The organism is Bacillus sp. FSL K6-3459 (genome assembly GCF_038003305.1).
Classification (GTDB): Bacteria; Bacillota; Bacilli; order Bacillales; family Bacillaceae; genus Bacillus; species Bacillus pumilus_O.
Map to the genome: position 1 here is coordinate 1095760 of NZ_JBBOOW010000001.1, position 230686 is coordinate 1326445.

The window sequence follows — 230686 nt, forward strand, 5'->3', positions numbered from 1 at the left end:
TTGGTTCAATCGTACCTGATACCATGAGAGGCAACTCAATACCTGTCTGCTGGAAGGCTTTCTGAATGCCTTTGAAACCAGCTTTTACATTGAGCATGTCTTGGCTTGTTTCTAAAAGAAGGGCATCGCATTTGCCATCAATCAGGGCACGGGCTTGCTCTTCATAGTTTCTGACGAGCTCATCGAAGGTTGTGCCGCCTGTCACAGATAATGTTTTCGTAGTCGGACCCATCGCACCTACAACAAATCGAGGCTGCTCGGGCGTGGAGAAACGGTCAGCTTCATCCTTTGCCAGTTGCGCAGCCCGTACATTGAGTTCATAGGTAAGGTGGCCAAGCCCGTATTCGTCAAGGACGAGCTTTGTAGCCCCGAACGTATTCGTTTCAATGAGATCGGCGCTTGCTTCAAGGTATTCTTTATGAATCGTGCGGATGATGTGAGGGGCTGTTATGTTCAAATACTCGTTACAGCCCTCATACTCTTCGCCGCCAAAGTCTTCTGCTGTGAGATTGGCATTTTGAATCATGGTCCCCATTGCACCATCAAGGACGAGGATGCGTTTCTCAAGCTGTTCAGTGATAGTTGACATGGATGTTTGACTCCTTTTCTTTCTGATGAATGTAAGTGGTTAGTTCTGCTGTTAAGTCTGATCGAAGGAAAGGGGTAATTAAATAAATGCCGTTAAACAATTCGCAGGCTGTATCTAATAAAGAGCGGGCAATCGCTAAGCCTTCTGCTCGCTGCTTTTCTTTATCTTCGCCGGCCCTCGCCATAATGTCACGAATGGAATCAGATAATTTGATGCCCGGAATTTCATGGTGAATAAACTCCGCATTTCGGCTGCTTGTTAATGGCATAATGCCAATATAAATCGGTTTATCTAAATGACGGCTCTCCTCATGAATTTTCACAAGCTGTTCCTCAGAATATACAGGCTGTGAAATAAAATAATCAGCGCCGTATTCGATTTTTTTCTCAAGACGTTTAACCGCCTTATCAATGTGACGAACATTCGGGTTAAACGCGCCAGCTACTGAAAAGTTGGTCTTTTTGCCAAGCGGCTTCCCTGAGAAAGAAAGGCCTTCGTTGAACTGCTTGATCAGGCGGATTAAATCAAAGGAGGTTAAATCATAAACTGACGTTGCCCCTGGGAAATCCCCAATTTTAGAAGGATCGCCTGTAATGGCTAAAATATCAGTTAAACCAAGGGTGTCAAGACCCATCAAATGAGACTGAAGCCCAATCAAATTACGATCACGGCACGTGATATGAACGAGTGAACGCATATCAAGCTGCTGTTTCAATAATGCCCCGCAAGCCACATTGCTAATGCGCGGTGTTGCAAGAGAATTATCAGCTAATGTCAAGGCATCAATGCCTGCATTCTTTAATTCTTTTGCCGCGACGAGAAATTTTTCGAAGTTCAGCTTCTTCGGTGGGTCAAGCTCTACAATGATCGTCCGTTTTGTCGTAGCGAACTCATCAAGTCCTGGTTCAGTCCGCTGATCTTGAATCGAAATGATTTCTTCTTTTAATACTTTCACTTCTTTTTCAGTGATCGGGGCTAAATCCTTGACCGCTTCAGCCATTGCGTGAATATGTTGAGGCGTTGTTCCGCAGCACCCACCGATAATACGTGCACCTTGATTTCTAAATTCAAGTGCACTTTTTCGAAAATAATCGTTATCTGTATCATAGACGAGTCTGCCTTCTTCAAGAGAGGGAAGACTGCTGTTAGGATAGACTGATAAGTGAGAATTTTCTAAAATCGGAACGCCTTCGAGTGCCTGAATCATATGATAAGGGCCTAGCCTGCAGTTGATGCCAACGACGTCTGCGCCAAGAGAGGACAATTCAGATAAACCATCCCTAAGCGGTGTTCCATCCTGTAACACGCCTTGTTCATGCATGGAGACGTTCATGACAATGGGGAGCGTCGTTTCTTTGCGTGCAATTTGAAGAACGGCCTTCGCTTCTTCCATGTCATAATACGTTTCTAGCAATATTCCATCGGGTTCTTCATTTAATAGGATGTATAGCTGCTCTCTAAAGCTTCGTTTAATTTCTTCAATCGTGTAGGCATTTTTGTTAAACGTTCGAATGCCACCGATCGTTCCAAGGACATAAGCAGAACCTGCAGCTGCTTTTGCAATTTGTACCGCCTTTGTATTGATACGCTTTGTTTCTTCCTCTAAGCCGTAGCGGGATAGTTTAATATAATTTGCGCCGTACGTATTTGTTTGAATGATGTCCGCACCAGCCTGCACATATGCTTCGTGCACGCGCTTTACTTCATCTTCTTTCGATAAATTTAATTCTTCAAAGCAGCGGTCAATGCCGTAAGAGTATAAAAGTGTTCCCATTGCACCGTCAGCAATCAGTACGCGGTTTTGTAAGTCTTGTAATAGGCCCATTGGTTTCCTCCTTATTTCTATGTAACAAAAAAAGCCTTCTGATAAGAAGAAGACTTTTTGGCTGTATCGTAATTCTTCTTCTTATCTTCCAAGCAGTTGCTTGCTGGATTTAGCACCTTGGTCATAGAAAATAGATTTCTACTACACCGGTTGCTGAGGCTTCACAGGGCCAGTCCCTCTGCCTCTCTTGATAAGAAAGCGATATGAACATGTCAATGAATTGAACTTCCATCCACTGTATCGAAAAAATCGGAAATAATCAATGGAAAATTTGAAATTTATCGAAAATTTATAAATTGAACGTCAATCGGTAAATCTGCCTTGCGCATAAGAGAAATCACTTCTTGTAAATCATCTTTATTTTTTCCTGTTACACGCACTTGATCATCTTGAAATTGTGACTTCACTTTGATGCCGGATTGCTTAATAAGTGCATTGATCTTTTTGGCGTTGTCTTGGTCAATTCCGCTGATCAGCTTCGCGCGCTGGCGTACGGTGCCGCCAAGGGCATGTTCGGTTTTTCCGTAGTCGATGTTTTTAGTTGGAACATTTCGTTTGATCAGCTTTGTCACAAGGACATCTTTTAGCTGCTCCAGCTTGAAGTCATCATCAGAGATGAGCACGAGCTCTTCTTTTTCAAGAGAAATATCACTTTTGCTTCCTTTAAAATCATAACGATTTTTAATTTCCTTTAGTGCTGCTTGAACGGCGTTTTGAACCTCAGGCAGTTCAACCTTCGATACAATGTCAAATGAGCTTTCTTTTGCCATAACACATGACCTCCATGTATAGATATTGCGTCTATTTTATCATGCAACGTGGAGAAGAAGAAACTTTATCGAAGAGACGAGTCAAAGAGTTCTGCTGGCAGCGGTATAAATCGTGTCCGGTTTGTCCACTTTAGCTAACAGAACTAGAGATGTTCATGTGAGGAGAAGTATAGTAGAATAAAGTGAATCAAAAGATGAACGAACGCTCTTGTACGAGCAGATAGGAAGGAAGAGAACATGAGACCAGGTGAGCAACTGACCTTGCAAATAGAGAACGAGATGGAATACGGCTACTTTTTGACAGATGGTGAAGATTCGGTCCTCTTGCACCGTAGTGAAATGACAGAAGATATTGATGACCAAGATGAAGTAGAGGTCTACTTATACGTAGATCATGAAGAAAGGCTAGCTGCAACGATGAAAATACCGACTATCAATGCGCATACATATGGCTGGGTAGAAGTCGTAGACGTCGTAGAAGACATGGGTGCATTTGTGGATGTTGGCTTGTCAAAGGATGCACTTGTCGCAACAGAACATCTCCCGCCTTTTGAGGAAGCATGGCCGAAAAAAGGGGACAAACTTTACTGTATGCTGAAAGTCACAAGCTACGGCAGAATGTTTGCAAAGCCAGCCACTGAAGATGTGATCAGTGACTTGTTTACTGAGGCACCCGAAACCTTAATGAACAAAGAAATCACTGGCACGATTTATCGCTTAATTGCGACAGGCTCGTTTATGCTGACAGATACAGGCGTGCGAGGGTTTATCCACCGTACGGAACGAAAGGAAGAACCAAGATTAGGATCGACCGTGACAGGACGCGTCATTGCAGTGAAAGAGGATGGAACTGTGAACGTGTCTCTGCTTCCTAGAAAACAGGAAGCCCTATCTGTCGATGCAGAAGAAATCTTAACTTATATGAGAACGAGAAATGGTGCGATGCCTTATGGAGATAAAAGCGATCCAGAAGACATCCGCGAACGATTCCAAATGAGCAAGGCAGCCTTTAAACGGGCATTAGGTCATTTGATGAAAAACGGCCTAATCTACCAAAAAGAGGGCTGGACATACGAGAAAAAATGAGCAGCGTGAAAGAGAACCCTAACCTTATGGGTTTTCATATGACAATGAAATAAAGAAAAAAGGGATAAAATCATCATGGTTTTATCCCTTTTTTTATATTTGTTATAAATATTGGTTTTTTTCAGTGAAAAAAGTCATGAAAAACCTTCACATAGCCATTGAAACAACGCCTCTCAAATCCGATAAGAAAGGAGTAAGGAAGATAAAAGGAGTGTGTGTTTGGATGAAAGTGAAAATTTCATTACTTCTGTTGGTAGCCATGCTTATGGTGCTAGCCGCATGTAGCAATCAACAAGGGAAACCACCAGCATCAAATGCGAAGCATATTGGCGTTATGCTCACAGATGATGGTCTTGGTGATCAATCATTTAACGATTCTTCATTTAAAGGATTAGAAAAAGCACGTGATGACCTAGGAATTGAATTTGATTATAGAGAAATTGCAGAAACCGATACATATGAAAAAGGGCTGACCGAGCTCGTAAAAGCTGGCAATGACCTCGTCATCGGGGTAGGCTTTAGTATGCAAGAAGACTTAGAAAAAGTCGCAAAGAAATATCCGAAGAAGCAGTTCTTGCTCATTGATGCCGTATCTGAGCTGAAAAACGTGACCTCCGTGACGTTTAAAGAAGAGCAGGGTAGCTATGTAGCAGGCGCGCTTGCTGCCATGACAACAAAAAGTGATGTCATTGGATTTGTTGGCGGTGTCGATGCGGATGTCATTCATCGTTTTGAAAAAGGGTTCCAAAAAGGCGCCAAATCAGTGAATCCGAAAATCAAGATTTTATCGACCTATGCCAATACGTTTAGTGATGCGGGCAAAGGCAGTAAAATAGCTAAAGACATGATCAAAAAGAAAGCAGACGTTTTATATGCTGCAGCAGGCTATACAGGTGTTGGTGTATTAAAAGAAGCACAATCAGAAGGCAAGTATGCCATTGGTGTCGATAGCGATCAATACTACACTGCTGAAAAAGCGGTGATTTCGTCCATGGTGAAAAAAGTCGATGAAGTAGTCTATCAATTCAGCGAACAGCTCGTCAAGAGCAATCAAATTCAAAATGGGCATGTTATTTACGATTTAAGCAATGACGGAATCGATATGGCAAGAATTCGGGTGCTGAAGAATGCTGAAACATTGACCAAAAAAGTTAATGAACTGAAGCAGAAATTGCTAAAAGAAGAGGGGGATGCATCATGAGCTTGCGCATCAAAATTTTACTCAACTCACTCATCTCACTTCTTTTAGCAGTTGGCGTCATCGCCTTTATCATTGTCAGTATGACAAAGATCCAATCTTCAAATGAAACAGAAGTTCAAACCTTATTAAACGTTCAAAAAACAAAAGCAAGCTTTGAAAGTGTTGAACAAGCCATGACCAATTACTCAATGACACTTTCTGATGAACAGCTAGAAGTTGTTCAAACCGATATTTCTACAGCAAAAAAACAGCTGCAAACGTTAAACAAAAACGCAGGTAATATCAACAAAGCTGCATTAACAAGGTTAAATGCAAAATATGATACGTGGACCAAGGAAGCGAATGGTGCCATTGGTGAAAAAAATGCATCAGATGCAAGACGGGTCGCTGCAAGAATTGATGGCGTCTTAAACGACGTGCATACAATGAATAAAAGAGCAGAAGAAGCGTATAAACAAAATCTAGAGAATACAGCGGATAATGTGCAATGGATCATCACAAGTGCACTCGTCGCAGCCCTCACACTGATTGTCATTGCTGTCTTTTTAAATATTGGATTAACAAGATCCATCGTGACACCGATTAAATCACTTTCCTACCGAGCGAAGCAGATCGCAGAAGGCAACCTTGCTGTCGAGCGAATGGACATTCAGCGTAAGGATGAAATTGGCGGCTTGAATGAATCCTTTAATCAAATGACAGATCAACTGATTAGTTTGATTAAAGAAATCAGTCATGTCTCAAGTCAAGTAGAGACATTCTCGATCCAGTTAGATGATGAAAATAAAAAGCTGATGGAATCTGCAAATCAAGTATCTGTCTCGACAGACGAAATGGCGAATGGGTCACAAGCCATTTCAGAGGATCTCCAGCATGGCGTCAGTTTGATTGAAAAGATGGATCAGCATGGACGTAAAAATTCCGAACGTTCACAAACCGTCATCCAAAGTACAGAGGATGCGATAGAAGCAGTGGATAGTGGAAAGCACACGTTAACAGTAACCAAAACGGCAATTGAAAAAAACACACATGCCACAAGACAAATCGAGCAGTCGGCAGGAGAATTCACGCAATATGCCAGCGAGATATCGGCTATGGCCAAAACAGTTTCTGACATTGCGGATCAGACAAACTTACTTTCGCTAAATGCGGCGATTGAAGCGGCAAGAGCAGGTGAGGCTGGAAAAGGCTTTGCCGTTGTAGCAGATGAAATTCGTAAACTTGCCGACGAATCATCTACCGCTACAAGACAAATCTTTGATATGGTCAGTCATATTGAAAAAGGCATTCAATCCATTAGTCAAACTGTCAAAGAAGGAGTCGAGCTTTCACTTCAGCAGCAGGATGCGATGGACAAAACCTCACACTCCTTTGAAGATATAGAATTAAAAGCACAGCACATTAAACAAGAAATGGCGGTCTTAAACGACCAAATTGTTCAATCGACAGAGCTTGGCGGACAAGTACTCAACTCAATTGAAAATATTAGTGCGGTTGTAGAAGAAACAGCAGCCGGCAGTGAAGAAATTTCTGCCTCTGCCAATGAACAGCTGCAATCATTCCATCAAATGAACAAACAGGTAGAAGAACTCATGAGCATGACGGCAAGGTTAAATGAAACCGTCCACCGTTTTAAACTTTCATAAATGATAAGAAAAGCACCCTTCCCGATGTGTCAGGGAAGGGTGCTTTTTTATGGTTTGCCTGTAAAAAAGATGGCAAGTGTGCCTGGACCTGAATGGGACCCAACAGCTGCGCCGACCATCTGAATATCAATTTCTTTTGGATGAAATTCGGCTTCAATCAATTGTCTCATGTCTTCTGCAAGTGCAGGATCATCACCATGACTAATGCCAACTGTTTGATTTGACCAATCCGTTCCACGTTCTTTCATCAGTTCAATAATGCGTTTCAACAGCTTTTTACGTCCGCGGATTTTCTCAAGGGGGATGAGCTTTCCATCCTCAACGTGTAAAATGGGCTTAATACTTAATAAACCACCAACAAATGCGGACGCTTTACTGATTCTTCCGCCTCTTGCTAAATACGATAAATCGTCTACAGTAAAAATATGTTGTAAAGATTCGCAAAAATGCTTTACAGACGTTTCAATTTCTTGTATTGTATTTCCGTCAATGGCAAGTGATTGAGCGTGTTTGACAGCAAGCCCATAGCCGAGTGAAGCACATTTAGAATCAATGATTCGCAAATCAAAATCAGGGTATTCTTCATTCACTTCGTTTGCCATCATCACAGCCGTTTGGTATGTACCGGAAAGCTCTGATGAAAAGGCAACATAGATTGCAGATGTATGGTTTTGTGCAAGAGAAACAAAGGCTTCTTTTATTCGGTTTGGCGAAGCTTGTGACGTTTTTGGGCTGGCACCTTGTCTCATTGCATCAAATACTTGTTTTGGTTCAATAGTGATCAAATCTTCAAATTCCTCTTCGCCAAGCAATACACGGAGCGGAATGAGCGTCATGTTATGTTCATCGTAATAAGAAAGAGGCAGATCAGCAGCACTGTCTGCTATGATATGAACAGTCATCAAAATCCCTTCTTTCTAAAAAAATCAGCCAAATTTTGCAACTTTTTAGCCTAACTATATCACAGAAATCATTTTTTCGTGTTCAAATTCTAAATTTTAGGGAAAACCATAGAGAGAATGGTAAGTGGAGGAATGACAATATGTTCATCGGAGAAGCAAAAAAGCTCATTGTCGTCGTCATTGGTGCACTGCTCAATGCGATTGGACTGAATTTATTCTTAATCCCAGCTGATGTATACGCGAGCGGGTTTACAGGGGTAGCCCAGCTGATATCCAGCTTAATGGATCAATATGCGCCATTTTACGTATCCACAGGGATTCTATTATTTATTTTAAATATTCCAGTCGGCATTTTAGGCTGGATGAAAGTGGGTCGTTCCTTTACGTTTTACAGCATCATCAGTGTGGCACTGACGACCATTTTCCTCGGCATCTTACCAGAAACGAGTGTGTCACATGATATTTTACTAAATGCTGTGTTTGGCGGCGTGATATCCGCAGTAGGGATTGGGATCACGCTCAAATACGGGGCATCGACAGGCGGACTCGACATCGTTGCTATGGTTTTAGCAAAATGGAAGGATAAACCAGTCGGTACGTATTTCTTCATTTTAAATGGTATCATTATTTTTACAGCAGGATTATTACAAGGTTGGGAGAAAGCATTATATACCCTTGTCACATTATATGTGACCACAAGGGTCATTGATGCCATCCATACAAGACATGAGAAGCTGACTGCGATGATTGTGACGAAGAAGGCTGATGAAATCAAGGAAGCCATTTATGGAAAAATGGTCAGAGGCATTACGACTGTACCTGCAAAGGGAGCTTTTACCAACGAGCCAAAAGAAATGATGGTGATCGTCATTACAAGGTATGAGCTGTATGAACTTGAACAAATTATTAAAGAAGTCGATCCAAAAGCCTTTACAAATATTGTGCAAACAACTAATATTCTTGGATTTTTCAGACGAGATTAAAAGGTGGGTAGCGAATGAAAAAAGGATTGGTACTTCTTCTCATTGTATTGATTTTAACTGCTTGTGGACAACAAAAAAAGGATGAACCAAACAAGGAGGTATCCGGTCAAATGGGAGAAAAAACGGTTGTGCTCACAGTAGACCCCGTCCAGAAAGGTTCTTCGGTTCAATTTAACATGTCACTGAAAAATGAATCAGATCGAGATATTGAATTTACCTTCAACACAAGCCAGAAATTTGAGCTCAGTGTGTATGACGAAAACGGAAATGAACAATACCGCTATTCAAAAGACCGTATGTTCACACAGGCCATCCAATCATTTGTGCTAAAGAAAGGCGAAGCCTATGATTTTCAAGATACGTGGTCAAATGGTGTTAAGCCGGGAACGTATGAAGCGGTCGTCACATTTAAAGGAAAAGCAGAAGGGCTGAAGCAAATCACGGAAAAGAAAACGTTCCAAGTGAAATAAGTGCTTTCAGCTTCATGAGAAACAGAAAAAGCTGTCCAGTGATGGACAGCTTCAGATTGTTGACAAAGGGCTAAAATGATCTTTATTTTAGCCCTTTGTCTCCTTTTTCAGCGTGATAGAAAATCTTTGAATTCTAGGAAGGCCGAGTACTGGCGCGGAGCGAATTTGACATTCGTGAGCACCAGCACGCAGGACTGACACCGAATGCGAGGGTTTGTCTACACGCTGAGCTGTCCAGTGATGGACAGCTTCTTTTATGTTAGAGATCATCGAGCAAGTCTTGGAAGGTATGCAGCTGGTTTCTTTCTGCATCTGTTGAATTGGCAAATGCAGAAGATACGGCATTTTTGGCTCGTTTGACCGCCTCTTGACGCTCTAACCCAGATGAAAATGAAGAAGTAAGAGCTTCTTCCGTAAATGATTTGGCTTGATCAAAAAGTTCGTTTCTCACAATGAACCTCCAGAAGCATCAGTTTTCATATTTCCCCTGTCCTCCGCAGCTTCTTCAAGCGTAGAACGATAAGGAAAACGAGCATCATGCAGACTGACTGAATCTTTACCTTGTTGTATAAAGCGTTTCGATTTGCTTCTTTTACCCATTCGGAATCCGCCCCTTTACACAAGCTGACAGGACAACCTGTCTAAAGGTAGTATGCCCGCTTCCATCTGATATGTATGAATGGAAAAATTAAAGCGAGAAGTAATTCGTTAGAAACTTTGCAATCCCATCTTGTTCATTCGTATCTGTCACTTCATTTGAGACGCGTTTCACTGCATCGATCCCGTTGCCCATTGCAACGCCGCATCCGGCAAATTCAAGCATTTCTAAATCATTGTCTTCATCTCCGAATGCAACAATCCGCTCCTGTGGAACGCCGTAATAATCACTAATCTTTTGCAGTCCAACGGCCTTGTTCATACCTGTTTTAATGATCTCAATCACGTGCCACGGAGCAGCCCATCGCCTATGATCAATCACTTCTGCATGAACATCTGATAAATAACTTCGAATAGCTCCGACATCCTTTTCTTTGGCGTGAATCAACACGCTCGTCACATTCTCTCCAAGGTTGTCCCGAAGGTCTCCAACAGTGACTTTATTGGCATTCATATTAAATATATCAATGAGCTTCTCATCATGATAATGGAAATACAAATCGTCTAACACTTCAGCTAGCACGTTGTGCACTTTATACTCTTCACTAATGTCTACAAGCTGTTTAACGACTTGAAGATCAAGTGACGTATGAAATCTGCCCCATTTTTCATCAAGAGGATGATGGACAAACGCTCCATTAAAATTCACAATGGGTGAATCAAGCTGTAATTGCTGATAATAAGGAGAGCTGGAACGAAATGGCCGGCCGGTTGAAATGCAGACATGATGCCCGCTGTCTTTCACTTTTTGAATGACGTCAAGTGTGTGTGTAGAGATGGTTTTATCATCTTTTAATAACGTGCCATCCAGGTCAAGTGCGATTAGGTAAGGTTTAGTCTCCATAAAATCTCCTTTGATCTGTAAGTGATAGGAGGCAGTTCGTACGGCGCCTCTATCTATAGTGTATCTTTATCACATCTTTGTTGTCTACATGTTAAAATAAACAAAGACGGGAATGATAAAGGAGGATTCATAGGCTGTGATCACCATTGATGAGCAAATTACGCGCGATATTCCATTTTTACATATCGTAAAAGCTGAAAATAAAGACAAACCGCTCCCGCTTGTATTTTTTATACACGGATTTACAAGTGCACGCGAGCACAACTTACACTTCGCCTTTCATTTGGCGGAAAAAGGCATGAGAGTGATTTTGCCTGACTGTGCTTATCATGGTGTAAGATCAGAAAACCTCAGCTTAGAGGAACTGGCGTCAAGGTTCTGGGAAATTGTCCTGAACGAAATACGTGAAATCGATATACTCAAAACATACTTTCAAGAAAAACAATTGATTGAAGCCGATCTGATCGGTGTTGCAGGTACTTCCATGGGCGGCATCACAACCTTTGGTGCACTCGCCAAGCATGATTGGATTAAAGCAGCAGTTAGCCTGATGGGCAGTCCGAAATATACGACATTCCTACAAGCACAAATCATGGACATGCGGCACAAAGGGTTGATGAAAGACATTACAGACGAAGAGGTTCATCAGCAATTAGACGCCCTGCGTCCTTATGATTTAACGCTGCAAACAGATCGATTAAACAAAAGGCCGCTGTTATTCTGGCATGCAGAAAACGATCCAGTTGTACCTTACAGGCATGCAAAAGCTCTTTATGACGAGTTAGCAGCAACCCAATATAAAGAAGATCCGCACCTGATACGTTTTATTACAGATGGACAGGCTGGCCATAAGGTCTCAAGACAAGCAATGTTTGAAACGATTGACTGGTTTGTGACACATCTGAAAAGCACAAACGTTTAGTCAAAAGAAAAAGTGCGTTATACTAATGGAAAAGGAGTGGATATCATGGATGAAGCATTGAAAGAAAATATTTTAGGCGCCCTAGAACAGGTGATTGACCCTGAGCTAAATGTCGACATCGTCAACCTTGGACTTGTCTATGATGTCGATCTTGATGAGAATGGAAAAGCGGATATCACGATGACCTTAACATCTATGGGATGTCCCCTTGCACCAGTGATCGTGGATGAAGTGAAAAAAGCATTAAGTGATCTTCCAGAAGTGAAAGAAACAGAAGTTCACATCGTATGGAATCCGCCTTGGACACGAGACAAAATGTCAAGATACGCAAAAATTGCACTCGGTATTCAATAAGCACTAATAAAAATGCCTGGTATGAGTTGACCTCATGCCAGGTTTTTTTATGAAAAATTAAGACGGAGGAAGAGAATAATTTGATATAATGGGTGTAATTTCATAGAACGGAGTACCTATAAATGAAACGAAAATGGTTATGGATCGTTCTTTTGGTCGTATATGTTGCTGCATTTTTTGCATCAATGACGATACGCGAAAGTCAAGCAAACAAAAAACAGGATATTGAGGCTTTTACAGATGTCAGTCATCTCATGCCTGTCAAAATAAAAAAAGTCATTCAAGGAAAAGAAATAGACACGTTAAAAGAAGTATTAAAAGAAGCGAAAGCAAAAAACTTGCCGATATCCATTGCAGGGAAACAGCATAGCATGGGTGGCCACACGTATTATGAAAATGGCATCGTGCTCGATATGACGGAATTCCGCCAGATTTTAGCATTTGATGAAAAAAAGAAAACGATTCGGGTCCAAAGTGGTGTGACATGGGATGATATACAAAAATATGTGAACCCATATGGTCTTGCTGTGAAGGTGATGCAATCGCAAAATATCTTTACAATTGGCGGTTCCCTCAGTGCAAACGCACATGGACGTGACATTCGTTACGGCTCACTCATTGACACAGTTCGTTCCTTCAGGCTGTTAAAAGCAGATGGTGAGATTGTCACAGTGAAGCCGGGCGATGATTTGTTCACTGCGGTCATTGGAGGATACGGTTTATTCGGTGTCATTTTAGATGTTGAGCTTTCTTTAACAAAAGATGAACTATATAAAATGGAGACAACCTCTCTAGATTACGATGAGTATACGGATTATTTTCAAAAGCATGTGAAACAAAATAAAGAAGTACGCATGCATCTTGCCAGAATCTCAACAGCGAAAACCAACTTTTTGAAAGAGATGTATGTAACGAATTATTCCCTCACTTCACAACAAGAGATTGAATCATATCAAGAGCTGAAAGAGGATCAACTTGTCATGCCACTCAAATTTATGCTTGGTCTTTCAAGAAGATTTGATATGGGGAAAGATCTGCTCTGGAATTTGCAAAAGAAGTATTTCCAAAGTCAAAATGATCAGCTGATTACAAGAAACAATGTGATGCGCTCAGATTCTGCTTTTTTAGATTATGAAAATGAGTCAGACACAGATGTGCTTCAGGAATATTTCGTACCAGTTGACCGCTTTCGTGCGTACATTGATGACCTGAGAAGCTATTTACAACAGGAAGAATTGAATTTAATGAACATCACAATACGCTACGTACAAAAAAATGAAAAAGCGGATCTCTCATATGCAAAAGAAGATATGTTTGCCCTTGTTCTTTTAGTGAATTATGGTTTTGAGAAAGAAGAGAAGGCAGAAGCAGAGCGGATCATCCGGCAAATGACAGATATCACGCTTCGGCACCATGGAAGCTATTACTTACCATACATGCCTTATCAAACGAAGGCACAAATGAAGCGGGCCTATCCTAAAACCGATGTATTCTTCCAAAAGAAAAAGCAAGCAGATCCAGAAAGTAGATTTATCAATTACTTTTATGAAAGGTACAATACACAATGAATGCAAAAGCAATGAAATGGTTCGTCTACTCACAAAGCCTGCTGTTTTTCGCCAGCAGTTTGATTTTCCCTTTTTACATTCTTTTTATTAAAAATGTTGGTTCAAGCTATTCACAGTTTGGTCTTGCTTATGGCCTGTTTGGTTTAAGCGGAGCGTTTATTCATTTACTCTTAGGGAAACTACCAGAGACCACTGACAGGCGTCTTTTTTTAATCATTCATTCGTTCGGAATGGCATTTCTTTTATTGCTATTTCCTCATATCACAGAAGTCGAGCAAGTGTATATGATTCAGCTTGCACTTGGTGCGCTAGGCGGCTTTCAAAAGCACGGGGAAAAACTGCTTGTCACGGAGCTGACAACAGAGAATAAAAGAATGAAAGAGGTCGGCCGCTATCATTTTTGGACAGCCCTTTTTTCATCGATAGCGATTATGCTTGGCGGCCTGTTTGCAGATTTCTTCACGGTGTATTTCATTTTTTATGCAAGCTCCATATTATATTTATGCAGTGCCCTTATCGTCATCATGATGAAATACGAAAGATAAATCCGCATGTCTCAAGAAGATATGTGGATTTTTTTATGAAAAAAAATGAAAAGAAATATTAAATATACAATTGAATTAATTTTTATACATGTTATAATGTTAAATAATTTCACAAAGATCAAGAGGGTGTATTGACGTTGAAAATAGGTATTATAGGTGCTACGGGATACGGTGGTGCGGAATTAGTTCGTATCTTCAAGCAACATCCACATGTGGAGGAATGTATATTGTATTCATCAAGTGGTGATGGTCAATTATACAGTCAATCTTATCCACATCTAACAACGATTACTGATCAAACATTAAAAGCCATTGATCCTGCTGCCATTGTGCGAGAAACAGATGCTGTGTTTTTAGCGACACCAGCAGGCGTATCAAGTGAACTTACACCGAAGCTCATGAACCAAGGAGTGCCTATCATTGATTTATCAGGTGATCTGCGTATTCAAGACGGTGCAACCTATGAAGCTTGGTATAAACGAAGGGCAGCTGATCAATCATCGGTTCAACAAGCTGTGTATGGGTTATCGGAATTGAATCGTGAAACGATTGAGCACGCTGAAGTCATTGCAAACCCAGGGTGCTTCCCTACCGCAGTTCTTCTCGGTTTAGCACCGCTGATGAAACAGAATCTAATCGATGAATCTATGATCATCATTGATGCAAAAACAGGAGTGTCCGGTGCAGGACGATCTGCCTCACTTGGAACGCATTTTTCAGAGCTAAACGACAACTTCAAAATTTATAAGGTAAATGAACATCAACATACACCTGAAATAGAGCAAATATTAAGAGAATGGAATCCGCAAACGGCGAACATCACATTTTCAACGCACCTTGTCCCGATGACAAGGGGGATTATGGCGACGATGTATACTCAGCTGAAATCAGATATCACAAAAGAGGAATTGATGAAGCATATGAAAGGCTTTTATGAAGATTCCTATTTTGTCAGAGTGAGAGATCACGGAGTATATCCGCAAACAAGGGAAGTATACGGCAGTAATTTCTGTGACATTGGCTTTCATTTAGATGAACGTACAGGCAGACTCACGATTGTGTCTGTGATCGACAATCTCATGAAAGGCGCAGCCGGCCAAGCGGTTCAAAACTTCAACATCATCAAAGGCTTAGATGAAGAGGCGGGCCTCACAATGACACCTCTCTATCCATAAGAACAGGGGAGACTACAAACATGATCGAATTGAATGAAAAAAGCATTGTTAAAATAGACGGTGATGTATCCTCACCAAAAGGCTTTGAAGCAAAGGGGATTCATATTGGATTACGGTATTCAAAAAAAGACCTTGGACTGATTGTCAGTGAAGTGCCGGCAGCGAGTGCAGCGGTATACACACAAAGCCACTTTCAAGCTGCGCCTCTCCAAGTCACTCAGAAAAGCTTAAAAAAGACAGGGCAATTAAAAGGTGTCATTGTCAATAGTGCTATCGCCAATGCATGTACCGGTGAGCAAGGATTGAAAGATGCATACGAAATGCAGGCAGCCTGCGCAGATATGTTAGGGATAGAACCTGATTACATTGCTGTTTCTTCTACTGGTGTCATTGGAGAGTGTCTGGATATGGATAAAATCAAAAAAGGCATCACTCAGCTGAAAGAAGCAAAAGCAGGAAAAGGTCATTTTGAAGAGGCCATCTTAACGACAGACACAGTCATTAAAAACACAACATACACCCTGACGATAAACGGCAAAGAGATTCTCATTTCAGGTGCAGCGAAGGGCTCTGGCATGATTCATCCGAACATGGCAACAATGCTTGGCTTCGTGACAACGGATGCAAATGTCGAACAAGAAGCTCTGCAAAACGCACTGCGTGATATTACTGATGTGACCTTTAATCAAATTACCGTCGACGGAGAAACATCGACAAACGATATGGTACTCGTGATGGCAAATGGTATGGCAGAAAATGAAGTTCTAAGTGAAGAGCATCCAGAATGGCCATTGTTCAAAGAAGGATTAAAGCTAGCTTGCGAGGATCTTGCTAAAGAGATTGCAAGAGACGGAGAAGGTGCAACGAAATTAATTGAAGCGCAAGTTGCTGGTGCTAAAAATCATTTAGAAGCTGGTATCATAGCGAAGAAAATTGTCGGTTCAAGTCTAGTGAAAACAGCCGTATACGGTACTGACGCCAACTGGGGACGGATCATCGGAGCGATTGGCCATAGCGCAGCGTCCGTCACACCGCAAGAGGTAGAAGTGTATTTAGGGGGGCAATGTCTGTTTAAACATAATGAACCACAGCCTTTCTCAGAAGAGGAAGCAAAAGCGTATCTAGAACAGGATGAGATCAAAATTTTGATTCAAATGAATGAAGGGAATGGTGAAGCAGCGGCATGGGGCTGTGATCTTACTTATGATTATGTGAAAATTAACGCGAGCTATCGCACATGATGAAGGAGATAGACATGGATAAAACGATCGTATTCAAGTGTGGAGGCAGTGTCATTCGAGAACTTTCAGATACCTTTTATGAAAATGTCCGCTCCCTTCAAGCTGCTGGATTTAAGCTGGCTATCGTCCATGGTGGAGGTCCTGAAATCACGAACATGCTGCAAAAATTAGAAGTGAAAACAGAATTTGTTGACGGACATCGCAAAACAACAAAGCCAGTATTAGAGGTAGCCGAAATGGTCCTTTCAGGCACGGTCAATAAATACTTTGTATCAGAGCTCGCAAAGCATGACATCTCATCTGTCGGCGTGTCTGGCAAAGATGGTCAGATGCTTGTCGCTGATTTTCTTGATCAAGACGTGTACGGATACGTTGGTGAAATTAAAGAAGTGCATCCAGAGATGGCAGAAGCATTAATGGAAAAACAATTTATTCCTGTGATTGCACCGCTATCTATGACAGAAGAATGTCAAACGTTAAACGTAAACGCTGATTTAGCAGCATCAGCTGTCGCAGGAGCGATGAAAGCTGATAAGCTCATGTTTGTGACAGATGTGGAAGGCATTTTAAAAAATGGTGAATTATTAGATGTCGTCACCGAACAAGAAGCTCTCACGCTCATTGAAGAAGGCATTATTTCCGGGGGAATGATTCCAAAAGTACAATCCGCTTTGAGTGCTCTATCAGGAGATGTGGATGAAGTCATGATCGTGAATGGCAAAGGCAGTATCTTTACAGGGGAAACCTTTAAAGGAACAAGAATTGTGAAGGAAAAGGAGGCGGTCCTGTGAGTCATCTCTTTCAAACATATGGACGGTGGAATGTTGAAATTAAAGAGGCAGTAGGTTCTTGGGCAGTCGATACAAATGGGAAAAAATATTTAGACTTTATCCAAGGCATAGCAGTCACGAATCTCGGTCACAATCACCCAAAGGTCAATCAAGCCATCAAGAAACAGCTTGATCACGTCTGGCATGTATCGAATCTATTTGAAAATGGACTGCAAGAAAAAGTAGCAGAAAAACTGGCTGCAAACAGTTCAGGGGATCTCGTGTTTTTCTGTAATAGCGGAGCTGAGGCAAATGAAGGTGCGATCAAATTAGCACGTAAAGCAACAGGAAAAACAAATATCGTGACATTTTTGCACTCTTTTCATGGGCGCACGTATGCTGGTATGGCTGCTACAGGTCAAGATAAAATTAAAACGGGTTTTGGTCCTATGCTGGAAGGCTTTCATTATGTACCGTTCAATGATCCAGAAGCGATTGCCGCATGTGAAGTCGATGATGTGGCAGCGGTGATGCTCGAAGTTGTGCAGGGGGAAGGTGGCGTCAATCCAGCGACAATAGAATTTCTAGACGCTGTTCAAGCATTTTGCCAAAAGCATGAAGCACTGCTGATCGTAGATGAGATTCAAACGGGTATGGGACGTACAGGAACAGCATTTGCATACGAACAGACGGGACTTGATCCTGATATTATCTCTTCTGCAAAAGGATTAGGAAATGGCTTCCCAGTTGGTGCAGTCATCGGGAAAAAGGCATTAGGAGACGCATTCTCACCAGGTTCACACGGAACAACTTTCGGTGGTAACATGCTTGCCATGGCCGCAGTGAATGCAACACTCGATGTCATTTTCAAAGATGAGTTTCTGACAGAAGTGAAAGAAAAAGGCGCTTATCTACTAGAAAAGCTGCAAGATCTGAAACAACTGAATATCGTAAAAGAAGTACGCGGAAAAGGATTGATGGCAGGGATTGAATGTCATCAGCCAGTCGGGGATTATATCACAGCCCTAAGAGAACAAGGGTTGCTAGTACTTCCTGCTGGTCCGAATGTGATTCGGTTATTGCCTCCACTGAATGTAGAAACAGCAGAAATAGATCAAGCGATAGATACGCTTACTCAGGTTTTAGCAAATAAAACAGTAACGGTATAAATTTTTTTACACCAAAACGCATAAAAATGCATTTATATTACTAATTATTCAATTTGGGGTGACACAAGCATGAAAGGTTATTTAAATTTAGAAGATGGAGCCTCTTTTGAAGGAGATCTGACAGGAGAATCTGGCATGACAGGTGAAGTGGTTTTCTTTACAGGGATGACAGGTTACCAAGAGGTACTCACAGACCCTTCCTATAAGGGGCAAATCATTGTTTTCACATATCCACTCATCGGAAATTACGGCATTAATCATGAAGACTTTGAGAGCAAAAAACCACAAGTGAAAGCTGTCGTTGTGTATGAAGCAGCCGATCATTTCTCTCACCATCTTGCAGCGGTTAGCTTAAAAGATTATTTACAGAAGTGGAACATTCCGCTTCTGACACATACAGATACACGTGCAGTCGTGCAAAACATTCGGGCAAATGGGACGATGAACGCTGTGATCAGTGTAGACGAAAACGAAACACCGCCTGCCATGAAACAAGACAATGTAGTTGCACAGGTTACAGAGGACGAAATCTACACTCAAGGCAGCGGCGAGGAACATGTAGCACTTATTGATTTTGGCTTTAAAAAATCAATAGCAGATTCGCTTGAAGCGCGCGGCTGTAAAGTAACCGTTATTCCGTACAAACAGCTGGAAAAGGTGTTTGAAATGAAGCCAGATGCGGTTTTGCTATCAAATGGTCCTGGAGATCCCAAAACAATGAAGCCTTATTTAAAAACCATTCATGAGATCATGATGACTTTCCCGACACTTGGGATCTGCTTGGGTCATCAGTTAATCGCTCTTGCACTTGGCGGGGATACGTATAAACTTCCATTTGGCCATCGCGGGGCGAATCACCCTGTACAAGATACAGAATCCAAACGTGTTTTCATGACGAGTCAGAATCACAGCTATGTGGTGAATGAAAAAAGCATGAATGACAAAGAAGTGGACGTGAAATTCCTTCATGTCAATGATGGATCTGTCGAAGGATTCATTCATAAAGAGAAGCTCATTATGTCAGTTCAATTTCATCCAGAAGCACACCCAGGGCCTGCTGAAAGTGAATGGGTATTCGATGATTTTATTGAGAAAGTGAAACAAGCAAGGAGAGAAGTCGCACATGCCTAAAGATCAAAGCATACAAACCATTCTAGTCATCGGGTCTGGTCCAATCATCATTGGTCAGGCAGCAGAATTTGATTACTCAGGAACACAAGGATGTATGGCCCTAAAAGAAGAGGGCTACAAAGTGATTTTAGTGAATAACAATCCAGCAACCATTATGACAGACGAATCATTTGCTGATGAAATCTATTTTGAACCGCTTTCAGTTGATTCAGTGACAAGAATCATCGAAAAGGAAAAACCAGATGGTCTTTTAGCCAACCTTGGTGGACAGACCGCTTTAAACCTTGCTGTCGAGCTAGAAAAAGCCGGTGTGCTGAAAAAGCACGGGGTAACCCTGCTCGGAACGTCAGTTGAAACAATTGAAAACGGTGAAGATCGAGAGAAATTCCGTGCTCTCATGAAACAGTTGAACGAACCTGTGCCAGATAGTGAAATTGTGGATAATGCACAGGATGCCCTTCAATTTGCAAAAGAAGTAGGCTTCCCAGTCATCCTAAGACCTGCCTACACACTTGGCGGTAAGGGCGGCGGAATCGCTTTAACAGAAGAAGCATTTAAACCGCTTATTGAAGGAGCTCTTTTAGCGAGCCCAATTCATCAGTGTTTAGTTGAAAAAAGCATCGCAGGCTTTAAAGAAGTCGAATATGAGGTCATGAGAGACCGTCAAAATACGTGTATTACGGTTTGCAATATGGAAAATATTGATCCAGTTGGCGTGCATACAGGAGACTCGATTGTCGTTGCCCCTTCGCAAACATTAACGGATCAGGATTATCAAATGCTTCGTTCAGCGAGCCTGAAAATCATTTCAGCACTGGATGTAGTCGGGGGATGTAATATCCAATTCGCCCTTGATCCACTCAGTAAAGAATACTTTGTTATTGAGGTAAATCCGCGGGTTAGTCGTTCGTCCGCTCTTGCTTCAAAAGCAACGGGCTATCCGATTGCTAAAATGGCAGCAAAGCTTGCGGTAGGCTATACACTAGACGAACTCAAAAACCCGCTCACAGGCACAACTTATGCTAGTTTTGAGCCGGCCCTCGATTATGTCGTCGTGAAATTCCCGCGCTGGCCGTTTGATAAATTTAAACAGGCAGATCGTCAATTAGGTACAAAAATGAAGGCGACTGGCGAAGTCATGGCGATTGACCGTAATTTAGAGTCAGCCATCCAAAAAGCCGTTGCCTCCCTTGAAATTAAAACAAAGGGCTTCCACCTGCCAGAATTGAAAGATCAATCGACTGAACAACTGTTTGAGCTAGTCAAAACACCAGACGATCGACGTTTCTTCGCTGTCATGGAGCTACTTTCAAGACAGGAAACAGTTGAAGCGATCCATCAAGCGACGAAAATCGATCGATTCTTCTTACATGTGTTCAACAATATGATTACTCTCGAACAGGAATTGAAGAACCATGAGGGAACGCTCTCCAAGGACACCTTGAAAAAGGTAAAGGAAAAGGGCTTCCTTGATGAAACGATTGCTCTTCTAACAGGCAATAGTGAAGAAGCGATTAGGCAGCTTCGTCAAGAATATGGCATTACGGCTTCATTTAAAATTGTCGACACATGTGCAGCGGAATTTGATGCAAAAACGAACTATTTCTATTCCACATACTTTGGCAAAAGTGATGGAGAGCATCAAGAGAAAACAAAACAGCGTGCACTCATCATTGGCTCTGGTCCAATTCGAATTGGGCAAGGAGTCGAGTTTGACTATAGTGCGGTGCATTGCGTTCTTACCCTGCAAAAGCTTGGTTTTGAAACGATCATGATGAACAACAATCCAGAGACGGTCAGTACGGATTATGAAATTGCCGATCGTTTATATTTTGAGCCTATTACATTAGAGCACATCTTAAACGTTGTGGAAGCAGAGCAAATTGATTTTGTCATCGTTCAATTTGGCGGACAGACTGCGATCAATGTAGCAGAAGGCTTGGAAAAAGCGGGCATTACGTTGTTAGGTACATCCTTTGACACGCTAGATGCGCTGGAAGATCGTGATTTGTTCTATCAGCTTCTTGATGAACTGAACCTTCCTCATGCAAAAGGAGATACAGCTCATTCAAAAGAAGAAGCGCTCACGCATGCTAAAAGCATCGGTTACCCTGTGTTAATTCGCCCATCGTATGTCATTGGTGGAATGGGAATGATGGTTGTCCAGTCAGAATCGCATTTGACGTCACTACTTGATCAGCCAGATCATTTGCCATACCCCATTTTAATTGATGAGTATGTCACTGGAAAAGAAGTTGAAGTGGATCTAATTTCTGACGGAAAAACGACCTTCATCCCAACGATCGTGGAGCATATTGAGAAAGCGGGCGTCCATTCAGGTGACAGTTTTGCCATCTTGCCAAGTGTCTCTATCAGTGAAGACATCAAACAGCAGGTGCATATTGCGTCTGAACAAATAGCGAAGAAATTAGCATTTAAGGGCATTATGAATATCCAATTTGTGATCAAAGGGGATCAGGCGCTTGTACTAGAAGTGAATCCGCGGGCAAGCCGGACCGTTCCAGTTGTCAGCAAAGTAATGGGCATTGACATGATTCCGCTTGCGACTCAATTATTAGCGGGTGCGACGCTTGACGAACTGAAGCCTGTAACGAAAAACAAAGGGGGAACAGCGGTCAAATTCCCAGTCTTCTCATCACATGCCATTCAGGATATTGACTTAAAGCTGACACCTGAGATGAAAGCGACAGGAGAAGGAATGTGTGTAGGCAAGAACGCCGAAAGCGCCTTGAAAAAAGTGTTTGCGTCGATCTGGCATCAGAAAGGTAGCTTATTTATAAAAGGCAATGAACAATTGGTAGATGAAGCAAAACATGCAGGCTTTGACGTCTGGACGGATAGCTTTGACACTTGGCTGCAAAACGAAGATAAAACCCTTCATATCCATTTAGGCGAAGATGAAGAGGCAAAAGAGCAACGCGTAAAAGCACTCACACATGGGGTCCAGGTCCTTACCGAATATGAAACAGTTCAAGCATTCCTGCAAGGGAAAAATGGAGATGTATCACCAGTATCGCTCCAAGAATTATACAAAAAGGAAGTGACGGCATGAGTCAAGTTGACCTGCAACCGACATTATACGGAAAAGACTTTTTATCATTAAAAGATTTCTCAATCAATGACATTGCTTATTTAATTGAAAAAGCAGAAGAAATGAAACAAAACCCATACCAAGATTTATTCAAAGGGAAAACGTTAGCGATGATTTTTGAAAAATCGTCAACGAGAACCCGTGTATCATTTGAAGCGGGAATGACGCAGCTGGGGGGACATGCGCTTTTCCTCAGCTCAAATGATTTGCAAATCGGCAGAGGAGAAACAATCAGTGATACAGCGCAGGTGCTATCTGGCTATGTAGACGGCATTATGATTCGAACCTTTGAACATGAGAAGGTCGAGGAGCTGGCACAATATGCATCCATTCCTGTCATCAACGGACTGACTGACTACTCCCATCCATGCCAGGCACTTGCAGATTTATTGACGATAAAAGAAGCAAAAGGAACATTAAAAGGAATCAAAGTCGCTTACATCGGTGACGGAAATAATGTAGCTCACTCCTTGATGGTTGGCTGTGCACAGTTAGGCTGTGATATTGCAGTTGCATCACCAAAGGGCTATGAACCACTTCAAGAAGTAACAGACACAGCACATGAGTTTGCAAAACAATCAGGCGCAGAAGTCATCGTGACGACAGACCCTATTGCTGCTGTCCAAAATGCAGATGTCATTTATTCCGATGTATTTACAAGTATGGGGCAGGAAGCAGAAACAGAGAAACGCCTTGCTGAATTTAAAGAATATCAAGTCAATGATGAACTAATGCATCATGCAGCAAAAGATTATATTTTCCTTCATTGTCTCCCAGCACACCGCGGAGAAGAAGTGACAGCAGACATTATTGACGGACCGCACTCAAAAGTATTTCAACAGGCAGAAAACCGCCTGCATGTACAAAAAGCATTAATCAAAGAGCTCATGTATCAACCATCTAAATAAATCAAAAAGTCCCTGACTCATATGAGCAGGGACTTTTTGCATAAAGGATTGGAGAGGCAAGTCACGGGACATAATAACATCAATGAGAAAGGAGGATGAAAATGGGTCAGCAGCATCAGTTTAAATCAGGGAATAAAGCACCAAATAATGGTGTGTACGTCGAGATCGGTGAAACCGGCAGTATGGTGAAAGATCCTTTAAAGATTAAGCTTCAAGCAGGCGATGTCTTTCCGGATAACTCGAACCATAACCGTGTTTGGACCTATCAGAGAAAGCCATAAGCAATTGACTAAGAGTCGGTTGGAATAAGTCTTTAGAGGCATGTGTCATGCCTCTTTTTTCTTTATAATAAAAAACAATTAAGTTCAAATTTTCAAATAAATAGTATGAATAAAAGAGTATTTAAGGTAAAATATGTAAATAAGATTAAATTGTTGAAAGGATTTGTGTGATGGAAAAGACGAATCTCAGTGATAGTGTTTGGAATAAACGCTTCACCTCATTATTCATATCAAGACTCATCAAAAACACAGGAGAAAGTTTTGCTTTTACATCCGTCCTTTGGCTATTGATTTTGAGAGGGGATGGAGCGCTCGGTACAGGACTTCTCCTAGCAGTAACCGTACTTCCTTCATCTTTGCTAGCCCCTATACTAGGACCTCTTATGAAAAAGCACCATTTGTCTAAATGGATGTTCGCTTCAGATGTCGTTCGAGCAACCATTGTACTCATTATTCCGCTACTGCATTTTTCGCATCTATTGCCATTATGGTTATTGATCTCATTAATGGTTATTCAATCGGCAACAGGTGCAGCGTATAACCCAGCCTCGGTGGCGATTTTACCGCAGATTGTACCGAAGCATCTCATTCAAAAAGCAAATGCCATTCTGCAATCTTCTTTTGAAATTGTCGCACTTGCAGCAGTCATGGTGGCTGGTCTCTTGGTCAAATTAATCGGACCTGCAGATACTCTGCTCATCACCACTGCCTTATTTATCATATCTGGCCTGTTTATTATCGGTGTTAAATTAAAGAAAACCGATGAAGGCAAAGCAGCAGACATTAAACAAGCAAAGAATACATATTTGTATAACTTAAAAAGAGGGTTTCTCGTCGTCAAAAATCATCACATTTTATTTGCGTTGACGTTGTATTGTATTTTAATGAATGTCGCCGCAGCTCCGTGGCAGGCACTTTCTGCTGTATATGTAGCAGAAGCATTGCAAAGCGATTCCATGGTGTATTCCATTTTAAGAGGTGTTGCTGCAGTCGGCGCGTTTATGATGGGCTTTGCTCTAGCGAAAGTGAAAATTAAGAGATTTGGTTTGTTCTTTATTGTCGCTGGTATGATTGAAGGAGCTGCATTCTTTATCACAGGGATGAGTACATGGCTGCCGGTTGTTCTACTTGCTTCCTTTATATTCGGTGCCGCCGTTAGTGCGATCAATGTACCGGAAATGGTCATTATTCAAACGTCTGTCGACCAAGATGATCAACCGCAAGTATACGCGGTGATCAATGCTTCATCAAATGTTTTCCTCCCGCTTGCAGCTGTCGTATCAGGTGTCCTGGCAGAAAGATTTGGAGCGGGGCCTGTCATTGCTGGCGGTGGGGTCCTTGAAATTTTATCAGGTATCGCGATCTTCCTGTTTACAGGGCTTGCGAAAAGCCATTTGACAGTAGACAAACAGAAGTCCGAAACCGTCGAGGTGTAATCAAAAAAACCCCCTGTGGCTGCAGGGGGTTTTAGCGTACCGCTTTTCAAGCAAAAAGAAAAAGAGCTAAAATCAAGATCATTTTAGCTCTTTCTCACATCCATCTCTTACGTATTAAGAGTGTTTTGTTGAACTTTCCGTTTCTTTCATTGGACTTACTTCAGCAAAGATGAATAAAATAACCGTAAACACCACTGCAAGAATAGAAGTCAAAGTAAAGTCATAAGCAGCACCATTCATCGAAGCAACGATGTAACCAGCCATATGTGTCAGCAGAAAAGTCCAAATGAGGGTGATAATATAATGCATAATCCCACCGTCCTTTATGTAACAATCTATTGATTATCATACCATAGATACGAGTGAGGGGAAAAGACTGTTTTAGCCTTTATGTGACCATTTTTAGACCTTCTGCTATAAAAATAAAAAGAATTCTTCTGTCATTAGGGGATTTCCTTATTCCTACAAGAGTTGTTGTTCATATCATAGAAAGCAGAATCACTGAAAGGAGGCTGGCCATATGGGTGTAAGCGAACGGTTTTTCCAGCTTGGTTCCCAGTGGAACGTCATTCACCTTCCTCAAAAACCAAATGGCTTTGGCATTCTTATCCTCGGTGACCGAAATCACTTTGTGCAGGAAAATACATCATTCTGGCTTCAGCACTATGGAAGAAACCAGCTTTTAACTGCCTTAAAGGATGAAGGATATACATTGTTTAATAGTCATCTTCATGGGAATCACTGGGGATGCGAAGATGCTGTTTTTAGTACAAAGCAGCTCGTTCATCACACATTAAAACAAGAAATACTCAACCGGGAAATTCATGTGCTGGCAGAGGGGATGGGTGCACTCGTTGCTATGAGCCTTGCTGAAGAGATGCCAGAAGTGCTAAGATCCATTGCACTGGTGAATCCATGTCTGCATCTCCATGCACAACGAGAAAGAGAAAAGGAGCACAAATTCTTTTATAAACAGCTCATCAAAGAATTAGCGAAGAGCTACGACTGCTCCGAAAAGGAAGCGGAAACGTATCCGCTCCCAGCTTGCCCTGTTCATTCTGCTCATGTGCCGATTCACATATGGCAAAGACTAAACGGTGCACCTTATGCATATGAACTGCATGCAAAGCCTTTTATTGATCAGCACATGAAGAATCCAGAGCATTGTCAGATCGATCTCACCTTGCATATGTTTGATCATCCGAGAAGAATCTTTCAATCCATTCACAAGTTTTATAAATCGCATGAAAGAGAATTGTGATGAATAGGATGATAACAGCCCTTCATGGAAAGGGCTCTTCTTTTTATTCGATAAGCTAAAAAAGGGGACATGAACATGGAGACAGGATTGATCATAGGGGCAGATGAATTTTTTGGCCTAGCGCTGTGTGAATATATGATGAAAGAGGGCATGCAAGTGGATATCACATGTCCTCATGGGCAAACAGAAGAGCAAAAGAGGTTATTAGAAGAACGAATGATGTGGCTCGGCAGAAATGATCTTTTCCGTGTTATTGACCTTCAGGATGGGAAAGACACGTATGATCTGATCTTTATTCAATCAGAAGAACCAGATAAAAGGCAGGAAGGCTTGAAAGCGGCGCATGGCATGTACCGCGTTCTTTATGAAAAAACTGAAGATAAATCATCCAATCAGAATGTGCCAGTAGTTATTCTTCCTCGCATGTTTGGACCATGGACACTTGATGAAGAAAGAACGAAGCATGAAGAAGCATTTTTTGTAGAAGATGTCGCAAGGGATTTGTTCAAGTGGGTATCAGGCGCTGAACAAAGACAGGAAATAACACATGAATTGAAGGTAGAGAGACAAACAGATGACAAAGAAGCAGAAGAAATGATAGCAGAATGGAAAAGACAAAACTCAACATTTTTCGACAAAAAGCAAGAATGATCTTCCATCTTATCTTTTTTCAGTATAAAATAAACCTATATTTAACATACAGGTTCATGCCTGCATGTGGCAAAGGGAGTTGAACATGGCATGAAGTATCAGCGGCTTGTCATGATCTTTTCGTTCCTTCTCCTATTATCTGCCTGCTCACAGGCACCTTTAAAAGGACAGATTGAGAAGGTGGGTTTACTCGTCCCCGATACAATTAATGATCAAGTTTGGGGAACGAAAGGTTATAAAGGCTTATTAAATATTCAATCGACATTTGGTGTAGATGTTTATTATAAGGAAGGAATGGTCGACAAAGAGAAAATCGTTGATGCCATTGAAGAATTTCACAAAAAAGGAGTCAATTTGATTATTGGCCATGGCAGTGAATACAGCGAAATTTTCAATATCATTAGTGAAGATTATCCGAAAACGCAATTTATCACGGTAAATGGAAACAAGCCCCAGGCGGATAATGTTGCGAATGTGACATTTAAAGGTGAAGCGATGGGCTTTTTTGGAGGCATGACAGCAGCACATATGTCAAAATCAAAAAAGATTGGTATTCTTGCTACATATGATTGGCAAAGCGAAGTAGATGGCTTTATCAAAGGTGCAAAGTATCAAGATGAACATGTACAAGTGCTTGCCGAGTTTGTCGAAAACTGGGATGATGCGGACAAAGCCGTGGAGCTCTATCAAAAATTGAAAAAACAGGGCGTAGATGTTGTATATCCAGCAGGTGATGGTTATAATATCCCTGTCATTGAACAAATCAAAGCCGATAATTTATCAGCGATCGGATATGTCACCGATCAATCCAACCTTGGTAGTCATACCGTCTTAACAAGCACTGTTCAGCATGTGGATAAAGCGTACAGTATTATTGCGAAGAAATTTAATGAAGGCAAGCTAAATGAACAAGGTGAGTACTCCTTTGACTTTAAAGAAGGAGTGATCGAAATGGGGAAATTTAGTTCTACCATTGACCGTGCTTTTTTGAAAGACATTGAGAGTGATATTGCGACTTACAAAAAAACGGGCAAACTGCCAAATGAAAAGTGAGGATATGACGATGCAGCACGAAAAATCGATGGAATTTTTACAAATTGCCATGAAGTATTTTCCGCAGGCAAAAGAAGAATTAGATAAAGCTGGTATTCAGCTTGAGCCTGAGGCTCTTCAGCCGCTTTTATCATTGTTTACATCTGTCATGCAAGAGGCATATGAGCTTGGAAAAGCAGATGCAGAAACAGAAAAAGCCACAGAATAGTGGCTTTTTTTTATGATAATTTTTTCTTGAAGGCACTAATCATAGGACCAACATCTTTAAACACAGGCTTCAGCTCATCGATGGAGTTCATAATGTTGCCAATTTGATTCATGACATGCATGTAGTCTATGGAGTCTTCACTTGAAGTTGTCTCCACGCGTTCCTCCTTTGTTTCTGTCTTGCTTTTCTCCTTTTCAAGCGGCTGACCAAACATCATCGCTGAAAAAATATCTTTTTGTGCCATATCAAATGCTCCTTTCTACTACTGGTATATCAATAATCTATGAAAGAAGTGAGAGGAAAGGTTAGACGTTTGTATTGCCAAGGAGAAAAAAATAAGGTAAAATTAGTACCAGATACTAATATAAGATCACAATATCACATGCTCGTATGAGTAAAAGGAGTCTTATTCAATGAATGCTGGAATTATTGGCCTTGGCCGCTATATACCTGAAAAAGTGTTAACAAATCTTGATTTAGAAAAAATGGTTGAAACTTCTGACGAATGGATTCGTACTAGAACAGGTATAGAAGAAAGAAGAATTGCTTCTGATGATGTTAATACATCACATATGGCGCTTGCTGCTGCAAAAAAAGCATTAGCTGACGCAAATGTAGCTGCAGAAGATATCGATATGATTCTTGTGGCGACAGTCACGCCAGATCAAGCATTTCCGACAGTCGCTTGTATGATTCAAGAGCAGCTCGGTGCACATAAAGCATGTGCAATGGATATTAGCGCTGCGTGTGCTGGCTTTATGTATGGGCTTGTTACTGGAAAACAATTTATCGAATCAGGTACGTTCAAGCACGTGCTCGTCGTTGGCGTTGAAAAACTTTCTCGCATTACCGACTGGGATGACCGCAATACTGCTGTTCTGTTTGGAGATGGAGCAGGGGCTGCTGTGTTAGGAGAGGTCAGCGAAGGGAAAGGAATTCTCTCATTTGAGCTTGGAGCCGATGGAAGAGGCGGTAAGCACTTGTACTTAGATGAAAAAGATCATACAATCATGAATGGACGAGAAGTATTTAAATTTGCTGTAAGACAAATGGGCGAGTCAAGCGTAAACGTTATCGAAAAAGCTGGACTATCAAAAGAAGACGTTGACTTCTTGATCCCGCATCAAGCAAACATTCGCATTATGGAAGCAGCCCGCGAACGCCTAGAGCTGCCAGTTGAAAAAATGTCGAAGACAGTCCATAAATATGGAAACACATCAGCAGCATCCATTCCAATTTCACTATGTGAAGAAATCGAAGCCGGAAAAATTCATGACGGCGATGTGATTGTAATGGTAGGTTTTGGTGGCGGATTAACGTGGGGCGCAATCGCTATGCGATGGGGCCGATAAAAGAGTGAGGTGCACAAATTAATGGATAAAAAACGAGTAGTTGTTACAGGATTGGGTGCTTTGACACCTCTTGGCAACGATGTAGAATCAACATGGAAAAATGCTTTAGCAGGTGTATCAGGAGTTGGACCAATCACACGTGTCGACTCAAGTGAATATACAGCAAAAGTGGCTGCAGAATTAAAAGATTTTAACATTGAAGATTACATGGAGAAAAAAGAAGCACGAAAAATGGCACGCTTCACGCAATATGCTGTCGTTGCTGCTCAAAAGGCGCTAGAAGATTCACGTCTTGAAATCACAGATGAAATCGCACCGCGTGTTGGTGTATGGGTTGGGTCTGGTATTGGCGGACTTGAAACATTTGAAGAGCAGTTTGAGGTGTATTCAAATAAAGGAGCAAGACGCGTTAGCCCGTTCTTCGTTCCAATGATGATTCCAGATATGGCAACAGGCCAAATTTCCATTGCACTTGGCGCAAAAGGGGTTAACTCTTGTACTGTAACAGCATGTGCAACAGGTACAAACTCAATTGGTGATGCATTTAAAGTCATTCAGCGCGGAGATGCAGATGCGATGATCACAGGCGGAACAGAAGCGCCGTTAACAAAAATGTCGTTTGCTGGCTTCTGTGCGAACAAAGCTCTTTCGACAAATCCTGATCCAGAGACAGCAAGCCGTCCATTTGACAAAAACCGTGACGGATTTGTTATGGGTGAAGGTGCAGGGATTGTCGTCCTTGAAGAACTTGAGCATGCATTAAAACGTGGCGCGACGATTTATGCAGAAATCGTTGGATACGGATCAACTGGAGATGCGTATCATATTACAGCACCGGCTCCAAACGGAGAAGGCGGCGTCCGCGCAATGAAAGAAGCAATTCGAGATGCTGGTTTGTCTGTGGAAGAAATTGATTATATCAATGCCCACGGAACAAGCACACCGTACAATGATAAATTTGAAACAATGGCGATTAAAGAAGTGTTCGGAGAGCATGCAAATCAGCTTGCGATCAGTTCGACAAAATCGATGACAGGTCACTTACTTGGCGCAGCAGGCGGAGTAGAAGCTATTTTCTCTGTACTTGCGATTAAAGACAGCGTCATTCCTCCAACCATTAACCTTGAAACACCGGATGAAGAATGTGATCTTGATTATGTGGCAAATGAAGCACGTTCAAAAGAAGTACAAGTGGCTCTAAGTAACTCACTTGGCTTTGGCGGACATAATGCGACAATTATCTTTAAAAAATACGAAGCATAATATTTCCTAAGAAGGCGGCGATCTATAAACAGATCGCCGCTTTTTTGCATATGATGAAAATGGAGGTGTTTAGCAGTATGGGTCTAGTCAATACACAATATCTCATTCATCAATCTTCATCATTTCAGGAGCTTGCGTCGCGCTTTGTTCCTTATTTTAAAGGGGCGGAGGAAAAAGAATGGTCCTCTATTCTCTCCCACCTGCAGCATCACGGCATGATTCGGTCTTTTACATCATGCAAAGACATGATCGACCAGCTCAAAGAAACAGGGTACTTCCAGCTCGTCATGAAAGAATACAGGGCGCTACAAAAGCAGTGGAAAGGCCCTGACATTCCAGTCTTTATTTTGCCAGTCAATGAGAGCAGCAGAGAAATTAGAGAGCAATTTTATTATCAATCTGGCATGGCATTTGACGACAAGGTCTTTCTGTTTTTGTCGCCAAATACCCCGAAAGAACGCATCGGTACATTGCTGACTCATGAATATCACCATGTATGCAGGTTACATTTTCTCACGAAAGAAGAAAAAGATTTTACATTCCTTGATACAATCATGATGGAGGGGCTCGCTGAATATGCTGTGTATCATAGATACGGAGAAAGCTATACAGCCAAATGGACCACTCTCTATGACGAATCGCAGCTTCAGCGTATGTATCAGAAATGGGTATCCAGTCATCTTGATCAAAAAGTGCAGGACGACGAAAGACTGATACGGAACCTCCTTTATGGAAAAGGGAACTACCCCAAAATGCTTGGTTACGCCACTGGGTATTATATTGTGAAAAAGTATTTCAATGAGCACAGAATCAGCGAGGAGTCTATGATTGCAGAGCCGTCCGAAACTTTTTTAAAGGCGATAGACTCATAAAGTGAATGATTCACATAAAAAGAGACATATTACAAATTTACTAAATTCTTCTTGATTTCGTCATAACAATGTAATAATATACAAATATAAATTTTGATAATTCTTTTTATTCAAAAAAGGCGCAATTTTTAGATCGATCTTGATTGATTGATGGTGAAAGGGGCGAATACATGACCACCCTGCTTGAAGTGCAGAACTTAAAAACCTATTTTTTTCGAAAAAAAGAAGCGATACCTGCTGTAGACGGCGTTGATTTCAGCATCAACAGAGGAGAAACTGTCGCATTAGTCGGTGAGTCTGGATCTGGTAAAAGCATTACGTCCTTATCCATTATGGGCTTGATTAACGGCACTGGTGGAAAAATTATGGACGGTTCCATCAAGCTTGATGGCAAGGATCTCGTTACATATGGTGAAAAGGAATTATGCAGCATTCGTGGTAATGACGTATCAATGATCTTTCAGGAGCCCATGACCTCACTTAATCCCGTCCTAACCATCGGTGAACAAATAACAGAAATCCTCATCTATCACAAAAAACTTTCAAAAAAAGAAGCGACGAAAAAAGCGATTGATCTACTGAAGCTTGTTGGTTTTTCCAGACCGGAACAAATCATCAAAGATTATCCGCACCGTTTATCAGGCGGCATGCGGCAAAGAGTGATGATTGCCATTGCGCTAAGCTGTGATCCGAAGCTTCTCATTGCAGATGAGCCGACAACTGCCCTAGATGTTACGATTCAAGCCCAGGTGCTCACATTGATGAAAGATCTATGCACGACATTTGGTACATCGATTCTCCTCATTACGCATGATCTAGGTGTCGTGTCTGAAGTGGCAGATCGAGTCATTGTCATGTACTGCGGACAGGTTGTTGAAAATGGGACTGTCGAAGAATTATTTGATCAGCCGCTTCATCCTTATACAGAAGGGCTGCTTGAATCGATTCCTGTCATTGACGGAGACATACAGCCGCTAACAGCGATAAGAGGGAATGTCCCTGCACCAGATCAGCTTCCAGCCGGCTGCCGCTTTGCTCCTAGATGCCCGCAAGTGAAGGAGCGATGCCTAGGAGAGCTACCTAAGCTGAGGACTTTTGAAAATGGCAGAAGCGTCAGATGCTTCTTATATGAGGAGGCAGCCCAAACATGACCCTTGCTCAAAATCAACCACATGCAACAGATCTAATAGAGAAAGAAACCATTCTTGAACTGAGACAGGTTAAAAAATATTTTCCGATTAAAGCAGGCGTCTTTCAGAAGAAAGTCGGTGCAGTCAAAGCTGTTGACGGCATAGATTTGAAGATTTATAAAGGTGAAACGTTAGGGATAGTGGGGGAATCAGGATGCGGTAAATCAACATTAGGCCGGACCATGATTCGTTTATATGAACCAACTGACGGTCAAATCCTTTTTAAAGGGCAAGATATCTCCCGCGTATCAGAATCAAAGCTAAGACAATCAACACGAAAAAACATTCAAATGGTTTTTCAAGATCCCTTTGCATCACTCAACCCTAGAAAAACACTTCGAAGCATCATCAAAGAACCCTACAAAACACATCACTTATATTCCTTAAAAGAAAGAAATGAAAAAGTAGAACAGCTTTTATCAAAGGTGGGCCTTCATCCAAGCTTTGCAAATCGCTATCCCCATGAATTTTCTGGCGGACAGAGGCAGCGAATTGGCATTGCTCGTGCGCTTGCTATGAATCCCGAAATGATCATTGCAGACGAGCCGGTATCAGCACTTGATGTATCCATTCAGGCGCAGGTGATTAATCTAATGGAGGAGCTTCAGGAGGAATTTGACCTGACCTATCTATTTATCTCTCACGACTTAAGTGTGGTTAGGCACATTAGTGATCGAGTCGGCGTGATGTATCTCGGCAAAATGATGGAGCTTGCCGATAAGCATAGCCTATACGATGAACCGCTCCACCCATATACACAGGCACTGCTTTCTTCAGTCCCAGTTACCCGTAAAAAGGGGCAGATCAAAAGAGAACGGATCATGCTTCAAGGCGATTTACCAAGTCCTGCAAATCCGCCAAAAGGGTGCGTATTTCACACAAGATGTCCGCATGCGAAACAAATCTGTCAAGAAGAAATACCAGCATTTCAAGAATTAAAACCAAACCACTTCGTTGCCTGTCACCTTTACGACGCTTAATCGGCTTGCATGATTTCATCTTTGAGAGGGGGGATGAAGCGGCATCTGTCGTCATTTTTAAAAAAGGATAGGGGGAATTGTATATGAATAGAAATAGAAAATCCATATTAATTAGTTTATTGCTGATCTTCACACTCATGCTTGCGGCTTGCTCTAGTGGAAATAAAACCTCTGGAGACAATGAAAAGAAATCCACCGGTAAACCTGTACAGGGCGGAGATCTTGTCATCGGCTCCATTGCAGAACCAACACTATTTAATTCGCTTTATTCAACAGATGTGGCGAGCTCTGATATTGAAGAAAGAATCTACAGCTTTTTACTTCAAACTGATGGAAAGCTGAACCCTCAGCTATCACTCGCAGAAGATATTAAAGAATCTGATGACGGCAAGCAGTTTGATGTGACCATTAAAAAAGGTGTAAAGTTTCATGATGGTGAGGAACTGACAGCTGATGATGTTGTGTTTACATACAGCATTCCGATCAATAAGGACTACAACGGGGAGCGCGGATCTGGCTTTGAAGTATTAGATTCTGTTAAAAAGACAGGAGATTACTCTATCGAATTCAAGCTCAATAAAAAAGATCCTTATTTCTATAATGTCACACTAGGAAGCTACGGCATTTTGCCTAAGCATATTTTAGGTGATGTGCCTGTAAAGGATCTCGGTGAAAATGAATTTAACCGAAAAAAACCAATTGGTTCAGGTCCATTTAAATTTGCCGAGTGGAAAGAAGGCGACTACGTGAAACTAGAAGCCTTTGACGATTATTGGGATGGACGCCCATACCTTGATACCGTCACGATTAAAACCATTCCTGATCAGAATGCAGCAATTGCCCAGCTTTCAGCAGGTGATATTGATTTCTTTGCTGTGCCGGGATCTGAGCTGCAAACAGCTGAAAAAATCAGCAACATTAAAATTGAATCTGATCTCGGACTCAATTATTCATACATTGGCTGGAATCAGAAAAATGAACTCTTTAAAAGTAAAAAAGTGCGACAGGCGCTCACACATGCCATTGACCGCCAAACGATTGTTGATCAAGTGTTAGATGGAGACGGCAAAGTAGCCAACATTCCAGAGAGTCCGCTGTCATGGAACTATCCAAAGAATAGTAGTGTTCCAGTGTTTGAGTTTGATCAAGAAAAAGCGAAAAAAATGCTGAAAGAAGAGGGCTGGGAGGATACAGATGGAGATGGCTATCTTGATAAGGATGGAAAAAAATTCTCCTTTGTCATAAAGACCAACCAAGGAAACAAAGTCCGTGAAGACATTGCTGTCGTTGTCCAGCAGCAGCTCAAGGAAATTGGTGTGGAAGCGAAGCCGCAAATTGTGGAATTCAGCGCACTTATTGAACAAACGACACCGCCAAAATGGGATTATGATGCGCTACTGCTCGGCTGGAGCCTTGCGACATTCCCTGATCAATACAGCATCTTCCACTCAAGCCAGTCAGAAAAGGGCTTGAATAACATCTGGTATAAAAATAAAGAGGTCGATAAGCTGTTAGTAGATGCCAAGAATTTAAGTGATCGAAAAGAATATTCAAAAGCATATGAAAAAATTTATGAGCTAATTGCAGAAGATCAACCATATACGTTCCTTTACTATGCCAACTCACATCGCGCGATGCCATCTAATCTCCAAGGCTACTCATACCACCCGAAAGATGAGTATTACAAAATCGAGAAATGGTGGATTGAACAGTAGGTTGTTAGTGAAAGAAGAGGAAAGTTCTCTCCTTTTAGCGTGAAGATGACCCCTTCCATCCCGTGTCAGTCTGGCGTGCTGGTGCTCACGATAATTACATTCACTTAGCACCAGTTAGATTGAAAGGGTTCTGATATCACATTGTAATGAAGACAGAGGGCTAAAAGAAAGATCCTTTTAGCCCTTTTTCATCACAGTATGGCGATCCGATGAAAAAGGAGTTGTGCATATGGTTACATATATCATTAGAAGGACACTGCTTTACATTCCCATCTTATTTGGGATTACCATTTTGTCCTTCGCCATTATGAAAGCAGCACCAGGCGATCCAATGTCACTTATGATGGACCCAACCATTAGTGCGGCAGACCGGGAAGCTTTTATTGATAAGTACGGCTTGAACGATCCTGAATATGTGCAGTATATGAAATGGCTTGGCAATATGCTTCAAGGTGACTTTGGCACCTCCATTGTGAAAAAGGGAACGCCCGTGGCTGATTTGATTTTTGCTAGGCTGCCAAATACCCTCATCCTCATGATTTTTTCTACATTAGTTGCCCTGATTATCGCCATCCCATTCGGTGTTCTTTCAGCAAAACGTCCATATACAAAGCTAGATTACGGCATTACAGTTACATCTTTTGTCGGACTGGCTATTCCGAACTTTTGGTTTGGACTCATCTTAATTATGGTGTTATCTGTGAATTTAGGGTGGTTCCCGACAGGCGGCGTCTCTACCTTAAACGCCGATTTTAATCTATTTGACCGGCTCCATCATATCATTTTACCAGCCTTTGTTTTAGCAACCGCTGATATGGCAGGGCTCACGCGGTACACAAGATCGAGCATGCTTGATGTCATGAGGCAGGATTACATTCGTACAGCAAGAGCGAAAGGCTTTCGAGAAAACAAAGTCATTTTCAAGCACGGGTTAAGAAACGGTCTTATGCCTGTCATTACAATTTTCGGATTGATGATTCCATCCTTTATTGGCGGCGCAGTCGTGGTGGAGCAAATCTTCACTTGGCCAGGATTAGGGAAGCTGTTTATTGATTCTGCCTTTTCGAGAGATTATCCGGTCATTATGGCGATGACTGTTATTTCCGCAGTGCTCGTGGTCGTTGGAAATTTAATTGCGGATATTCTCTATGCGATCGTTGATCCGCGTATTGAATATTAGAAGGGAGCTGAAGCACAATTGGCACAGCCTAATATGGGAACACCTCCTGTTGATCTCAAATTAAAAGAGGGACTTCCGCCAAAGCCAGAGACGATGCTGCGTTTATTTTGTGAGAAATTTTTCAAAAATAAATTGGCGGTTGCCGGCTCCGTGATCTTATTAATCATTATCTTTTCAGCCATCTTCGCTCCTGTGATTGCCCCTTACGCACCAGAGCAGCAAGATTTATTAAAACGGCTCCAGCCGCCAAGTGCAGAGCATTTGATGGGAACTGACAAGTTTGGCCGAGATATTTTCTCAAGGGTGCTTTATGGCGCGAGAGTCTCTTTATTAGTCGGTTTCGTCTCGGTGGTCGGTGCGATTACCATTGGCACTGTGGTCGGAGCGGTAGCAGGGTATTTCAAAGGATTTGTTGATTCCTTGTTAATGAGGTGTGTGGATGTCGTGTTGTCGATCCCTGACATTTTTCTCTTAATCACGCTCGTCACCATTTTCAAACCGGGCATTGATAAATTGATTTTAATCTTTGCTTTGACCGGCTGGACCACAACCGCGAGACTGATCCGCAGTGAATTTTTATCACTGCGAACAAGAGAATTCGTACTCGCAGCAAGAACCATTGGAACGAAAAACCATGTCATCATCTTTTCACATATTTTACCGAACTGTATCGGTCCTATTATTGTGTCAGCAACCCTTAAAGTAGGTTCCGTCATTTTAGCTGAATCAACGCTGAGCTATCTAGGATTTGGCATACAGCCGCCAACCGCGAGCTGGGGCAACATGCTACAAGATGCACAAAACTTCTCGATTATGGTGCAAGCGTGGTGGTATCCACTCTTCCCAGGTTTACTCATATTGCTGACCGTTTTATGCTTTAACTTCTTAGGTGATGGACTAAGAGATGCCCTTGATCCTAAAAAATTAAAGTAATTTGACGTACTTAAGTAACAAAAAATGTATTTTTATATCAAAAATGGTTGAAAAAGGAAATTTGATATAGTACCATAGATTTACAGTGAATAAGAGATTGAGAGGGGGGCTCCTTATTGTCTGTTAAAGTGGAAACACCAATTTCAGATGATGGTACAAATTTTTTTGGTTTCCAGTATAAAGAGATTTACTCACGTCTTTTATCTCAAAATGTGGATGTGGAAGTTGACTTTATTCAAAGAAAAATTCTTCAAAACTATGATCATCCGCACATTTTAGATTTTTGTTGTGGACATGGAAGACACCTGCTTAAACTTTGGCAGGCAGGCTTTCAAATAGATGGACTGGATATTAATCAGGATTTTTTGGCGCATATTGAAAAAGAGTCAAATCACCAAGTGACAACATTTTTAGAAGATGGAAGATATTTCCATCCCTCTAGAACGTATGATGTTGTGCTTAATATGGAAACATCGATTGTCTATATGTCAGATGAGGAGAACATGAAAATGCTGAGGTCCATGTATTCATGTTTAAATGAAGGTGGAACATTACTACTTCACCTTGCAAATCGAGAATTTCTTATTAAGTATTTCCATCCACTTATCTGGTTTGGAGATGAAAAGACAGGCTATGCCTTAGAAAAAAGACAGTTAGATATAGTAAACAGCACTATTAAAATAGAACAAACAAGGATAGTGAATTACAAAACAACCAACCATGTCATCACAATGCGGTTATATAGTGTAGCTGAAATCACAAATATGCTAAAAGATGCTGGTTTTATCGTCAAACATATTTATGGAGATTTTGAAAGTAATTCATATAACGTAGAAGCTCACAACACGATACTTTTATGCACAAAATGAAGCATTAAAGGGGGTGAGTCATATGAAAACAAACGTTATTATCATCATCACAAAATAATTAACTTTTATATTCATTCTGAGAAGTGCGTGTTCAATCACACGCACTTTCTTACGTAAATAAATAGTTCAGACGAGAAGATTGAGGGGTTGATTTTATTGATCGCTATCCTGAAGCAGCCACAATTTCTTATGTTTTGTATGGCACAATTATTTTCCCGTTTTGGGGACGGTCTTACCACTATTGTCATCCTTTATGTGGTTGGAACTACATCAAATGATCCGTTATTAATTGGATTTGTGTTATTTTGTCAATATTCACCCATGTTTTTCTTTGGCTTATTTGGTGGTGTTGCGGCAGACCGATTTAAAAAACATCATATTATGATTGCAGCCGATTTATTTCGGTCCTTCATATTAATAGGAATGATCTTTAGTTTACACCATCCAGTGTATGTCATTATCCTCGTTTTTTTATCAGGTATAGGAAGTGCTTTTTTTTATCCAGCGCGCTCCTCGTATATTCCGGTTGTAGTGGGAGAGAAAAATATTACAGAAGCGATGGGGGTTTCTCAAAGTATTTATTCCGTGATGCAAATTGCGGGTCCTGGAATTGCAGGCCTACTTCTTCTTTTCTTTTCACCGACAGCTCTACTGATTATCGATATTTTTACTTATAGTCTATCCGCATGTTTTATCTTGCTGACGGCTGTACTTGTGAAAAAGAACAATAAAACTGGGGAATCGAGCCTTTCAACGTCTAAAGAAAAACAATGGACGGCGATCAAGCAAGGATTGAAGGTCGTATTTCAATCAGCACCACTTGCTTTTTTAATCCTTTTATTAACGCAAGTCATGTTTATCGCAGGAATTTTTAATACTACATCCAACTCTATTTTGCTGCACGAGTTTCAAGTATCAGGTTTTCATTTTGGGATGATTGAAGCATTTTCAGGTATCGGAGCCGTCATCGGTTCCATTTTAGGTCCTTACTTGCTTGGAAAATTCAAACCTGGTTCTATTTTAATGACAACGACGATCTTTATGGGAATTTGGATGATGGTCATCATACCGGTTGAGTTTCTAGAAGCACTGTTTGGGTTACCACCAGTCTACCTTTGGGTGTTTGGTATCGGCTTAATGAATGCTTTCTTGAATGTGCCGATTAGCAGTTTATTTCTAGGGCTTACTCCAAATGCTTATAGAGGACGTGCAATGTCCATCTTACAAATGTTCTCTAACTTCGGTATCATTCTTGGATTAATCATTGCCGGTATGTTTTCAAAATATATTGGTGTCATATGGATTACAGCCATCTCTGGCTTAGTACTGCTCGTTATCAGTTTATTCTCAATGCGGATGAAAGGTTTTTCCGCCTTATTAACTGTCACGAGAAAAAATAAAGACAAACCATCAGTTGCCCAGCTCGAAGTTTAATAAAGTTGGAATAATTTCTCTATCCCTTGCCCATACTGTGGACAACAGTTTTTATAAAGTGAGGGATTGGTTATGTTATTTCTTCATGACGTATGGGTGAATTGGTTTGAAGGGGAAGAAAATGGCTACAATGTGTGTCATTTTCATGAGTGGCGTAAGGAGGACAGTGTGGAGCTGTTAGATCAAGTACCTTTACTTAAGGTGCAAAGTCCTTTGTATGATTACATAGAGAATGATCTTTCAGAACTGCCGAAGACGCTGCTAGAATCTGTATTTGAGAAATCATATATTCGAAAAAATCATGAACGGCGTAAACTAGAATATTGCTTTGTGGTGACGGACGGTATCCGGATTATTGCGGTGGATACGATTGGGTATTCCATTCCTGTGAGGAAAAGCCGCTTAATCCCGAGGCAGGAGCAATTGGTGTATGAAATGGTGAAAGATGTGAAGGCTGAGGAATATGAATTTTCTCAGGACAGTCTTGAGTCGTCGAAGGAGTATCATATTTTGTCTTTACCGCCGCAGCACATTAGCGGACTAACAAGAAAAGAAAGACAGTTGAAGCAGCTCATGTTTATGGCGCTCGATCAATTAAAAGGTCTTCAAAACAGGGCGGAGATTGCGTATTGGTATACGGAATGGAACCCACGTATGTACAATCAAATTAAGCGAATGTCATTCGAAGAGATTTGGAACATGCTTTACAATGAAACCATTGATGGATGGTCAGACAATCATTTAGCATTCTGTGAAAAAATGATTAAGGGACAGCCATTTTTTGAAAAGCTTTGGGAAATGGAAAATGAATCAAAGGTGAATTAGAAAAAGCTTGCAGCGTGATGTGCTGCAAGCTTTTTTTATTTGCGTTTTCTACCTAGACCCATTGCATTCTCCATTTTTTTCAGCATTTTATTTGCTGCGCGATTTGCTTTTTCAGCACCTTCGTCAAGAATGCGGTCAAGCTCATCTGACTCAATGAGTTCATAGTATCGATCTTGAATTGGTTTCAAAGCATCAACGACGACGTTCGCAAGATCTCCCTTAAATTCACCATACCCTTTGCCTTCGTACTTTTGTTCAAGCTCTGCAATTGATATGTTGCCTAACACAGAATAAATCGTCAGTAAGTTCGCAATGCCAGGCTTGTTCTCTTTGTCGTATTTAACGATGCCTTCTGAATCCGTCACAGCACTTTTGATTTTCTTTTCAAGCTGCTTTGGTTCATCTAATAAGGTAATGAAAGATTTTTGGTTCGGATCGGATTTGCTCATCTTTTTTGTTGGGTCTGCTAAAGACATAATCCGAGCGCCTTCTTTTGGAATCTTCACTTCAGGTACGGTGAAGATGTCATTGTATTTGCGGTTAAAACGTTCAGCAAGCGTTCTAGTCAATTCAAGATGCTGCTTTTGATCTTCTCCGACAGGGACTAAATCAGTACCATATAATAAGATATCTCCAGCCATTAATGGGGGATACGTTAATAGTCCTGAAACAACCGCTTCCTTACCAGCGGATTTATCCTTAAATTGAGTCATTCTCTCTAATTCCCCAATATAAGCAACACATTGAAGCATCCATCCTGCCTGGGCGTGAGCAGGTACCTCTGATTGGATAAACAATGTCGCCTTCTCTGGATCAAGTCCAACTGCTAAATAAAGAGCTGCTAAGCTTCTAATGTTTTGGCGAAGAGCTAGCCTGTCCTGACTCACTGTAATCGCATGCTGATCGACGACACAAAAATAGCCGTGATAATCATGCTGCAAATCGACAAATTGCTTCATCGCTCCAATATAGTTCCCCAATGTGACCGAACCGCTCGGCTGAATGCCTGAAAAAATTGTCTTCTTTGTCATACTAAAACCTCTTTTCTTCAATATAAAAAGGCCCACTCGTCACTTTTCAACAGAAAAGGGACGAATGAACCGTGGTACCACCCTTGTTATTTCACATGGAAATCACTCAAGACGTTGATATCGGAGACTGCTCCGTCTAAGCCTACTTACTTTCAAAAGTGTTCGGTTAGCTGCTCCAAAGCCCATTCCATATATGCCATTGTCTGCTCACACCGGCCGCAGACTCTCTATAAATGGTGAATATATGTACTCTTCTTTTTCATCGCAACAGTATAATTGAATTCATTATAATGAAGCAAAAATCAAAAGTCAAAGCCTATATATAATAAATGAAGAGCAGAATAAACATTTCAATTAATAAGCTAAAACCTATTATTTTCATGGAGGGAAAATTACTTTGGAATGATGATGATAAATGTTTGTTTAAATCATCGTCAATAGTGCTCTTTTGCTTGTTTAATGAATCAAATACCTTTCGAAAGCTGTAAGCTGTTCGATCAAAAAAACCACTTTTTAAAGTGATTAACGATAACCATATTAGCAAAGTGATCGATGCTAAATAAAAAGTGATGTTAATCATACTTAAGAGAGAGAAGTGGCCATAAAAAATGAAACTTAAAATAAATATAAGGCAATTAGAACTAATTAAAAGAATAAAAAATCTGATAACAATCACTCCTGTGCATTAAAACTTTACTGTACTAAAATAGCAATAAAAATATTTAATTCGAGACTTTCACTATATAAGAAAAACGAAACAAGGAATTAAGCAGTTGTTTTAACAAAATTCTTGATATCAGTTTACAATGAATCATGAAGATTGCCAAATGTATAGACAGGATGACTTCTGATTAGGTATTTCAGATCACAAAATTAAAGGGAAATACCCAATTTGTTTCAATTTTTTAATAAATTTATTAAAAAATCATCGAAATATGAAAATTTTCTTAAAAAAATGAATGCACAATTACTTATTTGCTAGTATAATAGTTCCTGTAGTTCATTTATGAAGGGGAGGTCAACAACTAGATGAAAAAGTCTAAATTTTCACTGCTTTTAGTTTTTTTATTGGTGCTGACTATTTTTGTATCTGCATGTTCAGGTAAACAAAGTAGCGACAAGGGCACTGCATCCAAAGATTCAAAACAAGAGGCTACAATTTTAGAATCACAGGAAATGCCTGCAATGGATACAATCCAAGCAAGTGATACAATTAGTTTCACAACTATGAATAACGTTTTTGAGGGTTTGTATCGATTCAATGATAAAGAAGAATTAGTACCTGGTATGGCGGATGGCGAACCAGTAGCTAACAAAGATAAAACAGTTTATAACATTAAACTAAAAGATGCCAAATGGTCTAATGGTGATCCAGTTAAAGCTCAAGACTTCGTTTACGCTTGGCAACGTGCTTTAGATCCAGAACAAAAGTCTGAGTATGGCCCATATATGATGGTTGGTAAGATCAAAAATGCTGATAAGGTTTACAACAAAAAAGCAAAGCCTGACGAACTAGGAATTAAAGCTGTAAGCGATAAAGAATTGCAAATTACACTTGAAAAACCAATTCCTTACTTCCAATCTCTACTTTCATTCCCAACTTTCTATCCAGTGAATGAAAAGTTCGTTAAAGAACAAGGTGATAAATATGCGAAAACTGCAAAGAACCTTGTGTACAATGGACCGTATGAACTTTCTTCTTGGGATGGACCACAAGCAACAACTTGGGAATACAAAAAGAATGAAGAATACTGGGACAAAAAGAACGTCTCTATGACAAAACTTACTTTTAAAGTATCTAAAGATCCACAAGCAGCAGTTAACGCATTCGAAGCTGGAGAAGCTGATATTACACCTAAGTTATCAACTCCTGCAATCATCTCTCAGTACGAGGGTGATAAGCGAATGAAAAGATTACTAGAACCTACTGTGTTCTGGTTGAAAATGAACCAAGGAAATAAATCATTAAAGAATGAAAATGTTCGTCGTGCAATTGCAACAGCAATTGACAAAGAAGCGTTTGTAAAAGATGTATTGCAGAATGGTTCAGTTGCTGCAAACTATCAAATTCCAAAAGACTTTGTACATGATGAAAACGGAAAAGACTTCCGCGATGGAATGCCTAAATACTTAGAAACAAACAAAGATGAAGCTAAGAAACTTTTCGAAAAAGGTCTAAAAGAATTAGGAACGTCTAAAGTAACGCTTAATTACTTAGGTGATGATTCTGAGACTGCTAAAACAATCGGAGCTTTCATTAAAGACCAGCTTGAGAAAACTTTACCTGGCTTAGATATTAATATTCAAAGTGTTCCTTTTGCTACTCGTATTGATCGTGATAAGAAAGAGGATTACGATCTACAGATGGCTGGATGGGGCCCAGATTATCTTGACCCGATCACATTCTCTGACTTATTTATCACAGGTGGCGGAAACAACCACATGGGATACTCTAATAAGAAATATGATCAACTCTTAAAAGATGCATCTGGTAAGTTAGCTGCTAAACCTGAAGAACGCTGGAAAGCTTTACAAGAAGCTGAAAAAGTATTACTACAAGATGACGCAGGACTTTCACCAATCTATCAGAGAGCAACTAATTATCTGATTAGTAACAAAGTTAAAGGGTTTGTCATTCACAAGGTTGGACCAGAATTCAGCTACAAATGGATGAAAATTGAAGGATAATTAACAATCTTATAGAAAAGAGAGTGTATTCTCTGAATATACTCTCTTTTTCACTGAAAGAAATATGTCGAAATATACAGAAAAGTCAGTTTTATCAGGAGGTGCAAGTATGCTGAAATACTTAATTAGACGGGTTGGCTTCATGGTCGTTACCCTCTTCATCATTGTTTCAATCACTTTTTTCTTAATGAAACTCATTCCGGGTTCTCCTTTTGTTAATGCTCAAAAATTGTCAGAAGCACAACAAGCAGTACTTAATGCCAAATATGGGCTAGATCAGCCTATTCCAGTTCAATACTTTCACTACTTGATTAATACATTCACTGGAGATTTAGGTGTTTCATTCCAATTCAACAATACCTCCGTAACAGAACTTCTTTCATACCGAGTAGGACCATCTGCTGTCCTAGGCCTTCAAGCGATTATTATAGGAACGATTGTTGGTATCTTCTTGGGAGTAGTTGGAGCTTTAAGGCAGAACACATGGATAGATTATTCTGCTACTTTCTTGGCAGTTATCGGTAAATCAATACCGAGTTTTGTATTCGCGGGATTACTTCAATACTTTATTGCGGTGAAATTGGGATTACTACCAACTCAATTTTGGAATGGATTCGAGTATACAATTTTGCCCACAATAGCATTAGCTATGTTCCCTATCTCCATTTGTGCACGCTTTATGCGAACAGAAATGGTTGAAGTTCTTGAGACAGACTATATTTTACTAGCAAAGGCCAAAGGAGCAGGCTATTTCGAATTAGCATTTAAGCATGCAATGAGAAATGCGTTGATCCCTGTTGTTACAGTTCTTGGTCCACTAACTGTTAGTTTAATGACGGGGTCTCTCGTAATAGAGAAAATCTTCTCAATTCCTGGAATTGGTGAGCAGTTTGTTAAAGCAATTACTGTAAATGACTATCCAGTTATTATGGGAACAACCATTTTATTCGCCGTTCTTTTTGTTGTGGTTGTATTTATTGTCGATATTCTATATGGAATTATCGATCCGAGAATTCGTGTAGCAGGGGGTAACAAATGATGAAACAGCAAGAAGAAAAAATTGATAAAAGTCTATTTGAGCCCGCTGGTGTTGATACATTTTCTGCTGAAAAAATTGAAAAACCTAGTCTGAATTATTGGCAAGACGCATGGCTTAGAATCAAAAAGAATAAAGCCGCAGTTGTAAGTTTAGTGATTTTATTTTTAATTGTATTCATGGCTATCGTCGGACCGTTAATTAGTGGTAAAGATTTTAGTACTCAGACAACGTCTGAAGCGAACCTACCACCTCGAATCCAAGGATTAGAGCATGTTAGTTTCCTTCCATTTACTGGGGAAAGAACGCTGAAAAGTGGTGATGTGGTCAATCCTTATGAACAAAAAGGAATTGATCATTACTACTGGTTTGGTACGGATAATCTTGGGAGAGATCTATTTACACGTGTGTGGAAAGGAACTCAAATCTCACTACTTATTGCTGTTGTTGCAGCTGTGATCGATTTAATTATTGGTGTTGCTTATGGTGCTATTTCTGGTTATTTTGGCGGAAAAATTGATAATGCGATGCAACGTGTTTTAGAGGTTCTAATGGGTATTCCCAACTTGATCGTTGTCATATTAATGATTCTCGTCTTAAAGCCAGGGATTATTCCAATTATTATTGCTCTAAGTATTACCGGGTGGATCAGTATGGCCAGGGTTGTACGAGCCCAAGTCATGAAGCTGAAAGAACAGGAATATGTACTAGCCGCTAGAACTTTGGGATTAAGCAACTTTAAAATTATCTTTAAACACATGTTGCCAAACTTAACAGGTGTGATGATTATTAATACAATGTTCACCATTCCTAGTGCAATTTTCTTCGAAGCATTCTTAAGTTTTATTGGTTTAGGCCTCCAAGAGCCACAAGCTTCACTAGGGACGTTAATTGAAGACGGATTTAAATCAATGATTGCTTTCCCATATCAAATGGTTTATCCAGCAATTATCATTAGTGTTATCATGATCGTCTTTAACCTTGTTGCCGACGGTGTGAGAGATGCACTTGATCCAAAAATGAAAGATTAGTACGGGACGGTGATGATGATGAATAAACAAGAAACCATTCTAAAAGTAAATGATTTAAATATCTCATTTCACACGTTTGCTGGTGAAGTCAAGGCGATAAGAGGTGTGAATTTTGAATTAAAGAAAGGCGAGACGCTTGCCATTGTTGGAGAATCGGGTTCAGGAAAATCGGTTACTTCAAAATCAATCATGGGGTTGCTTCCTAAATCTAACTCTGAAGTGAAAAAAGGCGAGATTTTGTTTCAAGACAAAAATTTAACAAAACTTTCTGATAAACAAATGCAAAAAATACGTGGGAAAGATATTGCAATGGTCTTTCAAGATCCAATGACCTCTTTAAATCCTACGATGACAATTGGCAAACAAATTATAGAACCAATTTTAAAACATCAAAATGCTAGTAAAGAAGAAGCTAGAAAAAGAGCGCTTGAACTACTCCGCCTTGTAGGTATTCCAAAACCTGAACAAAGATTTAAGCAATATCCTCATCAATTTTCAGGGGGTATGAGACAAAGGGTTGTGGTGGCAATTGCTCTTGCTTGTAATCCTAAAATATTAATTGCAGATGAGCCGACAACAGCGTTAGATGTTACAATTCAAGCGCAAATTTTAGAACTGATGAAGGATCTACAAAAGAAAATTGAAACATCGATTATCTTTATTACGCATGATTTAGGGGTCGTTGCGAATGTAGCTGATCGTGTAGCGGTTATGTATGGTGGTCAAATTGTTGAGATTGGTACAGTTGATGAGATTTTCTATAACCCACAGCATCCTTATACTTGGGGATTATTAAGTTCTATGCCTAGTCTGGACGCAAAAGAGGAGAAATTATTTGCTATACCTGGTACGCCGCCAGACCTGCTAAATCCTCCAAAAGGTGACCCGTTTGCTGCTAGAAATCAATATGCGATGAAAATCGATTTTGAACAGCAGCCGCCTTTATATCAAGTGTCAGAAACGCATTATGCAGCTACATGGCTATTACACCCTAATGCACCAAAAGTAGAACCTCCTGAATCGATTAAGCAAAGAATGCGACAATTTAAAGCGCAAAAAGGGGGGGATCACATTGAGTGAAAAAGATGTTATTTTACAGGTGAATAATCTTAAGCAATATTTTAATGTGGGCAAACCAAATGAAGTAAAAGCTGTTGATGATGTTAGCTTCCATATTTATAGAGGGGAAACATTGGGGCTAGTAGGTGAATCTGGTTGCGGAAAATCTACTACTGGAAGAAGTATCATACGTTTGTATAATGCAACAGATGGTGAGGTTATTTTTAATGGACAGAATGTTCATGATAAAAAATCGACTACTGATCTGAAGCAATTTAATCGAAAAATGCAAATGATCTTTCAGGATCCATATGCCTCTCTCAATCCAAGAATGAAAGTTGAAGACATCATTGCAGAAGGCATCGACATTCATGGCCTAGCAAAAACAAAGCAAGCACGAAAAGAGCGCGTGTACCAATTGCTTGAAACTGTTGGCTTGAACAAAGAGCATGCTAACAGATACCCGCATGAATTCTCTGGTGGTCAAAGGCAGCGTATCGGGATTGCCCGTGCATTAGCAGTTGAACCAGATTTCATCATTGCGGATGAACCAATCTCTGCATTAGATGTGTCGATTCAAGCACAGGTCGTCAACTTAATGAAAGAGCTTCAAGAAGAAAAAGGCTTAACGTACTTATTCATTGCCCATGACCTGTCCATGGTAAAATACATCAGCGATCGTATTGGCGTAATGTATTTCGGGAAATTGGTAGAGCTGGCACCAGCGAATGAATTATACGAAAACCCGCTTCATCCATATACAAAATCATTACTATCTGCGATTCCGCTTCCAGATCCAGATTATGAGCGTAACCGCAAACGAATCAAGTATGATCCATCTGTTCACAAAGGAACGAACACTGAGTTCCGTGAAGTGAAACCAGGCCACTTTGTGAGCTGCACAGAGGAAGAATTCAAAGAGCTTCAGGCAAAACAATCATAAGAAGGAAGAAGCGCTGCTATGTCAGTGCTTCTTTTTTTATTTTACAAAAAAACGAGATGATGGTAATTTCTAGTTAACAACAAGCGGGTTCTAGGAGGAAATCATATGTCGATATGGAAGACGTTTCGCTATTCATTTTTTCACTTTCTCATTGTATTCATGCTTTTTTCAACGTCATTTTTGAGAAAGCCAAATGGAGGACAGTGGATGCTCATATTTATGGTGCTCATTGGCGTCGTGTCTTTTTCCGTGGAATATATGCTTTACCAGAAAACAAGTAAACAGAAAGAGGAAGCACGTCGCAGGAAGTATCTTTATTTCATCATGTTCCAAACTGGGATGACACTCACCCTATTCGTCTGTTTTCAATTACTCATGAATCGTTCGATATAAAACTTTTTTCTGTTGTTTGAAAAAAAGTGAAACTAGAGGAGACTTTTCTGCGTCTTACTAGTACAGGCGTTTAAATAGCAGGAAATCGGGAATATCTAAGGAAGTGGTTCTTAACGATATCATAAGGAGCGGATCCATGAATTGGTATGAAAAGCTCAGTGAATACTTCCCGATAGAAGAAATGAAGTCAAAAGAGCATATGGAAGCTTTATTAAAGGAAAGAAGTGATGTTTATCATAAGGAGGAAGGACCTCATCATGTGATGATGTACGCCGAATTTGATCATTTCATCTTTATTGATTATTTATTTGTTTCCAGAGATGCAAGAGGTGAAGGCCTCGGATCAAAGCTCATTCATAAGCTGAAGGAAAAAAAGAAACCGATCTTGCTTGAGGTTGAGCCTGTAGATGAAGATGATGCAGATACTGCAAAACGCCTAAAGTTTTACCAAAGAGAGCACTTTAAGCATGCAGAATCAATCGGTTATAAACGCAGGTCACTTGCAACAAATGAAGTGAACCGCATGGAAATCCTTTATTGGTCGCCTCTTATAGATAATGAGGAAGAAATGATGGAGGCTATGAGGAAGACCTATGAACGAATCCATACGTATAAAGATGAAGAATGGTATGGGCAGTCGTATGAGGATGTTGATGATGTATTGAAGGTCATTGAAAATAGAAAACAAAAAAATATTTTCGATCATCTCGACTAAATGAGAATGTTCAGACATTAAGTAGCACACAAAATGAATGAAATTGTCTAGTTTTTGTCACAAAAATTGCAAGAAAATCTGTTCACACTTACTTTTTTATAGTATAATCACTATAAAGATTACTTATTTAGAACAATTTTAATTTAAGAATACAGATCAATATTCATTCTACAAATTGAGGAGTGAAGATTTATGGTAACATTATACACATCACCAAGCTGTACATCATGTAGAAAAGCAAGAGCGTGGTTAGAAGAGCACAATATTCCGTATCAAGAGAGAAACATCTTTTCAGAGCCTCTTTCAATCGATGAAATCAAAGAAATTCTTCGAATGACTGAAGACGGTACAGATGAAATTATCTCAACACGTTCAAAAGTATTCCAAAAGCTAAATGTGAATGTTGAGACAATGCCTCTTCAACAATTGTATAAACTAATCAATGAGCATCCAGGTCTTTTAAGACGTCCAATCATCTTGGATGAAAAAAGACTACAAGTTGGCTACAATGAAGATGAAATTAGACGTTTCCTTCCAAGAACGGTTCGTACATTCCAACTCAGAGAAGCTCAGCGACTTGCTAACTAATAGAAAAAACGAAAAGCTGCCGATCATTTGGCAGCTTTTTTTATTTGTTTTCAGCCGTTTGTTCGTAAAACAGGCTGGCTAAAATGACCATGACGACCGTTAAAAATGGAAGCATCAATTCAAGAGTCGCATGCTGTGCCATAAATTCATTCAATTTCACATCACGAACAATCATTTCACCGCCAGTAAAAGCCAAAAGAGCACTTCCTCCGTATAAAAGAAACGGGAATTTGGTTAAAGCGGCATGAATCAGCTTACTTCCCCAAATAATAATCGGTACTGAAATCATCAGTCCGAAAGCAGTCAGCAGCATGTTGCCTTTTGCTGCCCCTGCAACTGCAATCACATTATCAAGTGACATAAAGAGGTCGGCAATCACAATGGTCTGAACTGCACGCCAAAGGGAGCCGCTGCTTTTAATGCGAATCGATTCTTTCTTTTGTTCAATTAACAAATTGTATCCTATATAAAGGAGAAAAAGTCCGCCGATAAATTGCAAATAAGGGATGGTCAATAAATAAACTGCGGCACCTGTCATTGTTATTCTCATCAGCACTGCCAAAAGTGTGCCGATCCATATGGCCTTGTTGCGTTTGTCATTTGACAAGCTGCGGCTAGCCATCGCAATGATCAACGCGTTATCTCCGCCTAAAATCAGATCGATGCCAATAATCATCAGTAAGGATATGATCCACTCTGTTTCCATCCATTTCACCTCATGTCTAATAGAGCTCGTACAACCAATATATGAAGACAATTCAAATATATGTTTCTGTAAGTTTTCTCTGCAAAAAATGCGTTTTTATTTCTTTTATTCATGTTTTATCATAAAATAGACAGTACGAAGCAATACCTCAATTCTTTAAAAGGTTAACATGTAGACGGAACGGGTAAAGTGTAGTAAAGTACTATTAATTGGGAGCTTGTATGTCCCTTCAACATCTTATATAGAAGGGAAGGTTGGCAAAATGGAAATCGAAAGAATTAATGAACATACAGTGAAATTTTATATTTCCTACGGTGATATTGAAGACCGCGGATTCGACCGTGAAGAGATTTGGTATAATCGCGAACGCAGTGAAGAGCTGTTTTGGGAAGTAATGGACGAAGTGCACGAAGAAGAAGAATTTGCAGTTGAGGGACCACTTTGGATTCAAGTGCAGGCACTTGACAAAGGTCTTGAAATTGTCGTGACGAAAGCCCAACTTTCTAAAGATGGACAAAAGCTCGAATTGCCGATTCCAGAAGATAAAAAAGATCAAACAGATGAAGAAAGTCTAGACGCCCTGCTTGATGATTTTCAAAAAGAAGAGCAGGATCAAGAAGACCATAATGAGAAGGACAAAAAACTTCAACTTCAATTTGTGTTGAAAATGGATGACTTTGAAGATTTGATTGCACTTTCTCAATTAAATATGCAGGATTTTACCACAAGTTTATATTCGTTTGAAAACCGTTATTATCTATATGTTGACTTCCACGAGGATTTGTCAGATGAGCAAGTGGAGAATAAGCTCAGCATTTTGCTTGAATATGCTCATGAATCAGTGGTCAGCATTTACAGACTGAAAGAATACGGTCAGCTGATTATCGAAGGAAATGCCCTTGAAACGATTCAACAGCACTTCTCGTAACCAACAAAAGTCGATTTCTATAGAGGAATCGGCTTTTTTATCTGAATGAATAGGTAAATAAAGAGAACGGCAAGGAGAAAATGAAATGAGAAATTTAGTCAAAGTTCTATTTTTTCTTATCATTACGATAGGTGCTTATTTAGTCATTCAATTAATTGCCGGTGATTTAGCGGTAAGTGTATTAAGTTCTGTCAGTGTTCTATTCACTTTATCGATTATCTTCATCGGGTTTGTCATATTCTTGGAAAACCGAAATCCATCTCAAACGATAACGTGGCTTGTCCTGCTCGGCAGCTTTCCGTTATTCGGTTTTTTGTTCTACATTTTCTTTGGACGCAATATCAAAAAGCGCAGGCTGTTTGAAAAGAAAGCGATTCTAGACGAACAGTTAATCCAGGAAGATGAGCATATTCATAGAGAAGCGATTGAGAAGATGACGCATATGGGTGATCATCAGCAGCTCTTATTTAAGCTGGCCCACAGACTTGGACATACCCCTATTACGTATCGCACGTCCTCTAAAGTCCTGACGAACGGAGAAGAAACATTTTCTCATATATTTGAAGAAATCAAAAAAGCGACACATCACATTCATTTAGAATATTATATTCTCCGCCATGATGACCTTGGACAAGAATTAAAAGATATTCTCATTGATAAAGCGAAAAACGGCGTGATTGTACGCTTTTTATATGACGATGTAGGAAGCTTAAAGCTTTCACGTCAATATATTGCTGACCTCGAAAAAGCTGGCGTTCAGATCGTTCCATTTTTACCTGTGAGACTACCCCTGTTAAATAATAAAATCAATTTCCGAAATCACCGAAAAATTGTCGTGATTGATGGAGAAGTTGGGTTTGTTGGCGGGCTGAACATTGGAGACGAATATCTGGGTAGAAGCAGACAATATGGATTTTGGCGTGACACGCATTTGATGATTAAAGGTGAAGCTGTTCGTGATCTGCAGCAGATTTTCATGCAGGATTGGTACTATATGACGAATGAAAGATGCGCAGGTGTGGACTACTTTAAAGATTTCAGTCACCTTGAAAGCACAACAGAAGGTGTACAAATGATCGCTGGTGGTCCTGATAAACAATGGGAAGTCATTAAAAATCTCTTTTTCTCCATGATTATCTCTGCCAAAAAGTCTATTTGGATCGCTTCACCATATTTTGTGCCGGATGATGATATTTTGTCTGCACTGAAAATTGCTGCATTAAGTGGAGTAGACGTACGGATTATTGCACCGAAGAATCCAGATAAACGGATCGTCTTCCATGCGTCCCGTTCATACTTTCCGGAGCTTTTAGAAGCAGGGGCAAAGGTGTATGAATATGATCAAGGCTTTATGCATAGTAAATTTATCATTGTGGATAGCGAGTTGGCTTCGATAGGAACGGCCAACATGGATATGAGAAGCTTTCATTTGAATTTTGAAGTAAATGCCTTCCTCTATAAAACGAAAAGCACTGAGAAGCTTGTGAACGACTTTTTAGGTGATTTAGAGCAGTCGCACGAGATTGTCCCAGAAGAATTTGCAAAGAGACCGTTAAGGATCAGACTCTTTGAATCAACAGCAAGATTATTATCGCCATTACTATAAAGATTGTATTTTCCCCCTTTTTATCAGGGGGTTTTTTCATTTTCCTCAAGAAAACATCAGTAAAATTATATTTTCACACAACAAAAGTTCATTTTGCCTATTCGCTCTCTTATAGACGAAAAAGCTATAATACGGTCATCAAAGACTAAGGGGCGAACTGAATGAATACAGCGATCATGGATAATGGAAAGCTTATTCGTATTACACATCATTTATCTAAAAACCGGCTAGAGCATGTCAGGACGACGTGCAAGTTTTACTGCCCAGAATGCAGGGAAGAAGTGCAATTAAAGCTTGGTGAACAACGTGTCTATCATTTTGCACATAAACAGCTCACTGCATGTCCACTAGCCTCAGGCGAGACGGCTTATCATCAGGCGGGAAAAGAAGCTATTATGAATTGGCTTCAGCGGCTTGGGCATAAACCGGTGCTTGAAAAGTATGTGTCAAAGGTTCATCAGCGTCCTGACGTGGCCGTCTCTATTGGAGGAACAAGCTATGCCATCGAATATCAATGTTCAAATATTTCACGGCAAGAGCTCCGTAAAAGGACAGCAGGACTCCGTCAAGCAGGGCACTTCCCTATATGGATCATAGGAGCAAATCGTTTAAAGCGAAAATCTGCCCAGCTCTTTTCCTTCTCCTCGATTCATTGGGGAATGTTGAGGGAATCACAGAAAGGGAGTCTGATTTTTTACTGTCCGCATCAGAATCGATTCATCCATCTTGCTCAATTCCTTGTATTTCAACCAACAAAAATATGTGCCGCCATGACTGTCAGATCGCCAACAGCATACCGCCAATTTTCAGATATCCTTTCGCAGCCCTCAAGCAAGAGCACGGTCTCAAAACAATGGCTAAGATGTATACAGCAATTTAGGCAGCGACCTCCTCGTATTTTATCAAATGAAAGCAAACGATTAAGAGACGTTTTTTATGAGCATCATCAAACAGCTTTCCCTTTTCTCCCTGCTGAATTATTTATCCCGCTACGAGAAGCGTACATCTTTACAAGCCCTGTTTATGTCTGGCAGGGGTGTCTATATGATTGGATGATAAGAAAAAAAGGAAGCAGTCCAGTAACGATTCAGCTGCTGATGAAAGAAATCAAGCGGTGTATCCAGATGAAAGAAGTAAAGCTTCGTTATGGCGATGTTTCAATAGAAGAATTAAAAGAGGTCATCACATCATATGTACATGCGCTTGTCAGACAAGGGTTTTTGCACATGACGAAAGAGGGTAATTATGAAGTAGCGTCAAAACAAATGCCGATACAAACAGTAGATGAAGCGTTCAAACGAGATGCTTTCTTATTTCATTAGCATGTTTCATGCCCACTTTGATCATGATAAGAAAAAGGTGGTGCTGCGATTGAATAGAAAGAAACGCTTTTTTCTCATTTTTTTAGTCTGTTTGGTATTTATTTCTGCATATGATTTGACAAATATAGTTCAAAACAAAGAAGATAAATACAACACCAATTTCTTTCACTTTCCGAAAGGTTGGTTTAACACAACTTATGCAAGGGGGATTCATATGACTTCAGAAAGCAATAACAACCATTTACCGGACAGAAGCGAAGTAAAAGAAGAAAACAAATGGCGACTTGAAGATATTTTTGAAAGCGTCGATGCATGGAATAAGGAATTTGAAGCGGTCAAAAAAGAAATTCCTAAGCTCGCTCAATTTAAAGGCAAGCTCGCTCATTCTGCTGATGTACTGTATGAAGCCCTAACCTTTCAGGATCAGCTTTCTGAAAAGCTTGGTAAGCTTTATACATATGCGCACATGAAATACGATGAGGATACAACGAATTCATCATTTCAAGCGCTGAATGATAAAGCATCGAATTTATTTACACAGCTCTCTAGTACCTCTGCTTATATTGTTCCAGAGATTTTATCGATTCAAGAAGATAAATTGCAGCAGTTTATCTTGGAAAAAGAAGAATTAAAACTGTATTCTCATGCTCTTGAAGAAATTAATAAAGAACGTCCGCATATCCTAAGTGAGGAGCAAGAGGCCTTATTAGCTGAGGCATCTGAACCTCTCTCAACTTCATCTACTACTTTTAGTATGTTTAACAATGCTGATATTTCGTTCCCTTCTGTAAAGGATGAAAATGGGGAAGAAAAGAAAATTACCCATGGCAACTTCATCACATTTTTAAACAGTGATGACCGTGAAGTGAGAAAGAATGCCTTTAAAGCTGTGTATAAAACGTATGATCAGTATAAAAACACGCTTGCTTCGACACTGAGCGGTTCGATTAAAAAGGATAATTTTTATGCAAAAGTACGAAATTATAAATCGGCAAGAGAATCAGCACTATCTCGAAACAGTATTCCAGAAGAAGTATATGACAATCTTATTGATACTGTTCATCAATATTTACCGTTACTACACCGTTATATTGAATTACGTAAAAAGGTGTTAAAGCTTGATGAAGTGCACAATTATGACTTGTATACGCCACTTGTAAAAGATGCTGGAATGAAGCTAACCTACGATGAAGCTAAGGATTATATGCTAAAAGGGTTAGCGCCATTAGGAGAAGATTATGTCTCTGTATTAAAAGAGGGACTCAATAATCGCTGGGTAGACGTTTATGAGAATAAAGGAAAACGTAGCGGTGCGTATTCATCTGGAAGCTATGGCACAAATCCATATATCCTTATGAACTGGCAAAATAATATTGATAATTTATTTACACTGGCTCATGAATTTGGGCACTCTGTCCACAGCTACTATACAAGAAAGCACCAGCCATATCCGTATGGAAACTACAGCATCTTTGTAGCTGAAGTAGCTTCCACGACAAACGAAGCGTTACTAGGCGAATATTTGCTGAATCATCTAGATGATAAAAAGCAGCGTTTGTATGTGCTAAATCACTTGCTAGAAGGGTTTAGAGGAACGGTATTCAGACAGACGATGTTTGCTGAGTTTGAGCATCTCATTCATGTGAAAGCACAAGAAGGAGAGGCTTTAACACCAGAATTCATGACGAATCTTTATTACGACCTGAATAAGAAGTATTTTGGAGACGGTATGGTTGTGGATAAAGAAATTGGACTAGAATGGACGAGAATCCCTCACTTCTATTACAACTATTATGTTTATCAATATGCAACAGGCTATAGTGCTGCACAGGCATTAAGCAAACAAATCTTAGAAGAAGGAAAACCTGCGGTGGAGCGCTACACAGACTTCCTTAAAGCAGGTAGCTCTGATTACCCAATTAATGTGCTGAAAAAAGCAGGTGTTGATATGGCTTCCAAAGAACCAATCGAAGCAGCATGTCAATTGTTTGAAGAAAAATTAAAAGAAATGGAAGAGCTCATCTCTAAAACGGGTGAGTAATGAAAAGACTTCTGTCAGACGTGTGAGTGCAAACTCATCTTTTGACAGGAGTTTTTTTCTCATAAAAAAAGACCTCTCCATTTAGAGGCCCGCTTCTTCTCATCAACCTTTAAATCCCTTAAAGGTCTTCCTGTGGTTCATTCGATAAAGTGTAAAAAGGATTGCAGCAAATAAGAGTGGTGATGTGAGATAAAGAGGAAGCATTTTCATTAAGCCTAATATATTTAAAAAGAAACAGAAGCCAATGGAAACAAGTCCAATGGTTGTGCTGCGCATGCAGATCCCTCCATTTTTTCGTTACTTTCACTATATGAAAGTGACAACCCTCTTATGTTTTGTGACAAAAATATGAACATATAGTATATCTGTTGTCATAAGTCGACAAAATTTGATATACTACAGATGTGAAATTAATCACATACAAACATTACCCCTTTGTTTGACCGTGAAAAATTTCTCCCATCCCCTTTGTTGTCGTTAAGACATAGTGAAACCGCGCTTATCCCGGCGCGGTTTCTTCGTGGTTTGAAAAAGAACAAATGTTCTTTTGGGGGTAAAGAAAAAACATGGGTCAGCACCCATGTTCATTCTCACAACGATAGACATCAAGATCTGAATGATGTTCATCTTCTTTATAGCGCCAAAACATTTCTTGATGCACTTGGACACGTTCGACTTTTTTAGCGAAAGCCAGCTTTTTCATTTCTCGTTCAACTTCATCAAGTGTCAAGTCATAAACGACCGCAATTTCTTTAGCAGATGCAAATTGAAAGTAAGCAATAAACCATTCAATTGGAGGTCGTTCTGAAGGAGTTGGGTTTTCACCAATCATTTCAAAAAGGATTTCCTCGTATACATCATAAGAGTACGCACCTGAAATTTTTAATCCTTCATCTCCGTTTACTGTATTAAAAAAGGCAAAGGTCGGAAGCTCAGAAACGTCCATTTCAGCGGCAATTTTCATATCACATTTTAGTGCTTTGACAGCACTTTGAGAATGAATATCGCGCTGAAATTCCTCGATGTCTAGTCCAGCGCTTTTTGCATTTTCTAGTAGCACATGTTCACTTGTGACATCTTGCTGATGACAAAAAAGTGATTCTTGAATGAGACGAAGAAATTTCATTCCGCATTTTCTGCCTTGAAGTTCAGCCGCTTTTAATGCAAGCGCGGCGAGGTAGGGTGAAGTTACAATTTGTTCAGACAGCATTTGTTCTTTTTTAGTCTGAGTTTTGGTCGCAAATTTCCCCCATGCTTCGGTCAGTAAATGCTTTTTTCGTTTTCGATTCAATGCATTAATACTAGAACTTGTCACCGTTCGTAAAGTGAAAAAACGGCCGTACTTCATTTTCAATTTTTTAATGGATGGCTCTAATAACCAGCAGTCTGGACTTAGAGGGTCAATGAATACATAGATTTCAATCGGCTTTTGAGGATGTCCGTGACAGTGTGAGAAATATTGATCATGCGTATTGCAGCTCAAGATCGTCCATCCTTTTCACGTGTTTGATTGACCATATGACGAGCCGTTAAAGAAAGCCGCTCAAATAAAAAGTCACGAATATCGCCGGTTAATCCTACTTGATCCATTGCATCCTCCATGCATTCAAGCCATGCGTCAGCCCGCTCCTCAGTAATCGGAAAAGGGAGATGTCTCGCCCGTAGCATAGGGTGTCCATGCTCCTCTGTATAAAGCGGGGGTCCGCCTAAATATTGCGTTAAAAACTGTTTTTGTTTTCTTGCTGTTTCTTTTAAGTCATCCGGGAAAATAGGATGAAGCAAAGGATGACACTTTACATTTTCATAAAAAGTATCAACAAGTTGCGATAGAAGTTCCTCTCCAACCGCTTCGTAAGGTGCGTTAAACGATTGTACCATGTTGACTACTCCTTTTACTCGTAGTTAATAGGATGACACACCCTATTGCAAATTCATTTATTTCAAAAGTGATATTCAGTTTGTTCTATTTGATTGTTTCTATTCTTGTGTACTTATTTTAACAACCTCAACTCAATTCCACAAACAAACCGCTTTGGTCTATTGGAAATAAGGGGAGAGGCGGGTTCCGTGATCAATTGACCATATCATAACACATTCAGTCAAAAAAGGGTGAAAAGCGTCATACAAAAAACCGAAGAGGTTATTCTCTTCGGTTTAAGCGAAATATTGTGCTGTGATTTTCTTTACATAATTTTGTGTTTCTTTAAATGGTGGAATGTCGCCGTATTTATCCACATTTCCTGAGCCTGCATTGTAAGCAGCTAAGGCGAGTGAGACATCTCCATTATATTTCTGAAGCATTTGTTTTATATACTTCGTGCCACCCTCGATGTTTTGGGCCGCATCAAAGGCATTATTCACGCCAAGTGACTTAGCAGTGGATGGCATGAGCTGCATGAGGCCAAGTGCGCCTGCATGGCTGACTGCATTCGTACGATAGCCGGATTCTTGCTTGATGACTGCATGAATCAGCTTTTCTGGAACACCATGTTTTTGAGCCATTTGTGACACAATTTGATTAATTTCTTTTGAAGATGAGCCGCTTGAAACAGCCTTTTGAAGCGGCGGCGTGTAGCTGTTGTTTAAGACATTCCCAATACCATTCGCTGTATTCAATTGAGCGTCATTCGCATATGAAGGTTGAGCTTGAAGCTGTTCACCGCCAGAGATAGCAGATAAGTATGGGTTTGTACGCGCATATTGCGTGTTCGGAGCCGTTGATGGGTCCGTTCCCATAAATGCAGAAATAGAAAGCGGCAGGCGTGATAATTCTGATCCGCCTAAAAAATCTTGCAGCAGTGACTGAAATGAAGCTTGTGCATTCGATTCTTGGCCACCCGGCATTTGCGTTTGGCCAGGTTCTGATTGTAACGTTTTAAGCGCTTGGAGCTGCATAAAGGATTGAAGTTGATTGACGTTCATCATGTTCCTCCTTCAAGGAATTCATCTATTCTGTGTTTTCATTTTCTCTTCATAAAAACGTACGACTTTGTTTTTCGTGTTTCGTACAGGGATTTTGAATTGTTGGAGCAATGCGGAGAAAGCGGCTTGTCCGATTTCCAGGTCGCTCACTTCAAATTCAAGTTCATAGTCCTCTACTGTTAAATATCGGCTGTGATCCAAAACAATTAAGCCTTCTTTGATCATTTTTTCAGCTCTTGACGTTTCAAGTGAACCAAAATACACAATTTGATCCTTTTGAATGTTCAGATGGTCAAGCCTGTCAGCCACTTCACCTTCTGGTAGCTGAAAATCGTCAAGGCTTGAAGGAGGAGCGATCGTTTGGTGGGTTTCGAGCAAGCCTATTTCGTGTGGTTCCTTTAACGTGAGAACCCACTGAGCGTCTTTTTCTCTCATTCTTAATGCAGCGAATTGAGATTTTATATCAAATTGAGGTGTATCAAAGTAATAGTTGGTTTGTGTGTGAAAATCAGAATCCTTCAATTGAAAATGTTGTTTCAACTGTTCAAATTCTTCTTTCATTAATAATTGCTTTAGTTCTATTTCGATTTCCTGTGCCATTTTGACATCAACCTTTCATTTAGAGGAAATATGATTATTGTACATGAAGTATGTTCATCATGTAAAAGACTGTTTTTATCTATTGTTTCTCTTTCCGTTTGTGCCAAAATCAATGGAAAATGACGTGAAAGTGTCATTTATAAGAAGAAAATAGGATTTTCTTAAAAAGTTCGTTTTATCAATATTGAACTTGATATGATAAAATAAAGCTGTACTTTGTTGTAAAGGAGATCATGATGCAAAACCGAATTGAAATCGCAGAAGCAACTTTAAAAGAAGACAGGCTGATTTTGACGACCAAGTCAGAAGAGCAAATCCAAAAAGCAAAAGCATCAGGACAAATGCTTGTTGATTCTGATCACTTTGCGTTCGTTTACATACTTGAAAATGAGGAGTCCTTCTCATATCTTATCTTAGGAGAACATACATGGGCTCCATTAAAAGAAGCAATGACACTTGATATCCCTGTCTATTTGGCAGCAGGAGGACATTCGTTAGAACTCATTCAGCTTCATCAAGAATTACACTATTTAATCGACAATATTAAAGACAATGCCAATTACGGAGATATGGAAGAGAAAGTGAAGAGCACATTCCTCTGAAATAATTAGGTATATGGAATTGGGGGAAGTTTCATGGACAAAAAACAATGGGATCAATTCCTCGCACCGTATAAACAAGCAGTCGAAGAATTAAAAGTGAAACTAAAAGGCATTCGAAAGCTGTATGAATTCGAGGATGACCATTCACCAGTAGAATTTGTCACAGGCCGAGTGAAACCCGTTGCCAGCATATTAGAAAAGGCAAAGCGTAAAGATATTCCAATGCATGAAATTGAAACGATGCAGGATATTGCTGGGCTTCGCATTATGTGCCAGTTTGTAGAAGACATACAAGTCGTGAAAAAAATGCTCCAGTCACGAAAAGACTTCGTGGTTGTTGATAAACGCGACTATATTGCAGAGCATAAAGAAAGCGGATACCGTTCGTACCACCTTGTTGTGTTATATCCGCTGCAAACGATCAACGGAGAGAAGCAGCTCCTTGTCGAAATCCAAATTCGTACACTTGCGATGAATTTTTGGGCGACGATTGAGCATTCTCTGAATTATAAATATAGCGGGAATATCCCGGAGAAAGTCAAGCTGCGCCTTCAAAGAGCTTCTGAGGCAGCGTCTCTTCTTGATGATGAGATGTCTGAAATTAGAGGGGAAATTCAAGAAGCACAAGTAGCATTTTCCCGGAAAAAGAAAAACGATAGCTGAGCCTGTGCTTGATCAAATATGAAGCTGCCCACTCATAGCAGCAAGGTGGAAAAGGAGAAGAATTAATGAAATTTGCAGTTTCTTCTAAAGGGAATTCTGTATCTGATACACTCAAAAATAAAATTCAGACCTACTTATTGGATTTCGGGATGGAACTCAATGAAGAGGAACCAGATCTTGTCATTACGGTTGGTGGAGACGGCACCCTTCTCTATGCGTTTCACCGTTATAGTGACCGCCTGAATGAAACAGCTTTTGTCGGTGTTCATACAGGTCATCTTGGTTTTTATGCTGACTGGGTGCCAAGTGAAATTGAAAAACTCGTCTTAGCTATTGCGAAAACGCCTTATCACATTGTGGAATATCCGATCTTAGAAGTCATTGTCAGATACAACGACGGCGGCAGAGAAGAGAAATATTTAGCCATGAATGAATGTACGATTAAGAGTATGGAAGGGACACTAGTGGCAGATGTTGAAATTAGGGGTCAGCTGTTTGAAACATTCAGAGGTGACGGTCTTTGTCTGTCTACACCGTCTGGCAGTACAGCCTATAATAAAGCACTTGGGGGCGCCATTATTCACCCTTCCATTAGAGCCATTCAGCTGGCAGAAATGGCTTCCATCAACAACAGAGTGTTTCGAACGGTCGGTTCGCCGCTGATTTTACCAGACCATCATACTTGTGTCATTAAACCGAGGAATGATGTCGATTTTCAGGTAACCATTGATCATTTGACGCTGCTTCATAAGGACGTCAAATCCATTCAATGCCGGGTAGCAGACGAGAATGTCCGTTTTGCCCGATTTAGACCATTTCCGTTTTGGAAAAGGGTGCAAGATTCCTTTATCGGAAAAGGAGAATAAGAAAGAGGTCGTTCTCGCTGGAATACTTTACGTTAAACAAAACCATGACAGCCAAAGAAGAGGGGCTGCTTTTAAAGGATTATTTAATAGATCTTGGTATTTCGAAAAGAATGCTGACAGATATTAAATTTGATGGCGGTGATCTCCTCATTAATGGAGAGCATGTGACTGTGAGATACAAGCTGCATAATGGAGACAGGCTCACCATTTTATTCCCAGAGGAAAAAGTGAGTGAAGGGCTAAAGCCTGCTCCGATTCCGCTTGATATTTTATTTGAGGATGAGCATGTCCTTGTGCTGAATAAAAGGCCATATATTCCGTCCATTCCTTCTCGGGAGCACCCAGAGTATAGTATTGCAAATGGGTTATTGCACCATTATGCAGAGCAGTCTGTTCGGCTGACAGTTCATTTAGTGAATCGTCTTGATCGTGATACATCTGGCGTCATGCTTGTGGCCAAGCATCGCTTTGCCCACAGCCTTTTATCAAAAGCGCAGAAAAGTGGAGCGGTCAAACGAACATACAGAGCGTTTACACATGGCATGATCAAAGAAAAGCATGGAACCATTTGTGCAAAAATTGCCCGAAAAGGAGATAGTATCATTGAGCGAATGGTCGATGATACTGGACAGGAAGCTGTGACGCATTTTACAGTACGAGCAGTGGACGCTGAGTTGAACATGTCAGATGTGACGCTCGCACTTGAAACGGGGAGAACCCATCAAATTCGTGTTCACATGCAGTATCTTGGTTACCCACTCATCGGAGATACGTTATATGGCGGAACGAATGAGCGGATGAACCGGCAGGCACTGCATAGTGAGACTCTTGTCTTTCCTCATCCGATGACTGGGGAGGAAATGACATTCTCGGCTCCGCTTCCTGAAGACATGAAATCATTGCTGCTTTAAATAGAGAAACCCGGCTACCTGCAAGCGCAGGACCGGGTTTTTTATGATGTAAAATGCTGAAACCTTGAATAGTCATAAGGCATAGAGGAAGGAACAGAAACTGTTTCAAGCTCAGGATATTTAAGGGCAGACAGCCGGTGGCCGAATACACAGCCTGTATCAATGTTGACGGTTCTGCCAACGACTCGCGGTTCTTTCACTGGTGTATGTCCGTAGACAATCCATGGTTTTCCGCGATATTCCTTTGCCCAATCTTTCCGCACAGGTCGTCCATCCGGCCACGTTTCTCCTGTGACTGCGCCAAATAATAGATAGGATCGCATCTGTTTGTTCGGCTTTCTACCAATGTCCTTTTCTTTCATCGCTGCGTGAGCAATCACCAGTTCATTAGGAATAAGTACATCATAAAGCGGAGCCTTTTCAAACAACTGCTTAAATTCATGTGACAATGTCGTTTGTTCATGAAGCGGCAGTTGTTTTATTTCATTTACAGTGGTTTCGATGCCATGAAGTAATTTCACAGGATTTCCTTTCAAATAGCGATAAAGCTTAAAGCAATGGTTGCCAGGTACGTAGCGGATCGCGCCGTGTGAGTAGGCATGAATGACAAAGCGCATGACATTTACTGACTGAGGGCCTCGATCTGTTAAATCACCAACAAGTGCTAGCGTTCTCTTATCAGGATGGACGGGTAATCCATGTTTGAGTTCGTATCCTAGTTTGTGTATGAGGGTAAGTAGCTCTTCGTAGCAGCCGTGGATATCACCAATGATATCAAATTTCATAAGATTTCCTCCTGATCTTTCTCATCCATTCATCGGGGTTAAAGAAGTTTGAATTTTAGAACATATAACGAATGGCTTTCTTTTCATTTAGGCAATTGTTAGAATCAATGCTTTAACGTAAACCTTAAAAGATTAAACATCAATGTTAGGAGGCTTTAGCCAATGGAGCATACATCTGTTTCATCACTCGTTGTCGTCATTATTGTTGCCTTTTTCACCCCACTTTTATTGCACCGATTTAAGCTGACCATTCCGGTCGTTGTTGCTGAAATCATCATGGGGCTCATCATTGGAAAAAGCGGTCTTCAACTGGTAGTTGAGCATGATGCATGGTTAGATACGTTATCCATGCTCGGTTTTATTTTTCTGATGTTTTTAAGTGGACTTGAAATAGATTTTTCTTCTTTTGAGTCAAAGAAGAAACCACGAGAACTACCAAATGGTCTAAAAGAACCAAATACGTTTAAAGCAGCCACTATAGTTTTTCTTGGCGTATTTAGTATTTCTTTTATTCTGTCTTATGCGTTTGTCCTTGCAGGGTTTATCCAAAATGCATTTTTAATGACGCTCATTATATCGACAATCTCATTAGGGGTAGTGGTTCCTACTTTAAAAGAGGAAAAGCTGATGCAGACAAATATCGGTCAAATCATCTTGCTTGTCGCTGTCATTGCGGATTTGGTGACGATGATTTTACTTGCTGTATTCTCCTCCATTTATGGCGATGGTACAGGGAATATGTGGCTTCTGCTCTTATTATTTGCTGCGGGCATCCTTCTTTATTTATTTGGCCGCGTATTTAAGACAAAGTCAATTTTTCAGTCCATGTCAAAAGGGACCGTGCAAATTGGGACAAGGGCGATCTTTACTCTCATTATAGTCTTAGTTGCCTTATCTGAATCACTCGGTGCTGAAAATATTCTTGGAGCGTTTTTAGCGGGCGTACTCGTGTCCCTTCTCTCGCCGAATAAAGAGCTTGTTCAGCAACTGGATTCATTTGGCTACGGATTTTTGATCCCCATCTTCTTTGTGATGGTCGGAGTGGACTTGAATATATGGGCACTATTCAAAGACCCAACCATTATGATCATGATCCCGCTGCTATTTATTGCCTTACTGATTAGTAAGCTCATCCCGATTCTTTATTTGAAAAAATGGTATGATATGAAAAAAGTGATCGGCTCTGGCTTTTTATTAACATCGACGTTATCACTCGTCATTGCCGCTGCGACGATCGGGGAGCGTCTCGGAGTCATTGACCATAAAATGTCCGGCGCGCTCATTTTAGTTGCGATACTCACGAGTATTTTAACGCCGGTTTGGTTTAAAGCGCTATTTAAAAAAGAACAGGCTGCGAGCCATAAAAAACGTGTGACCTTTATTGGTGCAAATCAGCTGACTTTACCTGTTACACTCGATTTACATCAGGATGAATATGATATTCGAATTTTGCATGTCTTTCAAGAAAATAAAGAAGCGCTGCTTGCAGACTCCATCTTTGAAGTCGAATCGATTGAAGAGTACAACGATGAGACGCTGCGAAAGGCAGGTGTTGGCCAGGAGGATGTTCTCGTCGTCGCAACTGGCAGTGAGACGAAAAATAAGGAAATTGCTTTATTTGCAAAGGAAGAAGGAGCGAAACAAGTTATTGCCAGTGTGAACAAAGCTGAGGCAGAGCTGGAATTGAAGGAAGCAGGAATTGATACGTTTTCTAATTTCCTATCATCTAAAACGGTGCTTAGAGCCTTGATTGAAGCACCTGATGCGATTCGATTATTAACAAATGAGGATACTTCCTTGTATCAAATTCAAATGAACAATCATCGCTATCACAATGTCATGCTGAGGGAATTTCCGTTTACTGGCGATTTGGTCTTTGTCCGTATTTTCAGAGGGATTGACAGTCTAGTCCCACACGGAGATACGACGCTTAGAAGCGGAGACCGTGTGCTTGTATCGGGCTCTCGTGAATATGTGGCAGGACTAAGAGCCCAATTAGAGTAACAATGAACCCTTGACCAATGAACAATTCCTGATTAAGATAGATGTACAACATCATATATTTGATCCACTAGGGGAGTCCTTTAAAAGGGCTGAGATAAAAGTATTGACTTTTAGACCCTCATTACCTGAACAGGTTCATACCTGCGTAGGGAAGTGGTGCGGTTTTTGACTATGCTTTTGACAAATTCCAAGCCACTTTCCATGCGGAAAGTGGCTTTTTTATATGGAAAAACAGGAGGAGAGAAACATGACGTTTTCAACTGAATGTAAAGAAGCAGCAGCAACATGGTGGAATGGAAGCTTCGTACACCCCTTTGTGAAAGGAATTGGAGATGGCACGCTGTCACTTGATCGTTTCACTTATTATGTGATGCAGGATTCATATTATTTAACTCATTTTGCAAAGGTTCAAGCATATGGAGCGGCGATTAGTGAGGACTTACATACGACGGGCAGAATGGCGTATCATGCGCAGGGAACGTATGAAGCAGAGCTATCGCTGCATAGAAAGTTTACAGAGCTTTTAAAGATTTCAGATGAAGCCATCAAGAACTTTAAGCCGTCTCCCACTGCTTATGCGTATACCTCTCATATGTACCGATCTGTGAAAAGCGGACGATTCGAAGAGATATTGGCTGCGTTATTGCCGTGCTACTGGCTTTATTATGAGGTGGGTGAAAAGCTGAAACAAACCACACCTGACCATCCGATTTATCAAGAATGGATTTTGACATATGGAGGGGATTGGTTTAAGGAACTCGTCTTTGAACAGGTCAACCGCTTTGATGAACTAGCCGAAAAAGCACCAGAACATGTGCGGGCCAATATGAAAGAAAATTTTGTGATTTCTAGCTATTACGAATACCATTTCTGGGAGATGGCGTATCAAAAAGAAATGTGGCAAACAGCATGCTTAGATGGGGTTGGTGCAAATGGAACTCCACGCAGTGACAAATGATTCGCTTCCTGCAAAAGAGCTGTTCAAACAAATAATAGCCATTGCATCTGAAGTGGATTTTATTCATATCCGGGAACGGTCTAAAACAGCAAGTGAGCTTGTTGATCTCGTGAAAAGTCTCCTTTTAGAAGGTGTTCCGAAAGAAAAGCTCATTATCAACGACAGAGTAGACGTTGCGCTACTCACTAATATTCACCGGGTACATCTTCCGGGCCATAGCTTTTCGCCAAAAGAGCTGCGGCAAAAATTCCCTCACCTTCATGCGGGCGTCTCTGTTCATTCGATTGAAGAAGGGAAAGCAGCTGAGAAAAATGGAGCAGAGTATGTCATATTTGGGCACGTATATGACACCACTTGTAAACCAGGACTTCAGGCAAGGGGCATACAGCTTGTGAAAGAACTGACATCTCTACTGACTATTCCAGTTGTGGCGATCGGTGGAGTGACACCTGAGCGCGTTCCGGAATTGAGACACACGAATGTGAAAGGAATTGCGGTCATGTCTGGAATTTTTACTCATCATCAGCCACGCAAAATGGCACAAGCATTTTCTAAACAAGTAAAGGAGAATCCTTATGAAGAAGCATTATGATGTGGCAATCATTGGTGGTGGAATCATAGGGATGTCCATTGCCTATCACCTTGTAAAAGCAGGAAAGCAGGTCGTCTTATTTGAGGCGAATGAGGTAGGGAAGCAAACGACAAGTGCGGCTGCTGGGATGCTTGGTGCCCATGCTGAAGGAGAGGGTCATGAGGATATTTTTTTTCAAGTAGGCAGAGCAAGCCAGGCATTGTACGAGAAGTTAAAAGTCGATTTACGGCATGAATCTGGCATTGATATTCGAACATCAGCGGGCGGTATCATGAAGGTAGCTTTTACAGAAGAGGAGAAACAAGCACTTTGCCGGATGCAGCATTTGTCTACATTTGAGTGGATGGACGCAGGTAGCGTAAAAAAATGCATGCCTCAAATGGCAGAGAACATCTTAGGAGCAGGTTTGATTAAAGAGGATGTTCATGTCGAACCTTATGCAGTATGCCGAGCATTTTGGCATGCGGCGGTCAGGTACGGGGCGGAAGTGAAAGAGTATACACCCGTGATCGAAGTGAAGCGGGAAAAAGAAGCGTTAGCGATTAGAACAACGATGGGAACATTCACATGTGATGACCTGACTGTTGCGAGTGGTGTGTGGTCTGGCCGTTTTTTTGAAGAGCTTGGATTATCTCATTCTCTTTATCCAGTAAAAGGAGAATGTGTGTCTGTATGGAACCATGGTCTAGCACTCGAACACACCATTTACCATGATCATTGTTACATCGTTCAACGAGATAGCGGCAAACTGATCGTTGGCGCAACGATGAAGCCAAACGAGTGGCAAACTGTTCCGACGCTTGGCGGCATTGAAGATGTCATTCAAAAAGCTTCTCAGCTGATGCCCTCAATCAAGGAGATGCCGATTGATCAGTGCTGGGCTGGCCTTCGTCCGGCGACAAATGACCGGCATCCCTACATTGGTAGACATCCAGAAGATCAGCGTATCCTTTTTGCGGCAGGGCATTACAGAAATGGTATTTTACTTGCCCCGATTACTGGAGAGATCATTCGCGACCTGATAATAGGTAAACCGGTCAAAAAGGAATGGCTTCACGCATTCCGTATTGGCCGAAAGGAGGCACTATTTGTATGAAAATTCAATTGAATGGCAGAATCGTTGATTTCGATCAAGAGAATGGAACGATCTATGACCTGTTATCGGACTATCAGCTTGAAAATCGAGTAGTGATTGTAGAAAAGAACCAAGAAATTATTGATAAAGAAGCGTTTCAACAAGTGAAAATTCAACCTAATGACACGATCGAAATCGTTCACTTTGTAGGAGGAGGATGACAACATGCTACACATTGGCGGAAAAACATTCACATCTAGATTATTACTTGGTACAGGGAAGTATCCATCATTTGAAGTTCAAAAAGAAGCCGTGAACGTATCAGAAGCAGAAATATTAACCTTTGCTGTGAGAAGAATGAACATTTTCGAAGCATCTCAGCCAAATTTTTTGGAGCAGCTTGATTTATCTAAATATACGCTGCTTCCGAATACAGCTGGTGCAAGTACAGCGGAAGAGGCAGTTCGTATTGCTCGTTTAGCAAAGGCTTCTGGACTGTGTGACATGATCAAGGTAGAAGTCATTGGCTGCTCAAGGTCTCTTCTGCCAGATCCAGTCGAAACGTTAAAAGCATCTGAAATGCTACTTAAAGAAGGATTTATTGTGCTGCCATATACATCGGATGATGTGGTACTGGCAAGAAAATTAGAAGAGCTTGGTGTCCATGCTATTATGCCAGGTGCTTCACCGATTGGTTCAGGACAAGGCTTACTAAACCCTCTGAATCTCTCATTTATTATCGAGCAGGCAAAGGTACCGGTGATTATTGATGCTGGTGTAGGCTCTCCAAAGGATGCTGCTTATGCGATGGAGCTAGGGGCTGACGCTGTTTTACTGAACACAGCTGTGTCAGGTGCAAAGGACCCTGTGAAGATGGCAAAAGCCATGAAACTGGCGATTGAATCAGGAAGGCTAGGCTTCGAGGCAGGGCGGATTCCATTGAAAAACTACGGGACAGCAAGTAGTCCGCAGGAAGGAATGCCGGCATTTTGAGCACACGTTATTCACGCCAAGAGCTCTTTCATCCAATTGGAACAGAGGGACAAAAGCGGTTAAATGACTCAAAGGTCGTTATTATTGGTGCAGGAGCGCTTGGAACAGCTAGTGCGGAAATGCTCGTTCGTGCTGGCGTTGGATCTGTCACCATTTTGGATCGAGATTATATTGAATGGAGCAACCTTCAGCGTCAGCAACTTTACACAGAGCAAGATGTGCAGGAGCGGCTGCCAAAGGCCGTGGCGGCTGAAAATAGACTCAAACAGATAAATAGTGACGTGAAGGTCAAAGGAATCGTCGTCGATGTGACCGCTGAACAGATTGATGAACTAATCAGCGGCGCTTCAATGATTGTCGATGCAGCGGATAATTTTGAGGTGAGAATGATTGCTAATGATGCAGCTGTGAAACATCAAATTCCATTCCTTTATGGAGCCTGCGTTGCCAGCTATGGTATTCAATTTACTGTCATTCCTGGGGAAACACCATGTTTACACTGCCTGCTTGAACATTTACCCGCACAAGGCATGACATGTGATACAGCCGGTATCATTAGTCCAGTGGTGCAGCAGGTCGCATCATATCAAGTGGCAGATGCCCTGAAGTATTTAACCGGTCATCAAGTGACGCCGATTTTAAGATCCTTTGATTTATGGACCAATGAGCGTTCTGACATTCGATCAGCCAGCTCCTTAAAGAAAAAACAATGTCCAAGTTGCGGAATGAAAACATATCCTTTTCTTTCCTATGACAAGAGAGCAAAGGCAGATGTACTATGTGGCCGCAATACGGTCCAAATCCGCAGTGCAGCCGAAACTCTGCCGTCGTTACACGAAGTGGCTCTGCGGTTAAAGAAAGCAGGGATGGATGTCCTTGAAAATCCGTATTTGCTTTCCTGTCAAAAAGATGAATATAAGCTTGTCTTATTTAAAGACGGCAGAGCCCTTGTCCATGGCACAAATGATATCGCTAAAGCAAGAACCATTTATCATCAATGGATTGGCTAATGAGAGGTGTGATGAAATGACGATCAAAAAAGCATTCACAATCGCAGGTTCTGATTCTGGCGGCGGAGCAGGCATTCAAGCTGATTTAAAAACCTTTCAGGAGCTCGGTGTGTTCGGAATGTCTGCAATCACAGCGATTACTGCACAAAACACATTAGGTGTTCACGGGGTATATCCGCTTTCAAATGAGGCGTTAGAAAGTCAAATTGATGCAGTGGCAGAGGATTTACTGCCAGATGCCGTCAAAACAGGGATGCTGTGGAGCGCAGATATGATCAAAATAGTTGCTGAAAAAACGGTTCAATATGACATGAAGCTCATTGTCGATCCAGTGATGATCGCAAAAGGAGGCGCTTCTTTATTAAATGAAGATGCGGTCACAGCGTTGAAAACACACTTGCTGCCTGTCAGCTATGCCGTAACGCCGAATCTTCCTGAAGCAGAAGTGCTGACAGATATGCGCATTCAGACAAAAGAAGATCGCTATCTAGCAGCGGAGCGTTTATATGAGCTTGGTACGAAACATGTCGTGATCAAAGGCGGTCACGGTCCATCTGGCGGGATGATTACAGACCTGTTGTATGATGGAAAAGGCTTCATAGAAGTCACAAACGAACACATTGATACCCCGCATACACATGGCACAGGCTGCACGTTTGCAGCGGCATTAACAGCTGAAATTGCGAAAGGATACTCCATGAGAGAGGCTTTTGACACTGCAGAAACCTTTGTCCATGAAGCCATCAAGTTCCCTTTGAATATTGGTGCTGGACACGGACCTACCAACCATTTTGCATATCAGCAAAATCGGCTCAAATGATAAGAGAATCGAACCGTCTTCACTTGCGAGGACGGTTTTTTGATGAAAAAGAAACTTTCTTTCAGCGGAAATTGTCATTCTCTCGTGATCTGTGATAATATTATGATCAGGTACTAATACTATGTCTTGAAAAAATAGGAGGCTTTATTACATATGAACTTTTCTTTAGAAGGCCGTAATATCGTGGTAATGGGTGTTGCCAACAAACGAAGCATCGCTTGGGGAATTGCCCGCTCACTTCACGAAGCTGGAGCTCGTTTGATTTTTACTTATGTTGGAGATCGTCTTGCTGAATCTGTAAAAGAACTTGCAAGCACACTTGAGCGCGATGATTCGATCATTCTTCCATGTGACGTGACAAGTGACGAAGAAATCGAAAAATGTTTCGCTACAATTAAAGAAAAAGTACAAGTCATTCATGGCGTTGCGCATGCGATTGCATTTGCAAACAAAGAAGAGCTTGTCGGTGAATACTTAAACACGAACCGTGAAGGATTCCTTTTGGCGCACAACATTAGTGCATATTCTTTAACGGCTGTTGCAAAAGCAGCACGTCCATTGATGACAGAAGGTGGAAGCATCGTCACGCTTACATACCTAGGCGGAGAGCGTGTGGTTTCTAACTACAACGTAATGGGTGTAGCAAAAGCAGCACTTGAAGCAAGTGTGAAATACTTAGCAGCTGATTTAGGCGCAGAAGGTATTCGTGTGAATAGTATTTCTGCTGGTCCAATTCGTACGCTGTCAGCAAAAGGCATCAGTGGCTTCAATACCATTCTGAAGGATATTGAAGAGCGTGCACCGCTTCGCCGTACAACGACTCCTGAAGAAGTTGGCGATACAGCTCTATTCTTATTCAGTGATCTATCACGCGGTATGACAGGTGAGAATTTGCATGTTGATTCTGGCTTCCATATCATTGCTCGCTAAACAAACAAATAATTTGCAGCATACCGAATAAAGGTATGCTGTTTTTTTATTTTTCTTCTGATTTGAGTCGTCCGCTCATATATATAAGGAATGAATCATTCAGGAGGGATTAGTATGTCAAATAAAGGTGATGAGAACCAGAAACCGCTTATGTATATCGTTCAGCCGAGCTATGATGAATCAATGCCGGCCATGCAAAATATTGTGAGAAAGCGAAAGAAATCAGAAAAACCACAAGAAAGTCCTAAGACTGAGAAAGATATGATTGAAGAAAGTACGCACAAGGAACCTGTGGCTCAAGAAATCGAAAAGAAAAAAGAAGTCGAGCCGCCTGCGCGTCAGCAAAAGCAAAACATGGTGAGAGAAGCAGATCTTACCCAAGACGAAGATATCTTCAAAGAACCAGAGCTTACTCAAAAAAAAGACATCACAAAAGAACCAGAGCTTATACAAGAACAAAAACCCCAGCGAGAAGAGGAAAAGCCGCCAGAAGGTGTATTTCATGAAACAAAAGAAGAACCTAGAAGGAAACGAGTGAAAAAGCCTTTAAGTCAGATGAGCATTGACGAAAAAGTCGATTTTCTCACAAGCCTGCCTCATAATATGCCAAGAGCCCTTTGCCTGATCGAAGCTGATGGTAAGACATATAGAGGGATTATCATGGATCGAAATGAAGATACAGTGGTTATTCGAACAGCGGGTGGGGGAAGTCCAGTTGAATTAGCGATAGATGACATTTCCTCGATTCATCCGCTTGGCTTTTAACGAATAAAAAAAGTCCCATAGAGGGACTCAGCTTGTAGAGAAACTCATGTTTTTCTACAGGCTTTTTTATTTTCATCGTAATTAGGATGGATGAGATTTAATGAAAAAGGCCTCCCACACACCTAGCCTAGCTTCGCTAGGTGTGTGGCAATCTTTTTCATGTTCTGACACGCAGCTGTGAGGAGAACTTGCTCACTCACATTTTGTTTCCCCCTTAACCGGCAGTAGCGAAGCCCATGCAGTTGTTTTGAATCTGCAAAGCTTCGCTCTATTTTTTCTTTTCTTTTTTTATATAGCTCTTTTCCAGAAACAGTTAGACGATTCTGTCTGATCTTTTCTTTATGTTCTTCCCATATGTGTCTTGAGATGACTCTTTGATGATTTTTCGACCTTGTGCATCTTTCAAGGAAAGGACACGATGCACATTTTTTAGGATCTGATTTGTAGAATCGATAACCTTTTCGATCTGTTGTCGTATATAAAAGCTTCTCACCTTTTGGGCATATGTAATGATCATTTTCAGAATCATACTGAAATTTCCACTTCTCAAATAATCCTCTTGTTGGATGAAAACGTCTATGGGCAATGACACCAAAAATATGTCGATCAGATAGACCTTTACAAATTGGTGTTGTCAAATAACCTGAATCAAGCGCAACAGCTTCTACTTGAAAACCAAATCGTGCGATTTGGTGATCTAACCGATCAAGATATGGAACAGAATCATGGACATTTCCAGGCGTGACATGAGCATCGGTGATGATATTATACTTCATATCTGTTGTCCGGTGGTCTAGGTAGAAAAAGCCTTCAGGCTTGTTTTCGCGATATAAATAGCCACTTTCAGGATCAGTCATACTTTGACGAATGTCTTTTTCTGTTTTCACCTCCTCTTTTACCTTTAAGGGCTTTTTTCCATGTGCCACCCGATCTTCTTGGACTGCTTCTTCTAAATCATTGATATAGTTCTGGGTATCTTGTTCAATCGTTTTTCTCGTATATTTATGTTTATTAGCATTGGCTTTAAGATGAGTTGAATCAGTAAAAAGAACGCGACCTCCTACCATATCATGATTGATAGCTTGAAGCACAATCTCATCGAAAATGTCTTGAAAAATCGTTGTATTTTTAAATCGAGTACGACGATTCCAACTAATAGTGGAGTGATGGGGAACGGGATCATTGATGTTCAAACCTAAAAACCATCTATACGCCATGTTATAGTAAATTTCTTTTTCGAGTTGTCTTTCAGAACGGATACCGTAAAGGTATCCGATAAACATCATTTTGAACAAAATAAGCGGATCAAGAGAAGGACGACCTTTATTCTCACTATAATAGGGTTTTACTTTATCTACGATAAATGAAAAATCAATGTACTGATCAATTTTACGAAGCAGGTGGTCCTCTTCGACCAGTTGATCTAGCAATACAAATTCGGCTTCGTGCTGAGAAGAATTTCTAGTGTGGAACATGAGAAAAACACCTTCCTTTAGAATGCTTTTCTCTATTATAAAATGGAGTGGTGGAAAATTTAAGGGAAAAATAAAGCTGCCGAGATTTTCTCGACAGCCTGAGTCCCATAGAGGGACTTTTTTTATTAGCAGTTACGGTTGATGAGTCGTGGATTTAAGCACTCGATTGCGCAGAAGCAGTCAAGATCTACTTCAATGCAATACTTCGATTTTTCTAATCGGAACACATCACATACGGAATCTTTATCTGTAAAATCTAAAATATGACGGTCTTTGTCAAATGCGATAAGCAAGCTGAGTGTTGCGCAGTGATCAGAGATGTGTTCGACTCTGAAAAATGTAGTGCTAAAGCAAGGTCCTGCATCTACTTCTCCGACGTTTCCGAATGCGACGAATGGTTTTGATTTGGATGTAAAGAGAACAAACGGGACAGTGTCACCTAATGAATGAGATGAAGAAAGGAGATTACTATAACAGCTAGTCGGGCATTCTTCTTCGACGGCATTTTGTAAGTCGTTAATGTTTTCAACAGCCTCTGCTACACAGCTCCATGAATGTTTGCGGCTCATATTCAACCCTCCTATACTAGGAATTTTGTTTGAGTGTTTGAGCACTGTCATCATCTACAAGCTATCTTTGCCGGCTGATACTTCTACTTTCAATCAATGCGGAAGCGTCAGCTCTTATGCTGACTGCTCCGCATGATTGACTGTCATTCGTAAGGAAGGGGATGCTTTGACTCATGACAAGTTAGATCAACGGCCGGTTGATTTAGCCGTGGTGATGATGCTTTTTATCTTTCGATGGCATGACTCTGTCGACAAGCTCTGGGTTTAAGCATTGGATTGCGCAGAAGCAGTTTAGATCAACCTCGATACAAAAGTCTTTTTTCTCTAAACCAAAGAAGTCAGGGTCACAAGGGTGACAAACGCTCAGCGTATGTCCGTGTACATCAACAGGTCTTAATACAGATAACGTAGCACAGCAGTCGTTTAATTTTTCAACCCGGAAGAAAATGGATTCGAAGCATTGGCAATCGTCAACAAATCCTCCAATGTTTCCAAAAGTAGAGAACAATCCGCCCTTTTTATCGAAAAGTAAAAACGGAATCGTATCTTTTCCAGAAACGGTTGGGCTTAATAAATTACTGTAGCAGCTCGTAGGACATTTATCTTCTACAGCTTCCTGCTCTGCTAAAATCTTATCAACCGCATCGCATACACAGTTTTCATCATGTCGGCCATGGTGTTTTCCGCAGCTCATGGATTTCAGCTCCTTTAACAAGGTATTTGACTTTAGTCCTTAACAACATATGTATGCGCCCTCTAGTTGGTGTGGGTAAATGACTATTTATATTTGTTGTATTTTTATAAAAGGAAAAGCAGAGCTTTTCGCTCTGCTTTTGGACATTAGAGGATACCGATTGCAACGATTGTCGCAACAAGGGTTTGAGTAAGTGTTTGAATCGCGATCGAGATATCCGCATCGATTGTTGATACTGTAACGTTTCTAGAGTTTTCGATAACAAGTTTCTGGCGGTTTGTTTGTTTGTGAGTAGCAGCTTGTAAGAGATCTTGTGTGACGCGGTCAGCTAAATCACCGTCTGCGATTGAGATGTTTGTAATGGTAATGATCGCTGTTTGAACTGCTACTTGGATAGATGCTGCTACCTGTGCATCAACAGAAGAGACGTTAATGTCACAAGAGTCTCTAACAATAATGACTTCCTCAGATGTCTGCTTTGTCACACTCACTTGATCAAAATCTTGCAAGACGTCTTCATCATCATAATAGTTGCCGTCACAAACAGCTTTTCTTTCATAGTTGTAATCGCCATGGTGTGAACAGTTACGATCTAGAGCGACCCAAGAGTATGGTTTAGAATCCATTTCTATTCCTCCTTCCGTTTACTTTATTAAATGCTGGCATGCGTTGTTTTGTCTCGGGCATTTACCCTATCACGCAACCCATTTTTATTTAATCGTTGTTTCGCTGCGCATCACGGCGCTGCTGAATACGATCTCGAAGTGAATTTCGTTTTGGACGTACTTGTGGTTCAGGCGCTACTTCTTCGACATGTTTTGCTGCCTCAGCCTGCCTTTTTTTCTCCTGCTGCTGCTGTACGAAGTCATCTGCTTTCTTTTGTAAGTCCTCAACTAATTTCAAAATCATTCTTCTTTGATCATCTGAAATGTTTGCTTTCTGATCATCTGTGATATTGTTTTTGTTTAAAATATCACTCACAAGAAGACTCGTTAATGGATCAACCTCAGTGTTGATTTGAAATTCCTTTTTTTCGTTCTCTTCAGCCACGATTATTTCACCTCTTTCATACATAATGTTAGAAAAAGAAAGGGTCAAAGAATGCCGGCTTCAACTAATAGCACATTCAATGTTTGAGTGAGGATTTGGACAGAGTTCATAATAGATGCGTCTGATAATGTAATCGTGACGTTATAGCAATTGATGATTTGGATCACAGTCTTCTTTTGGACGGTTACTTGTTGTGTGGCTAAAAGCTGATCTGTGATTTCTGTAGCCAATTCATCGTCTGGTACAAGAAGTTGGATTAAAAGAGTAATGATTGTCGTTACGGTCGCTTGAAGGGAGAGTGCGGCTGTTACATCTGTTTTATGAATCGTGACATTTTCGGAATCTTTGATCTCAATGAAATCATCATAATTGCTGATTAATTCGTTTAACAGTTGTGTGTATAATAAATCAGCACTTTCTTCAATAGACAATACTTTCACTCCTTTCTTATCTATACATTATTTAATGCAGCAGAGGCTCAAGGTGGAATCGGAAAGTGTGAAAAAGTACAACCCAATTTTATTTCTGCTCAATTCATCATGGCGGTCTTTCTTTTTGCATATATAAAGAAAGGACGCAAAAAAGAAGAAAGAAGGAGGTGGAGGCTCCTGAGCGGTACTTTGTCATTTCTCGTGTTTGCCCTCGCATCCTTTAGACTGACGAGGCTCATTGTGTTTGATACCATTACTGCGCCTTTCCGCCGTTTATTTCATGAAGAACAAGAAGAGGTCAATGAACAAGGTGAAGTAGAAACATATATCATCATTAAAGGGAAAGGGCTGCGCTCTTGGATAGGAGAGCTGTTAAGCTGTTATTGGTGTACTGGTATGTGGTGCACTGCTGCATTACTTCTGATATACATACTATTTCCTGTCATCAGCATGTGGCTTAATTTACTATTAGCCATTGCCGCAGCAGCAGGCATTATTGAAGCAATTGTCTCAAAGCTGGTGAAATAAACAGGCATTCTGATCAGACACGCTTTCAAAACATGCATATACTATCATGGAATAGGAAAGGAAGGGTTGCGATGAAACCAACTGAAACGCCGTCACATCTGCTTCAAGGTTATCCAGCGCAGTCAAATCAACAATCTGTATATACGAAGAAAATCAAAAAAACAGGCTGTGGCTGTGGAAAGAAAAAGAAACCTCAATAAAAGAGAAAACAAAAGCCGGATTTATCCGGTTTTTTTGTTGCCTTTTTTTGAGTGATGCATATGTAAGAGAGAAGGGGTGACCAGAATGGATGCATTCGAACAATTAATCGGTTCCTTGTTCACTAAACCCCATGATGGGAAAGAGCAAGCGCACGAAAAGGTTGAAATGGATCTAGCGGATAAAGCGCAGGATCTTGAAGAGCATTTAAAAGCATTTGGCGTGAAGATGGATGCTTTTGCGAAAGAAACAGAAGCATTCATGGTGCGTCATGGAGAGGCAGATTACGTTTTTAAACAGCAGAAATAAAAATTCCGCACTTTTTTATGTGATCGTCCAAACCATTTGTTGCATTTTTCATATTTTGTAAGGGAGAAGAGGAGGTGCTTATATATGAGTTGTTACGGTTACGGTGGCGGTTCTTGCGGCGGCTACGGCGGAGGTTATGGCGGCGGATATGGATCAACATTTGTTCTTGTCGTTGTGCTTTTCATCCTTCTAATCATCGTTGGTGCTTCTTTCTTTAACTAAACAGTAAGAAGGTGAGGGAAGCAATAGGGGAGCCTTTTGCTTTCCTTTCTCTTTGGGCAAACAAGGCTTTAGGATAGGCACATATCTCGCCTATTTTCATATAGTAAGGTGATTACTCCATAAAGAGGAGGCAAATGAATGGATAATAAATTCTTTAAAAGCGTTGAAAATAAAACGGGTGTGAATATGAACGATGTCTTTAAACTTGCAGGTTCTTTGCAAAATGCCAACTTTAAAGATGAAGCAACAGTTCGAGGCGTCATTAAAAAAGTAGCGCAGCTTGCGAATAAACGTGTACCGAAAGAAATGGAAGACAAAATCGTTCAATCGATTACAAGTGGAAAAGAAAAACTTGATTTCAATACCATCGCTAAAATGATGAACAACAAAAAATAAACAACAGGCTCTCCGCTTAAAGGGGGGCCTGTTGTTTTTCTGTGAATAATGCTCTGTTTTTCTTTAGAAGAGGATATAAAAAACGCGAGCGATGAGCGGTTTTCCCTCGTCTAAACGATGGAACCGATAGATAAAGAGATTGTTCAGCTCTTGTCATAGCCACGTATAATAAACGGCGCTCTTCTTCCAAGGCTTCTTCATCACCGTTTCTGAGTTCATCGAGTGAGAAATCATGTGGCAGTGCCCCGTCGACTACGCAAGTGATGTACACCGTTTGGAATTCCAGTCCCTTTGCACGGTGAATCGTCATGAGCTGAACACCTGGTTCGTCTGTTTTTTCCTTTTCGGCAGACTTCATATGTTCGGCATGTGCGAGAAAGGCTTCTATCGTTTCAAAGCGTTTGGCGGCAGTTTTTACATCTCGTACGTCATCCGCCCCTTTTTCAAGCACATTCGTATCATTCACTCTTTTTTTTAAGTAATCACCAAGTCCCATCTTTTGTTCAATAAACGCCACAGCGTCAGACGGCTTTAAATTTCGTAACGTGCGGAACAGAGGAACAATGGATTGTAACTTTTTCTGTTGAAACGGCTGAATATCTGTTAGTTTCCCGAGTGCGTCGACCATTGAACAATCTTCCGTAATGGTCAGTGCCTTCATCGTGTTTAAGGTCTGCTGCTTTAAAAAGAATACCGGAAGCAGCTGTTTCATAGCGGCCACATCATCAGCATCTTGACTTAAAGAGAGAAAGGCGAGAAGAACTCGAACAATTCGTCTGCTGTAGAAGGCTTTGACACCAGCCTCCGTCTCATACGGAATCGCAGATTGATGCAGACGCTCATAAATCGCGCGGCCTCCCGTATTGGTGCGAAAGAGCACGCAGATATCATTCGGCTTTGCGCCGTTTTTAATTTTCTCCTGAATATCTGACACGATCATGGTCGCTTCCTCTTCCTCGTCATATGGATAAAATAGCGTAGGAGGGATCGTCTCTGAGCGGACGGCTTTTAACGTTTTCTCATATCGATGCTGATTTTTCTTAATAATGGCATCGGCACTTGCGACAATCGTATGATGCGACCGGTAATTGGCATGTAAATGGACAATCTGAGCCGAAGGGTAGTCATGTTTGAATTCAAGAATGAAAGCAGGATTACTGCCCCTAAAGGCATAAATGGCTTGATCATCATCACCAACACAAAATAGCTGCTCAGATTCTCCAGCTAATAGCTGAATCAATTGATATTGAACTGGATTTATATCTTGAAATTCATCCACCAATATATAGTGAAACCGGTCTTGATACCGTTTCAGCAGTTCAGGCTGTTCTGTCAGCATGTGCAAGCAGGCAATGGCCATGTCATCAAAGTCAAATTGCTGATTGTCTCGTTTTTGCTGTTCATAAGATTGATAGATCGTCCACATGTGTTTTTCTTTTTCATCCTTCAAATCAGGAAGATCACCTGGTAAAAAAGCATTTTTCCAATAGCCGATTGATTGCAGGACTTGATCGGTAGGGTAGTCTTTTTCATCAAGTCCTTCATTCATGATGGCTTTCCGAATGTACTGCTCTTTCTGCCAATCAAACTTGATCAGGTGCTGGCCGTTCCATTTGTTTGCGTCATCGTGAAGCAGCATTTTATAAAAAAGACTATGGAAGGTACCTGTCACCACTTGGCTTGCTTGTGATGGGTGCAGCTGATATTGCTTGCGCAGTCTTTCTTTCATTTCACTGCTGGCTTTTGTGGTGAACGTCACGAGTAAGATATGGTGAGCAGGAATATGATGATGGGACATGAGATAAGCCGCTCTTGCTGTCAGGACTCTTGTTTTCCCGCTACCAGCGCCAGCCAGCACTAGCATCGGACCGTCCTTATGTGTGACAGCTTGAAGCTGTGGTGTGCTAAAGGTGATATGCGGAAAGTGATCGATGGTATGTGCTTGTTCATTCTCTTCTAAATGTATCGCATCGCTAAATTGAATCGACCTTGGTTCCTGCCAGTCATATGATTCATTCGTTTGAAAGATGATTTGTTTACCTGTTGGAAAACGGAAGCCCCCAAGTTCTTTATAAGAAGCACTTTCCTTTTGTTCTGCGTGTTTTTTCTGAATTTCTTGTTCTTCTGCTTGTTCACACATCTCTTGCTGAGACATTTGTTTATGAATAAAGGCAGGTTCTTCATGTATATTTAATCTGAAAAAGACTGGTTGTCCGCAATATGGGCAGAATAAGTGCCCTTTTTTTCCCTCGTCATGGAGGAATTGATAATGTTCTCTCGAATACGTATGTAATGAGATCGTTCGATCATGTCGTCGTGCGCATTTCAAAGCTAGTCCTCCAATAAGTTAATCAATCTTAAAAAGAAACACATCTAATCATATCAAATGAGACGTGTTTCAAACAGTCATAATTAGGGAATAGTAGAGTAGAAGAGAAGCAAAGGAGGCGTTCTTGATGGGATATATAGCCCCGATTCAGCCGGATCTGTATTTTCAATATATCAATCGTCCTGCTCCTCAGGATAAAGAAGACTACGCGAAAGTAACTAAGGTTACTCGCACCTTTCATGACAAGATATACAGAGAGCTGGAGAAAAAAGAGGACTTAGTGACAGAAGCGGAAACGAAAGTACAGCAAAAAAAGCGGGAACGCTTTGTACGAGATATGTTTATGGAGGAAGGAAAAGGCGTTCATATTAATACGTATGTATAAATGATTGCGCTTTCTTCTATTGACGAACGATGATAAAGAAAAAGCCAGGACATCATGGATGCGCTGGCTCTTTCTTTTGGTCAAACAGACAGAGTTTTTGTCATTTTGACATGTGTGATTCCTGCTTCTTCAAACGGTTCAGAAATGGCTTTGTAACCTTTCTTTTCGTAGAAAGGAAGGGCTTGGACTTGTGCGTGCATAACCGCTTCCTTCGCTCCATTCGCAATGGCTTCTGTTTCTAGCGCTTCTAATAGTTTGTGGCCAAGGCCGAAAGCGCGTGCCTTTTTTAACACACAAATTCGTTCTAGCTTTGCCTTTGGTCCTTCAATGATCCGCAATCTAGCGGCTGCTTGAGGCTTCATTTCATCATTATAAATGACAAAATGAATGGCCTCGTCTTCTAATTCATCTATTTCAATCTCTAATGGGACTTCTTGTTCTTTGACGAATACTTCTTTTCGAACGTAATATGCGTCTTCTCGTTGTGTTTGTGCTGTTGCGATGACTGTTTTCAAATGCCCTTAACCCTCTTCTCCTAAAATAAATGTTTCATAGACGGTCCAAGATCCGTTCTCTAATTGATATAAAAGGTGGAAGCGATCCACTGTTTCTTCATGGTCAATCTTTCTCAGCTTTAATGTACCAAGTACGTCTGAATGCTCATCATCTGATAGTTTTTGAGCCACTGTCACATGCGGAACAAAGGCATATTCAGGTGCACCTTCAAGTGGATCTGCATACAATCTTTCATTGAGCGCCATGATTTCTTCGTTCGGTTCTACTTTCATATAAATAACGTTGTTTACAGGAGCGAATGAACTGAATTTTTTAATACGTAATGTAATAGGAGAAGCATTTTTTGCATACTCTCTGAGCGTTGAGACGACCTCAGCTGCTTCTAGATCCGTTAGTTCAAAAGGTGTTCTAAGTGTTAAATGAGGCGGTATGAGTGCATAGTTCGGATCATAACGTTTTCGGTAAGAGTTCGCAATATCTTGCAATTTTTTTGATGGAAATAAAACAACTCCGTATTTCATCGTGTTCCCTCCTGATTAAGAAAGTATTTATTATTGTTTATTATAACAAAATTCAGTTGATTAACGAATATGGGAGCATTCTTTTTAACGAAGGCGCAATGAGCGGTTGCCAAAACGTCCATTTATGATCCCCTTCGAATGTCTCAAATAAATAATCTGCACCTGACTGTTCAAGAAGTGCCTTTAAATCGTCGTTCGGGTGAATAAAATCAAGCACTTGGCCATCTGTCGTTTTCACAGCCGTTTCTTCCAGTCCAATTTGATGGATAATCGCATAATGAGAAAGGGCTGTCGACTGTTTAACAGCTTCTAAGACTGAATCATCAACGTAAGGTGACTGCAAAATCAGACCGCCAAATAAAGAAGGATAATCAATCGCTGTCATAAGAGAAATCGTAGCACCCAGAGAATCACCAATAAACGTGCGTCCTGAGCCAATTTGATAGGTTGGATAGTGCGTATCAATATAAGGGACAAGTTCATTTGCTAAAAAGCGTTTATACGCTTCAAATTTTGTGCCATCTGGATGATACGTATTCCTTCTTTCGGTGACATTTTCATAAGGGACGCCAATGATAATGGAGCGTTCCATTTCTTTGTTTTGCATCAATTCTTCTGCCTGTCTGCCTATTTTGCCTAAACGGAAATAATCATGACCATCTTGGGCAATGATGACATGATATGTATAAAGGGGGGAGTAATTGACTGGCAAATAGATCAAAAGGGTCATATCCGCCCCAAGTTCTTTTGAATGTAAGGTTTCTTCTTGAATAATGCCTGTTTTCTTCACCATAATCCATTCCTCCAGCTAACCGATTTCATCACAAAGTGAAACGTTTCCATTCATTGTAACATGAAAAATAGCGTTGTTCCTATATGCTAACATGCATTCAATTCAGTTAACACCGAATCTGTTATAAAATACAGAAAATTTCAATTAATTGTTCAGATTCCTCTTGAAAAATGAGATTTAATGCGTTACAGTATTAAGAATTAGAACAGACAGACAACACATTCTTATCGTGAGAGGTGGAGGGACTGGCCCTTTGAAACCTCAGCAACCGGTATGCATCACTTCATGTGATGTACCAAGGTGCTAAATCCAGCAAGCAGCTTTTTTGCTTGGAAGATAAGAGGAAGCGATTAAACCCCCTTCTTCTTATGAAGAAGGGGGTTTTCTGTTTTGAAATCAGATTTTACTTAGGATGGTGTCAAATGACAGAACATGTGGAAACGACATTAGCGCAAATTGGAAACCGTAGCGAAGAGGCGACTGGTACGGTCAGTCCCCCCGTTTATCTTTCAACAGCATACAGACATAGAGGCATAGGGGAATCAACCGGATTTGATTACATTCGAACGAAAAATCCAACAAGGCAGCTTGTAGAGGATGCGATTGCTTCACTCGAAGAAGGGACGGCCGGATTTGCCTTCAGTTCGGGAATGGCTGCGATCCAAACAATCATGGCGCTATTTGAAAGCGGTGATGAACTCATCGTCTCATCAGACCTATATGGCGGTACATACCGTTTGTTTGAAAACGAATGGAAAAAGTACGGCTTACGTTTTCTTTACGATGATTTTTCAGATGAAGACTGTTTACGCTCTAAAATCACGCCAAACACAAAAGCAGTCTTTATTGAGACGCCGACAAATCCACTTATGCAAGAAGCGGATATTCAAAAAATAGCGAAGATTGCAAAAGAACATGGCGCTTTAGTCATTGTCGATAACACCTTTTACACACCCGTTTTGCAAAAGCCAATTACGCTTGGAGCGGACATTGTGATTCATAGCGCAACGAAATATTTAGGCGGACATAATGACGTTCTTGCAGGGCTTGTCGTCACAAAAGGAGAGAAGCTCTCTGAAGACATGTTCCAACATCAAAATGCGATTGGAGCAGTTCTATCACCATTTGACTCATGGCTATTAATGAGAGGGATGAAAACACTGGCTCTTAGAATGCGCCAGCACAAGGCAAATGCGCAGGAGCTAGCCGAGTTTTTAAAGGAACAGCCAGAAATTCAAGATGTCCTTTACCCAGGCAAGGGAGGAATGTTGTCATTCCGTGTAGCCGAAGAGGAGTGGGTTAATCCATTTTTAAAGCAGCTGAAAACGATTTGTTTTGCTGAAAGTCTTGGCGGAATCGAAAGTTTTATCACGTATCCTGCGACACAAACGCACATGGATATTCCTGAGGAAATTCGTATTGCAAACGGTGTGTGTAACAAACTGCTCCGTTTCTCCGTTGGTATTGAGCACGTAGATGACCTGAAGGCAGACCTAAAGCAGGCACTATCACAAGTAAAAGAGGGGGTACATGCTAAATGACCACACATGATTGGACATTCGAAACTCAACTCGTTCATAACACATTCAAAACAGATCGTTCAACAGGTGCTGTCAGTGTGCCGATTCAGCATGCATCCACCTTTCATCAAAGCAGCTTTGATGATTTTGGTCAATATGACTACTCAAGATCGGGGACTCCTACACGTCAAGCGTTAGAGGATACGATTGCGGCGCTAGAAGGAGGCACAAGAGGGCTCGCTTTTGCATCAGGCATGGCAGCCATCTCCACTGCTTTTCTTTTATTATCAAAAGGAGATCACGTCCTTGTGACAAGAGATGTGTATGGCGGTACATTTCGTATGATCACCCAAGTTCTTTCGCGATTTGGCATTGAGCATACCTTTGTAGATATGACAGATTTGAATGAAATCAAAAAAGGTATTCAATCGAATACGAAGGTCATTTACATGGAAACACCATCAAACCCTACGCTAGGAATTACGGATATAGAGGGCGTCGTCCAGCTTGCGAAAGAACATGACTGTCTGACATTTTTAGATAATACATTTTTAACACCCGCTCTTCAGCGTCCGCTGGACCTTGGTGTAGACGTTGTCCTGCACAGCGCAACGAAATTTTTGAGCGGTCATAGTGATGTACTGTCAGGCTTAGCCGTAGTAAAAGACGAGAAACTGGGTGAGGAGCTTTATTCGCTGCAAAACTCATTCGGTGCGGTCCTTGGCGTGCAGGATTGCTGGCTTGTGTTAAGAGGGTTAAAAACCCTTCAGGTCAGATTAGAAAAAGCAAGCCAAACGGCAATTGAACTCGCTAAATTCCTCAAAGAACATCCTGCGGTGAAAAAAGTATACTATCCAGGCTTAGATGACCATCCAGGGGCAGACATTCAGCGAAAGCAAGCAAGCGGAGCTGGAGCCGTTCTCTCATTTGAATTAGAAAACGAAGCAGCAGTCAAAGAATTAGTAGATGCTGTCACATTACCTGTATTCGCCGTCAGCCTTGGCGCCGTCGAATCCATTCTGTCATACCCAGCCAAAATGTCACATGCTGCTATGCCAAAAGAAGAAAGAGAAAAAAGAGGGATTACGGACGGTTTACTTCGATTAAGTGTAGGAGTAGAAAACGGAGAAGACCTCAAACGCGACTTCAAACAAGCACTCGATCAACTCAAGCCCGTTCTTGTCAACCAATCATAAAGGAGAGACAAAGCCGGCACAGCCGCCGGCTTTTTGACCTTTTTTGAACAAAACCATTGACAATTTATGATGATGGTTATATAATAGAGACTGTCAGTAACAGAAACCCCAGAACTGATACATAACCCGATTCCGTAGCTCAGCTGGGAGAGCGCTACCTTGACAGGGTAGAGGTCGCTGGTTCGAGCCCAGTCGGAATCATATGAAAAGTCGTTGATACAGAGCCATTCTTGAGATAATCGAGAGTAGCTTTTGTATTTCTGAAAGGTATAATTAGCAAATGAAAAACCACACTGAAAAGTACAGTAATGATGTTAGACCAGGAATGTGAGAAAAAGATCCCTATAATTTTGGGGTTCTTTTTTATTTTTAGACTTTTTTATATTTGTGCATTAGGTGTGAAGCGAAATCATAAAACTCTTTTGAAGCCATACCTTCTTTAAAGTATTTTTGCACTTCTGGTGTTACTTGTGTAGTAATCTTATAGTTCTCAATTGCTTCTTTTCTTCTCTTTGGTCTGTTTTCGTGTTGTTCACTCATGTTGATTAACCTCGGTAAATTTAGATTTCATATGTGCTTCTTTTATAATTATATTTACTAATTCTTGATAAAATTGATCTTCTGTAACAAGGTCACCGTATACTTGAGGAAAGATCGCTATTGAGTAGGGCTTACCTAGAAAAGTTAATGTCTCTGTCGTATTCTTCTTTGCATGTTCAAAGATTTTCTTCCAATTTCCTCTATTAGTTTTGACCACGATAAAACTCCTCTAATTAAATTTCTAAAATTAATAATAAGAAGAATAGAGGAGAGGGTCTATATGTAAATGATGGTAAATCACTACTTAGTACCCCTGAATAAAACAATGAATTTTCCCTATTTACTGTGTAAAAAATAACCATATATACTTTATAGTGAAGTGTTTACATAGGAGGATGAGTGATGAAATTTGGTGCAAGGTGGTTAATTAGATTATTAGTATTAGCTTTATTAGTTAGTGTTTTACCGGCTAATGCTTTTGCAGAAGAATCGTCTAGCAATGAATATCTAGGGCAAACAAAACAAGATTTAGAGGATCTTGAATTGACGCTTCTAGTTGCAATGCCTGAATTTCAAGGAGTAACAAAGAAGCTCGATGGTGATACTCAAACGAAGGCTGGTCAAACAAAAGCAATAAAAGAAGCAATTAAATTAGCCCTTAACAATAAGCACAAACTATTTAAAGCTATTGAATTTTTCAGTAATAAGAGAACAGCTCGTTCTGTAGAAATTAGATGGAATAAATATGTTGAACCAGGATTGAAAGAGCTTTTAAAATGGGATAAACTCGTTTGGAAGTCTGTTAAAGATGCTGTTTACAGAGCGTTAAGAGCTGGAAAACTGTCCGAGACAACATCTGAGAGTATTTCTTTTTGGGTAGTTCAAGCACTAAAATGGATCGCATAAAAGGAGAGATAAATAATGGCTGGAAATGATATTCATGACATTATTACACAACAAGCTTTATTGACGAGTGCAGTCGTTAAACTATACGATAAACTTGCACCAGAAGAGATTAATACTGATATTGTCTATCTTAGACAAGGCTGGAGAAATGATGAGATAGATGAATTCAGTGACTATATTGCTAGACTGAAGATGGAAAAAGCATCACCTACACTTAAAGAAGCTAAAGAAAAAATTAAAGAAATTAGAACGATAGAGCCGACTAATGATGAAATTAAAGCATTGTTCCAAGCGTATAAAAATATTAGGATTGTTGGTGCATCAGAAACAAAAAACATATTGAAATAAATTGAGCTGCTTATGCGGCTCTTTTTTTGTGCAAAAAACCACGAGGCAGACATCCATCATTAATACTTCATTGTCATTCGCTGCCAAACAATACAGTTACAATTTCAACTCTATCTTCCCTAGTTGGAAGTAATGGCAATGAGAAAGAGTTGAAGTCTTATCACTTGAAATTGTTGAAATCTGATTATCCGCAACTAAAAAATGATTCTTATGTTAAGTTGGATCAGATTATGACTTTTTCAAGAAATAAGTTAGGTAAGGCAAAAATTCTATTTAGGTTAAGAGATGAAGACATTTCTTTATCACACCTTAAGTTAATGGAATCTCTTCAAATGCAGGAGACGTTTAAGGAAATCACAAATATCCAAATTGAGAGAGCTATTAATAACTTGCTTACGAACCTGGCTATAGAAAAGACTGATTAATTAATAAACATATGAGCGATGACACCTATGTTATTACATATAAAATCTCACTTAACGTGAGGTTTTTCTATGCCATCATTTAACAATCTTCCCCTTCTGCCGATAATTTTGTTGAGGTGGTAAAGGTTGATTTGTAAGCTAATCAGAAGAATGAAGTTTAAAAAAGAAAAATTCACACAGTTCAATTTAAAGACGAATTTAATGGAAATGAAGATGCATGTTTTTATTGATTATATAAATTTCCACTTCCCACTTAATGGTCAGAGTCACAAAGTATACAGTAACAAACTTCGAAAACTGGAAAATATTGAAGAAAATGTGTTGATAAACGCTATATCTAGAACAAAAGCTTTTGAAAAAATACATGAAACAAAATACGGCACTTTTTTTGTTGGAGCTATCCTTGCATCTATAGTTCCAGTAATAGCAGTCTTCGGTGACTTGAATCCTACATATATTATTCCCATACGCTTTTATATTATGGGATTTACAATGTTAACTTTAATGTACTTTTTAAAGGCTATGAATAAAGATAAATATGTAGTAGCGTTAATGCAATCATTTAGAGAGTTACTGGAGCAAACTTTAGCGAAAAAAGGTAATTCTGATAATGAATAACCTCCTTCCCTGCCCTATTTGAATTATATCCAGATTACTCAACGTAAATTATGGCGATATGTTGAATAATACCCTCATTTCAAATGAGGGTATTAAGCTGCCTAAATTGAACTTAGGAGCTAGACTAACCTATGGTGGGGATCTCATAAATACCTACCGTCATTTGAAATGACATCAGCTTATATCAAAACGCAAAACTTCGTTATGATTAATCGCATTTTTGCTTTCAGTCGTTTAAAACTACGGTATTCTTTCATTTAATCTAAACTCCCTGTATAATTAAGGAAATGAAATTAGGGGGATTACGAGTGAAGGTTCTTAGATTTGAATATGAGAATAATAGATTTAAATTAAACGCAATGTTTATGGACGATCTTTCAGGCATGAGAGATGATGATATTCAAAGAGATATGTTGTTTAAGAGTAAAATTATACTTAAAGCTGCTTTGGGCTTTGAAGGTTATCTGGAACAAGAATATTTTTCAACATACGAAGAAACCAATTCTGTGTATTGCTCATACACGTTTTGAAAGGATAACAAGATAAGAAGCGCTTAAAACGTGAGTTAGACGAAACTAAGACTATGAATTGATTGAGGATTTATTATTAACCCGTGTTATCATAGAAGAAAATGGATATTTGGGGGATAGTCATTAAATGCTCAAATCAAAATTAGTTGTTTGGACGTTTATTATTGTGACTGGATTCTATATGCTGGTGAGTATATGGAACATTGCTGTATTTCCAGATAAGACATGGACAGATTACGCAGGACAGATTCTGATTGTCGTGTTTGGGAGTATGGTGAATGGTTTAATCGCTGCTTTTTTTATGTACGCAGCAGCTATGTTAGTGAAATATATTAATGGTGGTAAAGCTTAAATTTGCATACAGTCACAAGTTTATAACAGGTGTATAAAAAAGTAACAAAAAAGCTAACATTTTTTTTCGGTTTTAAAAAATACGAAAGAACACAACAGGATAAAAAAGGGTAAAGAAAGCTTATGTATCAAGGTTTATGAGTGAATAGAGGATATCGCTGATAATCATAAGATTCTATATATCTACCTTGACAGGGGAGAGGTCGCTGGTTCGAGCCCAGTCGGAATCATCGTTGAAACCCTTGCCTAGCAAGGGTTTTTTGTTTGTTAGTAACAAATGTTTGTTCTGTTTCTTTTTGATTGGGGACAAATTGGGGACGAACTTTATCCATTAGATTGTTTCTCAGTATTTTTAGGATCAAAAAATCCCTTTTCCATACCGATCACACATCTTTTAATAGTATCAGCATATCCAGTTTAAGAGGTTACTTACAAAATATTTAGAACTTTTTTATAAGAATCCTCCGAAATGCAATACGGACTTTAAATATTTTCATTTATAATTTCCTATTTGTCTATACTTTTCATATCGCTGTTGTATAAGCTCTTCCGAGGATAATCGTATCAATTTTTTAAGAGATAATTCGATTGCAGATTCAATCAATTTTGCCTGTGATTTTATATCATTTTGTGCTCCACCCTTAATTTCAGGAATGATTTCATCAATAATTCCTAAATGCTTTAAATCTCTTGCTGAAATTTTCATATGTTTAGCAGCTTCTGGAGCATACTTAGCGTCCTTCCATAGGATAGATGCTGCTCCTTCTGGCGAAATGACCGAGTACCATGAATACTCTAACATATGGATATGATTACCGACACTAATGCCAAGAGCTCCACCACTTGATGCCTCTCCAATTACAATACAAACAATTGGCACTTTAAGTGTAGTCATTTCAAATAGATTTCGAGCTATCGCTTCAGAAATTCCACGTTCTTCAGACCCTTTCCCAGGATAGGCGCCTATTGTATCAATAAATGTAATAATAGGGCGATTAAATTTATCAGCTTGTTTCATAAGTCTTAGCGCTTTTCTATAACCTTCTGGATGTGCCATTCCAAAATTTCTTTCTATATTTTCCTTTGTACTTCTACCTCTTTGATGACCAATAATCGTAACGGGCATTCCTTTAAATTTTGCAATACCACCTATCATTGCTTGATCATCACCATATAATCGATCACCATGAAGTTCGAAAAAGTTTGTAAACAATAAAGGTATATAATCCAATGTCGTGGGCCGGTTACGTAGCCTTGCAATTTGAACTCGTTGAAAAGGTGTAAGATTAGAATAAATTTCATCTTGCATTTTATTTAAACGTTTTTCTAATACATGAATTTCTGACGATAAATCTACATCATGTTCTTTCATTATTTTCTTTAATTCATCAAACTTCTCTTTTAATTCAATAATAGGACGTTCAAAATCCAAACTCATTATACCCTCCAAATGTTATGATTTACCTCACCCTAATCAAAAGGTTTAGAAATAGAATCAATAAATAATTCAAAACCAGCCATAACTATTTTTTGTTCTGATTCTGATAAGTTATTGAGAAGATTTTGGTAAAATGTAATGGATTGCTCTCTTAAGTGATGAACAGTTGTGTGACCTTTTTCTGTGAGGTGCAGAAAAAGTTCTCTTCTATTTTTTTCATTTACTTCACGATAAACAAGCCCCTTTTTTACTAACTTATCAACCAATCTACTCACAGTTGAAGTCTCTAATCTAAGTTTATTGGAAAGTTGCCAAACAGTTAATTTTTCTACCTCTAGTTCCTCTAACGCCATCATTTGAGAAGTTGGTAGAGGTTTTTCAAATGGTCCATTGGGCAAATTTTGAGATTCAAAAACCCCAGTTATTATAATCATTTTCTTAATATCCGATCTTAGTTTTAAGGCATCTTCTCTTTTCAAAAAGGTTACCCTCCTACAATTCATGTATCATACATCAATTGTATTATACATGAATTTGTTTTTTTCACAAGTTTAACGTAAGCCAATATGACAACAAGGATGAGATATTTCTTCTTGTTAAAATGGTATAAACCGATTTATTTTAATAATATAAATGAGAAGCAGTTGCCGAGGTGTTTCAGTATTTAGAGCAGAAACGTTTGTTCGCTTATGCTGAAGCATGCTATATAGTATGTGCAGATGAGTATGGGAAACAAGGTCGATTTGAAGAAGCTACGGCAGCTGATCAAAAGGTATTAGAAACACAACTCAAAACGTATAGGCAAAATTAAAACAGACCAGGCAGGGTCTGTTTTTTTATGGGGACGAATTGGGGAAGAAGTTACTAACTCAAAAACCTTTACGATGCAAGTGTCATAAAAATTCTTAATGAATGTTAACATTTATTTAGCAGAAGTAACATATACGTTCTTACCAGAATTTACACCAGTAATTAAAATTATGACTGAAATGAAGATTAACATGAACAGAGGAACAGTCCAATGATAAGTAATGTCATGTAACCAGCCGAATAAAATAGGTCCTATCGCTGCTAATAGATAGCCTAAAGACTGTGCCATACCAGATAATTCTGCTGCTTCTTGTGTATTTTTGGTGCGTAAACTAAAAAACATCATGGCTAAGCTAAAGGCCATTCCAATGCCAATCCCAATCATTATCATCCACAGAGGTATAAGGAATGACACGCCAAATAAAATACCCATTAAGCCAACAACAAGCAATAGAAATGAAATCCATACTAATATCTGTTGTTTACTAAAACGTCCAGCTAAAATAGGTACAATAAATGTAACAGGAAGCATTGAAAGTTGCATCAATGATAGCATCCATCCACCTTCATTAGCATTTAGCCCTTTAGTTTCAAGAATTTCAGGAATCCATGAAATGACTGTGAAAAATACAAAGGACTGAGACCCCATAAACAATGTAACATGCCACGCTAGCTTAGAGCGCCAAAGGCTGATAGGTCTTTTCTTATTCTCTTTTCGAAAAAAATCCACAGATTCTTGGTTGTTCCTTAGTTTTGGTACCCAAAATATCATGGTAAGAAGTGTTAAGATTCCCCAGCAACCTAGGGAACCAGACCATCCGAAACCTAATGATGAAGAGATGGGGGCGCTAATCCCTGAACCAATAGCGCCAAATAAATTCATTGAAACAGCATATAGGCCTGTCATCAAACCTAATTTTTTTGCAAAATGATGTTTAATGAAGCTCGGTAGTAAAACATTACAAATCGCGATTGAAGAACCGATTATGACGGTTCCTAAAAATAACGTGTCCACTCTACCAAAAGAACGTATTCCAATTCCAACTAATAATAATGCTATCGACATAAACAGTGTTAATTCCATGCTGAAACGGCGAGTGATCTTGGGGGCAAGAGGAGAAAACAATGCGAATGTGAATAAAATTGCTGTAGGAATTGTACCAGCTAATGTGTTAGAGATACCAAGATGATCACGAATGGAAGACAATACTGGACCGACTGCTGTAATTGGGGCCCTAAGATTTGCTGCAATTAGAATAACACCAACAACAGTTAATATCTTTTGATTTGTCTGCATACTCGATCTTTTCTTTTGCTCCGTTTGTGGAATACTCATGGCAGCTATAGACCCCTCCAAATTTTTTATAACGAATTGGGGCAAGCTGGATTAAATGATTCGAACCTGCTTGCAATGAATTAATAATTATCGAATAGGAGAACGACAACTACCTACCTTTATGCCTAAAGCATTGTAATGATTTTTAATATTGACAATCGGGTGTCCACGTGTCACCTCATCGATTAATTGATTTATTTTTTGAAGATTCACAGGCTTATTTGCAACTAAGTCACTAAAAAATGTTTGAATCTCTTTTGGATAAACATTTCCTACCATACTAGAAAGCCCGTTACATCCGTTTAATATTTTTTCAGTGAGGTTTACGTCCCCTCCAGCGAACATGATAAAGTCATCTGGTAAAGTTGTATTTTTCAGGCGTCTAACATCACTCTCTTCTTTCATCCCAACCAAATTAGAGTGTTTTTGATTCATAAGAGTGTGAAATGAGTCAGCACTTAATTCAAACCCCGTGCGCAAAGGATTATTATAAAGAACAACATGTTTTGTGGTTTGCTCTAACAATTCATTCATGTAAGACATCGCTTGTTCCTGAGTTGGTAGGATATAAGGAGGAAATTGAATGAGAATCGAGTCGAAAACTGAATCTTCGAGACGTTCAATCAATTTTATTGCATTTTTTGTCGTTGTAGCTGATACACCAAACATGAGTTCAACATGTTTAAAGTTTTGCTGATTAAAAAAATCAATAATTTGTATCCTTTCTTCAATACTCATGGAGTTTTGTTCACCTGTAGTTGCAGATACGAGTAGTGAATCAATACCATTTTCAGCTAAATATTCAACGATTGGTTTAAATCCATCCAAGAACAGACTTTCATCTTCATGAAAGGGGGTTGGAATTGCGACATTTAAATTCTTCAATTGTTTTAACCTCCTACATTAAAATTTTTATACGTTTTAAAAAATGTTACTTGTTCTCGTTATATTGACTGACCTCCTTTACACGGTTTGAAGGATTTCTTTGTGCATGTAAGTCTAGCCTTCATGTAATAGTCTAGGACACTTATTTTTATAGAACAATTCAATTATTTATATAATAACTATAGTTTGTACCTATGGTTTTATTTGTATAATAATGTATATTAGATGTTAATATTTAAACATCATAAAGTTTGTACTTGTGAAAATTTCTAATTAGGAGTCTGAAGAATGGAATTAAAGCAATTAGAGTATTTTTATACAATGTGTCAAGAACTGCATTTTACAAAAGCTGCAGAAAAGGTTGGAATATCTCAACCATCTTTAAGCCAGCAAATCAAACTTTTAGAGCATGAAGTTGGAACACCTTTGTTTGATCGTATTGGTAAGAAAACGACTCTTACTGAATCAGGAAAACTCCTATTAAAATATACTCGCAATATTTTTCACGAAATTGAACAGGCAAAAATATCGATCAATGAATTGAATGGACTTCAAAGAGGATCAATCTCAATTGGGACATTACTAACAGTAGAGAACTATCTTATTCCGCCGGCATTATTTAAATTTCATCAGCAATATCCAGCTGTTAAAATTTCTGTACTAGGTCTGCGTACTGGGGATATTCAAAAACACTTAATAGAAAATAGAGTGGACTTAGGAATTGTCTTTTTACCAATGAAAGGGGATGAATTTGAAACAATCTCTTTATACATGGAAGATATGGCTTTTGCAGTACCTGTTAAACACCCCCTGGCACAAAGTGAAAAGTTGGGGTTAGAAGTATTAGAAGAAACCGCTTCAATTTTGTTTCCCAAGCAATTTTATATCAGACAGTTAATCAACAAAAGTTGTAAAGATATTGGTTTTCTACCCGATCCTATTTTTGAAGTAACAACTATGCAGTCATTAATTAATATGGTGGTAGATGGCATAGGGATCACGGTCTTACCAACTCCTTATCTTGAATATCTAAACGAACCTCAATTAAAGATTATTCCTATAAACAATGCTAATCTTATTAGAAGTGTAGGGATCGTTTATAGGAAGGACAAACACCTAGGAGCAGCCATTCACATTTTCATTGATATATTAAAAGAGATTGCTTTTGGTTTGAACTATGTTTATGAGTCGAGAAAGAAGTAATAGATTTTAAGGGAATTTCAAGAGATGATTGAAATTCTAGAAATCACAGCGCAAGGGTAAACTGATAACGTTCAGGTAAATACATTTTTGACGATGAAAAAATACGAAGATTATTTCATGAAATAAGAACTGAATGATCTGTCCGTAACATTCCGTTTGTAATAGGAGGTTTGGGCGATTTCTTGGGAAAGGCAGCATTTGGCGCAGGATGTGTGGAATATCAACTGATCAATGAGGAACTACAAAAATATGCACATCATCATGAAAATTGTTATTATGTTACTGCGAAAGACCTTATACCTAATCCAGACGGAATTCACATCAATGCGATGTCCCAAAGAATATTTGGTTTAAGATACTATGAAGCATTTCGAAGAACACAACATATACATGACCCATTACCAAATGAACATGAGCTAGTGCATAATTGTCATAATAGAATGAATACCTCAGCGGAGAATACATATATAGCACTAGAAAAATTCACGTTGGGCAAGATAACTTACGAAGAGTTGTTGCAGTCTTTATCGTAGGTAAAGATCGAAAGGATGATTGTGGTGGTGAAAACAGATAAAGTTTCCTCCTGAATACAAGAAATCACATTCAGGAGGAGATAAAAAATGTTTAAACAAATAGACGAAAATTACCCGCGAAAAGAGCACTTTCATCATTATATGACGTTAACCCGATGCTCATATAGCCTGGTGATCAATCTCGACATCACGAAATTGCATGCAAGATTAAAAGAAAAAAAGCTAAAAGTATATCCTGTGCAAATTTATTTGTTAGCAAGAGCTGTGCAGCAAATTCCTGAGTTTCGGATGGATCAAGTGAACGATGAACTGGGTTACTGGGAAATTCTCCATCCTAGTTATACGATTCTAAATAAAGAAACAAAGACGTTTTCAAGTATTTGGACGCCTTATGATGAAAACTTTGCTCAGTTTTATAAAAGCTGTGTAGCTGACATTGAAACATTTAGCAAAAGCAGCAAGCTGTTTCCGAAATCTCATATGCCAGAAAACATGTTCAATATTTCAAGTCTACCGTGGATTGAATTTACTTCTTTTAACCTTAATGTATCTACAGATGAGACTTATTTACTGCCAATATTTACGATAGGCAAATTTAAGGTGGAAGAAGGAAAAATCACTTTGCCCGTTGCGGTTCAAGTACACCATGCTGTTTGTGATGGCTATCACGTCGGTCAATATGTGGAATATTTGAGGTGGCTTATAGAACATTGTGACGAGTGGTTAAATGATTCAATGCCAATTACCTGAAGACAAAAGGTATGCTAATGGAATTCTAGAAGATGAAGGCAGACTGAAATGAGTCTGCCTTTTTGTTTTGTGATGAGAATGAAAATGAGGTTTACTGAGGCTATATTTGTTCTTTTTGCGGTTTCTTTTCGGTGCTTTGTAAATTCTTGTATGTGATAATAAATGTCATATAAGGGAGCTCAGTGGAAGGGGAATAAGGGATGGAGAAAGTTCTTTCTTCACATGTAGGTGTGAAAATCAATGAATGGTATAAAATGATTCGGCAATTCAGTGTACCTGATGCAGAGATTTTGAAAGCTGAGGTAGAACAAGGAATTGAACGGATGGAAGAAGATCAGGATTTACTCATTTATTATCAATTGATGTGCTTTCGTCACCAGCTTATGCTTGATTATATCAAACCATCAGAAAAACGATCGCCTTCTGTTTCTGATTTGGTTGATAAAATTGAGAATTCTAATCATCAACTTTCGGGTATGTTGCAATATTACAATGCTTTTTTTAGAGGAATGCATGAATTTAGCAAGAAAGAATATGTACAGGCTATTCAATACTATAAGATTGCTGAAAGGCAGCTTGTACTGGTTGTCGATGATATTGAGCAAGCGGAGTTTCACTTCAAGGTGGCTGAGGCCTACTATATTATGAAGCAAACGCATGTGTCTATGCATCACATCATAAAGGCACTAGATATTTATAAAGAACATGAACAGTATAGAGTTCGTCAAATTCAAAGTCTAATTGTCATAGCAGGAAATTATGATGATTTCATGAGATATGAAAAGTCGTTGCAACATTTAAAGACTGCTTATTCAATTGCTGTGGGCGCAAACGATCAACGTTTGGTAGCAAAAACATTATTAAATATTGGTAATACATATGATAGGCAATCAAGGTATACAGAGGCAATAAAGCATTATAAAGAAGTGTTAGATGTCATTTCTTCGGAAAAAAGTGACATAAAGCCAATCACTCTATTTAGTTTGTGTTGGTCGCTGTACAAGTCTAATCAAACTGATGAAGCGGATCTGCTCGTTGAAGAAGGACTTATATATTCCTCAAAGGTAAATGATTCGCTAAGTGTCTTGTTATTTAAAGCATTAAAAGCTATTTATATGGATACTGATGAACAGGCTTTGAAAGAAGTGCTTGATATTTTTGAAGAAAAGAAACTACATGTCTATGTGGAAGCATTTGCTCAAAGTGTCGGGTTATTTTATGAAAAAAAAGGGGACTTTGAAAAAGCTGCCGAATATTACAGAAAGGCTCTTAAGGCTCAAAATGATATTCAAAAAGGAGAGTGTCTGTATGATTATTAAAAAATTACTAATCATTTTATCCATTGTATTGTTAAGTGTTTCAACCGCAGAAACTTTAAAAATCATTGAAACAAAATCAATTCGGAATACAACAATGGAGGAACAAAAATCAAATCGAAACACGACTATGATTGATCGAAATACAACCTCTGAAAACGTATAGACAAGATTAAAACAGACTTTAAGAGTCTGTTTTTTTATGAAGTAGAATGAACAAATGAATCGTTGGTCAATGTTATACTTATCTCAATAGATACGAGGAGGCACCCACTTTGAAATCATTCTGGGAGAAAGAAGAAGAGAGTCCTTTTACGTTAAAAAAGATAGATGAGGAACAAATTCGTGAAACAGAGGAAACACTTGGTGTCACTTTACCTGATACATACAAAAAACTCATTTTAGAATGGAACGGTGGTTTTACAGTTCGTAATGCTTTTCCAACCGAACGGCCGAATTCATGGGCTGAGGATCATGTTCAATTTGACCATTTAAGAGGAATCGCCAAAGATGATGGCATCATGAATAGTCTTCAGTTAAGTGGTGAATTGGAGCTGCCTGAGGGACTTGTGATCATCAGCGGAGAAGAAGATACATGGATCGCAATGGATTATCGAGAAACGAAGGAATATCCTCCTATTCACTATTTCGATTTAGAGCTGGAAGTAGATTATAAGCTGGCAGATACTTTCGATGATTTTATTGATCAGTTATATACAGCTGAAGATGCGATGGTCGAAGTAGCAGAGATTGAGGAGGAAGATTCGGATTTATATGTCAGTAAAGAAGAGCTTGAACACATATTTGAGAGGCAGGACCTCCGTCAGCAGAATCTTTTCAAAATGGCACATTATCCGATGGAAGAAACAGAAGAGATCGAATGGTTTTTCAATCGTATGAAACAATGCATCAAACATATAAAAGATCAGAATGTTTTGTATGAAGCGGCCACTACTGTTTATTCCATCCTTTTATTAAATCCAGATATGCCAAGGAATGATCGTATCAATCAAGTGCTGAAAGAAATAGCGGAGTTTTTAGAAAAGAGTGGAGATCCTAATACCGCTTTTTTGGGAGAAGACATTCATCCAGTGGAAAAACGATAGTGAAAGAAGAAAAGCCCCTAAAAAGGGCTTTTTTTAATCTAATTCATGAAAAAACTGTTTGAGTTGATCAATGAAAACGGATTTTGATTTTCCTTTTTTATAAATGAACTCGATATTGATGTTGAAATGGATGGATGGATCGATGGAAATTTGTTTTAATGTTCCTTGTTCTACCTCATTTCTAACACAATGATGAGGTAGAAACGATAGCCCCATTCCTTGTAGTACTAAATTTTTTGCGGTTTCCATATGATCAACCTCAATGGAAATGTTCGGTGTGATGTTGTTTTTTTGAAATAATCGGTGAAGCATCAACCAATCAAATGACCCATAGTCAAAGAAAATAAAAGGCTGTTCTTCTAGTTCTTTCATATTGAGATTGTCAAGGCTGGCAAGCGGATGATGAGTTGGAACGAACAGCCCAATCGGATCGCTGAAAATCGGGATTGATTCAATTTGAGGATGTGTTTCAGTCCTGACAATGCCAAAGTCTACTTGATTGTTAATCACTTTTTGAACAACATCCTTTGAATGTCCTGTTACAATTTTCACTTTCAGATTTTCGTATTTTTCTTTTAGGGCGGGCAATATGTTAGGCAATAGATTATTGGAAATAGAGGATGCGCATCCAATCGTCAATTCATAAGGAATCATCGTTTGTTTGAGACTATGCTTTGCTTCTTGATAAGAATGGAGGATCTTTTTGGCATGCGGGTAAAACTGTTCACCTTTTTCCGTCAGAGACAGTTTCTTTCTCTGTCTATCAAATAATTTCAGGTCCAATTCTTTTTCTAACGATTGAATACGTGCCGAAACAGAAGGCTGGGTTAAATACAGTGCTTCTGCAGCTTTATTGATACTGCCTAGCTGGCATACGTAAATAAATGCTTCTATATTCTCAATATTCATGTTAACCCCTTATATGACGTTCTTTAAATGTTTAGCTTTTCAAGCTCATACACTAATTTTACAGCTTCTTTCGCTAAAATGACAGTAGGGTCAATCACTTTCACAGCTTTGGTTGACCTTAGAACTAAAGGGATTTCTGTACAGCCAGCAATGATGGCTTCCGCTCCTTGATTAATTAAAATTTCTGAAGCTAATGCCAGTTCACTTTCGCCTTTACTCAATTTCCCTGCTTTCACTGCATATATTCCATTCATGACATTTTTCTGAAGCTCTTCACTTGGGGTCATGACATCAATCTTGTGATGAACACAAGCCTTTTGGTAGAGCTTGGTTTTTAATGTGCCATCAGTACATAGTAAGCCCACAGACGTATAGTGATGTTTGTTTAGGTAATTTGCGGTTTCTAATGGCATATTCATGATAGGGATATGAGTGGATTGTTGTACGTTTTCTAAAAAGAAGTGAGCGGTATTGCATGCAATCAGAATAAAGTCCGCTCCTGCGCGTTCTAATCTTTTAGCTGATGCAATCATATATTCTGTAGGATCTTCGCCTTTCCCAAATATGGCATTGGTTCTATCAGGGATTTGCGGATAATTATCTGCTATCACATGAAGATGATCTTGATCTTTTATCGCTGGAGTATGAGAAATAATTTTTTTCATCAGATCAATCGTTGCTAAAGGGCCCATTCCGCCCATGATACCGATCGTTGTAGACATATACGCCACCACATTTCTTTTTTTTCTATTATAAAAAAAGAAAGCATGGTGAGCGTTATAGAAAAGTTCTATATGTATATAGAAGGTTGATCAAAAGCGTCTTTTAATGGCGCTTAGCGGCCCACTCTGATTGAAGAATCGCATATTGATATTCATCGACCCAATGCCCCTTAGACATATAATTTTGAAGCAAATGTCCTTCGCGTCTCATGTCTAAACGTTCCAGCACTCGAATAGATTTTTCATTGCGCACATCAGTAAAGGCAATGATTTTATGTTTGTTCAGTGTAGTGAAAATATATTCGATCAATGAACTCAAGGCTTCGTGAATATAACCCTTTCCTTGAAATTCAGGTGCGAGTGTAAATCCGATTTCAACAATTCTAGGCTCACTGTCAAGTGTATGAATAACGCAATCTCCTATCAGCTGATTGGATTCAGATAAGGCAATGGCGTATTGAAACCATGTCCCTGGTTGATCAGGTGTTTGCGTCATTTGTTGCTGAACAAATGATTCAGCTTGTTCGTAGGTATAGTTTTCCCAAGATTGATATGTTGCAATAGAGGGGTTTGCTCGATACTGATAAAATGCTTCAATATCTTGTAGATCAAATTGACGAATCACTATCCGGTTTGTTCTTGTAAATACGCTGTTTGCATTCTTCATGTTTTACCCTCATTTTTCATTTGTTTTGGATTTAAAAAAGTCTATTAGCCATTCAGATAGCTGCTGCTGTGCTTTGCTAACAAATCGATCTGCATAATAAGTTAATTCCAAGTGACGAACAGGAGCCGGATGAGCAATAGGAATCGACACAATATTTGGCCACGTCGCCTGTTGTTGCAGCAATCCTCGCGGCTGAATGGTTGCACCGATGCCGGCTTCAACCAGCTGCAATAAGGAAGATGCGGACCCAACCTCCATAACAGTGTCCAGTTCAACACCCTGTTCTTTACATACGTCTTCTACTAAATCTCTTCCTAGATATCCCTTCGGATACATGACCAAAGCATGCTCCGTCAGCTCTTCCAATGTCACTTCACTTTTTTGGGCTAATTCACTTTCTGAATGAGCAAATAATTCATAGGGCTCACTCCCAAGTGGTATTTGAATGAGACGCTTATCCGCAGGTCCTCGTAGCCCGATGCCGAGATCCACCTTATGCGACAGGACTTCTTCACGAACGAAGATCGTTGAATATGCTTTCAGATTGGTTTCAGGATAAAGTGTTTTAAATTCTACAAAAAGCGGAACAAGTTGAAAGTCAAGATCGGAAGGGAGGACTGCAAGTCGAACGTTTCCCCGTTTTTCAGATAATAGTTCTTTCATTGCATTTTTTGCATCTCTTTCAGCTTGAAGCATTTTCATCCCATATTGATATAGCAGCGAACCCGCTTCAGTAGCGACGACTTTTTTGCCGATTCGGTCAAAGAGCGGCATCCCAACTTCTGCTTCAAGTAGCCGAATCTGCTGGCTTAAAGTAGGCTGTGATATTCCTAATTGCTCAGCGGCTTTTGTGAAATGTAAATGATCGAATACAGCCATGAAATATGTAATATGCCGAGTATCCATTTGTCATCCTTTCATTAATAATAGTTTTTTACTATCATCATAATACGAATTATTGTATTGATCAATGAATGTGGTGGATTTATACTCAAAGTAACTTCAACAAGTTGAGAGAGGAAGAAGTGCATTCATGAAAAAAATATTTTATTTAGCCGCTTTATTTTTAGCTGCATTAAACTTGCGCCCAATCATTACATCCGTGGCTTCTATGATGAGTATGATCCAATCAGAGCTTGGTGTGAACGCACTGACAGCAAGTCTTTTAACCACTTTGCCTGTCCTTTGTATGGGGGTATTTGCTCCCTTTGCGACGACACTCAGCCGGCGATTTGGTTTAGAGAGAACGCTTTTTTTCTCGATTCTTCTCATCACGATCGCTACAGCGTTGCGGGGTACAAGCCAATCGGTCGCTATCCTGCTCATGACTGCATTTGCAGGAGGAGTAGGGATTAGCTTCGCGGGTCCTTTATTGTCTAGTTTTATTAAAAAGTATTTCCCGAGAAATCCTGGTATCGTCAGTGTGTATTCCATTTCGATGACAATAGGTGCAGCACTTGCTTCTGGCTTCACCATTCCAATTTATCTACGCAGTCACCATCTTCCGTTTGCATTGTCCTGCTGGGCTATTCTAGGGGTGATCGCGCTTATTCTCTGGGTAGGTATTGCTCGCAAAAATGAGCAGAGTGACCTTGTTACCTTGCCACTAAAGTTGCCGCTTCGAAATAAAAAGGCGATTCAATTTACCTTGTTTTTTGGCTTTATGTCCAGCATGTTTTATTCTTTGACGGCATGGATTTCACCGATTGCTCTTAGTTTCGGAAACAGTCCGCAATATGCGGCTATGCTGCTGACCATATTTACACTCATTCAGATTCCGGTGGCACTTCTCGTTCCAGCGGTCGTTACTCGTTTAGGAAAACCGAAATTATTTCTCATCTTATGCAGTCTGTCTGAGCTGATTGGTCTTATCTTACTTCTTCTGCCGATGCCGATCTTGCCAGCTGTTATTTTCCTCGGTATGGGTGCCGGAGGGTTATTTCCTTTAGCGCTTATGCTCCCGATTATGGAGACGAGCACTCCGGAGGAAGCCGGAACATGGTCCGCGATGTCGCAGATGGGCGGGTATATCATGGGAGGATTCGGTCCGTTTTTCATTGGCTTGGTTTTCGATCTAAGCGGACATTTTTATGCTTCTATTGTGGCAATGCTTGTCATCGTCTCGTTAATGATTGGCGTTCAGTTATCCATGAAACTAGGTAGAAAAGAGGAAGAAGTATCGAGTTGAATCATGCAGCTTCACATTTCAATCAAAACGGGGGAATTCTATTGCTCATTCGAGAAGCAAAAACGGTTGACTATCCACAATTAAGAGAAATTTATTTAGCATCTCGTCGTCAAAGCTTTCATTGGGTGAAGGCAGAAGATATGGATTTACATGACTTTGATCAGGATACACAGGAAGAGCAAATTTTCATAGCTGAGGAAAACAACAAAATCCTCGGATTCATCTCGGTCTATGTACCAGATCGTTTTATTCATCTTTTGTTTGTACATCCAGAAGCTGCTGGTCAAGGGGCTGGCGATCTGCTACTCAAACAAGCTATAAAAGTTTTGGGAACACCGGTCACCCTCAAATGTGTCTCTGACAATCGCAATGCTTTGTCTTTTTATCAAAAAAGAGGCTGGAAGGCTGTTGTAGAAGAAGGAGAACCTGGGGAGAAATACTGGGTGCTTATTTATGAATAGAAGTCATTTTATCTTCTCGTTTACTCGGCCCTCTATAGGGTCTTTTTGCGGTTTCTTTTCGGTGTCGAACGGCTTATAAAATGATAATATATGTCATTATAGGGAAAATAGAGGAAGGGGTAAGGTCTGATGGAGAAAGTGCTTTCTTCTCACGTCGGCTTGAAAATCAATGAATGGTATTATCATATTCAACGATTTAACGTACCGGATGCCGAAGCATATAAAAAGGAAATCAAATCAATGCTTGATCATATGGAAGAAAATCAAGATTTATTATTGTATTTTTCACTTATGGAGTTCAGACATAAATTAATGCTTGATTACTTGAATCCTTTAGAAAATGGGAAAGAGCGGGCGAATTTTAGGGAACTCGCACTGAAAATCAAAAGGGATCAAGAGAAATTAACAGGATTGCTCGAGTATTATTTCAATTTTTTCTACGGCATGTACGAATTTGAAAACTATGAATACCTAAACGCGATTACCTTCTATAAGCGGGCAGAAAAAAAGCTGTCTCTTGTCAGCGATGATATTGAACGTGCTGAGTTCAATTACAAGATGGCAGAAATCTATTACCACATGAAACAAACCCACATGTCGATGCACCATATCGCACAGGCAATAGAATGTTACCGAGAAAAAGATACATACACAGTGAGAGAAATTCAATGTTCTTTTGTGATTGGATTAAACTATATCGATATGGGCTGCCCCGAAAAAGCGATACCCCATTTTCAACACGCACTAGAAAAAGCCGCCGATAACTCAACAAAACGATTAAAAGGATCAGCACTTTATAATTTAGGGTTGAGTTATTTTCATAACAAAGAATTAGCACAAGCGATTACTCACTTTAATGATTCAATTCGAGCATTTAAAGAGCAGGGATACGAGCATTTAAATAGAATCTTAGATCCGCTCATTATGTTGTCAAAAGCCTACTTCAAAAAGAAAGAACAGGATTTAGGTACATACGCTTTAAATAACGGCATAGAACTATCTGAAAAGCTGAAAGATCATGTTCTTTTATTGATATTCAAGTTTTTAAGATCCCTATACATTGACAACAATTTTGAGCAGTTGGAAAAAATAATGGAATTGTTAGAAGTAAAGTCAATGTATCCTGACCTTGAAGATTTAGCAAAAGATGCTGCAAAATATTATAATGAAATGGGAGATAAAGACAATGCGATGCATTTCTATGAAAAGATTCTTTATTTCCAAACTCAAGTAAAGCGGGGGGACTGTCAGTATGAAATTTAAAACGTTATCAGTAGTATTCGTGATGATTAGTGTCATAAGTGTTGTTAGTTATTTTACGTCTGAAGTGACAGCAAGTCATGATGAAGCTAGGAGAGGTCATACTGCAAGTATTGGTTATACTGCTTAAATAAAAAGCCCTTTAAGGGCTTTTTACTATAAAATGGAATATATACTATGAACAAAGAATATTTTTTTCATAGAAAACATACTGAGGAGGAAGTGAAATGACAATGTTAAAATCAACAGTATTTAGAAGGATTTTCATTATATTTTTTGCTTTAACCTTTATGATTAGTTTGTTCAATATGGCTGTGTTTCCAGGGACGCCAGTGTCTTATTATGTTGACCTAGTTTGTAAGATGTTGTTTATCAGTTTGTTAAATGGTCTGTTTTTCGGAACAATTATCTATTTGATTGTCACCCTTCTCTTTGCTAAATCTTCAAAAGAAAATCAATAAATAAATGAGCGGCTAAAGACCGTTCTTTTTTATTTTCAAATAATCGCAATTCCTGTGAATCTTTTTCCAACAGAATTCAATTATTTTTAATATCCTGCTGTATTATATTTTAAAGGATGTTACCGTTGGATGTAAGGAATGATTGGCCAATCTTCCAATAAGAGTTGGAGGGAAATCATGAATTACAAAATTGAAATAGTAAGCAATATGAAGATGGTGTATATGAGGAATATAGGACCATATGGTAGCAAAGAAAATGTAGAGATGATGAAGAGATTTAAACAATGGATCTATCAACATCAATTAAATGATGAATTAAAGGAATATGGTATATATGGTGTTCCTCAAGATGATCCTGGAAAAATTCCACCAGAAAAATGCAGATACGACCTCATGTTGATGACAAATAGAGATTTCTCAAAAGATCAAATGGTTCAGACTGGACATGTTGAAGGGGGAAAGTATGCTGTGTTTACAGTGACACATACAACCGAAAAAGTGAATTTGTTTTGGAGTCAATTGCCTCAAATGATCCAAAACAATCAATTGAACATGCGTCAGGCATCTATTATGGAGAGATATAGAGAAGAAGAAGGCGTGTGTGAATTCTTACTGCCTATCTTTTAAACATTTGAATGAAGTTCAATGGGAAAGCAGATCTGTATGGTCTGTTTTCTTCATATAAATATTCTTAAATTGCCTAACTTCAAATGCTATACTATGGCTAAACCATTCATGAAGGGTCATGATAGGAGGAGCATTGAGTGATATTCATCATAGGCATTATCATTGCTTTTATGATTGCTATTTTAGGTTTTACTGTTTTCGTAGATGTAGGGAATGGATTGGGAGCGGCTCTTAGCATCATCGGAGGAATGGTCATTTTATTTATTGCCGGTAGATTACAAAGGCGAAAAGAACAGAATGATCCAAACATATTAGTGGACAACATGATGATGCTTTTTCATGAAGATGGGTTTCAAGCATCTACCTATATCTTTTCAGAGCAAGTTGATAAGGGCTTTGCGATTGATGATGAGTTAAAGAAAATGCGCTTTATTAAACATCAGCCTGGCGAGTCAACTAGAAAAAATAGATTTGCAGTCACTGAACTATCCTTGAAAGATTTGAAACAAGTTGTGATGTTAGAAGATGGGGTGCCGATTGATTCAGCTAAGAGTGATGAGGAGGTCTCGACGCTTGAATTAAGATTAATAATGAATGACCAAGAGTCATCAACGATCACGTTCAACTTCTTGCAATTTGATGTGCCTGTTCATAAAAACAATGCTCAATACTTAGCTGAACGGGAAAATTTGCAGGAGATTTATCATGAGATTGATGCAATGATGAAATTTGCGGATGAAATTGAATATCATCGTTTATAGAGAAGAAATCACAGTTGATGTGGTTTCTTTTTTTGTGAGACAAGACAAAGTAGGTTCAGTCATTGTAGTTGAATGTTTTTCTTAAAAATGAATAAAGATAGACTAGACGCACAAGTGAACATGGAGATAGAAAGAACGCTCATGTGATGAGGAGGAAAAATAAATGAAAAAGCTATGCAGGGAAGTCTGGATCGAAGTCAATCTTGATGCGATTAAAAGAAATATCGAAGCCATTCAAGCGCATATTCCAAGGAAAAGTAAGATCATGGCTGTCGTGAAGGCAAATGCTTATGGACATGGCTCAGTGGAGGTTGCGCGGCAGGCATTGGAAAGCGGTGCGACAGAGCTTGCAGTTGCTAGCTTGGAGGAAGGCATTGTGCTACGAAGAGCAAAAATTGAAGCGCCGATTTTGGTTCTTGGATTTACTCCACTCGACTGTGTGAAAAGGGCTGCGGACTGGAGAATTGATTTATCTGGCCTTCGTGAAGACTGGATTGTTGAAGCAAATGAGATCTTAGCAGAAGAAGAAAGTCAGCGCCGGCTTGGCATACATGTCAATGTCGACACAGGGATGGGGCGACTAGGTGTACGAACGAAGGAAGAGCTGTTAGGAGTGGTGGAAGCTCTTGAAAAGAGTGAAAACCTCAGGTGGGACGGGATTTTTACACATTTCTCTACTGCGGATGAGCCAGACCCTGATTTCACGCTGCTGCAGCACAGTATTTTTATTGATTTTCTTCGTTTTTTGAAAAAACAAGGAATTAAGCTACCAACCGTACATATGAACAATACAGCGGCTGCCATCGCGTTTCCTGAATTTAGCGCCGATATGATTCGGCTAGGCATCGGGCTATATGGACTGTATCCTTCGCAATACATTGAAAGCTTAGACGCTGTTCAGCTAGAGCCCGCTCTCAGTTTAAAAGCGAGAATTGCGTTCGTGAAGGAGATGGTGACAGAGCCAAGAACTGTCAGCTATGGGGCAACGTATGTAGCAAAGCCGGATGAAGTCATTGCCACCATACCGATCGGTTACGCAGATGGGTACTCACGTGCTTTATCCAATCGGGGATTTATGCTTTTCAGAGGAGAACGAATGCCGATTGCTGGCCGAGTCACAATGGATATGACGATGATCAGTTTAGGAGAAATGAAAGCAAAGCAAGGCGAGGAAGTCGTCATATACGGTCGTCAAAAGGGCGGAGAAATTTCTGTTGATGAAATCGCCGAAATGCTGAATACAATCAACTACGAAGTCATCGCCACACTAAGCCGCCGAGTCCCAAGATTTTATCGTCGAGGCGGGAAGATTATTAAAATATCGACGCCGGTGATGTATGTGTGAGTTCAATTTGTTTCTAAAACGGACCGTAAATGAAAATCCGAATAGCCCCCTTTACATGGCAAGGGGGCTAACTTTCAAGAATTAAGCACGATACTCTTTATCTAAAATAAGAATGGGTTTAATCGTAGATCCATTTTTAGAATCTTCAAAGGCTTGTTCAATATCTTCCAATTCGTAGAATTTTGCTAGTTTCTCAACTGGGAATTGTCCATTTTTAAAGAACTTCACTAGTTTAGGAATAAATAGTTGTGGAACGGCATCCCCTTCTATCACACCTTTTAATGTGAGCGCATTGAGCATTAGATCATTTGTTACATTAAATGTTAAATCGCGCTTCCCTACGGCTACTGTTGCACAAGTCCCTTTGACACGCAGGCAATGAAGAGCTGCTAGAGTGACTTCTGGTACGCCAGTTGTTTCAAATGAGTAATGTGCCCCTTTTCCTTCTGTTATTTCCTTAATTTTTTCAGCTGGATTCTCATGTTTACTGTTGATGATATGTGTTGCACCTAATTCTTTTGCTAACTCAAGGCGGCTATCATGAATATCAACGGCAATAATCGGATCACAGCCTGCAATTTTTGCTGCCATTAACCCACTTAACCCAACAGCGCCTGTACCGAAAACAACAAAGCTTGTTCCTGGTGCTGGAGCAAGTGAATTTAAGACAGTACCGCTCCCAGTCATTAAGCCGCAGCCAAATGGTCCTAAATAACGTAAATCGGTTTCTTTGTCTACTTTCACTACATTTTTTTCATCAACCGTTGCATATGTACCAAATGATGATTGACCGAAAAATTGTGATACATCTTCATGATCATGTGTATGGATAGGCGTTTCATTATGCTTATTACGACCAGAAAAATTCAGTGGAATCATGTTTTCACATCCACCAGCGTTCCCATCTAGACAATTATGACAATGACCACAATAAGCGAAACCTAGTACAACGTGGTCTCCTTCTTGAACAGTTGTGACATTAGAACCTGCTTTCACAACAATGCCAGAGCCTTCATGTCCTAATAAAGCAGGACGTGGGACAGGGAGCGTTCCATCTAATACTGTGGCATCAGTATGACAGACGCCAGATGCAATGATTTTGACAAGCACTTCATCTGCTTTTGGATCATCTAGTAATAATGTTTGTTTCTCGAAATCTTTTTCATTTGTTGTGACCATCGCTTGAATTTCCATATCATGTGCCCTCACTTTTTGTATAGTATGATATTCTAAAGAAGTTAGATCAAATGTCACAAAAAATTCATTTCTTTATGACTAAGTTGATTGTAGGACGAAAGTTTTTTTGTTTCAATCAGCAAAAAAACTTATGTGTATAGGTTTTCAACACATAGGAATTTATGTATCTCTAATCAACATTTTTTTAAAAGTGTCTAAAGGAGGGGCCGATGATGAAAAAAGAGGATCGCCGTGTTGAGCGAACAAAAGAAACACTTCGACAAACATTCAAAATACTTGTAAAAGAAAAAGGATATTCGCACGTAAAAGTGAAGGATATTGTGGAAAAGGCAAATTATAACCGGACGACGTTTTATGTGCATTATGAAAGTAAAGATGAACTAGCAGCAGATTTTATTCACCGGGAAATGGAAGATTTCGAATATGAATTTTGTAAACCGACTCGTGAAAATCCACTGTTAGATTTAACTCGCATGAAACCAGAAGGCACGGATGTATTTCAATATATCGTCGAAAATCGTGACTACTATGATTTATTAGTGATGGAAGACCGCATCCCTCAAATAAAAGAACAATTGCTTAAGAAAATACAATATATCTTCGAACATAGAATGTCGTTTGTAAGTGATCAGTATGCAGAAATCAACGACAGTTATTTTATCCAATATCGTTCATACGGTATTTTTGGTTTTATCATTGAATGGATCAGAAATGACTACAATGCGTCTCCCCCTGAAATGGCACGCCGCATTATCAATTTATTATATAATCAATCCTCACTCATGATTCAGCTGAAAGGCGAAGAAACGATGATGAAAACGTAATGCTTGGAACATATCCTTTATAACACTACATATTTAGATGATTGAATGAGTGACTTTTGGTTTCATTTGATTTTTAAAGTGATGAGCATAATAAATGGCCTTTTACAAGTAAGAAGGATCTAAGTGGTGTACCAAAATATCCTAATGTTTGATATCAAGCAATACTGATATTCAAATAATGGAAAAACTACTGATGATTAATCAGTAATTTTTGTGAAATTGTTAAAATAAGGACTAATGTCATTAAAAATGCGATATTTTTAAAAAAATCTACTAAACATCCTATTACCACGTCCGATAATAAAATTGTCAGGGTTGATAAGCCCTAGAACGAAGGACTTTTTTCAGACAAGGACGTCTGTCAGGTCCCACATACATGGAGGTAATAGGAAATGAGAATTAACCACAATATCGCAGCACTTAACACACTGAACCGTTTATCTGCAAACAACGGTGCGAGCCAAAAGAACATGGAGAAGCTTTCTTCTGGTCTTAAGATCAACCGTGCAGGAGATGACGCAGCAGGTCTTGCAATCTCTGAAAAAATGCGTGGACAAATCCGCGGATTAGAAATGGCTTCAAAAAACGCACAAGATGGTATCTCACTTATCCAAACAGCTGAAGGTGCATTGACTGAAACTCATTCAATCCTTCAACGTGTACGTGAGCTTGTTGTTCAAGCTGGAAACACGGGTACACAAGACGATACAGATCTTGGTGCAATTCAAGAAGAAATCAAGAACCTTGTCCAAGAAATTGGTAATGGTTCTGAGAAAAACGGTATCTCTGATCGTACTGAGTTCAACGGTAAAAAATTGTTGAATGGTGCTTTCGCTGATGGTACAGCTACTTTAACATTCCAAATCGGTGCAAACAAAGCACAAAAATTAGATGTAAATATCGAAGCAATGTCTTCTGATAAAATTGGTGCTGTTGATAATAATGGCGATCTTGTAGCTGGAGAGGCAATTTCTAATCTTGATGTAACACAATTTGCTGCTGCTACACCAACACTTACATTCGATAAACAACTAGACATCGTAGATGGTGCGATCAAACAAGTTTCAGATCAACGTTCTAAACTAGGCGCAGTTCAAAACCGTTTGGAGCATACAATCAACAACCTTGGAGCTTCATCTGAGAACTTAACAGCTGCTGAGTCTCGTATCCGTGACGTTGACATGGCGAAAGAAATGAGTGAGTTCACGAAGAACAACATTCTTTCTCAAGCGTCTCAAGCAATGCTTGCACAAGCGAACCAACAACCACAAAACGTACTTCAATTACTTCGTTAATGACAGGCCCCTTTATGGGGCTTTTTTGTTCCTATTAATTTAATACAGGCTATGTGATCATCACTTGAACCAATAGCAAAATAGAAACCTTTTTAAAACTAAATAGTGAACAAAGATATGTAAAATTGACCAATAAATATTAAAAAATGTTAAACTTCCTGTGGAATAATCCGATAAAAGAATTGTCAGGGTTTTTTAAGCCCTAGAATCAAGGACTTTTTTCAGACAAGGACGTCTGTTAGGTCCCATATACATGGAGGTAATAGGAAATGAGAATTAACCACAATATCGCAGCCCTTAACACATTAAACCGTTTATCTGCAAACAACGGTGCGAGCCAAAAGAACATGGAGAAGCTTTCTTCTGGTCTTAAAATCAACCGTGCAGGAGATGACGCAGCAGGTCTAGCAATCTCTGAGAAAATGCGTGGGCAAATCCGCGGATTAGAAATGGCTACTAAAAACGCACAAGACGGAATCTCGCTTATCCAAACAGCTGAAGGTGCATTGACTGAAACTCACTCAATCCTTCAACGTGTACGTGAGCTTGTCGTACAAGCTGGAAACACTGGAACACAAGACGATACAGATCTTGGTGCTATCCAAGAAGAAATTGCTAACCTAGTTCAAGAAATTGGTGACGGTTCTGGCAAAAATGGTATCTCTGACCGTACAGAATTTAACGGAAAGAAACTACTTGACGGTTCTTTTAGCGCAACTGGTGCTACACCAAAATCATTAACTTTCCAAATTGGTGCAAATAAAGCACAAAAATTAGATGTGAACATCGAAGCAATGTCTTCTACAGCACTTGGTGCATTAGAAGCTGACGGAACTCTTAAAGCAGACCACGCAGTATCTGACATCGATGTAACACAATTCGCTGATCCGACTGCTACTGGCGCACTTTCTTTTGATGATCAATTAGATATCGTTGATGGAGCGATCAAACAAGTATCTGACCAACGTTCTAAACTTGGTGCAGTCCAAAACCGTCTAGAGCACACAATCAACAACCTTGGTGCTTCTGGTGAAAACTTAACAGCTGCTGAGTCTCGTATCCGTGACGTTGACATGGCGAAAGAAATGAGTGAGTTTACAAAGAACAACATTCTTTCTCAAGCGTCTCAAGCAATGCTTGCACAAGCGAACCAACAGCCACAAAACGTACTTCAATTACTACGTTAATGAAGAGCCCTTTATGGGGCTTTTTTTGTTTCCTAACTTAATACAGTTCATAAAACTGAATATGTTAAAATGCGATAAAAAATATTAAAGAATGTTAAACTTCCTATAAAATAAACCGATAATACACTTGTCAGGGTATATAGACCCTAGAACGAAGGACTTTTTTCAGACAAGGACGTCTGTCAGGTCCCGCATACATGGAGGTAATAGGAAATGAGAATTAACCACAATATCGCAGCACTTAACACATTAAACCGTTTGTCTGCAAACAACGGTGCGAGCCAAAAGAACATGGAGAAACTTTCTTCTGGGCTTAAAATCAACCGTGCAGGAGATGACGCAGCAGGTCTTGCTATCTCTGAAAAAATGCGTGGACAAATCCGCGGATTAGAAATGGCATCTAAAAACGCACAAGACGGAATCTCGCTTATCCAAACAGCTGAAGGTGCATTGACTGAAACTCACTCAATCCTTCAACGAGTTCGTGAACTAGTTGTACAAGCTGGAAACACTGGAACACAAGACGATACGGATCTTGGTGCTATCCAAGAAGAAATCAATAACCTAGTTCAAGAAATTGGTAACGGTACTGATAAAAATGGTATCTCTGATCGTACTGAGTTCAACGGTAAAAAATTGTTGAATGGTGATTTTGAAACAGCTACATTAACTTTCCAAATTGGTGCAAACAAAGCACAAAAATTAGATGTAAACATCAAAGCAATGTCTGCTGATAAACTTGGAACAGACCCAACTGATGCAACTAAAACAGTTTCAGCTCTTAAAGTAACTGATTTTGCAACTATTGCAGCAGGTGCTGCAGGTGGTTTCAATGATCAATTAGATATCGTTGATAATGCAATCAAACAAGTGTCAGATCAACGTTCTAAACTTGGTGCGGTTCAAAACCGTCTAGAGCACACAATCAACAACCTTGGTGCATCTTCTGAAAACTTAACAGCTGCTGAGTCTCGTATCCGTGACGTTGACATGGCGAAAGAAATGAGTGAGTTTACAAAGAACAACATTCTTTCTCAAGCGTCTCAAGCAATGCTTGCACAAGCGAACCAACAGCCACAAAACGTACTTCAATTACTACGTTAATGACGAGCCCCTTTTATGGGGCTTTTTTTTATGCTATTTTTTCTTCGCATTTTCTCCAGTCTTATGATTCTTAAATCCCTCTGATAAATCATGAAAAATGACCTTTAAATTTGGCATACTCTAGCGAAACGATCATAACGAATGAGACTTTTACCTCATTTATTCCTTTTTTGTTAAACAAATTCCATTAAAGATCGATAAATGAATTGTAAGGCTTGCAAAAAAAATCTAATTTAGAACTTTTGGACAAGGATGTTCAATTGGTTCAAAACATGGAGGTCATGAAACATGAGAATTAACCACAATATCGCAGCACTTAACACACTGAACCGTTTATCTGCAAACAATGGAGCAGGACAAAAGAACATGGAGAAACTTTCTTCTGGTCTTAAAATTAACCGTGCAGGAGACGATGCAGCAGGTCTAGCAATTTCTGAAAAAATGCGTGGTCAGATCCGCGGTTTAGAAATGGCGACGAAAAATGCTCAAGACGGTATCTCTCTTATTCAAACAGCTGAAGGTGCATTGACTGAAACTCACTCAATCCTTCAACGTGTACGTGAATTAGTCGTACAAGCTGGAAACACTGGTACACAAGATGAAACAGACCTTGGTGCAATTCAAGAGGAAATTGATGCACTAGTTCAGGAAATTGGAAACGGTACAGATAAGAACGGTATTTCTGACCGTACTGAATTCAACGGAAAGAAACTTCTTGATGGAACTTTTGCTGCTGAACCAGAAGGCGGAGAAGCGAAAAAACTTACTTTCCAAATTGGAGCTAACGGTGCGCAGCAATTGTCAGTTCATATTGAAGCAATGTCTGCTGATAAACTTGGCGTTGAGGATAAAACCGTTTCTACGATTAAAGTAACTGATTTCGCCGAAATTGCAGCAGATGAAGAAGGTGGATTTAACGATCAATTAGCAATCATTGATGGAGCGATCAAACAAGTTTCAGACCAGCGTTCTAAACTTGGAGCCGTCCAAAACCGCCTAGAGCACACAATCAACAACCTTGGTGCTTCTGCTGAAAACTTAACAGCTGCTGAGTCTCGTATTCGTGACGTTGACATGGCGAAAGAAATGAGTGAGTTCACAAAGAACAACATTCTTTCTCAAGCGTCTCAAGCGATGTTAGCACAAGCAAACCAACAGCCACAAAACGTACTTCAATTATTACGTTAATCAAAAAGCCCCATTAAGGGGCTTCAGCTTGTAGACAAAGTCTACAAGCTTTTTTGTATAATAAGGGTAATAACAATAATCTGTGGGGGATAAACATGTTATCGAAACGTGAAGAAGAAAGAAGAAATCAATTAGAAGTAGTGGCTTTAGATGAATTAGTGCCTGAAGATCATCTTGTGCGGAAAATTGAACAAGCAATCGATTTCGACTTCATTTATGATCTTGTCAAAGATCATTATAGTTCTGATAATGGTAGACCAAGTGTTGATCCTGTTGTTCTCATTAAGATGGTCTTAATCCAATATCTATTTGGTATTCGCTCTATGCGTCAAACCATTAAAGAAATTGAAACCAACGTGGCTTATCGTTGGTTTATTGGATATGGGTTTTCGGAGAAAATTCCGCACTTTTCTACCTTCGGTAAAAACTACGTGAGACGCTTCCACGATACAGATTTATTTGAAGAAATTTTTTACCGAATCTTAAGAGAAGCGATGAAAAAAGGGTTCGTTGACCCGTCTATTGCCTTTATTGATTCCACTCATGTCAAAGCGAATGCCAATAAGAAAAAACTTGAAAAGAAAATCGTTCGGGTAGAGACGAGAAGTTATCAAAATCAGCTTCATGAGGAGATCAATGTTGATCGTGAGGAACATGGAAAAAAGCCGTTACCCCTACAGAATAAAGAGAAGAAAAAAGAAATGAAAGTCAGTACAACTGACCCAGAGAGTGGCTATTATGTAAAGGATGAACGTGAAAAGTCATTTGCTTATTCATTTCATACAGCTTGTGATTCAAAAGGATTTATTTTAGGCTCGCTGGTCACAGGCGGAAATGTTCATGATAGTCGTATGTTGGATTCACTCGTATCAAAGGTGACAGAGAAAGTCGGAAAACCAAATGTAGTCGCAGTAGATGCGGGATATAAAACACCTTACATCGCTAAGTTCTTAATGGATCAAGAGATAAGACCTGTCATGCCATACACTCGTCCAAGAACAAAAGCTGGTTATTTGAAAAAGAATGAATACGTATACGATGCATATTTTGATTGTTACATTTGCCCCAACGGGCAAATTCTCTCTTATCGTACAACGACTAGAGAAGGTTATAAGCAATATGCGTCCGATTCAGAAGTATGTAAGTCCTGCTCGTTTTTAGATAACTGTACCCAAAGTCAAAACCACACCAAACAAATTCATCGGCATATTTGGCAGGGTTACCTAGATGAAGCAGAAAATCTGAGACTTACTGAAATAAATAAGAGCATCTACGCAAAACGGAAAGAAACGATTGAACGCGTTTTTGCGGATGCAAAAGAAAAGCATGGTATGCGTTGGACGAAACTTCGTGGACTGAAAAAAGTTTCAATGCAAGCGATGCTTACTTTCGCTGCCATGAACCTTAAAAAGCTAGCAAACTGGACATGGAAAGTACCATGTCCAGCGTAAAACACATGATGTTTTTTCAAAAAAAGTGAAAACCCCATTTTTACTTGAAGTAAAGGTGGGGTTTGTCTACGGTCTGAAGCCCCATTAAGGGGCTTTTTTTTGTTTCAATTGAATAACAGGAGTTGCTGTAAACGAAAGTCAGGAACCGCTTCATGGAAAAAAGCTCGATTGCGTTCATCGTCCTGTTGATCCCACTGATTCCACCATTCAGCCGTTTCTCCAGAAGTGTCAGCTTGAATCATGTCATGCAGCTGTTCTAAGTTGATGATGTCTCTCGGTTCTCTTAAGAAAGAATGCATCCGGTGGTACGCCACAAGACGTTCAGGCTGTTTTGTTAAAATGGCGTATTGTACGTAGCGATTTAAAAATCCTTGTACGAACGTCAAATGGGGGATGGTTGTTTCTCCTTTTAATTCAACGCCTTCCCACGCCATATCAGCAATCGCACAAAGCCACCAGCCAAGTTCATTGGCATGCTGCATTTGTTGTAATGTGTCCTTTTCAAAAGATAGCCGCTGATTCTTTTGTACTTGTTTGAGCATACGCTCAAGAACTTGTGCTTCGAGTGCGGCCTTTGTCATTCCTTGCCCGTGAATGGGATCTAATGTACACAAGGCATCGCCCATCACCAATAATCCACTTGGCCAATCATTCATTTGTTCATAGTGATTTCTCACGCAAGAAGGGACTCTAAATCCTTTTGGCATTGTATAGGGCGTTAAATGGGTAATGGCATCTGCGATTGCTAGATGCGTGAGTGCAGCTGTTTCTGAATCAAATTGATTAACGTCTGTTGTTGGATAATGTGATCCGCCAGCTGCAGAGAGAAGAACAGCTACTAAATCATCATCTACCCGTTCAAACAGTCCTGTTGGGATTTGCCTTTCCGGCTGACCTACGACGACCATTGATTGCTGGTATGGCGCTTCTGGTGGTATCTTGTAGTATCTTGTGCTGTAGCCTAGTGACACACTTAATTCATCTGTCTGCGGTAAGGGCAGTCCAGCATCTTTCAGCCATTTTGGCAATTTAGACATTCTTCCAGACGTATCGATCACTAAGTCTGCTTTCATTTCAAAAATGCGTCCTGGCTTTGCATGCCGATCTTTCATGACCAGTCCGATGACTTGGTTTGTTCCCTCTTTCAACTGAAGTGAGAGGGCTTCATGTTTTTCTAAACATTGCACCCGTCCCTCATTTAATATTCTTTGCATCAGCACCCACTCTAGCATGGCACGTCTTGTGACCGCTGTTACTTCTGTATCAGTAAGCGTTAATTCACCGTCTTTTGTGATAAAACGAGAGGTTTGATCCAATGTATTAAATCCGCCCATTGTCAGTAACTCTTTTGTATAACCAGGAAATAGACGTTCCACTATTTGCTTGCCTAGTGGTAGCATTCTATGTGGATGAAAAGCTTGAGGAGTGCCGAGACGATTCTTAGGAGAGTCTGGCATTTCGTCCTTTTCGATAATGAAAACTTGATGATAAAACGTTGATAAAACTTTTGCAGCAAGTATTCCCGTCATACCGCCGCCAATGACGATCGCCCGCTCATATGTCATAGGTTGTCTCACAACATGCGCCTCCAATGAATATATAAAATGATTACATGATCATTTCATCATATGTTGATGCTTAAATTATAGCAAATATTCGTTTTGTTGAATATAGAGAGGGAATTCCCTTCTTTTTACTCGTATATATGAGAAATAACTTATTATTTTTAAAAAAAACTATTATTTTAAGAAGAACGACCGATACATAATATAAGGGGGTAGAGAAATTGGATATACTACAGAGTATAGTAACAGCAGCACCTTATATGATGCAGATTTTAAAAAATGAAGTAACGATGGGTGTCATTGATCGAGAGAAATTTTTGCTGTATTTGCCATCGAAAGATGTTGATTTTCAAATTCGAGCTGGTGAACGTATTAAACCAGATGATATGAATATGAAAAAAGCGCTGAGAGGAGAGACATCAAGTATGTTTGTACCTGAATCAGTATATGGAGTACCTTTAAATGCAATGGGATTACCCATTTTTGATGAAAATGGGCAAGTGATTGGTGCCCTCGCTTTAGGATTTCCGCTCAAAAATCAAATAGAGCTTGAAGCGTATATGGATTCATTGAATGACATTATTCAAAGTATTCAAGAAAAAGTGCACGTGGTGGCGGCACATTCAGAGGAGCTCTCTGCTACAAGTGAGGAGATGACCTTACAAACGCAGCAAACGCTTGAAAGCTCAAAACAAACTGCCGATATTACTAAAATGATTAAAGGCATTTCGAGACAAACGAGTTTGCTAGGATTGAATGCGTCAATTGAAGCGGCCAGAGCAGGAAAAGATGGAGCAGGTTTTAGTGTTGTAGCAAGTGAGGTTCAAAAGCTTTCAAGTGAAACTTCACGTGCAACAGAAAACATCGAAAGTTCATTGCAAGGCATTTCCTCCAATATACATACATTGCTTGAAAGTATGGATCATATGAAAGGTTCTTCATCAGAACAGGCCTCACTTGTGACAGAGTTTAGTGAAATTGTCGATCGATTGACGACGGTTAGTCAAGATATGAAGAAATTTATGCAAACGGTCATGTCAACGTAAAAAACGAATCCAAGAGATTCGTTTTTTTGTATGTTGTTATTTTCTCTTGTTCTGATCAAAGCGATAATCGTACGTGTCGCCCTTCACTACATTTAAAAACTCATGTCCAATTTGAACAAGCTGTCCGTTTTTCCATTGGATGAGAGGGTCTTTATCAGGGTATTTCCAGTAAATTGTCTTCTTGCGATGGGTTAATTTGTTTTCAATTTCTGCTCTGACTGCGTTTTCCTTTAGCTTTCCTCCGCTATGCTGATAGGTGTTGATGATATACATTCCGTCAGGTGATGATATCGAGCGGATGAATGTTCCATGAGACACGCCTTGAAGAGAGAAGCATTTCCAATAAATAATGCCAGCGAAGCTAAGGAGTAAGATGATAAGGGTGAGGGTGGTTTTCTTTTTTAACATGAATTCCTCCAGGTATAGATTGCAATATTTCTAATTTATGAGAGAGAATACAAAAAGATTCATATAGTCCAAAAGTTCTATTCGTTTCAATTATCGGTCATTTTTTCTCAAAATTCAACAGAATGCCGTAAATGTAAGGAAAATTTAAGGAAGAATTCAACTGGTATTTTTGATTCAAAACCTCTTTACAAAAGAAGGAGGGATCAGTAGACTTATGCTCATATAAAGAAATGGAGCAGATGACATGAGGCAAATGATCGATACGTATCAAAGTTATGAAGAGCTTTCCGCTCATGAAAGAAAAGGGATTGATTATCAAATTCTTCATGAGCGGAAAGGTGACCAGCTACTAGTTTTGTCGCCTCATGCCGGAGGAATTGAATCGGGCGTGAGTGAGCTCATTCATGAAATATCTAGTGACTATTCTATGTATTTATTTGAAGGCCTTAAAGTAAAAGGCAATCATGTTCTTCATATTACAAGTACACGCTTTGATGAGCCGCTTTGTCTTTCAGAGGTCCATTCCCATCATTATACGTTTGCACTTCATGGTTACGGTGAAACAGAGGTGCTTCAAACGTTAGTGGGGGGGACGGACAGAGAAAGAGCGGCAGAAACTGTGAAGCGTTTAACGCAAAATGGCTTTCATGCATTGTTGCTATCCGAAAATGATCGTTTTTCTGGAACACATCCTGATAATATTAATAACAAATGTCTGACAGGAAAAAGTGTACAACTTGAAATTAGTCAGGCGCAAAGAAGAGCATTCTTTCAAGACTTTAGGCGTCGCTACCGGCGAGATACACAAACTGAACAATTTTATCAGTACACAAATGTACTTAAACAAGTATTAGCCCTTTATTGAATAAACTTTTCTGCGATGATTTACGTTTGATAAACGACTTCTTTTTCTGCGACCTTTTCTGCTTTCATTAAATAAGACGTAAACTCCTGCTGAAAGCGAATACCTGCTTTTCGCTGTTCGAATAAGGCAAGCCGTTTTTCAGCAAAAGCCCAAGTGACGTGAAACGTTTGAGCAATATGCAAAATGGCTTGCTGCCGAAGGGTTGGAAGCTTCATTTTCAGCAACAGAAAGGTTGGCACACAAAAGTGATACATGAATTGTTTTGCCTGAAACTCCTGCAATTCTCGAAAGAGTTTGTTCATTTTGAAATGATTGCCTGTATGCTTTAGCACATGACAAAGCTCGTGGGCAAAATCCTGCCACTGTTCTTCAGGTGATAGGGATCTGTTTAATATAATACTGTAAAGACCTTGATGCTGGATCATCATGCTACCAGTCTCCTCATAGTGGATCCATACACGAAATTCAGAAGCAATCCTTTGCATCTCTCTATAAGCAGGACCGCTTATTTGTAATTGAGCATATAACCGCTTAATATCTTCTTCTAAATGGGTTAAAAAACCAGTCATTTGAAAACCTCCATACAAACGTATGTTCTATTTTTGGCGTAAAAGAAAAGTCCGTATAGGACTAAATAGCTAAATGAGCTATTACTTACTTTTATTATCGGCTTATTTTTATCAATTTTAACATAAATTCAAGGAGAAATGGAATTAATTCCTGTTTTTTTCTGTATTTTTGCACTTTTTTCACGACTAAAAAGAGTGAATTGAATTCAAATTTTACCATAGTCTTCTCATGAAAACAAACAAGTATTGTCTTACGAATGCCACTGATTGATGAGAAAGATCAATTCAATCTAGCAAAAGGGAGTGCAGTACATGGTACAAATTTATCAAGATTTTATTCCAGTTGGAAACGGAAACCGCCCAGGATATGCGATGACACCGGAGTATGTAACGGTGCATAACACAGCAAACACGTCAAAGGGAGCAGATGCAAAAAGTCATGCGGCCTATGTAAAAAGCCCAACGACAGAGGTGAGCTGGCACTTTACAGTGGATGATCATGAAATCTTTCAGCATCTGCCGTTAAATGAAAATGGCTGGCATGCAGGGGATGGTCATGGGAATGGTAACCGGAAGTCGATCGGTATTGAAATTTGTGAGAATGCAGATGGAAATTTTCAGCAAGCGGTCAAACATGCACAATGGCTCATTCAAAAGCTGTTAAAAGAACATCACATTCCGCTAGCAAACGTGGTCACACACCAGTACTGGTCTGGAAAAGCATGTCCACGCCAGCTTCTTGCTACTTGGAATGAATTTAAAAAAGGGATTGAATCGGCAGAAGATCCGGAGACGGTCATTACGTATGTCGTGAAAAGCGGGGATACGTTAACAAGTATTGCGAAAGCTCATGGCGTCACAGTTCAAGATTTACAGAATTGGAATGACATTAGCGATCCGAATAAGATTCAAATTGGACAAGTTCTCAAAATTTATCGAAACGATGCAAAGAGCTTGTATGAGCTGCCAGATGGGGTTTTAAAGATGACTTCTCCATTGACAAAGGGAGAGCATGTACGCCGCGTCCAGCAGGCGCTTGCTGCTGTTTATTTTTATCCTGATAAAGCAGCTGCAAATAAAGGAATAGACGGAGTTTATGGAGAAAAAACGGCGAACGCCGTAGCGCGTTTTCAGCTGGTAAATGGTCTGCCAAGTGATGGGGTATACGGACCTAAAACGAAGGAAAAGCTTCTGAAGCTGTTAAGTCAGTGAGTGTTTCTGTTTGTATGATTGGATGACTGCTTCACTTTGCTCATTTAATCGACGCATATAAGGCGACGACTTATATTCAGCAAATTGAACATATCTCAATTGTTTGATTTTCTTTTTCATTTATTGGCACCTCAATCGTTGCAGCGTATAGATTATTGTATGCAAGTCTATGTAAAAATGGAAGCAGGACGCGGATTTTGTTCCGCGTCCTTTAGTGTAATCAAGCCCTTTTATTTTTATACTCATCCAAGAGCTGTTCATTCTTTTTGAAAATACGCTCAGTATGGGGGCTTACCTTGTAATCTGCCATACTGATATGTTGCTTTTTCTTTAAAATTTTAAATGGGTTTTTCTTGCGATTGTTGTTATCCCCTTGAAGTGCGTGGTCCATCTTCATCACCTTCCTCTTCGTCAGGCAAGATTAGATCATAAATTGTTGTAAGTGACGTCATTAATAAATAGTCGAACTCAGTGACAATGTCATCAGAGGTAAGCTTAATGACGAAGTGATCATCTTCTACTGAAAACGGGATGAGCACCAATTTGCCGAAATCATCGTAATAGACTTCCTGCCTGTCAAGCTTCGCCTGAATAAGAGCTCGCTGGTCAAGTGTCCGCAGCAGGTCATCTTTTTGTTCCTGCGTATCGTATGGACAAAGAACCGCTTGAATATTCATCTTGTCGGCAAAAGAATAAATGAGCCGTTCAATTCCCTCTATATATGCCTCTACACTTCCATAATATACATGAATCGGTTCGTTTTTCAATAGGTATTGGTACGTTTTTAGCTTATTGAGGTAAGAATGAAGTAGATCGTTATTTTGTTCTAGGAGTTGGTGGGTGTCGGTTTCTAGTTCGTGATTTCCGAGTTTTTTAATATAGGAGCTGAGAAAGATGAATGCATCGGTTAGTGCGAAAAAAACAGCAATGATCAAGTAGTGCATCCAATCGGTGAAGATTGAAGAAGGGTCATTTGTCCAGTACACTACAGCACCAGCTACATAAATCCAATACCACGTTTTACGAATGGCAAACATCTTTTCTTTTACTTTTTGTTCAAAACGCCATACGGCAAATACATATACAGCAAGGGCACCTAGCAATAACCACACGGTCAATTGAAAAAATAATAGCATGTTCTTCTCTCCCATAGACAGATGGATACTTATTTATTTCTATGGATATGATTGGAAACCCTGCTTCATGAAAAAATGGCTGGGTGTTAAAGAATGCAGGCAAATAAAAAAAGACCTGTCAGACAGGTCTTTGATATTAGATAATCGCATTTAACACAAAGTATATAAGAGCCCCGAGAGTTCCTGAAATCGGTAATGTGATCACCCAAGTGACAAGCATACGTTTTGCTGTACCCCAGTTTACTCCTTTTACTCTGTGTGCAGAACCTACACCTAGAATAGAAGATGAGATCACGTGAGTGGTACTAACAGGTAAGTGAATAAATGTCGCACCGAAGATAATCGCTGCCCCCGTTAAATCGGCAGATACTCCGTTTACAGGACGAATTTTCATAATTTTACCGCCGACTGTTTTAATAATCTTCCAGCCGCCAATAGACGTACCTAGTCCCATTGCAAGTGCACAAGAGAATTGTACCCAGAAAGGAATATCGTCTGTTGTATGCAAATTACCTGCAATTAAAGCCATCGTAATAATTCCCATCGCCTTTTGCGCATCGTTTGTTCCGTGGGTATACGATTGTAGTGCGGCAGTTAAAATTTGAACACGACGGAATTGTTTATTTGTTTTTGCGAGATTGTGGTTTCTAAATATAAATTTAACAATGGTGTACACGATATATCCTAATACGAAAGCTAGGATAGGTGAAAGCAATAGTGCTTGAATGATTTTAATGAATCCCGAATAGTTTAAAGCGCCAAAACCAGCAGAGGCAATAACAGCTCCTGCAATTGATCCGATCAGTGCATGCGATGAACTACTCGGAATCCCGTAATACCAAGTAAGCAAGTTCCAAGTAATGGCCGCAATTAAAGCAGCTAAAATGACAACAGAACCGTTTTGAAGCGTGAAAGGATCTGCGATGTCTTTTGTAATGGACTTTGCCACACCTGTAAATGTCATTGCTCCTAAGAAGTTCATGAACGCTGCCATAATAATAGCATGTCTAGGCTTTAACGCCTTTGTTGAAACCGAAGTGGCAATGGCATTTGCTGTATCGTGGAATCCATTGATGAAATCAAAAGCAAGTGCACAAATGACAATAAATATGGTAAGGATGAGTAATGTGTCCATGTTTAACTAACCCCGTTACGCATTCTTCATAATGATTGTTTCTAGATTGTTGGCAACACCTTGACAGGAATCAGCAATTTCTTCGAGTGTTTCGTAAATTTCTTTGTATTGAATGACCTTAATTGGATCCGTTTCTTTTCCAAACAAGTTTTTTAGTGATTTACGATAAAGATTGTCACAATTATGCTCGATCTCTTTGATTTTGATTGCGTGTGGTTGAATATCTTTTAAGCGATTTTCAGCCAATAAATCGATTGTAATTAAAATTTCCTTTGCACATTCTCTGATGTAGTGGCTGAATTTGTCGATATGTTCGTCAGAGCTTGTCATTGAATAAATTTCCATTGTTGCTGAAAAATGCTCAATTCCATCTAAAACATCGTCGAGGCTATTCGTCAATTGAAGAATGTCTTCACGTTCAATCGGTGTAATAAAGGCTTTGTTCAGCTCTTTAATCATAGTATGAACATGATTATCACCTTTTGTCTCATATTCCTTCAATGTGTCAGAAAATTCTTTCAGAGTGGTTTGATTTGTTACTTTATAGCTAACAAAATACTCAGCAGTTTCATCTAAATTTTTAGCAATTTCCGTTAACAAGACGGAAAACTTGTCTTTTTTCCTTTTTAACATGTAAAAACCCTCCATTGTATAAATGAGACAATGCACACATCAAATAATTATATAGTCTTTTGTCGAAAAAAAACAGGTGTAGTCGAAAATTTCTTCACTTTTTCTATTTGATCTTATTCTGACCTAAAGATGTGTTCTCAACACACCTTTTTCAGAAAGGAGAAAAGAAATGAAAAAAGCGGTCCATTTTTGGCGCCGCTTAATGCTTAAGAAGCTGAATAAATAAGTTTAAATCGCTCGCAAACGAGGAGCATGTCTTCTTTAAATTCTAATCCGTACGGTTCGAGTGCTTCTGTGAAAAATTCTTGATGGGCTCTGTACCAATAGTGATAAGAAAGATCGCCTTCACCTTCTGCTTGGGCAAATGATTCTGGAACCTCGTTCATCGGCATGACATCTACATGTGTGATCTCTATGATGGCTTTTGGTTCGTCATGGCTGTCTAAAATGACCGCATATTGTCCTGCCTTTGGAAGCGGCTCCTGTTCCTTTTCGTAAAAAAGATGTCCAGAACAAGTCGCTGTTTTTTTCCCTTGCAGAACAAGGTCAAGCAAATGATCTGGGTCTGCTCCAAATGCCCAAGCGGAAACAGATGCGTCAATTGGTGCGCTTTCTAATTTTTCTTTCCAATATGTTTCCCAAAATAGGGTGCTCTTCTGATTCATCATTTTTCCCCCTTCGTGATGCGTTTATTATACCGCGAAATCAAAAACATGAAAGGATAGTGTCTTTATCCCTACTTAATAAGTGTGTCATATGTTTTGAAAACCCGCTTTATATTTGATGAATATAGGATGATAGGATGAAAAAATTAGAAATTTTAGAATAATCTATTGTATTCTGGTCAAGAAGTCGGTATGGTCAAAGTAAGAATATGGAAGGGGTGTTGTGTATGAAACGCATTTCTCTAACTATTTTGTCCATATGTCTGCTTGTTTTCTCGTTTTTTCTGCCTGTCAGTCAGGTCACTGCAAACGAACCTCATGGGAATAAAGTAGCTGTTGGGAAAGATGGCATGGTGGCTACTGCCCATCCGCTTGCATCAGAGGTGGGTGCAGATGTATTAAAGAAAGGTGGAAACGCTGTTGACGCTGCTGTTGCCATCCAGTACGCACTCAATGTGACAGAGCCCATGATGTCTGGAATTGGTGGCGGAGGATTTATGATGGTTTATGATGGGAAGACAAAAGAAACATCCATCATCAATAGTCGAGAAAGAGCACCACAAGGCGCAACACCAGACATGTTTTTAACAGATGAAGGGAAAGTCATTCCGTTTGCAGAGCGATCCACACACGGTAACGCTGTTGGTGTTCCAGGGACTGTAAAAGGTCTTGAGGCGGCATTAGATAAGTGGGGGACCCGCTCGATGAAGGAATTAATTAAGCCTTCCATTCAGCTGGCAGAGGATGGATTTGAAATCGATTCTGTCCTAGCAAAAGCCATTGACGATCATCAAGGAAAATTGAAGAAAACGGCGGCAGCGCCAATCTTTCTTCCAAATGATCAGCCGCTCAAAGAAGGAGACCTCCTCGTTCAGCCAGGTCTTGCAAAAACATTTAAACTCATTGCGAAAAAAGGAAGCAAAGCATTTTATGAAGGAAAAGTAGCAAAGGCACTTGCAAATACAGTCCAAGATTTTGGCGGGACGATGACAACTGATGACATTGCTCGTTATGAGGTCGAGACTGACAAGCCTATCTGGGGAGACTATAAAGGATACCAGCTTGCAAGTATGCCTCCACCAAGCTCAGGCGGGGTGTTTATGCTGCAAATGCTCAAAATACTTGATCACTTTAACCTATCTCAATATGACCCCAAATCATTTGAAAAATATCAACTACTTGCTGAAACGATGCATCTCTCCTATGCTGACCGTGCTGCATATGCCGGCGACCCCGAATTCGTAGATGTTCCACTAAAAGGACTATTAGACGATGATTACATTTCAGAAAGAGCCTCTCTTATTCAATTAGATCAAAAGAATCGTAACCCAAAAGAAGGGGATCCGTGGGCGTATGAGGATGAAAAAAATCCATCACCTATTGTTCCGCAGCCTGAAGATAAAACCATTGGTGAGACCACACATTTTACTGTTGCCGATCAGTGGGGAAATGTTGTGTCATTCACGACAACCATTGAGCAGTTATTTGGTACAGGGATTCTCGTCCCGGAATATGGTTTCTTCTTAAACAATGAACTAACAGATTTTGATGCAAGACCAGGCGGAGCAAATGAAGTTCAGCCGAATAAACGACCATTGTCCAGTATGACACCGACCATCATTTTTAAAGATAATGAGCCTGTCATGACAGTAGGTTCGCCGGGAGGAACGACTATCATTGCCTCTGTTTCACAAACCATTTTGAATTTGCTTGAATATGAGATGGAACTTCAGGATGCAGTTGAAGAACCAAGAATTTATACAAACAGCCCAACATCTTATCGTTATGAAGTAGGTGTCCCTCTCGATGTAAGAACAAAGCTTAATGATCTGGGACATCGTTTTGGCAATTCGCCTATTGATATAGGAAATGTCCAAGCGCTACTCATTGATCGAAAAGCAGGAACCTTTACTGGAGTGGCTGACTCTTCGAGAAACGGAACTGCCGTTGGCGTCAATTTAAAGCTCTCAGCCCAATAAGAACATTTCCCGGGAAAAGAAGCGCCTCTTTAGGATGGCGTTTCTTTTTTTATTTAAAATATTAGAAACACAGCTGATTAGAGAGAGAAAGTCACATTTAATAAGAAGTAGAACAGATTTGAAGAAAGATGTAGAAAAGATGGCATCTTTTTTTATAAAATTTTTCCTAGGGACATTGACTTATAATTTAGAATATTATAATATCTTTACAAAGGTAACAACATTGAACATTTTTCAGGATATGTATTTGTAAGCGCTTTATAAAAGGTTCTATTCCGAAATGTTCTTTCTTTTTGTTACATGTGTTCATATTTATACCAAATGAAAGGGGTGGTTGTTTGAACAACTTGTTTGAGTTAGATGAACAGCTGATCAAATTGCAGTACGATGCATCTTCGAGAGAGGAGGTGACCACATATTTAGCAGAGCGATTAGAAGCGGGAGGATATATTAAATCGAGTTTTTTACCAGCGGTGCTGGAAAGGGAAAAAACATATCCTACAGGCCTTCCACTTGCGACCTTTGGTGTAGCAATTCCACATACAGATCCAGAGCATGTGAATAAACCGGCGATTAGTGTAGCCACTTTAAAGGAACCTGTTATCTTTCACAAGATGGGAAGCCCTGATGAAACTGTGCAAGCCAAAATTGTGTTCGTCCTAGCAATCTCTGAACCTAGTAAGCAACTTGTGATGTTAGAGAAGCTCATGACACTTTTTAGAAAAGAAGAGGTGATGACGAAGCTGTCTGATATGACGTCATATGAAGAAGCGGTTGATGTGCTTCAGAAAGAATTAAATCAATAGACTTTCACAAAACAATGTAAGCGCTTTATCTGAAAAATCCAGGAGGTGGATGTATGATCAAGCAAGTTGTCGATTTTATATTAGACCTTGGACCAACTATTATGCTCCCGATTATTATGACGCTTTTCGGTATGATTTTAAGGCAAGGCTTTAAAAAATCCTTCCGAGCCGGTATTACGATCGGAATTGGTTTTGTCGGTGTCAACCTTGTTATTAATTTACTTGTGAGCGGCCTTGGGCCAGCAGCAAAAGCCATGGTTAATTCCCTTGGGCTAAAGCTTGATATTTTAGATGTTGGTTGGCCGATTGGAGCTGCTATATCCTTTGGTACACCCGTTGCCCCTTTGATGATTCCCCTTGTGCTTTTGTTAAATGTCATCTTATTGTCCGTTAACTTTACGAAAACACTGAATGTGGATATTTGGAACTTCTGGCATTTGATTTTCGCAGCCTCTGTGACTTACTACGCTTATCATAATATGTTCTTGGCACTTGCTGTTGGGTTGATCGTCTCTGCTATCACGCTTAAATTAGCCGATTGGACGGCACCGACAATCGAACACCATTTTGGATTGAAAGGCGTATCGATGGCTCATGCTGAAACGGTCAACTTCGCGCCGCTTATGTATGCGTCCAACCGCATCATTGACAAAATCCCTGGCTTAAACAAAATTCATGCTGATCCAGAAACATTGAAGAAACGTTTTGGTATTTTTGGCGAACCGCTTGTGATGGGTCTCATACTTGGTATCATTATTGGTCTTTTAGGTGGCTATGATGCGAAAGGCGTCATGACGCTTGGTATTCAAATGGCAGCAGTTCTTGTGCTCATGCCAAGAATGGTTGCGTTATTAATGGAAGGTCTTATTCCAATCTCTGAGGGCGCTCGTTCTTATATTCAAAAGCGCTTCCCAGGGAAAAATGTCTATATTGGCTTAGATACAGCAATTGTAATTGGTCACCCGGCGAATATGGCGGTAGCCCTTCTTATGGTGCCAATTACGATTCTACTTGCAGTCGTTCTGCCTTACAACGGCATGCTACCGTTTGCTGACTTATCAGTTCTACCATTTACAGTTGTATGGGCAGTAGCCGCCGCTCGTGGAAATATAATTCGTGGACTTATTAACAGTATTTTCACATTAATGATTGTCTTCTTTATCGCAACGAATCTTGCACCACTTGCGACAACAATGGGGAAAGCAGTCGGGTTTGACTTCCCAGAAGGAGCCAATATGATTTCAGGTATTGACCTTGGTTCCCACGTCATTCCTTGGATCATGGTGAGACTTCTTGATCCGAGCAATCCGTACTTTATTGCAGCCATCATCTGTGCTTTGGCTTACGCGCTTCTATGGTACTGGGTGCGAAATGATATTAGAAAGCAGTATGCGAAAGAAATGGGCTTAGATCAGAAAGATCAATAAACGAGTTGGAGGGATTCTTATGGCAAAGAAAATATTGGTTTCATGCGGAACAGCGGTTGCAACATCAACGGTTGTTGCTAAAAAGGTTGAAGAGACGTTAAAGGAAAAAGGATACGATGTTGTGGTGGAGCAGTGCAAGGCATCAGAAGTCCCGCAAAAAGCGGAGGGCGCCGATTTAATCGTGACGACCACACCAGTGAGTGATACGAAAGGAACGCCTGTCATTCAAACATTATCTTTTTTAACCGGATTTGGCATTGAAGATGATATTGAAAAAATCATCGATCATATTAAGTAAACAATCATCCCATGGAGGAGCTTTCGTGGCTCCTTCTATGTATCTGAAAGGAGGACGTCTCATGCAGCATCATGCTTATAGCCGAACGTCTGCAGTGTTGTCTATTTTTCTTCCAGCCGTACTCATCTGTCTGTTTTTCCTTTGGTCTCTTTATACGTTAATGTCAGCAGGACCTGAACCGTTAGCGGTGTTAGGCGCTTATACGTTGCCTATTCTCATGCTTTCTAGCATCACTGGACTGAACCAACCGACAAACGTCATTATTAGTGAAGATAGACTCAAAATCGGGGCATTTGGTAGATGGCACACATATGCGGTTTCTGATATTAAAGGAAAGCTTTTTATCAAGCCATACCCTCATATCGGGAAAGTCTATGTCAGGGTGGGCCCATCTCGCATATTCGGAGGACGTTACTGGATCTCCAGTGAGATGAGTGAGTACAAACAGCTTGTGCAAACGTTGCAGGATTTTGCGAAAGGTGATGAAAAGGAGGATGCAGCTACATGAAATCAGCTGTCTTTTATTCTTCAGAGGACATTCGGTATGAGGAGCGGAACCGGCCTGCAATTGGTGATGATGAAGTTCTATTAAGAATGCGTGCCTGCGGCTTATGTGGCACAGATATTTACAAAGCAACACATGAGACGGTACCTCCTGGAACGGTACTAGGGCACGAAATCGCTGGTGATATTGTTGAAACCGGAAAGCGAGTGACAAATATCAAAACGGGAGATCGGGTTTATGTTGCGCACCATGTACCTTGCTTTACCTGTGACTTTTGTCAAAGGGGATTTTACACAATGTGTCCGCAGTTTTCAGCTACTAATGTAGATCCAGGCGGGTTTTCAGAGTATATCCGCGTACCTGCATTACATGTCAAACACACAATAGGCAAGCTCCCGAATGACGTCTCATATGAGCAAGGGGCGATGGTGGAGCCAGTCGCCTGCTGCCTGCACGGGTTTGAACGAGCACCTGTTCATCCAGGAGATTCTGTGTTGATCCTTGGAGCAGGGCAAATTGGCTGTATTCAACTACAGCTTGCCAAACATTATTTGGCTGGGAAAGTAATGATAACGGATGTGAATGAAAACCGGCTGCTACAAGCGAGAAATTTAGGTGCAGACGTCGCTTTTCATCCAGCCTCTGAGCCGGTGGAAGACCGGGTCATAAGAGAAACAAATGGAAAGGGAGCAGACCTCGTTATTATTTCTGTTGGAAGTAGTGCGCTTTTAAAAGAAGCGTTTCAAGCAGTAGCGAGAGGCGGAACGATTTTAGTGTTTGCTCATTTTCCAAAGGGAGACGTCTCCATTCCGGCTGATCGATTTTTCCATGATGAAGTGAAAGTGGTAGGCGCCTATTCCTCACATCCTTATCACTACCTCGAAGCTCTTGAACTTTTAAGAGCAAAAGTGGTCCACACAGAAAAGATGGTGACGCATCGTTATCCGTTAAGTCAGCTTCTGCAGGCAATAGAATGCGCAAGACACCCTGAAGGTGATAGTGTCAAAATCATGATGTATCCAGATGAATGAGGACGCACAAGATTGGGAGAGAAAGAGAAGTTCTTTAGAAAAGGGCTTTGCCTTTCTCTTTTTTTCTGATAAAAGATGAAAACGCTTAAAAATGAAAGAGAAATGCTTGACTTCAATGACACTTAAACGTATGATTATTACAAATGTAACACATAAGAACAAATGTAAAGGGGAGAGAAGAAATGCAAAAACAAATCACTTTGCCTGAACAGATTAGTCATGAGAGATTAGCAGATTTATATAAACAAATGTGGTTAGTGAGATATTTTGATGAAAAGGTCGATCAATTCTTTGCCAAAGGACTTATCCATGGAACCACTCATTTATGTGTCGGACAGGAAGCGTCAGCTGTTGGATCAATTGCCGTATTAAAGGACGAAGATAAAATCGTCAGCACACACCGTGGACATGGTCACTGTATTGCAAAAGGTGCAGAGGTCAATAAGATGATGGCAGAACTATTCGGGCGTGAGACTGGCTATTGCAAAGGAAAAGGCGGCTCGATGCATATCGCTGATTTAGAAAAAGGGAACCTTGGCGCAAATGGAATCGTTGGCGGCGGTATCCCATTGGCAACAGGTGCAGCGCTCACATCTAAAATGAAACAGGAAGGCTTTGTCGTTCTTTGTTTCTTCGGAGATGGAGCGACAAATGAAGGCAGCTTTCACGAAGCGCTAAATCTTGCATCCATTTGGGATCTACCTGTTGTATTCATTTGTGAAAACAACCAGTACGGCATGTCTGGCCCTGTAAAAGAAATGATCAACATTGAAGACATTTCAACAAGAGCAGAAAGCTACGGAATACCTGGGAAATCGATTGATGGAAATGACATGGTCGAGATTATGAACTCAGTAGATGAAGCAGTCAGCCGCGCAAGAGCTGGAGAGGGTCCATCACTTATTGAAATGAAAACGTATCGCTGGAAGGGCCACTCTAAGAGTGATGCGAAAAAATACCGTACACGTGAAGAAGAAACAGAGTGGAGACAAAAAGACGGAATCAAGCGCTTTAAGTCTCTCTTGATTGAACTGAATGTTTTGACAGAGGAGCAGGCAGCGGTCTTACAGGAGGAAGCGAAGCAAGAAATTGAAGCGTCTGTTGAATTCGCTAAAAACAGTAAAGAACCGTCAATCGATACACTATTAGAGGATGTATACGCCTAATTAGGAGGGGAATCACGTGACAAAAACAACAGTGAGAGAGATTTCATATTTAGAAGCCGTTCGAGAGGCTATGAGCCAGGAAATGAGAGAGAACCAAGATGTATTCATTTTAGGTGAGGATATCGGCGTATATGGCGGTGCTTTTGGGGTCACGCGCGGCATGATTGAAGAGTTCGGTCCAGAGCGTGTGCGCAATACACCAATCTCTGAGGCTGCCATTGCAGGAGGAGCAGTCGGAGCGGCTTTGACAGGTATGCGCCCGATTTTAGAACTTCAATTCTCTGACTTTATTACAATCGCAATGGATCAGCTTGTCAACCAAGCAGCCAAAACACGATACATGTTTGGCGGAAAAGGAAAAGTACCACTCGTTGTGAGAACACCAGCAGGATCAGGAACGGGTGCCGCAGCGCAGCATTCACAAAGCCTAGAAGCATGGATGGCTCATATTCCAGGACTAAAGGTGGTTCAGCCTTCAACAGCGTATGATGCCAAAGGACTTTTAAAGGCAGCAATGGATGATGACAACCCTGTCATTTTCTACGAGCACAAGCTTTTATATAAAACAATTGGCGAAGTGCCTGAAGAGCAATATTCGATTCCTTTAGGGAAAGCTGATGTGAAAAGAAGCGGGAAAGACGTCACAATTGTAGCAACAGCGATTATGGTACACAAAGCATTAGAAGCGGCGAAGGAACTAGAGGCAGAGGGAATCGATGTTGAAATCATAGACCCAAGAACACTCGTCCCATTAGATGAAGAAACCATTATCGAATCTGTGAAGAAAACAGGTAAATGTATCGTGGTTCATGAAGCGGTCAAACGAGGCGGCTACGGCGGAGAGATTGCAAGTATGATAGCTGAAAGTGAAGCGTTTGACTACTTAGATGCACCGATTAAACGACTTGGCGGCCTTGCAGTTCCAATACCATACAACCCGACTCTGGAAAAAGCGGTCATTCCACAAGTGCCAGATATTATTGAAGCAGCAAAAGAGCTTGCACGCTCTTAAATAAAGGGGAGAAGATCATGCCAAAAGAGATATTTATGCCGAAGCTAAGTAGTACGATGGAGATCGGAACCTTGCTTCAATGGTTTAAAGAAGAAGGAGATTCGGTTGAAATCGGTGAGCCTCTTTTTGAAATTATGACAGACAAGATCAACATCGAGGTGGAAGCCTATGATGACGGCATTTTTCTAAAGAAATACTACGAAGCTGATGATCAAATTCCAGTCAATGCAGTCATTGGATATATCGGTGAGGCAAATGAACAGGTGCCAAGCGAGCCGCCAGCACAGGCAGATGAGGATTCATCAGAAAGCGGCGAATCATCTTCACCAGACACAGTGTCATCTAGTTCTACTGAAGTTCCAAAAACATCTAATGAAAAAGTACGTGCCACGCCCGCAGCGAGAAAAACAGCAAAGGATCATCATGTGGAGATTCAAGAGGTATCGGGCACAGGGCCAAAAGGCAGAGTTCAAAAGCGTGACGTCGAGGCAGTCGTGCATTCTAGCGAGAAAGACCAGCGCATCTCACCGCTTGCAGAAAAAGTCGCTGCTCGTGAAGGAATCGATTTAGCAGCCGTTTCTGGATCTGGCGCTCACGGCAAGATCATGAAGAGTGACGTACAAGCAGCGGCAACGCAAACAACAGAGGCTTCGCCTGTGAAAACACAAAAATTAGCTGGCATGAGAAAAGTGATTGCTGATCGCATGTCACAAAGTGCCTTTACAGCACCGCACGTCACATTAACAAGTGAAATTGATATGACGAAAGCGAAAGAAGTGCGTCAGCAGTTACTTCCGGCGATTGAAAAAGAGACAGGCTACAGGTTGTCGTTCACAGAAATCATCATTCATGCGGTCAGCCATGTCCTCACGCGCCACCCGCAGATCAATATGACATTTGAACAAAATGAGCTCCATTTCCATGAGGATGTACACATTGGTCTTGCTGTTGCAGTGAAAGAGGGTTTGATGGTACCAGTCATTTCTCATGCGAATCAAAAAGGATTAAAACAACTGACAAAAGAAGCGAAAGAAATTGGCCGAAACGCACGCGATCAAAAACTGCTTCCTGACCAGCTGAAAGGGTCCACTTTTACGATTAGTAACTTAGGCATGTATGCCATTGATGCCTTTACCCCGATCATTAATCAGCCAGAAGTGGCGATTTTAGGTGTAGGACGGATTCAAGATAAACCTGTTGCAGTAGATGGAGAAATTCAGGTGAGACCAATGATGGGTGTTAGTTTATCGTTTGATCACCGAGTGGTAGATGGCGCACCAGCGGCTGCCTTTTTAACAGACCTTAAAAAAGTGCTTGAACAACCATTTGAATTGCTAATGTAGGAGATGAATCGGATGACGAAAACGTATGATCTGACAGTCATTGGCGGAGGGCCTGGCGGATATACTGCCGCCCTTCAAGCGGCTGAGCGAGGACGGAAGGTTGCTTTGATTGAGGAGGATTTTCTCGGTGGTACTTGTTTAAATCGAGGCTGTATCCCTTCAAAGACCCTGCTTAAACATGCAGAAGTCATCGAATCAATCGAGAAGGCGAAAAGCTGGGGAATCGAAACAGGTGACATGATTCTTTCCTTCGATAAAATGAGAAAGCGCAAAGATGACGTCATTGAAAAGCTCAGAGGTGGAATCGCCTTTTTATTAAAGCAAGGAAAAATTGATGTCTATAACGGCAGAGGCACAGCGGTGACCAAGCATCGGATTGAAATAGAAAAACAAGATGGATCAGAATCGATTGAAACGAATGAGTTAATCATTGCTACTGGATCTACACCAGCCATTCCTCCAATACCGGGGCTTAAAGATATTTCATTTGATACAAGTGATACAATCTTTGACATCCCAGATATTCCTGCTTCTGTCGTCATTATTGGCGGAGGTGTCATTGGTCTTGAGCTTGCTTGTATATTCCAAAGTCTTCAATCAAAAGTCACCATTATTGAAGCGGCACCGTCCATTATTCCACAAGAGGATGAAGAAGCATCTAAGCTGTTAGAAAGAGAACTCAAGAAAAAGGGCATCCATATCGCGAAGAAAACCACTGTGACAGAGGTGACGGAAAGCGAAGGAGTCAAAGCGGTTCATGCAACAGATGATAAAGGGGAGACACACATCTTTACAGCGGAAAGACTGCTTGTCTGCGTTGGAAGAAAACCAAATGTATCAGCTGTTAGCCAGCTTGATCTTCAGCTTGATGGTCCGTTTATCAAGGTGAATGATCAGATGCAGACAAGTGCTGAAGGTGTATACGCAGTTGGGGATGTCGCGGGCGGCTATCAGCTGGCTCATGCGGCGATGGCAGAGGCTGCTGTTGCGGTCAGCAATATTTGCGGTGTACCTGAAAAAATGAATGCTGATATTATGCCTAGATGTATTTATACATTACCAGAGGTGGCAAGTGTCGGTCTTACAGAGAAAGAGGCAAAAGCTAAAGGGCTCAGCGTACAAACAGAACGATTTGATTTAGCGGCAAGCGGTAAAGCGCTAGCGGCAGGTGTTCAATCAGGCTTTATAAAGTTGGTTTACGATACAACATATGGTGAAGTGATCGGCGCAACGATGGTAGGTCCGCATGTCACAGAGATGATTTCAGAAGCTTCCTCCTTTATGTATTTAGAAGGAACAGCAGAAGAGATGGCGAAAATGATTCATCCGCATCCGACCATCTCAGAAGGTTTTTACGAAGCAGCGCTTGAGATCGTGAGTAAGCTGAGAAAATAAAAGCTAAACAAGGGATAGGGAGGAGATGCATGTGCACGTCCAGCTTCATCAGAAAGCGGCACTTGTGACAGGTAGCACAGATGGATTTGGAGAAGCCATCTGCCTGGCTTTAGCCCGGGCAGGTGCACATGTCTTTTTACACACATTTCATGATGAATCAAAGGCTAGAACCATTTGTGAAGACATTCAACAAATGGGCGGGCAGGCGAGTATCATCATGAACCCGCTAGAAACGCCGCGTGATGCCACGCGTATGCTGAGACAAGTGATCGATACGTGCGGGAAACTGGATATTTTGATCAATCAAGCAGCGCAAGGAGCAGAAGCGGAGCTTGACGCCTCTCACCCTAATGAGTGGATGGACGAAGTGGAAACCGCTGTGAATACTGTCTTTCTTTCCAGTCAAGCTGCCGTATGGCATATGGTTGACCAGAAGCAAGGCTGCATTATTAATATATCGTCCTCAGGCAGTATCACTGGAGATGGCGGGATCTCACATGCGACATCGAATTCAATGCTGAATGCCATGACAAAAGGGCTGGCGCGAGAATTTAAAGACAAAGGCATTCGAGTGCTCGCCTTATTACCGCCGCCTCTCCATTTGATTCCTAACGCAGAGCAAATCAAGGAGACTGTGGCCCATATGACGGTCTTTTTAAGTACATCATATGGCGCATTTACAGATGGCGCAGCGATTATGCTTGATGGGGGTGAGAGTGCTGGCTAATGATCAAAAACCAGTTCTTATCGTTGGCGGTGCCCAGGGGATTGGAAAGGAAATTGCTGAGCGTTTTTTAAAAGAAGGGCACAGAGTGGCTGTGTCCGATATAGATGAACAAGGACTTTCACTTTTAAAAAAACAGCACCCTCAGCTGCTGACATTTCAAGCTGACGTTTCATCGTGGGAAAGTGTTCAGCAGATGATCTCAGCAGCTGAAAGGGAGCTCGGCGGCATTGCTCATCTTGTCTATTCAGCAGGGATGACAAAATCACTTCCTTTCTTAGAAGTCGATTTCTCACTTTGGAAAAAGACACTGGCTGTGAACTTGTATGGTCTTTACTATTGCATCAAAGCGTCAGCACCTTATATATGTGAGCGGCAAGAAGGAAGCATTGTTGTGATTGGATCAGGATCTGCTATTACTGGCTCAGGCGGTGGCATTCAGTATTACGCCTCAAAAGCAGGTGCTTTTGGCCTGATGCGTTCGCTTGTAAAGGAATTAGGGGCACACCATGTGCGTATCAATGTGATTGCCCCCCGCGTGATTGAATCTCAAATGCTTGATACGCTCTATCCTACTGAGGTGGAGAAAAAGCAGCTGCAATCGCTCATTCCTATCGGGAGATTAGGAAGACCAGACGATATCGCAGGACTCACTTTATTTCTTACAAGTGACGAGGGAAGCTATTTACACGGACAAATTATCCTGTTAGACGGCGGGAGAACGTATCAGCCAAAATATACGGAGTGAAAAAGAGCGGAGAGGTAATCGCTCTTTTTGTCATTTTCATAACAATTGTTCCAATTAGAAACGAATGTTTGGTATACTGGGAATCATAGTATATTAAAAGGATGATGTCACATGCTGAATTGGGAAGAAAGACGACAGCTCGTCAAAGTTGCTCATCTTTATTATACAGACGGGTGGACGCAGCAGGAAATCGCAAAAAAGCTCAATGTCTCAAGACCAGTCATTTCAAAGCTCTTACAAAAGGCGAAAGATGTGGGAATCGTTGAGGTATACATTAAAGACGAAAGTATTCATACGGTGGAACTGGAAAAGCAGCTCGAAACAACATTTCAATTAACAGATGCTGTCGTTGTCCCAAGTGTCGGGACAATGTCTGAGATGGTGAAACGGGCAGTCGGTCAAGCTGGCGCCTATTATTTATCTAAAAACATGAAAGATGCGGAGAAAATCGGCATTTCATGGGGAACTACATTAGCTGAGCTTGTAAAGGAGTACCCGTTCGAGCGAAGAAACGATGTGAAGGTCATTCCGTTAGAGGGCGGAATGGGCAGGCAAGCAGTCGACATTCATGCCAATCAGCTGGCATATGAACTGGCAAAGAAAATGAATGGCACATGTTCCTATTTATATGCCCCGGCGATTTTAGAAACAGAAGAATTAAAAGAGCGGCTTATGGCAATGCAGGATATAGAGGCTGTGCTTGAAGAAGGTAGAAATGTAGACATTGCCCTCATCGGTATTGGCAACCCGCATAAAGGGTCAACGTTAAAAACAGTTGGTTACTTAAAAGAAGAGGATTTATCTGGTTTAAGGCAATCAGGGGCTGTTGGTGATATTGGTTTTCGTTTCTTTGACGGTCAAGGCAAGCCTGTCCAAGATGAACTGAATCAAAAGGTCATTGGTTTATCACTGGAGCAGTTAAAGAGCGTCAAAACGGTTATCGCTGTTGTAGAAGGAACCCATAAAGCTGAAAGTATTTTAGGGGCTTTAAATGGTGGCTTTATTCAAGTGCTGGTGACAGACGAACTAACGGCGGCAGCTATTTTAAAGGAAGCTTCCGTCCAATAAACGGCGAGTAGCTATCGAACTGTATAAAGAGAGCAACATCAAACGAGAAAGGAGCTGTGTATCTTGAAGAAAACCGAAATGGAAGCAAACTTACATTGTACTCGGTGCCAAGAAGAGACCCTCCACAGCATCGTTTATGTGAATGATCAGATGAAAAGCGTTGAGTGTACAGAGTGCCATCAGAAAATCAGTGTGCAAGTCGACATCATGAAGGAATTTTACAAAGAAGTATACGAAAAAATTGCGACAAAGCCAAAACGGATGACGCAGGAATACAAGGCGAATTTGAATGGATTTATCTCAAGACTGCCAATCCGCGTGCTTAGTAAGCCATACCGGCTCATGAGATATTTAAACGAATCATACAAAGTGATTAAGCAATATAAAAAATAGCAGAGCTGATTAGTGCTCTGCTTTTTTGTGTGCTTTTTTCATATAATAATAAATGGGCAGTCCAGCAATTCCGATCAGCATGGAGATGAGACAGCTTTTCCAGTCGGTGATCATGGTGCTGATTAAGACGAATAAAGAACCGATAATCGCAACGATTGGTGTGAGCGGATAAAGTGGTACGCTATAAGCACGCTCGATTCCTTTGTTTTGTTTTCTCAGTTTAAAGACGGCGAAAAAGGCCATGACATAAAAGATATAGATCATGAAAATCGAAACCTCTGACAGCTTTTCTGGATTGCTGACGATCATAAACACAATGGCGATCAGAATTTGTACAAATACAGCAATCCATGGTGTTTTAAATGTAGGGTGAATACGCGAAATCGCGTTTGCGAAAGGAATTTGCTTTCGCTCTGCCATCGCGAAAATCACACGTGGGAATGAAAGAACCTTTCCGTTCAAACAGCCAAAGATACTAATGATGATGCCGATACTAATGACTTTACCGCCGATTGGTCCAAAAAGCATTGTCGCAGCAGTACTTGTCGCATTTTCTCCAAGCTGTACGATTTGGTCTGCTGGTAACACGTGCAAAAGAGCAACATTAATAAAGAGATAACAAGCCGTGACGATTAAAATCCCGCCTGCCATTGCTCGAGGAAGCAGTTTCTCTGGATTTTTCATTTCTCCGCCAAGTGCAGCAAGCAATATCCAGCCATCATAGGCAAAAAGCGTAGCCAAGATCGCTGCACCGAAGTTCATTTGAGCGATGCTATCGTTGACAGCCATCAAAATATGTTCGTTTCCTTTCCATAAGCCAAACACAATAATAGCGGCAATCGGGACAAGCTTTCCAATGGTGGTCAGCCCTTGAACAAAACCGCCGTATTTTGTTCCCATGATGTTAATCAAACATAAAAATAAAACAGTGATAATGCCAATTGTTGTCGACCATAAAGAAGAAAGAGAAAATAAATTGGCTAACAATGAACCAAAATAAAGACCAAGCGCACCGATGATGGCAGGTCCGTAAATGATAATTTGCACCCAGCCGCATAAATATCCCCAAAACTCACCATACACTTCTTCAAGGTAGGCATACAATCCGCCAGTCCTAGGGATTTGTGTACCAATTTCAGCAACAGTGAGCCCGCCTGCAAGGGTTAAAATGCCCCCAAGCAGCCAAGCGAATAATGCGATATCTGAGCTTCCTGAATAGGAAAGGACGTTGCCTGGCTTCATAAAGACGCCGGACCCGATAATCGTCCCGATGACAAGAGATAGGGCGAAAAATAAGCCGATGTCCTGTTTTAACGCTGGTTGTTCTTTGTTCATTACACACGACCTCCTGCATCACTTTCGTACGTTACTGTGACATGTATTTTGTTCATTGTAATACGATTTTAGGAAAACAAGAATTAAAAAAATTTTCTGATTTTCGTATTTGTATTTAAAAGTGTTCGTTTATTGGAGATATCAGGGTAAATGTTTCTTTAAAAACGAACGATAAAAGATTATATTCGATTTAATGTTAGTTTTATCGCCAGAAACCGAACGTCTAGCCAAATGGTTGACTTTTCTTGAAAAATAGCCTATTTTATTCATAAGGATATTATCTTGAATTCGAGATATTTTGAAATAGGAGTGAACATAATGAAAATCAATGGGATTCACCACGTATCTGCATTAACAGCCAATGCTCAAAAAAATGTTGATTTCTACCGCCAGATTCTTGGCTTAAAACTTGTAAAGAAAACGGTCAATCAGGATGACCCATCTATGTATCACTTATTTTATGGAGATGAGGTCGCTTCACCGGGAACGGAGCTCACCTTCTTTGAAATTCCAATGCTCGCCCGTCGTTTGAAAGGAACAAACGCCATCACAAGCACAGGCCTTCTCGTTTCTTCTGAAGAAGCACTTTCATTTTGGGAAAAGCGGTTTGAAGAGACAGGCGTGCAGCAAGAAACGGCTTCCTTGAGAGGGGGCAGACCTGCCTTGCGTTTTCAAGACCCAGAAGGGCAGCAGCTATTTTTAACAGTAGAACCGAACACACAAGAAGCAGGTTCACCCCCAGTGCATGATGATATTCCGGCAGAGTTTTCCATTAGAGGTTTGGGGCCTGTAGAATTAACCGTTGCAGAAGCGGACAAAACGATTCGCGTTTTAACGGACATCCTTGGCTTCACCGAAAGAGCGCGTGAACAATCAAATGATGGTGAGATCGTGACCATTTTTGAGTCAGGAAATGGCGGAGCTGGAACAGAAATTCATGTGATCGAAAAAACGGATGGACCTTCTGAACGATCAGGCAGGGGAAGTGTGCATCACGTAGCTTTTCGTGTGGAAGATGCTGAGGAATTGGAAAAATGGTATGACAAAATATCAAAAGCAGGATTCACGAACTCTGGTGTTGTGGAACGTTTCTACTTTAAAGCCCTTTACTTTAGAGAACCGAATGGTATCTTATTTGAAATCTCGACAGACGGACCTGGGTTTACAGTGGACGAAGGAGTAGATGAGCTTGGCGATCAATTAGCTCTTCCTCCATTTCTAGAGCACAAACGAGCAGAAATAGAACAGAGATTAATACCTATTCAGTCATCATAAAAAAAGTAGCTCATAAGGCTTTCTATCAAGCTGAAAAGAAGAAAAAGGGTTAAAATCAAAATGATTTTAACCCTTTTCCTTTTGCGTTAGGAACTGACCTGCTTAGATTCAGTTTGTGTTAATGTCACCTTCTTCGTTTCTTCTTTTCCATTTCGAATGAGTGTGATGCTCACGGTGTCTCCAATCTTTGTATTCGTGTATAGCTCATGACGTAATTCGCTTCCGGTTTTGATTTGTCTCCCATTGATGGCGGTCATGACATCCTCTGACTTTAAGCCGGCTTTGGAGGCAGGTGAGCCTGCGGCGATTTCTTTGACGTATACGCCTTGATCAAGCTGACTATTTTTGAGACCGAGTGTTTCTTTCTGATACACGTCCGGGACTTGTTCGAGATCTAGCATGCTGATGCCGATATATGGACGCTCAATCTTTCCTTTTGTGAGAAGCTGATCGGCGATTGGTTTGACATCATTGATTGGAAGCGCGAATCCGATACCTTCAACACCTGTTTCAGAAATCTTCATACTCGTGATCCCCACAACCTTTCCACTTGTCGTAAGAAGCGGGCCGCCGCTGTTTCCTGGGTTAATAGCTGCATCTGTTTGAATTACATTAATGCTGCTTTCGCCTGCTGATGTGTTCATAGAGACTGTTCGGTCGACACCGCTGACAATTCCTTGTGTCACCGTTCTCGATAGATCTTCACCAAGCGGGTTTCCAATAGCGATGACGGTTTCCCCGGCACGCAGCGAGGAGGAATCGCCTAATGCCGCGACCTTCGTTACATGACTGCTGCTAATTTCTACAACTGCTAGGTCAGTCAGTGGGTCAGCTCCGACCAATTTACCTTTGGCGGTTTTGCCATCGTGTAAGGAGACTGTGAGTTTATTTGCCCCTTCAATGACGTGGTTGTTTGTTAAGACATAAGCTTTGCTGCCGGATTTTTTGAAAATCACTCCTGAGCCTGTACCTGTTTTTTCCTCTTGGCTGCTTTTATTTTGCTGTGATTCATCAAAAGGCGTATTGAAATCACCAAAACTCATGTCTGTTTGACTTTGCGCTTGATAGTTTGTAATGCCGACAATGGCTGGCGATACATCTTCGACCATGCTTGAGACGTTGTTTGATGAATGGGATGTTTGGACAGCGGTTGTTTTTGACGAATTGGCACTTGTATCATTTGTCGATACACTTTCTGTTTTTGTTGCCGAATTGCTTGCTGTATTGTCTGATGCATGCTGGGCATATGGTGTAAGGACATAAACACCTAATGCTAGTATGCCGCCCACAACACCGCTAACAAATGGTTTAAACCAGCCGTTTGGCTTCTTCTTTTGTTTTTGTGGCTGCTTCATTGTTTGAATTTCATGAGAAGGTTGGTTTTCAGATTTGTGATGTGTCATTCGAATCACTCTCTTTCTTTCATTTTTCATGGTTCGTTCAGGGGGGGTTAACCTTATGTGTGGTTTGATCGTAAGAAAAAAGTGTGGGATAAAAATGAAAACATTGTGGGAAATTGTTAAAATAAGTAGTGAATCTAAGCAAAATAGAGGAGATTAAACTGTGGAGACAATTGGAATCATTGGATATGGAAGCATGGCGGATATGATGGTGCAAAAATGGTTGGAAAAAGAAGTACTCAATGCCCATCAAATCATGATCCATACAAGAAGTGAAACAGACCGCCTGCTTCAACTCAAAGATAGGCATCAAGAAATAAATATCTGCTCATTAAACGAACTTTCTGCATGTGATGTACTTTTTATCTGCGTACCGCCGCTTGCTGTACTTGATGTACTCGATCAACTGCCTTCAGTAGCCAAATCGGTTCATATTGTGTCAGTAGCCGCGGCTGTGACGTTAGACAAGTTATCAAAGCATACGACTCAACCAATTTCTAGATACATCCCAACGCTCACGTCAGCGGTTGGAACAGGCGTATCCCTCGTTGCGCATGGTGAAACTGCTGGAGAGAAAGAAAAGGCGCGTTTGCATCGTCTCCTTTCAGCTTTTAGCATCGTACGTGAAATAGAGGAAGACCAGTTTGATGCAGCGAGTAACTTGACGAGCTCATCTCCTGGTTTTATCGCTGCTCTTTTTGAAGAAATGGCGAGAGCCGCTGTGAGAAATAGTAAGCTTTCCTTAGAGGAAGCGTATGAATTTTTAACATATGCCCTTTTAGGCACAGGTCAAGTCCTTGTAGAACGAGGCCTCACCTTTGCTGAAACCGTCGATAGAGTCGCGACAAAAGGGGGCATTACAGGAGAAGGCGCCGAGGTGATTCAAAAGCAGGCACCTCAGATGTTTGATGATTTATTTACACAAACCATGAAGAAATATGATCAGCTCAAATCACAGATTAACGAAGCGGACAAACACCACTAAAGACATAGTTAGTGGTGTTTTATTTGTTAAAAAAATCCTTTCTCATCCAGCCTATTGACCTGTATTATCTGAGTCTAATTTCCTTATTTTCAGACATTGTATTGAAAAATCAATCAAGTAATCATATAATTTTTTAGAAAATTTAGAAAAATATACACAAATTTTAAGTTTAATTAAAGGGGGATGGGGATGAAGCTCTATGTATCTGTCGATATGGAGGGAATCACTGGTCTAGCTGATCATACATTTGTCGATGCCCGTCAGCACAATTATGAGCGGGGTAGAAAGATCATGACGGGTGAAGTGAATGCCTGTGTGGAGGCACTTCTTCAGCATGGCGCAACCGATATTCTGGTCAATGACAGTCATTCTAAAATGAATAATTTGTTGATTGAAGAATTGCATGAAGAGGCATCTCTTATATCTGGTGACGTCAAGCCTTATTCAATGGTTCAAGGGTTAGATCAAACCTATGACGCTGCTGTTTTTTTAGGCTATCATGCGAGGGCGTCTATGAAAGGTGTGATGTCACACAGTATGATTTTTGGTGTCAGACATTTTTACATAAATGATCATCCAATTGGTGAAATGGGCTTTAATGCGTATGTTGCAGGCTACTATGGTGTGCCGGTGATTCTTGTTTGCGGAGATGATCAAGCCGCACTTGAAGCAGAAAAGCTGATGCCTGGTGTGAAAACAGTGGCAGTGAAAGAGACCATCTCAAGATCTGCTGTGAAATGTCTCACTCCTGCCAAAGTCAACCAACAAATCTCGCAGCAAGTGGAAGCCGCGATGAAACAGATTCATCACATCAAGCCGCTGACGCCTCCTGATCAGCCGCTACTGAAGATCGAGTTTGCCAATTATGGACAAGCTGAATGGGCGAATTTAATGCCAGGTACTGCCATCATAGAAGGGACAACAACGGTGACGTATCAAGCAGAGAATATATTAGAGGCCTACCAAGCGATGCTTGTCATGACAGAGCTTGCCGCACGTACAACATTTTGTTAAGCGAGGGGGAGACGGCAGATGACCAGCTTTTTGCTCAAGCGTTTTATTGCGATGATTGCCACGATTTTAACGATTACGACGTTAACGTTTATTTTAATGAAGGTCATCCCAGGATCGCCCTTCAATGAGGAACGAAATACAAACGAAACCGTTCAGCGAAACCTCGAAAGCTACTATCACTTAGACGAACCACTGTATGTTCAATATGTCATCTATTTAAAATCCATCGTTACCTTTGATTTTGGTCCTTCCATTAAAAAGCCTTCTGAAAGTGTCAATGATCTATTGGCGAGAGGCTTCCCAGTCTCATTAGAACTTGGTCTTATCTCAATATTGATTGCTGTCATCTCCGGCATCCTGCTAGGGGTCATGGCTGCCCTCCGGCACAATGGCTTGATTGATTATATCGCCATGACCATTGCTGTTTTCGGCATATCCATTCCAAACTTTATCTTTGCTACCTTATTAATTCAGCAGCTTGCTGTGAATTTGAAGCTCTTTCCTACAGCGATGTGGACAAGTCCGATGCATATGGTGCTACCAACCATTGCTCTTGCCGTTAGTCCGATGGCCATTATTGCCCGGTTAACAAGATCGAGCATGATAGAAGTGCTGTCTCAGGACTATATTCGCACTGCTAAAGCAAAAGGACTTTCTCCCTTTAAAATTGTGTTCAAACATGCGCTTCGAAATGCGCTTTTGCCTGTTGTGACCATTCTTGGCACACTTGTCGCAAGCATTTTAACAGGAAGCTTTGTCATTGAAAAAATCTTTGCGATTCCTGGCATGGGAAAATACTTTGTCGAGAGTATTAACAACCGTGATTATCCTGTCATCATGGGCACCACTGTTTTTTACAGCATCATTTTAATCACACTTCTTTTCATTGTTGATGTGGCGTATCGCCTGCTTGATCCGAGGATTCAGCTACATCAGAAAGGAGGCAAGGCATGAGTATACATTTGCAGCAGGATCAACAGAATCCGCATCCTGAAGTGCCGGACGATTGGTTTTCTCCGAGAGAGCAAAAGAAAATGGAGGCACATGCCATTAAAAGACCCTCTCTTTCGTATTGGGCAGACACATGGAGACGACTGAAGCAAAATAAGCTTGCGATGTTTAGTCTATCCGTATTGATTTTTCTTTTTATCATGGCACTATTAGGCCCATTGCTTGCACCGAATAGCGTGACAGAGCAGCGTCTTTCGATGCAAAATCTGCCGCCATCCGTTGCTCACTGGTTCGGAACGGATGAGCTTGGACGAGATGTGTTTACACGTACATGGTACGGGGCGCGTATTTCTTTATTTGTAGGCGTCATGGCAGCCCTGATTGATTTTGCTATCGGCGTGATCTATGGAGGCATTGCCGGTTATAAGGGCGGGAGATATGACCATGTCATGATGCGAATCGTCGAGGTGCTCTACGGTCTTCCTTATTTACTCGTTGTCATTTTATTGATGGTTCTAATGGGACCAGGTCTTGTCACCATTATTGTAGCGCTTACTGTCACCGGATGGATTGGAATGGCAAGAATCGTGAGAGGCCAAGTTCTTCAGCTGAAAAGCCAGGAATATGTCCTTGCCTCAAAAACCTTTGGTGCAAAGAGCCTGCGTATCATTCGCCGCAACCTGCTTCCGAATACGATGGGGCCGATTATCGTTCAGATGACCTTAACTGTACCAACCGCGATATTTGCAGAAGCGTTCCTAAGCTTTCTTGGTTTAGGCATTCAGGCGCCGTTTGCTAGCTGGGGCGTGATGGCCAATGATGCGCTACCGACAGTGCTATCGGATAATGGGCATTGGTGGCGTTTATTCTTCCCTGCGTTTTTTATTTCGCTCACGATGTTTTGCTTTAATAATTTAGGTGATGGCTTGCAAGATGCGCTTGATCCGAAGATGAAGAGGTGATGGCGCTTTGAAAAAAGTTCTACAAATCATCGACCTGCACGTCAGCTTTCGGACATATGGCGGCTCAGTTCGAGCGGTACGCGGAGTGAATGTGGATGTATATGAAAAAGAAACCCTTGCCATTGTAGGAGAGTCAGGCTGCGGGAAAAGTGTCACTTCACAAAGCATTATGAGGTTGCTACCAGCTTACAGCGCTCATGTTGATCAGGGAGAAATATGGTTTGAAGATCGAAATTTACTGTCATTATCTGAAAAAGAAATGCGCGCCATTCGAGGTGTCGATATTTCGATGATTTTCCAAGATCCCATGACCGCACTGAATCCAACTTTGACAATCGGCGATCAGCTCATGGAGGCTGCAAAGGAGCATCAAAAGCTGACGAAAAAAGAAGTGAAAGAAGCCGCCATTCGGATGCTTGATTTGGTCGGCATTCCGCAGCCGAAGGAAAGGCTAAAGCAATACCCTCATCAATTCAGCGGGGGAATGAGGCAGCGGCTCATGATTGCCATGGCGCTGATTTGTGAGCCAAAAGTGTTGATTGCTGATGAACCCACGACAGCGCTCGATGTGACCATACAGGCCCAAATATTAGAACTGTTTAAAGAAATTCAGAGAAAAACAGGTGTCACCATCATTTTAATCACACATGATTTAGGGGTCGTAGCCCAAGTCGCAGACCGCGTGGCGGTCATGTACGGAGGGAAAATGGTGGAGGTTGGAACGAGGCGAGATATTTTTTACAGTCCGCAGCATCCTTATACAAAGGGACTTCTGCAATCCGTTCCAAGACTTGATATGAAAGACGAACTCATTCCAATTGAAGGAAGCCCGCCTGATTTATTTGCTCCGCCAAAGGGCTGTCCGTATACAGATCGCTGCCCTACCGCCATGAAGGTGTGTGATCATATCATGCCGCATGAAACGCAGCGGTCGCCTACCCATACAGTGCATTGCTGGCTCCAAGATGAGCGTGCACAAACCGTTTTATCTTCAACACAAAGGGGGAGTTTTTGATGAGGAAAAAGGGATGGATCATCAGTATATGTTTGTTCACAATTATGCTGCTCGCAGGATGTACAGCCAATGAGCAAGCAGGGAAAGGATCATCAAGCAAAGAGGGTGAAAAGAAAGTATTAACCTTAAATAACGAAAACGAACCGACGTCGTTTGATCCGCCGATTGGTTTTAATAATGTATCGTGGCAAGGACTCAATAACCTAATGGAGGGATTAACAAGACTGAATGAAAAGCATGAACCATCCCCTGCAATGGCGGAAAAATGGGAGATTTCAAAGGATGGAAAAACGTACACGTTCCATTTAAGAGATGGCATCAAGTGGTCAAATGGTGATCCAGTGAAAGCGAGTGACTTTGAATATGCGTGGAAGCGGCTGCTTGATCCGAAAACAGGCTCCTCCGCATCGTTCCTAGCGTACATGATAGAAGGTGGAGAGGCATTTAACAGCGGAAAAGGAAAGAAAGAAGACGTGAAAGTTAGCGCTGAAAATGACAAAACGCTTAAGGTCACACTGGCATACCCGCAGAAATCGTTCTTAAATATGACCGCAAACCCTGCCTTTTTTCCTGTCAATGAACAGGTAGCGAAGAAGGACCCAAACTGGGCAAAAGACGCCAAAACCTTTGTCGGAAATGGACCGTTCAAGCTGACAGAGTGGAAGCATGATGAGAGCTTTACAATGGAAAAAAGTGAGACGTATTGGGACGAAAAATCAGTTAAGTTAGATCAAGTGAAGTGGCTAATGATCAGTGATCGAAACACAGACTATCAAATGTATCAATCAGGAGATTTAGATACTGCCTTTGTCCCAGCAGAGCAAAGTGAAAATCTGCTAAAAAATAAAGATGTACAAATTGAAGACCAGGCTGGATTGTTCTTTTATCGTCTGAATGTAAACATGGAACCTTTTCAAAATAAAAACATCCGCAAAGCATTTCAAATGGCGATCAACCCGCAAGATATCGTAGATTATGTGACGAAAAATGAAGAGAAGCCAGCACGCGCCTTTGTCTCGCCAGGCATTCTAGATTCAAAAGGCGAGGATTTCAGAAAATCTGGCGGTGATCTTGTGAAGAACGATAAGAGTGAAGCTGCAAAGCTATTAGAAAAAGGGCTGAAAGAAGAGAACTATTCAAAACTGCCAGCCGTCACATTGACATACAGTACAAAGCCTGAGAATAAGAAAAAAGCTGAAGCCATCCAGCAGCAGTTGAAAGAAGCGCTAGGTGTAGATGTGAAGCTTGCCAACATGGAAGCCAATGTATTTGCAGAAGATCAAAAGGCGCTGAAATTCCAATTCTCACAAAGTTCATTTTTAGCAGACTATGCAGATCCGATCAATTTCCTAGAAAGCTTTCAAACAGGGAATGCCATGAACCGGACAGGGTGGTCAAACGATACCTATGATCAACTGATTAAAAAGGCAAGTCAGGAAGCAGACGAGCAAAAGAGAAACAACATTCTTCATGATGCAGAGGCACTCCTCATTGAAGAAGCACCGATCATCCCGATTCATTTTTATAACCAAGTTCATTTACAAAAAGAAGGCGTGAAGGGGATTGTTCGTCACCCTGTTGGGTATATCGATTTGAAATGGGCGCAAGTAGATGGAAAGTGATATTAGAATCAAAAGACGCTTTGAAATAAAAGCGTCTGTTCCTTTATTTGTTCATGTTATGAAGCAGAAACCCATAGATTGAAAGAAACAAAGAGAAAGAGGGGATACGGCATGAGCCAGCTGCCAGTGGCACTTCAAACAGGGGATACAGTGGGGGTTATTGCCCCAGCAAGCCCGCCTGATGAGCTGAAATTAGCAAAAGGGATTGCCTTTTTAGAAAGCCTCGGGCTAAAGGTGAAAAAAGGGAAGTATTTGGACCGGCGGTATGGATATTTAGCCGGTCATGATCATGAAAGAGTGGAAGATCTTCATTGCATGTTTCAAGATCCAGAGGTGAAAGCGGTTATTTGTGCTTGCGGAGGATACGGGACTGGCAGACTTGCGGAAGCCATTGACTATGACCTGATTCGCCGGAATCCAAAAATCTTTTGGGGCTATAGTGATATTACGTTTTTACATACGGCCATCCAGCAGCAGACGGGTCTTGTGACATTTCATGGGCCAATGCTCTCCTCTGATGTGGGACTTGAGGAGGTCCATCCTTATACGAAAGATACCTTTTTACAGCTGTTCGCACCGAAAGCCTTTACGTATGCAAACCACTTGTCACCCCTTCATACTTTCTATCCGGGCACCGCTTCAGGTGAGATTGTAGGAGGAAATCTTGCCCTCCTCGTCACAACACTTGGGACACCTTTTGAAATCGATACGAAGGGAAAGCTTTTGTTCATTGAAGATATTGACGAAGAACCCTATAAAATTGATCGAATGATGCAGCACCTCACATCTGCCGGGAAATTGGATGATTCGGCTGGATTCATTATTGGAGATTTTCATCAATGTGAGCCAAAAAAGAAAGATCAGTCCCTCACATTGAATCAAGTATGGGACACGTATATTGTGCCGCAAAAGAAGCCTGCACTTGGTGGCTTTCGGATCGGCCATTCTTCTCCGAACTTTGCCATTCCAATGGGCACACAGGCTGCATTAGATGCGACGGGAAAAAAACTGCACATTTCTCCAGGCGTTGCAGCGAAAGAGGCGATCACATGAATATCGTTGATGTTCATACATGCAGAATGAGTGTACCGCTAAAAAAGCCTTTCAAAACCGCTTTGCGGACGGTGTATGACGCAGCATCTCTGATCGTTATCATCACATATGATCAAGGTGACGTCAGCTACGGAGAGGCAGTCCCGACTGCGGTGATTACAGGTGAAACGCTGGAAAGCATCGACTATGCCATCTGTGAAGTGATCAGACCGATCTTACTTGGGGCTTCCTTGTCTGAGTATGAACAAATTTTTTCTCATATGGACCGTGTGCTCGCTTGCAACACAAGCGCAAAGGCAGCGGTTGACATGGCCATTTATGATGGCTTAGCGAAGCAGGCAGGACTTCCGCTTTATCAATACCTTGGCGGATATCGCAGTCAGCTTGAAACCGATTATACGGTCAGTGTAAACCGTCCACTTGAGATGGCGGAAGATGCGAAGCAATACGCAGCAGAAGGCTTTCAGACATTAAAGATCAAGGTGGGAAAAGATGACATAGACACGGATATTCAGCGTATCAAGCGAATTCGAGAAAAGGTCGGGCCGGATATTCAGATCAGGCTCGATGCGAATCAGGGCTGGACGTGGAAGGAAGCGGTCGTAGCCATTCGAAAAATGGAGTCACTGAATATCGAACTAGTCGAGCAACCAGTGCTAAAAGAAGATATCGAAGGCCTGCGCCGTGTGACGGAGGCAACAGATACACTGATTATGGCAGACGAAAGCATTTTCAGTTTTCATGATGCGATCAAGGTGCTTGACACGAGAAGCTGTGATTTGATCAATTTAAAATTAATGAAATCAGGCGGCATAAAAGAAGCCTTAAAAATCAACGCTTTGGCAGAAGCATACGGCGTCAAGTGCATGATTGGCAGTATGATTGAGTCAAAACTTGGCATTACAGCGGCTGCTCATCTCGCCGCAAGCCAGCCGAATATCACCCGCTACGATTTTGATGCCCCGCTGATGCTAAAAGAGGACATGGTAGACGGAGGTATCTTATACAAAGGAAAAGATATTTTTTTCCCGCCGCAACATGGGTTAGGCATTCGAGGGGTGAAAGGAGTTTCATGATGATATTTGAATCAAAGGTTGCAGTTGCGAATGTATGGACAGCGCCGCAGTCACCGAGAGAAATGGATCAAAAGGTACTTCAGAGCTCCTTCAAAATCAAAGAGTGGATTGACAAGCAAACATATGAAGAAAAACTGGCTTTATGTGAAGAAAATCTGCTCCAGTCGCAAGTACTGCTCGGTGAACGAGTCATTGGCTTAGAAGAGACAGAAGGCTGGTTGAAAGTCGTCATTCCGCAGCAGGCCACCCGGAAACATCCGCAAGGCTACCCTGGCTATATACCTGCGAACCAACTAAAGCAAGTGACAGAAGGAAGTGCGCCAGCTATATCTCATATCGTTTGTCAGAAAAGAGCCATGCTCTATCGAAACGGGCAAGCGGACATGGAAATTAGTTTTTTAACAGAGCTCGCAGCTGTAGAAGAAACGAGTGATCGCTTTCGCGTCGTCACACCAGTAGGGACGAGAGAAATCAATAAAACAGATGTGCGAACAGTTTCATCCACTTCCGCTATGACTGGCAAAGATATTGTAGAGAAGGGAAAACAATTTATTGGTCTTTCGTATTTATGGGGTGGCATGAGCAGCTTTGGCTATGACTGTTCGGGCTTTGCTTACAGCATGTATAAAGCATGCGGATATCTTTTGCCGAGAGACGCAAGTGACCAAGCAGTGCAAGGAACGCCGGTCGCATCGAGCCATTTAAAACAAGGCGACTTATTGTTTTTCGCCAATGACAATGGAAAGGGAGCTGTACGCCATGTTGGGATCTACGCAGGTGACGGTATGATGCTTCACTCGCCTAAAACCGGCAAAGAAATTGAACTTCTTTTCCTTTCTGGCACTTCATATGAAAAAGAATGGGCAGGTGCAAGACGGTATTTGCCAAGCGAAGGGAGCAAAGGTCATGGCAGTTGAACCACTTTTACAAGTAAACAATCTCAAAAAACACTTTCATCTATCGAAAGGAAGAACGTTAAAAGCACTAGACGGTGTCTCCTTTCAGTTGAAACAAGGCGAAACATTTGGCCTTGTTGGCGAGTCCGGCTGCGGGAAATCCACACTTGGAAAAGTGCTTATGCGCCTTTATGAACCAACAGATGGAGAAGCCTTGTATGAAGGAAAAAGCCTTCATCACCTTTCACAAAAAGAATCCTTTGATTTTAATCGGCAAATTCAAATGGTGTTTCAAGATCCGTATTCTTCCCTGAATCCGCGGCTGTCTGTCAAAGATATCATGCTGGAGCCAATGGAGATTCATAACCTTTATAGGAGTCAAAAGAAAAGGGTGGCCCGGGTGAAAGAACTACTGGAAGCTGTTGGACTTAGCTATGACTTTGCCACTCGCTACCCTCATGAATTCAGTGGAGGGCAGAGGCAGAGAATTGGTATTGCAAGGGCACTCGCCTTAGCACCGAAATTTATTGTGGCAGATGAGCCCATTTCTGCACTAGATGTCTCAGTTCAAGCGCAGGTTGTGAATCTGCTAAAAAAATTGCAAAAGGAGGAAGGGCTGACATTTCTCTTTATTGCGCATGATCTGTCGATGGTCAAATATATCAGCGACCGAATCGGTGTCATGTATTTAGGTCATCTCGTCGAATTGACCAGTAGTGATGCGTTATATCAAACACCGCTGCACCCATACACACAAGCCTTGCTGTCAGCGATCCCCATTCCAGATCCTGACGCGGAGGACAAGCGCAAAAGGTTCATTTTAAAAGGAGAAATTCCAAGTCCAGTGAATCCGCCAAGCGGCTGTGTATTTCGAACAAGGTGTCCTGCAGCGATGGATGTGTGTGCTGAAAAAAAGCCAACATTACAAGCGGTAGAAGAAGGGCATGATGTCGCCTGTCATTTATACGACCGGACATAAAAATAGATAGAAAAAAGCCAGCAAGTAGACAAGTTGTTCTACACGCTGGCTTTTTTAGTGGATGAACGCCGAATCGGTAATGTGCAGCATCTAAAAGACCCACCAGATTTAATGATTTCTGAAAAATCCACTTCAATGACAGTGTACCCGTGAGCGGTTAATGCAGCATTTGTTTCTTGATTGATGGGCAAACTGATCACTTTTTTCTGTCCAATGGATAAAACGTTAGGTCCGAGTGTGAATTGCTCTTGTTCGCTTATTTCAATGAGATGATAATGCATGCTGAGCAAGTGAAGATCCTCTTTTTTGAACGCTTCAGGATAAATCAACATCTCATCATGAGAGAGAATATTCATCACACAATCTAGGTGCAAAATGTGAGGAGGAAGATGAATAGGAATGATGTCATGATTCGATAGTTCTTTTTTGAGCTCATGGATAGCGGCTGGGTTTGTTCTTTTGCTCGTTCCGACAAAGACGCGTCTTTGATCCACAAGTACATCGCCGCCTTCAATCGTTCCGTTTGTCAGGCTAACAGTTTTTAAGCCATATTCCTGTGCCCACTCTTTTAATAATTGTTCTTCTCCTTGGCGAACCAGAGCGGCCATGCTTGAAACAAAGAGTGTATGTCCAATCGTAAACCCAATATCCCGAGTAAAGACTTGTTCAGGAAAGCGGTCATTTGCAGGAAGCATAATGGGGCGTACTTGATGGTTTTTTAGGGTTTGGATCAATTGCTTATGCTGAGCAATGGCTTTCATTTGAGAAATATTTTCTCTTGCAAAATGTTTTTGGGTTTCGTTGATGATCTGTTTGATTTCCATATAGATGGGGCTGCATAAAAGGACTTCTTGTAAATCGTCATATTCACTCATACATTGCGGCATTTTGTGTATTTGTTCTGCTCTTATAGAATCCATCAAATGGCCTCCTTGTTTGTTCATAGTTCTATTATTCCTCGCTTTAGTCATGGTTGAAACATTTCCGAAAGAAAATCTCTCACAAGAGACTAAAGCAAAAAGTTTAGACAAACCTAAAAGAATAGTGTTTAATAAAAGTCGTTCCGCATTCACGAAAACAGCAAGAAGGAGCTATGATGATGAGTGAAGAAAATTTCAAATACTGCAAAGAATCGAAAGTTGTCAAAACTAGCAGGGTATTCCCTCTCGATACGAATAATCACCAAACCTTATTTGGCGGGAAATTAATGAGTTATATAGATGACATTGCCTCCATCTCGGCAGCAAGGCACAGCCGCAGTGAAACGGTCACGGCTTCAATGGATTCTGTTGACTTTTTAGAGCCGATTGGACAAAAAGAGTCAGTATGCTTGGAATCCTATGTGACATGGGTTGGCACGTCTTCCATGGAAGTGTTCGTTAAAGTCATGAAAGAAAACTTGATGTCTGGAGAACGCAGACTTGCAGCCACTTCATTTCTGACATTTGTTTCGTTAGATGAAAACGGAAAACCTAAACGAGTCCCGCAGGTGATGCCGCAAACAGAGGAAGAAATCATGCTGCATCAAACAGCAAAACAGCGAGCTGAAGAAAGAAAAAGCCGCCGAAAGCATAGCAAGGCGCTGGCTGACGCACTTGGGACAGATAAACCATGGGCGTAAAAATCACCCTTTAAGCGGTGATTTTTTTCTAGGATGGTATCTTGCATGGCAAGATAGTGTGTGTTAAGATGATGCTATCTTGTGATGCAAGGTACTGGAATCGGAGGAACAAAGATGACAACATCCACACAAATGCTAAAAGGAATTTTAGAAGGCTGCCTACTGTCGATAATTTCAGAGGGTGAGATTTATGGATATGAAATGACGAAGAAGCTTGCTTATTATGGGTTTGATCAAATTAGTGAAGGAAGTATCTATCCGATCCTGCTGCGTATGCAAAAGGAACAACTCGTGACCACTGTCACAAAAGCATCAGCAAGCGGACCAAAACGGAAATACTATACGCTCACACAAGCTGGAGAACAAGCGCTCACAGAGTTTATTACCCGCTGGAGTGAGCTTTCAAAAAATGTAAACTGTTTACTACAAAAAGGGAAGTGAGATTATGGTATCAAAAGAAACAAGACACGTTCTACTAGAGCTGAAACTCTATCTTATCTCAAAGGGGAAAAATCAGGATGAAATTGATGAGCTAATGGATGAACTGACGACACATGCGGTCGAGGCTGAAAAGGACGGTAAAACAGGAGAGGCTTTGTTTGGCGGAAATCCGCGGGGCTATGCTGATGAACTGGAAAAAGAGATGTCAGGAAACCATAAAGACTGGGTTCCCTTCGTTAGTGCCTTCTTAATTGGATCACTCTTTTATATGATTTTATCAGATGCGATCAGTCAAAGCTTATCCTATTCTTGGTATGCATTGATTGGCTATCCGCTCGTTTTAGTGGCCAATGTCATCATGATCATTGTGATGTTTAGAGCGTCTGCCTTTCAGACAGGCGGCCGGGCATTTCTTTATTTTTGGATCTTAGGAATCTTTCAGTTGACTTCAATGGTCACAATCAAACTAATGGATCAAAAAATTGGCATACCATTACTTGTGCTGACTTCAGATCAAAGATGGGGCGTCATCCTGCTTATGCTGATATGTATCATTGTCTTTAATGCGATCATGAAAGCGAATCTCATTTCATTAATTCCGATCATCTTTTTCGGACCGCAGCTCCTATTTGAGTGGATTGGCTGGACATCACCAAGCGTGCTTCTCTTGCAAAGTCTGCTATCTATTGTGATCTTAATTGGGCTTGTGCTCATTGTTTTACGCCGGACGAATAAGAAAAATGAAAACACGATGTAATAAACAGAGCACATCCCATCGGATGTGCTTCAGCGTGTAGACAAACCCTCGCATTCGGTGTCAGATCTGCGCTTCGGTGCTCACGAATGTTCAATTCGCTCCGCTCCGATGCTCGTCCTTCCTAGGGCTGCAAAGGTTTTCTATCACGCTGAAAAGAAGACAAAGGGCTAAAATCAAGATCATTTTAGCCCTTTGTCAACAATCTGAGCACATCCCATCGGATGTGCTTTTCTTTTTCTAAAAAAATGTAGAAATGGTAGCGTATTTTTCATTACAATGGGAAGAGGACAAAAATGAAAAGGGGTTCTGTGCTTGGATATTTTATGGGGATATGTACTGGTTTTTGTATTGGCTGCTTTGCCTTTTTTTGAAGTGGTTGGTGTGGTTCCACTGGCCATCTTAGGTGGACTGCATCCTGTGACAACGGCTGTAATCGGGTTCATCGGGAACTTTCTCACAGTCTTGCTCCTCATTGTTTTCGTAGACCGCTTCAAAGCATGGCGGTTGAGGAGAAAAGAAGATAAAAGTGATGAAAAAGGAGAAAAAAAGCAACTGCGTGCCAGAAAAATTTGGGAACGATATGGTCTCCCGGGATTAGCACTCATCGGTCCTTTTATCATCGGCAGTCATTTAGCGGCATTTATGTGCATGAGCTTCGGAACGAAGAGAAAGCAAGTTGCGGTGTGGATGACAGTCAGTTTAATGATGTGGACGGCGCTGGCAGCTAGTTTAACCGGTGCAGGAATCCATTACTTTGCCCCAGATTCAAATGGATTGTTCGGTGATATTTTTAATCAGTAAGTGAGGGGAGGATTAAAAATGAAACAACAAACACGCACTGTGTTTGAGACTGAGCGCCTTAGACTGAGAACGATGAATGAACATGATGCCTCGTTTTTATATGACATGTTGTTCCAAGATGAAGAAGTGATGAAGTATTATCCTTCATTGAAGGATGAGGAGCAGACGAAAGAGTGGATAGCATGGAATCAAAAGAATGACCGCATGTATCATACCTCTTTGTGGATCATTGAAGAGAAAGAAACGAATGAACCACTTGGACAAAGCGGGATTGTTCTGCAAAACATTGAAGGACAAACCGAACTTGAAATCGGCTATATGCTAAAGAAAGCAGCTTGGGGAAAGGGCTATGCTGCTGAAGCCGCAAAAGGCTGTCTTACCTATGGCTTTGAAGAAATGAAGGTCAGACGAATGGTGAGCTTAATCCGCCCAGACAATGAAGCATCGGTAAAGGTCGCTTTAAAAATGGGCATGAAAAAAGAAAAAACCATTTCAAAATGGGACCAAATCATCGATGTATACAGCATCACCCGCAACGAAGAAAACGGCTCGCTTACAAAATAAGCAGAGCCGTTTCAGCGTGTAGACAAACCCTCGCATTCGGTGTCAGTCCTGCGTGCTGGTGCTCACGAATGTCAGATTCGCTCCGCGCCAGTACTCGTCTTTCCTAGACTGCAAAGGTTTTCTATCACGCTGTAAAGAAGACAAAGGGCTAAAATCAAGCCCTTTGTCAACAATCTGAAACGGCTCGCTTACAAAATAAGCAGAGCCGTTTTTACTTTATATCAGCTGTTCTAGCTGCAGTAAATATTTCTTCCGTTCAACCCCGCCGCCGTAGCCGCCGAGCTCACCACTTGTTTGAATGACGCGGTGGCATGGAATGATGATCGCCAATTGATTGGCACCATTTGCATTCCCTACCGCCCGGACTAAATGCGGATCGCCCAGCATCACAGCAAGATCTCGGTAAGAACTAGTTTCGCCTGAAGGAATGCGTGTGAGCAGGTCCCACACCTTCAATTGAAAAGGGGTGCCATGCATAGAAAGTGGTACTGTAAACCGTGTCAGTTTTCTCTCGAAATATAGGGTCAATTCCTTTACCAATTGCTGATGGACATTTGTTTCCCCGACTAAAATGCGTGCATGATGCTTTTTTCTCATGTTCTCAATTTCCTTTTCAAGTCCCCGCCTGTCCATAAACTCCAGTAAATACACATGCGCGGCATCTGTCACGCTGATCATCCGTCCAATCGGTGTAGAAATAAAATTGGCATGGAGAATCTTAGTCTGCGCCTTTTTAGGGGGATTGCCCATAATTTTCGTAAAGGCATCATTGAAGGCACTCGAAGATTCATAGCCCAAGGCGACCTGCTGATCAATCACTTTCTTTCCATTCAGAATTTCTTTAAAGGCAAGTCCCATTCGGCGTGATCTCGCATATTGAACAAAGGTCATGCCATAGATTTCTTTGAATTTCCGCCGTGCCGTTGCAGAGTGAATGCCTAGCTGACGAAAGTCCTCTTCTTTCCAGCGTTTTTCAGGATGTGTTTCGACCGCTGAAACGAGTGTGTTAACTTCTTCTGGAATGCTGTTAGGGTATGTTAATGGTGTGCAGCGCTTGCACGGACGATATCCTGCTAGCAGTGCTTCCTCTGCTGTAATGAAAAATTCACAGTTTTCATATTTGGGTTTTCTAGCGGTACATGTGGCATGACAGAAGATACCGGTGGTCTTAATGCCGGCAAAGAATGTGCCGTCATATTGCGGATCCTTGTCAACCAGTGCTTGATAAAATTCATGTTTCTGTTCGTCGGTTATCATCATACGACCCACCTCTTGGTTTTTTTCTTGGCTAATAAATGGATGATCTGTAATGCAGCATCCTAAAGTTAACGTTCATTACTTCAATCTGAGTTTATTATACCAGCGATATGATCGTTCCTTTAACGTTTGAGCGTGTCTAGCTTGGTCTTTCTTCCATATTTTTTTGTTTTAGTTCATATGCTTTAGTTGTTTCTGTTTCATTTCTTCATAAAAGGTTTCAACTTCTTGTTCGTAAAGAACGGTCTCGATGTCCTTGTATTTACGCTTGATCGTCAATGTAATAAAAATTAAATGGATTGTCATATACGCTCATTTCCCTTCGGTTAACAGCACGCAAATATCTTTTGATCTGTTTCTAACATTTAGTATACGCTGGTTCGAAATCATTTCTTTCGAAAAATGAACAAGTATATTTGAAGAGGGAGAGCAAACTGGTAGACCGGCATATTGGGGTGTGATAAGATTTTTAATACAGAATCTGCTCTCAGTCAGATCTGTTTATCATGAATTGGTTTTCTAGGGTTCCGTGCGCAGGTGCAGTCTGGTCCGAGAGAAAACACATAGGGTCTTTAGAAGAGGCCATATGGACACGGAGGGATAAAAGCCCGGGAGATTTGATCAAACGATCGATTTCCAGGCTTTTTTTGTTGGTTGGAATCGTTCAGAAAGGAGAAGATCGGATGAAATGGGGAAATGTCTTTATTGCGGCCATCTTTGAAGTCGGCTGGGTGATGGGGCTGAAATATGCCAACTCGCTCATAGAATGGGGCGCAACCATCGTTTGTATTATCGTGAGCTTTTATTTACTCATGAAAGCAACAAGTGTACTGCCAGTCGGCACACTTTATGCTGTTTTTACCGGTCTTGGGACAGCAGGTACCGTCGTCATAGGCATGGTGCTTGGTGAGCCGGTTCAGCTTGTCAAACTGCTTTTGATTGTCATGCTTTTGTGCGGGGTATTAGGATTGAAGTTGACAACAGGTGAAAAGAAGGGAGAGGCTGAATCATGAGTTGGCTTTTACTTATTGGAGCAGGCATCTTAGAAATGCTTTGTGTGACTATGATGAACCAATTCCAAAAAGACAAGCATGTCAAATGGATTTTATTCATTGCGGCTGGCTTTTCGATGTCCTTTCTGATGCTGTCTCTTGCGATGAACACGATTCCGATGGGTACGGCGTACGCCATTTGGACGGGAATCGGAGCTGCTGGAGGCGCCGTGGTCGGTATGCTCTTTTACGGAGAGTCGAAAGATGCAAAACGTATTTTCTTCATCGCATTGATTTTATCTGCGGCAGTAGGATTGAAAATCATTGAATAAGAAAAGGCTGGCAAATAGATGCCAGCCTTTTGTTACATCGAATGATGATTGGAATCGTTTTCATTTTTGCGATAAAGCTGGCTCACAAGTAGAAAACACACACCAAATGTGAGAAAAGGAATGAGTCTTTCACCAGCTATAAAAAGGGAAATACCTGTGATTAGACAAATGATGCCGAGCCAAAAGCTCACTTTTCCAAACAAAGTCATACTTTTCATCTCCATCACTCCTTTTATGATAAAAGGTCTATTCACATTATATCACGCTAGGTGCAGAATTGAATGAATATTCAATAAAAAATAGGAGTCTACATTGCTTTTTCTCTTTCCAGTCCAGTATAATATTTCATTAGAATGAAAACGTAAATGAGGTCATGATATATGAGAACTTTGATAACAGAGAAACTTGAATTACACAGACAAAAGCATGAGCAAAAAGGAAGATTGCTTGTCAGTTGCCCGGATCAACCTGGGATTGTATCCGCTGTTTCTTCCTTTTTATTTGAGCATGGAGCAAATATCATTGAGTCCAGCCAATACACAACAGATCATGAAAGCGGCCGCTTCTTTTTAAGAATTGAATTTGATTGGAAAGACATCTCGGCAAATATGGATCAGCTGAAGCAGCAGTTTGAGCCAATTGCATCTTCATTTCAAATGACGTGGAGCATGTCGCGTGCAAGTGAGCTTAAAAAGCTGGCGATCTTTGTGTCAAAAGAGCTTCATTGTTTACATGAGCTCCTATGGGAATGGCAAAGCGGCAATTTGATGGCTGAAATTGCGGTCGTGATCAGCAATCATGAAACGGCAAAAGACACAGTAGAAGCGCTTGGGATACCGTTCCATTTTGTGAAGGCGAACAAAGACATTCGCAAAGAAGCAGAAAAAGAGCAACTCGCAATATTAGAAGAGTATGATATTGATGCCATTGTGCTTGCTAGATACATGCAAATTTTAACGCCTGGCTTTATAGAACAGCATCCGAACAAAATCATTAATATTCATCATTCCTTCCTGCCAGCGTTTATCGGTGCAAATCCATATAAGCGAGCATATGAGCGAGGAGTCAAATTGATTGGCGCGACTTCTCATTATGTGACCAATGATTTAGATGAAGGACCGATCATTGAACAGGATATTGAGCGTGTAGATCACAGAGATGATGCGGAGGCTTTAAAAAATATCGGCCGAACAATTGAGCGGAGTGTGCTTGCTCGTGCAGTCAAATGGCATCTAGAAGATCGAATTATTGTACATGAGAATAAAACGATTGTATTTAATTGACCGCTTGACTTTTCCTTTGCAATTGGTGATAATATAAAAAAATTAACGAGCGTTGAAAAGGAATAGTAAGCAGGAACTGATGCGTAAAGAGAGCAAATGACATGCTGAAACATTTGCCGCAGACAGCTGCTGAACCTGCCCTTTGAGCCTTAGAGGAAAAATCTAAGCGCATGCCTGGCGTTACAGGAGTTGAGTGGAATAAGCTAGAAATGTGCTTATTCAATGAAGGTGGTACCACGGAAAATCCCTTTTTCGTCCTTTACATAAGGAGAAAAAGGGATTTTTTTGTGCCTAAAGGTATAGCGGAGGGAATCAATAATGAAAAAGCAAAGGATCGTCATCAAAATTGGCAGTAGTTCATTGACAGAGCAAAAAGGAGCCATTGATGAACAAAAAATGCAAGATCATGTGAAAGCGATAGCAAAGCTGAAAGAGGCTGGGCATGAAATCATTTTAATTTCATCAGGAGCTGTCGCAGCAGGATTTGGCAGCTTAGGGTATCCAGCAAGACCTGTGACTTTAAAGGGAAAACAGGCAGCAGCAGCCGTTGGTCAGGGCTTATTAATGCAAAAATATACAGAACTATTTTCACAGTTTCACATGACACCTGCTCAAATGCTTTTAACCCGTAATGACTTTTCAGATCGCACCAGATATCGAAATGCTTACGCAACGATGATGGAGCTGCTGGAAAGAAAAATTTTACCAATTATTAATGAAAATGATTCTGTCTCCATTGAGGAGCTTACTTTTGGTGATAATGACATGCTGTCAGCTCTTGTCAGTGGATTAATTCATGCAGATCAATTGATCATCTTAACAGACATTAACGGAATTTATAATGCAAACCCAAATGAGCATCCTGAGGCGAAGCGTTTTGATGTCCTAACACACATTTCAGAAGAATTGTTTTCATATGCGAAGAGCACAGGCTCAAAAGTGGGAACAGGCGGGATGAAATCAAAACTGTCTGCTGCACAAACGGCACTTTCACTAGGCGTAAAAGTCTTCATTGGTACAGGGACTGGTGAGGATAAGCTGCTTCATATTCTAGCGGGTCAAGGAGACGGCACGTATATCGGAGAACAGGACTTATCAGCTGTTAACAACCGCCGTCAATGGATTCAATTCCATTCACCCGTTTCTGGGAAAATCATGATAGATGCAGGAGCAGAAGCGGCGATTTTGCATCATGGCAGAAGTCTTCTTCCAGCTGGCGTCATTGATGTCGCTGGTGACTTTTCTAAAGGAGAGGTCGTTGAAGTCGTCGGTCCGAACGGACTAGTAGGTAAAGGACAAACCTTGTACGCATCCGATGAGCTTCTCGGAATTAAAGGACTGCGAAGTGATGAGCTTTCAAATGAGAAGCCTGAAGTTATACACAGAGATCACTGGGTACAGCATGTACAAAACTGAGGAGTGAATACAATGAATGAAGTTTTTGAAAAAGCCAAAAAAGCAAGTGTTGCCAAAGATCAGCTGCTCCTAAAAACGACGGAGCAAAAAAATACGGCTTTACATGCCATCGCAACTGCACTTAAAGCATCTTTCGCTTATTTACTCGAGGAGAATAAAAAGGATGTGCAAGCTGCCGAGGAAAAGCAGTACACGCCTTCTGTCATTGACCGGATTACACTCACAGAAGAGAGAATTGAAGCCATCGCAGACGCGACCCTTCAACTGATTCACCTAAAAGACCCAATTGGTGAAACATTAGAAACCATTCATAAAGAAAACGGTCTGTACATCGAAAAAGTACGTGTGCCTCTTGGAACGGTTGGAATGATTTATGAAGCAAGACCAAACGTGACAGTAGATGCTGCCACCCTTTGTTTGAAAACTGGGAATGCTGTTATTCTTCGCGGGAGCTCCTCTGCCATTCATAGTAATAAAGCGATTGTGAAGGTGATCCATGAAGCGCTTCACACAACAGATATTCCAGTAGACAGTGTGCAATTAATTGAAGATACAGGTCGTGAAACGGCGAAAACGCTGTTCACTTTAAATGAATATCTGGATGTCCTTATTCCGCGCGGCGGGAAAAATTTAATTGACCTTGTCGTGAGAGAGTCTACCGTGCCAGTCCTTGAGACAGGTGCAGGGAACTGTCATATCTACATTGATGAAACAGCGAAAAGCGAAATGGCTGAGCAGATTGTGCTGAATGCTAAAACCCAAAGGCCATCTGTTTGCAACGCAATCGAGAGCATTGTCATTCATGAAACATGGGCAAAAACATATGGCGATTCGTTATTTGAAGCCCTTCATGCAAATGGGGTAGAGATACGGGGCGATGAAGCTGTATGTGCCCTTGCGCCTAGTGCTTCTTTAGCGACGACAGAGGACTATGAAACAGAGTTTTTAGCGCCGATTGTCAGTATTAAAATCGTCGATAACATAGAAGAAGCGATTCAGCATATACAAATGTATAGCTCCAAGCACTCAGAAGCGATCATTACGGAAAATGATCAAAACGCGTCACTTTTCTTAACTGCTGTCGATGCGGCTGCTGTCTATCATAATGCCTCTACTCGGTTCACAGATGGCTTTGAATTTGGTTACGGAGCAGAAATAGGGATTAGCACACAAAAACTGCACGCAAGAGGACCTATGGGTCTGCCTGCTTTAACCTCTGAAAAATTTGTCATTCGTGGTCAAGGACAAATAAGAGAATAACGAATCTAAAAGAGAGTCTTGTGACAATAGGCTCTCTTTTTCCTTTCATTTTTGTATTTCTCCGGTCAAGTATGATAAAATATGGTAATGTTTTATATTTTGAGAAGATTGGAGAAGGCAACATATGGCGAAAATCATTCCCTCTTCGGATATTGGAGTGAAAATCAACAAGTGGTATGAATTAATCCGTAGATTTGATTCAGAACAAGCAGAACAATTAAAGCAGGAAATTCGCACCTCTCTTGATTCAATGGAAGAAGATCAGAATTTGCTTCTCTATTTTTCTTTAATGGAATTCAGACATGAGGTCATGCTCGATTATTTAAAGCCATTAAAGGAAGGAAAGCTTCGCGCCAACTTTTCCGAGCTTTCGAAAGAAATAGATGAGCATCAAACACATGTCACAGGCATGCTTGAATACTACTATCATTTTTTCACAGGCATGTATGAATTTGGCCGTAGGCAGTACATTGCTGCTATTTCGTCTTATCAAAAGGCAGAGCACAAGCTTTCTTTTGTGTCAGATGATATTGAACGTGCGGAATTTCATTTTAAAATGTCAGAAATATATTATCACATGAAACAAACACATATCTCGATGCATCATGCCAAGCTGGCGCTGGAAGTCTATATTCAGCATGAGCTATATGCGCTTCGCACGATTCAATGCGAATTTATTGTGGCTGGTAATTATGATGATATGAGAAGACATGAAAAGGCATTACCACATCTAGAGAGAGCGCTTGCGAGATCAAGAGACTTTCAAAATGTGCGTTTTATTGCTTCCTCTTTGTTTAATATGGGCAATAGTTATTACCGAATGGGAGATCTTGACCGCGCACTCGAACTAATGAAAGAATCCATCTCGTTATTTGACCAAAATCAATCCGATCACCTTCGTCGATCCATAGACCCTCTTTATACAGCCGCTCAGATATTATACAAACAAGGTAAACACGAAGAAGCCTTACACTACAGAGAAGAATGTATGAAGCGAGCAGAAGCACTTCAGGATGACATTCATATTCAAAAGACGATATTTTTAGAAGCATTGTATTTAAAGCAAGATGCGGAGCATATTAAACGAATTTTTCATTTTTTAGAGTCTGCCTATGCATATCCAGATATAGAGGAGCTAGCATTAGACACCGCAAAGTATTATAATGATATGGAAGATTATGAGAAATCTTCCATGTTCTATGGAGAAGCGGAACATGCTCGAATCTATATTCAGAGAGGGGATTGTTTATATGAATTTTAAAAAATGGGCAGTCGTCTGTACAAGCATCACCATCCTAGTGTTATGGCTGACAGCAGCAAATGCCGACCCAGATAACAGAAACCATACGCTACAACAACCAAATGCGCAGCATGACATCATCTAAAAGCCCTTATTAAAGGGCTTTTTAGGTTGTTGACAAAGGGCTAAAATGATCTTTATTTTAGCCCTTTGTCTTCTTTTCAGCGTGATAGAAAACCTTTGAAGTCTAGGAAGGACGAGCATCGGAGCGGAGCGAATTTGACATTCGTGAGCACCGGACTGACAACGAATGCGAGGGTTTGTCTACACGCTGAACGCCCTTATTAAAGGGCTTTTTTACTGTCTACATAAAAGAGAGGCGAGAAGGAAATCTTAAAAAAGAGTGTGTATTCGTTGACTCTTAATTTTAAATTGTGTACAATTAAATTGTAGAAAATATTAATGGAGAGAAAGAGGGTTATATACATGTCAGAAGTTTTATTTACTGCAACGGTATCAGCTGTCGGAGGAAGAGAAGGAAAGGTTGTTTCAAATGATGGAGTGCTTGAGCATGATGTAGCAATGCCTGGAACACCAAGAGCGAAAAAAATAGAAAAAGCAACAAACCCAGAGCAATTATTTGCAGCAGGCTACTCTGCATGTTTTGATTCAGCCCTTCAAATGGTCGCAAGACAAGAGCGTATCCGTTTTGAAAGTGAAGTAACAGCACATGTGAGCTTAGTCAAAGACAGTTCAGATGGCGGCTTCAAATTAGGCGTTAAGTTAGAAGTAAAAGGAACTGGAATCGAGCAATCTGCATTAGATGAGCTTGTTCATAAAGCACACGGCGTCTGCCCATATTCAAAAGCAACTCAAGGAAATATCGAAGTAGAATTAGTAGCTGTCGCACAATAATTGATATCATAAAAGGCTGAGGGAATATTCCCTCAGCCTTTTGATTGTGTTAATTTTTGCAAAAGCTCATGCAAAGACGCGCGCAACGTTTTTAACTCTTCGTCCGATCTGCCTGTCCCAGAAAGCATCTGAAATGGAATGGCAGTAGCCTTCTCTTTTAGTTGCTCGCCATATTCTGTTAAACGAATGTGCACAGAACGTTCATCCTCTTTCGAGCGCTCGCGGATGATGAGACCGTTTTGCTCCATCCGTTTCAGCATAGGTGTGAGTGTACCGGAGTCTAAATATAAAAGCTCTCCCATCGTTTTCACATTTAATGTCCCATGCTCCCACAATAAAAGCAGTGCCAAATATTGCGGATACGTAATGTCTAACTCTTCTAATAACGGTTTATACTGCTTCGTCATCTCTCTTGAACTTGCATATAACAAGAAACAAAGCTGATTTTCCAGCTTCATATGCTCGAATTCATTTGTCATGTCAGTCACCAACTATTTTTTGTCATACTTATTATTGTATAAGATTTTCTTCTTTTTTAAAATAAATACAGCCCAAAAACGAAAAAAATCTTGAATGTGCGATAAATGTTTGAGAAATGGATAGAACGTGAAAGAAATAAATAGATAAAGGAGGAGATGAAGATGAAACCGTTATTCACAGCAAAAGTAAAGGCACAACACGGAAGAGCTGGACATGTACGTTCAGAAGATGGTGTGCTCGATCATAATATTGTCATGCCTAATGCAAAGAAAGATGGAGAAACTGGTACGAATCCAGAGCAATTATTTGCAGCGGGCTATGCAGCTTGTTTCGGAGGGGCACTTGAGCAAGTAGCGAAAAAGCAAGGGATCGACATTGAATCAGAAGTTGAGGGACATGTCAGTCTTTTAAAAGATGAAAGTGATGGCGGATTTAAGCTTGGTGTCAAGCTAATTGTGTCTGCAAAAGGACTTGACCATGACAAAGCGAAAGAGCTAGCCCATGCTGCGCATGAATTCTGTCCATATTCAAAAGCAACAAGAGGAAATATCGAAGTAGAGCTTGAAGTGGCTGAATAAAAAAATTCACTATCATGATGAAAAAAGAAACACCTGCTCATGAGCAGGTGTCTTTTTTTAATATTCTTTCTTTTGTTCGTATGTTTCCCATGCTTCAAATGGTGCAAGGGTTTTTTGAAGTGTCAGCTGATAAAATGGAATATTTCTTGATTCGTAATCTTTATTGATTTCTTCATAAATAAACGAGTCATCAAAACCAGAAACTGCTGCATCCTGATGTCCAGCAGCAAAATAGACCGCTTTTGGTCTAGCCCAGTAAATAGCGCCAAGGCACATCGGACAAGGCTCACAGCTTGTATATAAAATACAATCTTCTAATTGGTATGTATTCAGCGTCTGGCACGCCTTTCGAATGGCTGTGACTTCAGCATGTGCGGTTGGATCATTCGTTGTTGTCACATTGTTGCTTCCCTCGGCAATAATCTGTCCATCCTTGACAATGACTGCTCCAAAAGGGCCGCCAGTACCACTATTGACTCCTTCTACAGCAAGATCAATTGCGCGTTGTAAAAAATCTTCGTGATTCATTGTCTTCCTCCCTTTGTTCGACTGACTTCTCTAGTATAAACGAATCATGCTAGAAAAGGAAACCTTCTAGTAGATGGTCAATCAGGACAATTTACGCATAAAAATCCCCTGCCATGATAGCAGGGGAGAGGAAATCAATTATGCATGCTGTGCTAGCTTTTTACGAGCGACTTCAGCCGCCGTCACCATGTTTTTCAATGCAGCAATGGTTTCAGGCTCTTGTCTCGTTTTTAGTCCACAGTCAGGATTCACCCAGAAGCGATCTGTTGGGCAGACGTTCAGTGCATCATCAATGATTTGACTCATTTCTTCGACAGATGGAACGCGTGGGCTATGGATGTCATATACACCAAGCCCGAGTCCTTTCAAATACGGATGTTTCTCTAAATAATCGAGGAATCCGCCATGACTGCGTGAATGTTCAATTGTGATCACGTCGGCATCAAGGTCTTCGATCGTGTCGACAATATCCTCGAAGTTACTGTAGCACATATGTGTATGAATTTGCGTTTCATTTTGAACAGATGATGTTGATAGTCGGAACGACTCTGCTGCCCAGTTTAAATAATCTGCCCAATCACTTTCTTTGAGCGGAAGACCTTCTCTAAGTGCAGGTTCATCCACTTGAATGACTTGAATCCCTGCTTCTTCTAACGCTTCTACCTCTTTACGTAATGCAAAAGCGATTTGGAAGGCAATGTCTTTTCGGGAGATATCTGTTCTTGGGAAAGACCAGTTTAAAATGGTGACAGGACCTGTCAGCATTCCTTTGACTTTTTTCTCCGTTAAGCTTTGTGCGTATACCGTCTCTTTCACGGTCATTGGTGCTGTAAATTCGACATCTCCATAAATAATTGGCGGCTTCACGCAGCGTGATCCGTAGGATTGTACCCAAGCAAATTTCGTAAAGGCAAACCCGGCTAGCTTTTCACCAAAGTATTCAACCATGTCTGTACGTTCAAATTCTCCATGTACGAGAACATCCAGACCGATTTCTTCCTGAATATCAATCCATCTTTTTGTTTCTTTCTTAATAAATTCATCATATTCTGCATCTGTCCATTCATTTTTACGCCATTTTTGACGAGCGCTGCGAACTTCAGCAGACTGCGGGAAGCTGCCAATGGTTGTTGTTGGCAAGAGCGGTAGTTCAAGAGATTCGTTTTGGATACGAAGGCGCTCTTCAAAGGCAACAGGACGCTTAAAGTCTTTCGATGAAAGATTGTTTCGTTCTGCTGTGAAATCCGCATTGGTTCCTTTTGCAAATTCTTTTAAAGTAAGAAGTGCTTGCTTGGCTTCATTGATGGCGGCTTCAATCGCTGCGGCACCTTTTGTTAAGCCTTCTTTTAGTGTTGTTAATTCAGCCAGCTTTTCAGTGGCATAAGACAGTCCGTTTAATAGTTTTTCTTCAAGCTGTTCGCTTGGGTGTTTTGCAACGGGTACATGAAGTAAGCTGCTTGAAGGCTGTAGCCACACTTCCTTCGGCTGAGCGCCGGCAATGACCTCAGAAACGAACGACAATCTTTCGCCAAGATCTGATCTCCAAATATTTCTTCCATCAATGACGCCTGCTGCTAAAATTTTGTCTTTCGGGAAGCCGTGTTTTTTCACTTGATCAAGATTGCGTCCTTGATCATGGACAAAATCAAGACCGATAGCTTCAACAGGGTATGTGACAAGCTCTTCATACGCATCTACTGAATCAAAGTATGTTTGAAGAAGAATATTTAAGGCAGGTACGGCTTCTGTGATCGTTTGATAGATTTCTTTGACGGCTTTTACGTCTTCATATGAAGCTGTGACAAGTGCTGGCTCATCAATTTGTACCCATTTGACGCCGGCTTCTTCAAGTTCTTTTAAAAGCTGTGTATAAAGAGGGATGAGGCGCTGCTGAATCTCTTTTACTTCAGTTGGTTCATAGCCTTTAGAAAGTGAGACGAATGTATAAAGACCAAGTACAACAGGCTTTGTTTCAACACCAAACGCCTTTTTCACCTTTTCGTAAGCTTCAAGCGGTTTGTTATGTGTGAGTTTGAACTCGGTGCTTTTTTCGTATTCTGGAACGATGTAGTGATAGTTTGTATTAAACCATTTTGTCATTTCACTTGAGACAGCATCTTTTGTTCCTCTTGCCATCGCAAAGTATGTATCTAGCGGGTCTTTTAAGCTGCGGAAGCGCTCTGGAATCCAATTGAACATAACAGCAGTATCGAGCACGTGATCGTAGAAGGTAAAGTCTCCAGAAGGAACAACATCAATTTGTTGATCAATTTGTGTTTTAATGGCAGTTAAAAATTGTTCATCAAGTGTGCTTAAGAGGGTTTCACGGTCCGTTTGACCTTTCCAATAAGACTCAAGTGCTTTTTTCCATTCTCTGTTTAAACCAATTCGCGGAAAACCTAGATTACTTGTTTTAACAATTGTCAATTCCAATTCCTCCTCTAAATATAAAAAGACATTTACACTCATGGTGAAGATTGATGAGGGCAAATGTCTGGTTTAAAAAGACAAAATGTGTGTGCGAAATAAGGCGTGAGCAGAACTGACGCTTTTTTCCGACATCTCCTATCAACCGTAGGGGGTTTGATGTGATAGAGCGGCTGGTATCCTGGCTGGTGAATCTGCAAGCTTTTCATCCTTCCCGTCCTGATGACAGTGGATTTATAAGAAAAGCTCTCCTCACTCACAGTGGCGGGACCGCGCCGGATTTTCACCGGTCTTCCCAATTAAAATTCGACGTGTGATCGAATTACCGACTCTCAAACTATGAATTTATTGTGTTCGATTATATAACGTCCACTTCATTTCGTCAAAGTAAATTTTGAATAATTTTAATTAAAAAAATCCTGAGAAAATTCAATCTATTCTCAGGACCTCTATTCATGTTATAGAGATAAAAGATCTGCCTCCAATGTCTTTTCTAAAAGCACATCAGGCGCAGTTAAATATAAAAATCCATTCCCTACGAGGGCTTTTGACTGCTTCAGTGGTAGGGTTCTTCTGACAAGCTGAGCATAGACCTCAGGCTCTGACAGCTTGCGCTGGAACGCTTCTTCCTCGGCATTTTTAATAATGGCTAGTGCACCGCTTACGTGAGGGGCGGCCATTGAAGTGCCTGTCAGTCTGCCGTATTTATGGTTAGGGAGAGTGGATAAAATGTCTTCTCCTGGAGCGACGAGGTCGATTTCTTTATTGGCGTTGGAGAATTCAGAGGATTCTCTTGCAAGGGAGACAGAGCCGACGGCAATGACTTCATTGTATGCTGCTGGATAGGAGAACTCTTCCGTACGTTCGTCTCCGTCCCCTTCATTCCCTGCTGCGCACACAACTAGTACACCGCTTTTCACCGCGTTTTGAATGGCTTCCTGTAAGGCGGGCTCATTGCTTGGACCACCGAGAGACATAGAAATAATATCCACCTTCTGCTCAGCGGCATAGTTGATGCCATTAATGATCCATTCGTATTTCCCGCTACCATTTTCACCGCCAAGAACTTTCACGATCAGCAGCTTTGCTTCTGGAGCAACCCCTAAAATTCCACCATTTTGATCCGTTGCAGCAATCGTTCCCGCTACATGGGTACCATGCCCGTTGTAGTCTTTCACATTTTCAGCATCTCCGTTGTCATCATCGGTAAAGTTTTTACCTCCGATAATCTGATCTTTTAAGTCGGGATGCTCCGTGTCGCAACCTGTATCAAGGACAGCAATGGTTATGCCTTTTCCTTTGAAGCCACTTGACCAAAGTTCGGGTGCTTTAATCTCCTGAATACTTTCCGGCGTCTCTTTCGCTTCCATCACATTGGCTTTTACTTCATACGGAATTAAGCGAATTTCACCTTTCATAAGAAAGCCCTCCTTATTTTGTTTTCAAAGTAGATTCAGGCTGCGTAATGTTATTGTATAAAAGAAACTTTTGATCGGAAAGGGTCAATTGTAATAATTTTTCAAATAATCAATCTATTATCAAAAATGCAGTTCTCCTCACATCTTGACGAAAGAACTCAGCTTTTGAGGAAAACTCTTGATATCATATGAAAAAAGAGGAAATGCTGCATAGTGAGCTTGCACCTGTTCAGAGGAAAATGGGTGAAAAGGACTAAAAGAGACAAACTAAAAAACAATGAAATCAAGCAATAAATGCGATATGAAAAGGATGTGTAATGTTTTTGTTCAAAAATAAATGTTTCCTTCATAAAAAATAGACGCGAAGATTGTGACTGTTCCAAATGCAAAAGGCAACATATAATAATGAAAAGACAAGCTTGCCTTTTAGATAGGAGAGATAGAGATGAACAAAGGGAAGATACTCGTAGTCGAAGATGAAAAGAAAATTGCAAGGGTGCTGTCACTAGAGCTTGAGTATGAAGGGTATGAGGTGACGGCCAAAGAGACAGGAATAGATGGACTTCAGGCTCTTGAAGAAGAAAGCTTCGATTTGGTGCTGCTTGACGTCATGCTGCCAGAATTAAGTGGTCTTGAAGTGCTGAGAAGAGTCCGAAAGACAAATACAGCGACACCTATTATATTGATTACAGCAAGAGATAGTGTGCCTGATAAGGTAAGCGGGCTTGATCTTGGAGCTAATGATTATATTACGAAGCCTTTTGACATAGAAGAATTATTAGCGCGAATTCGTGCGCAACTCAGATTGAATATAAACGAGCAAGAAGAGAAGGAGGCAGAGCTGAGCATAGCAGATTTGACTGTCAACGAGAAAACAAGAGACATACAAAGGGCTGACCAAATGCTTGAACTCACGCCGAGAGAATATGACTTACTTGTCCACCTGCTGAAGCATCAGCAGCAAGTGCTCACAAGAGATCAGCTTTTAACAGCCGTTTGGGGTTTTGATTATTTTGGTGATACGAACGTGGTGGATGTCTATATTCGTTATTTAAGGAAAAAAATCGATTACCCATTCGAAAAACAGCTGATTCACACAGTGAGAGGTGTGGGTTATGTGATGAAAGGATAAAGCATGAGATTAAAAAATAAGATCCAGCTTTATACGTCGTTGTCTTTGTTTTTAATGGTGCTCTTATTCCATACAGCCATTTATTTTATTTTTTCAATCACCTTGACGCAAAAAGATATGTCCCGGCTGTCTGAGGTGGCTGAAAATATCGCCATTGCTTTAAAAAAATCAGAAGAAGAAGGTCTTCCATCCTCAGAGTTGCTGAAAGCCTACCTGCCTCAAAATGGCATGATCCGTGTCGTGACAGAAACGGATGAATCAAAGCTGACTGTCACAAAGGAGTCAACGTTTAGTTCACTGCCTTTTACATATGAATCTGGGCAGACAGCAGAAATCAAAGAATACAACAAGCATATGGTTGCGTTCGCTGCAATTCCGGTTATTTGGACAAATGGTGAGATTGTGTCGCTCCAAGTATATGAAGAAATCGAGAATACGGAAGAGAACTTAGCGTTATTAAAAATGATATTAGTTGCTGCAGGCGTTTTAATTATTGTGCTTTCTTATTTTGCAGGCCACATTTTAACAAAACAAATCGTCCGGCCGATTAGTCGAATGACGAGTACCATGAAGGCGAGTATGAAGGAGAAGGCGTTTAAACGAATCGAATTATCAGGCGATTCTAAGGATGAATTGTATCAAATGGGCCAAACCTTTAATGAAATGTCAGAAATTCTTGAGAAGCATTATGAAAAAGAGCAGCAATTTCTGCATGATGCCTCTCACGAGTTAAAGACGCCGATTACGGTCATTATGAGCTACAGTCATTTACTCAAGCGCTGGGGGCAAACACGCCCAGAGGTTGTAGAAGAATCCTCCCAAGCGATACATGATGAAGCGAAAAAAATGAAAAGACTGACAGATCAATTGCTGACACTGGCGAAAAATGGTCAGCCGCTCTATGTGGATATGAAGCCCGTTGATCTTGGTCATTTGTGCAAGCAGCTTTGCCATACACTTGAAGTAGCCACCAATCGAACGATTCAATCTCGTGTGCAAACAGATCAGCCGCTTATTGCGGAAGGAGAAGAAGAGAAAATCAAACAGCTTTTGACCATTTTGATTGATAATGCGGTCAAATATAGTACAGAGCCAGTTGATGTGACCTGCGGATGGAGAGGAGAGAAGCCGTTTATTTCAGTCGTTGACCATGGGATTGGCATAAAAGAAGAGGATCTCCCAAAAATCTTTGACCGCTTTTTCCGTGTGGATGAAGCGAGAAACAGTGAGACCGGCGGAACGGGTCTTGGTCTTTCAATTGCGAAGCAAATTGTAGAAGAGCATGGAGCTGAGCTGATGGTAGACAGCCGAATCGGCGAAGGGACAACCATGACCATTGTTTTCCCGAAATAAATGGGTCTTTTCTCATCAAATTCTCATTTCCTCCTTATAAAATAGGAAATAGGAAGGAGGCGCTGCATGTCTAGAAAAATGAAAATGATGCTTGCGCTCGCAGGATGTCTCGTCGTTCTTGCGGCCTTTGTAATGCTCATGATTCAAACCATTGATCAAAAAATATTAAGTGAAGCAGAAATCAAAAAAATGATTGCAAAAGACTACAATGGAAACATTACACAAATTGATTTAATTAATCATAAACAGGACTATACATTGACGCTGGAAAATGCAAATGGCATTTATCAAATCATTGCATCTTCCGCAAGCGGTCAAATGAAAGAGATTAGACAAATAAAGAGCTATCAAAAACCAAATGAAAAAAATGCTGAGCTTCAGGCAGAAGAAGCGGCTGTTAAAAAGGTGAGCGGTACGGTCATTCAAAAGAAAGAAAAGTCCGATCGTTTTACCTTTACGATCCAAGCAAAAAAAGAATTATATCAAGTCGATGTCGATAAGCAAACGTTTAAGGTGCTTGAAGCAGAAAAGAAAAACCCGTCCTCTAAAGAAAAGAAAATGACAAAAATCACGGTCGAAGAAGCCATCCGAATTGCAGTAAAAGAAGTTGGAGGAACAGTGGATGATGCCGATCTTGAAACATTTAGCGGTATGCTCGTATTTGAGGTGGAGCTGGATTTGCCTGACGGGCGAGAGGCAGAGGTGCTTGTGAACGCTTATACAGGAGATATAGAAGGAATTACGTACGAAAACTAATCCTTTTCTCATGATTTTCTCATGTTTCTTTCCTTCCTTTATCATCTTGTTTCTTTAAGATAAAGGAGAAATCAAATAGAGGAGGACATGAACATGATGAAAAAAGTACTAGTAGCTACAGCATTAACAGGAACTCTTGTCGCAGGTGGTTTCACACTTCAAGCGCAAAATACAAATCAAACAGCACACGCGGAACAAGTGGTGCAAAAGAAATCTTCGTTTGTCTCAAAGAAACAAGCAGAAAAAGCAGCCCTAAAAGTGGTGAAAGGGTATGTGGATGATGTGGATCTTGAGCGTAAAAAAGGAAAATGGGTGTATGAGGTCGAGATTAAAAAAGGCGGCTTTGAATATAAAGTATATGTCGATGCTAAAACAGGAAAAGCGTTGAATGATCCAGTCAAAGAAAAGAAACAAAATGTGAAAATCACTAAAAAGCAAGCTGAACAAATTGCCCTTGCAAAAGTAAAAGGAACAGTCACAGATTCTGATTTAGATAAAGAAAATGGTGTGTACTTATATGAAGTCGAAATCACCACACCAAACGGCGAGGAAGTTGATTTTGAGATTTCCGCTAAAACAGGCAAAATCCTAAAGCAAGAATGGGATGATTAAGCCACAACGAAACCTTACACTTTCATGTGTAAGGTTTTTTCATTGGGACAAACTACGGGAAAGGAGGCGAGAGAATATGAAGAAAAAAGAAGAAGAACAAACAATGGACCATGCGGAATATGTTCCGCACCCTGACGGAGAAGGATATGCTTTGTTTTTGCATGATTCCTTTCATCTCCTCTCCCAAGAGGATATGAATCAGCCGGAAGAGGAATAAAAGACATGAAAGGGCGATGGTCTACTTTGTCTATCGCTCTTTTTTTGAAAAGTAAGCGAATACATAAGGAAACTTGGCAACTTGCTTATTGACATCACTGCGCTTTTTCTGTAATCTCAGTGTGTCAACAATATGAGACTTCGTTAGGTGAGGCTCCTGTATGGAGATACGCTGCTGCCCAAAAATGTCCAAAGACGCCAATGGGTCAACAGAAATCATCGACATAAGGTGATTTTTAATGCAGCTGGATTTTTCCTATGCCATACAGTGCTAAAGCTCTACGATTGAAGGAGCAAGTGTTTATTTGTCATGCTTACAAAGCGCCTTCATTCGGTTGAAGGTGTTTTTTTATGGGAAAAGGAGGTGTGGGGATGGATCATCCCGATTCGAGACACATAGAGAATATGTCAAAAGATCAGATTGAGACATCAGATAGAGGAGATCCGGACCCCCGCACATTCTAAGGGATTCGGGTATCTCCTGACTTTGGGGAGGTAACAACGATGATACAAAATATTACGTATGATGAACTCATTTTACGCATCATTATTTTACTAAGAGATGGAAAACGAAAAGAATTTAAAAACATCATGGAAGAACTTCAGCCATATGATATGGCCTACTTATTTAAAGAGCTTCCAGAGAAACACCGTAGCCGCTTCCTCAGCTTTTTACCAGTCGATGACGTGACAGAAATGATGGGTGAGCTGGAGCGGGAATATCAAGAAATCGTCCTTGAAAAAGTAGGGAAAGACAAAGCGACCTTTGTCACAAACAAAATGGATAACGATGATCTAGCCAACTTGTTTGATGAGATGGAGGATGAGCTAAAGGATCAGCTTTTATCTAACATGGAAGCAGAGGAATCCAAGGCCGTCCAGCTTCTTATGAATTACCCTGCTGAGACTGCGGGACGGATCATGACCAACCGTTTTGTTTGGATTCCTCAGCATTTTACAGTGCGGGATGCAGTCGTGAAGCTGAAAAGCTTTGCTGAAATTGCAGAATCAATCAACTATTTATATGTAATTAATGATCAAAAACAGCTCGTAGGCGTTCTCTCATATCGGGATCTCATTTTAGGTGAACCGGATGAAAAGGTACAGGATCTTATGTTTACAAGAGTCATTGCCGTTGGAGCCTTTCAAGATCAGGAGGAAATCGCAAAGCTGATTGAACGATATGATTTTCTTGCGATTCCTGTCGTGGAAGAAAACAATGTCCTAGTCGGAATTGTTACAGTCGATGATATCATTGATGTTGTGATTCAAGAGGCAGGCGAAGACTATGAAAAGTTTGCTGCCTCTGGTAAAGATATCACGTTCGACACACCGGCATTTGTGGCGGCATATCGCCGTCTTCCTTGGCTCATTTTGCTCTTGTTCATTGGACTGATTTCAGGCAGTATTTTAAATTATTTTGAGGATACCCTTCAGCAAGTTGTAGCTTTAGCGTTCTTCATGCCAATGATTGCCGGGATGACAGGGAATACAGGGACACAGTCTCTTGCTGTTGTCATTCGAGGGCTCTCAAAAGAAGAATTAACGAAAAAAACGATTATGCGCCTTATTTTTAGAGAGCTGAGAACAAGTATTTACATTGGGATTGTTTGTTCTATTATTATTACAGTCGTCGCAATGGTGTGGCAGGGCAATATGATTTTAGGTTTTGTTGTCGGTTCCTCGTTGCTTGCAACACTGATTATTGGGACAATGGCAGGTACGGTCGTGCCGATTATTTTACACAGATTAAATGTGGATCCGGCCATTGCATCTGGGCCACTGATTACAACATTGAATGATATTTTATCCTTACTGATCTATTTTGGAATTGCAACAGCATTCCTTCATACACTGATGTAGCAAGAAGACTGTAAAACATGACGTTTTACAGTCTTTTTTGAATAAAGATTGCATATAGCGCTTCCATCCTTTACATTTTAAGGAGAAGGTGGGAGAGAAAAATGAAGAAGTTTTTATTCATTTTCATGTGCATTGTTTTGCTAGGTGCATGTTCAAGGGAAGACGAGGGGAAAGACAGAAGGCTAGTGGCAGCAGAGCATATGATTGAAGCTATTACCGAAGGAAATAAACAAAAAATCGAAAACATCTATGTTGAAGGTGCTGTCCCAAGCCCAAGTGACATGCTAAAAATGAAAAAAGAATGGGGCATAGAGACGCTTTCTTCTGATGATTTTCAATTGGAAGAAGCCAGCATTCATGTCTTTCATGCGAATTATGAAGATGAGAAAACAGGGGAGAAAAAAGCACTGGCCATGCGGGTCATAGAAGATCCTGAAAAAGGCGGTGTACGGATTGACTTTGTAGGGCTCGTTGAAGGAACTGACACTTCCTCTCAATGAAAATTAAAATGATTAGGATAGAAGAGCTGAAACAACTTCGCTCTATCTATCCTCTTTTTTATTTCAAATGATCTGATCACATTTCAGTTATGCCTATGAACTCCATAAATCGTGAGAGGGCGCTGGTCATGTAAGAATCGCGGCGCCTTATAAACACAGTGGGAACAATTCTATGTGGTTCCGGTAATGGATGACAGGTAAATCTACCTTGCATCCGAGATTCAACCATAGATTTTGGTAATACGGTAACCCCTAGCCCGTTTTCAACGCATTTAAGCACGCCTTCTAAAGTACCATATTCCATCACCTTCATCGGAGCAAAACCATTGCTCTCTAACCATCGTTGCCAGCGCCCCAAATAGATGCAATGCGCAAATGACGATAGCAATGGTTCATGCAAAATTGATTCTACCCGGAATTCCTCCTGGGAGTAGCTTGTAATGAGAACAAGTGATTCTTCCAATACAGGATATTCAATAATGTCGGGATGAAGAATGGGCCCATCAACTAGTGCACCATCTACCTTGTAGTTGAGAATAGCATCAACCTGATCTACAGTAGGTGCCATATACATGCTCAATTCTACTTGTGGAAATGTCTTATGATATGCTGCGAAAATACTTGGCAATCTTGTCGAAGCAGTAGACTCTATAGATCCAATGTGCAAAGTTCCTCGCGGAGTAGAGGAAAGCTTTACGGCCTCTATCGCTTCTTCAAAATCGTAGAGTAATTTGTTTGCATATGGCAACAATTCACGCCCTGCAGGCGTTAAGGATATCTTTTTGTGATATCGATAGAAAAGAGGAACACCTAATTCTTGTTCAAGACGCTGGATTCGTGCAGTGACATTGGACTGCACATAATTTAATTTCTCAGCAGCTTTTGTAATACTTTGTTCAATAGCGACTGCTTTAAATATCTCCAAAGATGTAATATCCAAATGATTGCTCCTTTTTGCATCACAAATTGTGATGAATGATACATTATTTTTTGATTTTACGTGATCCAATAGAATAAGTAAACTTAATCATACAAGAGGTTGATGCTTATTGTGTCCCTTGGTGTCTGATGATAAGGAGGAGAATTACAAGGTAGGGAGTTTTAGGCTAGAAAAGGTAAAAAAGACGTTTCCAAGTAAATGAGGAGGGAATCTATTGATTTCAAAGGTGAATATCCAAGAGAAATTTTCGCAAATAAATGATTATTGGAATCCTAGAATAAGTGGAGAGTTAAACGACTCATACATGAAATTGGTAAAAATGAAGGGTGAATTCATTTGGCATCATCATGATGACGAGGATGAAATGTTCTTTGTATGGAAAGGCAATCTAGTCATCCGTTTTAGGGATAGAGAAATAGCGCTTCATGAAGGGGAATTTCTTGTGATTCCAAAAGGAATTGAACATCAGCCAGTTGCTGAAGAAGAAGTTCATTTGCTCTTAATTGAACCAAAGACGACGCTAAACACGGGGAATGTGGTCAATGAACGAACTGTTTCGCTTCCTGAACGAATGGATGAACGCTAGATCGCCTGCGCTTAACAATATACCTAAAGGCTAAAGGCTATTTGATATCGTGTTGTTTCTTAGAATGAAATGTTGTTGAAAGCTGCCTGTACAAAAGTAAATTTCAACTGATGTCCTTGCTTAAATAGCTTATTTCACTTAGTATGATTTGGCAGTTGCCAAGAACTTTGGTTTGATAACGGAGACAGCAAAAAAAGCTGTCTCTTTTTCATGAAGCCATGGCCAAAAATCAATTGCGAACAAAGCCTGAAAGAGTCAGTGATACTTTATTTGTTTATCGATTTTTGTAACGGAAGTGTGCGTTAATTTGACCTTCCAGCATCTTTTTCTTATATTGTCCGCTTTTTAATGCCTGTTCTTTTTTCTTCATGTCTTTCAAAATCTCCGCTGTTTGCACACCGTCTTCTCGTTTGTTGGCGATATCCATTAATCGTTCTACATCAGAAAAAGAATATTTACGCGTGCCTCTTGTAGAGCGCTGGGGGTAGATGAGTCTGCGTTCCTCATAATATCGGATTTGCCTGACAGATAGCCCTGTTAATTCACTGACAATCCCGATTGAAATGACTTTTTTATCTTTATAAGATACATCTTCCTGCGTCATATACTCACCCCTGCAAGTCTTTTCTTCATATTATACAGAATGACAACGAAAAACACCTATCATTTGTTAGAAAATATAACACAAAAACTCAAGAATGAAAAAATGATGGAAGGAAAGTTAACAATATATGTGAAGTGTTTATTGCGCATGCATATAATAATGATGAGTTGAATGACGAGGAGGAGCATATGATGGAGCAAACACAGATCATCTGTATGGCAAAAGAAATCATCGCATTAGATATAAAGAGGGATGAATTACTGGAGCGATTCATGCAGGCGGCAGGTCAAAATGCACATGCTCTTCTAAGAGCCGTACAAAATGATTTGTATAAAAGGTCTTCATAAGCACCTGGTCCATATCATATTGGTAGGAGGGGATAATCGGTGCGGCGTATCTTAACAGAAGCTTTAGCAAAGGAAAGACATTATTATACGAAACAGCTCTGTTCATTGGGCGTGTACAGTCCAAGTGCAGCCAAGAACATGACAATTAGTGACTTAAAAAAAGAGTATCACTTCTTTTTCAACAAAACAGAGCGTGATTTGTGAAAATCCCTTGAAATGTGCGCATGTCACATTAAGGGTTCTTTTTTTGTTTAATATTATAGCAATATTGAATTTTGTAGAAATTTGACGAATGCAGTGTAAGAAAACATAGAGTCTTTACAGATTATGTTAAACCCTGTCGTATCTTGATGGTTTGCTAAAAAACCTTTTTTTCGAGATGGTTATGAAAAATAAGAAGGATTTTAAAAGTTTATATCGAAATCTTATACATAACACGAATGGAGTCACTTATGTGGTTGAAAGGGTTTTCAAAAACGTACTTCTATTTTTTACGAAAGGCTCCAACTGCACCGCAAGAAAGCCTTGAAGTTAAAAAAATATTATAAGAGGTAGATATGTGATGAGACTATCGTTTAATGAAGAAGAAGTAGAACGTTCAATGACACTTTACAAGGTATTTGCAAGAGCATTTAAAAGCGTTTCAGAACACAGTATTAGAGACAGCAAAGAGCATGGATTTAATCCAACTGAATTTGCGGTTCTTGAACTGCTGTATACTAGAGGTGCTCAAAAACTTCAGCAAATCGGCTCAAGACTCCTGCTTGTCAGCGGGAATGTGACGTATGTAATTGACAAATTAGAACGAAATGGTTTCATTGAAAGAGAGCAGGACCCAAAGGATAAACGGTCGGTTTATGCCCATTTAACAGAAAAAGGGCGCAGTTATCTTGATAAGATTTACCCGATTCATTCTCTCCGTATTGCGCGCGCCTTCTCCGGCCTCTCGCGAGAAGAACAAGAACAATTGATTAGTCTATTGAAAAAAGCAGGAATTCACAGTCAACATTTATTATTTAGATAGAATGAAAAGGTGCCATGATTGGCACCTTTTTTATGTGTCCAGCTGATGTGCTGGATAGGCAATGAATTTTTCGATATCGTTTGCTGGAAGGGGCTTTGCATAATAAAAGCCTTGCAGGTCGTCACATCCTTGTGCAGATAAAAGCTGCGCCTGTGCAAAGGTTTCAACACCTTCTGCTATGACCTCAAGAGAGAGTTGATGTCCCATCGCGATAATGGCACCTGTAATCTGTTCAGATTTCGAATCATTTAAAATATCTTCAATGAAGGATTTGTCGATTTTTAGTCGATGAATGGGCAAATCCTTTAAATAGCTTAAGGAGCTATGCCCTGTACCAAAGTCATCAATACTAATGCGGACGCCTAGATGTTTCAGTGATGACAGCACTTGTTTTGATTGCTTGATATTGTCCATTGTCATACTTTCTGTGACTTCAAGCTCGAGCAGTGACGGTGTCAGATCGTATTTTTTCAGTGTCAACTTAATCAAATCAATTAAGTCTTCAGAATTGAATTGTTTCGCGGATAAATTGACAGCCACAGGAATTTTCAGTCCGTTATCATACCACGTTTTAGCCTGCCTACACGCGGTATCAATGACCCATCTGCCAATATCAATGATCAGCCCTGATTCCTCTGCCAGCTCAATAAAAGCCTCAGGTGATTTTAACGAGCCATCGGGTGCTTTCATTCTTAGAAGAGCTTCTACGCCAGTCATCTGTCTTGTTTTCGCACTCACTTGCGGCTGGTAGTGAAGCACAAACTGTTCTCTTTGAATGGCATCCCGTAACTCAAGCTCTCGGTTCAACCTATCTTCACTCGATCTTTCCATTGATTCAGTGAAAAACTCATAACGACTTTGCTTATGTTTTTTAGATAAATACATCGCCATATCGGCTTTCCTCATTAATTCCATCCCATCTTTGCCATTCTGAGGTGAAATAGCAATTCCAATGCTGATAGATGTAATGAGCTGATGATTCTGAATGAAAAAAGGACGCTCAAATTGACGAATGATATTTTGAGAAAGCTGTTCAATTTTCTGTGTATCATGCCCCATATCAGGGAAGATCATTAAAAATTCATCTCCGCCTAGTCTGGCTATAAAGCCGTTGTCAGGTAAACATTGTGTCAGTCTGTTTGCAGCTGCTTTAAGAAGTAAGTCCCCAATGTTATGACCAAGTGCATCATTAATAATTTTAAAACGGTTCAAATCAAGAAACAGAACAGCCGTCGATGTTTCTGTCTCTTCTTGAGCGGAGAGAACATCACCTAAATGGTTGATGGCATGGCGACGGTTAGGCAGCTCAGTTAACGCATCATAATGGGCCATGACATGAATTTCTTTCTCTGCAATCCGCTGCTGCGTTAAATCTTTTAAGACAAGATAAATACTGTCTAGCGTATTGTTGACATGAACAGGTATGTAAGTAACATGATAATAATAAAAGCGATCTGCTGCTTTTAGTTCTGCTTCACGTGTGATGGCTTTCTTTGACTCGTAAATAAAATCTTCCCACATGTCAGTTGGCATGACGTATTGGCTGACATCGTCACCAATCCAAGAATTGCACATTTTCAGGATTTGTTTGCCTGAGTCGTTCGCAGAAAGCACCTTTCGATTGACCGATAACACGATAATGCCATCGATATTATGTTTGATGAGTGATTGGAACCGCTGTTCATTTTCCTTTAGCTTATCTGCCTGCTTCATAATTCGGTGATCGATATAGGCACCAAAAATCATCAGTGTTTGGACAATCAGTGTCATTAAGCCAATGAAAATCGACAGACTGAATGGTGATAACTCAAAAGAACCACCCCCGGAAGACTGTCCGTCTGAATGAAAAAACAGAGTAGAAGCAGCCATACCGGTATAATGCATCCCAGAAACAGCCCCGCCCATCACGAGTGCACCAGCTATTTTTAACAAATGATCTTCCTGTTTTTTCCCGGATCGATGGAGCCGAAAAAAGAGATGAAGCGAAAAGAAAGACGCTATCGCAGCGATGAAAAACGAAAGAAAAAAGAGGACTGGATCATAGCTGATAGAGACATTGGCCATTGATTCCATTCCAAGATAATGCATGCTACAAATAGCTGAGCCCATGGTGATTGAACTAATGAGCAGCCGCCTTGTGGAGAGCTGCTCTTGAATGCTTATTGTGAATGCGATCAAGGACCCGACAAAAGATGCCAAAATCGATAAAATGAGCAAGGGTGTTTCATATGTGATGCCAGCCCGCACGTGAAATGCCATCATGCCGATAAAATGCATCGACCATATTCCCATTCCCATGATCAAGGCACCAACGATCAGCCATACCTTTTTCTTTGCACCGCTTGACTGTGCCACTCGGCTGGCTAATTGAAGAGCTGAGTAGGAGGCGACAGCGGCGACTGCGATTGACAGAAAGACAAGCCATCCATTGTAGCTTCCTGTTAAATGGGTCATGTAAGAAAACCTCCAGTATCTTAAAACAGACGTATACTTAATATATCGGATCGAATGGCTCCTGTGTTCACTTTTCCTTCACTTAAATACCGCAATCAACGTTTTTTTCACTTGTCTTTTATAGTAAAATCAAATTTAATGTAAAAAAACGAAGAAAAGTGAATCGTTTCTTCGGTTTTATTCGTTTAATATATGTGCGATTCTAAAAGGGATAGAATCGGTTAAACGATTATGTGTGAAAGGGATTGATAAACATCGAAGATTTTATTATTTCTTTAGCTGATGCCTTTAAGAACTTGTCGTACTTTGGCATCTTCCTTGCTTTATGTATTGAATTTGTTCCTGCTGAAGTGGTTCTGCCTCTTGCGGGTTACTGGGTCTCAAAAGGGGACATGGCTTTCATCGGTGTTGTGGCAGCTGGCTCTATTGGCGGTGTGGCTGGTCCTTTGACCTTGTACTGGTTAGGACGTTATGGCGGTAGACCCTTTTTAAATAAATATGGGAAGTACTTTTTTGTGAAACCGGAGTCGCTTGATAAATCGGATGCCTTCTTTGAAAAGCATGGTGGATTCGTCGCATTTAGCGGCCGGTTTATTCCAGGGGTAAGAACCCTTATTTCCATTCCGTGCGGTATTGCCAAGATGAATGTGTGGGTCTTTTCCCTGTATACGTTTTTAGCGATTACGCCTATTACATTTGTATATGTGTATCTTGGCTTTGTACTCGGGGAGAACTGGAAAGAGGTTGGCGCAATGTTAGATCCATATCTCCTGCCAATTGGAATCGGGATTGTGTTGCTTTTCGCGATGTATATTTGGCTGAAACGTAGAAAAAGAAAAGTAGAAACACCAACTGCCTAATCATTGGTACGAGGTGAAAGTCACCTGTTGACAATACAGTGTCTATTGATTAGAATATAAGTAATCTAAATATTCTTAAATCCCACCAAAGGGGAGTAGCGTCCGGTTTTTACCGGAAACAAAGTCGTCATTACATGGACTTAAGTTCCATCGGCTTTGTTGGCATGATTCTACATATCACATGTCTAGCAAGACCTTTGCCATTACAGGCAAAGGTCTTTTTTGCATTCATAAGCCTTTGTCTGTTGTGGGACAATAGATAAAAACAAGGAGGAATGATGATGGATGCAGCAATTATTTTAGAGTACGGGTGGGTTCTTCTCGTACTGATTGGTTTAGAAGGGATTTTAGCCGCTGACAATGCGCTGGTCATGGCTGTGATGGTGAAACACCTTCCAGAAAAGCAAAGGAAAAAAGCATTGTTTTACGGACTTGCGGGTGCGTTTGTCATGCGATTTGGTTCCCTGTTTCTTATTTCGTTTTTAGTGGATGTGTGGCAAGTTCAAGCCATAGGTGCAATTTATCTTCTTTATATTTCCATTCACCATATTTTAAAATCGCACGTATTTAAGAAAAAGGAATCAGACACAAATATGAAGCAAAGCGGCTTCTGGGCAACAGTCGTAAAAGTCGAGCTTGCTGACATCGCTTTTGCTGTCGATTCCATCTTAGCGGCGGTCGCATTAGCCGTAACTTTGCCAAAAACAAGTCTTCCACAAATCGGTGGACTTGATGGCGGTCAATTTATTGTCATTCTTTTAGGTGGTATCATCGGTCTGATCATCATGAGATTTGCAGCGACTGTCTTTGTGAAACTGCTCAAAACAAGACCGAGCCTGGAAACAGCAGCCTTTGTCATAGTCGGGTGGGTGGGTGTGAAGCTCACGCTTTATACACTGTCACATCCAGCCATTGGTATCGTGTCCTCTCATTTTATTCATTCAACATTATGGAAAGTGATTTTCTGGACAGTGCTTCTCGCAATTGCAGCATTTGGTTGGTTTTTATCAAGTCCATCAAGAAAAGGCGGGCAACAAAACAAGGAAAAACAAGAGGGACGCCTAGAAGAGTAGGTTTTTTGAAAGAAATATCATTTCATTTTCATAACACGTTTATTACAAATAAGGGGGAGATACCCCCTTATTTCTTTGCTTTTAGACGAAACATTGTAAAGTAGATGATGATATACATGTCATAATTGAGTAACAGGAAATGAATTCCTCATTTCTTCCTTTGCGCTTCCCTCATAAATTAGCTATCATAAATGAGTAATATAGGGAGAACTGAGGTGAAACCATTGCTTAGCCTTTTGTTTAAAAAAGGAAAGAAAAAGCAAACATTAGAGCAGTCGGCTATCAGTATTCAACAAGGTGATACCGAGCTGCAAAATGCATTAATAGAGCAATACAAACCATTTGTCGCTAAGACGGTTTCATCCGTTTGTAAACGATATATAGATGAAAAAGATGATGAATTCAGCATAGGCTTAATTGCCTTTAATGAAGCGATAGAAAAATACTCTGCCGAAAAAGGAAACTCACTCCTTGCTTTCGCAGAATTAATTATTAAAAGAAAAGTGATCGACTATATTCGAAAAGAAGCGAGAAATGCGCCAACGGTTCAAATGGACCTGCAAGAAAGTGAAAATGGCGAGTACTCTCAAAGCATGATTGAAGCAGAGCTGTCTACAAATGAATATAGGCGCTTAATTGAACAAGAACACAGAAGAGAAGAAATTGAACACTTTAAAGAACGATTGAAAGTATACGGTCTCACGTTTCAAGAGCTGCTTGAACATTCACCAAAGCATGCAGATGCCAGGCAAAATGCCATTAAAGTAGCTCATACACTCGTTGAACACGATGAGCTCCGAACCATTTTATTTCAGAAAAAACAATTGCCAGTCAAACAGCTTGAAAAGCTAGTGGAAGTCAGCCGCAAAACGATTGAGAGAAATAGAAAATATATCATTGCGATGGCGATCATTATGACGGGTGATTATGTGTATTTGAAAGATTACCTTAAAGGGGTGCTTAATTCATGAGAAGAGGCATTATAGTAGAGAAAAACAAAAAATATGTCACGCTGCTGACCCCTGATGGACAATTTCTGCGGACGAAATATGAACAACAAGATTATGAAATCGGTCAAGAAGTGACATTTCCGAATGAATCACGTCTCGAAAGAAAAAAAGCCGGTTTTTTTGACTTGCTTCGTTTACGGCCATTAAATGTAGGAATTTTATCAATTGCAGCGATTATTGTCGTGATTTTTACTATGATGCCATCTTTCTCAAGTCAAAAAGCATATGCATATATGACGATTGATATTAATCCAAGCTTTGAACTGAAGCTTGATCACAATTATCAAGTAATCGGTGTCACGCCACTGAATAAAGATGCGAAACAAGTACTGGCCAGTATGAAGGATTTAGAAAAAAACGACATGACCAAAGTCGTGCAGGAAATCATAGATGACTGTGACAAAAAAGGTTATGTGAACCACTCTAAGAGCATTTATATTTCTACGGTTTATGAAAACAAGCAGGACCATACATATAAAACAAACGTCAAAAGTAAAATTAGTACCATCTCTGGTGAATATCAAAAGCGCGATTACAAGCTAGAGACTGTAGAAAGTGACCTGGAAACGAGAGAAAAAGCTCAAAAGGCAGGCATTTCAACAGGCACATATATCAGAAATCAAGAAATGCAAGATAAAGAACAAGAAGACATTCAAAAGGATGAAGACGCAGCAGAGAGTGATGCTGTCAAAGAAGAAGAGCCTAAAAAAGATGATGAAGATCAAGTAGACAAAGACAAACAAGAAGACGTCAAGACAGACGATAGCGAAGAGATGAAGCCAGATCAAGAGGCTCCTGAAGCTGAAGACAAAGTGCAGAAGGATCAAGAGAGGGAAGAGCAAGGATCTATTCAAAAGCCTCACCAAACAAAACCTGATGAAAAAAATAAAGACAATCAAATAAAGGAAGAAAAGGATCGTTCTATCAATAAAGAACAAAAAAAAAATCACTCAACGGAACCTGATCACAAAAGGAACCCAAACGACACATCACGTGGTGATGCTGAAAAGCACGCAAAAAAAAACGACAGGCATCAGAAACAGCCGTCCGCTGAGCGAAAAAAAGAACATATGAAGAAACAAGGAAAAGGTGCACCGTCCCCGTATCGTGAGAACCGGTATGAGCACACTTACGAACAATAAAAAAACGCCAGAATCACTCCGGCGTATTTCACCATGCTTTTATTTAGATTGATTGCCCATTTGTGATTGAGCCTGTTGAACGAGTCTTTTTGTAATTTCACCGCCAACAGAACCGTTTGCACGTGCGACTGTATCTGAACCGAGAGTCACGCCAAATTCTTGAGCGATCTCGTATTTAAATTGATCTAATGCTTGTTCTACTCCAGGAACAAGAAGCTGATTTCGATTTGCCATGTCCGTATTCCTCCTTTCACCTCATGTTTGTTGCGCCTTCTTATTTTGAAGAAAACGGTGGGCAATTATGCTGGCAATTGCTGCACAAAAAAACCGAAGTGACCTCATCACCTCGGTTTTCTTTTATCTTTATTTAGCTGCTTGCAGCGTATTAAACATCATTTCTTGCGCTGTACTTTGCAAGTGAGAAGTGAACACAGAGAAGACGGTAGAACTGATAATGCCTTTAATCAAATTCCATTGATTCTGTGTTAATTCTGTAAACTCTTCATGGAGCATGTCTGTCTGCTCCTCGGTCATTTCTCGTAAATTTGTTTCCTTTAATGGAAAATGTGTATGGTGATAAATAAAATCTAGGACGTGCGCATATGCTTCATAAAAACGGATTGGACTAATAATATCATCTGTTCGATCTGTGATCGTGTTAAATAAGGCAGATAAGATCATACGAATGGCATCAAAGTCAAAAACTGATTTTAAATCCCTGACAATTAATAAAATAACGACCTGATCAATGGAGTACTTCTTGCCAAGCTCTGGATGACCAATCATATCTTTAATATCACGTTTGATCCAATTTTGAATCGCCGTCGATTTAAGAGACGTTAGCTCACACAAGTTGCCAAGCTCAACAATTTCATTTGTAGAAAGACCGTGCTCTGATTTTTGCTTCCGTCGTTCGAGTTTCTCAAAAAACGAAGGGATCTTTAACTCATCGTATTCATGATCCTTATCGCCCTTTACAGATAGATTCAAAAGCTGAAGCGGAGTCAGATCTCCCTCTCCTTTTAGAGAATATAGAAGTCTCGTCATGTCAATTCTCGTTAATTTAAAAGTCACCATGTTCCACCTCATTTGTACGTCAAAAACGTGATTATTGATCTAATTCAACATCATAATCTCTTTTTGATGAAAATGCAAAATAAACTAAAATTCAGAACGAGGCGTCACAATTTGTTCACTTTTCAGCAGAAGCAAATGTCGTAAATATTGAAGTGACGGGGCTTAAGCCGTTATGATAAACAGAGGAAATGATTCCTTTTTCCTTGCAATTTGAGACGTTTATTTTTATAATTTTATTAATAAGTTCAAATGAACTTAATATGACAGCGGAGGTTATGTATGGGTAAAAGAATATTTCTGTTTATATTAACGAACATTCTTGTTATCACTACGATTGGTATTGTACTGTCGGTTATTAGTGCAGCAACTGGTGTTGGTTCTTATATAGGAGCAGACGGTGGAATTAATATGGTGGCACTGTTAGTATTCAGTGCAGTTGTTGGTTTTGTTGGCTCATTCATGTCACTGGCGATGTCTCGCTGGATGGCAAAAATGATGATGGGTGTGCGTGTGTTAAACCCTGAAAAGGATTCATTAACATATGATGAGCAGCAGCTTGTTGACCGCGTACACAGACTATCAAGAGCAGCAGGCCTTTCTAAAATGCCTGAGGTTGGTATTTATCAATCATCTGAAGTAAATGCTTTTGCGACAGGTCCTTCTAAGAGAAGATCACTTGTTGCCGTTTCAACTGGATTGCTTCATGAAATGGATGATGCAGCAGTTGAAGGTGTCATCGCTCACGAAGTGGCTCACGTTGCGAACGGTGATATGGTGACAATGACACTGCTTCAAGGGATCGTCAACACGTTCGTTGTCTTCCTTTCAAGAATTGCGGCATGGATCGCAAGCCGCTTTGTTTCGCGTGAAGAGCTTGTGCCGATTGTTCATTTTATTGCAGTGATTGTTTTCCAAATCATTTTCTCTGTCCTAGGAAGCCTTGTTGTGTTTGCATATTCTAGACACCGTGAATTCCATGCAGACCGCGGCGGAGCTGACCTTGCGGGTAAAGATAAAATGGTTCATGCGCTTCGCTCACTTGAGGCGTATACGTCAAGAATCAAAGATGATGATCAAACAGCAGTTGCAACGCTTAAAATCAGTGGTAAACGAAAAGCTTCTCTTTTCTCAACACACCCTGATTTAAACGAAAGAATCAGAAGACTAGAAGCAAAATAAGAAAGACGAAAAGACATTCTGCATCAGGATGTCTTTTTCTTTTTGATGAAAAAGAAAATAAAGCATAAAATATCTTTAAAAACATGTCTCTTTTCATTAAAATGATAAAGTATTCGAAAAGATAGATAAAAGAAGGAATGACAATGAATCCTATCAAAAAGTTAATTGACCGGCTGTCAGCATTTCAGCTGATTGCCCTCTATTATTTTCTTGCTGTAACCGTATCACTTATTCTTCTCAGCCTCCCAGTGGCCCATCAAGAGGGAGTGAAATGGACATTTATTGATGCATTATTTACGGCGGTGAGTGCGGTAAGTGTCACAGGTCTTACTGTTGTTGATACCTCGCAAACATTTAGTGTGGCAGGTATGTGGATCCTTGCGTTCGTCCTGCAAATCGGAGGTATCGGCATTATGACGCTTGGTACCTTTGTGTGGATTGTCATGCGAAAAAGAATCGGGATTAAAGAAAGAAAGCTTATCATGGCAGATCAAAACCAGAGCAATTTATCAGGTATTGTGAAATTAATGAAGCAGGTCTTATATTTAATTTTGCTCATTGAATTTTTAGGCGGTCTGATTTTAAGTATGTATTTCCTTAAATATTACGATGTGCAAGGAGCTTTCTTACATGGCTTCTTCTCTAGTATTAGTGCGACCACCAATGGGGGCTTCGATATTACCGGGAACTCGCTCATCCCTTACAAAGATGATTATTTTGTCCAATTTATTACAATGCTACTGATCATCTTTGGAGCGATTGGCTTTCCTGTGCTCGTCGAAGTAAAGGATTATTTATTTAATCAGGACCGTAAGCACGCATCGTTCTCATTGTTTACAAAGATCACAACGATTACGTTTGGCGGTCTTGTCGTTGTTGGAGCGATTGGCATCTATGCACTTGAAGCTGGGTTCAGCTTCCTAGGGAAAAGCTGGCATGAAATCTTGTTTTATTCTTTTTTCCAATCGACCGCAACAAGAAGTGGTGGTTTGACAACATTAGATATTACCCAGCTGACAGAACCGACCCTTTTATTTCTATGTATGCTTATGTTTATTGGGGCTTCCCCAAGCTCTGTTGGGGGCGGAATTCGAACAACTACGTTTGCCCTTAATTTACTCGCATTGTTTCATTTTGCTAGGGGAAATAAGTCCATTAAAATCTTCAAAAGAGAGCTTCATCAAGCGGATATTAACAAATCCTTGATGGTGACGATGATGGCTTTTATCTTGGTGTTTGGTGCTACGTTCCTGTTATCCTTATCCGAGCATAATACACTTCTAGAAAATTTATTTGAAGTTTGTTCTGCATTCGGAACAACAGGGCTATCGCTTGGAATCACCTCGGACCTTACGGTGTTCGGTAAATGTATCATTATGGTCGTCATGTTTATTGGACGGATCGGCATTCCAAGCTTCTTATATTTAATTGGCCGAAGAGAAAGCGAAGCGAATTATCATTATCCGAAAGAGCGCGTCATCATCGGCTAAACAGCATTCCGAGCGAATGCTGTTTTTTTATTTCCATTATCTAACTGGCTAAATCATAAGGGATGTTCGCAATCTATAGGTAAGAGGTGAACGAGACGTGCTGGATGTGTTATGGAAAGCGATTGTCATGCTGCTAGTTGGTACCTTACTGCTGAGAATAGCAGGGCCTAAATCCATTAGTCAATTAACTGTTCAACAAACAGTGATCATGATTTCAATTGGATCAATTATTATCCAACCCTTTATAGAGCATAATTTACTTGAAACCATATATGCAGCTACTATCTTTATTGTGGCACTTGTCATTATGGAGAAGCTGTCGATACAATCGGATTTTTTTGAAAAATTGCTTTCAGGCAAATCGGTCGTAATTTTACAGGATGGCAAAATGCTTGATCATAAGCTGAAGAAAACAAGGCTCACAAGGGATCAACTTAAAATGCGTTTAAAGCAGCAAGGCATCACTGACATCAGCAGTCTCAAAAAAGCCACCCTAGAAGCCAATGGGCAAATTGGCTTTGAGTTAAAACCGGAGGAAAAGCCCGTGACAGTCAAACAAATGAAAGAACTCCTAGACCAATTAAGAGAAGAACTAAATATGTTAAAAAAGGACTGATTTCAGATGAAAAGAAAAGCAGCGAAAAATGAAGCACTGACAAATAATATGACACCAACAGAAAGCATGGCACATGATCAAGGACAAACGCAATTTGATGAACAATCAAGAGATCGTCAGGCAAACCGAAATTCTCACAAAGGGAAACAAGGGGGAGGATCTCGTGACTAAAAAGCATGTAAAAAGCAAGGATATGAAAGACCATAAAAAGCCGATGGACCCAGATATCTTAGAAGAGGAATTTGGCAGTGAGCTTGGAGATATCAACAGCAGCAAATGGATTGATACGCTTGTAAAGCCTAAGAAAGATGCTGAATGTCACAAAAAATAGAAAAAACGATCCTCGCGGGATCGTTTTTTATTTGCTATAACTGCCTTGTCTGCCGGTGATTGTACGCATGAGATTGGTCATTTTGAGCTCAATCACTGGCTGTGCAACGGTTTTAACAAAGGTGCTAGACAGGGTAAAGGTAAGCAGAATGGTTAGCAGCAATAACATGAGCACACTTGCTGCATTCAGGGCCCAGTCATCAAACCAAGTCGTTCTAAGTAGCTTGATGACAAAGCCATGTAATAAATACACGTATAGCGTTCTTGTGCCCCATTTTGTAAAGAAGAAACGGCGTGTTGGCACTAAAGCAAAGAAGCTGAATGTAGCGCCGAATGCAAGCAGATACCATGCCATTCGTTTCATTGCCGCAATCACTCCTTCATCACCAAGAGAAGCATATGACTGTGATCCAAATAAGAAGGAATAATCAAATTCATAAAAATAGCAAAACAAGAATACAGCCATTAATACAAAAAGTGCTGCCAGCTTTCCTTTGCTTGTGCGAATGAATTCAAAATGCTGCTTTTTTAAATAGAAGCCAGCTAAAAACATCGGCAAAAAGACAAACGTACGTGATAAGCTCAGCGTATTGCTAATACTGTCCACGTAACCGACAAGTAACGCAATCGACAAACTGACGATCATTGCCCAGTGAAATGGCAGTTTAGAAAAAGGAATGAGCAGCAAATTCCAAAAGAATAAACTAATTAAAAACCATAAAGACCATTGCGGGTCAATTGGATTTAAATTGACCATGCTTTGATCCTGCAAGAGATAGTAGTAAACCGAATAGATCACCTGAAAAATGAAATATGGGATGATCAGCTTAACAGCCACTTTTTTCATAAAACCTGGCTTTCTAAACCCTTTTGCAAAGAAGCCCGAAACCAAAATAAAGGCAGGCATATGAAAAGTATAAATAAACTTGTATAAATAAAGCATCCAATCATTATCATGAATGAATGATCGTAACAAATGACCAAAAACAACTAGAAAAATCAGAAGAAATTTCGCATTATCAAAATAACTATCTCGTGAAGATGCCATAACATCACCTTTCCTGCTTGATTTTAAACATAAATGTTCTAAGTTCACGATTCCCGTATTTGCCCCATTTTAAAATACATTTTGGCTCATTTCGCTATTTGATGTGAAATTGTAGAACGGTTGTAAAAAAAGCGTAAGAAAAGAGAAGCGAGGTTCAATCCTGTCATCCAAATGCAACAAAAGAGACAGTCTTCATGTAAAAAGTTATCTTTTTTTATGAGTCGAATGAAGGAACAATGAAAATATTGTAGAAATATTGTAGAGGAATGAGGCTGGAAAAGGAGTGTAAGAGAATGACTGAAACGCTCGATGGCGCAGAAGATATCAGAAAATTAGAAAAAGAGAACGAATATTTGCGAACAGAGTTGATGCAGCAAAAAATGCTGTTAAATAAGACGTTAGATGCCATTTTCATATTTGATCAACACCTCAATATCATCCAAGCCAACGAAGCGACATGTAGGCTTGTACAGACATCGAAAGAAGACCTCCTCAATAAATCCGTTCTAGATTTCCTATACGGCATCCCGAAAGACAAAATTGAATGCTCCCTCGATTTATTTTTTCGAAAAGGAACGTTAAAAAGAGAAATTTCCATTCAGCTTGAAAACGGCGAAACTAAATACATTGAATTTGTTGCAGAGCATGACGTCTTGAATCAGCAATATATTGTGGTCATGCGAGATATTTCCTCAAAGAAAATACTAGAACGAGAAAGATCCATGAATGAGCAGCTGTTTAAAGATTTGTTTGACCGAGCCATTGACGGAATGGTCATTTTTGATCAGGATGGCTGCATGATCGACGCCAATCATTCTTTTTGTCAGAGCTTTGAGCTGCAAAAGACTGATTTAACCGATCGTTATTTAAATGAATTTGTCGAAGACGAAAATCTTCCAGCCTTGCAGCACCTTTTAACGTCACTTAAAGAGACAGGAAAAGCCAAGGGAGAACTTCCCGTTACCCTTCAATCTGGTCAGTACAAATTATTCGAGCTCACCATTACATCAAATGTGATGAGCGGTTTTTATATGTCCATCATGCGGGATATTACAGAAAAAAGGTTAATGGAAGAAAAGCTGTTAAAAAGTGAGGAACGCTTTAGAGAAATTTTTGAAAATGCAATGGATGCAATCATCATATGGGCGGATGATGGAGAGATTGTCAGAGCAAATGAATCAGCCTGCCGCATTTTTGAATTGCCTATGCATTCACTGATTGGCAAAAAACTCACAGACTTTCTCGTGAAATCTGATCAGAGATATAGGCCGACTAGAAGAAGATATATTCGGAATCATGAAATAAGGGAAGAGCTTTTATTCAGAATGGCAAATGGTCAGTTTAAAGAGCTCGAGTTTACATCAAAGCATGCGGTATTAGAAGGACAACACTTAACCATTTTACGTAATGTAAGTGATCGCAAAAGGATGGAAGAGGAGCTGCGCGAAAGTGAGCTCAAATTCCGTAAAGTATTTAATGGATCAATGGACGGCATTGTTCTATTCGATAACCAATACCGCATTATCGAAGTCAATCCACCTGCAAGCGAGCTGCTCGGGTTGAAAGATGATCATTTAACGGAAATGAACCTATTTCATATCCTTGCGCCTTATCAAATTGAACATTTGGCACAGCCTGCCCAGGCGATGTCATTAGATGAAATGGACAATGAAGTGCCGTTCGTGCTAAATCACCCAGATCAGCGGATATTGGAATTCTCTTTTAAACGCAACATCATTCATAATATGAATTTGGCAATCTTTAGAGATGTGACAGAACGGAAGGAATTAGAAGAGCGGGTGAGAAAATCAGATACCCTTCATGTGGTCGGAGAGCTTGCCGCTGGCATTGCGCATGAAATTAGAAACCCGATGACAGCATTAAAAGGCTTTATTCAGCTGCTAAAAGGAAATATAGAAGGGGAGTATTCGCTCTATTTCAATGTCATCACTTCAGAGCTGAAAAGAATTGAATCAATCATTACCGAATTTTTGATTTTAGCGAAGCCGCAAGCCATCGTATATGAAGAAAAAAATGTGGTGCAAATTGTGAAAGACACGATGGATCTGCTGCACGCACAAGCGAACCTTGGCAACGTTCAAATGCATCTCAATGTGATGGATGAGATACCGCTCATTTATTGCGAACAAAATCAATTAAAACAAGTCTTTATTAACATTTTAAAAAATGCAATTGAAGTCATGCCGAGAAAAGGAAATGTCTATGTGAGCATTCAGAGAAAGGGAGAAGAGCATATTGTCATTTCACTGCGGGATGAAGGCTGTGGAATGGCAGAGGACAAGCTGAAGCGTCTAGGGGAACCGTTTTATACGACAAAAGAAAGAGGAACTGGACTTGGCTTAATGGTTAGTTATAAAATTATTGAAGAGCATCAAGGAACCATTGAGGTAGAAAGTGAGGAAGGGGTAGGAACCGTCTTCCATCTCACGCTGCCACTTAGACAGAAGAAACAAGAAGGAGAGCATTAACGTGTATTATACCGTCTATCACGCACCAATTGGGGCACTATACATACTAGAAAAAGACGCTGCCATTATCGAAGTGATGTTTGATGATGAGCCGTTTTTAGCAAAAAAGCAAGCATCCAATCTAAAAGAAGAAGAAACGTCTGTATTACAAGAAGCGAAAAAACAGCTAGATCAATATTTCAAGGGGGAGCGCCAAGTATTCGATCTACCGCTCAAGCAAAAGGGAACTTTGTTTCAAGAGCAAGTGTGGGAAGCACTTTCGGCTATTCCGTATGGTGAATCAAAAAGTTATGGAGATATTGCAGAAGCGATTGGTAACCCAAAGGCTGTGAGAGCGATTGGACAAGCCAACAGACGCAATGCAATACCTATTTTTATTCCGTGTCACAGAGTGATTGGAAAAGATCGTTCTTTGATTGGCTATGCAGGAACGAAGACAGATATGAAAGCGGTTCTGCTTGAATTAGAAGGTATCCCATTTATTCAAAAATAAATCGATTGACCTGTTCCAAAAGTTTTCCAAGCGACATATCCTTTTATTAAGCTAAAAAAGTTGGTTGAGGGAAAAAGGAGGGCGCTAGGGAATGTTTTGGGACAAAAAGAATAAAATGTATGCCATCACATCACTATGTGTCAAAATGAACGTTTTGACAGAAGAACAGAAAAAAGAAATCTTAGCAAAAACAAATGAAATAAAAAAGCGCGGTGCTCTTAAATAAGAAGGACACGGCGCTTTTTTTATGATCAGAGTGAGATGCTTTCAGCAAACAGAGCATCAATCTCTTCTGTATAGTTCGACGTAATAATTCCTTTCTCTGTAATGATCCCTGAAATGAGATGGTGAGGAGTAACATCAAAGGCGGGATTGAATACCTGAACATCAGGTGGTGCAATTTGGACGCCGTTTAATTCCTTTACTTCCATCGGGTCGCGCTCTTCAATTGGAATATCTGTCCCGTCTTTGGTTGAGATATCAAAGGTAGAAAGCGGTGCAGCTATAAAAAACGGAATTTGAAAATGCTTGGCTAAAATGGCAAGACTTAACGTGCCGATCTTGTTCGCTGCATCTCCATTACGAGCAATACGATCAGCTCCAACAATGACAGCAGAAATTTGCTTTTCCTTCATCGTGTGGGCTGCCATGTTATCTGTAATGAGCGTCACATCTACGCCGCCTTGCATGAGCTCCCATGTTGTCAGCCTAGCCCCTTGGAGAACAGGGCGTGTTTCACAGGCATAAATGTGAAGATCGAGATTTTTCTTTTTCGCTAAATAGAATGGAGCAAGGGCTGTTCCGTACCGGCTCGTGGCGATAGAGCCTGCATTACAAATGGTCATAATTCGATCACCCGATTTAAAGAGCTGGAGTGCATTTTGACCGATTTGTCTGCATGTTTCTTCATCTTCAATTTGAATTTGAATGGCCTCATGGACAAGGTCTGTTTTGGCTGCATTGACCGACGCTGCACGCTCAATGCGCTGCAACAATCGCTCTAATGCCCAGGCTAGATTCACAGCGGTTGGACGAGCACTGTTTAAATATTCTTTTATCTGAATGACTTCTTGTTTAAACACATCAATTTCTTCTGTCTCAATGTCTTGGGCACTGAGTGCCAGTCCGAAAGCTGCTGTAATGCCAATGGCAGGTGCTCCCCGCACTTTTAACGTGACAATGGCATCATACACGTCTTCTTTTGTATATAGATGCTCAAACACGGTTTCTGCCGGTAATTTTTGCTGATTCAAAATGTTTATATGATTTTCTTCCCATTCGACAGAACGGGGGACTTCAAAATCTTTAGACAAAACCCGTCACTCCTTTACAGCTTGCTGGAATAATGCGACGAGGTCAGACGCTGTTTCCACTGCATGATATTGTTTGATGAATGTTTTTCCGAGCGTAAGTGCTGCTTTTTTCTGCTGAATTCGTTTAGATGGTGATGGAATTGCATCTAGATCAGCGGCATGAGCAAGGCCAATCGTTCGGCGGACAAGCTCACAGCCCGCAAAGCCTGTCGCTTCTTTTAAAATACGATCAAAGGTTGTTTCTAAAAAGCTGTCAGATACACTAAACGCTTCAATGCTGTCTTCTTTCCAAGCTTTTGCAAACACTTCTTTGAAGGTTGCCCATACATTGATGACATGGTCAAAAAGGTGTTGCTGATCGTGTTCATTTTCACGAGACCAAGCGTTTAGGAACAGGTTAGCGATAAAGTGACCGATATCGAATCCGAAGGGACCATAAAAAGCGAATTCTGGATCAATGATCTTTGTTTCCGTCTCACTTGCAAAAATACTGCCTGTATGAAGATCTCCATGAACAAGTGTTTCGGCAGATGTCAGGAAAATACGCTTCAATTCAGCCGCTTTTGCTTGCACTTCAAGATCTGCCCAAAGCGCTTCGGCAGCTTCTCTTAATTCTTCTTCGAAATCATTTGTGCCGCTATCAAAGAAAGGATCTGTGAAGACAAGCTTTTCGGTAATGTCACAAAGATCTGGATTCGTAAATTGCTTCACAAATTGTTTTTTGATTTTAGGATTTGTGGCAAAGTCAGAAGTGTAGAAAAGTGTTTTCCCTAAAAATTCTCCGACATGATCGGATAAACGCGGATATTGTTTTCCGGCAATTAGCCCTTTTCTGACGATTTCGAGGTGTGATAGATCCTCCATTGCCGTCACAGCAAGAGCTGTATCTGAATAATAGACTGCTGGTACAAGGTGCGGCGTATATTCTGATTGCTTGATCAGGGCAGCACTTTCGATTCTCGCACGGTCTAATGTAAGTGGCCAGCTCTCTCCGACCACTTTGGCGTAGGGCAGTGCCTGCTTGATGATCAACCCTTTTTCTTGTTTATGGTCAAAAATATGAAAGACGTAATTTAAATTCCCGTCACCGATTTCCGTACATGTCAAATGACTGCTTTCTTGGATCAAGCCAAGTCTAATTGCGAGTGCAACTGCCGAGCTTTCTGTTAATTCTTCATATGATGCCGTAAGTGTAACCAATTGCTTCCCCTCCAAGTCATATAAAAAAGCCTCTTTCTCCTGAGAGAAAGAGGCTTGATGTCGTGTATGCTCAAAGCCTCTCTTATCTCTCAGCACATACGTCTGATGGAATTAGCACCGTGCCCTATAAGACAATTGTCTTGGCGCTTACTTGCTGCGCCCCACTTCACAGTGGTATTAACGGTCGGTTGCTGTTGGGGTCAAAAGGCCAAATCCCTCGCCCAACTCTCGATAAGAGAAATCAATATGTAATTGTTTCAAGTCTGTTTGCATTTCTTAATTCAAGATATTATCAGAGCTGCGCTTCACATGTCAATCCTTTTTCAAAATTGCTTTACAATTCTTGAAACAATACATTAAAGTGTTTGTATTGCTACGTAACTTGAATAGAAGGTGAAGAAAAATGGAATTCCAGCAGTCAGATGTATTGAAACAATTACCGACACAATTTTTTGCATCCCTTGTGCAAAAGGTGCAGAAAAAAGTACAGGAAGGCGCAGATATTATTAATTTAGGGCAGGGAAATCCTGACCAGCCAACTCCCGCACACATTGTAAAAGCGATGCAGGAAGCGGTATTAAAACCTGAAAATCATCAATATTCGTCATTCCGTGGAACAGCGAAATTAAAAAAAGCTGCCGCTGCCTTTTATGAAAGAGAATATGGGGTCACACTTGATCCGATGACGGAAATTGCGATTTTATTTGGCGGGAAAGCGGGACTTGTTGAGCTGCCGCAATGCTTGCTGAATCCGGGTGATACGCTCCTTGTTCCAGACCCAGGTTATCCTGATTATTGGTCAGGTGCCGTGCTTGCTGGAGCTCAGATGGTGACGCTGCCGCTTCTTGAACAAAATGATTTTTTACCTGACTTTGACCGGTTGCCTGAGAATGTTAAGAAAAAAGCAAAGTTGATGTATTTAAATTATCCCAACAATCCGACAGGTGCTACGGCAAGCCAATCATTTTTTGAAGAAACCGTGACATTTGCAAAAGATCACAAACTCTGTGTTGTCCATGATTTTGCCTACGGCGGCATTGGGTTTGATGGGGAAAAGCCGATCAGCTTTTTGCAAACAGATGGAGCGAAAGAGACGGGGATTGAAATATACACATTGTCTAAAACATATAATATGGCGGGCTGGAGAGTCGGTTTTGCAGCAGGGAATCCGTCAGTTATTGAAGCGATTGAGCTTTATCAGGACCACGTGTTTGTTTCACTGTTCAAAGCCACTCAAGATGCGGCAGTGGAAGCTTTGTTAAGCGATCAAACGTGCGTACAGGTGCAGAATGATCGATATGAGAAACGGCGAAATGTGTGGATTGCTGCCTGCAAGGAGATTGGCTGGGAAGTCACTGCACCAAAGGGGTCGTTTTTTGCTTGGCTAAAGGTGCCAGAAGGATATACATCTGAATCTTTTGCTGGCGTATTATTAGAGAAAGCACATGTGGTTGTGGCACCGGGGAATGGGTTTGGTACTTACGGTGAAGGATACGTGAGAGTAGGGCTTTTAACAAATGAGGAGCGGTTAAAAGAAGCCGCTCAGCGAATTGCTGCCTTGAATTTGTTTGAAAATAAGCCATTGACAACATGAAAAAACGGTGCGATAATTCAGACAATATTTAAGAAAATTGAATATTCTTATCAAGAGTAGGCAGAGGGACTAGCCCAATGAAGCCCGGCAACCGACTTCCATGAAGCACGGTGCTAATTCTTGCAGCAAGCGCTGAGAGATAAGATTCGGATGAATGACACGAAACAACCTCTTTAAGGCGCTGATTAAGCACTTGGAGAGGTTTTTTTATTGACCATATGCATGACGCAATCGAAAGGGGATTCCTAGTGAGTGAATTACTGGCAACATACGTATTAACACATCGAGAGGAAGAACAAGTGAACCGAAAAGCAGAGCAGATCGCGCTTGGTTTAACAGTTGGATCATGGACGGATTTACCGCAGCTCAAAAAAGAGCAGCTTCAAAAGCATAAAGGCCGGGTAGAAAAGGTAACAGAAAAATTTGCCCCAGCCGAGAACGGTTTATATCAATCTGAGGTGACCATTGCTTATCCTGAGGCTAACTTTTCAGCAGATATACCGGCCGTTTTGACGACGATCTTTGGAAAGCTTTCACTAGATGGAAAAGTGAAGCTAGTGGACATTCAATTCTCGGATAGATTTAAAAAAAGTCTGCCAGGACCGGTATTTGGAATTGATGGCATACGAAAAAAAATAGGCGTGTTTGATCGCCCTTTGTTGATGAGTATTTTTAAAGGTGTCATTGGCCGTGATATGGCAGATTTAAAAGAACAGCTCCGTTTACAAGCATTAGGCGGTGTTGACTTCATCAAAGACGATGAAATTTTATTTGAGAGCCCGCTAGCCCCTTTTGAAGAACGAATCAAAGAAGGAAAAAAGATATTAAAAGAAACATATGAAGAGACAGGGCACCGAACGCTATATGCTGTTCATTTAACAGGCAGAACCTTTGAACTGAGGGATCGAGCAAGAAAGGCAGCTGAACTCGGAGCGGATGCACTCTTATTCAATGTCTTTGCCTACGGGCTAGATGTCATGCAAAGCTTAGCTGAAGATCCAGATATTCGATTGCCTATTATGGCACATCCCGCAGTAAGCGGCGCTTTGACATCATCACCTGAATATGGATTCTCCCATTCTCTTCTTTTAGGTAAATTAAATCGGTATGCTGGCGCTGATTTAAGTCTTTTTCCCTCACCGTATGGGTCAGTCGCACTTCCGAAAAAAGATGCCTTTGGAATCTATGAAGCTTGTGTAAAAGAGGATTCGGTTCAAAAAACGTTCCCAGTCCCGTCAGCAGGTATTCATCCTGGAATGGTTCCAGTTTTGATGAAAGATTTTGGACTCGACCATGTGATAAATGCTGGTGGAGGAATTCACGGACATCCTCGTGGAGCCATCGGCGGAGGGAAAGCATTTCGATCGATCATTGATGCAGTTGTACATGGAGAGTCGATCCAAGAGAAGACAGATTCTTGCCAAGACTTAAAAGCAGCACTTGAACGATGGGGAAGGGTAGTAGAATAAATGAAAAAACCAATTGTATGTTGTGATTTTGATGGAACCATTACGAAAAATGATAATATTATTCGCATCATGAAACACTTTGCTCCAAGTGAATGGACGAAGTTGAAGGACGATGTTCTCACAAAGGAGATCACCATTCAAGAAGGCGTCGGGCAGATGTTTCAATTACTGAAGAGTGATCAAAAAGAAGCCATTCAATCGTTTATTTTAGAAGATACAGAGATTCGAGAAGGATTCAAGCAATTTGTTGATCATGTGAAAAAGACTGACATTCCCTTCTATGTGCTAAGCGGCGGGATGGACTTTTTTGTTTATCCCATACTCGAGGGCATTGTGGAAAGAGACGATATTTATTGCAATCATGCCTCATTTCACGAAGAGCATATTCAGATTGAATGGCCACATGCCTGCAATTCGCAATGTCAAAATGGCTGCGGATGCTGCAAGCCATCAATCATTCGAGAGCTGACCCATGAGAATGACTTCATAATCATGATTGGAGATTCAGTCACCGATGTGGAGGCGGCAAAGCATGCGGATCTCACATTTGCGCGTGACTACTTGTTAAATGAATGTAAAGAGCTCGGGATTGTTCATGAGGAGTATGAAACATTTATTGATCTTAAAGCACAATTTGATCAAATAAAGGAAGTGAAGGAATGGCAGATGCAAAGAACAAGCGCTGGCAGGAGCTAGCAGATGTCAAACGTGAACTGGCACAAAGAGACTGGTTTTACGGAACAAGCGGCAATTTATCGATTAAGGTGTCGGATGATCCACTCACGTTTTTGGTGACGGCAAGCGGCAAAGATAAACGAAAAGAAACAGATGAAGACTTTGTTTTAGTAAATGCAGCAGGTAACCCTGTTGATCCTGACGTACCGCTTAGACCATCAGCTGAAACACAACTTCACACATATGTGTATGAGCGGACGAATGCAGGTTGCTGTCTTCATGTCCATACAATCGATAATAATGTGATCTCTGAGCTGTATGGGGATAAAGGCGAGATTCGTTTCAAAGGAAACGAAATCATCAAAGCGCTTGGTTATTGGGAAGAGGATGCAGAAGTGTCGTTACCGATTATTGAAAATCCAGCCCATATTCCGCATCTTGCAACACAATTTGCAAAGCATCTCACTGAAGAGTCGGAATCAGGTGCTGTGCTCATTCGAAATCACGGCATCACAGTTTGGGGAAAAACAGCTTCTGAAGCAAAACGAGTATTAGAGGCATATGAATTTTTGTTTAGTTATCACTTAAAATTAACGCTTTATCAAAAGCAGCTTGTCACATAAAAAGGAGGAAAAGCACATGGCGACGATTTTGATTCATAATGAAGAGAACACATTACTTGAAAGCGAGCAAGAAGTGGCAGTCTATTTAGAAAACCAAGGGGTCATTTATGAACATTGGGATATTGCAAAGCTACCAAGCCGATTAACAGAAAAGTATGATCTAACAGACGAGGAAAAAGAAGAGATTTTGACTGTTTTCAAAGAGGAAATCGAGAGTATATCTGAAAAACGAGGGTACAAATCACAGGATGTGATTTCATTATCTGACGCCACACCAAATTTAGATGACCTGCTCCAAAATTTTCAGCGTGAGCATCACCATACAGATGACGAAGTACGCTTTATTGTAAGCGGTCATGGAATCTTTGCCATTCAAGGGAAGGATGGCGTCTTTTTTGATGTAAGACTGAATCCAGGAGATTTAATTTCTGTTCCGCCACATATTCGTCACTACTTTACACTGCAAGAGGATCGAAAAGTGGTCGCAGTTCGCATATTTGTCACAACTGAGGGCTGGGTGCCAATTTACGAGGAAGAAACGGTTTAATGACAAGAGCTGATCATTCCGCATGAGGCGGAAGATCAGCTTTTTTTTAGGAAAATAGGTATAAAACGAGAAAGAAAATAGTTGATTTTGATCTTTAGCATAGGATAAAATTCTGTTTAATCCATGTGTCAGTCCTGTCCAAATTTGAAGTTTACCCCCAAATAAGAGTGGGTAAGAGGTCTTTAGGCTGTAAAAAATTAAATAAAATAAGCATATTTAATTTAATTTACAAATAAAGTATAATTTTGGTGTCGGATCAATTTGAGCATAGACAGTCGAATTTATTGCGGGAGCTGAGATCATGAATAGTTATGTAAGAAAAGAGCATTTGCTAATGTCAATTGACGAGAAGAGAAAACAGATGGTAGAAGCTGCTCAAGCAGAGGGCTACACTGGTGAGACGACAATTAAATATAGTCAAGAACTGGACAACCTGATGAATGAGTATCAGTATCTCCTTTTTCATGAGAAACAATCTGCCCCCTCCTTTCATGATTTTGTCTCTCAAATGAGTCTGCTATCTGTGAACCGTCCCTCTTATTGACATAGAAAAACCGGTCTTGCCTAAGCAAAACCGGCTGAATGTTTCAGCTATGCTGAGTGAGCAGAAGGAAGCATGATCATGACAGTTGTTCCTTTATTCACTTCGCTCTCGATATCAATTGTTCCGCCATACATGGAAATGATTCGTTTACACACAACAAGCCCAAGACCTGTCCCTTTTTCCTTCGACGTAATAAAAGGGAGGAAGATATGTTTTAACATTTCTTCTTGTATGCCCTCGCCTGTATCTTTCACTTTAATAATGACATGTTCTTTTTCAGCCTCAATCAAAATCTTCAAATGACCGCCATTTGGCATCGCTTCTAACGAGTTCTTCGCTACATTTAATACGACTTGTTTAATGTGATCCTTTGTGCAATAGACCCCAACATCTTGAATCGTATTAATTTGCAAATCAACCTCAACATTATAAAGATTCGCCTCAGAGAAAACGATCGGCATGATCTCACTTACAATTTCTTTTACGGAGTTATTCTGCCATTTTTCTGCTGTTGGTTTCCCTAATACAAGAAACTCACTGACGATTTGGTTAATTCGTTTAATTTCTTCTTCAATGACAGAAAAATAGAGCTGATCTTCTTCAGAGTGATACTTTTTTTGCAAAAGCTGTATAAATCCACTAATCCCTGTTAAGGGGTTGCGAATTTCATGTGCCGTACTTGCTGCGAGGGTTCCGATTAATTCAAGCTTTTGCGCTTCATTTTGGTGACGCTCCTGCTGGGTTTGCCGCCTTAAAATGATATATTGAACAAGTGTGAATAAAATATTTAATAAAATAAAAGCACTGGATAAAGGGATCAGCATAACAGATAGCACTTCACCTGTAGAAGCGAGCTGCGGATAGACCTCCAGCTTCCAGCTGTTTTCATCTAAATATGTAGACACAGTGCTGCCATTTTCTGATGCTGGTTGCGGACCACTTGTAAACACAACATGTCCATTTTGATTTAGCATCTTAAAATGAAGGTCAGGGTTCAATACGTTCATAATATTTCTTAAATAATCAATTTGAATGGCGGCGACTAGCACATTGGTGACTTCTTCGTTTTCATCTAGCACAGGCACACAAATGGAAAGAATCCGCTGTTTTGTAATTCGGCTCACATAGTTATCTGTGATCACCGTCTGCTTGGTCACTTGAATGCGCTTAAAGTAATCTCTGAATGATAGGTTGATTTTTTCCTTTAATGGTGTGGTGCTAACTGTTACATTTCCTTTTTTGTCTAGGAGATACAGACCTGAAAAACGAGGTTCTTGTTTATAGATTTTCTCTAGGATGTTTTGTACTTTTTTCGTCTCGAGAGGCTGGTCAAATCCCATGGCAAGTGAAGTTAATCTTGCTTCTGTTTCACTAATTAAATAATTCATTTGGTTTTTGTGAATATTTAACATAAGTGTAGCAGTTTGTTTGTTTTTTAAGTCGATTTTTTCCGTTTCTTTTTCGTAGATAAAATAACTAATGATTAGGGTTGGAATCATGACCAAAATAAGGTACAGCCTGATCTTCTTCCAAAACCCTTTCAGTATACTCATCATTCATCGCTCCAACGTATTACCTAATAGACTTATTATAGCATTGAACCTATCTTTATTACGATGACTTGTGTGATTTTTAAAAAATTAGGTGATTCGTTCTGGTCTCATTTTCATGCTAAGATAGATCAAGATGTTGACATTTTACTTATTGTTTATTAATGTCACATTAGTGGGTTGTATTTCATAAAGGATGATAAAAAATGGAAAATCATAATGTTGAAAAATCTTTGAAATTATTTATTGTATTATCACGTGCCTATCGCTCAATTAATCATCACATGAACAAACATATTGTGAAGCACGGACTGAATCCGACTGAATTTGCAGTATTAGAATTACTGTATCATAAAGGGGATCAGCCACTTCAGCAAATCGGTGATAAGATTTTACTTGCAAGCGGCAGCATCACGTATGTGGTCGATAAATTGGAGAAGAAAGAACTCCTCAGTCGTAAGGCCTGTGCAGAAGACCGCAGGGTCACATTTGCGCATATTACCGAGCAGGGACGAGCTTTGCTTGATGATATCTTCCCAGATCATGCGAAAGAAATTCATGAGATGATCAGTGTCCTGAGCGAAGAAGAGAAGGATGCCTGCATTGACATGCTTAAACATGTGGGACTGCGTGCAAAACATTTATATGATCATAAAGAATAAATAAAAAAGGAAGCCGAGGGCTCCCTTTTTTATTTTGCTTTTTTTTCGATCGGTAAAATCAGTACTTCTACGCGTCGGTTTTTACTTCTGCCTTCTGCTGTATCATTTGAAGCGATTGGCTTGAATTCACCGAAACCTTTTGTGCTAAAGTTCTCTTGGTTTAAATTGCTATTCTCAAGAAGAATACTCAAAAAGTTTACAGCACGTATGGCACTTAAATACCAATTGGATTCAAAATCTGAATTTCTGATCGGTACGTTATCAGTATGTCCGCTAATGACGATGTCACGAGCGGGGTTAATGACGAGTAGTTTTGAAATTTCCTTTGCTAACGGGACATCTTGAGGGCGAATAACTGCCCGGCCAGAATCAAAGAAGATGCTGTCTTCTATCGTAATGAGCAAACCTTCGTCCGTGAGCTTTGTTTCGAGCTTAGCTCCAAGCTTCTTATTGGCAATGAAGGAATCCACTTGCTTTTTGACCTTTGTGAGAACAGCATGATCTCGAGCTTTCGCTTTAGCTTCTTCATCTTCTTCCGTTGCTTTCTTGGTCTGGTTGCTATTTTCAGTTTCTTCAGTACTTTGCATGCTGGATTGATCCATGACACCAGTACCGCCTGTAAAGACGACATTAAAAGACTTAGCCATCTGTTCATATTTTGCCGCATCAATCGAACTAGATGCAAAAAGCACAATGAAGAGAGCGAGTAGAAGCGTCAGAAGATCGGCATAAGGGATCAGCCAAGATTCATCTACATGGTCATCGTGATCATGTTTTTTACGTTTCCTAGCCATTTTGTTTTTCTCCTTCTTCAATGACAAGATTTGCACGTTCTTTCGCTGGTAAGTACATGAGAAGTTTTTGTTCAATCACTTTTGGAGATTGACCTTCAAGAACAGAAAGGATCCCCTCGATCATAATCAGACGAAGTTTTACTTCTTCCTTTGATTTACGCTTCAGCTTGTTGGCAAATGGATGCCATAACACATACCCAGTAAAAATCCCAAGCAGTGTCGCGACGAAGGCTGCACTGATTGCATGCCCAAGTGCTTCAATATCTCCCATGTTAGCAAGTGCAGCAATAAGTCCGACAACGGCGCCAAGTACTCCAAGCGTCGGAGCGTATGTACCGGCTTGTGTAAAGATTAATGCGCCTGACTGATGTCTTTCAGACATGGCGTCAACTTCTTCTGTTAAGACGTCACGAATAAATTCTGCACTTTGGCCGTCAACCGCCATGCTTAAGCCGTTTTTAAGGAAATCGTCATCTACTTCCTCAATGCTAGCTTCTAATGCTAAAAGACCTTCACGACGCGCAATTTGTGCCCAGTTTGAAAAAAGAGGGATCATTTCTTGAATCGTTGGAAGCTTGTTGTCTTTGAAAATTTTGCCGAACAATTTTGGTGTTTTCTTAATTTCACTAGATGGGAATGCGATGACAACAGCTGCAATCGTCCCAACCACAATGATCAATATAGCCGCTGGGTTGATAAGAGCGGTTAGACTTACACCTTTCAAAACCATACCGACACTCAGTGCAATAAATGCTAAAATAATACCAATTAACGATGTTTTGTCCATTATCTCACCAAATCCTTTAACTATCTTTTTCTATAGTTAATATCGGTGTCTTCTAGAAGGGTTTTAGTCTGAATATCAAATTAAGGCAGTTTCTGTGAAGAAATTTTGACGAAAGCGCTTTCTATTACCTTAAAAAAGAAACTCCCTCTGATATAAAGGGAGCTTCTTTTTAATTTCTTTGAGCAGTTTCATTTAAAAGCAGCTCTTTTAATTTTTCCTCATACATGATTTTGACAAGATCATAGTTCCAATTCATCATGTGATCCACCTCTTTTTCTTTTATCTTAAAGGAAAAGAGGCGGGGGAGCGTCGGCGTGCGGATGGAACTTAGACACCGCAACATGATGGAGCTGTAGATCCTTCTTAAGATGTACTTATCCTTTTTTTACGACAATTTCGTTATCTTCAACATCTACAGTAAATCCTGAAAGTTTTTCTTCGTCAAGCAATATCTCCGTCATTTGATCTTCAACGTGCTCTTGAATGGTTCTTCGTAGTGGACGAGCACCAAATGCAGGGTGATATCCAAGTTCTGCAATTTTTTCTTTCGCTTTATTTGTCACATGGACGGTTAAATTTTGCTCTTTTAATTGTTCTGAAAGCTCATGGAGCAGAAGATCCACAATCTTCACTAAATCATCTCGATCTAATGAGTCAAACTGAATGATGCTGTCAAAACGGTTCAAGAATTCTGGCTTGAAATAGGTGCTGAGTGAATCAATGAGTGATTGTTCCTCAATTGCTTCTTCCTGATCAGACTGGAAGCCGACTTTGACCGTTTTATCTGTGCTTCCTGCGTTACTTGTCATGATAATGACCGTATCTTTAAAGCTGACGGTTCTGCCTTGGCTGTCTGTTAACCGGCCATCTTCCATGATTTGAAGGAACATGTGCTGCACATCAGGGTGTGCTTTTTCGATTTCATCCAGCAAAATGATGCTGTATGGTTTTCTGCGCACTTTTTCCGTTAGTTGACCCGCTTCATCATGTCCAACATACCCAGGAGGAGAACCGATGAGCTTAGATACTGAGTGTTTCTCCATGTACTCACTCATATCTAAACGGATAATCGCCTCTCGCGAACCAAATAATTCTTCAGCTAGCGTTTTTGACAATTCGGTTTTCCCGACACCTGTTGGTCCAACGAATAGGAAGGAGCCAGTTGGTCTATGTTTTGATTTTAAGCCGGCTCTGCTTCTCTTCACAGCTTTTGCCACTTTTTCAACCGCATGTTCCTGGCCGATCACTCGTGCTTTTAAGCGGACGTCAATTTCTTTCATTTTGGTTTGTTCGTCTGCTTGCAGTTTGCCGACAGGGATGCCTGTTTTTTGTTCGACAATGGCTTGAATATCTTCTGCTGTGACGACATGTTCTTTGTCATTTGTTTTGTTTTGAAGTCTTGCTTCAATGGTTTCTTCTTCATCTCGAAGCTTCGCTGCTTTTTCGTATTGTTCTTCTTTTAAAGCAGCCTGTTTTTCAGCAGCAATTTCTCTCAGGCGATTTGTTAGTTCATCTTCACTTGCTGCATCGATGGAGAGGTTCGCTTTTGAACCTGCTTCATCCATTAAATCAATGGCTTTATCCGGCAAATGGCGATCTTGAATATATCGGGAAGATAATTGAACACATGCTTGAATGGCTTCGTCTGAATAAGTGATGCCATGATAGATTTCGTACTTATCTTGAATGCCTTTTAAAATCTCGATCGCTTCAACTTGTGTTGGCTCATCTACAATGACGGGCTGGAAGCGTCGTTCAAGTGCGGCGTCTTTTTCAATTTGACGATATTCTTTTAATGTCGTTGCACCTACTAGCTGGAGCTCGCCTCGTGCAAGGGCTGGTTTTAAGATGTTTCCAGCATCCATTGACCCTTCGGCAGATCCTGCGCCTACAAGAAGGTGGATTTCATCTACAAATAAGATAATATTTTTACGGTTTTGCAGTTCTTTGATTAACTGCTTCATTCTTTCCTCAAATTGACCACGTATTCCTGTATTCGCTACAAGGGAAGAGACATCTAATAAATAGATTTGTTTGTTCTTTAATTTATTTGGGACATCGCCACTTGCAATTTTCAGTGCAAGTCCTTCAGCGATCGCTGTTTTCCCAACACCTGGTTCACCAATGAGGACAGGATTGTTTTTATTTCTTCTATTTAAAATCTCAATGACTCTTGCAACTTCTTCATCACGGCCGATGACTGGATCAATTAAACCAGCATTTGCGCCATCTGTTAAATTGCGGCCAAGTTCATCGAGTAAGCCTTTTTGTTTTGGTTGCTCTACGTTTTGCGTATGTCCTGCTTGCTCAGAGAAGAATGAGCTTCCTCCGAACAATTGAGGTCCCATTTTCATTTTTGATTGCTCCATCAAAGAGGTGTAGCAGTCTTCACATAAAACCATTTGGCTCCGGGATGAATTCACTTGCATATTCAGGCGAATAGTTGCTTCATTTACTTGACAATGTTGACAACGCATTTGCCATGACCTCCTTATATTTTAAAGTTTGACTTTGTTTGACCAATGAATGTTAAAGAAAATGGTCTGTTGTTTGACCATCTTTGACTATAGTATACTCTGACCTATTTTGACTTTCAACTGTTTTGCTCAAAGGTAGGTGAAAATCCTTTTTTGCATTTAATCATGGTTTGTCCTTCTTTTCAAGGAACTTGTCTCATATGATAAAAAAAGACAATCGAAAGTGATGGGTGCGGAGGGGTCACATGAAACGTTCAAATGAATCCGCTTTTCAGCTTGCCTTTGTATATGTAGGAACAGTGGTTGGAGCTGGGTTTGCGACCGGAAAAGAAATCGTAGAATTTTTTGTTCGTTTTGGCTGGATTGGATTATTCGGAATCTTGATTAGCGGCGCTATTTTTACTGGACTTGGGGCAAAAATGATGCTCATTTCGAAACGAATTGAAGCAGAGTCTTATCAAGATATGAACCGGTTTTTATTTGGCGCAGCTGCCAGTCGATATATTAATGTTGTCATGTTTTTTATTTTACTAGGCGTCACTTCAGTGATGATTTCTGGCGCAGGTGCTATATTTGAAGAGCAGCTTGGCATATCGAAGGAATATGGGATCTTTTTGACAATCATTCTGAGTGTGATTGTGCTTTTGAAAGGATCAAAAGGATTATTTGGTGTGAATGTTCTCGTCGTCCCAATGCTTATTTTCTTTTCATTGATCGTGTTTCTGGATTCATTCGTTTTTAGCAGTAGTGAAAGTTATGTTCTTGCGCTGCAAATGGGTGAGGGGGAGTGGATTTTATCAGCTATCTCATATGGTGCTTTTAATTTGGCGCTTTCTCAAGCCGTGTTAGTGCCCGTCGCAAATGAAATGACCTCTGAAGCGGTGATTAAAAAGGGAGCTGTGATTGGTGGCATCATGCTGACAATTATTTTATTTGTATGCTTTTTATCTCTTTCTTCATTAGATATGCTTGAGGCGTTTGATATTCCAATGGCTCAGGTTGTGTATCAAGTAGCAAATTCCATACACCTCATTTATTTATTTGTGATTTTCGGCGAAGTTTTTACATCTGTCATAGGCAATTTATATGGACTTGAGAGACAAGTGAGGGCATATATACGAATGAACAGTGTCTTGACGATATCCCTTATTCTCTTATGCTGCTATGTGATTAGTAAAATTGGTTACGGTACATTGATATCAACGGTTTATCCTATTTTTGGCTATGTGAGCATCTTTTTTATCCTCTTTCTTTTTCTAAAAAAAGTGCCTGCCTCTTTTGATAAGTAAAGAAGGATAGCCTGCAAGACAAATATGTGGTACACTATCCACTGTGAAAATTGAACAAAAATCCGTGTGAACGGGAGAGGTTCTAGCAAAACCCTCTATAAAAAACTAAGGACTTGCCGTATCCTTGGATGTGGCATTTTTTATTTTTTATGGCTGGGACACCTCATACACATGTAAAGGTGTCTTTTCTTTTGAGAAAAATAGGGGTTTTCATGAGCCTTTCAGATGCAGTTTTGTACGATGGTATAGATCTGCAAAAGGAGGAGAACAGAAAATGAAAAATGAAAAAGCAGTCGTTGTCTTTAGCGGGGGACAAGACAGTACGACATGTTTATTATGGGCACTTCAACAATTCGAAGAGGTAGAAACCGTGACCTTTCATTATAATCAGCGTCATCAAGAAGAAATTGATGTCGCCAAAAGAATTGCTGACAAGTTAGGTGTGAAGAATCATCTATTAGATATGTCTCTTTTGAATCAGCTTGCACCAAATGCTTTAACAAGAGATGACATTGATATTGAAGAAAAAGAAGGAGAGCTGCCTTCCACGTTTGTACCAGGAAGAAACTTAGTGTTCTTATCCTTCGCTTCTATTCTTGCATATCAAATTGGAGCAAGACATATAATCACAGGTGTATGTGAGACAGACTTTAGCGGTTATCCAGATTGCCGTGACGAGTTTGTCAAGTCTTGTAATGTCACTGTGAATTTGGCGATGGAAAAACCATTTGTCATCCATACACCACTCATGTGGCTCAATAAAGCAGAAACATGGAAATTGGCAGACGAGCTGAATGCATTAGATTTTGTGAAAAATGAAACGCTCACTTGCTATAATGGCATCATTTCTGATGGCTGCGGGGAATGTCCTGCGTGTAAGCTTCGGAAAAAGGGCTATGACACGTATATGGAAATGAAGGAGGCAAAATAAATGCTTTCTCAAATCTATCCACAAACGAATCATCCATACTCATTTGAATTGAACAAAGATATGCATATATCAGCTGCCCATTTCATCCCAAGAGAAGATGCAGGTGCCTGTAGCCGTGTACATGGTCATACGTACACCATCAATATAACCATTGCTGGAGATGACCTAGATGATTCGGGTTTCCTTGTCAATTTTAGTACACTGAAAAAACTGATTCATGGACAGTACGATCACACGCTGCTCAATGATCATGAGGAATTCTCCTCAACCGATCCATATGCGATGCCTACTACAGAGGTTGTAGCAAAGACAGTCCATGACAAAGTCGCAGCATATTTATCGACTTTAGCAAATAAACCAGTATGTGTTCAGGTCTTTGTGAGGGAGACACCAACAAGTTACTGCATTTACCGGCCGAAAAGAGCTGAACAGAATGGCTAAGGCGATTCCTGTATTAGAAATCTTTGGTCCGACCATTCAAGGAGAAGGGATGGTGATTGGACAAAAAACCATGTTTGTTAGAACGGCGGGCTGTGACTACTCTTGCAGCTGGTGTGATTCCGCCTTTACTTGGGATGGATCAGCAAAGCATGACATTCAGTGGCTTCACGCAGAGGACATTGTCAAAGAATTAAAAAGAATAGGTGGACAGGCTTTTTCTCATGTCACCATTTCAGGGGGAAATCCTGCGCTTTTAAAACAAATGGAATCACTCATTGATTTGCTACACGAAGAAGGAATTGATACAGCGCTTGAAACACAAGGGACGATGTATCAGGACTGGTTTTTAAAAATTGATGATTTAACCATTTCTCCGAAGCCGCCAAGTTCAAATATGAGAACAGATTTTACGAAACTCACACGTATCATAGATGAGCTGAAAAACGGAAATAGATTAGAGCATGCTAGCCTGAAGGTCGTCATTTTTGACGATCATGATTTAGCCTATGCAAAGGATGTTCATGCGAAATATCCAGAGCTTCCTTTTTATTTGCAGGTAGGAAATGATGACACGACAACAGGTGATGATGCGTACTTATTGACGCATTTATTAAAGAAATATGAAGCGCTTGTTGATCAAGTAGCGCAAGACCCAGACTTAAATCGTGTAAGAGTGCTGCCGCAGCTGCACACATTATTGTGGGGAAATAAACGAGGCGTATAGAAAGGAAGAGACGACATGACGACAAGAAAACCCGAAGAATTAGAAGGTGTCACTTTACTAGGAAATCAAGGAACCAATTATTTGTTTGATTATGCACCGCAAGTGCTTGAAACATTTCCGAATAAACATACAAATAGAGACTATTTTGTGAAATTTAACTGCCCAGAATTTACGTCGCTGTGTCCGCAAACAGGTCAGCCGGACTTTGCGACAGTTTATATCAGCTATATTCCAAATGAAATCATGGTTGAAAGTAAATCATTAAAATTGTATTTGTTCAGCTTCCGTAATCATGGTGATTTCCATGAGGATTGTATGAATATTATTATGAACGATCTTATTGAATTGATGGATCCAAGATACATTGAAGTATGGGGCAAATTTACACCAAGAGGCGGTATTTCAATTGACCCGTACACGAACTACGGAAAACCTGGTACCAAATATGAAGAAATGGCGTCATATCGTATGATGAATCATGATATGTATCCTGAAACAATTGATAATCGCTAATAAAGAAAAAGACATGCCTAATGACATGTCTTTCAGCGTGTAGACAAACCCTCGCATTCGTTGTCAGTCCTTCGTGCTGGTGCTCACGAATGTCAAATTCGCTCCGCGCCAGTACTCGTCCTTCCTAGGACTGCAAAGGTTTTCTATCACGCTGAAAAGTAGAAAAAGACATGCCTAAACACATGTCTTTTTTTATGGAGTTAAAAGGGATGAATCAGACTGAAGTGATAAAAAAAGAGAAGAGTCATGTCGCTCTCCTCATACAAATGGGAATAGAACTTGCTAGGACGGCTGGGGGCTACCAGCTCGTAAAATTATTATACATGACAGAACGTATGTTTGTAAAGGTAAATTGTGTTGCTTTGCGATAAAATAGAAGCAATGAACCAAAACGGAGGCGTTTGAGTTGGCAAACAAAGAAGAAAAGACAGAGAAGCTGCTGATGGAGTTAAAAGAAGAACTACAAATCCTCGAACATCAAAACAAAGAACGATATAAATGGAGTGCCTCCACATTGCTTGGAGTGATTGCACTTTTGATCGATAAAGGCGTTATCACTCCAGAGGAAGTTGATATGTACAAAACGAAAGCGGAAATGCAAACTTTTCATACGCAAAAAAATTGACACTCATACAGGTGAAATAATAACAAAAGGACATAACAAATTATATGCTATGTCCTTTTTTCTGCATCTATTTTTATGCTATTAAACAAGTTTATACATTAAAACATCATCCCAGTATTCATGTTCACTTATTTTAAATTCTTTTATTTTACGTCCTTCTTCTCTGAATCCCATCTTTTTGTACAAAGAAATAGCCTTTTGATTTGTAGAGAATACGGCTAAACTAACCTTTTCGATCGAAGGGGTCTTTTCTGCCCAATCTAATAACGCTGTTAGCAACATTTCCCCTACGCCTAAACCTCTAAAGTTCTTATGAACCATCAAACCGAATGAACCTGCGTGGGCAGTTCTTTTTCTATTTGATCCATTTTCAAATGCTATAAACCCAATGACTTTTCCGTCTTTTTGAGCAACTATGTACGTTTCGTTATCGTTCTTTATTCTTTTTTGGATCCAAGTCTTGTGTTCTAAAAGGGTTTTTTTGTTTTCTTCAGGCGTTGTAAGTAAATAATCTGATTCAGCAATCACTGATGACTGTATGTCTAAAGTAGTTTCAGCGTCTTCCATATTCCCAAAACGCACAATGATATCATTTGAATGTTGCATTTTAGTTTCTCCTATCTAGAGCTAATACTGCATTTCATCTTTTATAAAAATAGAAGGTTGTCTGAAAAACTATTTACCATTTCAAAAATAAATGAACAGCTTGCTTCGTATTTACGTATGTATCGATAGTCTGAATTGAGGATTGCAAATTAATGTACGGAGTCTTTGATGATTTTATAGTTTTTATGATTAACGACTGTTAGTGAATCCAGTTCTAAATCTCTATAGTTGTCCATAATGGTGACATCTACAATGACAGAGTTTTCGTTCACTTTTTCAACTACACCTGTTAAACCATTTCTAAATTCGATCACATTTCCAATTTTTGCAATCTTCAACCGATCCCTCTCCTTTAAAAACAGATTTCATTCCCTATTAAAAAGTATTTTGCAATATTTTCATACCAATGTAAAGGATAAAGACGTTTTTGTTTCGTTTTCGTTGTATGCTTACCTAACGGATGGTATATTTAATATTTGATAATGGCTGTAAAGGAGCGGTGTTTTTGACGGAAGAACAAATCCTCACAATACTTGAATCGTTACGAAATGGGACAGAAAAACAAGTAACCATCAAGAAAGATGATTTCTTAACGTTTCGTTCGATCTTGGTGAATCAAGATGATTTTAAGTATTTTCGCGGGATGGCAAAACATGGTGGAGATGTTATTTTTGAATATCTTACAGAAGCAAGAAGCTAAAGCTTTTTCTCACTCATGAGAGAAAGCTTTTTTATTTTAGTTCTTTTGTCACACTTCAAACGAGCTTGATACATCTGAAAAGAAAATGTAATAACCCATAATCAGGAGCATAAGGATGATTATAGGTGGGGAAAGGTCTTTTTTAAGCGCTAACAATTCCAGTTGATGCGAATTCAACTAGGACATGCCATTTAATGACGGAATTTGGACAGGCATGAAAATCTTTGTGCGTGAAAATAGAAGAAGCTCTTGTTAGAGTGGACAAGTATCTTACCGCCTATTTTAATTAAAGGAGGAATGAGGCGAATGATGAAAATTCATACCGCTCTTTTTGTCATCCTTATGCTGATCGCAGCCATGAAGATGGACAACATACAAGAGCAGCAAGGCACATTAAGTCACGAACTTTCACAAGCACCTGTTAAGCATAAGCTTTCATATATAGATCAAGATGATCACGATCAAGTCATCCCAGCATTTTCAGAAGAGAAACGTCAGCCGAAAGTCAAAATGCTAAGTACGTCTACAGAAGAAAAGTCTTCAAAACCGAAGCAAAAGAAAAGAGTGAAATCTGAAACGACGAACGAGAAAAGTGCCAAACGCTATTCCAATGAGGAAATGGAGCTGCTCTCACGATTGGTACATGCTGAAGCGAAAGGTGAATCTTACGCAGGTAAAAAAGCTGTGGCAAGCGTCGTTTTAAACAGGGTGGAGCATCGCTCTTTTCCTGACAGTGTCAAAGGTGTTATTTATCAGCGAAATGCTTTCCAGCCAGTATCGAATGGAAGTATTCATGATAAAGCAGATCAAGATTCTGTGAAAGCTGTGAAGCAAGTAGTGAAAGAACATGACAGAACAACAAAGGCCATTTATTTTTATAATCCTAAAACGGCAACAGATAACTGGATTCGTTCTCGCCAAATTGTAGAACGTATCGGTCGTCACGTATTTGCCGTATAAAGAATGAAGCGATCAATTAGATCGCTCCAGCGTGTAGACAAACCCTCGCATTCGTTGTCAGGTCTGCGCTTCGGTGCTCACGAATGTCAAATTCGCTCCGCTCCGATGCTCGTCCTTCCTAGACTTCAAAGGTTTTCTATCACGCTGAAAAGAAGACAAAGGGCTAATATAAAGATCATTTTAGCCCTTTGTCAACAACCTGAAGCGATCAATCAGATCGCTCTTTTTTTTGTCTTCATTTATCAAAATATTTTCAGGACTTGTCTCATAGAATGTGAAAAGAATTTGCTTTAGATGAAGGGGAGGCTACATGAATCGATTTGTAAAAGGGGTTATTCTGCTATCTGTTGCAGCTTTCATTGCGGAGTGTATAGAGTTTTTAGTCAATATGATTTTAGCGAGAGAGCTTGGAGAACATGGAATGGGTCTATATATGAGTATCCTTCCAATCATTATGCTTGTCCTTGTGATTGCCAGCTTAGAGCTGCCAGTCTCTATTTCTAAATTCATTGCAGAATCGCATGAGCGGCTCCATAAAAGTATGCTCCGTCATGCGTTTAAAATGACGCTTGTGGTGACATGTACAACAACGGGGATCGCTGCAATTGTCCTGCCGTTCATTCCTGTGTTTCAGTCGTATCATCCGCTCATGAAAGGGCTTGTGCTGTCTCTTATTCCAATTATTGCGTTTACCTCGATCGCACGCGGCTATTTTATAGGAAAGCAGCAAATGGGAAGGATCGCTCTGGCGAATATGCTGAAGAAAACGATCCAGCTTATCTGCTTGTTTTTGTTCTTTCATTGGTATTCGTTTGATATTGAAACAGCGGTACTTATTGCCATTGGTGTCATTGTCGCAAGTGATCTCGTCGTCTTTATTTATTTATATTCCCAATACGTCATGGCGAAAAATGCTGTTCATGTCAGGTCTGTTGAATTAAGAGGGATTGACGTGAGAAAGCGATTATTAGCCGTCTCTATTCCAACAACGGGCATGCGGATTTTTCATGCGATCGCAAATGCCATAGAACCATTTTTAATCAAAGGCGCACTTATTGCTGCAGGCATCTCTGGCACACTTGCTGTTGATCATTACGGCATGCTGGCTGGTGTCGCGATGTCGATCGGTTTTTTCCCAGCGTTTATCGCTCATTCCATCATGATTGTGATGATTCCGAATGTATCTGAAGCCTATGCTTTAGGTCAGTATGATCTTGTGAAAAAACGCGTTAGGCAGGCGATTCTCATTACATTTGGGTACGGGGTACCGGCAGTGATGGTAATGTATTATTTCGCTTATCCGCTCACACAGCTCTTTTTTGATTCACCGCAAGCTGCTGTTTACTTACAGCTGCTTTGGCCATACTTTTTATGCCACCTGTTTGTGATGCCTTTTCAAGCGTGCTTAATCGGAATGGGGCTCATTAAAGATGTGTTCCTACATAATATATGGGTGCATGTCGTCTCGTTTTCAATGGTGTATTTCCTCGGATCAATTGAAAGCTTAAATATGATGGGGGTGATATTAGGGATGAATACGGGCATGCTCCTCTTGACTGTACTGCATTATGCGACGATTTGTAAGGAGCTCGGTGTTTCCATATTTCTTAGAATGAAAAAAGCTTGAATGTTCTCTTCGTCGAGCGGGCAAGCTATAAGAAAACTGGGAAGGAAGATCCTGATGAATCGTAAATATCTACCCGCCAGTCTTCTAATGATGACCCTGCTTCTATTGCTTATAGGTAGCGAGGCTGAAGCGAAAGAGCCCGTTATGGCGCCAAGGATAGAGGCTCCTGCATTAACTGGTGAAACGCAGATGATTCCGCCAAAAGGAAAAAAGACCATTTTGCATTTTTGGACAACATGGTGCCCGTCCTGCAAAATGGAGCTGCCTATATTTGATCAGATCGTGAAGGAAAATCAGAGTGATATTGATATCTTAACGGTGAATTTACTAGGTGCTGAACAAAGCAAACATGCGGTTGCCCAATTTGTGAAAGATAGAAAATTTACATTCCCGGTCATACTAGATGAGCGAGGGGACATGATGAAGAAATACCAAATCATCACCATACCGACTACCTTTTTAATAAATGAAAAAGGAGAAATAGTGAAAAATCATGTAGGTCCACTGACGAAAAAACAAATCAACGAGTGGATGAATTATTAGAACGAAACATTATGAAGAACCAAGGTTTCCTTTGGTTCTTTTTTGTGTTCAATTGCTTTTCATCTGAATAAACTGTGCTCAGAAGAGATGGAATGATCCACACCAATAATGATAATTATTATCAAGAAGAAATTATAATAATTATTAATTGAAAATTGATCAGAACCTGTTATAATGAATAACAGACCTATAAAAAGCTTGAAATAGCAGAAAATATAGATGAAAAAAGGAAACGGCAACGATTGATGATGTGAAAATCATTATCAATTAGAGAGGAGAAAGCAATCGTGAATGAGAATGTAGCACTTGATCAAACAACAAATAAAAAGGAATCGAAATGGTCCCTTCATCAATGGGCACAGCACGGAGAATTAATAGCAGCAGGTATCGCGGGGATTCTCATTTTGGTTGGATGGATGTTAAAGGATGAAAGTATGTGGAGTATTCCTTTATTTATCCTTGCGTTTATTATTGGAGGTTTTGCAAAGGCGAAGGAAGGAATTGAAGAAACCATTTCGTCTAAAAGCTTGAATGTAGAACTTTTAATGATTTTCGCAGCCGTAGGCTCAGCAATCATTGGCTATTGGGCAGAGGGCGCAATCTTAATTTTTATTTTCTCACTAAGTGGTGCACTTGAAACGTATACATCTAATAAAAGCAAGAAGGATTTAACAGCTTTAATGAGCTTTGCACCAGATGAAGCGACTTTAATTAAAGAAGATGGCACGACCATTCAAATCGCTGCTTCATCATTAACACCAGGTGATCGTATCATGATCAAAGCTGGGGAACGTATTGCTGCAGATGGTGTGATTTTAAGCGGAAGAACAAGTGTAGATGAATCTGCACTCACGGGTGAGTCTGTGCCACAGGAAAAAGGGCAAGGCGAAGATGTGTTTGCAGGAACAGTGAACTTAAACGGTTCTTTAACAGTAGAAGTCACCAAACATAATGAAGAAACGCTTTTCCATAAAATGATTAAACTTGTCGAATCGGCTCAAGAAAGTGTATCACCAAGCCAGGCATTTATTGAAAAATTCGAAGGAGCATATGTAAAAGGTGTACTGATCACCGTTGCGGTTTTAATGGTGCTGCCTCACTTTGTACTAGGCTGGAGTATGAGTGAAACCTTCTACCGTGCCATGGTGTTTATGGTTGTAGCCTCACCTTGTGCGCTTGTAGCATCTATAATGCCAGCTGCTTTGTCACTGATCTCAAACGGTGCAAGAAACGGAATGCTTGTCAAAGGAAGCGTCTTTTTAGAAAAGCTAGGCACAAGCAGCATGATTGCTTTTGACAAAACGGGGACGATTACAAGCGGAAAGCCAGCTGTAGAGCAGGTGGTGATTGCTAAAGGGCAAGAGGAAGTGGCTTTTTATCAGGCGCTTTATCAAATTGAAAGTCAATCAAACCATCCATTAGCGAAAGCGATATGTGATATGGCACAAGAGCAACAAATAGAAAGAGCAGCTCATGTCACCATTGAAGAAACCTCTGGTTTTGGTGTAAAGGCACAATTGAATGGCGAAACGTGGCTGATTGGGAAGAAAGACTTTGCCGGCAAGGCTTCAATGGATCGCGAGTTTGAAGAGACTGGAGAGCAACTTTCTGAAAAAGGATATACAGTGGTGTATGTTCGAAAGGATCAAGAAGTCGTTGGGTGCCTTGGCCTTAAGGATCAAATTAGACCTGAAGCGAAGGAAATGATTCAAGAGCTGAATGATTTAGGGATCCAAACCGTCATGCTAACAGGAGATCAGCAAAAAACGGCTGAAGCCATTGCGCAGGAAGCCGGCATCCAAACAGTTGTCGCAGAGTGTCTGCCAGATGAAAAGGTCCATGAGGTCAATCAACTTAAAAAACAAGGGAACTCGATCATCATGGTAGGAGACGGAATCAATGATGCACCGGCACTTGCCACAGCAGATGTGGGGGTTGCGATGGGCGGGGGCACAGACGTGGCCTTAGAAACAGCAGATTTGATCTTAATGAAAAACAATTTAAATAACTTAACAAAGATGATCCGTCTTTCAAGAAAGATGAATCGAATCATTAAGCAAAATATTATTTTCTCATTAACGGTGATTTGCTTGTTAATTTGTGCGAACTTCTTACAAGTGCTTGATTTACCTTTTGGCGTCATCGGGCATGAAGGAAGTACGATTTTGGTCATTTTAAATGGACTGCGTCTGCTTCGTGCAGCTTAAGCAAATCATCAAAGCGCACTTGGCTTCTGCCAGTGCGCTTTTGTGCGAAATACAGCAAAAACTGATACAATAGATCAGTAGTAAAACGTGTGAGGAGGATGACGATGAACCGAATGAACAGCTTGTCTTCTTGGCTAAAGGAAAAAGACATTCAAGGTGCATTTATACATACAAAGGAAAATGTGTTCTATCTATCTGGATACTTCACAGAGCCGCATGAAAGAGTCATGGGGTTGTTTGTGTTTCAAGAGGCAGATCCATTTTTTATTTTGCCTAAAATGGAAGTTGAACAGGCGAAAAATGCTGGATGGTCAGGTGATATCATTGGATATGAAGACCATGAGGATCCATTTGATTTCATTCAGTCAGCAGTAGAAAAACGCGGTGTAAGAGCAACTCGACTTGCAATTGAAAAAGAGTCGATTCCGGTTCAAAGAGCAGAACAGCTGCAAGCTGCCACTGGGGCAGAAACTTTTGTCCGAGCAGAAGAAGAGCTCAATCAACTAAGGCTGATTAAAGATGAATCTGAAATTGCTACACTGAAAAAAGCCGCTCAATTGGCAGATGAAGGGATCAAAATTGGGGTGAACGCCTTAAAAGAAGGAGTCACCGAAACAGAAGTGCTCGCTGTCATTGAATATGAGCTAAAGAAAAAAGGCATTCAAGGCATGTCCTTTTCGACGATGGTTCTCTTTGGCGAAAAATCAGGAGAACCTCATGGAAATCCAGGGCAGGTAGCTTTAAAAAAAGGCGACTTCGTGTTATTTGACCTTGGTGTCATTGTTGATGGATACTGCTCAGACATTACAAGAACATTCATCTATCAGGAAGCCTCTGATCAACAAAAAGACATCTATCAAACCGTCCTGAAGGCAGAAATGGCGGCACTTGAAATGAGTAAACCGGGCGTGAGAATTGGCGACCTGGACTTAAAAGCACGCGGGCTGATCACAGATGCTGGATATGGAGACTATTTCCCTCACCGCCTTGGACATGGCCTAGGGGTGTCTGTTCATGAGTTTCCTTCAATGAGCCAGGCAAATGATGATCTTCTAAAAGAAGGCATGGTGTATACGATCGAACCGGGAATCTATGTTCCAGGAGTCGGCGGCGTCAGAATTGAAGATGATGTACTGATCACAGCGGATGGTCCAGTCACTTTAACCAATTATCCGAAAGAGCTGACGATCATCAAGTAATAAAAAAATCACGATGAACGTCCATATCTTGGAAGTGTCATCGTGATTTTTTGTCACTCTTCTCGATCCTTATCAACAAAAAAATCATCAATTGATTGAAACGGTTTGATTTTATGTTCTTTTCCTAAAGGATGTAGTGCAAAACGAGCAGAAAACAAAACAGTCATACATAATATGATCCATATGATGAAACCCATCTTGAATTCCCCTTTCCATCCAGTGATTTGTTCAGCTCACATACATCTTAAAGTATGAAACGCTTACCATATCAAGAGAAAGTAGGAGAAAAAATGGCAAACATAAGGGAGATTGCAAAAAGAGCGGGCGTATCTGTGACAACTGTATCACGTGTGTTGAATCATCATCCTTATGTCAAAGAAGAAAAACGAGAACGTGTTCTTGATGCGATGAAAGAGCTCAAATACACGAGAAACATTCAGGCTGTCCATTTAGCAAAGGGCTATTCAAATATGCTGGGCATCGTTCTCCCAACGATTGAACACTCTTATTTCAGCGGACTTGTCTCGGGTATTGCAGAAAAAGCACAGGCGAGCGGTATGCATTTTGCTTTATTTCAAACGGGGTATGATCCATTAAAAGAAAAAGAAGCATTAATGAGTTTAAAAGAACGCCGAGTGGACGGTTTAATATTTTGTTCAAATGCGTTAAGTGATCGGCACATTCTAAAGTGGCAGGAATCTGGGCCGATTATATTTTGTCATCCCACGCCGCATGATACATGCTCAACCGTGTCGATTGCGCATGACCAAGCATTTAAAGAAGGCCTGCATCATTTGGCAGCATGCGGCCATCAACGAATTGCGATTGTTCTTGCCAGAATAGAAGGGGCGAATAGCGAGTCGCGCCTTCAAGCTTATCAAGACATGATGCAATCGCTTGGGCAGGCCATTGATGAGGAATGGATCATCGAAGGGAAGCTATCACTTCTTGATGGAAAACGATTGTTTGCAGAATGGCAGGAAATGAAAAATCGCCCTACGGCATTATTCATTACAAATGACGATGTCTCTGCAGGCTTTTTATTACAGGCGCAGCGTCATGACTTAAAAGCGGGAGAATCCCCAGCCATACTGAGCTTTCAATATAACCAATTAAGTGAGGCTTTGGGCATTTCCAGCATTGATATTCCGCTGAAACGAATGGGGCAGGAAGCGTTTGACTTGTTTGGCCTGGCCATAAAGGGGGAGGCACCAGAGAAAAGAATGCTGCCATTTCGCCTAATCGAACGATCAACTACCGTTTTCAAAACAATTCGTTGACGCACGTTTCATCTGTTTTGTACGATAAGAGGGATTGAATAAGAAGGAGGTGGGGATGTTCATGGAATCCTTCACCGTTGATAAAGCGTTAAATAATAATGTCATCATCGCAAGACACCCTTCTTTGGGCGAAGTAGTTCTGATAGGGAAAGGAATCGGCTTCGGAAAAAAATCGGGTGATGCTCTCGATCAAGGTACATTTGAAAAAATGTTTGTCCTTAAAAATACAAAGGAACAAACAGAGTATAAACAGCTGCTTCACCACATTGATGAGAACATGATCGAGCTTGCCAATGATGTTATTTATCATATACGAGAAAAAATGGGGCACCGTTTGAATGAGCATATTCATATTGCCCTGACTGACCATATTGCTTTTAGTTTTAAGCGAGTGCAGCAAGGATATGATATCACCAATCCCTTTATGCTTGAGACGAAGTCGCTGTATCCGAAAGAATACGAGGTCGCAAAGGAAGTCGTTGAGCTAATTAACAAACGCCCTGATGTCGAAACAAAGCTGCCAGAAGGAGAGATTGGTTTTATTGCGCTCCATATTCACTCAGCTTTAACGAATCGACCATTATCTGAGGTGAATCGTCATTCGCAGCTCATCACACAAATGGTCCAAGTCATAGAAGATTCATTTCATATGAAAGTAGACAGAGAAAGTATTCATTATTTACGCTTATTGCGCCATATTACGTTTTCGATTGAGCGTATTAAACGGGAAGAATCTTTAGAGGAGCCAGAAAAATTGCTTCATCTATTGAAAAATGAATATCCTTTATGCTACAATACTGCTTGGAAAATGATCAAAATATTACAACATGCATTGAAAAAGCCTGTACAGGATGCAGAGGCTGTCTACCTGACACTTCATCTGTACAGATTGACAAATAAAATTTCATAGTTTCCTTGAAACGTGTAACTGATTCGATCAGGCATGAGTGACTTAAGGTAAATACAGGATAAGATCCTGTTATTTGCGCAACCTTATATCACCATGCCTTTTTTTGTGTTTGAAAGTGAAATGTAAACGGTTAACTATGAAATGTATGTCAAGGAGCGTCCCGCGTGTATGTTGTAAGCGAAAATAAAAGGAGGTTCAACTAGTGTTTAAATCACTTTTTGGTGTGTTGCAAAAAATTGGACGAGCACTTATGCTTCCAGTTGCGATCCTTCCTGCTGCTGGTATTTTACTAGCACTTGGGAATGCGATGCAAAATCCGCAGCTGATTGATGTAGCTCAATTTTTAAACAATGATACAATTCAGCTTGTTGCAAGCGTCATGGAAAATGCGGGGAACATTGTCTTCTCGAATCTTCCGCTCTTATTTGCTGTAGGGGTTGCCATCGGTCTTGCTAATGGAGACGGTGTGGCAGGGATTGCCGCAATTATCGGTTATCTTGTCATGAACGTAACAATGAGCGCTGTATTAATGGCCAATGGATCGATTCCATCCGATTCCATCAAATTGGCTAAGTTTTTTAAGGAAAGCCATCCAGCATATGTTAATATGCTCGGAATACCGACCTTGTCTACCGGTGTCTTCGGCGGGATTATTGTCGGGGTATTAGCGGCTTATATGTTTAATAAATTTTATAAAATTGAGCTCCCGCAATATCTTGGCTTCTTTGCTGGTAAGCGTTTTGTTCCAATCGTCACTTCTATTTCAGCACTTATTTTAGGGCTTTTGATGCTCGTCATTTGGCCGCCAATCCAAGGTGCACTGAACTCATTCTCAACAGGACTGCTTGCAGCGAATGAGCCGCTTGCTGCCTTTGTATTCGGTGTCATTGAACGCTCATTAATTCCGTTTGGGCTGCACCACATATTCTACGCGCCATTCTGGTATGAGTTCTTTAGCTATAAGAGCTTATCAGGAGATATTATCCGTGGTGATCAGCGTATCTTCATGGCACAGATCAAAGATGGTGTTCAGCTGACAGCTGGTACATTCATGACAGGGAAATATCCGTTCATGATGTTTGGTCTCCCAGCAGCAGCACTTGCGATTTACCATGAAGCAAAACCAAAGAATAAAAAGCTTGTCGCCGGAATTATGGGATCAGCAGCCCTGACTTCCTTCCTAACAGGGATTACTGAACCGCTTGAATTCTCATTCTTGTTTGTTGCACCAGTATTATTCGCAATCCACTGTGTATTTGCTGGATTATCCTTTATGATAATGGATATTCTAAACGTGAAAATCGGTATGACCTTCTCAGGAGGATTAATTGACTTCTTCTTATTCGGAATCTTGCCAAACAGAACCGCTTGGTGGCTTGTGATTCCAGTTGGTCTTGTGCTTGCTGCTATTTATTACTTCGGATTTAGATTTGCCATCCGCAAATTTAACCTGAAAACGCCAGGCCGTGAGGATGAAGCAGCTGACGGTGCAAGTAGTGATAAGTCTGAAAAGGGTAATGACTTACCTTATGAAATTCTTGAAGCAATGGGTGACCAAGAAAACATTAAACACCTAGATGCTTGTATTACGCGGTTGCGTGTTACTGTGAATGATCAGAAGAAAGTGGACAAGGATCGCTTGAAAAAGCTTGGTGCTTCAGGAGTTCTTGAAGTAGGAAACAACATTCAGGCCATCTTCGGACCACGCTCTGATAATTTAAAAACACAAATGCAAGACATCATTGCAGGCCGTACGCCTCGTCCAGCGAAAGACCCTTCTGCAAAAGAAGAAGTTAGCCAGCAGGTCGAAGAAGTCATTGCAAAACCGCTTCAAAACGAGCAAGGTGAAGAAATCTTTGTTTCACCAATTACAGGGGAGCTTCATCCGATTACAGATGTACCAGATCAAGTATTCTCAGGAAAGATGATGGGTGACGGTTTCGCCATCTTACCAACAGATGGAACGGTGGTTTCACCAGTGAAAGGGAAGATCTTAAATGTATTCCCAACGAAACACGCTATTGGCCTGCAATCTGATGGTGGACTTGAAATTTTGATCCACTTCGGTATTGATACGGTCAGCCTAAAAGGAGAAGGATTTGAAGCATTTGTACAAGAGGGAGATCAAGTAGAAATTGGTCAAAAACTCTTAGTGGTTGATATTGATAAAATTAAGTCTGAAGTACCATCTTTAATGACACCAATTGTATTTACCAACTTAAGTGAAGGACAATTTATTGACCTTCAAAAATCCGGTGAAATCAAAGCTGGTCAAGAAAACATCATGAAAATTTCAAAATAATTTTCATAACTGCCGTTCTTGTTAGATGACAAGCTCGGCAGTATGATATAATATTGTGGATGTATTAATTGTATAAAAAGGAGATTGATAAAAATGGCTCAACAAACATTCAAAGTAACTGCAGATTCTGGAATTCACGCACGTCCTGCAACAGTTCTCGTACAAACTGCTAGTAAATATGATGCTGATATCAACTTAGAATATAATGGTAAAACAGTGAACCTGAAATCTATTATGGGTGTAATGTCTCTAGGAATTGCGAAAGGTGCTACAATCACGATCTCTGCTTCTGGTTCTGATGAAAATGATGCACTTGCTGCGCTTAAAGACACAATGAAAAGTGAAGGCCTAGGCGAGTAATGCAACAACTGAAAGGAATCGGTGCTTCAGCAGGCGTTGCGATTGCAAAAGCATATCGTCTGGAAGAACCAGATTTAACAGTTCACCAAAAAGACATCAACGATCCAGAGACAGAAGTGAAGCGTTTTGAAGAAGCAATTCATGTTTCTAAACAAGAACTTGAAGCAATTAAAGAACATGCGCTAAAAGAACTTGGCCAAGACAAAGCAG

254 protein-coding genes, 1 tRNA gene, 1 pseudogene, 10 riboswitches and 2 other annotated features (2 of these 268 running past the window's edge) are annotated in these 230686 nt (G+C 40.5%); of the genes and pseudogenes, 183 read left to right on the top strand and 73 right to left on the bottom strand.

The window, feature by feature from the left end; all coding sequences use genetic code 11:
- The 3 genes from metH to MHI35_RS05300 all read right to left on the bottom strand — a co-directional run.
- Positions 1-589: the 5' end (the start) of a methionine synthase gene (gene metH, locus MHI35_RS05290; protein WP_335348901.1), read on the bottom strand. It extends 2840 nt beyond the left edge of the window; 589 of the gene's 3429 nt are visible here — the first part of the coding sequence; the start codon lies at positions 587-589; its stop codon lies beyond the left edge, outside the window.
- A complete protein-coding gene (locus tag MHI35_RS05295) occupies positions 573-2414 on the bottom strand; it encodes a bifunctional homocysteine S-methyltransferase/methylenetetrahydrofolate reductase (RefSeq protein ID WP_335348900.1) in 1842 nt (613 codons plus the stop codon). The genes metH and MHI35_RS05295 overlap by 17 nt, the downstream gene beginning before the upstream one ends.
- Positions 2415-2492: 78 nt before the next feature.
- A riboswitch (SAM riboswitch) is annotated at positions 2493-2611 on the bottom strand.
- Positions 2612-2692: 81 nt separating this feature from the next.
- Complete coding sequence (locus MHI35_RS05300; protein ID WP_012009527.1) at positions 2693-3184, bottom strand: YajQ family cyclic di-GMP-binding protein; 492 nt, start codon at positions 3182-3184, stop codon at positions 2693-2695.
- A gap of 237 nt (positions 3185-3421) precedes the next feature.
- On the opposite strand from MHI35_RS05300, the gene MHI35_RS05305 reads away from it, so the two are divergent.
- The 3 genes from MHI35_RS05305 to MHI35_RS05315 all read left to right on the top strand — a co-directional run bounded on the left by MHI35_RS05305 (position 3422) and on the right by MHI35_RS05315 (position 7117).
- Positions 3422-4270: a CvfB family protein gene (locus tag MHI35_RS05305; protein WP_335348899.1), complete on the top strand. Its 849-nt coding sequence runs from the start codon at positions 3422-3424 to the stop codon at positions 4268-4270.
- 223 nt (positions 4271-4493) lie between these two features.
- The gene (locus MHI35_RS05310) at positions 4494-5471 is read left to right on the top strand and encodes a BMP family lipoprotein (protein ID WP_335348898.1); all 978 of its coding nucleotides are present in this window, start codon (positions 4494-4496) and stop codon (positions 5469-5471) included.
- Positions 5468-7117 (top strand): methyl-accepting chemotaxis protein, encoded by a 1650-nt coding sequence (locus MHI35_RS05315; protein ID WP_335348897.1) that lies wholly within the window; start codon positions 5468-5470, stop codon positions 7115-7117. The genes MHI35_RS05310 and MHI35_RS05315 overlap by 4 nt, the downstream gene beginning before the upstream one ends.
- Before the next feature lie 47 nt (positions 7118-7164).
- Here MHI35_RS05315 and MHI35_RS05320 read toward each other — a convergent pair whose 3' ends face one another.
- Positions 7165-8019, bottom strand: a complete 855-nt coding sequence (locus MHI35_RS05320) for a DegV family protein (RefSeq protein ID WP_335348896.1) — start codon at positions 8017-8019, stop codon at positions 7165-7167.
- A gap of 140 nt (positions 8020-8159) precedes the next feature.
- Between MHI35_RS05320 and MHI35_RS05325 the strand changes: the two genes are divergently transcribed.
- Positions 8160-9002 carry a YitT family protein gene (locus tag MHI35_RS05325; RefSeq protein WP_335348895.1) on the top strand — a complete coding sequence of 281 codons (843 nt, stop codon included), beginning with the start codon at positions 8160-8162 and terminating at the stop codon, positions 9000-9002.
- A gap of 14 nt (positions 9003-9016) precedes the next feature.
- A complete protein-coding gene (locus tag MHI35_RS05330) occupies positions 9017-9472 on the top strand; it encodes a BsuPI-related putative proteinase inhibitor (protein ID WP_041815389.1) in 456 nt (151 codons plus the stop codon).
- 259 nt (positions 9473-9731) lie between these two features.
- Here the strand turns inward: MHI35_RS05330 and MHI35_RS05335 are convergent, their stop codons facing one another.
- The 3 genes from MHI35_RS05335 to MHI35_RS05345 all read right to left on the bottom strand — a co-directional run bounded on the left by MHI35_RS05335 (position 9732) and on the right by MHI35_RS05345 (position 10973).
- On the bottom strand, positions 9732-9923 hold the full coding sequence (locus MHI35_RS05335) for a DUF3813 domain-containing protein (RefSeq protein ID WP_012009534.1): 192 nt from the start codon (positions 9921-9923) through the stop codon (positions 9732-9734).
- Entirely contained in the window at positions 9920-10072 is a 153-nt protein-coding gene (locus MHI35_RS05340; protein ID WP_008348539.1) for a hypothetical protein, read from the bottom strand. The genes MHI35_RS05335 and MHI35_RS05340 overlap by 4 nt, the downstream gene beginning before the upstream one ends.
- Before the next feature lie 88 nt (positions 10073-10160).
- Complete coding sequence (locus MHI35_RS05345) at positions 10161-10973, bottom strand: Cof-type HAD-IIB family hydrolase (RefSeq protein WP_335348894.1); 813 nt, start codon at positions 10971-10973, stop codon at positions 10161-10163.
- Positions 10974-11109: 136 nt separating this feature from the next.
- Between MHI35_RS05345 and MHI35_RS05350 the strand changes: the two genes are divergently transcribed.
- From MHI35_RS05350 to MHI35_RS05410, 13 genes are all read left to right on the top strand, one after another.
- Positions 11110-11895, top strand: a complete 786-nt coding sequence (locus tag MHI35_RS05350) for an alpha/beta fold hydrolase (RefSeq protein ID WP_335348893.1) — start codon at positions 11110-11112, stop codon at positions 11893-11895.
- 45 nt (positions 11896-11940) lie between these two features.
- Positions 11941-12249, top strand: coding sequence for a metal-sulfur cluster assembly factor (locus MHI35_RS05355; protein ID WP_003211530.1), 309 nt, complete (start codon positions 11941-11943; stop codon positions 12247-12249).
- A 122-nt stretch (positions 12250-12371) separates the two neighbouring features.
- Entirely contained in the window at positions 12372-13817 is a 1446-nt protein-coding gene (locus MHI35_RS05360; RefSeq protein WP_144522740.1) for an FAD-binding oxidoreductase, read from the top strand.
- Positions 13814-14362, top strand: coding sequence for an MFS transporter (locus MHI35_RS05365; protein WP_012009539.1), 549 nt, complete (start codon positions 13814-13816; stop codon positions 14360-14362). The genes MHI35_RS05360 and MHI35_RS05365 overlap by 4 nt, the downstream gene beginning before the upstream one ends.
- A gap of 137 nt (positions 14363-14499) precedes the next feature.
- Positions 14500-15537: an N-acetyl-gamma-glutamyl-phosphate reductase gene (gene argC / locus MHI35_RS05370; RefSeq protein WP_335348892.1), complete on the top strand. Its 1038-nt coding sequence runs from the start codon at positions 14500-14502 to the stop codon at positions 15535-15537.
- Between the two features lie 20 nt (positions 15538-15557).
- A complete protein-coding gene (argJ, locus tag MHI35_RS05375) occupies positions 15558-16778 on the top strand; it encodes a bifunctional ornithine acetyltransferase/N-acetylglutamate synthase (protein WP_335348891.1) in 1221 nt (406 codons plus the stop codon).
- Between the two features lie 14 nt (positions 16779-16792).
- A complete protein-coding gene (gene argB, locus MHI35_RS05380) occupies positions 16793-17569 on the top strand; it encodes an acetylglutamate kinase (RefSeq protein ID WP_335348890.1) in 777 nt (258 codons plus the stop codon).
- Positions 17566-18717 carry an acetylornithine transaminase gene (locus MHI35_RS05385; RefSeq protein ID WP_335348889.1) on the top strand — a complete coding sequence of 384 codons (1152 nt, stop codon included), beginning with the start codon at positions 17566-17568 and terminating at the stop codon, positions 18715-18717. Before argB ends, MHI35_RS05385 begins: the two co-directional genes overlap by 4 nt.
- Before the next feature lie 69 nt (positions 18718-18786).
- Positions 18787-19848 carry a carbamoyl phosphate synthase small subunit gene (locus MHI35_RS05390; protein ID WP_335348888.1) on the top strand — a complete coding sequence of 354 codons (1062 nt, stop codon included), beginning with the start codon at positions 18787-18789 and terminating at the stop codon, positions 19846-19848.
- Positions 19841-22921 carry a carbamoyl phosphate synthase large subunit gene (locus MHI35_RS05395; protein ID WP_335348887.1) on the top strand — a complete coding sequence of 1027 codons (3081 nt, stop codon included), beginning with the start codon at positions 19841-19843 and terminating at the stop codon, positions 22919-22921. Before MHI35_RS05390 ends, MHI35_RS05395 begins: the two co-directional genes overlap by 8 nt.
- Positions 22918-23868: an ornithine carbamoyltransferase gene (argF, locus tag MHI35_RS05400; RefSeq protein ID WP_211063175.1), complete on the top strand. Its 951-nt coding sequence runs from the start codon at positions 22918-22920 to the stop codon at positions 23866-23868. Before MHI35_RS05395 ends, argF begins: the two co-directional genes overlap by 4 nt.
- Positions 23869-23969: 101 nt before the next feature.
- Entirely contained in the window at positions 23970-24149 is a 180-nt protein-coding gene (locus tag MHI35_RS05405) for a YjzC family protein (RefSeq protein WP_003211282.1), read from the top strand.
- Between the two features lie 170 nt (positions 24150-24319).
- A complete protein-coding gene (locus MHI35_RS05410) occupies positions 24320-25585 on the top strand; it encodes an MFS transporter (RefSeq protein ID WP_335348886.1) in 1266 nt (421 codons plus the stop codon).
- Between the two features lie 114 nt (positions 25586-25699).
- Here MHI35_RS05410 and MHI35_RS05415 read toward each other — a convergent pair whose 3' ends face one another.
- A complete protein-coding gene (locus tag MHI35_RS05415) occupies positions 25700-25894 on the bottom strand; it encodes a YjzD family protein (RefSeq protein ID WP_003211779.1) in 195 nt (64 codons plus the stop codon).
- A gap of 211 nt (positions 25895-26105) precedes the next feature.
- Between MHI35_RS05415 and MHI35_RS05420 the strand changes: the two genes are divergently transcribed.
- From MHI35_RS05420 to MHI35_RS05435, 4 genes are all read left to right on the top strand, one after another.
- Positions 26106-26846, top strand: coding sequence for a hypothetical protein (locus MHI35_RS05420; RefSeq protein ID WP_211063173.1), 741 nt, complete (start codon positions 26106-26108; stop codon positions 26844-26846).
- Positions 26847-26921: 75 nt separating this feature from the next.
- Positions 26922-27497: a nad binding enzyme gene (locus MHI35_RS05425; protein ID WP_211063172.1), complete on the top strand. Its 576-nt coding sequence runs from the start codon at positions 26922-26924 to the stop codon at positions 27495-27497.
- Between the two features lie 90 nt (positions 27498-27587).
- Positions 27588-28550 (top strand): BMP family ABC transporter substrate-binding protein, encoded by a 963-nt coding sequence (locus tag MHI35_RS05430; RefSeq protein WP_211063171.1) that lies wholly within the window; start codon positions 27588-27590, stop codon positions 28548-28550.
- Between the two features lie 10 nt (positions 28551-28560).
- Positions 28561-28758 carry a ComZ family protein gene (locus MHI35_RS05435; protein ID WP_144522752.1) on the top strand — a complete coding sequence of 66 codons (198 nt, stop codon included), beginning with the start codon at positions 28561-28563 and terminating at the stop codon, positions 28756-28758.
- A gap of 10 nt (positions 28759-28768) precedes the next feature.
- On the opposite strand, the gene MHI35_RS05440 is transcribed toward MHI35_RS05435, so the two are convergent.
- Entirely contained in the window at positions 28769-29002 is a 234-nt protein-coding gene (locus tag MHI35_RS05440; protein WP_012009551.1) for a hypothetical protein, read from the bottom strand.
- A 169-nt stretch (positions 29003-29171) separates the two neighbouring features.
- Here MHI35_RS05440 and MHI35_RS05445 point away from each other — a divergent pair, with 169 nt between their 5' ends.
- From MHI35_RS05445 to MHI35_RS05495, 11 genes are all read left to right on the top strand, one after another.
- Positions 29172-30110 carry a beta-ketoacyl-ACP synthase III gene (locus MHI35_RS05445; protein ID WP_106041570.1) on the top strand — a complete coding sequence of 313 codons (939 nt, stop codon included), beginning with the start codon at positions 29172-29174 and terminating at the stop codon, positions 30108-30110.
- A 21-nt stretch (positions 30111-30131) separates the two neighbouring features.
- Entirely contained in the window at positions 30132-31373 is a 1242-nt protein-coding gene (gene fabF, locus MHI35_RS05450; protein ID WP_012009553.1) for a beta-ketoacyl-ACP synthase II, read from the top strand.
- Positions 31374-31450: 77 nt separating this feature from the next.
- Positions 31451-32245 (top strand): DUF2268 domain-containing protein, encoded by a 795-nt coding sequence (locus MHI35_RS05455; protein WP_144522753.1) that lies wholly within the window; start codon positions 31451-31453, stop codon positions 32243-32245.
- 170 nt (positions 32246-32415) lie between these two features.
- Positions 32416-33396: an ABC transporter ATP-binding protein gene (locus MHI35_RS05460; RefSeq protein WP_211063170.1), complete on the top strand. Its 981-nt coding sequence runs from the start codon at positions 32416-32418 to the stop codon at positions 33394-33396.
- The gene (locus MHI35_RS05465) at positions 33393-34415 is read left to right on the top strand and encodes an ABC transporter ATP-binding protein (RefSeq protein WP_335348885.1); all 1023 of its coding nucleotides are present in this window, start codon (positions 33393-33395) and stop codon (positions 34413-34415) included. Before MHI35_RS05460 ends, MHI35_RS05465 begins: the two co-directional genes overlap by 4 nt.
- Positions 34416-34498: 83 nt before the next feature.
- Positions 34499-36130: a peptide-binding protein gene (locus MHI35_RS05470; protein ID WP_211063169.1), complete on the top strand. Its 1632-nt coding sequence runs from the start codon at positions 34499-34501 to the stop codon at positions 36128-36130.
- Positions 36131-36359: 229 nt separating this feature from the next.
- On the top strand, positions 36360-37310 hold the full coding sequence (locus MHI35_RS05475) for an ABC transporter permease (protein WP_335348884.1): 951 nt from the start codon (positions 36360-36362) through the stop codon (positions 37308-37310).
- A gap of 33 nt (positions 37311-37343) precedes the next feature.
- Positions 37344-38243, top strand: a complete 900-nt coding sequence (opp4C, locus tag MHI35_RS05480) for an oligopeptide ABC transporter permease (protein ID WP_144522784.1) — start codon at positions 37344-37346, stop codon at positions 38241-38243.
- 116 nt (positions 38244-38359) lie between these two features.
- Positions 38360-39112, top strand: a complete 753-nt coding sequence (locus tag MHI35_RS05485) for an SAM-dependent methyltransferase (protein WP_144522758.1) — start codon at positions 38360-38362, stop codon at positions 39110-39112.
- 156 nt (positions 39113-39268) lie between these two features.
- Positions 39269-40546: an MFS transporter gene (locus MHI35_RS05490; RefSeq protein ID WP_211063167.1), complete on the top strand. Its 1278-nt coding sequence runs from the start codon at positions 39269-39271 to the stop codon at positions 40544-40546.
- A gap of 72 nt (positions 40547-40618) precedes the next feature.
- Positions 40619-41371, top strand: coding sequence for a YjbA family protein (locus MHI35_RS05495; protein ID WP_144522759.1), 753 nt, complete (start codon positions 40619-40621; stop codon positions 41369-41371).
- A gap of 35 nt (positions 41372-41406) precedes the next feature.
- Here the strand turns inward: MHI35_RS05495 and trpS are convergent, their stop codons facing one another.
- Both trpS and MHI35_RS05505 read right to left on the bottom strand, forming a co-directional pair.
- The gene (gene trpS / locus MHI35_RS05500) at positions 41407-42402 is read right to left on the bottom strand and encodes a tryptophan--tRNA ligase (protein WP_012009563.1); all 996 of its coding nucleotides are present in this window, start codon (positions 42400-42402) and stop codon (positions 41407-41409) included.
- Positions 42403-42455: 53 nt separating this feature from the next.
- Positions 42456-42674: a binding site (T-box leader), on the bottom strand.
- Between the two features lie 44 nt (positions 42675-42718).
- Entirely contained in the window at positions 42719-42982 is a 264-nt protein-coding gene (locus tag MHI35_RS05505) for a DUF3899 domain-containing protein (RefSeq protein WP_249407377.1), read from the bottom strand.
- Between the two features lie 449 nt (positions 42983-43431).
- Here MHI35_RS05505 and MHI35_RS05510 point away from each other — a divergent pair, with 449 nt between their 5' ends.
- The 8 genes from MHI35_RS05510 to spxA all read left to right on the top strand — a co-directional run bounded on the left by MHI35_RS05510 (position 43432) and on the right by spxA (position 50855).
- A complete protein-coding gene (locus tag MHI35_RS05510; RefSeq protein ID WP_144522762.1) occupies positions 43432-45090 on the top strand; it encodes a peptide ABC transporter substrate-binding protein in 1659 nt (552 codons plus the stop codon).
- A 109-nt stretch (positions 45091-45199) separates the two neighbouring features.
- Positions 45200-46129: an oligopeptide ABC transporter permease gene (opp3b, locus tag MHI35_RS05515; protein ID WP_088003069.1), complete on the top strand. Its 930-nt coding sequence runs from the start codon at positions 45200-45202 to the stop codon at positions 46127-46129.
- A complete protein-coding gene (gene opp3C, locus MHI35_RS05520) occupies positions 46129-47157 on the top strand; it encodes an oligopeptide ABC transporter permease (protein WP_144522763.1) in 1029 nt (342 codons plus the stop codon). The genes opp3b and opp3C overlap by 1 nt, the downstream gene beginning before the upstream one ends.
- 18 nt (positions 47158-47175) lie before the next feature.
- On the top strand, positions 47176-48237 hold the full coding sequence (locus MHI35_RS05525) for an ABC transporter ATP-binding protein (protein ID WP_144522764.1): 1062 nt from the start codon (positions 47176-47178) through the stop codon (positions 48235-48237).
- A 10-nt stretch (positions 48238-48247) separates the two neighbouring features.
- On the top strand, positions 48248-49159 hold the full coding sequence (locus tag MHI35_RS05530; RefSeq protein ID WP_392387436.1) for an ABC transporter ATP-binding protein: 912 nt from the start codon (positions 48248-48250) through the stop codon (positions 49157-49159).
- Between the two features lie 105 nt (positions 49160-49264).
- Complete coding sequence (locus MHI35_RS05535) at positions 49265-49552, top strand: hypothetical protein (protein ID WP_217016710.1); 288 nt, start codon at positions 49265-49267, stop codon at positions 49550-49552.
- A gap of 136 nt (positions 49553-49688) precedes the next feature.
- On the top strand, positions 49689-50267 hold the full coding sequence (locus MHI35_RS05540; protein ID WP_012009571.1) for a GNAT family N-acetyltransferase: 579 nt from the start codon (positions 49689-49691) through the stop codon (positions 50265-50267).
- 192 nt (positions 50268-50459) lie between these two features.
- The gene (gene spxA / locus MHI35_RS05545) at positions 50460-50855 is read left to right on the top strand and encodes a transcriptional regulator SpxA (RefSeq protein WP_003211421.1); all 396 of its coding nucleotides are present in this window, start codon (positions 50460-50462) and stop codon (positions 50853-50855) included.
- A gap of 40 nt (positions 50856-50895) precedes the next feature.
- Here spxA and MHI35_RS05550 read toward each other — a convergent pair whose 3' ends face one another.
- Positions 50896-51561 carry a TerC family protein gene (locus MHI35_RS05550; protein WP_144522767.1) on the bottom strand — a complete coding sequence of 222 codons (666 nt, stop codon included), beginning with the start codon at positions 51559-51561 and terminating at the stop codon, positions 50896-50898.
- 175 nt (positions 51562-51736) lie between these two features.
- On the opposite strand from MHI35_RS05550, the pseudogene MHI35_RS18885 reads away from it, so the two are divergent.
- The 5 genes and pseudogenes from MHI35_RS18885 to pepF form a co-directional block, all read left to right on the top strand.
- A pseudogene (locus tag MHI35_RS18885) lies at positions 51737-51857 on the top strand (hypothetical protein); the annotation flags it as partial.
- Positions 51824-52489, top strand: coding sequence for an adaptor protein MecA (mecA, locus tag MHI35_RS05555; protein WP_012009573.1), 666 nt, complete (start codon positions 51824-51826; stop codon positions 52487-52489). The pseudogene MHI35_RS18885 and the gene mecA, both read left to right, overlap by 34 nt.
- Positions 52490-52574: 85 nt before the next feature.
- Positions 52575-54095 carry a cardiolipin synthase gene (cls, locus tag MHI35_RS05560; RefSeq protein WP_211063123.1) on the top strand — a complete coding sequence of 507 codons (1521 nt, stop codon included), beginning with the start codon at positions 52575-52577 and terminating at the stop codon, positions 54093-54095.
- Between the two features lie 161 nt (positions 54096-54256).
- Positions 54257-55417 (top strand): competence protein CoiA, encoded by a 1161-nt coding sequence (locus tag MHI35_RS05565; RefSeq protein ID WP_144522769.1) that lies wholly within the window; start codon positions 54257-54259, stop codon positions 55415-55417.
- A 214-nt stretch (positions 55418-55631) separates the two neighbouring features.
- Positions 55632-57458 carry an oligoendopeptidase F gene (pepF, locus tag MHI35_RS05570; protein ID WP_284553825.1) on the top strand — a complete coding sequence of 609 codons (1827 nt, stop codon included), beginning with the start codon at positions 55632-55634 and terminating at the stop codon, positions 57456-57458.
- Between the two features lie 102 nt (positions 57459-57560).
- On the opposite strand, the gene MHI35_RS05575 is transcribed toward pepF, so the two are convergent.
- The 5 genes from MHI35_RS05575 to MHI35_RS05595 form a co-directional block, all read right to left on the bottom strand.
- The gene (locus MHI35_RS05575) at positions 57561-57734 is read right to left on the bottom strand and encodes a hypothetical protein (protein ID WP_088003084.1); all 174 of its coding nucleotides are present in this window, start codon (positions 57732-57734) and stop codon (positions 57561-57563) included.
- Positions 57735-58029: 295 nt separating this feature from the next.
- Positions 58030-58941 carry a ClpXP adapter SpxH family protein gene (locus MHI35_RS05580; protein ID WP_335348883.1) on the bottom strand — a complete coding sequence of 304 codons (912 nt, stop codon included), beginning with the start codon at positions 58939-58941 and terminating at the stop codon, positions 58030-58032.
- The gene (locus MHI35_RS05585; RefSeq protein ID WP_144522771.1) at positions 58938-59336 is read right to left on the bottom strand and encodes a globin domain-containing protein; all 399 of its coding nucleotides are present in this window, start codon (positions 59334-59336) and stop codon (positions 58938-58940) included. Before MHI35_RS05585 ends, MHI35_RS05580 begins: the two co-directional genes overlap by 4 nt.
- 276 nt (positions 59337-59612) lie before the next feature.
- On the bottom strand, positions 59613-60380 hold the full coding sequence (locus tag MHI35_RS05590) for a lytic transglycosylase domain-containing protein (RefSeq protein ID WP_335348882.1): 768 nt from the start codon (positions 60378-60380) through the stop codon (positions 59613-59615).
- 21 nt (positions 60381-60401) lie between these two features.
- Complete coding sequence (locus tag MHI35_RS05595; protein WP_217016708.1) at positions 60402-60980, bottom strand: CYTH domain-containing protein; 579 nt, start codon at positions 60978-60980, stop codon at positions 60402-60404.
- Between the two features lie 236 nt (positions 60981-61216).
- Here MHI35_RS05595 and MHI35_RS05600 point away from each other — a divergent pair, with 236 nt between their 5' ends.
- From MHI35_RS05600 to MHI35_RS05615, 4 genes are all read left to right on the top strand, one after another.
- Complete coding sequence (locus MHI35_RS05600; protein WP_335348881.1) at positions 61217-61582, top strand: UPF0738 family protein; 366 nt, start codon at positions 61217-61219, stop codon at positions 61580-61582.
- Positions 61583-61615: 33 nt separating this feature from the next.
- Entirely contained in the window at positions 61616-62245 is a 630-nt protein-coding gene (locus MHI35_RS05605) for a GTP pyrophosphokinase (RefSeq protein ID WP_012009582.1), read from the top strand.
- Positions 62246-62310: 65 nt separating this feature from the next.
- Positions 62311-63111, top strand: coding sequence for an NAD kinase (locus MHI35_RS05610; protein ID WP_058014287.1), 801 nt, complete (start codon positions 62311-62313; stop codon positions 63109-63111).
- A 44-nt stretch (positions 63112-63155) separates the two neighbouring features.
- Positions 63156-64022, top strand: a complete 867-nt coding sequence (locus tag MHI35_RS05615; protein ID WP_144522775.1) for an RluA family pseudouridine synthase — start codon at positions 63156-63158, stop codon at positions 64020-64022.
- Between the two features lie 41 nt (positions 64023-64063).
- Here the strand turns inward: MHI35_RS05615 and prpE are convergent, their stop codons facing one another.
- Entirely contained in the window at positions 64064-64807 is a 744-nt protein-coding gene (prpE, locus tag MHI35_RS05620) for a bis(5'-nucleosyl)-tetraphosphatase PrpE (protein ID WP_335348880.1), read from the bottom strand.
- Between the two features lie 162 nt (positions 64808-64969).
- Between prpE and MHI35_RS05625 the strand changes: the two genes are divergently transcribed.
- From MHI35_RS05625 to MHI35_RS05670, 10 genes are all read left to right on the top strand, one after another.
- A complete protein-coding gene (locus MHI35_RS05625; RefSeq protein ID WP_144522776.1) occupies positions 64970-66811 on the top strand; it encodes a monovalent cation:proton antiporter family protein in 1842 nt (613 codons plus the stop codon).
- A 59-nt stretch (positions 66812-66870) separates the two neighbouring features.
- Positions 66871-66980: riboswitch (TPP riboswitch) on the top strand.
- 78 nt (positions 66981-67058) lie between these two features.
- Positions 67059-67769 carry a thiaminase II gene (gene tenA / locus MHI35_RS05630; RefSeq protein WP_144522777.1) on the top strand — a complete coding sequence of 237 codons (711 nt, stop codon included), beginning with the start codon at positions 67059-67061 and terminating at the stop codon, positions 67767-67769.
- Complete coding sequence (tenI, locus tag MHI35_RS05635) at positions 67744-68361, top strand: thiazole tautomerase TenI (protein ID WP_335348879.1); 618 nt, start codon at positions 67744-67746, stop codon at positions 68359-68361. Before tenA ends, tenI begins: the two co-directional genes overlap by 26 nt.
- Entirely contained in the window at positions 68345-69457 is a 1113-nt protein-coding gene (gene thiO / locus MHI35_RS05640; RefSeq protein ID WP_335348878.1) for a glycine oxidase ThiO, read from the top strand. The genes tenI and thiO overlap by 17 nt, the downstream gene beginning before the upstream one ends.
- On the top strand, positions 69454-69657 hold the full coding sequence (gene thiS, locus MHI35_RS05645; RefSeq protein ID WP_003210896.1) for a sulfur carrier protein ThiS: 204 nt from the start codon (positions 69454-69456) through the stop codon (positions 69655-69657). The genes thiO and thiS overlap by 4 nt, the downstream gene beginning before the upstream one ends.
- A gap of 4 nt (positions 69658-69661) precedes the next feature.
- Positions 69662-70429, top strand: a complete 768-nt coding sequence (locus MHI35_RS05650; RefSeq protein WP_144522780.1) for a thiazole synthase — start codon at positions 69662-69664, stop codon at positions 70427-70429.
- Positions 70426-71439 carry a thiazole biosynthesis adenylyltransferase ThiF gene (locus tag MHI35_RS05655; RefSeq protein WP_144522781.1) on the top strand — a complete coding sequence of 338 codons (1014 nt, stop codon included), beginning with the start codon at positions 70426-70428 and terminating at the stop codon, positions 71437-71439. The genes MHI35_RS05650 and MHI35_RS05655 overlap by 4 nt, the downstream gene beginning before the upstream one ends.
- Positions 71440-71455: 16 nt before the next feature.
- On the top strand, positions 71456-72259 hold the full coding sequence (gene thiD, locus MHI35_RS05660) for a bifunctional hydroxymethylpyrimidine kinase/phosphomethylpyrimidine kinase (protein ID WP_335348877.1): 804 nt from the start codon (positions 71456-71458) through the stop codon (positions 72257-72259).
- A 153-nt stretch (positions 72260-72412) separates the two neighbouring features.
- Positions 72413-73189, top strand: a complete 777-nt coding sequence (fabI, locus tag MHI35_RS05665) for an enoyl-ACP reductase FabI (protein ID WP_003211867.1) — start codon at positions 72413-72415, stop codon at positions 73187-73189.
- A 114-nt stretch (positions 73190-73303) separates the two neighbouring features.
- On the top strand, positions 73304-73954 hold the full coding sequence (locus tag MHI35_RS05670; protein ID WP_335348876.1) for a CotO family spore coat protein: 651 nt from the start codon (positions 73304-73306) through the stop codon (positions 73952-73954).
- Positions 73955-74076: 122 nt separating this feature from the next.
- Here MHI35_RS05670 and MHI35_RS05675 read toward each other — a convergent pair whose 3' ends face one another.
- The 6 genes from MHI35_RS05675 to MHI35_RS05700 all read right to left on the bottom strand — a co-directional run bounded on the left by MHI35_RS05675 (position 74077) and on the right by MHI35_RS05700 (position 78173).
- Positions 74077-75429, bottom strand: coding sequence for an IS1182 family transposase (locus MHI35_RS05675; protein ID WP_172692994.1), 1353 nt, complete (start codon positions 75427-75429; stop codon positions 74077-74079).
- Between the two features lie 125 nt (positions 75430-75554).
- Positions 75555-75998, bottom strand: a complete 444-nt coding sequence (locus MHI35_RS05680; RefSeq protein ID WP_144523679.1) for a CotY/CotZ family spore coat protein — start codon at positions 75996-75998, stop codon at positions 75555-75557.
- A gap of 202 nt (positions 75999-76200) precedes the next feature.
- Positions 76201-76692 (bottom strand): CotY/CotZ family spore coat protein, encoded by a 492-nt coding sequence (locus MHI35_RS05685; protein WP_340991337.1) that lies wholly within the window; start codon positions 76690-76692, stop codon positions 76201-76203.
- A 146-nt stretch (positions 76693-76838) separates the two neighbouring features.
- Positions 76839-77318 (bottom strand): spore coat protein, encoded by a 480-nt coding sequence (locus MHI35_RS05690; RefSeq protein WP_144523681.1) that lies wholly within the window; start codon positions 77316-77318, stop codon positions 76839-76841.
- A gap of 88 nt (positions 77319-77406) precedes the next feature.
- A complete protein-coding gene (locus MHI35_RS05695) occupies positions 77407-77742 on the bottom strand; it encodes a hypothetical protein (protein WP_041815414.1) in 336 nt (111 codons plus the stop codon).
- Between the two features lie 44 nt (positions 77743-77786).
- Positions 77787-78173 (bottom strand): spore coat protein, encoded by a 387-nt coding sequence (locus tag MHI35_RS05700; RefSeq protein ID WP_041815417.1) that lies wholly within the window; start codon positions 78171-78173, stop codon positions 77787-77789.
- Between the two features lie 177 nt (positions 78174-78350).
- Here MHI35_RS05700 and MHI35_RS05705 point away from each other — a divergent pair, with 177 nt between their 5' ends.
- The 5 genes from MHI35_RS05705 to MHI35_RS05725 all read left to right on the top strand — a co-directional run bounded on the left by MHI35_RS05705 (position 78351) and on the right by MHI35_RS05725 (position 79826).
- Positions 78351-78701: a DUF1360 domain-containing protein gene (locus tag MHI35_RS05705; protein ID WP_088003156.1), complete on the top strand. Its 351-nt coding sequence runs from the start codon at positions 78351-78353 to the stop codon at positions 78699-78701.
- Positions 78702-78772: 71 nt separating this feature from the next.
- Positions 78773-78901 carry a hypothetical protein gene (locus MHI35_RS05710; RefSeq protein ID WP_260983066.1) on the top strand — a complete coding sequence of 43 codons (129 nt, stop codon included), beginning with the start codon at positions 78773-78775 and terminating at the stop codon, positions 78899-78901.
- A gap of 85 nt (positions 78902-78986) precedes the next feature.
- The gene (locus tag MHI35_RS05715; protein WP_088003120.1) at positions 78987-79208 is read left to right on the top strand and encodes a hypothetical protein; all 222 of its coding nucleotides are present in this window, start codon (positions 78987-78989) and stop codon (positions 79206-79208) included.
- Between the two features lie 84 nt (positions 79209-79292).
- A complete protein-coding gene (locus MHI35_RS05720) occupies positions 79293-79430 on the top strand; it encodes a YjcZ family sporulation protein (RefSeq protein ID WP_003212017.1) in 138 nt (45 codons plus the stop codon).
- A 138-nt stretch (positions 79431-79568) separates the two neighbouring features.
- Positions 79569-79826: a stage VI sporulation protein F gene (locus MHI35_RS05725; protein ID WP_003212292.1), complete on the top strand. Its 258-nt coding sequence runs from the start codon at positions 79569-79571 to the stop codon at positions 79824-79826.
- 16 nt (positions 79827-79842) lie between these two features.
- On the opposite strand, the gene MHI35_RS05730 is transcribed toward MHI35_RS05725, so the two are convergent.
- On the bottom strand, positions 79843-82155 hold the full coding sequence (locus MHI35_RS05730; protein ID WP_211063117.1) for a UvrD-helicase domain-containing protein: 2313 nt from the start codon (positions 82153-82155) through the stop codon (positions 79843-79845).
- Positions 82156-82282: 127 nt separating this feature from the next.
- Here MHI35_RS05730 and MHI35_RS05735 point away from each other — a divergent pair, with 127 nt between their 5' ends.
- Entirely contained in the window at positions 82283-82540 is a 258-nt protein-coding gene (locus MHI35_RS05735) for a hypothetical protein (protein ID WP_060699626.1), read from the top strand.
- 80 nt (positions 82541-82620) lie between these two features.
- Here MHI35_RS05735 and MHI35_RS05740 read toward each other — a convergent pair whose 3' ends face one another.
- The 3 genes from MHI35_RS05740 to MHI35_RS05750 are packed head-to-tail and all read right to left on the bottom strand — an operon-like array spanning position 82621 to position 84370.
- The gene (locus MHI35_RS05740) at positions 82621-83055 is read right to left on the bottom strand and encodes a GNAT family N-acetyltransferase (protein WP_211063116.1); all 435 of its coding nucleotides are present in this window, start codon (positions 83053-83055) and stop codon (positions 82621-82623) included.
- Positions 83056-83061: 6 nt separating this feature from the next.
- Positions 83062-83577: a YjcG family protein gene (locus MHI35_RS05745; protein ID WP_211063115.1), complete on the bottom strand. Its 516-nt coding sequence runs from the start codon at positions 83575-83577 to the stop codon at positions 83062-83064.
- Positions 83578-83629: 52 nt separating this feature from the next.
- Positions 83630-84370, bottom strand: coding sequence for an alpha/beta hydrolase (locus MHI35_RS05750; RefSeq protein WP_211063114.1), 741 nt, complete (start codon positions 84368-84370; stop codon positions 83630-83632).
- A 221-nt stretch (positions 84371-84591) separates the two neighbouring features.
- Positions 84592-84713, top strand: a riboswitch (SAM riboswitch).
- A 79-nt stretch (positions 84714-84792) separates the two neighbouring features.
- Here MHI35_RS05750 and MHI35_RS05755 point away from each other — a divergent pair.
- The 3 genes from MHI35_RS05755 to MHI35_RS05765 all read left to right on the top strand — a co-directional run bounded on the left by MHI35_RS05755 (position 84793) and on the right by MHI35_RS05765 (position 87287).
- The gene (locus tag MHI35_RS05755; RefSeq protein WP_335349214.1) at positions 84793-85911 is read left to right on the top strand and encodes a methionine biosynthesis PLP-dependent protein; all 1119 of its coding nucleotides are present in this window, start codon (positions 84793-84795) and stop codon (positions 85909-85911) included.
- On the top strand, positions 85908-87086 hold the full coding sequence (gene metC / locus MHI35_RS05760) for a cystathionine beta-lyase (RefSeq protein ID WP_335349213.1): 1179 nt from the start codon (positions 85908-85910) through the stop codon (positions 87084-87086). Before MHI35_RS05755 ends, metC begins: the two co-directional genes overlap by 4 nt.
- A 128-nt stretch (positions 87087-87214) precedes the next feature.
- A tRNA-Val gene (locus MHI35_RS05765) sits at positions 87215-87287 on the top strand.
- A gap of 168 nt (positions 87288-87455) precedes the next feature.
- Here the strand turns inward: MHI35_RS05765 and MHI35_RS05770 are convergent.
- Both MHI35_RS05770 and MHI35_RS05775 read right to left on the bottom strand, forming a co-directional pair.
- Entirely contained in the window at positions 87456-87626 is a 171-nt protein-coding gene (locus tag MHI35_RS05770; RefSeq protein ID WP_335349212.1) for a hypothetical protein, read from the bottom strand.
- Positions 87619-87843, bottom strand: a complete 225-nt coding sequence (locus MHI35_RS05775; protein ID WP_335349211.1) for a hypothetical protein — start codon at positions 87841-87843, stop codon at positions 87619-87621. The genes MHI35_RS05770 and MHI35_RS05775 overlap by 8 nt, the downstream gene beginning before the upstream one ends.
- Positions 87844-88028: 185 nt before the next feature.
- Here MHI35_RS05775 and MHI35_RS05780 point away from each other — a divergent pair, with 185 nt between their 5' ends.
- The 6 genes from MHI35_RS05780 (at position 88029) to MHI35_RS05805 (ending at position 90805) form a co-directional block, all read left to right on the top strand.
- The gene (locus MHI35_RS05780; protein WP_335349210.1) at positions 88029-88532 is read left to right on the top strand and encodes a hypothetical protein; all 504 of its coding nucleotides are present in this window, start codon (positions 88029-88031) and stop codon (positions 88530-88532) included.
- A 15-nt stretch (positions 88533-88547) separates the two neighbouring features.
- Positions 88548-88880 carry a hypothetical protein gene (locus MHI35_RS05785; RefSeq protein ID WP_076839668.1) on the top strand — a complete coding sequence of 111 codons (333 nt, stop codon included), beginning with the start codon at positions 88548-88550 and terminating at the stop codon, positions 88878-88880.
- Between the two features lie 26 nt (positions 88881-88906).
- Positions 88907-89305 (top strand): type II toxin-antitoxin system PemK/MazF family toxin, encoded by a 399-nt coding sequence (locus MHI35_RS05790; RefSeq protein ID WP_335349209.1) that lies wholly within the window; start codon positions 88907-88909, stop codon positions 89303-89305.
- Positions 89306-89431: 126 nt separating this feature from the next.
- Positions 89432-89923: a hypothetical protein gene (locus MHI35_RS05795; RefSeq protein ID WP_335349208.1), complete on the top strand. Its 492-nt coding sequence runs from the start codon at positions 89432-89434 to the stop codon at positions 89921-89923.
- 308 nt (positions 89924-90231) lie between these two features.
- Positions 90232-90453, top strand: a complete 222-nt coding sequence (locus MHI35_RS05800) for a hypothetical protein (protein ID WP_335349207.1) — start codon at positions 90232-90234, stop codon at positions 90451-90453.
- A gap of 166 nt (positions 90454-90619) precedes the next feature.
- Positions 90620-90805: a hypothetical protein gene (locus MHI35_RS05805; RefSeq protein ID WP_335349206.1), complete on the top strand. Its 186-nt coding sequence runs from the start codon at positions 90620-90622 to the stop codon at positions 90803-90805.
- A gap of 492 nt (positions 90806-91297) precedes the next feature.
- Here the strand turns inward: MHI35_RS05805 and MHI35_RS05810 are convergent, their stop codons facing one another.
- The gene (locus tag MHI35_RS05810; protein WP_335349205.1) at positions 91298-92242 is read right to left on the bottom strand and encodes an acetyl-CoA carboxylase carboxyltransferase subunit alpha; all 945 of its coding nucleotides are present in this window, start codon (positions 92240-92242) and stop codon (positions 91298-91300) included.
- A 32-nt stretch (positions 92243-92274) separates the two neighbouring features.
- Positions 92275-92721: a MarR family winged helix-turn-helix transcriptional regulator gene (locus MHI35_RS05815; protein WP_211063110.1), complete on the bottom strand. Its 447-nt coding sequence runs from the start codon at positions 92719-92721 to the stop codon at positions 92275-92277.
- A 173-nt stretch (positions 92722-92894) separates the two neighbouring features.
- Here MHI35_RS05815 and MHI35_RS05820 point away from each other — a divergent pair, with 173 nt between their 5' ends.
- The gene (locus MHI35_RS05820; RefSeq protein WP_211063109.1) at positions 92895-93053 is read left to right on the top strand and encodes a hypothetical protein; all 159 of its coding nucleotides are present in this window, start codon (positions 92895-92897) and stop codon (positions 93051-93053) included.
- A 111-nt stretch (positions 93054-93164) separates the two neighbouring features.
- On the opposite strand, the gene MHI35_RS05825 is transcribed toward MHI35_RS05820, so the two are convergent.
- Complete coding sequence (locus MHI35_RS05825; protein WP_335349204.1) at positions 93165-94388, bottom strand: CynX/NimT family MFS transporter; 1224 nt, start codon at positions 94386-94388, stop codon at positions 93165-93167.
- Positions 94389-94475: 87 nt separating this feature from the next.
- Positions 94476-95273, bottom strand: coding sequence for a dihydrodipicolinate synthase family protein (locus MHI35_RS05830; protein ID WP_335349203.1), 798 nt, complete (start codon positions 95271-95273; stop codon positions 94476-94478).
- A gap of 288 nt (positions 95274-95561) precedes the next feature.
- Between MHI35_RS05830 and MHI35_RS05835 the strand changes: the two genes are divergently transcribed.
- The 5 genes from MHI35_RS05835 to MHI35_RS05855 all read left to right on the top strand — a co-directional run bounded on the left by MHI35_RS05835 (position 95562) and on the right by MHI35_RS05855 (position 100181).
- Positions 95562-96476 (top strand): LysR family transcriptional regulator, encoded by a 915-nt coding sequence (locus MHI35_RS05835; protein ID WP_211063106.1) that lies wholly within the window; start codon positions 95562-95564, stop codon positions 96474-96476.
- Between the two features lie 149 nt (positions 96477-96625).
- The gene (locus MHI35_RS05840) at positions 96626-97009 is read left to right on the top strand and encodes a hypothetical protein (protein ID WP_284553840.1); all 384 of its coding nucleotides are present in this window, start codon (positions 96626-96628) and stop codon (positions 97007-97009) included.
- 87 nt (positions 97010-97096) lie between these two features.
- A complete protein-coding gene (catA, locus tag MHI35_RS05845) occupies positions 97097-97759 on the top strand; it encodes a type A chloramphenicol O-acetyltransferase (RefSeq protein WP_211063105.1) in 663 nt (220 codons plus the stop codon).
- 200 nt (positions 97760-97959) lie between these two features.
- Complete coding sequence (locus MHI35_RS05850; RefSeq protein WP_211063104.1) at positions 97960-99078, top strand: response regulator aspartate phosphatase; 1119 nt, start codon at positions 97960-97962, stop codon at positions 99076-99078.
- A gap of 272 nt (positions 99079-99350) precedes the next feature.
- Complete coding sequence (locus MHI35_RS05855) at positions 99351-100181, top strand: SMI1/KNR4 family protein (protein ID WP_335349202.1); 831 nt, start codon at positions 99351-99353, stop codon at positions 100179-100181.
- A gap of 33 nt (positions 100182-100214) precedes the next feature.
- On the opposite strand, the gene MHI35_RS05860 is transcribed toward MHI35_RS05855, so the two are convergent.
- The 4 genes from MHI35_RS05860 to MHI35_RS05875 form a co-directional block, all read right to left on the bottom strand.
- Positions 100215-101090 carry a LysR family transcriptional regulator gene (locus MHI35_RS05860; protein WP_211063102.1) on the bottom strand — a complete coding sequence of 292 codons (876 nt, stop codon included), beginning with the start codon at positions 101088-101090 and terminating at the stop codon, positions 100215-100217.
- A 23-nt stretch (positions 101091-101113) separates the two neighbouring features.
- Complete coding sequence (locus MHI35_RS05865) at positions 101114-101812, bottom strand: aspartate/glutamate racemase family protein (protein ID WP_211063101.1); 699 nt, start codon at positions 101810-101812, stop codon at positions 101114-101116.
- A gap of 103 nt (positions 101813-101915) precedes the next feature.
- Complete coding sequence (locus MHI35_RS05870) at positions 101916-102479, bottom strand: GNAT family N-acetyltransferase (protein WP_211063100.1); 564 nt, start codon at positions 102477-102479, stop codon at positions 101916-101918.
- A 9-nt stretch (positions 102480-102488) separates the two neighbouring features.
- The gene (locus MHI35_RS05875) at positions 102489-103385 is read right to left on the bottom strand and encodes a LysR family transcriptional regulator (protein WP_144523120.1); all 897 of its coding nucleotides are present in this window, start codon (positions 103383-103385) and stop codon (positions 102489-102491) included.
- 127 nt (positions 103386-103512) lie between these two features.
- Here MHI35_RS05875 and MHI35_RS05880 point away from each other — a divergent pair, with 127 nt between their 5' ends.
- The 7 genes from MHI35_RS05880 (at position 103513) to alr (ending at position 109582) form a co-directional block, all read left to right on the top strand.
- Positions 103513-104667 carry an MFS transporter gene (locus MHI35_RS05880; protein WP_211063099.1) on the top strand — a complete coding sequence of 385 codons (1155 nt, stop codon included), beginning with the start codon at positions 103513-103515 and terminating at the stop codon, positions 104665-104667.
- 41 nt (positions 104668-104708) lie between these two features.
- Positions 104709-105128, top strand: a complete 420-nt coding sequence (locus MHI35_RS05885) for a GNAT family N-acetyltransferase (protein ID WP_144523128.1) — start codon at positions 104709-104711, stop codon at positions 105126-105128.
- Positions 105129-105257: 129 nt separating this feature from the next.
- The gene (locus MHI35_RS05890) at positions 105258-106391 is read left to right on the top strand and encodes a Rap family tetratricopeptide repeat protein (protein ID WP_012009632.1); all 1134 of its coding nucleotides are present in this window, start codon (positions 105258-105260) and stop codon (positions 106389-106391) included.
- Positions 106392-106615: 224 nt separating this feature from the next.
- Entirely contained in the window at positions 106616-106849 is a 234-nt protein-coding gene (locus MHI35_RS05895; RefSeq protein WP_211063098.1) for a hypothetical protein, read from the top strand.
- A 177-nt stretch (positions 106850-107026) separates the two neighbouring features.
- Positions 107027-107476 (top strand): AraC family transcriptional regulator, encoded by a 450-nt coding sequence (locus tag MHI35_RS05900; protein WP_211063097.1) that lies wholly within the window; start codon positions 107027-107029, stop codon positions 107474-107476.
- A gap of 137 nt (positions 107477-107613) precedes the next feature.
- A complete protein-coding gene (locus tag MHI35_RS05905) occupies positions 107614-108237 on the top strand; it encodes a hypothetical protein (RefSeq protein WP_335349201.1) in 624 nt (207 codons plus the stop codon).
- 163 nt (positions 108238-108400) lie between these two features.
- Entirely contained in the window at positions 108401-109582 is a 1182-nt protein-coding gene (gene alr, locus MHI35_RS05910) for an alanine racemase (RefSeq protein WP_335349200.1), read from the top strand.
- 81 nt (positions 109583-109663) lie between these two features.
- On the opposite strand, the gene MHI35_RS05915 is transcribed toward alr, so the two are convergent.
- Positions 109664-110776, bottom strand: a complete 1113-nt coding sequence (locus tag MHI35_RS05915; RefSeq protein ID WP_144523114.1) for an NAD(P)-dependent alcohol dehydrogenase — start codon at positions 110774-110776, stop codon at positions 109664-109666.
- Positions 110777-110991: 215 nt separating this feature from the next.
- Here MHI35_RS05915 and MHI35_RS05920 point away from each other — a divergent pair, with 215 nt between their 5' ends.
- The 6 genes from MHI35_RS05920 to MHI35_RS05945 all read left to right on the top strand — a co-directional run bounded on the left by MHI35_RS05920 (position 110992) and on the right by MHI35_RS05945 (position 117828).
- Positions 110992-111603: a TetR/AcrR family transcriptional regulator gene (locus MHI35_RS05920; protein WP_260983039.1), complete on the top strand. Its 612-nt coding sequence runs from the start codon at positions 110992-110994 to the stop codon at positions 111601-111603.
- Positions 111604-111995: 392 nt separating this feature from the next.
- A complete protein-coding gene (gene hag, locus MHI35_RS05925) occupies positions 111996-112898 on the top strand; it encodes a flagellin Hag (RefSeq protein ID WP_144523112.1) in 903 nt (300 codons plus the stop codon).
- A 269-nt stretch (positions 112899-113167) separates the two neighbouring features.
- On the top strand, positions 113168-114085 hold the full coding sequence (gene hag, locus MHI35_RS05930) for a flagellin Hag (protein ID WP_211063093.1): 918 nt from the start codon (positions 113168-113170) through the stop codon (positions 114083-114085).
- 213 nt (positions 114086-114298) lie between these two features.
- The gene (gene hag, locus MHI35_RS05935) at positions 114299-115189 is read left to right on the top strand and encodes a flagellin Hag (protein WP_058014234.1); all 891 of its coding nucleotides are present in this window, start codon (positions 114299-114301) and stop codon (positions 115187-115189) included.
- 288 nt (positions 115190-115477) lie between these two features.
- The gene (gene hag, locus MHI35_RS05940; RefSeq protein WP_012009643.1) at positions 115478-116377 is read left to right on the top strand and encodes a flagellin Hag; all 900 of its coding nucleotides are present in this window, start codon (positions 115478-115480) and stop codon (positions 116375-116377) included.
- Positions 116378-116472: 95 nt separating this feature from the next.
- Positions 116473-117828: an IS1182 family transposase gene (locus tag MHI35_RS05945; RefSeq protein WP_340991384.1), complete on the top strand. Its 1356-nt coding sequence runs from the start codon at positions 116473-116475 to the stop codon at positions 117826-117828.
- 104 nt (positions 117829-117932) lie between these two features.
- Here the strand turns inward: MHI35_RS05945 and MHI35_RS05950 are convergent, their stop codons facing one another.
- A complete protein-coding gene (locus MHI35_RS05950) occupies positions 117933-119405 on the bottom strand; it encodes an NAD(P)/FAD-dependent oxidoreductase (RefSeq protein ID WP_335349215.1) in 1473 nt (490 codons plus the stop codon).
- Between the two features lie 209 nt (positions 119406-119614).
- Between MHI35_RS05950 and MHI35_RS05955 the strand changes: the two genes are divergently transcribed.
- Positions 119615-120439 (top strand): methyl-accepting chemotaxis protein, encoded by an 825-nt coding sequence (locus MHI35_RS05955; protein ID WP_144523108.1) that lies wholly within the window; start codon positions 119615-119617, stop codon positions 120437-120439.
- A 36-nt stretch (positions 120440-120475) separates the two neighbouring features.
- Here MHI35_RS05955 and MHI35_RS05960 read toward each other — a convergent pair whose 3' ends face one another.
- Positions 120476-120847: a DUF5412 domain-containing protein gene (locus tag MHI35_RS05960; protein WP_041815439.1), complete on the bottom strand. Its 372-nt coding sequence runs from the start codon at positions 120845-120847 to the stop codon at positions 120476-120478.
- Positions 120848-121091: 244 nt separating this feature from the next.
- Between MHI35_RS05960 and MHI35_RS05965 the strand changes: the two genes are divergently transcribed.
- Positions 121092-121712, top strand: a complete 621-nt coding sequence (locus MHI35_RS05965; protein WP_144523107.1) for a poly-gamma-glutamate hydrolase family protein — start codon at positions 121092-121094, stop codon at positions 121710-121712.
- A 20-nt stretch (positions 121713-121732) separates the two neighbouring features.
- On the opposite strand, the gene MHI35_RS05970 is transcribed toward MHI35_RS05965, so the two are convergent.
- Positions 121733-122281 (bottom strand): ImmA/IrrE family metallo-endopeptidase, encoded by a 549-nt coding sequence (locus tag MHI35_RS05970; protein WP_144523106.1) that lies wholly within the window; start codon positions 122279-122281, stop codon positions 121733-121735.
- A 312-nt stretch (positions 122282-122593) separates the two neighbouring features.
- Between MHI35_RS05970 and MHI35_RS05975 the strand changes: the two genes are divergently transcribed.
- Positions 122594-123493: an N-acetylmuramoyl-L-alanine amidase gene (locus MHI35_RS05975; RefSeq protein ID WP_144523105.1), complete on the top strand. Its 900-nt coding sequence runs from the start codon at positions 122594-122596 to the stop codon at positions 123491-123493.
- Here the strand turns inward: MHI35_RS05975 and MHI35_RS05980 are convergent.
- The 6 genes from MHI35_RS05980 to MHI35_RS06005 all read right to left on the bottom strand — a co-directional run bounded on the left by MHI35_RS05980 (position 123482) and on the right by MHI35_RS06005 (position 127062).
- Complete coding sequence (locus tag MHI35_RS05980; RefSeq protein WP_257474525.1) at positions 123482-123613, bottom strand: hypothetical protein; 132 nt, start codon at positions 123611-123613, stop codon at positions 123482-123484. The genes MHI35_RS05975 and MHI35_RS05980 overlap by 12 nt on opposite strands.
- A gap of 100 nt (positions 123614-123713) precedes the next feature.
- Positions 123714-123890 carry a type II toxin-antitoxin system SpoIISB family antitoxin gene (locus MHI35_RS05985; protein ID WP_080984789.1) on the bottom strand — a complete coding sequence of 59 codons (177 nt, stop codon included), beginning with the start codon at positions 123888-123890 and terminating at the stop codon, positions 123714-123716.
- Positions 123859-124629, bottom strand: coding sequence for a type II toxin-antitoxin system SpoIISA family toxin (locus tag MHI35_RS05990; protein ID WP_144523104.1), 771 nt, complete (start codon positions 124627-124629; stop codon positions 123859-123861). Before MHI35_RS05990 ends, MHI35_RS05985 begins: the two co-directional genes overlap by 32 nt.
- A 136-nt stretch (positions 124630-124765) precedes the next feature.
- Positions 124766-125764: an inorganic phosphate transporter gene (locus MHI35_RS05995; protein WP_058014225.1), complete on the bottom strand. Its 999-nt coding sequence runs from the start codon at positions 125762-125764 to the stop codon at positions 124766-124768.
- Between the two features lie 15 nt (positions 125765-125779).
- A complete protein-coding gene (locus MHI35_RS06000; protein ID WP_012009652.1) occupies positions 125780-126397 on the bottom strand; it encodes a DUF47 domain-containing protein in 618 nt (205 codons plus the stop codon).
- A 206-nt stretch (positions 126398-126603) separates the two neighbouring features.
- Positions 126604-127062, bottom strand: a complete 459-nt coding sequence (locus MHI35_RS06005; RefSeq protein WP_335349216.1) for an ASCH domain-containing protein — start codon at positions 127060-127062, stop codon at positions 126604-126606.
- A 227-nt stretch (positions 127063-127289) separates the two neighbouring features.
- Between MHI35_RS06005 and ggt the strand changes: the two genes are divergently transcribed.
- The 14 genes from ggt (at position 127290) to MHI35_RS06075 (ending at position 140957) form a co-directional block, all read left to right on the top strand.
- Positions 127290-129041: a gamma-glutamyltransferase gene (ggt, locus tag MHI35_RS06010; protein WP_335349217.1), complete on the top strand. Its 1752-nt coding sequence runs from the start codon at positions 127290-127292 to the stop codon at positions 129039-129041.
- A gap of 338 nt (positions 129042-129379) precedes the next feature.
- A complete protein-coding gene (locus MHI35_RS06015) occupies positions 129380-129847 on the top strand; it encodes a PTS sugar transporter subunit IIA (RefSeq protein WP_012009656.1) in 468 nt (155 codons plus the stop codon).
- A gap of 53 nt (positions 129848-129900) precedes the next feature.
- A complete protein-coding gene (locus tag MHI35_RS06020; protein WP_144472353.1) occupies positions 129901-131274 on the top strand; it encodes a PTS galactitol transporter subunit IIC in 1374 nt (457 codons plus the stop codon).
- 19 nt (positions 131275-131293) lie between these two features.
- The gene (locus MHI35_RS06025) at positions 131294-131572 is read left to right on the top strand and encodes a PTS sugar transporter subunit IIB (RefSeq protein WP_003212259.1); all 279 of its coding nucleotides are present in this window, start codon (positions 131294-131296) and stop codon (positions 131570-131572) included.
- 61 nt (positions 131573-131633) lie between these two features.
- The gene (locus tag MHI35_RS06030) at positions 131634-132080 is read left to right on the top strand and encodes a hypothetical protein (protein WP_144523101.1); all 447 of its coding nucleotides are present in this window, start codon (positions 131634-131636) and stop codon (positions 132078-132080) included.
- Positions 132077-133108 carry an alcohol dehydrogenase catalytic domain-containing protein gene (locus MHI35_RS06035; RefSeq protein WP_335349218.1) on the top strand — a complete coding sequence of 344 codons (1032 nt, stop codon included), beginning with the start codon at positions 132077-132079 and terminating at the stop codon, positions 133106-133108. The genes MHI35_RS06030 and MHI35_RS06035 overlap by 4 nt, the downstream gene beginning before the upstream one ends.
- 182 nt (positions 133109-133290) lie before the next feature.
- The gene (locus tag MHI35_RS06040) at positions 133291-134274 is read left to right on the top strand and encodes a thiamine pyrophosphate-dependent dehydrogenase E1 component subunit alpha (protein ID WP_144458186.1); all 984 of its coding nucleotides are present in this window, start codon (positions 133291-133293) and stop codon (positions 134272-134274) included.
- Positions 134275-134305: 31 nt separating this feature from the next.
- Entirely contained in the window at positions 134306-135286 is a 981-nt protein-coding gene (locus tag MHI35_RS06045; RefSeq protein WP_041816214.1) for an alpha-ketoacid dehydrogenase subunit beta, read from the top strand.
- A 17-nt stretch (positions 135287-135303) separates the two neighbouring features.
- Positions 135304-136629: a dihydrolipoamide acetyltransferase family protein gene (locus tag MHI35_RS06050; RefSeq protein ID WP_211063087.1), complete on the top strand. Its 1326-nt coding sequence runs from the start codon at positions 135304-135306 to the stop codon at positions 136627-136629.
- Positions 136630-136641: 12 nt separating this feature from the next.
- A complete protein-coding gene (gene lpdA / locus MHI35_RS06055) occupies positions 136642-138024 on the top strand; it encodes a dihydrolipoyl dehydrogenase (protein WP_335349219.1) in 1383 nt (460 codons plus the stop codon).
- Between the two features lie 25 nt (positions 138025-138049).
- A complete protein-coding gene (locus tag MHI35_RS06060; RefSeq protein ID WP_335349220.1) occupies positions 138050-138751 on the top strand; it encodes an SDR family NAD(P)-dependent oxidoreductase in 702 nt (233 codons plus the stop codon).
- Positions 138729-139496, top strand: a complete 768-nt coding sequence (locus MHI35_RS06065) for an SDR family NAD(P)-dependent oxidoreductase (RefSeq protein ID WP_335349240.1) — start codon at positions 138729-138731, stop codon at positions 139494-139496. The genes MHI35_RS06060 and MHI35_RS06065 overlap by 23 nt, the downstream gene beginning before the upstream one ends.
- A 111-nt stretch (positions 139497-139607) precedes the next feature.
- On the top strand, positions 139608-140564 hold the full coding sequence (locus tag MHI35_RS06070; RefSeq protein ID WP_034663059.1) for a sugar-binding transcriptional regulator: 957 nt from the start codon (positions 139608-139610) through the stop codon (positions 140562-140564).
- 63 nt (positions 140565-140627) lie between these two features.
- Positions 140628-140957: a hypothetical protein gene (locus MHI35_RS06075; RefSeq protein WP_008358910.1), complete on the top strand. Its 330-nt coding sequence runs from the start codon at positions 140628-140630 to the stop codon at positions 140955-140957.
- A gap of 9 nt (positions 140958-140966) precedes the next feature.
- Here MHI35_RS06075 and MHI35_RS06080 read toward each other — a convergent pair whose 3' ends face one another.
- Entirely contained in the window at positions 140967-142292 is a 1326-nt protein-coding gene (locus tag MHI35_RS06080; protein ID WP_211063085.1) for an APC family permease, read from the bottom strand.
- A gap of 318 nt (positions 142293-142610) precedes the next feature.
- On the opposite strand from MHI35_RS06080, the gene MHI35_RS06085 reads away from it, so the two are divergent.
- A complete protein-coding gene (locus MHI35_RS06085) occupies positions 142611-143567 on the top strand; it encodes a ring-cleaving dioxygenase (protein ID WP_211063084.1) in 957 nt (318 codons plus the stop codon).
- An 86-nt stretch (positions 143568-143653) separates the two neighbouring features.
- Here MHI35_RS06085 and MHI35_RS06090 read toward each other — a convergent pair whose 3' ends face one another.
- On the bottom strand, positions 143654-144970 hold the full coding sequence (locus tag MHI35_RS06090) for a S1C family serine protease (RefSeq protein WP_335349221.1): 1317 nt from the start codon (positions 144968-144970) through the stop codon (positions 143654-143656).
- Between the two features lie 160 nt (positions 144971-145130).
- Here MHI35_RS06090 and proG point away from each other — a divergent pair, with 160 nt between their 5' ends.
- The 10 genes from proG to MHI35_RS06140 all read left to right on the top strand — a co-directional run bounded on the left by proG (position 145131) and on the right by MHI35_RS06140 (position 155520).
- Positions 145131-145952, top strand: a complete 822-nt coding sequence (gene proG, locus MHI35_RS06095) for a pyrroline-5-carboxylate reductase ProG (RefSeq protein ID WP_144523093.1) — start codon at positions 145131-145133, stop codon at positions 145950-145952.
- 189 nt (positions 145953-146141) lie between these two features.
- Positions 146142-146966 carry a M55 family metallopeptidase gene (locus MHI35_RS06100; RefSeq protein WP_044138914.1) on the top strand — a complete coding sequence of 275 codons (825 nt, stop codon included), beginning with the start codon at positions 146142-146144 and terminating at the stop codon, positions 146964-146966.
- Positions 146967-146984: 18 nt separating this feature from the next.
- Entirely contained in the window at positions 146985-147920 is a 936-nt protein-coding gene (locus tag MHI35_RS06105; RefSeq protein ID WP_003211100.1) for an ABC transporter permease, read from the top strand.
- Complete coding sequence (locus tag MHI35_RS06110; protein WP_144523092.1) at positions 147917-148879, top strand: ABC transporter permease; 963 nt, start codon at positions 147917-147919, stop codon at positions 148877-148879. Before MHI35_RS06105 ends, MHI35_RS06110 begins: the two co-directional genes overlap by 4 nt.
- A gap of 7 nt (positions 148880-148886) precedes the next feature.
- Positions 148887-149894, top strand: a complete 1008-nt coding sequence (locus tag MHI35_RS06115) for an ABC transporter ATP-binding protein (RefSeq protein WP_144523091.1) — start codon at positions 148887-148889, stop codon at positions 149892-149894.
- On the top strand, positions 149894-151516 hold the full coding sequence (locus MHI35_RS06120) for a peptide ABC transporter substrate-binding protein (protein WP_144523090.1): 1623 nt from the start codon (positions 149894-149896) through the stop codon (positions 151514-151516). The genes MHI35_RS06115 and MHI35_RS06120 overlap by 1 nt, the downstream gene beginning before the upstream one ends.
- Before the next feature lie 111 nt (positions 151517-151627).
- Positions 151628-152569: a S66 peptidase family protein gene (locus MHI35_RS06125; RefSeq protein WP_144523089.1), complete on the top strand. Its 942-nt coding sequence runs from the start codon at positions 151628-151630 to the stop codon at positions 152567-152569.
- Positions 152566-153645, top strand: coding sequence for a dipeptide epimerase (locus MHI35_RS06130; protein ID WP_335349222.1), 1080 nt, complete (start codon positions 152566-152568; stop codon positions 153643-153645). Before MHI35_RS06125 ends, MHI35_RS06130 begins: the two co-directional genes overlap by 4 nt.
- Positions 153645-154562 (top strand): C40 family peptidase, encoded by a 918-nt coding sequence (locus MHI35_RS06135; RefSeq protein WP_211063077.1) that lies wholly within the window; start codon positions 153645-153647, stop codon positions 154560-154562. Before MHI35_RS06130 ends, MHI35_RS06135 begins: the two co-directional genes overlap by 1 nt.
- Positions 154552-155520 carry an ABC transporter ATP-binding protein gene (locus MHI35_RS06140; RefSeq protein WP_211063076.1) on the top strand — a complete coding sequence of 323 codons (969 nt, stop codon included), beginning with the start codon at positions 154552-154554 and terminating at the stop codon, positions 155518-155520. The genes MHI35_RS06135 and MHI35_RS06140 overlap by 11 nt, the downstream gene beginning before the upstream one ends.
- A 38-nt stretch (positions 155521-155558) precedes the next feature.
- Here MHI35_RS06140 and MHI35_RS06145 read toward each other — a convergent pair whose 3' ends face one another.
- Positions 155559-156440 carry a dimethylarginine dimethylaminohydrolase family protein gene (locus tag MHI35_RS06145; protein WP_335349223.1) on the bottom strand — a complete coding sequence of 294 codons (882 nt, stop codon included), beginning with the start codon at positions 156438-156440 and terminating at the stop codon, positions 155559-155561.
- Between the two features lie 179 nt (positions 156441-156619).
- Between MHI35_RS06145 and MHI35_RS06150 the strand changes: the two genes are divergently transcribed.
- The 5 genes from MHI35_RS06150 (at position 156620) to MHI35_RS06170 (ending at position 159704) form a co-directional block, all read left to right on the top strand.
- On the top strand, positions 156620-157141 hold the full coding sequence (locus tag MHI35_RS06150) for an acyl-CoA thioesterase (protein WP_144523084.1): 522 nt from the start codon (positions 156620-156622) through the stop codon (positions 157139-157141).
- 114 nt (positions 157142-157255) lie between these two features.
- Positions 157256-157582 carry a PadR family transcriptional regulator gene (locus MHI35_RS06155; RefSeq protein WP_065097119.1) on the top strand — a complete coding sequence of 109 codons (327 nt, stop codon included), beginning with the start codon at positions 157256-157258 and terminating at the stop codon, positions 157580-157582.
- A 4-nt stretch (positions 157583-157586) separates the two neighbouring features.
- On the top strand, positions 157587-158339 hold the full coding sequence (locus MHI35_RS06160) for an HAAS domain-containing protein (protein WP_211063074.1): 753 nt from the start codon (positions 157587-157589) through the stop codon (positions 158337-158339).
- Between the two features lie 312 nt (positions 158340-158651).
- Positions 158652-159140, top strand: a complete 489-nt coding sequence (locus MHI35_RS06165; protein ID WP_003211008.1) for a small multi-drug export protein — start codon at positions 158652-158654, stop codon at positions 159138-159140.
- A gap of 18 nt (positions 159141-159158) precedes the next feature.
- On the top strand, positions 159159-159704 hold the full coding sequence (locus MHI35_RS06170; RefSeq protein WP_335349224.1) for a GNAT family N-acetyltransferase: 546 nt from the start codon (positions 159159-159161) through the stop codon (positions 159702-159704).
- Positions 159705-159920: 216 nt separating this feature from the next.
- Here MHI35_RS06170 and MHI35_RS06175 read toward each other — a convergent pair whose 3' ends face one another.
- Both MHI35_RS06175 and MHI35_RS06180 read right to left on the bottom strand, forming a co-directional pair.
- Complete coding sequence (locus tag MHI35_RS06175) at positions 159921-160964, bottom strand: bifunctional transcriptional activator/DNA repair enzyme AdaA (protein ID WP_224925182.1); 1044 nt, start codon at positions 160962-160964, stop codon at positions 159921-159923.
- 168 nt (positions 160965-161132) lie between these two features.
- On the bottom strand, positions 161133-161267 hold the full coding sequence (locus tag MHI35_RS06180) for a YrzI family small protein (protein ID WP_144523080.1): 135 nt from the start codon (positions 161265-161267) through the stop codon (positions 161133-161135).
- 202 nt (positions 161268-161469) lie between these two features.
- A riboswitch (guanidine-I (ykkC/yxkD leader) is annotated at positions 161470-161578 on the top strand.
- A gap of 66 nt (positions 161579-161644) precedes the next feature.
- Here MHI35_RS06180 and MHI35_RS06185 point away from each other — a divergent pair.
- Positions 161645-161974, top strand: a complete 330-nt coding sequence (locus tag MHI35_RS06185; RefSeq protein ID WP_012009689.1) for a DMT family transporter — start codon at positions 161645-161647, stop codon at positions 161972-161974.
- Complete coding sequence (locus MHI35_RS06190) at positions 161971-162285, top strand: DMT family transporter (protein ID WP_213019661.1); 315 nt, start codon at positions 161971-161973, stop codon at positions 162283-162285. The genes MHI35_RS06185 and MHI35_RS06190 overlap by 4 nt, the downstream gene beginning before the upstream one ends.
- Positions 162286-162317: 32 nt before the next feature.
- Here MHI35_RS06190 and MHI35_RS06195 read toward each other — a convergent pair whose 3' ends face one another.
- Positions 162318-162503, bottom strand: coding sequence for a hypothetical protein (locus tag MHI35_RS06195; protein ID WP_003211372.1), 186 nt, complete (start codon positions 162501-162503; stop codon positions 162318-162320).
- A gap of 162 nt (positions 162504-162665) precedes the next feature.
- Here MHI35_RS06195 and purU point away from each other — a divergent pair, with 162 nt between their 5' ends.
- From purU to MHI35_RS06225, 6 genes are all read left to right on the top strand, one after another.
- Positions 162666-163568 (top strand): formyltetrahydrofolate deformylase, encoded by a 903-nt coding sequence (gene purU / locus MHI35_RS06200; RefSeq protein ID WP_144522895.1) that lies wholly within the window; start codon positions 162666-162668, stop codon positions 163566-163568.
- Positions 163569-163611: 43 nt separating this feature from the next.
- Positions 163612-163831: a binding site (T-box leader), on the top strand.
- A gap of 55 nt (positions 163832-163886) precedes the next feature.
- Complete coding sequence (proB, locus tag MHI35_RS06205) at positions 163887-164984, top strand: glutamate 5-kinase (protein WP_144522894.1); 1098 nt, start codon at positions 163887-163889, stop codon at positions 164982-164984.
- A 12-nt stretch (positions 164985-164996) separates the two neighbouring features.
- The gene (locus tag MHI35_RS06210; protein WP_335349225.1) at positions 164997-166244 is read left to right on the top strand and encodes a glutamate-5-semialdehyde dehydrogenase; all 1248 of its coding nucleotides are present in this window, start codon (positions 164997-164999) and stop codon (positions 166242-166244) included.
- A gap of 124 nt (positions 166245-166368) precedes the next feature.
- A complete protein-coding gene (locus MHI35_RS06215) occupies positions 166369-167505 on the top strand; it encodes a response regulator aspartate phosphatase (protein WP_211063070.1) in 1137 nt (378 codons plus the stop codon).
- The gene (locus MHI35_RS06220) at positions 167495-167629 is read left to right on the top strand and encodes a phosphatase (RefSeq protein WP_144522891.1); all 135 of its coding nucleotides are present in this window, start codon (positions 167495-167497) and stop codon (positions 167627-167629) included. Before MHI35_RS06215 ends, MHI35_RS06220 begins: the two co-directional genes overlap by 11 nt.
- Before the next feature lie 341 nt (positions 167630-167970).
- On the top strand, positions 167971-168399 hold the full coding sequence (locus tag MHI35_RS06225) for an organic hydroperoxide resistance protein (RefSeq protein ID WP_012009698.1): 429 nt from the start codon (positions 167971-167973) through the stop codon (positions 168397-168399).
- A gap of 32 nt (positions 168400-168431) precedes the next feature.
- Here MHI35_RS06225 and MHI35_RS06230 read toward each other — a convergent pair whose 3' ends face one another.
- Positions 168432-168878 carry a MarR family winged helix-turn-helix transcriptional regulator gene (locus MHI35_RS06230; RefSeq protein WP_211063069.1) on the bottom strand — a complete coding sequence of 149 codons (447 nt, stop codon included), beginning with the start codon at positions 168876-168878 and terminating at the stop codon, positions 168432-168434.
- 162 nt (positions 168879-169040) lie between these two features.
- Between MHI35_RS06230 and MHI35_RS06235 the strand changes: the two genes are divergently transcribed.
- A complete protein-coding gene (locus MHI35_RS06235; protein WP_012009700.1) occupies positions 169041-169457 on the top strand; it encodes an organic hydroperoxide resistance protein in 417 nt (138 codons plus the stop codon).
- 57 nt (positions 169458-169514) lie between these two features.
- Here MHI35_RS06235 and MHI35_RS06240 read toward each other — a convergent pair whose 3' ends face one another.
- From MHI35_RS06240 to MHI35_RS06250, 3 genes are all read right to left on the bottom strand, one after another.
- The gene (locus MHI35_RS06240) at positions 169515-169985 is read right to left on the bottom strand and encodes a nucleoside deaminase (protein ID WP_003212370.1); all 471 of its coding nucleotides are present in this window, start codon (positions 169983-169985) and stop codon (positions 169515-169517) included.
- Positions 169986-170123: 138 nt separating this feature from the next.
- Positions 170124-172412, bottom strand: coding sequence for a 5-methyltetrahydropteroyltriglutamate--homocysteine S-methyltransferase (gene metE, locus MHI35_RS06245; protein WP_224925184.1), 2289 nt, complete (start codon positions 172410-172412; stop codon positions 170124-170126).
- Positions 172413-172566: 154 nt separating this feature from the next.
- Positions 172567-172758: riboswitch (cobalamin riboswitch) on the bottom strand.
- Positions 172759-172870: 112 nt separating this feature from the next.
- Positions 172871-173830, bottom strand: a complete 960-nt coding sequence (locus MHI35_RS06250; RefSeq protein ID WP_012009704.1) for a S8 family peptidase — start codon at positions 173828-173830, stop codon at positions 172871-172873.
- Positions 173831-174275: 445 nt separating this feature from the next.
- On the opposite strand from MHI35_RS06250, the gene MHI35_RS06255 reads away from it, so the two are divergent.
- The 7 genes from MHI35_RS06255 (at position 174276) to MHI35_RS06285 (ending at position 180262) form a co-directional block, all read left to right on the top strand.
- Entirely contained in the window at positions 174276-174962 is a 687-nt protein-coding gene (locus MHI35_RS06255) for a response regulator transcription factor (protein ID WP_144522886.1), read from the top strand.
- Positions 174963-174965: 3 nt separating this feature from the next.
- Positions 174966-176315 (top strand): HAMP domain-containing sensor histidine kinase, encoded by a 1350-nt coding sequence (locus tag MHI35_RS06260; protein ID WP_335349226.1) that lies wholly within the window; start codon positions 174966-174968, stop codon positions 176313-176315.
- Positions 176316-176381: 66 nt separating this feature from the next.
- Positions 176382-177071 (top strand): PepSY domain-containing protein, encoded by a 690-nt coding sequence (locus MHI35_RS06265; protein ID WP_335349227.1) that lies wholly within the window; start codon positions 176382-176384, stop codon positions 177069-177071.
- Between the two features lie 93 nt (positions 177072-177164).
- A complete protein-coding gene (locus tag MHI35_RS06270; protein WP_169056373.1) occupies positions 177165-177683 on the top strand; it encodes a PepSY domain-containing protein in 519 nt (172 codons plus the stop codon).
- A gap of 76 nt (positions 177684-177759) precedes the next feature.
- Positions 177760-177900: a hypothetical protein gene (locus MHI35_RS06275; protein WP_003212346.1), complete on the top strand. Its 141-nt coding sequence runs from the start codon at positions 177760-177762 to the stop codon at positions 177898-177900.
- A gap of 132 nt (positions 177901-178032) precedes the next feature.
- Positions 178033-178196: riboswitch (M-box (ykoK) riboswitch) on the top strand.
- 207 nt (positions 178197-178403) lie between these two features.
- On the top strand, positions 178404-179762 hold the full coding sequence (mgtE, locus tag MHI35_RS06280) for a magnesium transporter (RefSeq protein ID WP_144522881.1): 1359 nt from the start codon (positions 178404-178406) through the stop codon (positions 179760-179762).
- A gap of 101 nt (positions 179763-179863) precedes the next feature.
- Positions 179864-180262, top strand: coding sequence for a hypothetical protein (locus MHI35_RS06285; RefSeq protein WP_144522880.1), 399 nt, complete (start codon positions 179864-179866; stop codon positions 180260-180262).
- Positions 180263-180338: 76 nt separating this feature from the next.
- Here the strand turns inward: MHI35_RS06285 and MHI35_RS06290 are convergent, their stop codons facing one another.
- A complete protein-coding gene (locus MHI35_RS06290) occupies positions 180339-181202 on the bottom strand; it encodes a LysR family transcriptional regulator (protein WP_224925185.1) in 864 nt (287 codons plus the stop codon).
- 214 nt (positions 181203-181416) lie between these two features.
- Between MHI35_RS06290 and MHI35_RS06295 the strand changes: the two genes are divergently transcribed.
- Positions 181417-181788 (top strand): cupin domain-containing protein, encoded by a 372-nt coding sequence (locus MHI35_RS06295; protein WP_211063065.1) that lies wholly within the window; start codon positions 181417-181419, stop codon positions 181786-181788.
- 274 nt (positions 181789-182062) lie between these two features.
- Here MHI35_RS06295 and MHI35_RS06300 read toward each other — a convergent pair whose 3' ends face one another.
- Complete coding sequence (locus tag MHI35_RS06300; protein WP_012009715.1) at positions 182063-182392, bottom strand: MerR family transcriptional regulator; 330 nt, start codon at positions 182390-182392, stop codon at positions 182063-182065.
- A gap of 191 nt (positions 182393-182583) precedes the next feature.
- On the opposite strand from MHI35_RS06300, the gene MHI35_RS06305 reads away from it, so the two are divergent.
- From MHI35_RS06305 to MHI35_RS06315, 3 genes are all read left to right on the top strand, one after another.
- Positions 182584-182739, top strand: a complete 156-nt coding sequence (locus MHI35_RS06305) for a hypothetical protein (protein ID WP_088004413.1) — start codon at positions 182584-182586, stop codon at positions 182737-182739.
- Between the two features lie 39 nt (positions 182740-182778).
- Positions 182779-182943, top strand: a complete 165-nt coding sequence (locus tag MHI35_RS06310; RefSeq protein WP_061407531.1) for a hypothetical protein — start codon at positions 182779-182781, stop codon at positions 182941-182943.
- Between the two features lie 355 nt (positions 182944-183298).
- Positions 183299-183763, top strand: coding sequence for a MarR family winged helix-turn-helix transcriptional regulator (locus MHI35_RS06315; RefSeq protein WP_145939385.1), 465 nt, complete (start codon positions 183299-183301; stop codon positions 183761-183763).
- A gap of 30 nt (positions 183764-183793) precedes the next feature.
- On the opposite strand, the gene MHI35_RS06320 is transcribed toward MHI35_RS06315, so the two are convergent.
- Positions 183794-186217, bottom strand: a complete 2424-nt coding sequence (locus MHI35_RS06320; RefSeq protein ID WP_211063064.1) for a bifunctional diguanylate cyclase/phosphodiesterase — start codon at positions 186215-186217, stop codon at positions 183794-183796.
- A gap of 245 nt (positions 186218-186462) precedes the next feature.
- On the opposite strand from MHI35_RS06320, the gene MHI35_RS06325 reads away from it, so the two are divergent.
- From MHI35_RS06325 to MHI35_RS06340, 4 genes are all read left to right on the top strand, one after another.
- Complete coding sequence (locus MHI35_RS06325; protein ID WP_144522875.1) at positions 186463-187077, top strand: DedA family protein; 615 nt, start codon at positions 186463-186465, stop codon at positions 187075-187077.
- A gap of 78 nt (positions 187078-187155) precedes the next feature.
- Positions 187156-187327: riboswitch (yybP-ykoY riboswitch) on the top strand.
- A 31-nt stretch (positions 187328-187358) separates the two neighbouring features.
- Positions 187359-188150 carry a TerC family protein gene (locus tag MHI35_RS06330; RefSeq protein ID WP_144462214.1) on the top strand — a complete coding sequence of 264 codons (792 nt, stop codon included), beginning with the start codon at positions 187359-187361 and terminating at the stop codon, positions 188148-188150.
- Positions 188151-188365: 215 nt separating this feature from the next.
- Complete coding sequence (gene sigI, locus MHI35_RS06335; RefSeq protein ID WP_012009721.1) at positions 188366-189121, top strand: RNA polymerase sigma factor SigI; 756 nt, start codon at positions 188366-188368, stop codon at positions 189119-189121.
- Positions 189118-190302 carry an anti-sigma factor domain-containing protein gene (locus tag MHI35_RS06340; protein WP_335349228.1) on the top strand — a complete coding sequence of 395 codons (1185 nt, stop codon included), beginning with the start codon at positions 189118-189120 and terminating at the stop codon, positions 190300-190302. The genes sigI and MHI35_RS06340 overlap by 4 nt, the downstream gene beginning before the upstream one ends.
- Positions 190303-190341: 39 nt before the next feature.
- Here the strand turns inward: MHI35_RS06340 and MHI35_RS06345 are convergent, their stop codons facing one another.
- Both MHI35_RS06345 and MHI35_RS06350 read right to left on the bottom strand, forming a co-directional pair.
- Positions 190342-190536: an alpha/beta-type small acid-soluble spore protein gene (locus MHI35_RS06345; protein WP_003211343.1), complete on the bottom strand. Its 195-nt coding sequence runs from the start codon at positions 190534-190536 to the stop codon at positions 190342-190344.
- Positions 190537-190665: 129 nt separating this feature from the next.
- Positions 190666-191379 (bottom strand): DUF1836 domain-containing protein, encoded by a 714-nt coding sequence (locus MHI35_RS06350; protein ID WP_144522872.1) that lies wholly within the window; start codon positions 191377-191379, stop codon positions 190666-190668.
- A 279-nt stretch (positions 191380-191658) separates the two neighbouring features.
- On the opposite strand from MHI35_RS06350, the gene htpX reads away from it, so the two are divergent.
- The 5 genes from htpX to MHI35_RS06375 all read left to right on the top strand — a co-directional run bounded on the left by htpX (position 191659) and on the right by MHI35_RS06375 (position 194995).
- Positions 191659-192558, top strand: coding sequence for a protease HtpX (htpX, locus tag MHI35_RS06355; protein WP_119124754.1), 900 nt, complete (start codon positions 191659-191661; stop codon positions 192556-192558).
- Positions 192559-192701: 143 nt separating this feature from the next.
- Complete coding sequence (locus tag MHI35_RS06360; protein ID WP_003211513.1) at positions 192702-194048, top strand: TrkH family potassium uptake protein; 1347 nt, start codon at positions 192702-192704, stop codon at positions 194046-194048.
- A gap of 97 nt (positions 194049-194145) precedes the next feature.
- A complete protein-coding gene (locus MHI35_RS06365; protein WP_335349229.1) occupies positions 194146-194664 on the top strand; it encodes a DUF421 domain-containing protein in 519 nt (172 codons plus the stop codon).
- A 6-nt stretch (positions 194665-194670) separates the two neighbouring features.
- The gene (locus tag MHI35_RS06370; RefSeq protein WP_012009727.1) at positions 194671-194835 is read left to right on the top strand and encodes a hypothetical protein; all 165 of its coding nucleotides are present in this window, start codon (positions 194671-194673) and stop codon (positions 194833-194835) included.
- Positions 194828-194995, top strand: coding sequence for a hypothetical protein (locus tag MHI35_RS06375; protein WP_186325075.1), 168 nt, complete (start codon positions 194828-194830; stop codon positions 194993-194995). Before MHI35_RS06370 ends, MHI35_RS06375 begins: the two co-directional genes overlap by 8 nt.
- A 27-nt stretch (positions 194996-195022) precedes the next feature.
- Here MHI35_RS06375 and MHI35_RS06380 read toward each other — a convergent pair whose 3' ends face one another.
- Positions 195023-196042: an acyltransferase family protein gene (locus tag MHI35_RS06380; RefSeq protein ID WP_211063060.1), complete on the bottom strand. Its 1020-nt coding sequence runs from the start codon at positions 196040-196042 to the stop codon at positions 195023-195025.
- A gap of 293 nt (positions 196043-196335) precedes the next feature.
- On the opposite strand from MHI35_RS06380, the gene MHI35_RS06385 reads away from it, so the two are divergent.
- The 3 genes from MHI35_RS06385 to MHI35_RS06395 all read left to right on the top strand — a co-directional run bounded on the left by MHI35_RS06385 (position 196336) and on the right by MHI35_RS06395 (position 199250).
- On the top strand, positions 196336-198531 hold the full coding sequence (locus MHI35_RS06385; protein WP_144522868.1) for a PAS domain-containing sensor histidine kinase: 2196 nt from the start codon (positions 196336-196338) through the stop codon (positions 198529-198531).
- Position 198532: 1 nt separating this feature from the next.
- Entirely contained in the window at positions 198533-199024 is a 492-nt protein-coding gene (locus MHI35_RS06390; protein WP_335349230.1) for a methylated-DNA--[protein]-cysteine S-methyltransferase, read from the top strand.
- A gap of 91 nt (positions 199025-199115) precedes the next feature.
- Positions 199116-199250: a hypothetical protein gene (locus tag MHI35_RS06395; protein ID WP_257474522.1), complete on the top strand. Its 135-nt coding sequence runs from the start codon at positions 199116-199118 to the stop codon at positions 199248-199250.
- A gap of 25 nt (positions 199251-199275) precedes the next feature.
- On the opposite strand, the gene mtnA is transcribed toward MHI35_RS06395, so the two are convergent.
- Positions 199276-200337, bottom strand: coding sequence for an S-methyl-5-thioribose-1-phosphate isomerase (gene mtnA / locus MHI35_RS06400; protein ID WP_335349231.1), 1062 nt, complete (start codon positions 200335-200337; stop codon positions 199276-199278).
- 6 nt (positions 200338-200343) lie between these two features.
- A complete protein-coding gene (gene mtnK, locus MHI35_RS06405) occupies positions 200344-201537 on the bottom strand; it encodes an S-methyl-5-thioribose kinase (RefSeq protein WP_211063058.1) in 1194 nt (397 codons plus the stop codon).
- A gap of 79 nt (positions 201538-201616) precedes the next feature.
- Positions 201617-201775, bottom strand: a riboswitch (SAM riboswitch).
- Between the two features lie 165 nt (positions 201776-201940).
- Between mtnK and MHI35_RS06410 the strand changes: the two genes are divergently transcribed.
- The 6 genes from MHI35_RS06410 (at position 201941) to MHI35_RS06435 (ending at position 206989) form a co-directional block, all read left to right on the top strand.
- Positions 201941-203131 carry a pyridoxal phosphate-dependent aminotransferase gene (locus MHI35_RS06410; protein ID WP_335349232.1) on the top strand — a complete coding sequence of 397 codons (1191 nt, stop codon included), beginning with the start codon at positions 201941-201943 and terminating at the stop codon, positions 203129-203131.
- A 44-nt stretch (positions 203132-203175) separates the two neighbouring features.
- A riboswitch (SAM riboswitch) is annotated at positions 203176-203277 on the top strand.
- 102 nt (positions 203278-203379) lie between these two features.
- Positions 203380-204600, top strand: coding sequence for a 2,3-diketo-5-methylthiopentyl-1-phosphate enolase (gene mtnW, locus MHI35_RS06415; RefSeq protein WP_335349233.1), 1221 nt, complete (start codon positions 203380-203382; stop codon positions 204598-204600).
- A complete protein-coding gene (locus MHI35_RS06420) occupies positions 204601-205296 on the top strand; it encodes a 2-hydroxy-3-keto-5-methylthiopentenyl-1-phosphate phosphatase (protein ID WP_211063056.1) in 696 nt (231 codons plus the stop codon).
- Positions 205260-205898 (top strand): methylthioribulose 1-phosphate dehydratase, encoded by a 639-nt coding sequence (locus MHI35_RS06425; protein WP_211063055.1) that lies wholly within the window; start codon positions 205260-205262, stop codon positions 205896-205898. The genes MHI35_RS06420 and MHI35_RS06425 overlap by 37 nt, the downstream gene beginning before the upstream one ends.
- 16 nt (positions 205899-205914) lie before the next feature.
- Positions 205915-206445, top strand: coding sequence for a 1,2-dihydroxy-3-keto-5-methylthiopentene dioxygenase (locus MHI35_RS06430; protein WP_335349234.1), 531 nt, complete (start codon positions 205915-205917; stop codon positions 206443-206445).
- Between the two features lie 301 nt (positions 206446-206746).
- Entirely contained in the window at positions 206747-206989 is a 243-nt protein-coding gene (locus MHI35_RS06435) for an aspartyl-phosphate phosphatase Spo0E family protein (protein WP_144468509.1), read from the top strand.
- 47 nt (positions 206990-207036) lie between these two features.
- On the opposite strand, the gene MHI35_RS06440 is transcribed toward MHI35_RS06435, so the two are convergent.
- The gene (locus MHI35_RS06440) at positions 207037-208542 is read right to left on the bottom strand and encodes an ATP-binding protein (protein ID WP_211063053.1); all 1506 of its coding nucleotides are present in this window, start codon (positions 208540-208542) and stop codon (positions 207037-207039) included.
- Between the two features lie 203 nt (positions 208543-208745).
- Between MHI35_RS06440 and MHI35_RS06445 the strand changes: the two genes are divergently transcribed.
- Positions 208746-209201, top strand: coding sequence for a MarR family winged helix-turn-helix transcriptional regulator (locus MHI35_RS06445; protein WP_003211701.1), 456 nt, complete (start codon positions 208746-208748; stop codon positions 209199-209201).
- Positions 209202-209230: 29 nt separating this feature from the next.
- Here the strand turns inward: MHI35_RS06445 and motB are convergent, their stop codons facing one another.
- The 3 genes from motB to MHI35_RS06460 all read right to left on the bottom strand — a co-directional run bounded on the left by motB (position 209231) and on the right by MHI35_RS06460 (position 213259).
- A complete protein-coding gene (motB, locus tag MHI35_RS06450) occupies positions 209231-209995 on the bottom strand; it encodes a flagellar motor protein MotB (protein ID WP_335349235.1) in 765 nt (254 codons plus the stop codon).
- Positions 209988-210782: a flagellar motor stator protein MotA gene (motA, locus tag MHI35_RS06455; protein ID WP_003212085.1), complete on the bottom strand. Its 795-nt coding sequence runs from the start codon at positions 210780-210782 to the stop codon at positions 209988-209990. The genes motB and motA overlap by 8 nt, the downstream gene beginning before the upstream one ends.
- A 374-nt stretch (positions 210783-211156) precedes the next feature.
- A complete protein-coding gene (locus MHI35_RS06460; protein ID WP_335349236.1) occupies positions 211157-213259 on the bottom strand; it encodes an ATP-dependent Clp protease ATP-binding subunit in 2103 nt (700 codons plus the stop codon).
- 245 nt (positions 213260-213504) lie between these two features.
- On the opposite strand from MHI35_RS06460, the gene MHI35_RS06465 reads away from it, so the two are divergent.
- From MHI35_RS06465 to MHI35_RS06490, 6 genes are all read left to right on the top strand, one after another.
- On the top strand, positions 213505-214548 hold the full coding sequence (locus MHI35_RS06465; protein ID WP_211063050.1) for a YkvI family membrane protein: 1044 nt from the start codon (positions 213505-213507) through the stop codon (positions 214546-214548).
- Positions 214549-214618: 70 nt separating this feature from the next.
- Positions 214619-214663, top strand: a riboswitch (PreQ1 riboswitch).
- 159 nt (positions 214664-214822) lie between these two features.
- Positions 214823-215479 (top strand): 7-cyano-7-deazaguanine synthase QueC, encoded by a 657-nt coding sequence (gene queC / locus MHI35_RS06470; protein ID WP_012009745.1) that lies wholly within the window; start codon positions 214823-214825, stop codon positions 215477-215479.
- The gene (gene queD, locus MHI35_RS06475; RefSeq protein ID WP_335349237.1) at positions 215480-215920 is read left to right on the top strand and encodes a 6-carboxytetrahydropterin synthase QueD; all 441 of its coding nucleotides are present in this window, start codon (positions 215480-215482) and stop codon (positions 215918-215920) included.
- Entirely contained in the window at positions 215913-216644 is a 732-nt protein-coding gene (gene queE, locus MHI35_RS06480; protein ID WP_211063048.1) for a 7-carboxy-7-deazaguanine synthase QueE, read from the top strand. Before queD ends, queE begins: the two co-directional genes overlap by 8 nt.
- A 15-nt stretch (positions 216645-216659) precedes the next feature.
- Positions 216660-217157, top strand: a complete 498-nt coding sequence (gene queF, locus MHI35_RS06485) for a preQ(1) synthase (protein WP_003211403.1) — start codon at positions 216660-216662, stop codon at positions 217155-217157.
- 406 nt (positions 217158-217563) lie between these two features.
- On the top strand, positions 217564-217782 hold the full coding sequence (locus MHI35_RS06490) for a hypothetical protein (RefSeq protein WP_211063047.1): 219 nt from the start codon (positions 217564-217566) through the stop codon (positions 217780-217782).
- A gap of 81 nt (positions 217783-217863) precedes the next feature.
- Here MHI35_RS06490 and MHI35_RS06495 read toward each other — a convergent pair whose 3' ends face one another.
- Positions 217864-218388, bottom strand: a complete 525-nt coding sequence (locus tag MHI35_RS06495) for a GNAT family N-acetyltransferase (RefSeq protein WP_335349238.1) — start codon at positions 218386-218388, stop codon at positions 217864-217866.
- 149 nt (positions 218389-218537) lie between these two features.
- Complete coding sequence (locus tag MHI35_RS06500) at positions 218538-218726, bottom strand: YkvS family protein (protein ID WP_003211747.1); 189 nt, start codon at positions 218724-218726, stop codon at positions 218538-218540.
- A 167-nt stretch (positions 218727-218893) separates the two neighbouring features.
- Between MHI35_RS06500 and MHI35_RS06505 the strand changes: the two genes are divergently transcribed.
- The 6 genes from MHI35_RS06505 (at position 218894) to MHI35_RS06530 (ending at position 225624) form a co-directional block, all read left to right on the top strand.
- Positions 218894-219088 carry a hypothetical protein gene (locus MHI35_RS06505; protein ID WP_144522850.1) on the top strand — a complete coding sequence of 65 codons (195 nt, stop codon included), beginning with the start codon at positions 218894-218896 and terminating at the stop codon, positions 219086-219088.
- A gap of 306 nt (positions 219089-219394) precedes the next feature.
- Positions 219395-220048: a cell wall hydrolase gene (locus MHI35_RS06510; RefSeq protein WP_335349239.1), complete on the top strand. Its 654-nt coding sequence runs from the start codon at positions 219395-219397 to the stop codon at positions 220046-220048.
- A 310-nt stretch (positions 220049-220358) separates the two neighbouring features.
- Positions 220359-221675: a polysaccharide biosynthesis protein gene (locus tag MHI35_RS06515; RefSeq protein ID WP_335349794.1), complete on the top strand. Its 1317-nt coding sequence runs from the start codon at positions 220359-220361 to the stop codon at positions 221673-221675.
- 54 nt (positions 221676-221729) lie between these two features.
- Positions 221730-222218 carry an endospore biogenesis thiol-disulfide oxidoreductase StoA gene (gene stoA / locus MHI35_RS06520; RefSeq protein WP_335349795.1) on the top strand — a complete coding sequence of 163 codons (489 nt, stop codon included), beginning with the start codon at positions 221730-221732 and terminating at the stop codon, positions 222216-222218.
- 287 nt (positions 222219-222505) lie between these two features.
- Entirely contained in the window at positions 222506-224425 is a 1920-nt protein-coding gene (locus MHI35_RS06525) for a heavy metal translocating P-type ATPase (protein ID WP_335349796.1), read from the top strand.
- A 104-nt stretch (positions 224426-224529) separates the two neighbouring features.
- A complete protein-coding gene (locus MHI35_RS06530; protein WP_335349797.1) occupies positions 224530-225624 on the top strand; it encodes a M24 family metallopeptidase in 1095 nt (364 codons plus the stop codon).
- 53 nt (positions 225625-225677) lie between these two features.
- Here the strand turns inward: MHI35_RS06530 and MHI35_RS06535 are convergent, their stop codons facing one another.
- Positions 225678-225821, bottom strand: coding sequence for a hypothetical protein (locus MHI35_RS06535; protein WP_162842493.1), 144 nt, complete (start codon positions 225819-225821; stop codon positions 225678-225680).
- A gap of 93 nt (positions 225822-225914) precedes the next feature.
- Between MHI35_RS06535 and MHI35_RS06540 the strand changes: the two genes are divergently transcribed.
- From MHI35_RS06540 to ptsP, 5 genes are all read left to right on the top strand, one after another.
- Positions 225915-226904 (top strand): LacI family DNA-binding transcriptional regulator, encoded by a 990-nt coding sequence (locus MHI35_RS06540; protein WP_211063041.1) that lies wholly within the window; start codon positions 225915-225917, stop codon positions 226902-226904.
- Positions 226905-226959: 55 nt separating this feature from the next.
- Positions 226960-227814, top strand: coding sequence for a glucose PTS transporter transcription antiterminator GlcT (glcT, locus tag MHI35_RS06545; protein WP_144522844.1), 855 nt, complete (start codon positions 226960-226962; stop codon positions 227812-227814).
- A 202-nt stretch (positions 227815-228016) separates the two neighbouring features.
- A complete protein-coding gene (gene ptsG, locus MHI35_RS06550) occupies positions 228017-230116 on the top strand; it encodes a glucose-specific PTS transporter subunit IIBC (protein WP_211063040.1) in 2100 nt (699 codons plus the stop codon).
- A 93-nt stretch (positions 230117-230209) separates the two neighbouring features.
- A complete protein-coding gene (locus tag MHI35_RS06555; RefSeq protein WP_003211078.1) occupies positions 230210-230476 on the top strand; it encodes a phosphocarrier protein HPr in 267 nt (88 codons plus the stop codon).
- Positions 230476-230686, top strand: the 5' portion of a protein-coding gene (gene ptsP / locus MHI35_RS06560) for a phosphoenolpyruvate--protein phosphotransferase (protein ID WP_335349798.1). It continues 1508 nt past the right edge of the window; the window shows 211 of its 1719 coding nt (coding positions 1-211); the start codon lies at positions 230476-230478; its stop codon lies off the right edge, out of view. The genes MHI35_RS06555 and ptsP overlap by 1 nt, the downstream gene beginning before the upstream one ends.

Bases quoted from the DNA above. Each gene is read 5' to 3' on its own strand.
- MHI35_RS06225 (WP_012009698.1), top strand. From the start codon at position 167,971: ATGTCAGAAGTTTTATTTACTGCAACGGTATCAGCTGTCGGAGGAAGA.
- MHI35_RS05315 (WP_335348897.1), top strand. From the start codon at position 5,468: ATGAGCTTGCGCATCAAAATTTTACTCAACTCACTCATCTCACTTCTT.
- MHI35_RS05565 (WP_144522769.1), top strand. From the start codon at position 54,257: ATGAATACAGCGATCATGGATAATGGAAAGCTTATTCGTATTACACAT.
- MHI35_RS05715 (WP_088003120.1), top strand. From the start codon at position 78,987: ATGGATGCATTCGAACAATTAATCGGTTCCTTGTTCACTAAACCCCAT.
- MHI35_RS05495 (WP_144522759.1), top strand. From the start codon at position 40,619: ATGTTATTTCTTCATGACGTATGGGTGAATTGGTTTGAAGGGGAAGAA.
- MHI35_RS05435 (WP_144522752.1), top strand. From the start codon at position 28,561: ATGCAGCACGAAAAATCGATGGAATTTTTACAAATTGCCATGAAGTAT.
- MHI35_RS05510 (WP_144522762.1), top strand. From the start codon at position 43,432: ATGAAAAAGTCTAAATTTTCACTGCTTTTAGTTTTTTTATTGGTGCTG.
- MHI35_RS05650 (WP_144522780.1), top strand. From the start codon at position 69,662: ATGCTACACATTGGCGGAAAAACATTCACATCTAGATTATTACTTGGT.
- MHI35_RS06340 (WP_335349228.1), top strand. From the start codon at position 189,118: ATGAGAAGAGGCATTATAGTAGAGAAAAACAAAAAATATGTCACGCTG.
- MHI35_RS05470 (WP_211063169.1), top strand. From the start codon at position 34,499: ATGAATAGAAATAGAAAATCCATATTAATTAGTTTATTGCTGATCTTC.
- MHI35_RS05875 (WP_144523120.1), bottom strand. From the start codon at position 103,385: ATGGATACTCGGCATATTACATATTTCATGGCTGTATTCGATCATTTA.
- MHI35_RS05785 (WP_076839668.1), top strand. From the start codon at position 88,548: ATGGCTGGAAATGATATTCATGACATTATTACACAACAAGCTTTATTG.
- MHI35_RS05960 (WP_041815439.1), bottom strand. From the start codon at position 120,847: ATGTTAAAAAAGAAAACCACCCTCACCCTTATCATCTTACTCCTTAGC.
- MHI35_RS06070 (WP_034663059.1), top strand. From the start codon at position 139,608: ATGCTGAATTGGGAAGAAAGACGACAGCTCGTCAAAGTTGCTCATCTT.
- MHI35_RS06145 (WP_335349223.1), bottom strand. From the start codon at position 156,440: ATGGATTCTATAAGAGCAGAACAAATACACAAAATGCCGCAATGTATG.
- MHI35_RS05595 (WP_217016708.1), bottom strand. From the start codon at position 60,980: ATGGCACAGGAAATCGAAATAGAACTAAAGCAATTATTAATGAAAGAA.
- ggt (WP_335349217.1), top strand. From the start codon at position 127,290: ATGAAACGCATTTCTCTAACTATTTTGTCCATATGTCTGCTTGTTTTC.
- motA (WP_003212085.1), bottom strand. From the start codon at position 210,782: ATGGACAAAACATCGTTAATTGGTATTATTTTAGCATTTATTGCACTG.
- MHI35_RS05420 (WP_211063173.1), top strand. From the start codon at position 26,106: ATGGGTGTAAGCGAACGGTTTTTCCAGCTTGGTTCCCAGTGGAACGTC.
- MHI35_RS06040 (WP_144458186.1), top strand. From the start codon at position 133,291: ATGCAAAAACAAATCACTTTGCCTGAACAGATTAGTCATGAGAGATTA.
- MHI35_RS05605 (WP_012009582.1), top strand. From the start codon at position 61,616: ATGGACAAAAAACAATGGGATCAATTCCTCGCACCGTATAAACAAGCA.
- MHI35_RS06090 (WP_335349221.1), bottom strand. From the start codon at position 144,970: ATGACACATCACAAATCTGAAAACCAACCTTCTCATGAAATTCAAACA.
- MHI35_RS06125 (WP_144523089.1), top strand. From the start codon at position 151,628: ATGAGCCAGCTGCCAGTGGCACTTCAAACAGGGGATACAGTGGGGGTT.
- MHI35_RS06360 (WP_003211513.1), top strand. From the start codon at position 192,702: ATGAATCCTATCAAAAAGTTAATTGACCGGCTGTCAGCATTTCAGCTG.
- tenA (WP_144522777.1), top strand. From the start codon at position 67,059: ATGACGTTTTCAACTGAATGTAAAGAAGCAGCAGCAACATGGTGGAAT.
- mecA (WP_012009573.1), top strand. From the start codon at position 51,824: ATGGAAATCGAAAGAATTAATGAACATACAGTGAAATTTTATATTTCC.
- queD (WP_335349237.1), top strand. From the start codon at position 215,480: ATGCTTTCTCAAATCTATCCACAAACGAATCATCCATACTCATTTGAA.
- MHI35_RS05900 (WP_211063097.1), top strand. From the start codon at position 107,027: ATGAATTACAAAATTGAAATAGTAAGCAATATGAAGATGGTGTATATG.
- MHI35_RS06155 (WP_065097119.1), top strand. From the start codon at position 157,256: ATGACAACATCCACACAAATGCTAAAAGGAATTTTAGAAGGCTGCCTA.
- MHI35_RS06150 (WP_144523084.1), top strand. From the start codon at position 156,620: ATGAGTGAAGAAAATTTCAAATACTGCAAAGAATCGAAAGTTGTCAAA.
- MHI35_RS06460 (WP_335349236.1), bottom strand. From the start codon at position 213,259: ATGCGTTGTCAACATTGTCAAGTAAATGAAGCAACTATTCGCCTGAAT.
- MHI35_RS05975 (WP_144523105.1), top strand. From the start codon at position 122,594: ATGGTACAAATTTATCAAGATTTTATTCCAGTTGGAAACGGAAACCGC.
- MHI35_RS05610 (WP_058014287.1), top strand. From the start codon at position 62,311: ATGAAATTTGCAGTTTCTTCTAAAGGGAATTCTGTATCTGATACACTC.
- MHI35_RS05670 (WP_335348876.1), top strand. From the start codon at position 73,304: ATGTCAAATAAAGGTGATGAGAACCAGAAACCGCTTATGTATATCGTT.
- opp3C (WP_144522763.1), top strand. From the start codon at position 46,129: ATGAAACAGCAAGAAGAAAAAATTGATAAAAGTCTATTTGAGCCCGCT.
- MHI35_RS06220 (WP_144522891.1), top strand. From the start codon at position 167,495: ATGAATTTTAAAAAATGGGCAGTCGTCTGTACAAGCATCACCATCCTA.
- motB (WP_335349235.1), bottom strand. From the start codon at position 209,995: ATGGCTAGGAAACGTAAAAAACATGATCACGATGACCATGTAGATGAA.
- MHI35_RS05615 (WP_144522775.1), top strand. From the start codon at position 63,156: ATGACAGCCAAAGAAGAGGGGCTGCTTTTAAAGGATTATTTAATAGAT.
- MHI35_RS06300 (WP_012009715.1), bottom strand. From the start codon at position 182,392: ATGACGCAGGAAGATGTATCTTATAAAGATAAAAAAGTCATTTCAATC.
- opp4C (WP_144522784.1), top strand. From the start codon at position 37,344: ATGGGAACACCTCCTGTTGATCTCAAATTAAAAGAGGGACTTCCGCCA.
- MHI35_RS06410 (WP_335349232.1), top strand. From the start codon at position 201,941: ATGGAATTCCAGCAGTCAGATGTATTGAAACAATTACCGACACAATTT.
- MHI35_RS06350 (WP_144522872.1), bottom strand. From the start codon at position 191,379: ATGGTGACTTTTAAATTAACGAGAATTGACATGACGAGACTTCTATAT.
- MHI35_RS06230 (WP_211063069.1), bottom strand. From the start codon at position 168,878: ATGACAAATGAATTCGAGCATATGAAGCTGGAAAATCAGCTTTGTTTC.
- tenI (WP_335348879.1), top strand. From the start codon at position 67,744: ATGGAACTCCACGCAGTGACAAATGATTCGCTTCCTGCAAAAGAGCTG.
- MHI35_RS06440 (WP_211063053.1), bottom strand. From the start codon at position 208,542: ATGAGTATACTGAAAGGGTTTTGGAAGAAGATCAGGCTGTACCTTATT.
- MHI35_RS06260 (WP_335349226.1), top strand. From the start codon at position 174,966: ATGAGATTAAAAAATAAGATCCAGCTTTATACGTCGTTGTCTTTGTTT.
- MHI35_RS05735 (WP_060699626.1), top strand. From the start codon at position 82,283: ATGGGATATATAGCCCCGATTCAGCCGGATCTGTATTTTCAATATATC.
- hag (WP_012009643.1), top strand. From the start codon at position 115,478: ATGAGAATTAACCACAATATCGCAGCACTTAACACACTGAACCGTTTA.
- MHI35_RS06175 (WP_224925182.1), bottom strand. From the start codon at position 160,964: ATGATGATAACCGACGAACAGAAACATGAATTTTATCAAGCACTGGTT.
- MHI35_RS05425 (WP_211063172.1), top strand. From the start codon at position 26,922: ATGGAGACAGGATTGATCATAGGGGCAGATGAATTTTTTGGCCTAGCG.
- MHI35_RS05300 (WP_012009527.1), bottom strand. From the start codon at position 3,184: ATGGCAAAAGAAAGCTCATTTGACATTGTATCGAAGGTTGAACTGCCT.
- MHI35_RS05395 (WP_335348887.1), top strand. From the start codon at position 19,841: ATGCCTAAAGATCAAAGCATACAAACCATTCTAGTCATCGGGTCTGGT.
- MHI35_RS05410 (WP_335348886.1), top strand. From the start codon at position 24,320: ATGGAAAAGACGAATCTCAGTGATAGTGTTTGGAATAAACGCTTCACC.
- MHI35_RS05430 (WP_211063171.1), top strand. From the start codon at position 27,588: ATGAAGTATCAGCGGCTTGTCATGATCTTTTCGTTCCTTCTCCTATTA.
- MHI35_RS05505 (WP_249407377.1), bottom strand. From the start codon at position 42,982: ATGATTAACATCACTTTTTATTTAGCATCGATCACTTTGCTAATATGG.
- MHI35_RS06085 (WP_211063084.1), top strand. From the start codon at position 142,611: ATGAAAATCAATGGGATTCACCACGTATCTGCATTAACAGCCAATGCT.
- MHI35_RS06060 (WP_335349220.1), top strand. From the start codon at position 138,050: ATGCATGTGCACGTCCAGCTTCATCAGAAAGCGGCACTTGTGACAGGT.
- purU (WP_144522895.1), top strand. From the start codon at position 162,666: ATGAGAACTTTGATAACAGAGAAACTTGAATTACACAGACAAAAGCAT.
- MHI35_RS05825 (WP_335349204.1), bottom strand. From the start codon at position 94,388: ATGAGTATTCCACAAACGGAGCAAAAGAAAAGATCGAGTATGCAGACA.
- hag (WP_058014234.1), top strand. From the start codon at position 114,299: ATGAGAATTAACCACAATATCGCAGCACTTAACACATTAAACCGTTTG.
- MHI35_RS05755 (WP_335349214.1), top strand. From the start codon at position 84,793: ATGACAGAACATGTGGAAACGACATTAGCGCAAATTGGAAACCGTAGC.
- MHI35_RS06510 (WP_335349239.1), top strand. From the start codon at position 219,395: ATGATGAAAATTCATACCGCTCTTTTTGTCATCCTTATGCTGATCGCA.
- glcT (WP_144522844.1), top strand. From the start codon at position 226,960: ATGTTCATGGAATCCTTCACCGTTGATAAAGCGTTAAATAATAATGTC.
- MHI35_RS05920 (WP_260983039.1), top strand. From the start codon at position 110,992: ATGAAAAAAGAGGATCGCCGTGTTGAGCGAACAAAAGAAACACTTCGA.
- MHI35_RS05870 (WP_211063100.1), bottom strand. From the start codon at position 102,479: ATGAAGAATGCAAACAGCGTATTTACAAGAACAAACCGGATAGTGATT.
- spxA (WP_003211421.1), top strand. From the start codon at position 50,460: ATGGTAACATTATACACATCACCAAGCTGTACATCATGTAGAAAAGCA.
- MHI35_RS05985 (WP_080984789.1), bottom strand. From the start codon at position 123,890: ATGAAGATGGACCACGCACTTCAAGGGGATAACAACAATCGCAAGAAA.
- MHI35_RS05995 (WP_058014225.1), bottom strand. From the start codon at position 125,764: ATGGACACATTACTCATCCTTACCATATTTATTGTCATTTGTGCACTT.
- MHI35_RS06025 (WP_003212259.1), top strand. From the start codon at position 131,294: ATGGCAAAGAAAATATTGGTTTCATGCGGAACAGCGGTTGCAACATCA.
- MHI35_RS05750 (WP_211063114.1), bottom strand. From the start codon at position 84,370: ATGGTGAAGAAAACAGGCATTATTCAAGAAGAAACCTTACATTCAAAA.
- queF (WP_003211403.1), top strand. From the start codon at position 216,660: ATGACGACAAGAAAACCCGAAGAATTAGAAGGTGTCACTTTACTAGGA.
- thiS (WP_003210896.1), top strand. From the start codon at position 69,454: ATGAAAATTCAATTGAATGGCAGAATCGTTGATTTCGATCAAGAGAAT.
- cls (WP_211063123.1), top strand. From the start codon at position 52,575: ATGAGAAATTTAGTCAAAGTTCTATTTTTTCTTATCATTACGATAGGT.
- MHI35_RS05550 (WP_144522767.1), bottom strand. From the start codon at position 51,561: ATGGAAACAGAGTGGATCATATCCTTACTGATGATTATTGGCATCGAT.
- MHI35_RS06120 (WP_144523090.1), top strand. From the start codon at position 149,894: ATGAGGAAAAAGGGATGGATCATCAGTATATGTTTGTTCACAATTATG.
- trpS (WP_012009563.1), bottom strand. From the start codon at position 42,402: ATGACAAAGAAGACAATTTTTTCAGGCATTCAGCCGAGCGGTTCGGTC.
- MHI35_RS06425 (WP_211063055.1), top strand. From the start codon at position 205,260: ATGGCAGATGCAAAGAACAAGCGCTGGCAGGAGCTAGCAGATGTCAAA.
- MHI35_RS05540 (WP_012009571.1), top strand. From the start codon at position 49,689: ATGAATTGGTATGAAAAGCTCAGTGAATACTTCCCGATAGAAGAAATG.
- MHI35_RS05525 (WP_144522764.1), top strand. From the start codon at position 47,176: ATGAATAAACAAGAAACCATTCTAAAAGTAAATGATTTAAATATCTCA.
- MHI35_RS06255 (WP_144522886.1), top strand. From the start codon at position 174,276: ATGAACAAAGGGAAGATACTCGTAGTCGAAGATGAAAAGAAAATTGCA.
- MHI35_RS06005 (WP_335349216.1), bottom strand. From the start codon at position 127,062: ATGAATCAGAAGAGCACCCTATTTTGGGAAACATATTGGAAAGAAAAA.
- MHI35_RS05305 (WP_335348899.1), top strand. From the start codon at position 3,422: ATGAGACCAGGTGAGCAACTGACCTTGCAAATAGAGAACGAGATGGAA.
- MHI35_RS05675 (WP_172692994.1), bottom strand. From the start codon at position 75,429: ATGTTCCACACTAGAAATTCTTCTCAGCACGAAGCCGAATTTGTATTG.
- MHI35_RS06265 (WP_335349227.1), top strand. From the start codon at position 176,382: ATGTCTAGAAAAATGAAAATGATGCTTGCGCTCGCAGGATGTCTCGTC.
- argB (WP_335348890.1), top strand. From the start codon at position 16,793: ATGGATAAAACGATCGTATTCAAGTGTGGAGGCAGTGTCATTCGAGAA.
- MHI35_RS05455 (WP_144522753.1), top strand. From the start codon at position 31,451: ATGGGTCTAGTCAATACACAATATCTCATTCATCAATCTTCATCATTT.
- MHI35_RS05690 (WP_144523681.1), bottom strand. From the start codon at position 77,318: ATGGATTCTAAACCATACTCTTGGGTCGCTCTAGATCGTAACTGTTCA.
- MHI35_RS06435 (WP_144468509.1), top strand. From the start codon at position 206,747: ATGAATAGTTATGTAAGAAAAGAGCATTTGCTAATGTCAATTGACGAG.
- MHI35_RS06305 (WP_088004413.1), top strand. From the start codon at position 182,584: ATGGAGCAAACACAGATCATCTGTATGGCAAAAGAAATCATCGCATTA.
- MHI35_RS06535 (WP_162842493.1), bottom strand. From the start codon at position 225,821: ATGGGTTTCATCATATGGATCATATTATGTATGACTGTTTTGTTTTCT.
- prpE (WP_335348880.1), bottom strand. From the start codon at position 64,807: ATGAAATTTGATATCATTGGTGATATCCACGGCTGCTACGAAGAGCTA.
- MHI35_RS05445 (WP_106041570.1), top strand. From the start codon at position 29,172: ATGAATGCTGGAATTATTGGCCTTGGCCGCTATATACCTGAAAAAGTG.
- MHI35_RS06100 (WP_044138914.1), top strand. From the start codon at position 146,142: ATGAAGCTCTATGTATCTGTCGATATGGAGGGAATCACTGGTCTAGCT.
- MHI35_RS06240 (WP_003212370.1), bottom strand. From the start codon at position 169,985: ATGAATCACGAAGATTTTTTACAACGCGCAATTGATCTTGCTGTAGAA.
- MHI35_RS05980 (WP_257474525.1), bottom strand. From the start codon at position 123,613: ATGAAAAAGAAAATCAAACAATTGAGATATGTTCAATTTGCTGAATAT.
- MHI35_RS05535 (WP_217016710.1), top strand. From the start codon at position 49,265: ATGTCGATATGGAAGACGTTTCGCTATTCATTTTTTCACTTTCTCATT.
- lpdA (WP_335349219.1), top strand. From the start codon at position 136,642: ATGACGAAAACGTATGATCTGACAGTCATTGGCGGAGGGCCTGGCGGA.
- MHI35_RS05440 (WP_012009551.1), bottom strand. From the start codon at position 29,002: ATGGCACAAAAAGATATTTTTTCAGCGATGATGTTTGGTCAGCCGCTT.
- MHI35_RS05710 (WP_260983066.1), top strand. From the start codon at position 78,773: ATGAAACCAACTGAAACGCCGTCACATCTGCTTCAAGGTTATCCAGCG.
- MHI35_RS05390 (WP_335348888.1), top strand. From the start codon at position 18,787: ATGAAAGGTTATTTAAATTTAGAAGATGGAGCCTCTTTTGAAGGAGAT.
- argF (WP_211063175.1), top strand. From the start codon at position 22,918: ATGAGTCAAGTTGACCTGCAACCGACATTATACGGAAAAGACTTTTTA.
- MHI35_RS05880 (WP_211063099.1), top strand. From the start codon at position 103,513: ATGAAAAAAATATTTTATTTAGCCGCTTTATTTTTAGCTGCATTAAAC.
- MHI35_RS05590 (WP_335348882.1), bottom strand. From the start codon at position 60,380: ATGAACGTCAATCAACTTCAATCCTTTATGCAGCTCCAAGCGCTTAAA.
- MHI35_RS05415 (WP_003211779.1), bottom strand. From the start codon at position 25,894: ATGCATTATATTATCACCCTCATTTGGACTTTTCTGCTGACACATATG.
- MHI35_RS06345 (WP_003211343.1), bottom strand. From the start codon at position 190,536: ATGGCAAATCGAAATCAGCTTCTTGTTCCTGGAGTAGAACAAGCATTA.
- MHI35_RS06105 (WP_003211100.1), top strand. From the start codon at position 146,985: ATGACCAGCTTTTTGCTCAAGCGTTTTATTGCGATGATTGCCACGATT.
- hag (WP_144523112.1), top strand. From the start codon at position 111,996: ATGAGAATTAACCACAATATCGCAGCACTTAACACACTGAACCGTTTA.
- argJ (WP_335348891.1), top strand. From the start codon at position 15,558: ATGATCGAATTGAATGAAAAAAGCATTGTTAAAATAGACGGTGATGTA.
- MHI35_RS05990 (WP_144523104.1), bottom strand. From the start codon at position 124,629: ATGCTATTATTTTTTCAATTGACCGTGTGGTTATTGCTAGGTGCCCTT.
- MHI35_RS06555 (WP_003211078.1), top strand. From the start codon at position 230,210: ATGGCTCAACAAACATTCAAAGTAACTGCAGATTCTGGAATTCACGCA.
- MHI35_RS06285 (WP_144522880.1), top strand. From the start codon at position 179,864: ATGAAGAAGTTTTTATTCATTTTCATGTGCATTGTTTTGCTAGGTGCA.
- MHI35_RS05810 (WP_335349205.1), bottom strand. From the start codon at position 92,242: ATGAGTTTGGATTTTGAACGTCCTATTATTGAATTAAAAGAGAAGTTT.
- MHI35_RS05965 (WP_144523107.1), top strand. From the start codon at position 121,092: ATGAGGCAAATGATCGATACGTATCAAAGTTATGAAGAGCTTTCCGCT.
- alr (WP_335349200.1), top strand. From the start codon at position 108,401: ATGAAAAAGCTATGCAGGGAAGTCTGGATCGAAGTCAATCTTGATGCG.
- MHI35_RS06540 (WP_211063041.1), top strand. From the start codon at position 225,915: ATGGCAAACATAAGGGAGATTGCAAAAAGAGCGGGCGTATCTGTGACA.
- MHI35_RS06020 (WP_144472353.1), top strand. From the start codon at position 129,901: ATGATCAAGCAAGTTGTCGATTTTATATTAGACCTTGGACCAACTATT.
- MHI35_RS05345 (WP_335348894.1), bottom strand. From the start codon at position 10,973: ATGGAGACTAAACCTTACCTAATCGCACTTGACCTGGATGGCACGTTA.
- MHI35_RS05360 (WP_144522740.1), top strand. From the start codon at position 12,372: ATGAAACGAAAATGGTTATGGATCGTTCTTTTGGTCGTATATGTTGCT.
- MHI35_RS06030 (WP_144523101.1), top strand. From the start codon at position 131,634: ATGCAGCATCATGCTTATAGCCGAACGTCTGCAGTGTTGTCTATTTTT.
- stoA (WP_335349795.1), top strand. From the start codon at position 221,730: ATGAATCGTAAATATCTACCCGCCAGTCTTCTAATGATGACCCTGCTT.
- MHI35_RS06495 (WP_335349238.1), bottom strand. From the start codon at position 218,388: ATGCAACATTCAAATGATATCATTGTGCGTTTTGGGAATATGGAAGAC.
- htpX (WP_119124754.1), top strand. From the start codon at position 191,659: ATGGGTAAAAGAATATTTCTGTTTATATTAACGAACATTCTTGTTATC.
- MHI35_RS06130 (WP_335349222.1), top strand. From the start codon at position 152,566: ATGAATATCGTTGATGTTCATACATGCAGAATGAGTGTACCGCTAAAA.
- mgtE (WP_144522881.1), top strand. From the start codon at position 178,404: ATGATACAAAATATTACGTATGATGAACTCATTTTACGCATCATTATT.
- MHI35_RS06235 (WP_012009700.1), top strand. From the start codon at position 169,041: ATGAAACCGTTATTCACAGCAAAAGTAAAGGCACAACACGGAAGAGCT.
- MHI35_RS05725 (WP_003212292.1), top strand. From the start codon at position 79,569: ATGGATAATAAATTCTTTAAAAGCGTTGAAAATAAAACGGGTGTGAAT.
- MHI35_RS06195 (WP_003211372.1), bottom strand. From the start codon at position 162,503: ATGAAAAGTATGACTTTGTTTGGAAAAGTGAGCTTTTGGCTCGGCATC.
- MHI35_RS05405 (WP_003211282.1), top strand. From the start codon at position 23,970: ATGGGTCAGCAGCATCAGTTTAAATCAGGGAATAAAGCACCAAATAAT.
- MHI35_RS05355 (WP_003211530.1), top strand. From the start codon at position 11,941: ATGGATGAAGCATTGAAAGAAAATATTTTAGGCGCCCTAGAACAGGTG.
- MHI35_RS05340 (WP_008348539.1), bottom strand. From the start codon at position 10,072: ATGGGTAAAAGAAGCAAATCGAAACGCTTTATACAACAAGGTAAAGAT.
- MHI35_RS05680 (WP_144523679.1), bottom strand. From the start codon at position 75,998: ATGAGCCGCAAACATTCATGGAGCTGTGTAGCAGAGGCTGTTGAAAAC.
- MHI35_RS05460 (WP_211063170.1), top strand. From the start codon at position 32,416: ATGACCACCCTGCTTGAAGTGCAGAACTTAAAAACCTATTTTTTTCGA.
- MHI35_RS06050 (WP_211063087.1), top strand. From the start codon at position 135,304: ATGCCAAAAGAGATATTTATGCCGAAGCTAAGTAGTACGATGGAGATC.
- pepF (WP_284553825.1), top strand. From the start codon at position 55,632: ATGACTTCAGAAAGCAATAACAACCATTTACCGGACAGAAGCGAAGTA.
- MHI35_RS06180 (WP_144523080.1), bottom strand. From the start codon at position 161,267: ATGACAATCCATTTAATTTTTATTACATTGACGATCAAGCGTAAATAC.
- MHI35_RS05465 (WP_335348885.1), top strand. From the start codon at position 33,393: ATGACCCTTGCTCAAAATCAACCACATGCAACAGATCTAATAGAGAAA.
- MHI35_RS06275 (WP_003212346.1), top strand. From the start codon at position 177,760: ATGAAGAAAAAAGAAGAAGAACAAACAATGGACCATGCGGAATATGTT.
- MHI35_RS06000 (WP_012009652.1), bottom strand. From the start codon at position 126,397: ATGTTAAAAAGGAAAAAAGACAAGTTTTCCGTCTTGTTAACGGAAATT.
- fabI (WP_003211867.1), top strand. From the start codon at position 72,413: ATGAACTTTTCTTTAGAAGGCCGTAATATCGTGGTAATGGGTGTTGCC.
- MHI35_RS06395 (WP_257474522.1), top strand. From the start codon at position 199,116: ATGTTTTGGGACAAAAAGAATAAAATGTATGCCATCACATCACTATGT.
- MHI35_RS05685 (WP_340991337.1), bottom strand. From the start codon at position 76,692: ATGAGCTGCGGAAAACACCATGGCCGACATGATGAAAACTGTGTATGC.
- catA (WP_211063105.1), top strand. From the start codon at position 97,097: ATGTTTAAACAAATAGACGAAAATTACCCGCGAAAAGAGCACTTTCAT.
- MHI35_RS05780 (WP_335349210.1), top strand. From the start codon at position 88,029: ATGAAATTTGGTGCAAGGTGGTTAATTAGATTATTAGTATTAGCTTTA.
- MHI35_RS06445 (WP_003211701.1), top strand. From the start codon at position 208,746: ATGGAAAATCATAATGTTGAAAAATCTTTGAAATTATTTATTGTATTA.
- MHI35_RS05330 (WP_041815389.1), top strand. From the start codon at position 9,017: ATGAAAAAAGGATTGGTACTTCTTCTCATTGTATTGATTTTAACTGCT.
- opp3b (WP_088003069.1), top strand. From the start codon at position 45,200: ATGCTGAAATACTTAATTAGACGGGTTGGCTTCATGGTCGTTACCCTC.
- MHI35_RS05325 (WP_335348895.1), top strand. From the start codon at position 8,160: ATGTTCATCGGAGAAGCAAAAAAGCTCATTGTCGTCGTCATTGGTGCA.
- MHI35_RS05575 (WP_088003084.1), bottom strand. From the start codon at position 57,734: ATGCGCAGCACAACCATTGGACTTGTTTCCATTGGCTTCTGTTTCTTT.
- MHI35_RS05295 (WP_335348900.1), bottom strand. From the start codon at position 2,414: ATGGGCCTATTACAAGACTTACAAAACCGCGTACTGATTGCTGACGGT.
- MHI35_RS06530 (WP_335349797.1), top strand. From the start codon at position 224,530: ATGAACCGAATGAACAGCTTGTCTTCTTGGCTAAAGGAAAAAGACATT.
- MHI35_RS05860 (WP_211063102.1), bottom strand. From the start codon at position 101,090: ATGAATATTGAGAATATAGAAGCATTTATTTACGTATGCCAGCTAGGC.
- hag (WP_211063093.1), top strand. From the start codon at position 113,168: ATGAGAATTAACCACAATATCGCAGCCCTTAACACATTAAACCGTTTA.
- thiO (WP_335348878.1), top strand. From the start codon at position 68,345: ATGAAGAAGCATTATGATGTGGCAATCATTGGTGGTGGAATCATAGGG.
- MHI35_RS05585 (WP_144522771.1), bottom strand. From the start codon at position 59,336: ATGGTACAATCGTTTAACGCACCTTACGAAGCGGTTGGAGAGGAACTT.
- MHI35_RS06110 (WP_144523092.1), top strand. From the start codon at position 147,917: ATGAGTATACATTTGCAGCAGGATCAACAGAATCCGCATCCTGAAGTG.
- thiD (WP_335348877.1), top strand. From the start codon at position 71,456: ATGACGATCAAAAAAGCATTCACAATCGCAGGTTCTGATTCTGGCGGC.
- MHI35_RS06140 (WP_211063076.1), top strand. From the start codon at position 154,552: ATGGCAGTTGAACCACTTTTACAAGTAAACAATCTCAAAAAACACTTT.
- MHI35_RS06380 (WP_211063060.1), bottom strand. From the start codon at position 196,042: ATGGCATCTTCACGAGATAGTTATTTTGATAATGCGAAATTTCTTCTG.
- metC (WP_335349213.1), top strand. From the start codon at position 85,908: ATGACCACACATGATTGGACATTCGAAACTCAACTCGTTCATAACACA.
- MHI35_RS06465 (WP_211063050.1), top strand. From the start codon at position 213,505: ATGAAACGTTCAAATGAATCCGCTTTTCAGCTTGCCTTTGTATATGTA.
- MHI35_RS05600 (WP_335348881.1), top strand. From the start codon at position 61,217: ATGCAAAACCGAATTGAAATCGCAGAAGCAACTTTAAAAGAAGACAGG.
- MHI35_RS05475 (WP_335348884.1), top strand. From the start codon at position 36,360: ATGGTTACATATATCATTAGAAGGACACTGCTTTACATTCCCATCTTA.
- MHI35_RS06080 (WP_211063085.1), bottom strand. From the start codon at position 142,292: ATGAACAAAGAACAACCAGCGTTAAAACAGGACATCGGCTTATTTTTC.
- MHI35_RS05865 (WP_211063101.1), bottom strand. From the start codon at position 101,812: ATGTCTACAACGATCGGTATCATGGGCGGAATGGGCCCTTTAGCAACG.
- MHI35_RS06065 (WP_335349240.1), top strand. From the start codon at position 138,729: ATGGGGGTGAGAGTGCTGGCTAATGATCAAAAACCAGTTCTTATCGTT.
- MHI35_RS06185 (WP_012009689.1), top strand. From the start codon at position 161,645: ATGAAATGGGGAAATGTCTTTATTGCGGCCATCTTTGAAGTCGGCTGG.
- MHI35_RS06270 (WP_169056373.1), top strand. From the start codon at position 177,165: ATGATGAAAAAAGTACTAGTAGCTACAGCATTAACAGGAACTCTTGTC.
- MHI35_RS05625 (WP_144522776.1), top strand. From the start codon at position 64,970: ATGGAGCATACATCTGTTTCATCACTCGTTGTCGTCATTATTGTTGCC.
- MHI35_RS05745 (WP_211063115.1), bottom strand. From the start codon at position 83,577: ATGAAATACGGAGTTGTTTTATTTCCATCAAAAAAATTGCAAGATATT.
- queE (WP_211063048.1), top strand. From the start codon at position 215,913: ATGGCTAAGGCGATTCCTGTATTAGAAATCTTTGGTCCGACCATTCAA.
- proB (WP_144522894.1), top strand. From the start codon at position 163,887: ATGAAAAAGCAAAGGATCGTCATCAAAATTGGCAGTAGTTCATTGACA.
- MHI35_RS06160 (WP_211063074.1), top strand. From the start codon at position 157,587: ATGGTATCAAAAGAAACAAGACACGTTCTACTAGAGCTGAAACTCTAT.
- MHI35_RS06210 (WP_335349225.1), top strand. From the start codon at position 164,997: ATGAATGAAGTTTTTGAAAAAGCCAAAAAAGCAAGTGTTGCCAAAGAT.
- MHI35_RS05310 (WP_335348898.1), top strand. From the start codon at position 4,494: ATGAAAGTGAAAATTTCATTACTTCTGTTGGTAGCCATGCTTATGGTG.
- MHI35_RS05915 (WP_144523114.1), bottom strand. From the start codon at position 110,776: ATGGAAATTCAAGCGATGGTCACAACAAATGAAAAAGATTTCGAGAAA.
- MHI35_RS05770 (WP_335349212.1), bottom strand. From the start codon at position 87,626: ATGAGTGAACAACACGAAAACAGACCAAAGAGAAGAAAAGAAGCAATT.
- MHI35_RS05945 (WP_340991384.1), top strand. From the start codon at position 116,473: ATGTTATCGAAACGTGAAGAAGAAAGAAGAAATCAATTAGAAGTAGTG.
- MHI35_RS06135 (WP_211063077.1), top strand. From the start codon at position 153,645: ATGATATTTGAATCAAAGGTTGCAGTTGCGAATGTATGGACAGCGCCG.
- MHI35_RS06250 (WP_012009704.1), bottom strand. From the start codon at position 173,830: ATGAAAGGTGAAATTCGCTTAATTCCGTATGAAGTAAAAGCCAATGTG.
- MHI35_RS06330 (WP_144462214.1), top strand. From the start codon at position 187,359: ATGGATGCAGCAATTATTTTAGAGTACGGGTGGGTTCTTCTCGTACTG.
- MHI35_RS05970 (WP_144523106.1), bottom strand. From the start codon at position 122,281: ATGACTGGTTTTTTAACCCATTTAGAAGAAGATATTAAGCGGTTATAT.
- MHI35_RS06320 (WP_211063064.1), bottom strand. From the start codon at position 186,217: ATGACCCATTTAACAGGAAGCTACAATGGATGGCTTGTCTTTCTGTCA.
- MHI35_RS05895 (WP_211063098.1), top strand. From the start codon at position 106,616: ATGACAATGTTAAAATCAACAGTATTTAGAAGGATTTTCATTATATTT.
- MHI35_RS05850 (WP_211063104.1), top strand. From the start codon at position 97,960: ATGGAGAAAGTTCTTTCTTCACATGTAGGTGTGAAAATCAATGAATGG.
- MHI35_RS06515 (WP_335349794.1), top strand. From the start codon at position 220,359: ATGAATCGATTTGTAAAAGGGGTTATTCTGCTATCTGTTGCAGCTTTC.
- MHI35_RS06035 (WP_335349218.1), top strand. From the start codon at position 132,077: ATGAAATCAGCTGTCTTTTATTCTTCAGAGGACATTCGGTATGAGGAG.
- queC (WP_012009745.1), top strand. From the start codon at position 214,823: ATGAAAAATGAAAAAGCAGTCGTTGTCTTTAGCGGGGGACAAGACAGT.
- MHI35_RS05890 (WP_012009632.1), top strand. From the start codon at position 105,258: ATGGAGAAAGTGCTTTCTTCTCACGTCGGCTTGAAAATCAATGAATGG.
- MHI35_RS06420 (WP_211063056.1), top strand. From the start codon at position 204,601: ATGAAAAAACCAATTGTATGTTGTGATTTTGATGGAACCATTACGAAA.
- MHI35_RS06430 (WP_335349234.1), top strand. From the start codon at position 205,915: ATGGCGACGATTTTGATTCATAATGAAGAGAACACATTACTTGAAAGC.
- MHI35_RS05365 (WP_012009539.1), top strand. From the start codon at position 13,814: ATGAATGCAAAAGCAATGAAATGGTTCGTCTACTCACAAAGCCTGCTG.
- MHI35_RS06370 (WP_012009727.1), top strand. From the start codon at position 194,671: ATGAAAAGAAAAGCAGCGAAAAATGAAGCACTGACAAATAATATGACA.
- MHI35_RS05835 (WP_211063106.1), top strand. From the start codon at position 95,562: ATGGAATTAAAGCAATTAGAGTATTTTTATACAATGTGTCAAGAACTG.
- MHI35_RS06215 (WP_211063070.1), top strand. From the start codon at position 166,369: ATGGCGAAAATCATTCCCTCTTCGGATATTGGAGTGAAAATCAACAAG.
- MHI35_RS05320 (WP_335348896.1), bottom strand. From the start codon at position 8,019: ATGACTGTTCATATCATAGCAGACAGTGCTGCTGATCTGCCTCTTTCT.
- MHI35_RS06385 (WP_144522868.1), top strand. From the start codon at position 196,336: ATGACTGAAACGCTCGATGGCGCAGAAGATATCAGAAAATTAGAAAAA.
- MHI35_RS06190 (WP_213019661.1), top strand. From the start codon at position 161,971: ATGAGTTGGCTTTTACTTATTGGAGCAGGCATCTTAGAAATGCTTTGT.
- fabF (WP_012009553.1), top strand. From the start codon at position 30,132: ATGGATAAAAAACGAGTAGTTGTTACAGGATTGGGTGCTTTGACACCT.
- MHI35_RS05720 (WP_003212017.1), top strand. From the start codon at position 79,293: ATGAGTTGTTACGGTTACGGTGGCGGTTCTTGCGGCGGCTACGGCGGA.
- MHI35_RS06170 (WP_335349224.1), top strand. From the start codon at position 159,159: ATGAAACAACAAACACGCACTGTGTTTGAGACTGAGCGCCTTAGACTG.